The organism is Arsenophonus endosymbiont of Apis mellifera, from assembly GCF_903968575.1.
Classification (GTDB): domain Bacteria; phylum Pseudomonadota; class Gammaproteobacteria; order Enterobacterales; family Enterobacteriaceae; genus Arsenophonus; species Arsenophonus apicola.
This window is the reverse complement of sequence record NZ_CAJCFU010000052.1, coordinates 1-180,954: the sequence shown is the minus strand read 5'-3', so window position 1 is coordinate 180,954 and position 180,954 is coordinate 1. Positions and strand designations below refer to the sequence as shown.

Annotated in this window: 148 protein-coding genes, 1 tRNA gene, 2 rRNA genes, 1 other RNA gene, 6 pseudogenes and 1 other annotated feature; of the genes and pseudogenes, 63 read left to right on the top strand and 95 right to left on the bottom strand. The window is 37.3% G+C overall.

Annotated elements, in window-relative coordinates; translation table 11 throughout:
- Nucleotides 1-466: 466 nt before the first annotated feature.
- Both H1X92_RS08375 and H1X92_RS08370 read right to left on the bottom strand, forming a co-directional pair.
- Entirely contained in the window at nt 467-1,225 is a 759-nt protein-coding gene (locus tag H1X92_RS08375) for a hypothetical protein (RefSeq protein ID WP_202881805.1), read from the bottom strand.
- A gap of 18 nt (nt 1,226-1,243) precedes the next feature.
- Nucleotides 1,244-3,334 carry a TonB-dependent receptor gene (locus tag H1X92_RS08370; protein ID WP_180559711.1) on the bottom strand — a complete coding sequence of 697 codons (2,091 nt, stop codon included), beginning with the start codon at nt 3,332-3,334 and terminating at the stop codon, nt 1,244-1,246.
- Nucleotides 3,335-3,714: 380 nt separating this feature from the next.
- Here H1X92_RS08370 and nikA point away from each other — a divergent pair, with 380 nt between their 5' ends.
- The 10 genes from nikA to H1X92_RS08320 all read left to right on the top strand — a co-directional run bounded on the left by nikA (nt 3,715) and on the right by H1X92_RS08320 (nt 14,912).
- A complete protein-coding gene (nikA, locus tag H1X92_RS08365; RefSeq protein WP_180559722.1) occupies nt 3,715-5,289 on the top strand; it encodes a nickel ABC transporter substrate-binding protein in 1,575 nt (524 codons plus the stop codon).
- Complete coding sequence (gene nikB / locus H1X92_RS08360; RefSeq protein ID WP_180559710.1) at nt 5,289-6,233, top strand: nickel ABC transporter permease subunit NikB; 945 nt, start codon at nt 5,289-5,291, stop codon at nt 6,231-6,233. Before nikA ends, nikB begins: the two co-directional genes overlap by 1 nt.
- Complete coding sequence (gene nikC, locus H1X92_RS08355) at nt 6,230-7,063, top strand: nickel ABC transporter permease subunit NikC (RefSeq protein WP_180559709.1); 834 nt, start codon at nt 6,230-6,232, stop codon at nt 7,061-7,063. Before nikB ends, nikC begins: the two co-directional genes overlap by 4 nt.
- A complete protein-coding gene (locus tag H1X92_RS08350) occupies nt 7,063-7,827 on the top strand; it encodes a nickel import ATP-binding protein NikD (RefSeq protein ID WP_180559708.1) in 765 nt (254 codons plus the stop codon). The genes nikC and H1X92_RS08350 overlap by 1 nt, the downstream gene beginning before the upstream one ends.
- Nucleotides 7,824-8,615: a nickel import ATP-binding protein NikE gene (gene nikE / locus H1X92_RS08345; RefSeq protein WP_180559707.1), complete on the top strand. Its 792-nt coding sequence runs from the start codon at nt 7,824-7,826 to the stop codon at nt 8,613-8,615. Before H1X92_RS08350 ends, nikE begins: the two co-directional genes overlap by 4 nt.
- A 200-nt stretch (nt 8,616-8,815) precedes the next feature.
- Nucleotides 8,816-9,490 carry a DUF421 domain-containing protein gene (locus H1X92_RS08340; RefSeq protein WP_180559706.1) on the top strand — a complete coding sequence of 225 codons (675 nt, stop codon included), beginning with the start codon at nt 8,816-8,818 and terminating at the stop codon, nt 9,488-9,490.
- Nucleotides 9,491-10,155: 665 nt separating this feature from the next.
- A complete protein-coding gene (locus tag H1X92_RS08335; RefSeq protein ID WP_180559705.1) occupies nt 10,156-10,866 on the top strand; it encodes a hypothetical protein in 711 nt (236 codons plus the stop codon).
- A 1,006-nt stretch (nt 10,867-11,872) separates the two neighbouring features.
- Nucleotides 11,873-11,995: a hypothetical protein gene (locus H1X92_RS16085; protein WP_255498988.1), complete on the top strand. Its 123-nt coding sequence runs from the start codon at nt 11,873-11,875 to the stop codon at nt 11,993-11,995.
- A 654-nt stretch (nt 11,996-12,649) separates the two neighbouring features.
- Entirely contained in the window at nt 12,650-13,882 is a 1,233-nt protein-coding gene (locus tag H1X92_RS08325) for an MFS transporter (protein WP_180559704.1), read from the top strand.
- 436 nt (nt 13,883-14,318) lie between these two features.
- Entirely contained in the window at nt 14,319-14,912 is a 594-nt protein-coding gene (locus H1X92_RS08320) for an OspG family effector kinase (protein ID WP_180559703.1), read from the top strand.
- Nucleotides 14,913-17,559: 2,647 nt separating this feature from the next.
- On the opposite strand, the gene H1X92_RS08315 is transcribed toward H1X92_RS08320, so the two are convergent.
- The gene (locus tag H1X92_RS08315; RefSeq protein WP_180559702.1) at nt 17,560-17,976 is read right to left on the bottom strand and encodes a hypothetical protein; all 417 of its coding nucleotides are present in this window, start codon (nt 17,974-17,976) and stop codon (nt 17,560-17,562) included.
- 1,140 nt (nt 17,977-19,116) lie between these two features.
- Here H1X92_RS08315 and H1X92_RS08310 point away from each other — a divergent pair.
- Nucleotides 19,117-19,347 (top strand): hypothetical protein, encoded by a 231-nt coding sequence (locus tag H1X92_RS08310; protein ID WP_180559701.1) that lies wholly within the window; start codon nt 19,117-19,119, stop codon nt 19,345-19,347.
- An 876-nt stretch (nt 19,348-20,223) separates the two neighbouring features.
- A complete protein-coding gene (locus H1X92_RS08305; RefSeq protein ID WP_180559700.1) occupies nt 20,224-20,421 on the top strand; it encodes a hypothetical protein in 198 nt (65 codons plus the stop codon).
- A gap of 109 nt (nt 20,422-20,530) precedes the next feature.
- Here the strand turns inward: H1X92_RS08305 and H1X92_RS08300 are convergent, their stop codons facing one another.
- The gene (locus tag H1X92_RS08300) at nt 20,531-20,929 is read right to left on the bottom strand and encodes a lysis system i-spanin subunit Rz (RefSeq protein ID WP_180559699.1); all 399 of its coding nucleotides are present in this window, start codon (nt 20,927-20,929) and stop codon (nt 20,531-20,533) included.
- A gap of 470 nt (nt 20,930-21,399) precedes the next feature.
- On the opposite strand from H1X92_RS08300, the pseudogene H1X92_RS08295 reads away from it, so the two are divergent.
- Nucleotides 21,400-21,895: pseudogene (locus H1X92_RS08295) on the top strand (site-specific integrase); the annotation flags it as partial.
- Nucleotides 21,896-21,920: 25 nt separating this feature from the next.
- Here the strand turns inward: H1X92_RS08295 and H1X92_RS08290 are convergent.
- Nucleotides 21,921-21,997 (bottom strand) — tRNA-Arg (locus H1X92_RS08290).
- A gap of 187 nt (nt 21,998-22,184) precedes the next feature.
- Here H1X92_RS08290 and folD point away from each other — a divergent pair.
- Together folD and ybcJ are read left to right on the top strand one after the other, a co-directional pair.
- Complete coding sequence (gene folD / locus H1X92_RS08285; protein WP_180559698.1) at nt 22,185-23,054, top strand: bifunctional methylenetetrahydrofolate dehydrogenase/methenyltetrahydrofolate cyclohydrolase FolD; 870 nt, start codon at nt 22,185-22,187, stop codon at nt 23,052-23,054.
- An 11-nt stretch (nt 23,055-23,065) separates the two neighbouring features.
- Nucleotides 23,066-23,278: a ribosome-associated protein YbcJ gene (gene ybcJ, locus H1X92_RS08280; RefSeq protein WP_180559697.1), complete on the top strand. Its 213-nt coding sequence runs from the start codon at nt 23,066-23,068 to the stop codon at nt 23,276-23,278.
- A 134-nt stretch (nt 23,279-23,412) separates the two neighbouring features.
- Here ybcJ and H1X92_RS08275 read toward each other — a convergent pair whose 3' ends face one another.
- Entirely contained in the window at nt 23,413-23,601 is a 189-nt protein-coding gene (locus H1X92_RS08275; protein WP_180559696.1) for an ogr/Delta-like zinc finger family protein, read from the bottom strand.
- Nucleotides 23,602-23,976: 375 nt separating this feature from the next.
- Between H1X92_RS08275 and H1X92_RS08270 the strand changes: the two are divergent.
- A pseudogene (locus H1X92_RS08270) lies at nt 23,977-25,223 on the top strand (glycoside hydrolase family 68 protein).
- A gap of 329 nt (nt 25,224-25,552) precedes the next feature.
- On the opposite strand, the gene cysS reads toward H1X92_RS08270, so the two are convergent.
- On the bottom strand, nt 25,553-26,944 hold the full coding sequence (gene cysS / locus H1X92_RS08265) for a cysteine--tRNA ligase (protein ID WP_180559695.1): 1,392 nt from the start codon (nt 26,942-26,944) through the stop codon (nt 25,553-25,555).
- A 271-nt stretch (nt 26,945-27,215) separates the two neighbouring features.
- Here cysS and ppiB point away from each other — a divergent pair, with 271 nt between their 5' ends.
- The 9 genes and pseudogenes from ppiB (at nt 27,216) to H1X92_RS08220 (ending at nt 34,794) form a co-directional block, all read left to right on the top strand.
- Entirely contained in the window at nt 27,216-27,710 is a 495-nt protein-coding gene (gene ppiB, locus H1X92_RS08260) for a peptidylprolyl isomerase B (RefSeq protein ID WP_180559694.1), read from the top strand.
- A 7-nt stretch (nt 27,711-27,717) separates the two neighbouring features.
- Nucleotides 27,718-28,443, top strand: coding sequence for a UDP-2,3-diacylglucosamine diphosphatase (gene lpxH / locus H1X92_RS08255; protein ID WP_180559693.1), 726 nt, complete (start codon nt 27,718-27,720; stop codon nt 28,441-28,443).
- Nucleotides 28,444-28,569: 126 nt separating this feature from the next.
- On the top strand, nt 28,570-29,100 hold the full coding sequence (gene purE / locus H1X92_RS08250) for a 5-(carboxyamino)imidazole ribonucleotide mutase (protein ID WP_180559692.1): 531 nt from the start codon (nt 28,570-28,572) through the stop codon (nt 29,098-29,100).
- Nucleotides 29,097-30,191, top strand: coding sequence for a 5-(carboxyamino)imidazole ribonucleotide synthase (gene purK, locus H1X92_RS08245; RefSeq protein WP_180559691.1), 1,095 nt, complete (start codon nt 29,097-29,099; stop codon nt 30,189-30,191). Before purE ends, purK begins: the two co-directional genes overlap by 4 nt.
- 79 nt (nt 30,192-30,270) lie before the next feature.
- A complete protein-coding gene (locus tag H1X92_RS08240; RefSeq protein ID WP_180559690.1) occupies nt 30,271-31,530 on the top strand; it encodes an MFS transporter in 1,260 nt (419 codons plus the stop codon).
- Nucleotides 31,531-31,628: 98 nt separating this feature from the next.
- Nucleotides 31,629-32,395 (top strand): annotated as a pseudogene (locus H1X92_RS08235) (SDR family oxidoreductase).
- A gap of 80 nt (nt 32,396-32,475) precedes the next feature.
- Nucleotides 32,476-33,333: a co-chaperone YbbN gene (locus tag H1X92_RS08230; RefSeq protein ID WP_180559689.1), complete on the top strand. Its 858-nt coding sequence runs from the start codon at nt 32,476-32,478 to the stop codon at nt 33,331-33,333.
- Between the two features lie 20 nt (nt 33,334-33,353).
- Nucleotides 33,354-34,295, top strand: a complete 942-nt coding sequence (locus H1X92_RS08225) for an SPFH domain-containing protein (RefSeq protein ID WP_180559688.1) — start codon at nt 33,354-33,356, stop codon at nt 34,293-34,295.
- Between the two features lie 16 nt (nt 34,296-34,311).
- Nucleotides 34,312-34,794: an NfeD family protein gene (locus tag H1X92_RS08220; RefSeq protein ID WP_180559687.1), complete on the top strand. Its 483-nt coding sequence runs from the start codon at nt 34,312-34,314 to the stop codon at nt 34,792-34,794.
- On the opposite strand, the gene cueR is transcribed toward H1X92_RS08220, so the two are convergent.
- Nucleotides 34,760-35,158 carry a Cu(I)-responsive transcriptional regulator gene (cueR, locus tag H1X92_RS08215; RefSeq protein WP_180559721.1) on the bottom strand — a complete coding sequence of 133 codons (399 nt, stop codon included), beginning with the start codon at nt 35,156-35,158 and terminating at the stop codon, nt 34,760-34,762. The two genes, H1X92_RS08220 and cueR, sit on opposite strands and share 35 nt — an antisense overlap.
- Before the next feature lie 130 nt (nt 35,159-35,288).
- On the opposite strand from cueR, the gene copA reads away from it, so the two are divergent.
- From copA to ybaK, 3 genes are all read left to right on the top strand, one after another.
- The gene (gene copA, locus H1X92_RS08210) at nt 35,289-38,009 is read left to right on the top strand and encodes a copper-exporting P-type ATPase CopA (RefSeq protein ID WP_180559686.1); all 2,721 of its coding nucleotides are present in this window, start codon (nt 35,289-35,291) and stop codon (nt 38,007-38,009) included.
- Nucleotides 38,010-38,154: 145 nt separating this feature from the next.
- Nucleotides 38,155-38,970, top strand: a complete 816-nt coding sequence (locus H1X92_RS08205) for a TraB/GumN family protein (protein WP_180559685.1) — start codon at nt 38,155-38,157, stop codon at nt 38,968-38,970.
- Nucleotides 38,971-39,065: 95 nt separating this feature from the next.
- Nucleotides 39,066-39,539, top strand: coding sequence for a Cys-tRNA(Pro)/Cys-tRNA(Cys) deacylase YbaK (gene ybaK / locus H1X92_RS08200; RefSeq protein ID WP_180559684.1), 474 nt, complete (start codon nt 39,066-39,068; stop codon nt 39,537-39,539).
- Nucleotides 39,540-39,557: 18 nt separating this feature from the next.
- Here ybaK and ushA read toward each other — a convergent pair.
- Nucleotides 39,558-41,220 (bottom strand): annotated as a pseudogene (ushA, locus tag H1X92_RS08195) (bifunctional UDP-sugar hydrolase/5'-nucleotidase UshA).
- An 873-nt stretch (nt 41,221-42,093) separates the two neighbouring features.
- Here ushA and ybaL point away from each other — a divergent pair.
- Nucleotides 42,094-43,842, top strand: a complete 1,749-nt coding sequence (ybaL, locus tag H1X92_RS08190; protein WP_180559683.1) for a YbaL family putative K(+) efflux transporter — start codon at nt 42,094-42,096, stop codon at nt 43,840-43,842.
- A 53-nt stretch (nt 43,843-43,895) separates the two neighbouring features.
- On the opposite strand, the gene H1X92_RS08185 is transcribed toward ybaL, so the two are convergent.
- From H1X92_RS08185 to apt, 9 genes are all read right to left on the bottom strand, one after another.
- Nucleotides 43,896-45,203, bottom strand: a complete 1,308-nt coding sequence (locus H1X92_RS08185; protein WP_180559720.1) for an inosine/guanosine kinase — start codon at nt 45,201-45,203, stop codon at nt 43,896-43,898.
- Between the two features lie 98 nt (nt 45,204-45,301).
- Nucleotides 45,302-46,435: an LPS O-antigen length regulator Wzz(fepE) gene (gene wzz(fepE) / locus H1X92_RS08180; RefSeq protein WP_180559682.1), complete on the bottom strand. Its 1,134-nt coding sequence runs from the start codon at nt 46,433-46,435 to the stop codon at nt 45,302-45,304.
- Between the two features lie 634 nt (nt 46,436-47,069).
- Nucleotides 47,070-48,032 (bottom strand): ferrochelatase, encoded by a 963-nt coding sequence (gene hemH / locus H1X92_RS08175; RefSeq protein WP_180559681.1) that lies wholly within the window; start codon nt 48,030-48,032, stop codon nt 47,070-47,072.
- A gap of 135 nt (nt 48,033-48,167) precedes the next feature.
- Nucleotides 48,168-48,812 (bottom strand): adenylate kinase, encoded by a 645-nt coding sequence (adk, locus tag H1X92_RS08170; protein ID WP_180559680.1) that lies wholly within the window; start codon nt 48,810-48,812, stop codon nt 48,168-48,170.
- 186 nt (nt 48,813-48,998) lie between these two features.
- Nucleotides 48,999-50,873 (bottom strand): molecular chaperone HtpG, encoded by a 1,875-nt coding sequence (gene htpG, locus H1X92_RS08165; RefSeq protein WP_180559679.1) that lies wholly within the window; start codon nt 50,871-50,873, stop codon nt 48,999-49,001.
- Nucleotides 50,874-51,063: 190 nt separating this feature from the next.
- The gene (gene recR / locus H1X92_RS08160) at nt 51,064-51,669 is read right to left on the bottom strand and encodes a recombination mediator RecR (RefSeq protein WP_180559678.1); all 606 of its coding nucleotides are present in this window, start codon (nt 51,667-51,669) and stop codon (nt 51,064-51,066) included.
- On the bottom strand, nt 51,669-51,998 hold the full coding sequence (locus tag H1X92_RS08155) for a YbaB/EbfC family nucleoid-associated protein (protein ID WP_180559719.1): 330 nt from the start codon (nt 51,996-51,998) through the stop codon (nt 51,669-51,671). Before H1X92_RS08155 ends, recR begins: the two co-directional genes overlap by 1 nt.
- A 76-nt stretch (nt 51,999-52,074) precedes the next feature.
- A complete protein-coding gene (dnaX, locus tag H1X92_RS08150) occupies nt 52,075-54,042 on the bottom strand; it encodes a DNA polymerase III subunit gamma/tau (protein ID WP_180559677.1) in 1,968 nt (655 codons plus the stop codon).
- Between the two features lie 89 nt (nt 54,043-54,131).
- Complete coding sequence (gene apt, locus H1X92_RS08145; RefSeq protein ID WP_370520680.1) at nt 54,132-54,695, bottom strand: adenine phosphoribosyltransferase; 564 nt, start codon at nt 54,693-54,695, stop codon at nt 54,132-54,134.
- A 132-nt stretch (nt 54,696-54,827) separates the two neighbouring features.
- Between apt and priC the strand changes: the two genes are divergently transcribed.
- Nucleotides 54,828-55,376 (top strand): primosomal replication protein PriC, encoded by a 549-nt coding sequence (gene priC, locus H1X92_RS08140; protein ID WP_180559675.1) that lies wholly within the window; start codon nt 54,828-54,830, stop codon nt 55,374-55,376.
- Between the two features lie 21 nt (nt 55,377-55,397).
- On the top strand, nt 55,398-55,571 hold the full coding sequence (locus H1X92_RS08135) for a DUF2496 domain-containing protein (protein ID WP_180559674.1): 174 nt from the start codon (nt 55,398-55,400) through the stop codon (nt 55,569-55,571).
- 33 nt (nt 55,572-55,604) lie between these two features.
- Here the strand turns inward: H1X92_RS08135 and mscK are convergent, their stop codons facing one another.
- The 3 genes from mscK to acrR form a co-directional block, all read right to left on the bottom strand.
- Complete coding sequence (gene mscK / locus H1X92_RS08130; RefSeq protein WP_180559673.1) at nt 55,605-59,021, bottom strand: mechanosensitive channel MscK; 3,417 nt, start codon at nt 59,019-59,021, stop codon at nt 55,605-55,607.
- 89 nt (nt 59,022-59,110) lie between these two features.
- Nucleotides 59,111-59,473 carry a DsrE/DsrF/TusD sulfur relay family protein gene (locus H1X92_RS08125; RefSeq protein WP_180559672.1) on the bottom strand — a complete coding sequence of 121 codons (363 nt, stop codon included), beginning with the start codon at nt 59,471-59,473 and terminating at the stop codon, nt 59,111-59,113.
- A gap of 31 nt (nt 59,474-59,504) precedes the next feature.
- Nucleotides 59,505-60,140: a multidrug efflux transporter transcriptional repressor AcrR gene (gene acrR / locus H1X92_RS08120; protein WP_180559671.1), complete on the bottom strand. Its 636-nt coding sequence runs from the start codon at nt 60,138-60,140 to the stop codon at nt 59,505-59,507.
- Between the two features lie 136 nt (nt 60,141-60,276).
- Here acrR and H1X92_RS08115 point away from each other — a divergent pair, with 136 nt between their 5' ends.
- The 4 genes from H1X92_RS08115 to H1X92_RS08100 all read left to right on the top strand — a co-directional run bounded on the left by H1X92_RS08115 (nt 60,277) and on the right by H1X92_RS08100 (nt 65,753).
- Entirely contained in the window at nt 60,277-61,440 is a 1,164-nt protein-coding gene (locus tag H1X92_RS08115) for an efflux RND transporter periplasmic adaptor subunit (protein WP_180559670.1), read from the top strand.
- A gap of 42 nt (nt 61,441-61,482) precedes the next feature.
- On the top strand, nt 61,483-64,602 hold the full coding sequence (locus tag H1X92_RS08110) for an efflux RND transporter permease subunit (RefSeq protein WP_180559669.1): 3,120 nt from the start codon (nt 61,483-61,485) through the stop codon (nt 64,600-64,602).
- Nucleotides 64,603-65,124: 522 nt separating this feature from the next.
- Nucleotides 65,125-65,493, top strand: coding sequence for an Hha toxicity modulator TomB (gene tomB, locus H1X92_RS08105; RefSeq protein WP_180559668.1), 369 nt, complete (start codon nt 65,125-65,127; stop codon nt 65,491-65,493).
- Nucleotides 65,494-65,549: 56 nt separating this feature from the next.
- Nucleotides 65,550-65,753 (top strand): HHA domain-containing protein, encoded by a 204-nt coding sequence (locus H1X92_RS08100; protein ID WP_026821483.1) that lies wholly within the window; start codon nt 65,550-65,552, stop codon nt 65,751-65,753.
- Between the two features lie 545 nt (nt 65,754-66,298).
- Here the strand turns inward: H1X92_RS08100 and ffs are convergent.
- The 3 genes from ffs to H1X92_RS08085 all read right to left on the bottom strand — a co-directional run bounded on the left by ffs (nt 66,299) and on the right by H1X92_RS08085 (nt 70,079).
- Nucleotides 66,299-66,395: signal recognition particle sRNA small type (gene ffs / locus H1X92_RS08095), an RNA gene on the bottom strand.
- A 161-nt stretch (nt 66,396-66,556) separates the two neighbouring features.
- Nucleotides 66,557-68,338 (bottom strand): SmdB family multidrug efflux ABC transporter permease/ATP-binding protein, encoded by a 1,782-nt coding sequence (locus H1X92_RS08090; protein ID WP_180559667.1) that lies wholly within the window; start codon nt 68,336-68,338, stop codon nt 66,557-66,559.
- Complete coding sequence (locus tag H1X92_RS08085) at nt 68,331-70,079, bottom strand: SmdA family multidrug ABC transporter permease/ATP-binding protein (protein ID WP_180559666.1); 1,749 nt, start codon at nt 70,077-70,079, stop codon at nt 68,331-68,333. Before H1X92_RS08085 ends, H1X92_RS08090 begins: the two co-directional genes overlap by 8 nt.
- Nucleotides 70,080-70,568: 489 nt before the next feature.
- Between H1X92_RS08085 and queC the strand changes: the two genes are divergently transcribed.
- The gene (queC, locus tag H1X92_RS08080) at nt 70,569-71,270 is read left to right on the top strand and encodes a 7-cyano-7-deazaguanine synthase QueC (RefSeq protein WP_180559665.1); all 702 of its coding nucleotides are present in this window, start codon (nt 70,569-70,571) and stop codon (nt 71,268-71,270) included.
- A gap of 198 nt (nt 71,271-71,468) precedes the next feature.
- Here the strand turns inward: queC and H1X92_RS08075 are convergent, their stop codons facing one another.
- From H1X92_RS08075 to bolA, 8 genes are all read right to left on the bottom strand, one after another.
- A complete protein-coding gene (locus tag H1X92_RS08075; protein WP_225505869.1) occupies nt 71,469-71,837 on the bottom strand; it encodes a ComEA family DNA-binding protein in 369 nt (122 codons plus the stop codon).
- 263 nt (nt 71,838-72,100) lie between these two features.
- Entirely contained in the window at nt 72,101-73,972 is a 1,872-nt protein-coding gene (gene ppiD / locus H1X92_RS08070; protein ID WP_180559664.1) for a peptidylprolyl isomerase, read from the bottom strand.
- A gap of 160 nt (nt 73,973-74,132) precedes the next feature.
- Nucleotides 74,133-74,420, bottom strand: a complete 288-nt coding sequence (locus tag H1X92_RS08065) for an HU family DNA-binding protein (protein ID WP_180559663.1) — start codon at nt 74,418-74,420, stop codon at nt 74,133-74,135.
- Between the two features lie 231 nt (nt 74,421-74,651).
- Nucleotides 74,652-77,012 carry an endopeptidase La gene (gene lon, locus H1X92_RS08060; protein WP_180559662.1) on the bottom strand — a complete coding sequence of 787 codons (2,361 nt, stop codon included), beginning with the start codon at nt 77,010-77,012 and terminating at the stop codon, nt 74,652-74,654.
- A 190-nt stretch (nt 77,013-77,202) separates the two neighbouring features.
- A complete protein-coding gene (clpX, locus tag H1X92_RS08055; RefSeq protein ID WP_180559661.1) occupies nt 77,203-78,489 on the bottom strand; it encodes an ATP-dependent protease ATP-binding subunit ClpX in 1,287 nt (428 codons plus the stop codon).
- 112 nt (nt 78,490-78,601) lie between these two features.
- Nucleotides 78,602-79,225, bottom strand: coding sequence for an ATP-dependent Clp endopeptidase proteolytic subunit ClpP (clpP, locus tag H1X92_RS08050; protein WP_180559660.1), 624 nt, complete (start codon nt 79,223-79,225; stop codon nt 78,602-78,604).
- Between the two features lie 269 nt (nt 79,226-79,494).
- The gene (tig, locus tag H1X92_RS08045; protein WP_180559659.1) at nt 79,495-80,799 is read right to left on the bottom strand and encodes a trigger factor; all 1,305 of its coding nucleotides are present in this window, start codon (nt 80,797-80,799) and stop codon (nt 79,495-79,497) included.
- Between the two features lie 346 nt (nt 80,800-81,145).
- Nucleotides 81,146-81,448 carry a transcriptional regulator BolA gene (bolA, locus tag H1X92_RS08040; protein WP_225507534.1) on the bottom strand — a complete coding sequence of 101 codons (303 nt, stop codon included), beginning with the start codon at nt 81,446-81,448 and terminating at the stop codon, nt 81,146-81,148.
- Between the two features lie 267 nt (nt 81,449-81,715).
- Between bolA and H1X92_RS08035 the strand changes: the two genes are divergently transcribed.
- From H1X92_RS08035 to H1X92_RS07995, 9 genes and pseudogenes are all read left to right on the top strand, one after another.
- Nucleotides 81,716-82,303, top strand: a complete 588-nt coding sequence (locus H1X92_RS08035; protein WP_180559658.1) for a YajG family lipoprotein — start codon at nt 81,716-81,718, stop codon at nt 82,301-82,303.
- A 72-nt stretch (nt 82,304-82,375) separates the two neighbouring features.
- A pseudogene (ampG, locus tag H1X92_RS08030) lies at nt 82,376-83,913 on the top strand (muropeptide MFS transporter AmpG).
- 223 nt (nt 83,914-84,136) lie between these two features.
- Nucleotides 84,137-84,922, top strand: coding sequence for a nucleoside-specific channel-forming Tsx family protein (locus tag H1X92_RS08025; protein ID WP_180559657.1), 786 nt, complete (start codon nt 84,137-84,139; stop codon nt 84,920-84,922).
- A 377-nt stretch (nt 84,923-85,299) separates the two neighbouring features.
- Nucleotides 85,300-86,247, top strand: coding sequence for a cytochrome o ubiquinol oxidase subunit II (gene cyoA, locus H1X92_RS08020; protein ID WP_180559656.1), 948 nt, complete (start codon nt 85,300-85,302; stop codon nt 86,245-86,247).
- 5 nt (nt 86,248-86,252) lie between these two features.
- On the top strand, nt 86,253-88,244 hold the full coding sequence (gene cyoB / locus H1X92_RS08015; RefSeq protein ID WP_180559655.1) for a cytochrome o ubiquinol oxidase subunit I: 1,992 nt from the start codon (nt 86,253-86,255) through the stop codon (nt 88,242-88,244).
- Entirely contained in the window at nt 88,234-88,851 is a 618-nt protein-coding gene (locus H1X92_RS08010) for a cytochrome o ubiquinol oxidase subunit III (protein WP_180559654.1), read from the top strand. Before cyoB ends, H1X92_RS08010 begins: the two co-directional genes overlap by 11 nt.
- A complete protein-coding gene (locus H1X92_RS08005; protein WP_180559653.1) occupies nt 88,848-89,180 on the top strand; it encodes a cytochrome o ubiquinol oxidase subunit IV in 333 nt (110 codons plus the stop codon). Before H1X92_RS08010 ends, H1X92_RS08005 begins: the two co-directional genes overlap by 4 nt.
- Nucleotides 89,181-89,192: 12 nt before the next feature.
- The gene (gene cyoE / locus H1X92_RS08000) at nt 89,193-90,080 is read left to right on the top strand and encodes a heme o synthase (protein WP_180559716.1); all 888 of its coding nucleotides are present in this window, start codon (nt 89,193-89,195) and stop codon (nt 90,078-90,080) included.
- Nucleotides 90,081-90,257: 177 nt separating this feature from the next.
- Nucleotides 90,258-91,619 (top strand): MFS transporter, encoded by a 1,362-nt coding sequence (locus H1X92_RS07995; RefSeq protein ID WP_180559652.1) that lies wholly within the window; start codon nt 90,258-90,260, stop codon nt 91,617-91,619.
- Between the two features lie 43 nt (nt 91,620-91,662).
- Here the strand turns inward: H1X92_RS07995 and H1X92_RS07990 are convergent, their stop codons facing one another.
- Nucleotides 91,663-92,154, bottom strand: coding sequence for a YajQ family cyclic di-GMP-binding protein (locus H1X92_RS07990; protein WP_180559651.1), 492 nt, complete (start codon nt 92,152-92,154; stop codon nt 91,663-91,665).
- 219 nt (nt 92,155-92,373) lie between these two features.
- Between H1X92_RS07990 and yajL the strand changes: the two genes are divergently transcribed.
- Nucleotides 92,374-92,964: a protein deglycase YajL gene (yajL, locus tag H1X92_RS07985; protein WP_180559715.1), complete on the top strand. Its 591-nt coding sequence runs from the start codon at nt 92,374-92,376 to the stop codon at nt 92,962-92,964.
- Between the two features lie 82 nt (nt 92,965-93,046).
- Here yajL and thiI read toward each other — a convergent pair whose 3' ends face one another.
- Entirely contained in the window at nt 93,047-94,495 is a 1,449-nt protein-coding gene (thiI, locus tag H1X92_RS07980) for a tRNA uracil 4-sulfurtransferase ThiI (RefSeq protein WP_180559650.1), read from the bottom strand.
- A gap of 211 nt (nt 94,496-94,706) precedes the next feature.
- Here thiI and xseB point away from each other — a divergent pair, with 211 nt between their 5' ends.
- The 3 genes from xseB to dxs all read left to right on the top strand — a co-directional run bounded on the left by xseB (nt 94,707) and on the right by dxs (nt 97,866).
- Entirely contained in the window at nt 94,707-94,961 is a 255-nt protein-coding gene (gene xseB, locus H1X92_RS07975; protein WP_180559649.1) for an exodeoxyribonuclease VII small subunit, read from the top strand.
- Between the two features lie 3 nt (nt 94,962-94,964).
- Nucleotides 94,965-95,885 carry a (2E,6E)-farnesyl diphosphate synthase gene (ispA, locus tag H1X92_RS07970; RefSeq protein ID WP_180559648.1) on the top strand — a complete coding sequence of 307 codons (921 nt, stop codon included), beginning with the start codon at nt 94,965-94,967 and terminating at the stop codon, nt 95,883-95,885.
- 115 nt (nt 95,886-96,000) lie between these two features.
- Nucleotides 96,001-97,866: a 1-deoxy-D-xylulose-5-phosphate synthase gene (gene dxs / locus H1X92_RS07965; protein WP_180559647.1), complete on the top strand. Its 1,866-nt coding sequence runs from the start codon at nt 96,001-96,003 to the stop codon at nt 97,864-97,866.
- A gap of 64 nt (nt 97,867-97,930) precedes the next feature.
- On the opposite strand, the gene pgpA is transcribed toward dxs, so the two are convergent.
- From pgpA to queA, 11 genes are all read right to left on the bottom strand, one after another.
- A complete protein-coding gene (gene pgpA / locus H1X92_RS07960) occupies nt 97,931-98,431 on the bottom strand; it encodes a phosphatidylglycerophosphatase A (RefSeq protein WP_180559646.1) in 501 nt (166 codons plus the stop codon).
- Nucleotides 98,424-99,413 carry a thiamine-phosphate kinase gene (gene thiL, locus H1X92_RS07955; protein ID WP_180559645.1) on the bottom strand — a complete coding sequence of 330 codons (990 nt, stop codon included), beginning with the start codon at nt 99,411-99,413 and terminating at the stop codon, nt 98,424-98,426. The genes pgpA and thiL overlap by 8 nt, the downstream gene beginning before the upstream one ends.
- 98 nt (nt 99,414-99,511) lie before the next feature.
- The gene (nusB, locus tag H1X92_RS07950) at nt 99,512-99,925 is read right to left on the bottom strand and encodes a transcription antitermination factor NusB (protein WP_180559644.1); all 414 of its coding nucleotides are present in this window, start codon (nt 99,923-99,925) and stop codon (nt 99,512-99,514) included.
- Between the two features lie 22 nt (nt 99,926-99,947).
- On the bottom strand, nt 99,948-100,418 hold the full coding sequence (gene ribH / locus H1X92_RS07945) for a 6,7-dimethyl-8-ribityllumazine synthase (protein WP_180559643.1): 471 nt from the start codon (nt 100,416-100,418) through the stop codon (nt 99,948-99,950).
- Between the two features lie 185 nt (nt 100,419-100,603).
- The gene (gene ribD / locus H1X92_RS07940) at nt 100,604-101,713 is read right to left on the bottom strand and encodes a bifunctional diaminohydroxyphosphoribosylaminopyrimidine deaminase/5-amino-6-(5-phosphoribosylamino)uracil reductase RibD (protein WP_180559642.1); all 1,110 of its coding nucleotides are present in this window, start codon (nt 101,711-101,713) and stop codon (nt 100,604-100,606) included.
- A gap of 9 nt (nt 101,714-101,722) precedes the next feature.
- Nucleotides 101,723-102,172 carry a transcriptional regulator NrdR gene (gene nrdR / locus H1X92_RS07935; protein ID WP_026821453.1) on the bottom strand — a complete coding sequence of 150 codons (450 nt, stop codon included), beginning with the start codon at nt 102,170-102,172 and terminating at the stop codon, nt 101,723-101,725.
- 105 nt (nt 102,173-102,277) lie between these two features.
- Nucleotides 102,278-103,246 (bottom strand): protein translocase subunit SecF, encoded by a 969-nt coding sequence (gene secF, locus H1X92_RS07930; protein ID WP_180559641.1) that lies wholly within the window; start codon nt 103,244-103,246, stop codon nt 102,278-102,280.
- 11 nt (nt 103,247-103,257) lie between these two features.
- On the bottom strand, nt 103,258-105,105 hold the full coding sequence (gene secD, locus H1X92_RS07925; protein ID WP_180559640.1) for a protein translocase subunit SecD: 1,848 nt from the start codon (nt 105,103-105,105) through the stop codon (nt 103,258-103,260).
- Nucleotides 105,106-105,132: 27 nt separating this feature from the next.
- A complete protein-coding gene (gene yajC, locus H1X92_RS07920; protein ID WP_180559639.1) occupies nt 105,133-105,465 on the bottom strand; it encodes a preprotein translocase subunit YajC in 333 nt (110 codons plus the stop codon).
- A 107-nt stretch (nt 105,466-105,572) separates the two neighbouring features.
- A complete protein-coding gene (tgt, locus tag H1X92_RS07915) occupies nt 105,573-106,691 on the bottom strand; it encodes a tRNA guanosine(34) transglycosylase Tgt (RefSeq protein WP_180559638.1) in 1,119 nt (372 codons plus the stop codon).
- 92 nt (nt 106,692-106,783) lie between these two features.
- On the bottom strand, nt 106,784-107,851 hold the full coding sequence (queA, locus tag H1X92_RS07910) for a tRNA preQ1(34) S-adenosylmethionine ribosyltransferase-isomerase QueA (RefSeq protein ID WP_180559637.1): 1,068 nt from the start codon (nt 107,849-107,851) through the stop codon (nt 106,784-106,786).
- A 106-nt stretch (nt 107,852-107,957) separates the two neighbouring features.
- Here queA and H1X92_RS07905 point away from each other — a divergent pair, with 106 nt between their 5' ends.
- Complete coding sequence (locus H1X92_RS07905) at nt 107,958-108,572, top strand: ACP phosphodiesterase (protein WP_180559636.1); 615 nt, start codon at nt 107,958-107,960, stop codon at nt 108,570-108,572.
- A 60-nt stretch (nt 108,573-108,632) separates the two neighbouring features.
- Here H1X92_RS07905 and brnQ read toward each other — a convergent pair whose 3' ends face one another.
- The 3 genes from brnQ to phoB form a co-directional block, all read right to left on the bottom strand.
- Nucleotides 108,633-109,943, bottom strand: a complete 1,311-nt coding sequence (gene brnQ, locus H1X92_RS07900) for a branched-chain amino acid transport system II carrier protein (protein ID WP_180559635.1) — start codon at nt 109,941-109,943, stop codon at nt 108,633-108,635.
- Nucleotides 109,944-110,318: 375 nt separating this feature from the next.
- Nucleotides 110,319-111,626, bottom strand: coding sequence for a phosphate regulon sensor histidine kinase PhoR (phoR, locus tag H1X92_RS07895; protein ID WP_180559634.1), 1,308 nt, complete (start codon nt 111,624-111,626; stop codon nt 110,319-110,321).
- 25 nt (nt 111,627-111,651) lie between these two features.
- Nucleotides 111,652-112,341, bottom strand: coding sequence for a phosphate regulon transcriptional regulator PhoB (phoB, locus tag H1X92_RS07890; protein WP_180559633.1), 690 nt, complete (start codon nt 112,339-112,341; stop codon nt 111,652-111,654).
- 276 nt (nt 112,342-112,617) lie between these two features.
- Between phoB and H1X92_RS07885 the strand changes: the two genes are divergently transcribed.
- Complete coding sequence (locus tag H1X92_RS07885) at nt 112,618-113,226, top strand: nitroreductase family protein (protein ID WP_180559632.1); 609 nt, start codon at nt 112,618-112,620, stop codon at nt 113,224-113,226.
- Nucleotides 113,227-113,491: 265 nt separating this feature from the next.
- Here H1X92_RS07885 and H1X92_RS07880 read toward each other — a convergent pair whose 3' ends face one another.
- Entirely contained in the window at nt 113,492-114,664 is a 1,173-nt protein-coding gene (locus H1X92_RS07880; RefSeq protein WP_180559631.1) for a porin, read from the bottom strand.
- A 612-nt stretch (nt 114,665-115,276) separates the two neighbouring features.
- On the opposite strand from H1X92_RS07880, the gene rdgC reads away from it, so the two are divergent.
- Complete coding sequence (rdgC, locus tag H1X92_RS07875; protein ID WP_180559630.1) at nt 115,277-116,185, top strand: recombination-associated protein RdgC; 909 nt, start codon at nt 115,277-115,279, stop codon at nt 116,183-116,185.
- A 1,162-nt stretch (nt 116,186-117,347) separates the two neighbouring features.
- On the opposite strand, the gene exbD is transcribed toward rdgC, so the two are convergent.
- Both exbD and exbB read right to left on the bottom strand, forming a co-directional pair.
- The gene (exbD, locus tag H1X92_RS07870) at nt 117,348-117,776 is read right to left on the bottom strand and encodes a TonB system transport protein ExbD (RefSeq protein ID WP_180559629.1); all 429 of its coding nucleotides are present in this window, start codon (nt 117,774-117,776) and stop codon (nt 117,348-117,350) included.
- A gap of 6 nt (nt 117,777-117,782) precedes the next feature.
- On the bottom strand, nt 117,783-118,721 hold the full coding sequence (gene exbB / locus H1X92_RS07865; protein ID WP_180559628.1) for a tonB-system energizer ExbB: 939 nt from the start codon (nt 118,719-118,721) through the stop codon (nt 117,783-117,785).
- Between the two features lie 403 nt (nt 118,722-119,124).
- Between exbB and H1X92_RS07860 the strand changes: the two genes are divergently transcribed.
- The gene (locus H1X92_RS07860) at nt 119,125-119,781 is read left to right on the top strand and encodes a DedA family protein (protein WP_180559627.1); all 657 of its coding nucleotides are present in this window, start codon (nt 119,125-119,127) and stop codon (nt 119,779-119,781) included.
- Between the two features lie 74 nt (nt 119,782-119,855).
- Here the strand turns inward: H1X92_RS07860 and carB are convergent, their stop codons facing one another.
- The 8 genes from carB to ribF form a co-directional block, all read right to left on the bottom strand.
- Nucleotides 119,856-123,080, bottom strand: a complete 3,225-nt coding sequence (carB, locus tag H1X92_RS07855) for a carbamoyl-phosphate synthase large subunit (protein ID WP_180559626.1) — start codon at nt 123,078-123,080, stop codon at nt 119,856-119,858.
- 13 nt (nt 123,081-123,093) lie between these two features.
- Entirely contained in the window at nt 123,094-124,260 is a 1,167-nt protein-coding gene (gene carA / locus H1X92_RS07850) for a glutamine-hydrolyzing carbamoyl-phosphate synthase small subunit (protein ID WP_180559625.1), read from the bottom strand.
- Between the two features lie 423 nt (nt 124,261-124,683).
- Nucleotides 124,684-125,505 carry a 4-hydroxy-tetrahydrodipicolinate reductase gene (gene dapB / locus H1X92_RS07845; protein ID WP_180559624.1) on the bottom strand — a complete coding sequence of 274 codons (822 nt, stop codon included), beginning with the start codon at nt 125,503-125,505 and terminating at the stop codon, nt 124,684-124,686.
- Between the two features lie 164 nt (nt 125,506-125,669).
- Complete coding sequence (ispH, locus tag H1X92_RS07840) at nt 125,670-126,620, bottom strand: 4-hydroxy-3-methylbut-2-enyl diphosphate reductase (RefSeq protein ID WP_180559623.1); 951 nt, start codon at nt 126,618-126,620, stop codon at nt 125,670-125,672.
- Complete coding sequence (gene fkpB / locus H1X92_RS07835) at nt 126,601-127,071, bottom strand: FKBP-type peptidyl-prolyl cis-trans isomerase (RefSeq protein ID WP_180559622.1); 471 nt, start codon at nt 127,069-127,071, stop codon at nt 126,601-126,603. Before fkpB ends, ispH begins: the two co-directional genes overlap by 20 nt.
- Nucleotides 127,072-127,132: 61 nt before the next feature.
- Nucleotides 127,133-127,633 (bottom strand): signal peptidase II, encoded by a 501-nt coding sequence (gene lspA / locus H1X92_RS07830; RefSeq protein WP_180559621.1) that lies wholly within the window; start codon nt 127,631-127,633, stop codon nt 127,133-127,135.
- On the bottom strand, nt 127,633-130,449 hold the full coding sequence (gene ileS, locus H1X92_RS07825; protein WP_180559620.1) for an isoleucine--tRNA ligase: 2,817 nt from the start codon (nt 130,447-130,449) through the stop codon (nt 127,633-127,635). Before ileS ends, lspA begins: the two co-directional genes overlap by 1 nt.
- 38 nt (nt 130,450-130,487) lie before the next feature.
- Nucleotides 130,488-131,417 carry a bifunctional riboflavin kinase/FAD synthetase gene (gene ribF, locus H1X92_RS07820; RefSeq protein WP_180559619.1) on the bottom strand — a complete coding sequence of 310 codons (930 nt, stop codon included), beginning with the start codon at nt 131,415-131,417 and terminating at the stop codon, nt 130,488-130,490.
- Between the two features lie 337 nt (nt 131,418-131,754).
- Here ribF and rpsT point away from each other — a divergent pair, with 337 nt between their 5' ends.
- Complete coding sequence (rpsT, locus tag H1X92_RS07815) at nt 131,755-132,015, top strand: 30S ribosomal protein S20 (protein WP_026821429.1); 261 nt, start codon at nt 131,755-131,757, stop codon at nt 132,013-132,015.
- 69 nt (nt 132,016-132,084) lie between these two features.
- On the opposite strand, the gene nhaR is transcribed toward rpsT, so the two are convergent.
- The 6 genes from nhaR to dnaK form a co-directional block, all read right to left on the bottom strand.
- Complete coding sequence (nhaR, locus tag H1X92_RS07810; protein WP_180559618.1) at nt 132,085-132,996, bottom strand: transcriptional activator NhaR; 912 nt, start codon at nt 132,994-132,996, stop codon at nt 132,085-132,087.
- A gap of 183 nt (nt 132,997-133,179) precedes the next feature.
- A complete protein-coding gene (nhaA, locus tag H1X92_RS07805) occupies nt 133,180-134,364 on the bottom strand; it encodes a Na+/H+ antiporter NhaA (protein ID WP_180559617.1) in 1,185 nt (394 codons plus the stop codon).
- Nucleotides 134,365-134,532: 168 nt separating this feature from the next.
- Nucleotides 134,533-134,946: a hypothetical protein gene (locus H1X92_RS07800; RefSeq protein WP_180559616.1), complete on the bottom strand. Its 414-nt coding sequence runs from the start codon at nt 134,944-134,946 to the stop codon at nt 134,533-134,535.
- A 45-nt stretch (nt 134,947-134,991) separates the two neighbouring features.
- Nucleotides 134,992-135,399 (bottom strand): hypothetical protein, encoded by a 408-nt coding sequence (locus H1X92_RS07795; protein ID WP_180559615.1) that lies wholly within the window; start codon nt 135,397-135,399, stop codon nt 134,992-134,994.
- A 365-nt stretch (nt 135,400-135,764) separates the two neighbouring features.
- Nucleotides 135,765-136,901: a molecular chaperone DnaJ gene (gene dnaJ, locus H1X92_RS07790; protein WP_180559614.1), complete on the bottom strand. Its 1,137-nt coding sequence runs from the start codon at nt 136,899-136,901 to the stop codon at nt 135,765-135,767.
- A gap of 115 nt (nt 136,902-137,016) precedes the next feature.
- Nucleotides 137,017-138,942 carry a molecular chaperone DnaK gene (gene dnaK / locus H1X92_RS07785; protein ID WP_180559613.1) on the bottom strand — a complete coding sequence of 642 codons (1,926 nt, stop codon included), beginning with the start codon at nt 138,940-138,942 and terminating at the stop codon, nt 137,017-137,019.
- A gap of 351 nt (nt 138,943-139,293) precedes the next feature.
- Between dnaK and satP the strand changes: the two genes are divergently transcribed.
- Nucleotides 139,294-139,860: an acetate uptake transporter gene (gene satP / locus H1X92_RS07780; RefSeq protein ID WP_180559612.1), complete on the top strand. Its 567-nt coding sequence runs from the start codon at nt 139,294-139,296 to the stop codon at nt 139,858-139,860.
- Between the two features lie 201 nt (nt 139,861-140,061).
- Here satP and H1X92_RS07775 read toward each other — a convergent pair whose 3' ends face one another.
- Both H1X92_RS07775 and H1X92_RS07770 read right to left on the bottom strand, forming a co-directional pair.
- Nucleotides 140,062-140,325 (bottom strand): hypothetical protein, encoded by a 264-nt coding sequence (locus H1X92_RS07775; RefSeq protein ID WP_180559611.1) that lies wholly within the window; start codon nt 140,323-140,325, stop codon nt 140,062-140,064.
- 3 nt (nt 140,326-140,328) lie between these two features.
- Complete coding sequence (locus tag H1X92_RS07770) at nt 140,329-141,330, bottom strand: hypothetical protein (protein ID WP_180559610.1); 1,002 nt, start codon at nt 141,328-141,330, stop codon at nt 140,329-140,331.
- A 1,019-nt stretch (nt 141,331-142,349) separates the two neighbouring features.
- Here H1X92_RS07770 and H1X92_RS07765 point away from each other — a divergent pair.
- Nucleotides 142,350-142,514, top strand: coding sequence for a hypothetical protein (locus tag H1X92_RS07765; RefSeq protein WP_180559609.1), 165 nt, complete (start codon nt 142,350-142,352; stop codon nt 142,512-142,514).
- Between the two features lie 142 nt (nt 142,515-142,656).
- Here the strand turns inward: H1X92_RS07765 and mog are convergent, their stop codons facing one another.
- Nucleotides 142,657-143,232: a molybdopterin adenylyltransferase gene (gene mog, locus H1X92_RS07760; protein WP_180559608.1), complete on the bottom strand. Its 576-nt coding sequence runs from the start codon at nt 143,230-143,232 to the stop codon at nt 142,657-142,659.
- Nucleotides 143,233-143,411: 179 nt separating this feature from the next.
- Complete coding sequence (gene tal / locus H1X92_RS07755) at nt 143,412-144,365, bottom strand: transaldolase (RefSeq protein WP_180559607.1); 954 nt, start codon at nt 144,363-144,365, stop codon at nt 143,412-143,414.
- A gap of 254 nt (nt 144,366-144,619) precedes the next feature.
- Here tal and yaaA point away from each other — a divergent pair, with 254 nt between their 5' ends.
- A complete protein-coding gene (gene yaaA / locus H1X92_RS07750) occupies nt 144,620-145,396 on the top strand; it encodes a peroxide stress protein YaaA (RefSeq protein ID WP_180559606.1) in 777 nt (258 codons plus the stop codon).
- Between the two features lie 34 nt (nt 145,397-145,430).
- Here the strand turns inward: yaaA and thrC are convergent, their stop codons facing one another.
- From thrC to thrL, 4 genes are all read right to left on the bottom strand, one after another.
- The gene (gene thrC / locus H1X92_RS07745; RefSeq protein ID WP_180559605.1) at nt 145,431-146,723 is read right to left on the bottom strand and encodes a threonine synthase; all 1,293 of its coding nucleotides are present in this window, start codon (nt 146,721-146,723) and stop codon (nt 145,431-145,433) included.
- Nucleotides 146,724-146,725: 2 nt separating this feature from the next.
- Nucleotides 146,726-147,655: a homoserine kinase gene (thrB, locus tag H1X92_RS07740; protein ID WP_180559604.1), complete on the bottom strand. Its 930-nt coding sequence runs from the start codon at nt 147,653-147,655 to the stop codon at nt 146,726-146,728.
- A 1-nt stretch (nt 147,656) separates the two neighbouring features.
- Nucleotides 147,657-150,122: a bifunctional aspartate kinase/homoserine dehydrogenase I gene (gene thrA, locus H1X92_RS07735; RefSeq protein ID WP_180559603.1), complete on the bottom strand. Its 2,466-nt coding sequence runs from the start codon at nt 150,120-150,122 to the stop codon at nt 147,657-147,659.
- Between the two features lie 25 nt (nt 150,123-150,147).
- Nucleotides 150,148-150,275: a sequence feature (Thr leader region), on the bottom strand.
- Nucleotides 150,214-150,282, bottom strand: a complete 69-nt coding sequence (thrL, locus tag H1X92_RS16235; protein WP_180559714.1) for a thr operon leader peptide — start codon at nt 150,280-150,282, stop codon at nt 150,214-150,216. It overlaps the preceding feature by 62 nt.
- 646 nt (nt 150,283-150,928) lie before the next feature.
- Here thrL and arcA point away from each other — a divergent pair.
- Nucleotides 150,929-151,645 carry a two-component system response regulator ArcA gene (arcA, locus tag H1X92_RS07725; protein WP_180559602.1) on the top strand — a complete coding sequence of 239 codons (717 nt, stop codon included), beginning with the start codon at nt 150,929-150,931 and terminating at the stop codon, nt 151,643-151,645.
- A gap of 48 nt (nt 151,646-151,693) precedes the next feature.
- Here the strand turns inward: arcA and creA are convergent, their stop codons facing one another.
- The gene (gene creA, locus H1X92_RS07720) at nt 151,694-152,167 is read right to left on the bottom strand and encodes a protein CreA (protein WP_180559601.1); all 474 of its coding nucleotides are present in this window, start codon (nt 152,165-152,167) and stop codon (nt 151,694-151,696) included.
- Nucleotides 152,168-152,331: 164 nt separating this feature from the next.
- On the opposite strand from creA, the gene robA reads away from it, so the two are divergent.
- Nucleotides 152,332-153,249, top strand: a complete 918-nt coding sequence (gene robA / locus H1X92_RS07715; protein ID WP_180559600.1) for an MDR efflux pump AcrAB transcriptional activator RobA — start codon at nt 152,332-152,334, stop codon at nt 153,247-153,249.
- Between the two features lie 83 nt (nt 153,250-153,332).
- Here robA and gpmB read toward each other — a convergent pair whose 3' ends face one another.
- Entirely contained in the window at nt 153,333-153,980 is a 648-nt protein-coding gene (gene gpmB, locus H1X92_RS07710; protein WP_180559599.1) for a 2,3-diphosphoglycerate-dependent phosphoglycerate mutase GpmB, read from the bottom strand.
- Nucleotides 153,981-154,030: 50 nt separating this feature from the next.
- Between gpmB and yjjX the strand changes: the two are divergent.
- Nucleotides 154,031-154,570: pseudogene (yjjX, locus tag H1X92_RS07705) on the top strand (inosine/xanthosine triphosphatase).
- A gap of 71 nt (nt 154,571-154,641) precedes the next feature.
- Here the strand turns inward: yjjX and trpR are convergent.
- Nucleotides 154,642-154,962, bottom strand: coding sequence for a trp operon repressor (gene trpR, locus H1X92_RS07700; protein ID WP_370520679.1), 321 nt, complete (start codon nt 154,960-154,962; stop codon nt 154,642-154,644).
- Nucleotides 154,963-154,982: 20 nt separating this feature from the next.
- Nucleotides 154,983-156,953 (bottom strand): murein transglycosylase, encoded by a 1,971-nt coding sequence (gene sltY / locus H1X92_RS07695; protein ID WP_180559598.1) that lies wholly within the window; start codon nt 156,951-156,953, stop codon nt 154,983-154,985.
- Between the two features lie 442 nt (nt 156,954-157,395).
- Between sltY and ettA the strand changes: the two genes are divergently transcribed.
- A complete protein-coding gene (ettA, locus tag H1X92_RS07690) occupies nt 157,396-159,063 on the top strand; it encodes an energy-dependent translational throttle protein EttA (protein ID WP_180559597.1) in 1,668 nt (555 codons plus the stop codon).
- Nucleotides 159,064-159,106: 43 nt separating this feature from the next.
- Here ettA and nadR read toward each other — a convergent pair whose 3' ends face one another.
- Genes nadR through serB form a run of 3 tightly spaced genes read right to left on the bottom strand, consistent with a single transcriptional unit; the run spans nt 159,107 to nt 162,759 of the window.
- Entirely contained in the window at nt 159,107-160,354 is a 1,248-nt protein-coding gene (nadR, locus tag H1X92_RS07685; protein ID WP_180559596.1) for a multifunctional transcriptional regulator/nicotinamide-nucleotide adenylyltransferase/ribosylnicotinamide kinase NadR, read from the bottom strand.
- Nucleotides 160,355-160,365: 11 nt separating this feature from the next.
- Nucleotides 160,366-161,748, bottom strand: coding sequence for a DNA repair protein RadA (radA, locus tag H1X92_RS07680; protein ID WP_180559712.1), 1,383 nt, complete (start codon nt 161,746-161,748; stop codon nt 160,366-160,368).
- Nucleotides 161,749-161,781: 33 nt separating this feature from the next.
- Nucleotides 161,782-162,759 (bottom strand): phosphoserine phosphatase, encoded by a 978-nt coding sequence (gene serB, locus H1X92_RS07675; protein ID WP_180559595.1) that lies wholly within the window; start codon nt 162,757-162,759, stop codon nt 161,782-161,784.
- 120 nt (nt 162,760-162,879) lie between these two features.
- On the opposite strand from serB, the gene H1X92_RS07670 reads away from it, so the two are divergent.
- A complete protein-coding gene (locus H1X92_RS07670) occupies nt 162,880-163,509 on the top strand; it encodes an AhpA/YtjB family protein (protein ID WP_180559594.1) in 630 nt (209 codons plus the stop codon).
- A 66-nt stretch (nt 163,510-163,575) separates the two neighbouring features.
- On the opposite strand, the gene deoD is transcribed toward H1X92_RS07670, so the two are convergent.
- From deoD to H1X92_RS07615, 11 genes are all read right to left on the bottom strand, one after another.
- Nucleotides 163,576-164,289: a purine-nucleoside phosphorylase gene (deoD, locus tag H1X92_RS07665; protein WP_180559593.1), complete on the bottom strand. Its 714-nt coding sequence runs from the start codon at nt 164,287-164,289 to the stop codon at nt 163,576-163,578.
- Nucleotides 164,290-164,354: 65 nt separating this feature from the next.
- A complete protein-coding gene (deoB, locus tag H1X92_RS07660; protein ID WP_180559592.1) occupies nt 164,355-165,578 on the bottom strand; it encodes a phosphopentomutase in 1,224 nt (407 codons plus the stop codon).
- 236 nt (nt 165,579-165,814) lie between these two features.
- Nucleotides 165,815-166,594, bottom strand: coding sequence for a deoxyribose-phosphate aldolase (gene deoC / locus H1X92_RS07655; RefSeq protein ID WP_180559591.1), 780 nt, complete (start codon nt 166,592-166,594; stop codon nt 165,815-165,817).
- Between the two features lie 71 nt (nt 166,595-166,665).
- On the bottom strand, nt 166,666-167,952 hold the full coding sequence (locus tag H1X92_RS07650) for a NupC/NupG family nucleoside CNT transporter (protein ID WP_180559590.1): 1,287 nt from the start codon (nt 167,950-167,952) through the stop codon (nt 166,666-166,668).
- 261 nt (nt 167,953-168,213) lie between these two features.
- Complete coding sequence (locus tag H1X92_RS07645) at nt 168,214-168,996, bottom strand: TatD family hydrolase (protein ID WP_180559589.1); 783 nt, start codon at nt 168,994-168,996, stop codon at nt 168,214-168,216.
- Complete coding sequence (locus H1X92_RS07640) at nt 168,986-170,053, bottom strand: patatin-like phospholipase family protein (RefSeq protein WP_180559588.1); 1,068 nt, start codon at nt 170,051-170,053, stop codon at nt 168,986-168,988. Before H1X92_RS07640 ends, H1X92_RS07645 begins: the two co-directional genes overlap by 11 nt.
- Before the next feature lie 196 nt (nt 170,054-170,249).
- Nucleotides 170,250-171,839: a peptide chain release factor 3 gene (gene prfC, locus H1X92_RS07635; RefSeq protein WP_180559587.1), complete on the bottom strand. Its 1,590-nt coding sequence runs from the start codon at nt 171,837-171,839 to the stop codon at nt 170,250-170,252.
- Nucleotides 171,840-172,229: 390 nt separating this feature from the next.
- A complete protein-coding gene (locus H1X92_RS07630) occupies nt 172,230-172,661 on the bottom strand; it encodes a hypothetical protein (RefSeq protein WP_180559586.1) in 432 nt (143 codons plus the stop codon).
- Between the two features lie 432 nt (nt 172,662-173,093).
- Nucleotides 173,094-174,332 carry a flagellin lysine-N-methylase gene (fliB, locus tag H1X92_RS07625; RefSeq protein ID WP_180559585.1) on the bottom strand — a complete coding sequence of 413 codons (1,239 nt, stop codon included), beginning with the start codon at nt 174,330-174,332 and terminating at the stop codon, nt 173,094-173,096.
- A 118-nt stretch (nt 174,333-174,450) separates the two neighbouring features.
- Nucleotides 174,451-174,903, bottom strand: a complete 453-nt coding sequence (gene rimI, locus H1X92_RS07620; protein WP_180559584.1) for a ribosomal protein S18-alanine N-acetyltransferase — start codon at nt 174,901-174,903, stop codon at nt 174,451-174,453.
- A complete protein-coding gene (locus tag H1X92_RS07615; protein WP_180559583.1) occupies nt 174,872-175,282 on the bottom strand; it encodes a DNA polymerase III subunit psi in 411 nt (136 codons plus the stop codon). The genes rimI and H1X92_RS07615 overlap by 32 nt, the downstream gene beginning before the upstream one ends.
- 393 nt (nt 175,283-175,675) lie before the next feature.
- On the opposite strand from H1X92_RS07615, the gene rsmC reads away from it, so the two are divergent.
- Nucleotides 175,676-176,692, top strand: coding sequence for a 16S rRNA (guanine(1207)-N(2))-methyltransferase RsmC (gene rsmC / locus H1X92_RS07610; protein ID WP_180559582.1), 1,017 nt, complete (start codon nt 175,676-175,678; stop codon nt 176,690-176,692).
- 234 nt (nt 176,693-176,926) lie between these two features.
- Here the strand turns inward: rsmC and H1X92_RS07605 are convergent, their stop codons facing one another.
- The 4 genes from H1X92_RS07605 to H1X92_RS07590 all read right to left on the bottom strand — a co-directional run.
- Nucleotides 176,927-178,579: a Na/Pi cotransporter family protein gene (locus tag H1X92_RS07605; protein ID WP_180559581.1), complete on the bottom strand. Its 1,653-nt coding sequence runs from the start codon at nt 178,577-178,579 to the stop codon at nt 176,927-176,929.
- A 408-nt stretch (nt 178,580-178,987) separates the two neighbouring features.
- The gene (locus H1X92_RS07600; RefSeq protein ID WP_180559580.1) at nt 178,988-179,980 is read right to left on the bottom strand and encodes a glycosyltransferase; all 993 of its coding nucleotides are present in this window, start codon (nt 179,978-179,980) and stop codon (nt 178,988-178,990) included.
- Nucleotides 179,981-180,297: 317 nt separating this feature from the next.
- Nucleotides 180,298-180,413 (bottom strand): 5S ribosomal RNA (gene rrf, locus H1X92_RS07595).
- Between the two features lie 180 nt (nt 180,414-180,593).
- Nucleotides 180,594-180,954 (bottom strand): 23S ribosomal RNA (locus tag H1X92_RS07590); the annotation flags it as partial.

Below are 180,954 nucleotides of genomic sequence, written 5' to 3'. Positions count from 1 at the left end.
TTCGGGCTTTTCAAGCCCGACCAAATTCCCCTCCCACCTTATGTCGGTGGGAGTACCCTTTGGAGGTTAAGATGGATCTTAGAAAAACCGCAAGATGTACTAATTAAATGCTATGAAGGTAGAGGACATAAAGATTTTTCACCTGAAACATGTGGCTAATTTATAGTTATAAACATTAAGCCAAAATAAGATAAAGTTCTCAAGGTACCGTGACCCATTACGGTACCTTATGCAGCCTGATTAAGAATATGAAATTATTAGCAAATAAAATTAATGTTTATAGCAACTATTAGTAAATGACAATATTTTAACCCTGGTTAATTTTATCTATCTTATTTTATTCAATATGAGATGATAAATAGGATATAAATATTTTATAATAAAAATTAAATATTAGATTAATGACTATTTTCTTAATATAAACAGCTTCCAATTTTCATTTATTAGCATATTATGCTAATAAATTTTATTTTGCTAATTGAGCGGAAATAACATAATCCGCACCATGTTTTAAACTTCCTTGTTGGGCAATACATAGAAGCGCTTGTTGTTCTAATTGACTTATATGCTCAAGCATAGATATCGCTAATTGTCGATCAACAAATCTATTGATCCGCTGGCGGCACATTTCTATTTGGCCTGTCAACCAATTGTGACCATAATTAATTGGATAATGTTTTAGATCTACTATCTCAAATCCCATTTGTTGTAAATGATAGATCACCCAATCGGCCGGATATTCTCCATACGGGCGTTCGCCAGCAAGTAATAAACACGCATCACGCAAACGGCCAATATTTACCACAAGTTGCCCCGCTTGGCTATTTGCATTGTAAGGTACATAAGGCTCTAAACCAGTAAAATAGAGCCGATTAAGGGTTAATGCTTTTAAACGATATAATAGAGGTATTTGCCAGTAAGGCACAAAGCCGTCTACCTCGCCTAATAAATAATCAGCAATTACAGTATCAAATTGTTCATTAACCATGAAATCACTATCAGCCCAATTGCCCAATAATAGACGATCTTGAGGTCTTTGCTGAGCTGAAATAATTTGCTGAATATCGGCTTTCATATTAATTGCACAAGTTACTGCCGTCCAACTTTCACTCTTAAGCTGGCTGATCCAGCTCAGTGAATTAATGCCTGTACCCGCATCTAATATCTTGCCCCAAGGGTTATTACCATGGATCATTTCAATATGACTAAATAGTGTTGATACCAAATCAATTCCCCTAGAAATTTAGAAAGATAAACTTGCTCCGATGACAAAATTACGACCAGGTAAATACATTTCATTTTTAATATACGAGGTATGATCCCGGGCTGCACCATTAAATAGATTCTCAATGCGCCCATACAGCATATAATCTAAGTCATTAAAATGATTTTGCCAGGTCAGGCCAATATCAACTCGATTATAACCGGCTGTTGATGTTTCATATTGCGCTGTTTTATATTGACTACCAATATGAGTAAGTCGCAATCGTCCGGTTAAGGACTCAAACCATTGATGTTCAATGGTAGCTGAAACACGATAAGCCGGGATACGTGGCAAATAACCGCCACTACGAAGCTTAGCTTTAACAATATCACCCTGAACAGAGAACTTGGTATTATCAGTGAGTTGATATGATGCTTCAGCTTCGACTCCATTAAAAACAGCATCTTGCTGCACATAGTGTAGATGGCGATAACCCGCGCCGGGGGAATAACCTGCATCTTGGCCATAAATATAGCCATCAATATGGTTATAATAAGTATTTAAGCCAAATTGGAAATCACCGGCAAATTTGGTAAAACCAATGTCAAGATTGGTTGCTGATTCAGCTTTAAGATGCTCATTACCTGTTTCAATCGTTCTTGTTGCGGCATGGATCCCATTAGCATAAAGTTCTTCAGCAATAGGTAAACGTTTAGAATGGGATAACGAAGCTGTCAATGCATATTCAGGTGCTAATGTCCATGTTACACCTGCTGATCCAGAAGTACTACTATGTTGGCTAGAACGACTACCTTTTGTTACGTCAATTTTTTGCCACTTATGACGAACACCTAATTCATAACGCAAAGGGCCGGCTTCAAATTCCTCAATTAAAAAAAGCGCCTGATTACGTGTCAAAGTAGCAGGAACATACGCTTCTAAACCTTCAGCTGAGAAATTGCGCTGAGTAAACTGTCCACCCATTACCCCACGCCAACCCAAAATAGGTGCATGGGTTAATTCTAACCTTCCTTCTGTTGCTTTATTATTAAAGGTAGTTTCAACTGTCTGACCTTCAATCTCATCATGACTGTAATCGGTGTGTGCCGCGCGTAGTCGGATACGCTCAAAACCGCTAAAAGGATCCGCATATTCGCCACGGATTTCCCAACGTTGCTGTTTCATATCCACAAAAGGAACACCATGGCTATGATGGTGTTGATGATTGTGCGCATGAGTATGACCATGGTGCGTATGGCCATGATGATGCATATGATCATCTTTCTCACAATGCCAATTTCCTGAAGAGCTATGTTCATGGCAATGTGCATGGCTGTGACCCGGTAAACCATATTCATTATGTTGAATACCGTACGCCAAGCCAAAATAGCCTTTTTCTCCAATCAAACTGGCACCAATATTAAAATTATTAGTTCGATTATAGGAACCCTGTAAGCGATAAGAATCTAGCTCACCGGCTCGCTTTGGCATACGATAATCTTGCGCATGACGTTTTAACCCTTCCAATCGCAGCGCAAAATTTTCTTTACCTAATGTTAATCCGACTGCCCCCGTATTTTCATTAGCGACACTATTCGTCCGTAGATCAATTTGTCCTGCATAACCTTTTTCTGGTACTGAAGTCGGGATCCGATCATCTAGCACATTAATAACACCACCAATTGCACCACCGCCATAAAGTAATGTTGCTGGCCCTTTTAAAACTTCAATTCGATTAGCTAAGAAAGGTTCGCTGGTGATCGCGTGATCAGGTCCAGCAATCGAAGCATCCAGTACATCAATACCATCATTCAGTACTTTAACACGTGCGCCCGACATACCACGAATAATCGGTTTTATTGCACCTGCACCAAAATGACTACCACTAATACCTGGTATTTCCTCTAATGTTTCGGCAATAGAAGCTTTACGTTGCTGCGTTAACTCTTCACCAGACAAAACCTTGGTTGGTGTTGTCATCAATAAAGAAGAACGATTTAATGGATCAGTTTTTACAACGATAACATCCTTGTTCTTTTTTTCCGTTGTGAGTTTTGGATCTGCCATAACGCCAGATGAAATAGCCATCCCAATTGCTGTTGCCAAACTGGACAATAAAATTTTCTTCATTTTGTTTACATTTCCTATAAACGAAATCTATTTAACCCCATTGATTATGTTATGTTATAATGTAACATTAATTTTAGTGAAAAAATAGCCCATTTTTTAACAAATAAAATGAGTATTAACAATCCCTGTAATTGAAAACTTTCTTAAAGAGATTGCAATTAAGCAAATTAGAATATTAATTTGTTAATGGATATTTATAGAATTTTATATAAGCAATTTGGAGAGCAACCACATATCATATTAAAAGTACTAACATCACGACCAATGACCCGTTTTAACCGCGCCGATTAGTCGTCCCCATTGATCCAGCTCAAGCCAGAAGTATGACGAATTATTAAAATCTGCCTACCTTCATTAGCCATTTACCCATTAAGGAAAAAATTTTGTCTATCGTACGCCGCACGTTAATTGTCTTACTTAGTTGCACCTCGCTCTATATATATGCGGCTTCCAATAAAGAATTAAATATTGCCTGGCCAGTGAATGTTAGGCCACTTAATCCCCATCTCTACACCCCAAACCAAATTTTTGCCCAAAGTATGATTTATGAGCCCTTGGTTAAATATCAAGCGAATGGTCAAGTAAAACCTTGGCTAGCAAAAAGTTGGCAACATTCTGAAGATGGAAGAGTGTGGATTTTTACCTTACGCGATGATGTTACTTTTTCTAACGGTGAACCGTTTAATGCCCAAGCCGCTGAAAAAAATTTTCGTGCTATACTCAATAATCGCCGGCGTCATGCTTGGCTAGAATTGACTAATCAGATAACCAATGTTAAAGCGTTAAGTAACAGCCAGTTACAAATTACACTTAAAAGCGCTTATTACCCTTTCCTACAGGAACTCTCTTTACCCCGTCCTTTCCGTTTTATCGCACCTTCACAGTTTAAAAAAAATGAAACTATGGATGGTATTATTGCCCCAATTGGTACTGGGCCGTGGAAGTTACAAACCTCAAAACTTAATCAATATGATGTCTTGCTACGTAATGATCATTACTGGGGCAAAAAACCTATACTAGAAAAAATAACTATCAAAGTGATCCCCGATCCAATCAGCCGTGCTGTTGCATTTGAAGCTGGCGATATCGATCTACTATATGGTAATGACGGACTCTTACCGCCCGAGACTTTCGCTTACTTAAGCCGTAATCCACACTACCATACCCAACTTTCTGCCCCAATTGAAACGGTAATGTTAGCCTTAAATTCTGCGCGAACACCAACTAAAGAGTTAGCAGTACGCGAAGCACTTAATCATGCGGTTGATAAAAAAAAGCTGATTGCCAATACGTTTTATGCTACCCAAAAAGTGGCTAATACCCTATTTGCACCAACGGTACCTTATGCCAATATCAAACTGGTTGCACGAGAGTATGATCCGCAGAAAGCTAAAGCATTATTGGATAACGCTGGCTGGATATTACCAACAGGTAAAACAATCCGTGAAAAGGCGGGCGAACCATTAAGAATAGAACTAGCTTTTATTGCCACCGACGCTGTCAATAAATCAATGGCTGAAGTTATTCAAGCTAACCTACAGCAAATTGGTGTAGACACAAAACTAATAGGCGAAGAAGAAAGCAGTTTTTATGCCCGACAACGAGATGGCCGATTTAGCATGATTTTTAATCGCACCTGGGGAGCGCCTTACGATCCACACGCTTTTATGAGCTCAATGCGGGTACCTTCACATGCTGATTATCAAGCACAATTAGGCTTACCGGACAAAAAGATCATTGATAATGAAATAACCCAGATTTTGACAACAACCGATGAGCAACAACGCAAAATGTTATACGCTGATGTACTAACTCGATTACATCGTTCAGCGGTTTATCTGCCAATTAGTTACATATCACTCATGACCATCTCTCGTCCACAATTGGGTTATATCCCGTTTGCACCAATATCGACAGAAATTGCATTTGAACAAATCAAGCCGGAGAAATCATAATGTTGCGCTATATTTTGCGGCGTATTCTACTATTAATACCGTTGCTATTAGCCGCCTCAGTTATTGTTTTCTTGCTGCTGCGTTATGGCTCTGGCGATCCGGCCATGGACTATTTACGGCTGTCAAATCTGCCACCTACAGCAGAGATGTTGGCATCAACACGAATAATGCTTGGTCTTGATCAACTGCTCACTGTGCAATATGGAACATGGTTGTGGAAAGCACTGCATTTAGACTTTGGCACTTCCTATGCAACTCAACGTCCGGTGCTAAATGACCTTTTACAATTTTTGCCAGCAACTTTGCAACTAGCTGGAGCGGCATTACTCATAATTTTATTTACCTCGATACCTTTAGGGATCTGGGCAGCGCGTCATCGTAATCGCTTACCCGATTTTGTCGTACGTATTATCGCATTTTTAGGTGTTTCCATGCCAAATTTCTGGCTCGCCTTTCTATTAATCATGTTATTTTCAGTTTGGCTAAAGTGGTTACCTGCTTTAGGTTATGGTAGCTGGCAACATTTGATCCTACCAGCCATATCTATTGCTTTGATGTCACTAGCAATTAATGCCAGACTGCTGCGAGCCAGTATGTTAGAGGTTGCTGGACAACGACATGTTAGCTGGGCAAGGCTACGAGGACTTAACGACAAGCAAACTGAAAGACGGCATATTTTACGTAATGCGTTACTACCAATAGTAACCGCCCTTGGCATGCACATTGGTGAACTAATCGGTGGTACCATGATTATTGAAAGCATATTTGCCTGGCCCGGTATAGGTCGCTATGCTGTATCGGCAATTTTTAATCGAGACTATCCGGTGATCCAATGTTTCACCTTAATGATGGTGGTGGTTTATGTGCTATGCAATCTGTTAGTTGATCTCCTTAATGCCGTTCTTGACCCACGGATCCGACATCATGAAAGGGGGAATGCATGAATTTTTACCTTTCAACTCGTTGGTCGGTACGCCTAGCGATCATCATCATTGTGTTACTGATTATAACAGCTCTTACCAGCCATTGGTGGCTACCTTACGATCCACAAGCAATCGAGCTAACACAACGACTACTAACGCCAAATCTGCAACACTGGCTTGGCACTGACCATTTAGGCCGCGATATTTTCTCGCGTTTATTAGCAGCAACTCGCGTCTCACTTGGCTCAGTCATACTATGTCTTATCTTGATCCTGGCACTGGGATTAACTATTGGTGGAAGCGCTGGATTATTGGGGGGCAAAATAGATCAAATTCTGATGCGTCTCACTGAACTGTTTATGACGTTTCCTACTTCAATTCTATCATTTTTTATGGTCGGCGTTTTAGGAACAGGGCTAACAAATGTTATCATTGCTATCGCTTTATCACACTGGGCTTGGTATGCACGTATGGTGAGCAGTATTGTAATTTCTCTGCGTCAACGCGAATTTATTCTCATAGCAAGAATGTATGGCGCCAGTAGCGGACGTTTATTCATCGATCATCTGGCTGGTGCAATCCTTCCATCGTTATTAGTTTTGGCAACCTTAGATCTTAGCCATATGATGCTACATGTGGCAGGTATGTCTTTTCTTGGACTAGGAGTTACTGCTCCAACGGCTGAATGGGGAGTCATGATTTATGATGCTCGCCAATATATCTGGACTCAACCTCTACAAATGTTGTGGCCAGGTTTAGCTCTATTCCTAACAGTGATGGCTTTTAATCTACTTGGGGATGCCCTACGCGATCACCTCGACCCTTATCTGGTAGCGGAGCGTAACGATTAATGTCACAGAAAATTGAGTTGCAAAATATAACACTTAAAGCCCAACGACCACTGGTACAAGGTATATCGCTAACGATCAATAAAGGCAAAGTGCTAGCATTAGTCGGTAGTAGTGGCTGTGGCAAATCATTAACTTGTGCAGCCATGCTCGGTATATTACCTGCGGGTGTAAATCAAACAGCCGGAAACTTACTGTTGGATGGACAAATTACCTCTTCTCAACAGTTACGTGGCTCACATATCGCAACTATCATGCAAAATCCACGTAGTGCTTTCAATCCGCTTAATACAATGTTTAGCCATATTCAAGAAACCTGCCAAGCTCTTGGCAAACCTGTCAATATTGCAATGATTAAAGCAACATTACAGTCAGTTGGATTAGAAAATGCTGGCCATATACTTTCACTTTATCCTTTTGAAATGAGCGGTGGAATGTTACAACGAATGATGATAGCAATAGCGATACTCAGTGGTGCGCCATTTATCATAGCTGATGAACCAACGACCGACCTTGATACAGTTGGCCAAACACATATTTTTGATCTACTTGAAAATATTATCCAAATTCGTGCTATTGGCATGTTATTGGTCACCCATGATATGGGGGTAGTTGCTCGTTTGGCTGATGACGTCGCCGTTATGCATGATGGTAAAATTGTCGAATACAGTAATGTTAACGCCATCTTTAATAGACCTAAGCATCAAATTACACGTAATTTACTGACGGCACATCTGGCATTATATGATCTGGGGTTATCTGTATGACATTACTTGATATTGATAAAGTCACTTTTGGCTATCCCCATCAACCCCAGCTTTTTAATCAAATAACGCTAACACTAAGGGCTGGAAAAAACGTTGCTTTATTGGGGCGCAGTGGTTGTGGAAAAAGCACGTTAGCCCGTTTATTGATAGGTCTTGTCTCTCCTAGTTCTGGTGAGATCCGCTGGTGCGGAACGTCTCTAACCAAACTGAAAGGAAAAGCAATGAAGCAGTTTCGTAAAGATGTTCAAATCGTATTTCAAGATCCAATAACTGCCGTTAATCCACGTAAAACCATTGACGAAATTATTCGGGAGCCCATTAGGCACCTTTTATCGCTAACTAAAAAGGAAGAACAGGCGCGCATAGCTAAAATGCTAGATGCAGTTGAATTGGATAGTTTTCTACTCAATCAACGCCCACCTCAACTAAGTGGTGGTCAGTTACAGCGTGTATGCCTGGCACGTGCCATGGTTGTCGAACCTAAATTATTGATCCTTGATGAGGCCGTTTCTAATCTCGATCTGATACTACAAGCTGAAATTATTCAGTTACTTAAAAATCTTCAGCAACAATTTTACACTGCCTGTTTATTCATTACCCATGACTTACGATTAGTTGAACGCCTCTGTCATCAACTTATGGTAATGGAAAATGGTCAAATTGTTGAAACTTCAATGGTAAAAACGCCTTTAACCTTACATTCGAAGACCGGCAAGGCACTACAGAATGCTGTTTTGCCAGCGTTTCCTGTACGTCATATCAATTCCACAGCAGAGCTACCTTTTTAATTTAATCACAACCTGTCCAGGTAAACTTTCAGCAAATCCATAATGATTTGCTGAAAAATCTTTTTTTAATTTCCCTTCTTTATTGATTTTCCTTACTGACAAATAACAAGCTAATTTATTTAATAATGGACTTTGACAAAAATTAGCATATTATTAAATAATAATACTTAACACTTTATTAACCGTTAAGGATAAAAAATATGGCTTATTATGGCTGGGTTCTTATCAAATTTATCATTGGATTTGTCATTGTTATTACGCATTTAAACCTTTCAGGTAAAACACAATTATCACAAATGACGCCGATTGATTTTATAGGTAATTTTGTTTTAGGAGGCATAATTGGTGGGGTAATTTACACAGATTCAATTCCTCTGTATCAATACATTATGGTGTTGCTGATTGGGGTTTCATTGGTTTCCTTATTGAATTTTATTAGCAAACATATCCACTGTATTCGTTCTGTCACCATTGGTGATCCAATTCCAATTATTAAACATGGCAAATTTTTAATGGAAAACATTCTGCAAAACAAAAATAAAATTGATATTTTAAAAATCTCCTCACAACTAAGAGCACAAGGAATACATTCTTTTCAAGAAGTTGTTTATGCGCAAATAGAGCCAGACGGACAGATGACCGCTGTTTGTGAAGGCGCAAAAATGCCATCGGTGATCTTAATGAAAGAGGGTGAAATAAGAAAAGCCGGTCTTAACGAAATTGAAAAAGATAAAGATTGGCTATTAAAAAAAATAAAAAAATTCAAAATCCAAGAAAAAAATGTATTTATTGCTGAATTCTGGCAAGGTAATTTACAATTTATATTAAAAAATGGTGATATTAAAAAACTACCTGCTGACTTACTTAAAAAATAGCTAAAATAATTTATTGGCACGACAATAAGCAACCAGATTCTATTTTTAATCTTCTAAAAAAAATTTTCTAAAAAATCAATCGTGCAAGCATCAAAAATACTTTTTAATTAACCGACTGATTAAAATTTTTTAGCTTACAATTAAGCTAACTTAAAAATAGTTATAAAGGATACGGCTATTTTAATATTTTCATTAATTAAAATTTATATCATGATTATAAAACTTAAATTCATCAAAATCTTGTTAATAGAAAATAGCAAATCAGATTAAATGATGAATTTTATTTCATAAAATGTATGTTTAAAGAACAAAAATAACAATAAATTAAATTAATTAACCTCAAAACATTAAACACTAAACAAAAAAATAATGTTCTACTCTACTAATTACAACTGATGAATTTATTCAAAAAAAATGAAATATTCTATTTTTCAAACAAGTAAATAAAGAATAAATATAATATAAAATATATAATATAATTTTTTAAATTATTTTTATTATACATATATCATTCTCTCTGTTAAATATATCTAGTAAATATATAGCCTATCATTATTTATATTAAATATTTGCATATATAAAAAATTAAATAGCAATAGATATATTTATCTTAATAAGATTATTTATTAAATAAATATTTATTATAAAAAAGGATAAGTTTGATTATGTTTAATTTAGATATTTCTATTATGAGTGTAACACCAGACAAATATGCACCCATTGGCGATCCTACCGTCGGCTACCCTCAATTATGTATACGCACAAATCGCACAGCAGAGCGAACAAATTTAGATGAAGTGATAAAAATTTTAGACGCAGCGGCAGACCAATACCCTATTCATGAAAAAGAAAAACGCGCTAAAGTGGTAATGGAAGCATTAGTGACAATATTTAGTAGTGGAAATTTAGGCCACGCTTGGATAATTATTTTTAACAGTGATCAAAAAGGAGATTACACCAGCTACGCATATCATGGTGATCATGGATTTGTTAAGAACGCAGACTCAGAAGAAATTAATGATAGCCCTGAACGTAAATTTTATATTCAACGTTGCATCCGGTTAACAAATCCAGAGCATTGCCCTGATAAACTAGAACAAACCATCATTCCCAGTTTAAATAGAAAAAGTTATCTAATGGCCAAGCTGATGGGGATGACAGTAAAAAATCCTGCTAATGGCGCTTATACTCCAATTAACAACTGTACCTGGTTTGCCGGAGAGCTATGGAATAGTATTACTGACGAACAGCTAATCTATGAACAAGCGTTTAATGGTGCAGCACATGCTGAAAAATGGGGAATTGATTATCTTGCACTAATTACAAAAATTGCTGACCCTGGCATGTTAGCCGAAAGTCTTAGTAAAATAAAATAGACAGACTAAAAAACAAGTAGAGAAAATATCATTAATCATATATAGCTTATTCTTAATGCCATCTTTCGGGTGGCATTTATCGCTATCAAATGAATAAGTTATTGTGAGAAATGAGCTATAGTAAAAAATTTATTTAACAACTAAGTCTCAAAAACATCCAGCTTGTTAATATCGTTTAAATAGCGTCACTTTTCCCTTAAATTTATTTTAATAATATTTATCAATAGATTAGCACTATTTTACTAACGCTGTTTTGCTAACTCATTAAATTCATTGACATAGCTCACTTTAAATCAACAACCAGCAATTAATCTTTTTCATTACCATTAAAATATTATGCTCATAAGCCGATAACGACACCGCTGTCTATTTAGGCGTCACTTTTCTTAAGAGCAAAAAAAGCCAGCATTCAAGCTGGCCAACACCAGGGAAAACAACAACTTCGACAATAAGTTAGCTAATTATAATACAGAAAAAAAATATTAAATATAACCAACATAAGGTTTAATGTTCAATTAATAACCATTACTTTAACTACTTTGATGTTAATCAAAATGTAATATGTGGTTAGCCAAAAGTGAACAATAAATAATTTAATTTAAAATGACAAACCGACATTAGGATCACAGGGCTCTACTCTAGTTGCGATAAGAAATTTAACTGAATATTGCGACAAATTGCCAGATATATGCCACTCGCGCTGGAATGTTATATTAGGTAAAGTAAAACACTTTACCTCGGGTACATCTTGAGAAATTTTTTGGCTAAAATATGTTCTAAACTATAGCTAAGGGAAAAATAATTACATTTAAAAAATTTTTTGCTATAAAAAACAGCCTAACATATAACTAAAAGAATAATAGTTATACTTAAAGTAATAATGCGCAAATAAGGTTCTCACATAACAATAAATAGCTATTTAACAATCGATTTGTTAACAATAGAATCAAAATAAAGATTTACAAGTAAAACTTGAATAACGTACGATGATAAATCGAGGTAGGCTATGTCACAAGAACAAGAAAAAAATAAGAGAGCTCCTAAAACTATTAAGCGTTCTGCTGAATATAAAAAGGCTAAGTCTAATGCCTTTAAAATAGCAGCAAAGGAAAGGGAAAAAGTGAGATAGGAATTGATGGCAGTAAAAATAACTCGAAGCTTTCATGAAAAAAAATTTCTCAGATCTCGTTGTTAATTTAGGCTCTATAGCAGAATCATTTATCCCTGAATTCGAAGAATATAAACAAAAGTATATTGAGTTTACTGATATTCCTAGCCCCACGTATCATGTCTAACTGGAACATCCTTCACATAATGAAATTATTGGCAGAGATAAACCAATGGAAAGGCCTCACCCTGCCAGGCACGAAGAGTCACATCATACTCATCTATGGCAAAAACTGTATCAGGGAAGATGGCGGCAGTTAGCTAGTGCCATCGAATAGCACAAGTGATTTGCTCATGGTTTATTGCTACTTTATTGACAAAATTGGTGCCCATCACTTTTATATAATTGATTTAGGGTATGACAAAGCACATACCCTAATAGAAAATAACTGCCAAGCTCTAAAATGGGTCACTACTACTAAACAATTTCGGCTGCAAAATATCTGATATAGTGTTAAGAATACCAAAATCTCTTGCTTACCTTGATCTATTGGACGATAAAAGGGCCTAGATTTTGCTATACTAATTGAAATAAAATTACTCCAATCCGTTATTGACTATCGTATCAGTGCTCAAATCGGGCAATACGGTTATCTATTTTAATAAGAATAAATTCATGCGCACATCCAGTTTGTCAAAGTCTGAACGTATACTCTTTCCGTTAAGTTTAACCTTATTTGAATTTAGCGTGTATATTGCTAATGATATGATCCAACCCGCCATGTTAGAAGTGGTAGCAAATTTCAATGCTGGGGTAAAATGGATCCCCACTTCCATGACCGCTTATCTGGCTGGAGGCGTCTTCTTACAATGGTTGTTTGGCCCGTTATCAGATAAACGTGGTCGACGTCCCATTATGCTTATTGGCGTCTTGTTCTTTACTATTAGTTGCTTAACCATTTTGCTGGTTTCAAACATCGAGCAGTTTATTGCTATGCGATTCTTACAAGGTATCGGGCTATGCTTTATCGGTTCGGTTGGCTATGCAACTATTCAAGAAGCATTTAACGAAACAGTGTGCGTTAAAATTATTGCACTAATGGCCAATGTGGCTTTGATCGCGCCCTTATTGGGGCCATTGGCCGGTGCTACATTAATTAATATCCTTCCCTGGCAAGGCATATTTATTATTTTTGCGGTTTTAGCGTTGATCTCCTTTGTCGGTTTGTTCTTCTTTATGCCGGAAACAGTAAAGCAAAAAGGGGAAACATTATCTTTTCCCCATCTATGGTGTGATTATAAACAAGTGTTAAAAAACCGACGTTTTATCAGCGGCGCACTTGCGATAGGATTTGCCGCCGTACCGCTCCTTGCCTGGATAGCGCTCTCCCCTGTTATTCTTATAAGTGGAGAACAACTGTCAATGCTCACCTATGCGTTGTTACAAATACCGGTTTTTGGTGGATTAATTATTGGTAACCTAACACTAAGCCATTTAACTGGGAAAAAAACTTTAGTTCAACTGATTAAATTTGGTGGTAAACCGATAATCATTGGTTTAATTGTGGCGGCTAGTTCAGCATTTTTCTCATCGGGCACTTACCTATGGATAACAGTAGGTTTATCTATATATGCCTTCGGGCTTGGTATGACTAACGCCTGTCTAATCCGACTCACTTTATTTTCCAGTGATGTTAGCAAAGGCACTGTCTCTGCCGCTATGGGCATCATTAACATGGTAATATTTATTTTAGGCATAGAGCTTGCCAAAATAGTTTATCTATGGAGAGATGAAAGTGCTTTTAATCTGCTAAATTTATTTTGCGGCTTATGCTGGTTGCTGCTAGTCATGTTTTTTACTTACAAACTCCCCCAACAAGAAGAAGCATCCACAATTAAACAACTCTGACGATTTTCTCTTATTCGGATAGCCACAACTGCATGCTGCTGTGGCTAATGATATTTTTATAACCAACGATTTCGCTAACTTATTTTTCAATCAACTAGATAACCAACATAATTTTTTTAGCACTAAAAAATATAACAGCAAAATTTAAAACTAATAAAAATACTATAAATTTAGACATTGATTGAATGAATTCAATAATAAACCCTAACGAATACAGAGTAACCTCTCAAAAATTAGGCATCATATCCCTACAATTAATCGCCGCTATTAAATTTAATTAGGCAGGGGCAAAAATCACCAATAATTTACATATGAATCATAATCATATATCAATTTAAGCAATATTAATTAATAAATTAAACAATTTTTTTCATAAAAAACATCTGTTATGATTAGTTTCTATTAAAGACCAGATAACAATATTATCGGTGAATATATGTTCAATAAAGTATTAAATATTTTCCATCATAATAAATTCAGTATGTCTGTTGCATTATTGGAAAAAAATGATATAGAAAATAAAAATATTAAACTAGGCAAGTTAATTGGAAGTGGTACAGAGGGAAAAGTATATCAAGATGCCAATAATAAACATTTTTATATAAAAAAACCCTATATTAATGATAGCTATATAAAATCCAAAATGAGAGAACAGGTAGACTGTTTTAATAAATATTATGGAGAAAGAGCAGCGGCTTTCATAGAAAATGATGGTATATTTTATATTAGAATGTATAAAGTACCTGGAGTACCAATTAGTAACATTGATGATAAAATATTTCCACCTAGTGCGCAGGAGCGCTTTCAGCATATGATTTGCGATTTAGGGGATGCAGGCATTATGCATGTTGATTTAAACTTTAAAAATATTCTTTATGATAAAGAAACAAATACATTTTATCCAATAGATTTTTCTAATGGACACGAAACATACCACAATGGAAGCAAAAACATCAAAAACTCAATAAATAGTGTTTCAGAAATGATGTATGATTGGGCACTTAAGTATATTATCAAACATACATACTAACCTGCCAAAAATCGAAAAAAACCACTATCAATCTCGCTGAAGATAAGCAATAATAAAATTGATTTCTCAGCGTTTTTACTATATCAATTCAACCAACTTTTATACTAAAGTGTTAGATTAACAACAGCAATAAAACTTAATAATACCTCAATCATTAGTATCCCTCAAAAATTAGGTGTCACAGCCTGCGGTCTCCACCAATAGGTTGGGTTAAACTCTTGCTTTTATTTTACAGTCATTGCTAATCATTTTCTTTTCAATCACTACATTAATGCGGGTAACTTCTCCCACCGTATGTGATAACCGCGTTGATGATGACTTTTAGCTTATGAATGGGTTTTCCTGCCCGCTTTAGTTTGCCTCACAATCACCACTGCATTCGGCAGTTGTCTTAGTGCAAGCGTGTTTACCTCAGTTAGTGCGGATATGAGGTGATAAAAGACTTATCATTTATTTTATATTTAGCATTAAGAAAAATTTTGTTTAATATTCAGCCGATAAGTTTTAACCTTAACTGAGTGAAAACTTATATAAAAAATACAATACTTACATCTCGACACAATTTTATTGCCTTTACACTAATGCTATTGAGTTACTACATAAATCGGCTATTGTTAGTAATTGTTATTTATATTTGGAAAATAAAATATGAAATCATTATGTAAAATTGTTACTATTATGGTTTTTCTATCATTTAGTTATTTATCATCAGCAGAAAATAACAATATAACGACTGATACAAATAAAAAACCAACCAATAAATGTTTTATACGTTTTGACGCCCCTAGTAAATGTGCTCCTATAAACTCCATCATCTATGGTTTACCTGATAATGAGTGATTTTCATTTTCAACCGTAGCAAACTGGCAAAAAGTATTTTGTAATTAATTTTAAATATTTTTTATTTAATAATGAAAGGATAAATGATGAAATTGATATTCAAGGCATTAACTATCATCTCACTTTTAGTACTTAGCTTTCTTTCTTTAGCAGATAATAATGATGAGACTATACCGAGATATGAGTTATGAAGGTTTGATTGAAGCACATTTACCTGAAGCACATTTTCCTGAAACCAATTTAATTAAAGCTTATTTACCTGAAGCATATTGACCATGAGCCAATTTGCATAGCTACGAAATGATGTTACACCAGTAACGATAATCCTACACACTTTGTATCGACCAATAGAAATTACGAAACAAGTTTTCGTCTTTCGTTCTTAGCACAACAGCTAAATAAACATACCTCTTCACATTAGGAAGAGGTAAATAATAAACCGCAGCTATTTTACCAAATATAAATCTATTTAGTTTCTTACTACGTTTAGGTAATTATTTTTTATAAACCTCTCTCACCCTTTTTCTCAATTACAAAAAATCAGACTGCTAAATATTTTTAAGAGAACTTTGGCTTAATATCTAGTCGATAATTTTTAACTTTAACGGTCTGATGAATTATATAAAAAATCAAAAATATTTTATTTATAATATTTTATCGCATTTACATTAATGCTATTGAATTGTTAATTATTAAGATTAATATTGATAATGATTTTCATTAACAGTTAAGGGATAAATTATGAATAAACTATTTAAAATATTTACTACGGCATTTATTCTAGGGTTAAGTTCTTATTCGTTCGCTCAGGATGGAAATTCATCTGATGATAAAACTGATTTCGGAAAAGTAGACTTTCCAAGCGGAATCAAATCAGAACCCCTAATAACCGACTATTCTGTAGACGAAAATGATCAACTTATATCTGTAGCGCCAAGAAGGTAAAATTATTGCTGTTTTTTATAAAGCATATATTAAGGTTACTTCTTCATAATAGAAGAGGTAACCTTAAAATTACTTCTTAACCAATACCACTCTATTTACCAATCTCTTTAAAACAAATAGATAATTATTTTTTTGCTGATATACCTCCCCCCTAACAACCGTACCTTTAAAATTCAGAACTGAGTTCTGAGACGAAAATAATTTCGTTCAACAACAGGCGCCAATCGATTGAGTCTTGTCTCATCCGCAGCGACGTTATATCGCTGACCTTTTCATGCGCACCGAAGACAAGCAACCGGATGAAACATTTTTTGGTTGGCGACAAAACATATAGCATGAATAGGTGAAAAGTGAAAAACTCAGCCAGTCACTTGACTTGCGGCGTTAATAAACAATTTATTTATTTTTTAATATGATCCATGAATTAACTGGCATGCCAGACAGGATTGGAAGCTGTGCTCTACAGCTGAGAAATGAGCTGATTTATCTTATAATTGATAGAAATATGGCATCTTTTCTCACTCACATGTTAATAGGTGCTTGCATAAATCAATATATAGTACATCATACTGGCGACTATTTGTTTCTAGTTTTTCCCACCATAATATACTAACCCTGGTAAAAAGTTATTAGTCAGCTTCGATAAAATTAGTTATTTAATCTTTATTAAATCTTTTTGCTATGTCTTATCTTAGTTTTTAATGCTTAAATTGACTACGCCAAAACCACTCTATGCATTCTTTAACTAAAGCGTATTTTTTATTATTAAAATCGACTAAGAAAAAACGCTGTCGCTATAATCAATTTCATATAGCGACAGGCTCAGTTCATATTACTTTTAGCTAGTAACTGTTAGGGGAATTTATAGGTTAGTTATTTTTACATCTAAAACACGATATGAAAAAAAATTTTCATCATTTGAATATTGAAATTTTATTATAGTTTCCCAGTTATTATCTTTTAACTCAAAAACTTTGATTTTTTCGCCATAATTATCATGGTAACAGTATTCAATGAAACGGTTTTTATGTTCTTCAGATGCTAGATCTTTTAATGTCAAAAAATGTTTTTTTGCTTCTTTAGAATTTAATTCTGTTAGAGCGTTATTTAATTTTGCTATACAAGAATATGCTTTTTCTTTGCCAGTAGAAAAAAAGAAATCTTTTATTTTTTCCCATAAGGTTAATTGAATAGGTGAATTACTTTTCTGTATTTTTTTAATATCTTCAATATTGATCTTTTGTCTTATAAAAAAACTATTTCCAATAGATAAACTCATGATTAAATACCTACTAATTCTCTGATGTTAAACTTGTATTCTTTATAATTTAAAACAAATTAATTTTAATTAAATAAACTGTTTTATTTATACAGTATTACCCTATCTATATTCTATGTGGTGTTCAACCAAAATTGGTTTTTATTGGCTTACCTGTTGCATCAATCATGCCAGTGCCATCTTGTTTTCAATAAACCAATCAGAAAAATCTACTGCTTTTAGCCGACTGAAAACCGGTTCATCATTTTTTAGCCCAGGTTTACCTGGATTGCCTGCCAGCTTTTTTTGACTATCAGTTTTGGGCGACGACTCGATTTTCCCGGCGTGCCTGCCATAGTGATAGCTTTTCCATCCTTAATTTCGATTTACTTCAAAATAGCTACTGCGTTCGGTGGTTGTCTGTCTTAGCCTAGCCGCTTTTTATAGCATGGGGCGTGGGTGTAGCATGAGATCTATCCTCAGTTTTACTTTATCTGCTAATTGTATTAATAAATTAGCGATATTTTTTGCTACCTATTTATATAAAATTCTATTAATTAAGCTTTGGGGGAAATTTTTTATTTACACAAACGTTACTTAAATGTTAAAAATAAAAGATGTTATAAGTAGTACTTTTCACTTACACATGAAAAATAAACTATGAATAAATTACTCAAAATATTTATTATATTTTTTCTAAATGTTGGCTTTGTCAGTATTTGCCATGCTATGGCTTCATCTACCCCTATATATGTTTGTCAGAATATCGTTATCCAAAAGGAAGATGGTAAACGCCACTGCTATACATTTGACACTAAAGGCCAACTCTATGACATTATTTTGCAAGATGATAATTGATTTATTTTTTACCAGATACCATACCGCCCACTTCTTAGCGACCTCAAGGCAGTTAGCCATCAATTTACCTTGTTATATTGTGTTGATCTGATTTCCGGTAATACCTGATGATTTGACTCAAAGCTTTACTGCTATCGATGAAGAAATGTCCTCACCAACACCTATTGGATGGCTCTTGTGCCCTGCATGACGGCACTAATATATTGATTTAAAAATAAAAATTATAATTTATTATTATGTTATTGAAATGTTAAATTTATTGTCTATTATTAATCATTCTTATATATCTTTGGAGAATAAATTATGAAATCATTACTTAAAACAGCTATTGTTATATCGTTTTTTGGGTTTAGCTCATTTTCTATTGCTGATACCAATAGACCCTGGCAATGTGATGTACATACTTTACAAGTAAGAAATGCTGAAGAAATGAAAGCTGATGCACAATGGTACAAAGAAAACTGTCTGCCACCATCAAACAAATCTACATCCCAAACTTCAAATGAAATAAATACATTCAATACGTATGGATAAATTTACTTTTTCAAATTCGTTTATCGATCTATAAATTTCTTTTTACCCTTTTTCGAAACGCAAAAACTGCGGCTCTAAGGTTTCAAGCTGACGTCTGAGACGGCGATTATTTCACTCAGCGTCAGCCGCCAATTAGGTGGTCTTACATCACCCACATTAATATCTATTAATATCGATTAAGTCCAATTAGTTTGAATACTTATATAAAAAATTAAAAAAAATCTATTTTTTGATATTTTGTTGCATTTACAAAAATTTCATTTCATTTTTAATAATAATTTTTAATATTGTTACTGCTTTTATTGTTTACATTTTTTATATTTGAAGGATAAATAATGAAACCATTATTCAAAACTCTTGCTATCACCTTTCTATTTGGATGCAGCTTTCAATCCATTGCCAATGGAACAGTTTAACCTAAATATATATTTATACCAAGCGAAGGCAATGTATTTTTAAACTGCAAATGGAATGGAGGTCAATATATATCCTGTCCCAGTCTTGAGACTCCCTTAAAAGTGAATGATTAAACTTGAATAATTAATATTTATAGTTAACTCTATACTTATTATTAACTATTAAAATACAACTCATATAAACAAGCTCTTAAGGCCAAATACTGCGCCTCTAAAGTTTAAAGCTGACGTCTGAGACGGAGATAATTTCGCTCAGCGTCAGGCGCCTATCGAGTAGTCTTACATCATCCACATTGATATTTATTGATACCGATTAAGTCTAATTAGTGTAAAAACTTATATAAAAAATTAAAAAAATTCCATTTGAGATATTTTGTTGTATTTACATAAATGTTATTGAATTGTCATCAATAAGTATAAATACTAGAAATGATTATTATTTACTTCCGGAGAAACAATTATGAAATCATTATGCAAAGTATTGACTATTACGTCGCTTTTAGGATTTAGCTCAATTTCTATCGCGCAATTTGAATGCACTTTAGTAAATGATTTGGTTGGGAGGACTGCTGAAGAGTATAATGCTGAAAAACAATGGCTAAAAGAAAACTGTGAATTGCAAAAAATTTGTCGTAACATATCCCACGCAGGAAGATAATTTGAGGTATGTGGTTCAGACCTTGTAAAAAAAACCTCTACCGATAAAAGACAATAGTATGCATTTTTCAGATTAATTTTTTGCTTATAAATCTCGCCCAGCCTTTCCCTTAACCAAAATACTGGGTTTCTAAAGTTTTGAGCTGACGTCTAAGACGGAAATAATTTCGCCAAGCGTCAGGCCGCCAATTGGGTGAGTCTTGCATCATCCAGGCTGGGGCGGTGGCGATAATATTGTCGGACTTTGCACATAACACTTTGACCGACAACTGCTTAGTACCATTGTCTAAATCGTCAGCAAGCTTGGTAATTTCAGCTTTCGCATGATTAAGTTCCTGTCTCCGTTTAGTATCCAATTGATGTAGTAATTTGATTTCTTTTAAATAGCTGTTTTTAAATTCGGTCTGCTTGTCTAATTCATCCACCAGCTGGTTATATTGATATTTACGTTGGACATAATGGTTATATAAAATAGCCACTAACACTGAGACTAATAAACAATTAGCCATAGTCAGGTATTTAATTTTATATGCTGCCTGCACACAATTGATTTAATATCTCGACGAGTCATTAAACCCTGCCACTTTTAACCATCAGCATATACTCAACGTTTCATTTGACACAGACACTATTTAAACAACCGGGATTAAGTTTTTTCAGTCGTGTTGAACGAGAAAAATTACCTACATCAAAGTTATCAACAAATCAATAGATCGCCGCCTAAATTAGCTCTGTTGTTTCTATTTTGATAAGCTGATTAACTTGCTTTTTAACTCTATTAAGATCTTTTCAAGCAATGCTTCACACTTTTCTTTTAAGTAGCAAACTATATATTACCATTCTGGCACATAGCAATTTAACCTAAAATCTCATCCATTATGTTAAATTTTGCAAAATGCAAATTATTTTTCTGCCAATTTTCTTCTATTTTTATACCTCTGCCATAACACATCTGGCTTGAGCAATCGCATATTCTGTTCTCAAATGGTCACAAATTGACATGCAAAGAAAAGTTGCCTGGATAGAGCCTGAAGAGAGTAAAGCGGGAAAAGCGATAGGCGTCGCACTAAACGATACTGCTTGCTGTATTTTAAAGCGACAATTAGGTAATCATCAAAAAAGGGTATTTGTTCATACAGAAGCAGTTAAACGAGCTGATGGCGCGAAAAAAAACTATCAGAAAGATGTGTATTGATTCTAATACTGCCTGGAGAGCCGCACTAAACCGAGCCGGTATTGAAAATTTCCGCTTTCACGATCTGAGACACACTTGGGCTAGCTGGTTAATTCAGTCAGGTGTCCCGCTTTCCGTATTACAAGAGATGGGAAGTTGGGAATCTATTGAAATGCTACGCAGGTACGCTCACCTAGCACCTAACCATCTCACTGAACATGCAAAACAAATCGACAATGCTTTCAATAAATTCAAAAATCGTGTCCCAAATTTGTCCCACTTAAAAAAGCTGAAAAGTTAGATCTGATGTAACCCCTTGAAATAACTGGCACGCCCTACAGGATTCGAACCTGTGACCTACGGCTTAGAAGGCCGTTGCTCTATCCAGCTGAGCTAAGGGCGCATATAAAGATGCTGATCCAATAATAAAATAATGTCGTTGGATTATACGGTTGCTGAGCACTGAGTCAACGTCTTTTCAGTGACAAATGATCTATCTGCTCATTTTCTGGCTACTAATAAAACTGACAGCATCGCTTTCTTCTGACAAAATAGCAATATCGCAATGTTTTTATGGATTAACTAAATAAATGTCAGCAAAAATTATTGATGGAAAAATGATTTCCGAAACAATCAGACAGGAAGTTGCCGAAAAAGTTAAATTGAGACTTTCACTAGGCAAGCGAGCTCCCGGGCTTGCAGTCATTTTAGTCGGTAATGATCCGGCTTCACAGATCTACGTCAACAGTAAACGTCGTACCTGTGAAGCAGTTGGTTTTGTCTCGCGCTCATATGATTTAGCGGAAAAAACCACCGAGTCTGAACTATTACAATTAATTGATCAACTTAATAACGATAAGGCAATTGATGGGATCCTGGTTCAATTACCGCTACCTAAGACTATTGACTATATCAAGATATTAGAGCATATCCATCCAGATAAAGATGTTGACGGTTTTCATCCTTATAACATAGGCCGCCTTTGTCAGCGTGCCCCAAGATTACGGCCTTGTACACCTCGCGGTATTATTACCTTACTTGAGCGCTATCAGATTACTTTACTTGGTTTAAATGCGGTTATTGTTGGTGCTTCAAATATTGTAGGCCGTCCTATGAGTCTGGAATTGCTTCTGGCCGGTTGTACAACTACCGTTGCCCACCGTTTTACCACTAATTTACGTCATCATGTAGAGCAGGCTGATTTGCTAGTCGTGGCTATTGGTAAAGCAAATTTTATTCCAGGTGAATGGATAAAACCTGGCGCCATTGTTATGGATGTGGGTATTAATCGGCTTGAAAATGGCAAAGTCACTGGCGATGTTTGTTATCAAGAAGCACAACAACGTGCTAGTTGGATCACCCCTGTGCCTGGTGGTGTTGGGCCAATGACAGTGGCTACACTAATGCAAAATACCTTACAAGCTTGTGAGGAATATCATGATATTCAGAATACTAACTAATAGGCAATAAAATGGAAATTTTTCATCTTGAGGGCCACCCCTATATTAAATTATGTGATTTATTAAAATTGCAAGGTTGGGTCGAAAGTGGAGCCGCAGCCAAAGCGCTTATCGCCCAAGGTGAGGTAAAAGTTGATGGTGAAGTTGAAACCCGCAAACGCTGTAAAATTAGCAAAAATAATATTGTCACTTTAGCTAATAACTGCGTCATAGTTAAAGAGTAATCATCAATTATAAAAAACATCTAACAATGCCCCTAGTAACGGGGCTAAATTTTTGCTCAATTTTCACTCGTTTTTAAATGATAACTTGCTGCTTTATTAAGCTAATAAATGAATATTTTATAATTTTATTCTTATTAGGTAACAATAGTAATATTCTCTTCTGTCTCTGGAGCAGAAATTATTCTGGCTAAACTTTCTAATGTTTTAAAGGTACAAGAACATCTTATGTTTTGACATTGATAATAAGATTTCTTCGTTTTGTTAGTTAAGTAACGGCTCGTTCTAGTATGAGCGTTATTTTTACGAACTGGGCAACGCATCATATACACCTCCTAAAACTTAAGATTGAATAATTTATATAGAGGTAAAATGATCTGTTTTCTTTATAACTCCCTACCTTTTACTTCAGTATTAACATTATTCAAACCAATATCCATTGAAAAATGGAACATCAGTTCGTTATACCAAGGTTAGTTAACAAGAACCATCTATTTTTTGTTATTTTTTGTTGATTATTTGATATTTCAAAATATTTACCACTACCTACATCACTACTCACTTTTCTTCCTTTAAGCAATAAACGGGCGTTTTTATCCCTTCTTGTTGTGTGGTTGACGACAGATTTTTTTAACGTTAAATATTTATTTCTTTATTGTTAAATTAAAGACTCCTATAAAGAAAGGAGATTAACTTAAATTATGGACATATTAAGAGACAGGGTTATTACTAGTTGTTGGACTCGAGCTGAGGCACTTAAGGTTCATTTCGATGATCCCACTACAACGCAACCCAAGGTTAGTATTGACTTTCCCGTTATGAGTGAAAAGTTGTTTATCTGGGATACCATGCCATTACGAGATCTTGACGGCAATGTTGTTTCAGTTAATGGTTGGTCGATTATTTTTCTCTTACGGCAGTCAAACAACCCGACCGATTTAAAGACAAAAATGGTAATTACGATATTGTAAAAGACTGGAATGATCGACATGGTCGAGCTCGCATGTGCTTTTGGTATGCCAAAGATAGCAAGAGTTGGCAATACGGTGGACGAGTAATGAACGATGGTGTTTCACCAACAGAGCGTGAATGGGCTGGTACTCCTATTTTACTAGACGAAAACGGGGATATTGATCTTTATTATACTTGTGTCACCCCTGGCGCCACTATTGCGAAAGTAAGTGGTAAAGTGCAAACTGACAAAAATAGTGTAAAACTAAGTGGCTTTGACAAGGTTATTTCGCTTTTCTCTGCCGATGGTGTTTATTACCAGACAGAAGAACAAAATGAGTATTGGAATTTCCGCGACCCCTGTCCTTTTATCGATCCCAATGATGGCAATCTATATATGGTCTTTGAAGGTAATGTTGCTGGCGACAGAGGCTCTCACATTATTTCTAGCGATGATATGGGCGATGTGCCACCAGGTTTTCAGGATGTGGGTGGTGCTAAGTATCAGGTTGGTTGCATAGGGTTTGCGGCTGCAAAAGACAGCGCGGGAAATAATTGGGAAATACTTCCTCCGTTAATTACTGCTGTGGGTGTGAATGATCAAACTGAGCGCCCACATTTTGTGTTTAAAGATGGAAAATATTATCTTTTTACAATTAGTCATCAATACACCTATGCCGATGGTTTGAAAGGCCCGGATGGTGTTTATGGTTTTGTTAGCGATTCATTATTTGGCCCCTACATACCCCTTAACGGCTCTGGTTTAGTGTTAGGTAACCCATCTTCCCAACCATTTCAAACTTACTCACATTATGTTATGCCTAATGGTCTTGTCACTTCATTTATTGATAATGTTCCTGGTCGTGGTGACAAATTTCGTGTAGGTGGTACCGAAGCGCCGACTGTTCAAATTAAAATTGTCGGAAATAGAACTTTTGTCGTCAAACAGTTTGATTATGGCTTTATTCCACCCCTAAAAAATGTGGTGGTAAGGTAGATCAAATGTACCTATATTAAGCAATATTTAGCTCTGTTTTTTATTATAAAATATCAAGAAAGTAATAAATATTGCTACATTGCTTTAAAGTAATTAAATCTCATTAATATACTTAACCACCTATTTCGATGGTGGTTTTAATTTCACGATAAAACAGATAAAAACTTATTGCTCTAATTATTAACAATGTAAAAAGCAGATATTAGAACCATTATTTTTATCATGTTAAGCATCAAAAAATAGCAACATTATTATCCATCAATTGTTAATTACAGTTTAAATTAATAATAGTATGATTATCTATTGAATAATAAATACAAATGCGCTAGTTACTTACGACGCCATACAGTTCCTTGCGCGCTATCTTCTAATATAATGCCCATTCTCGTCAGTTCATCGCGCGCTGAATCAGCTTGTGCCCAGAGTTTGTTTTTGCGAGCATCATTACGTTGCTTAATTAATGCCTCAATTTTTTCTATTTCAGCACTGTGAGAAACTTGTGCGCGACTTTGTAAGAATTGTTCAGGATTTTGCGTTAACAACCCTAATATATTTGCTAATTGACGTAATTGTACGGCTAATCCATTCGCCATTACCATATCATCGACTTTCAATCGGTTAATTTCTCTTGCCAAATCAAATAGCACAGAATAGGCCTCTGGCGTATTAAAATCATCGTTCATGGCTGCCATAAAACGCTGCTTAAATATTTCATTATCAGCAGATTTTGTATTATTAGAATCGGTATCGCGTAAAGCGGTATAAAGACGCTCAAGTGATGTGCGAGCTTGCTTTAAATTTTCTTCGGTATAATTTAATTGACTACGATAGTGTCCTGATAATAAGAAATAACGCACCGTTTCGGCATCATAATGCGCCAATACATCACGGATGGTAAAGAAATTATTCAATGATTTTGACATTTTCTCCCGATCAACCATAACCATTCCAGTATGCATCCAATAGTTTACATATGGCCCATCATGAGCACAGGTTGATTGCGCTATTTCATTTTCATGATGAGGAAACATCAAATCTGCCCCTCCGCCATGAATATCAAAATGTTCACCCAGTTGTTTACCATTCATGGCAGAGCATTCAATATGCCAACCTGGTCGCCCATCACCCCAGGGAGAAGACCAACTTGGCTCATTGGGTTTGGACATTTTCCATAATACAAAATCCAATGGGTTACGCTTGGCATCAGCGACTTCAACACGCGCTCCTGCTTGTAATTGCTCAAGATCTTGGCGGGATAACAGGCCGTAATCTGGATCGCTATTAATAGCGAACATGACATCACCGTTATCAGCAATATAAGCATGGCCGCGTTTAAGTAGTCGCTCGGTCAAAGCAATAATTTCTTTAATATGGTGCGTTGCACTTGGTTCAAAATCGGGCCGCAAAATATTTAAGGCATCAAAATCTTTATACATTTCAACCAACATGCGTGATGTTAAAGCGTCACATGTCTCATTATTTTCTGCGGCCCGTTTGATAATCTTATCATCCACATCAGTGATATTACGTACATAGGTCAAATCATAACCTAGATAACGTAAATAACGGCTAATCACATCAAAAGCAACAAAGGTTCTGCCATGGCCGATATGACATAAATCATAAATAGTAACACCACACACATACATACCAATTTTGCCTGGCGTAATCGGTCTAAACTCTTCTTTTTGACGACTTAGTGTATTATAAATTTTCAACATTGGGACTTTTTCCATCATCAGCGCTACATGCAGTAAATGGTTTACTTTGATTACAAGGCGATACAAGATGCCATTGCTACCAATAAACACGGCTATTGGCGCCCTATATTCTGAGTTAAGCAACTATGGGGCGCAAGGAAATTATTCAATATTCCACAAATACTGACGTAATCAGCCTAATATGGTATAAAATAGTTGATCTACTTTAAATTGTGATTACTTTACTTTTTGATTTTTACATTATATATAACAATTTATCAGGATAGTGATTATGGTAACTTTTCACACTATTTTTGGCGATATTGTCATTAAAACTTTTGATGAAAAATCGCCAATAACGGTAAAAAATTTTTTAGACTATTGTCGTGATGGATTTTACGATAATACGATTTTTCATCGCGTTATTAATGGATTTATGATCCAAGGTGGCGGTTTTGAACCTGGAATGCAGCAAAAAACGACTAAGGATCCTATTAAAAATGAAGCGAATAACGAATTAAAAAATAAACGTGGCACGCTCGCGATGGCCAGAACCAATGATCCGCATTCAGCAACAGCACAATTCTTTATTAATGTTGTCGACAACGACTTTCTAAATTTCCGTTCAGAACAACATGATGGTTGGGGTTACTGTGTCTTTGGCGAGGTAGTTGACGGAATGGATATTGTTAATAAAATTAAAGAAGTAAAAACAGGTCGTAGTGGCTTACATCAAGATGTACCCATTGAAGATGTTATTATTGAACGCGTAACAGTTAACGAATAATTAAACTATGGCAATCTTATTTATTGCTGACTTGCATTTAAGTGAAAAAGAACCGGCTATTACTGCCGGTTTTCTGCATTTCTTACGCGAACAAGCGAGTCAAGCTAAAGCTTTATATATTTTAGGTGATTTTTTTGATTATTGGATTGGTGATGATGATCCCAGTCTACTACACGAAGCAATAGCGCACGAACTCAAGGAATTGCAAAGTAAAGGCGTCCCTTGCTACTTTATTCATGGTAATCGTGATTTTTTACTGGGGAAAAAGTTCGCCAAAGAAAGTGGCATGACCTTACTACCAGCAGAGAAAGTGTTAACGCTACATGGCCATAATATCCTCATTTTACACGGTGATACACTTTGTACTGATGATATTTCCTATCAGCGTTATAGAAAACGAGTACATAATCGCTGGTTGCAACGGCTATTTCTAGCGCTTCCCTTATCTACCCGCCACCGTATCGCTGAAAGAATGCGTAAGAATAGCCAATCTGCCACTCGACTTAAGCCAGAATATATTACAGATGTCAATGAACAAGCGGTAATTGAAAAATTTCGTAAATATCAAGTCGATTGGATGATCCACGGTCATACGCATCGACCTGCGATCCATGAAATTAATGTTAATGGTAAAATATTACACCGAGCAGTGTTGGGTGCCTGGGATCAAAATGGCTCGGTAATCAAAATAACGCCTAAAACCATCGAGTTGCTTCATTTCCCTTTTTATTAACATTTCCCATCTCAGCTTAATCCTGCGATGAAAAAACTAGGCAAACGTTTTCCTTATTTATTAGCCATGATATGATCTCACTTAATTTGCCATCAATAAATGACTTAAAGCAGGAGCAACAAATTAATGAGCGCTCAATTTGATGCACAAAAATCGTCACATTCTAATCCCAAAATTGCCATCGTAATGGGTTCCAAAAGCGACTGGAGCACGATGAAATATGCTGCCGATATACTCTGTGAACTCACACTACCTCATCACGTAGAAATTGTTTCTGCTCATCGCACACCTGATAAACTCTTCACATTCGCTGCAGAAGCAAAAGAAAAAGGATTTCAGGTTATCATTGCTGGTGCTGGCGGGGCCGCACATTTACCCGGTATGTTAGCAGCCAAAACGTTGGTTCCTGTTTTTGGCGTCCCGGTGGTAACAGCGACGCTAAATGGTATTGATAGCCTTTATTCCATTGTGCAAATGCCAAAGGGAATTCCGGTGGCTACTTTTGCAATAGGTAAAGCGGGGGCAGCGAATGCGGCATTATTGGCAGCTCAATTCCTAGCTGGCACAGATAGCGAGCTTTATGAGCGTTTATCAATCTGGCGTTTAAAACAAACTAATGATGTCTTAAGCCATCCCGATCCACGGGAGGGGGAATGAAACCGATTTGCGTCCTTGGTAATGGCCAGTTAGGCCGCATGTTGCGTCAAGCGGGAGAGCCGTTAGGTATTAGCGTCTTTCCTATCGGTATCGATGATAAATTAGAGACTATTCCTTATCAAGACAGCATCATAACAGCCGAAATTGAACGCTGGCCAGAAACGCCGCTTACATGTGAATTAGCTCGCCAGCCTAGCTTTATTAATCGCGATATCTTCCCGCAACTGGCCGATCGATTGCCACAAAAAAAACTATTAGATTCTTTATCGTTAACGACAGCTCCCTGGCAGCTTCTTAGCAATCAAACACAATGGCCACAATTATTTGCTAAGCTAGGCGATTTTGTTATTGTTAAATGTCGTACTGGTGGTTATGACGGCCGTGGGCAATGGCGTATCACACCTGACAATCTATCACTACTGCCCGCTGAAATTTATGGCCAGGCGATTGTTGAAAAAGCTATTCCCTTTTCAGGCGAAGTTTCACTTGTTGCTGCACGTAATATACATGGCCAATGTGTCTTTTACCCGCTAACATACAATCTGCATCAAGAGGGCATGCTACGAGCCAGTATTGCTTTGCCTCAGCCCGATAAAAAATTGCAAACTGAAGCAGAATTGATGCTGTCGACCATTATGACAAGATTAAATTATGTGGGTGTGATGGCAATGGAATGTTTTATTTTAAATGATAAACTACTCATTAACGAATTAGCGCCACGAGTTCATAATAGTGGTCATTGGACGCAAAATGGCGCGTCTATTAGTCAATTTGAACTCCACCTGCGAGCCATTTCAAATCTGCCAATACCTACTCCTAACATAGAAACTACGTCAGTTATGATTAATTTGATAGGTACAGTATTAAATCCTGCATGGTTGTCATTACCTTTAGTTCATCTACATTGGTATGAAAAAGATGTTCGTCCTGGGCGTAAAGTAGGTCATCTAAATTTGTGTAGTAATAACTGGCAAGCGATAAATAACTCACTAAATACAATACAACCCTTACTTCCTAATGAATATAAGGATAGTATTGCATGGCTAAACACAAAATTAATGCATTTTCCACGACATAATAAGTGTAAATAAAACAACTAGCATATTGAATAAACCAGTATATTGTTAAGCTTACTGTTTTCATGCGATAGTTGTCTGCTTTGGAGTCATAATGCCTGCACAACAACAAATGTTTGGTCCTGTTTATCCATGGTATATGTTACTTTTATTGGGATTAATTTATTTCTTATCAACAGCAACCACTTTTACTTCACTTGGCGTCGTGCTACCTAGCATTATCAATGAATTCAATTGGAACTGGGCAGAAGCAGGACTGGGATTCACGATTTTAGGATTAACCTGTGGTTTATCAAGCTATCTGCCAACCTTAATGATCCGTGGGCTCGGGCTTAGAATGACACTATTATTTGGCCTTGCTATTTTTACCCTTGGCTTTTATTACCTCTATTCTATAACCAGTTTATTTGATTATTTTTCCGGTACTGCTCTGTTAGGTATTGGCTTTACATTTTTAGCAACGGTACCCGGTACTTATGTTATTTCTCGATTGTTTGAAAAGCAATCGCTCGCTTTTGGCTTCTACTTTACCATTGGTGGTTTAGGCGGTGTGGTCGGCCCTTGGATCTATTTTCTGGCAACACGTGTCTGGGGTTCATGGCGCATCCACTGGGTTATTTCAGCGCTTTGTTTGGCCATTATTGTCTTTATCACACTATTAACTTTACGCGAAGGCCAGCGTGAAATTTCACATGCCAAAGCGATCGCTAACAAGTTGACACAACACTCATCAGAAACAATCTACAAAACCAAAGAAATATGGTCTACCAGTGGAGCCCTACGCACCTGGCAATTTTATATCATAGCCGCTAGCTATACCGCCTTCCTTTGGTGTGGTATTACCGTTAATAGCTTTGCCGTTGCCCACATCATAGAACAAGGTTTTAGCGAAACAATTGCCGCAGGCTCTTTAAGTGTAATGGCTTTTATCAATGCTTTCTCGCGCCTGGCTGGCGGCGCAGTTGGTGAGCAGCTAGAACCAAAAAAATTATTAATAATCAGCCTAATAATTATTATCTGTGGGCTTATTGCCCTCAGTATGGCGACAACTTGGCTATGGCTAATTTTATTTACTCTGGGTATTGGGATCGGTTATGGCATGACCTTTCTAGCCTCAAGTGTTTTACTCGCTAATTATTTTGGCCGAGGCCCATACCTAGAACTTTTTTCTGTTATGAATTTACTCTCTACTTGCGCCTGTTTTGCCCCCTTTTTCGGCGGAATAATAAAGGATTATACAGCCAGTTTTACCCCTACATTTTTAATTATTGCGCTTCCTGTTTTCATCATTTTATTGTTAACACTATTAATGAAACCGCCAGTACAACGAGTCGCTCAAAATTACAAATTGTAATTAAAAACATTCTTATTTTACTTATTTAGCGCTTTATCTGTTGGCATTAAGAATCAATACTAATAGCTAGCATAATAATTTTATTGGGATCGAGAACCATGAAAAGAGTGATTTTTATTACTGGAACTTCAAGTGGTATTGGATTATGCGCGGCCAAAATTTTGCTAAGCAAAGGCATCGAATATTAGCGGGTTGTCGGAAAGAAGCGGATTTAATCGCTATGAAAACACTAGGCTTTGAACCAATCAAAATCGATATGGATAATGTAGAAAGTGTAAAACATGCCGCTCAACAAGTTATCGAATTAACTAATGGCCGATTATATGCCTTATTTAACAATGCCGGTTATGGGGTCTATGGCTCACTTAATACCATTAGTCGACAACAACTTGAACAGCAGTTTTCTACTAATTTTTTTAGTATCCATCAGCTTACCACTTTATTGTTACCAGCGATGCTTGCTCATGGTGAAGGACGTATTATTCAGACTAGTTCGGTATTAGGGATTGTCTCTTCTCCTGGTCGTGGTGCCTATGCAGCAAGTAAACATGCTTTAGAGGCTTGGTCAGATGCACTTCGGCTTGAATTAAAAGGGTCAGGAGTACAAGTTTGTATTATCGAACCTGGGCCAATTGAGACGCGTTTTACTGATAACGTCGAGCAAACCAACAAAGATAGTCCAGTAAAAAACCCGACTATTGCTGCAAAGCTAGCATTAAGGCCAGAACACGTTGTCAAACGACTACTCCATGCATTAGAGAGCCCTAAACCAAAAATTCGCTATCCAGTGACACTATTAACTTACGCTATTGCCTTTATGAAACGTCTTTTACCTGATCGATTGATGGATAAATTTTTAACGTAACAAATCCCTTTTCCCCCTTGAAATAACCAATTTTGATCTTATTTTATAGGGTTCACAGAACACAATTTAAGAGAACCATCATGCTTGCAACTGCTTATGCCATCGACGTAAATGAATCTAATCTACAACAAGTCATCGAACAATCAATGATGCAACCGGTTGTTTTCTATTTTTGGTCACCACAAAGTCCGCATTGCCAAGCACTTGGTGCCACACTGGATAAATTAGCGGCTGAGTACGCAGGCCAATTCACCCTGGCCAAGGTCAACTGTGATACAGAGCAAATGGTTGCCGCTCAATTCGGATTAAGAGCAATTCCAACCGTTTATTTATTACAACAAGGCCAACCGATTGATGGTTTTCAAGGACCTCAATCTGAAGAATTTATCCGCGATATGTTAACGCATGTCCTGCCGACGCCAGAAGAATTAAAAACTGCTCAAGCAATTGAGTTAATGGCCGCTGGAAAAACCGCGGAAGCTTTGCCATTGTTAAAAGAAGCCCATCAACTAGCACCTAATAATAGTGATATTAGCCTAACCTATGCAGAAGCATTGATTAGCCTCAACCAATTAGATGAAAGCCAGAAAATTTTGAACACCGTTGCTATTCAAGATCAAGATAGCCGTTATCAAGGTTTATTAGCGCAAATTGAACTACAAAAAAAAGCAGCAGATACACCGGAAATTCAGCAATTACAAGAGACATTCGCTCAACAACCTGAAAACACGGAATTAGCTATACAGTTAACACTTAAACTACATGAAGTTAATAGAAATGAAGAAGCATTAGAAATTTTGCTAACATTTCTTAAGAAAGATTTATCGGCAGGAAATGTTTCGGTGAAAAAAACGATGATGGATATTTTATCTGCCTTAGGGCCTAGTGATCCTTTAACAAATCGCTACCGTCATCAGATTTACTCACTACTTTATTAACATCAAGCAGGAAAAACGCGATGGACTTATTTTCTTTTGGTGCCATACCTATCATTATTTTTGTCGCTATTGTCATTGTCTTAACTTGTGTCAAAACCGTACCACAAGGTTTTCAATGGACGGTTGAACGTTTTGGCCGCTATACCCGTACTCTACTACCGGGATTACATTTCATTGTCCCATTTATGGATAAAATTGGACGAAAAATCAATATGATGGAACGTGTTTTCGACATTCCATCGCAAGAAGTCATTTCTAAAGATAATGCCAATGTCACGATTGATGCCGTCTGTTTTATTCAAGTCGTTGATCCTGTTCGTGCCGCATACGAAGTAAATAACCTTGAATTATCAGTGATTAATCTCACCATGACCAATATTCGTACGGTATTAGGTGCCATGGAACTCGATGAAATTTTGTCTCAACGGGATGTCATCAATAGTCGTTTATTACATATTGTTGATGAAGCAACTAATACCTGGGGACTAAAAATTACTCGGATAGAAATCCGTGATGTTCGGCCGCCGAAAGAATTAATTAATGCCATGAATGCCCAAATGAAAGCCGAAAGAACCAAGCGCGCCGATATTCTTGAAGCCGAAGGGGTACGCCAGGCAGCGATACTCAAGGCAGAAGGTGAAAAACAGTCACAAATTTTAAAAGCTGAAGGTGAACGTCAATCAGCATTTCTACATGCTGAAGCACGAGAGCGCGCCGCAGAAGCCGAAGCCAAAGCAACCCAAATGGTCTCTAACGCCATTGCCAATGGTGACATGCAGGCAATAAACTATTTTATCGCACAAAAATATACCGAAGCATTAACCAATATTGGTAAAGCGGAAAATAGCAAAGTGATTATGATGCCACTTGAAGCAAGTAATTTAATGGGCGCTATTGGCGGCATTAGTGAACTATTTCAAGAAAACAAAAAACGCTATAGCCAAAAAAGTAATCAAACATAAATAGAGGTGTTAAACGATGCCTGAGCAAATAATTGCGCAACCGGCCTGGTTTTGGCTCTGCTTAGGTGGATTACTGCTGGTTGCTGAACTACTCGGTGCCGGCGGTTATCTACTCTGGTCTGGCGTTGCCGCTGTTATCACGGCGTTTATAACCTGGCTTATACCTGAGATGAGTTGGGATTGGCAAGGTCTATTATTTGCCATTATGATCATTCTTTCTGTATTGGGTTGGCGCAAATGGCTTAGCATACGTAACAAATCATTGCCCGATGAACCTAACCAAAAGCAACATCAATTAATTGGCACAAAAGCACGTTTAATCTCAGATACTAATAATGGCTATAGCAGAATACGGCTGGCTGATGGTAGTTGGCGTGTTTATTGTTCTGAGCAATTATCAGCTAATAGTGAAGTCGAAGTGATCGCTGTCGATGGTATTACACTAAAAGTCAAACCAGTTTGGTCTAATCAACATGATGACCAACTAGATGATCAATAATCGGGCATTTTGCATTGTTGTCCCCTGGACACGATGCAACCAATGTAAGTAAGCTATCTCGCATGACATTAAGAGCGGTAATGTTTTTTTCAATTTCACTAATTTTATTTAACGTCGCCGCTTTTATATCCGCACTATGGCGACGTGGGTTACGGAAAAGTTCAAGTAATTGCCGACACTCTTTTAACGTAAATCCAACCTCCCTAGCCTGCTTTAATAAGGTTAATTCATCCAAATGAGGTGGTTGATAATGACGATAGCCATTTTCACTTCTCATAGGTGGAGTAATTAATGACTTTTCTTCATAAAAGCGAATTGTTTTGGCACTTAATCCCGTTTTCTCTGCGACTTGAGTAATATTCATCATTTCACCTTGACCTTACCCTTACTAGAAGGTTTAACCTTTATAATATTCCAGGTTATTTCAGCCATAATGTTAGGAAGTAATTAGCATTATACCAATTAATTTATTGTATGCATTAGGAGAGTCAATTATGCCTAATATTACCATTCTAGCGCTACAAGGACTGACTTGCTCCCATTGTATTAACAAGCTAACAACAGCGCTGAAAGCACGGCCAGACATACAACAAGTTGCCGTTACACTTAATTATGCCAAAATCACCGGTTCTGCCTCCGTACAAGACATTATCAAAACCATTGAACAAGCCGGTTACCAAGGCAAAGTAGCGACACAGCCTGACATCAAACTACAACTTACAGGGCTTAATTGCCGCAATTGTGTCAATAAAACACAAAAAATACTGGAAAATATCAGCGGTGTTAGCGCCGCAATAGTGACTACTCAAACAGCCCAAATTTTTGGTACCGCCGATCCAGCAACGCTAATGGCTGCAATTAAGGCGATTGGCTACCAAGCGACATTGGAAACCAAAATCGCCCCTTCAATTCACCAACAATCAGCCATATCTTCGCCTGAGATAGCCCAAACCGCTAGTAAGCAAACTGCAGCGAATCAGCTTGAGAAACCGAATATTGATAGTGATACGATACAATTACTCATTAATGGTATGAGTTGCGCCAGTTGCGTTAACAAAGTACAAAAAGCGTTACTTAGTACGCCAGGTGTACAAAATGCTCAGGTTAATTTAGCCGAACGCAGTGCCTTGATCACTGGACAAGCTCAACATCAGGCATTAATTCAAGCGGTACAAAAAGCCGGTTACGATGCCGAAGTCATTGATAATGAAATGGAACATCGAGAAAAACAACAACAGTTCACTAAGGACTCTATACGCAAATTTCGTTGGCAAGCAGCTTTAGCGCTACTAGTTGGTATTGCCTTGATGATTTGGGGCATGATTGGCAACAATATGATGTTAAATGAAAAAAATCAGTATAGCTGGCTGCTTATTGGTCTGCTAACTCTGATTATTATGATTTTAACTGGTGGTCATTTTTATTACAACGCCTGGAGAAGTCTAATCAATGGCAGTGCCACAATGGATACTCTCGTTGCCCTGGGAACAAGCACCGCCTGGCTATATTCAATTAGCGTTAATTTGTGGCCAGATAAATTTCCTATCCCAGCCCGTCATCTTTACTATGAAGCTAGTCTAATGATTATTGGCTTAATTAATCTTGGACATGCATTAGAACAAGGGGCACGTCAACGTTCATCAAACGCCTTAAGGCGATTACTTGATCTCACACCACCCACTGCTCTGGTTATTAGTGAAAAGGGTGAAAATAGAGTGCCACTGTCTCAAGTTGAACAAGGTATGCTATTACGTCTGACTAGCGGTGATCGTATTCCTGTTGACGGTGAGTTGACTTATGGTGAAATTTGGCTAGATGAATCAATGTTAACTGGCGAAGCTGTTGCACAATATAAGACCGTAGGTGAAAAAGTACATGCAGGAACGGTGGTACAAGATGGTACCGCATTATTATGCGTCTCGGCAGTCGGTCAACATACGACCTTAGCGCGTATCATTAAATTAGTGCGCCAAGCTCAAAGCAGCAAGCCAGCAATAGGACAATTGGCCGATAAAATTGCCGCTATTTTCGTCCCTGGCGTGATCATAATAGCCTTAACTGCCGGGGCTATCTGGTATTTCTTTGGTCCATCACCACAAATCAGTTATGCATTAATTGTTACCACCAGTGTACTCATAATCGCTTGCCCTTGTGCGCTGGGTCTGGCAACACCAATGTCAATTATTGCTGGCGTCGCACGTGCCGCGGAATACGGTGCTTTGATACGCGATGCTGAAGCTTTACAACAAGCTAGCAACCTAGATACCCTGGTTTTCGATAAAACCGGAACCTTGACGATGGGCAAACCTGAAGTTATAGAAATTCATACTTTTAATCAATTTGAGCAATCCCAAGTACTAACCATTGCAGGCGCACTGGAAAAAGGTGCTAATCATCCATTAGCCAATGCGATTTTAGCGCAGAGCGTCGGGTTATCGCTACCAGAGGTAAATCAGTTCCGGACTTTAGCCGGCGCCGGAGTAAAAGGAGAAATCGACAATAAAACGATTTTGTTAGGTACTCAAGCCCTGATGTCACAATATTCGATTAACAGCCAACAAGTCGAGCAATTAATTGCTAAACAGGCTAACAAAGGGATCACGCCCGTCTTACTGGCGGTTGATAATCAATTAGCGGCCCTATTTTCTATTCGCGATCCACTAAGAGAAACTGCCATTAATGCGCTACAGCGATTACATAAGCAAAAATATCAATTGATTATGTTGACCGGTGATAATCCAATTACTGCCAGTGCGATTGCCAAAGAATTGGGAATCGACCAGGTGATTGCCGGTGTCTTACCTGATGAAAAAGCTGCTGTCATCGCTCAACTGCAAAAAATTGGTCATAAAGTTGCCATGATTGGGGATGGCATAAATGACGCCCCTGCTTTAGCCCAGGCTAATGTTGGTATTGCCATGGGAAGTGGTAGCGATATTGCAATTGAAACAGCCGCTATTACTTTAATCAATCATAACTTACATAGTGTTGCTGATACTGTGCAAATTGCCCAAGGAACGCTGCGTAATATGAAACAAAATCTGGTTGGTGCCTTTATTTATAACGCGCTAGGCATACCAATCGCAGCAGGTCTGTTTTATCCATTTACTGGAACCTTACTTAATCCGGTTATTGCCAGTGTTGCTATGGCCTTGTCATCAATTACTGTCGTTAGTAATGCAAATCGTTTATTACGTTTTAAACCTAAGCAATAAATTATCATTGGCGGATAACAAAATGGTGACTAAAAATCAGTTACCTTTTTTTACCAAACCATAGAAAGTCTTGTACTCGATGATTAAAAACAGCTAACCTATTAAACTGGCAATGAGGAATTTTTGCGTTAAGGGGAAGTGAAGAATGGTAGCGCCTATATTATCTAGGCTAAAAAAATATTTGATTGCCAATAAGACTAAACATTATCCATATCCTGCTTATGATATTAGCTTGGCTGGAAATATTCACCTGCATCTCATTGGCAGTATTCATATGGCCAGCAAAAATATGTTTCCGCTACCTCAAATTCTTATAAACAAACTCAATCAGTGCGACGCTTTAATTGTTGAAGCTGATATTACCGACACAGTGCCTCCCTTGACTAACAATCCCGTCATCCCTTATCCACCGGTCAAACAGCGACTTTCACCCACACTTTACCTGAAATTTAAATATTATTGCCAAGAAATTAAACTATACGTTGAGCAATTAGATAGGCTTGCTGCCTGGCAAATTGCTTTGATCTTACAAGCCAATCAAGCACAAAATTTAGGATTACTTCCTCAATACGGGATAGATTATCAACTACTGCTAGCTGCCAGGCAACAGCAAAAACCGATCATTGAACTAGAAGGCGCCACCTCTCAAATCGAGCTACTCATGAATTTACCTAACAATGGGCAGTCTTTATTGGAAGATACTTTGACTTATTGGCACTCCAACGCCCGTTCTTTACAAATAATGTTAAGTTGGTGGATGAACTTTAAACCTGAGGTTGATTTAAAATTACCAAGAACTTTTCGTGATGATGTTTATCAGTTATTGATGCAAGAACGTAATTTATTATGGTGTCAAAAGTTAAAAAAATTGTCAGCGGGTCATTATGTCGTGGCCGTTGGCGCCTTACATTTATACGGCGACAATAATCTTGCTAGCTTATTTAAACAGCAAATCGACTAATTCAATCCCATTTTTATTTAAACAATATTGCCAAGCAAAATAATAAAGTGTCTATTGAACTGTTCACTATAACATTATATAAAATAAGGTTTTGTATGACTCCCGCTATTAATTTATTAGAAAAAAACAAAATCAAATATGTGCTACATAGCTATAAGCATGATGCACATATATATCACTTTGGCCAAGAGGCAGTAGAAAAATTGGGGCTTGATGCCAGACAAGTATTTAAAACGTTGCTGGTGGTGTTAAATGGAGATAGCAAACATCTGGTGGTTGCTATCACACCAGTATCAGGACAACTTAATTTGAAACAGGTTGCCAGCACATTTAACGCAAAAAAAGCAGAAATGGCCGATCCGCAAATCGCCCAAAAAACAACGGGCTATTTATTAGGCGGAATAAGCCCATTAGGGCAAAAAAAATGTCTACCAACAATTATTGATGAACAAGCCAAGCAATTTGCAACTATCTATATTTCAGGCGGAAAAAGAGGGCTAGATATAGAACTTGATCCTAACGACTTGGCTAATTTATTAAATGCAATATTTGCCAATATAAAAAAGTGATAAATAATTCCGCTTTATTTAATGACTAATAATTTCTCTGCTAGGCGCATAATCAATAACTTTTAATGGTGCATGTTTTTCAATAAAATTCTTTAATACCTCAGCATCCACTAATCCTGTATTAACATAATTTGGATGATGATTAATTTTCGGGTAACCATCACCACCAAAAGCAATAAAATCTAATGTTGCCATACGATAATGCTTTTTATCATCTAATGGTTGACCGGCTATTTTAATATCTGTAATTGTACCATCTTTATGACGAATTAAACTGATATTATAGAATTGGGCATAAGCCCCCGAACCTGACGTCATACTAGCGACGGCTGCTAAATAGTTTTTCACTTCCTGAGCATTAAAATCAACATAGGCTATGTGATTAGCAAACGGTAAAACCTTAAGTACTTGTCGATAACTGATCTGACCTCGATCAATAGAATTACGGATCATGCCACTGCTCATAATGGCAAAATCGGCATTTACACGTTCCACTTGCGACGCTAAGATGAGACGCGCTAAATTAGTTTGGCCAAAACGAACCTTGTTGCGATCACCTTGTAATCTTCCATCAACAAAACCCAAATGGATATCTAATTGTTGACGACCTTTTGCTTGAAAAGGCGAGAGTAATTTCACCATATCAACATCAGGCGGAATTTCTTGCGTATAAAAAGTTAACTCTGTCGAACCATCTTGGTTAAGTCGTTTTTTCTTTAAATTGATAGGTATAAGTCGATAGCGTTTTAACATAAATTCGCCATTTTTAAATTCAAAATCAGCCCGCCCGACATATTTACCCCACTCATGAGCCTGCACAATCCAAGTCCCATTTTGGCGATCTGGTCTACATAATGTCCCAGGCACATAATCTACTTGTTTATAATTTTTCCGGTTAACGGACATACAAACTGGATCTTGTGAATGACCGCCCACTATCATATCCAGATAGCCTGTTGGTAAACTTCGCGCCATTTTAACATCGCCAGGCGCATTAGAACCATGTTCGCCATTGTTATAATGCCCCATATGGGTAGCAGCAATAATGATATCAGGCTTTTCATTAGCACGTAGAGATTGGATCACCATTTTCGCCTCATTGACAGGCGAACGAAATTCTATATCGGAAATTACCCTTGGGTTAGCTAACTTAACAGTATCGTCGGTAGTTAAACCAATAACGGCAATCTTGATGCCCTGTTGATTAAAAATTTGATAGGGTTTGAATAATCTCTGTCCGGTACTGGTTTGATAAATATTAGCTGACAAAAAAGGAAAAGTTGCCCATTGCTGTTGCTTGCGTAAAATCGTTAACGGCTTATCAAATTCATGATTACCAAGTACCATTGCATCATAACCAATCATATTCATGCCTTTAATATCTGGTTCAGCATCTTGCAAGTCGGATTCAGGCACACCAGTATTAATATCACCACCAGAAAGCAGTAAAACAATTCCCCCTCTTTTTGCCGCATCATGACGAATTTTTGCAACTAATGTTTTTTGCGCCGCTAAACCATATTCTCCGTTTTTGTTATGCCAAAAATGACCATGATGATCATTAGTGTGTAATATCGTGATGGAATAGATTTTTTTTTTGCCATGCAATTGCGGTTGAACTTAATAACAACCATAAAAATAGAATTAACCCACTCAGGGAAGTCTTAAGTGACAATCGCATATCAATCTCCAGTATTCAAATCTATACCCAATGTATTTCATCGAGCAATTTTTTTTATATCCCTAACTATTTTATTATTCTTTCAATATTTTATTTGATTATTACCACATAAATTGTCCTAGTTATTACGCAAGATTAAAAATATTGCTATTCATACTCTCAATTGGATAACAATATAGAGACTGAATCGCGATTATAAAAGAAATAGTGGCTATTGATTATTTTAATTCCATTAATCTACTGAAAAACATAATAAAATCACATAAAGCTTATTTTATAATTAATTTTATTTTTGCCAAAAATGATGATAAGAGCGACCATCGGAGCGATAAGTAATCAATTTATTTTGATTTTTACAATTTTTTTTATCTTATTAGCATAAATAACTACTATACTTGTTATTTAATACACCATTTTGCTATTTATATCCAAAATACAAAAGTATCAAGCTTGTAATGCATAATGTAGCAATGCTTGATAAATACGCTTTGGCATTAACCTTTGGAGACAATTGCAATCAATCCAACATTAACAATGTATATTACAAATAAAGCGTATTGAATTAATTAGTTCAATCTGAATTTTTCATCATTATCATTTTGTTTTATCCTATCATTACCAAATATGAATAAAAAAAAGAATAATAGTTTATATTATAATATATTATAAAATAATAAATTATAGTTATAATGGTTAATATGATTATTTGCTGGGTATTTTTATTAAAAAAACAACCTGTTCTTTTCTTTTTTATCGTTAACCGCTTTTTTATTATTTTAACGTGATTTTTTTAGCGCTTTTTTAGTTTATAGCAGATAAAATAAGCTTGAATTTTACATGACGTATTTTGTCATTCAAAAAAGAGGAGATTTAATGGATCATTCAGCATCATCCCTCATCACAACAATTGTTGGTGGTTTAGCTCTTGCCTATCTGTTTGGTATGATTGCACAACGGCTAAGAATATCACCGTTAGTCGGCTATTTGCTGGCCGGTGTTCTTATTGGTCCATTTACACCAGGCTTTGTTGCAAATACAAATTTAGCCAGCGAACTTGCTGAAATTGGTGTTATATTATTGATGTTTGGTGTTGGTTTACATTTTTCCTTAAAAGATCTTTTAGCCGTAAAATCGATTGCTATTCCTGGTGCTATCGCTCAAATAATTACCGCGACCTTATTAGGTCTTGGTTTAGCCATACTATTTGGCTGGGGATTATTTGCTGGAATTGTTTTTGGTCTTTGTCTCTCGACAGCTAGTACAGTAGTACTGTTGAGGACATTAGAAGAACGTCAACTTATCGATAGTAAACGAGGACGCATTGCCATCGGCTGGTTGATTGTCGAAGATTTAGTCATGGTATTGACACTAGTATTGCTCCCCGCAATTGCCGGTATTGTCGATAGCAATAATGCCAGTTTTAATGAGCTAGCTATTAAATTAACCTTTACCGTTGGTAAAGTCGCTATTTTTATTATCATTACTCTTTTCATGGGCCGCCAACTTATTCCATGGATGCTAGCCCGTACTGCGGCAACCGGTTCTCGAGAATTATTTACACTAGCAGTTTTAGTATTAGCGCTCGGTATTGCCTATGCTGCAGTAACGCTATTTAATGCTTCTTTTGCCCTAGGTGCATTTTTCGCTGGCATGATCTTAAATGAATCTGAATTAAGCCATCGAGCCGCCCAAGATACACTCCCCTTGCGAGATGCCTTTGCGGTTCTGTTCTTTGTATCAGTTGGTATGCTTCTCGATCCTATCATATTGATAGAACAGTCACTCGCTATATTGGCGGTTTTAGCGATCATTACTATTGGTAAATCACTCGCCGCATTACTGTTAGTGAGACTATTTGGTCATAGCCGTCGTACCGCCTTAACTATCGCGATAAGTCTGGCACAAATTGGTGAATTCTCTTTCATCCTAGCCGGAATGGGGATTGCACTCAATGTATTTGATAGTCAAGCACCAAACCTGGTTTTGGCTGGTGCAATCGCCTCTATTATGATTAATCCATTGCTCTTTAGCTTACTTGACCGTTATCTGAAGAAAACAGAAACAACAGAAGAAGAATTATTAGCAGAAACACAAGAAGAAGTTGCCCAAATTCCTGTCGATATTTGCGGTCATGCCATTATTGTTGGTTATGGTCGTGTTGGCACCATTCTGGCGGAAAAATTACGTCAAAAAGATATCCCGCTAGTCGTTATTGAAAATACCCGTGCCCGATTTGAAGAATTAGCCAAAAATGGCTTCCGCTCATTAATTGGCAATGCTGTAAACAAAGCATTAATGAAACTGGCTCGCATAGATTGTGCGCAAACACTGTTACTAACCATTCCAAATGGTTATGAAGCAGGACAAATTGTCGAGAAAGCTAGATTATTAAACCCTGACATTACAATTATCGTGCGTGCCCATTATGATGATGAAGTTAGATATATTCGTGAACGTGGTGCAAATCATATCGTTGTTGGTGAACATGAAATTGCCAAAACCATGGCGCATTTCCTAGCTAAAAAGAAAACAAGCGACTGTGTCATTGACAATCATGAAGATAATTTATTATCAGGCACTAAAGATTTAGATAAATACTTAAAACCTGATGCTTCTAACTAGCCGATAAAAATAAATCAGGGGGAAATATAAGCTTTCTCCCGATTTTAATTAAATTACCGTTCCCAATAAGATTCCTCTAAACTATCCTCTTTTTCAGGCAAACTGCGCGTTAAACGCGGTGAATGCTGAATAAGCACCTGATAACTCACTCTATTAGCATATTTACACACCTGTGCTAAGGAAGAATATGTCAGAAAGGGCAGAAAATGTTTTTTTGAATTGGGAATATTTAAGCGATGAAAACGATTGGCGGTAATATCGTGTAATAATGCTGACAGAGCACCATCCCCGGCTCCATTGGTATTCATAATTTTGTCTGGCCCACCCATATAAGGCTCAATATGTGAGTAGATCTTAAAAGGAAGTTGACAATCTTTTTTTCTCATTGCCCGGCTAAATTCATAACGATTGAATTGCTTAATAGCACCAGATAACAGAGGATGTTGAGTTTTTCTTTTATAAGTCGATTCGGTAAAGCCTGCCATGTACAGTCCGTCAACACCGGCGGTACAAAGAGCCAGATCAACCCAATCAAGCACCTTGTCGGCAGCTAATAAGGGATCGTTAAACCCTGTCAACTCAAACGCTTCTTCTTCATTCATTGCCACAACAGAAACATATTTAGCGATAAAATCCTGCCAAAAGGCAGGATCATCGGCAATAACAAATTTAGTACCCATGGTTAGCACCACTGGCACATCATGTTTTTTGGCATATTCTATTGCTTGAATGGTTGCTGCTGGCATCGGTTCACCTGACCGACAACGGACAAGATAAGCAGTAATAACCAGAGCTGATGCTCCTGCAATAATTTGCTCAGGGATGCTCTCAGGACGCAATTGGTTCATTAACCCAGGACTAATTGCAAATGTCCGCTCACCATTTTCCGTAATTAAGGTAAAACAGCGACCAATCGGACCATTAACACCTTGTAAATAATTTAAATCCATCCGGCTGGAAGTATGGCATAGATAACGATAGGCATAACTGCCAATTTGAATGTTATTGCACATCGTACCCAGCAACACAGATCTATTATCAGCTAATAAAGAGTAATTATGTAAAGTATTCCCTATCGTACCACCAGCAAACTCATGGCTAATAAGATTTTTCTCTGTTAACTCACGATAAAGTTTTTCAGCCATCGCATCTTCAATAACTAAAGAGTGCCCCTGGCTGAGTTGATAACGCTGAATGAAATCATCATCAACTTTCGCTTCAATATCAACCAGAGTTTGGTCAATACCAACAATATAAGCATGATCGCCTGCGCTATTGATTAACTCTTGACTGGATAATAAGGGATCTCGAAGACTAACAGGAAAATAGTGCTTGGACTTACGTTGACCAGGGAATTTCATAATAGGTATGATTAGTATTAACGAAAGAAGCAAGTCTAACATAATTAACATCATTGAGCAGCAGGAAAATCGCCTGCTGCTTATTTAAAATTATCACCTCAGACTTTTTGCTTGCGGTTATTTACCATATGGCGTAACAAAACATAAATACAACCGAAAATTAAACCAGCTATTCCAGCTAATACTAGCATATACGTTCGGTTGGGTGCCTGTTTAGCAATGGGTAGAGTTGGCTTTTGCATATATTTTACCGGTTGGAACCAAATATCTTTCGTATCTAATGCCTGTAATTGTTGGATATATTGTTGACTACTTAACAAGTCAGGATTCGATAATGACAGATCATTAGCCTTTTCAATAATAGCCAATTTTTTAGCTAATGCTTCTGAACCTAATGCAATAGGATAATCTGGATCATCTTGAATAAAGTTATGCGTAGTTGAAACCGGTTTTTTCAAACCAACCGATTGTGCTATAGCTAATGAATTTTTCAGCCGCTGAATCGCAACCCGATTCGCATTTTCCAAAGTTGCCAGCTCGATAGCATATTTACCTTTAGCATAAACAAGTTGTTGCGCTATTTTTTCATTTAACTCCGCTTTAATTTCTTGCCGTACATTCGATCCAATATAACGCAGATAATCAGACAATAAATTCTGTGCATCTTGAGCCGTTGCGGCAGTAAATCCTATGCTTGCTTCTATCAACTGCTCTTGCATATTAGTAATATTATTAACTGCACTATTACTAAAAGTGATTTTGCCAACCGTAATATCATTTTTCATATCACGTAAAAGCTGCTGTTCCCTTTCTAACGAATGTGACTCTGTGGATTTAACTAACCGTTGAAAATAGTCGCTACTTTTTAGAAAATTTTCCTGTAACAACTGAGAACGATAAGCGTCAAGAAATTTTGTATAAATTTGCTGAGCATCAATATTTGTTTCAACATCCAGTACTTTTAACTGACTAAGGAATTCATTCAGCTTAAACATTTCTTGAGCAGTAGGTTGAACAACTATGGCTTCACTTTTCCATTTTTGCGGAGAAAATAGCGTCCAGCAAAAAATGGCAGCGGTAAAAACCACAACAAACATAATAAGCAACAATTTAGATTTATAGAGAATAGAAAATAGTTCAAATAAATCGATTTCATCATCTTGTTTTATCTTAGCCGAATAAAAAGATGGATCGATCTCAGAGGTTGCATCCAATAATTGTCTATTTGTCATAATTTAAAGTTTCTAACCGTCATATTGTTAACAATTAATCACAAATATTCATCTATCTCTATCTTATACAGACTTGAATAGTTAAATAATCAAATAATTCTCATTAATCAAGAAAAGTTTAGCCATAATATTCTACATTTCCAACCTTAATAAAACACACAAATCACATTTATCAACAATATTCTCATTTTTACAACTATGATATTTAAAGCCAGTAAAATGCCACAAACTATTTAACAAAAACCAATAACATATTAATCTTTCTAAAAAATAAGAATAAATAATAAAAAATATTTAAACAATACAAATATCACATAAATCATTTACCACCTTAGACAGCAATAATAATCTATATTACCAGTTTAAATATATAATTTTACAATTATTAGATAAAATTAACGATCTCAAACAAGTTATTACAGTGAAATTTCAAATTTATGATAGTGTTATAATCACTAAAGTAACTTTTAATTTTATCTAGATTCCCTTCAAATAATTACTAATCTTAATTCCACTACTCACATAAAATAGTTAGAAATTATTTTAGTTTTATATTAATTAAACATAATATGCTTATTTAGAGTGTTTTAATAAAAATAGTTTTTATTTAAAAACTTAAAATTGATAAATGAGTCTATAACCTATCTGTGATTAATTCGGCCATTAACTGAATATGATTATTTGAAGCATTAAGTGCAGGTATGTATTGATACTTTTCGCCACCAGCAGCATAAAATAATTTTTTATTTTGCACCGCGATCTCCTCTAGAGTTTCCAGACAATCGACTGAAAAACCCGGACATAACAGTTGAACATGCTTAACACCACTCTTTGCTAAGCTTGCTAAGGTAACGTATGTGTAAGGTGTAAGCCAGGGTTCACGCCCAAAACGTGACTGATAAGTCATGATAATTTTATCAGCCGGAAAATCAATTAATTCACTAAATAAACGGGTTGTCAACTCGCATTGTTGCGGATAAATATCACCTGTTTCTGCATAACGTTGAGGGATACCATGATAAGAAAGTAATAACCGATCAGGTTTCCCATACTGTGCAAAACTTAATTCAACCGACTTTTTTAATGCCTCAATATAATAAGGATGATCGGCATAACTACGAATAAAGTGAAGCCCGGGTATGGTTCGATATTTTTTTAATGCTCGACTAATCGCATCAAACACTGACGCAGTGGTTGAACAAGAATATTGCGGATAAAGCGGCAATACAATAATATTTTCAACCTGCTGAATTAATAGTTTGTCAATCGCATCTGCAACAGAAGGTGAACCATAACTCATACCTAATTCCACAGGAATAGTGGGTAGTTGTTTTGCCAGTGCAGCCTGCTGTTGCAAACTATAACTTAGCAATGGAGAACCCGCTTCTGTCCAAATTGATTGATATAATCTAGCAACTTTTGGCGAGCGTAATGGTAAAATCACTAAATGTAATAACGGTTTCCAAATTATCCTCGAAATATCAATAACTCTTACATCACTAAGAAACTCTGCCAAAAAACGTTTCACCGCCGCTGGCGTCGGTGCATCAGGCGTCCCTAAGTTAACTAATAAAACACCATACTTCTTAATGCGCATGCCAATTGGCTCCATTTTATTTACTGCTAACTATTTATAACCTTATCATAACTTATCAAATATATTTACTCCTATTAATTAGCAATAAATAAAAAATAGGCACCCAAATCGGATGCCTATTTAATCAACTAACAATTAACCTAAAATTTTAGCCAACTCTTCACTGACTTCAGTCACTTTACGGGTACCATCCAATTTAAAGTACTTGGTATGAGCGGCGGCAGCTTCTTGCCGATAATAAGCAATCAAAGGCTCAGTTAACTGATGATACTCCACTAACCGTTTACGGACAGTTTCTTCTTGATCATCTTTGCGAATACTTAATTCTTCACCGGTAACATCATCTTTGTTGGCTATTTTGGGTGGATTAAATTTAATATGATAAACACGCCCCGAAGCCGTATGAACGCGACGACCAACAATGCGTTCAACAATAATTTTATCCGGTACATCAAATTCCAATACATAATCCACCACAATACCCGCATTTTTCATTGCGTCTGCTTGTGGAATAGTGCGGGGAAACCCATCCAGTAAGAAGCCGTTTCGGCAATCATCCTGTGCAATACGCTGTTTAACTAAAGCAATAACTAATTCATCAGTAACAAGCTTACCACTATCCATTAATTCTTTCGCTTTTAAACCCAACTCTGTACCTGCCTTTACAGCAGCACGTAGCATATCACCGGTAGAAATTTGTGGAATACCATACTTTTCCATGATGAATTGTGCCTGAGTCCCCTTACCTGCGCCTGGCGCGCCGAGCAGAATAATACGCATTGCGTAAACCCCTTGCTATTTCATTTTTATATTTTGAAAGAAAAGTTACCTTATCATTAGGCATATATATAACTTAAGAAAACAGATAACCAATGAATAATCAAATTATTTTCGTTAAAAAAACAAACCACGTCTTGAAATAACTAAAACGTGGTTTTATAAACAACCTGGTTAATTAAATAAATTTTAGCCCAAAAGTAACTTATTAATACGACGAATAAATTGATTAGGATCTTCCAGGCTACCCTGTTCAACAAACAATGCCTGATCTAATAATACTTCTATCCACTCAGAAAATAAGCCATCATCTGTTAGTTCTGTCGCTTTTTTAACTAATGGATGCTCAGGATTAAGTTCAAAATTATATTTTATTTCCGGTGCTGATTGACCCACCGCGGCAAAAAGTTTTGCCATCTGCGTACTCATATCATTCGCATCCGTCGTCACGATTGCCGGCGTATCGGTTAAACGATGTGTTAACTTCACCTCCTTCACCCGCTCGCCTAATAATTTTTTTACTCGCTCAACGAAAGGCTCCAGTTTTTTATCTGTCTCTTCTTGCTCTTTCTTATCTTCATCAGCCAGTTTTTCAAGTGACTCATCTGTCTTACTAACAGATTGAAAAGATTTGCCTGCAAATTCTGGCAAATAGTTCATCATCCACTCATCAATCCGATCAGATAATAATAAAACCTCAATTCCTTTTTTACGGAATAGTTCTAAATGTGGGCTATTTTTCGCAGCAGCATAACTATCTGCGGTAATGTAATAAATTTTTTCCTGCCCCTCAATCATTCGACTAACATAATCTTCTAAAGAAACATTCTGTAAATTACTCTCATTATGCGTTGATGCAAAGCGTAATAATTTAGTGATCCCTTCTTTATTGGTGGTATCTTCCGCAGGACCCTCTTTCAGCACTAGTCCAAATTCCTGCCAGAATTGTTGATACTGTTCAGGTTCATTTTTGGCTAATTTTTCTAACATCTGTAATGCGCGTTTAGTTAATGCACTACGCAAACTACGAGTGATATCACTATCTTGTAAAATTTCACGTGAAACATTTAATGGTAAGTCATTGGAATCAACTAACCCACGGACGAAACGTAGGTAATTGGGCATAAACTGTTCAGCTTCATCCATGATAAAAACACGATGAACATAAAGCTTTAAACCATGTTTATTATCACGATTCCATAAATCAAAAGGCGCTTTAGTTGGTATATAAAGTAGGCTAGTATACTCTTGCTTACCCTCTACCCGATTATGGCTCCATATTAGAGGATCCGCATAATCATGGGAAACATGCTTATAAAACTCTTTATATTCTTCAGCCGTAATATCGTTTTTGTTACGTGTCCATAGTGCCTGGGCTTTATTAATTTTTTCCCAAATAACCGTATCATCTTCTTCGTTCTTGGCTTCAATTTCCACTGGCAAGGCAATATGATCTGAATATTTGCTAATCACCGAACGTAAACGCCAGTTATCTAAGAATTCCGTTTGGTCTTCACGTAAATGTAAGGTAATTTCAGTACCCCGCTCTGCTTTTTCAATATCAGCAACGGTATATTCACCCTCACCCTGAGATTGCCAGAAAACCCCTTTATCGGCGGCCATACCCGCTGCTCGCGAACGCACGGTCACTTTATCTGCAACAATAAAAGCTGAATAGAAACCAACACCAAACTGACCGATTAATGGGCTATCTTTCGCTTGTTCGTTACCTAAAGACTGTAAAAAAGCCTTCGTACCAGATTTAGCAATAGTACCTAAATTATCAATAACCTCTTCGCGCGTCATGCCAATACCGTTATCACTAATGGTTAAGTTTTTTTTGTCTTTATCAACAGCAATTCTAACTCTTAAGTCACCATCATTTTCATAAAGATCTGATTGTGAAAGTGCCTTAAAGCGTAATTTATCCGCTGCATCAGATGCGTTTGAAATCAGCTCGCGTAAAAAGATTTCTTTATTGGAATAAAGAGAATGGATCATCAATTGCAATAACTGTTTTACTTCTGATTGAAATCCACGAGTTTCTTGTCCTTTCATACTCATTAAATAGCCTCAATTTTAGAATAATTTTATTGGGTTGAATGGTTATGAAACTCAGATGGGGATATAAATTGAAAATTTCAAGTTCACCGCCGTCAAAACAGTATTGACAGCCGATACAGTTAACTTTTTCATAAAAAATAAGCAGAGTTTTTAACCTCTGCATAGGTTTATTGATATTAGATTTATACTATCAATAATTAATTTTCTGACGGCCAATGATTGAATGTGACAAAGTTGTTCCGTCAACCATTTCAAGCTCACCACCAACCGGAATACCATGAGCAATACGGCTGGCCATCACCTCATATTGAGCACATATACCAGCAATATAGTTGGCCGTTGCTTCCCCTTCAATTGTTGGGTTGGTCGCCAAGATCACTTCTGATACCGTCTCAGTCGCTAGTTTATCGGCTAAGCTATCAAGGCCAATATCCTTAGGTCCAATACCATCTAATGGCGACAGATGGCCCATCAAAACAAAATAACGCCCAGCAAACTGCCCTGTTTGTTCAATGGCATAAATATCGGCCGGACTTTCAACCACACATATTTGGCCCGTTTGTTGACGCCTCGGATTAGTACAAATAGAACAGTAATCTTTTTCAGTAAATGTTCGACAACCCTGACAATGGCCGATCTCAGACATTGCACGTGTCAACGCCTGAGCCAATTGCATGCCACCACTACGATCACGTTGCAGAAGATGAAAAGCCATACGTTGCGCCGATTTTGGCCCTACACCAGGTAAACAGCGTAGCGCTTCCATTAAAGATTCAAGCAGGGGACTCGTTTGCATCAAGATGGCATCTTAAAGCCTGGAGGTAATTGCATGCCATTGGAGATATTGGCCATTTTTTCTTTTTGTGCTTCTTCTATACGGCGCGCAGCATCATTAAATGCGGCCGCAATAAGATCTTCTAACATATCTTTATCATCTGCCATCAAACTAGGATCAATTTCAACCCGGCGGCAATTATGTGCACCATTAATAGTTACTTTAACAAGTCCTGCACCAGATTCGCCGGTAACTTCCATGTTAGCAATCTCTTCTTGTACTTTCTGCATCTTTTCTTGCATTTGCTGAGCCTGCTTCATCAGGTTACCCAGCCCACCTTTACCAAACATAATATTTCTCTCTTTCTGATCTGTTACCAGGATATACGTTAACTTTGCTTCATTATACTTAACGATATGTATTTGACTATACAGGCCGTATACTTTCTTCATCTAACTGTGCATCAAACAGCGTACGCAAAGTCTGAATGGTTTTATCCACAATGATGGATTGACGAGCCTGTGCTAGCTTCTCTTCATAAATTAGCTGCCGCCATTCCAAAGGTGTCTTGACGGCCGGATTATCATCTTCGATGATAACCAGTTTTATCGGCTGGCCATATAACTCACATAAGGCTTTTGTTAATGCTTTATGCGCAGGCTCAGTATTCAAATGCCGTTGCGTTGATCGTAAGTGTAAACAGATTTCCGTTTCATTTAACGATTCCTTATACGCATTCAACGCAAGTTGTTCTATCAATTTTGGTATTTTTAACTGAGAAATTTCAGCCGACCAGTGGTCACGCTCTCGAGCTTCAAGTGCGATTTTATTGGCAAGTTCAGGTGTTCTTTCATATTCTAATGCTTGTTTAATATTGCCAGGCGTTGTTACTCGCTCTATCTTTTGTTCAGAAATATTTTGCGGCCGCCACTGATAAGATTTATCTTTTTGATTTTTCTCATCCTTCTTAATCTGTTTCGGCTGATTTGCAACAGATCGCTGATGCTGCGCAGAAACAGTTGCTAACCGTTCTAGCGCTGACATTGCCGACGGCGTTTTCGTCTTCGACAATGCGGTGTCAGACTTTTTTAGCGGTGTTTTCTCTTGCTCTTGTTTTAGTGACGCTTTTGCTTTTAGCAATTGCAAGGTAGGCGTATTAATTAACTTTTCAGCTGATGAACTTATCGCTTGATCAATGACTTTTTTTTTATCTTTTATATTAGAAGAAATATCAATATCATTACCTGCGGTAACCGATTCCATTCTATTTGGCGAAGATACCAATGAAATTTCAGTATCATTAACACACTTAGGATGAAATGCTAAGGCACGTAATAAAGTCATCTCAACCCCCATGCGCTTTTCTGGCGCATAGGGAAGCTCTTTGCGTCCGACAAATAGGATTTGATAATAGAGCTGTAAATCCGTTGGCGTAATCGAACGCGCAAGTAAACGTAAACGCTCTTCTAGCGGCGATGCAGTATCTTGCATCTCCACAGGTAAAAGCTGGATCATCGCAATGCGATGAACTAATGATAACATTTCAATCAATACGTTTTCCCAGTCACTGCCCCGCAACGCAATATCTTCGACTAGAGCCATCATTTTTTGACCATCGGCATGTACAATCGCTTCAATGATCGCTAGTGGCTGTTCATCATCCAATATTCCTAGCATTTGACTAACTGAATCGGCCGATACCTGCCCCTGACCCATGGCAATAGCTTGATCGGTCAAACTTAATGCATCACGTAAACTACCTTCGGCCGCTCTGGCAATTAATTGGCGGGCACGTTTATCACTCGATATTTGCTCAGCCACTAAAATGCGTTCAAGTTGACGGCTGATTTGGTCGATATCAAGTGTTCTTAAATGAAATTGAAGGCAGCGAGATAAAACCGTTATCGGTAATTTCTGTGGATCGGTCGTTGCTAAGAGAAATTTTACATGTTCTGGCGGTTCTTCCAACGTCTTAAGCAAAGCATTGAAGCTATGACGAGAAAGCATATGAACTTCGTCGATTAAGTAGACTTTAAATCGACCACGTGTTGGTGCATACTGGACATTATCTAGCAGTTCGCGCGTATCCTCAACTTTAGTGCGCGAAGCGGCATCTATTTCAATCAGATCAACAAATCGGCCCTGCGCTATCTCAAGACAGTTGACACACTGACCACAAGGATTCTGGCTTATCCCTACCTCACAGTTAAGCCCTTTCGCAAACAGTCGTGCAATAGTTGTTTTTCCAACCCCTCGTGTCCCAGAGAATAGGTAGGCATGATGGAGCCGCTGCTGTTGCAAACCATTTGCCAGCGCAGTCAAAACGTGTTGTTGCCCAACAACATCGGTAAATGTTTGTGGGCGCCATTTACGGGCAAGTACCTGGTAGCTCATGATTCCTATTAGACGTTAAGTATATAGTTTGTTACACCAACATAGCGCTATTTGCCTAGTTAGCACATTTCGCCAGAAAATTTTACTGATTAATGTCCTGAGAATTCAACCAAATTAAAACAATTGACACCTTGTTTTTTTAAACGTTCGATACCACCTAAATCGGGCAAACAGATAATAAATGCCGCTTCATTAACTCTGCCTCCAAGCTGCCGGATCAAGCGTACAGTTGCCTCAATCGTACCACCTGTAGCGAGTAAATCATCAACCACTAATACATTGTCTTTCGCTGAAATACTATCTTTATGGATCTCGAGTGTATCGCTACCATATTCTAGCTCATAATTTTGCCGTAAAGTGGCTCGCGGTAATTTTCCCTCTTTACGTACTGGCACAAATCCTATACCTAAACCCAAAGCAACCGGTGCCCCAAACAAAAAGCCTCTCGCTTCAGTACCAACAATTTTAGTGATACCTTTATTTTTATAATGTTCCACAAGTAGATCAATAGTGGCCTGATAAGCAGCAGGATTATCCAATAAGGTTGTAATATCACGAAACAATACACCTGGTATCGGATAATCAGGAATTGTTTCAATACTGTCTTTTATAAATTGTATTTTTCTTTCATTAACCATCATAATTATCATCATAGATAAAATAATCAAACACTACAATCTATGAAAAGTACTATAAAAATGCAATAACTTACTTACCAATATCCGCATTTTTACAGTAATAAGTCAAATCGCAATCACATATTTTATATTATTATGGCTTACTATATGAAAACACAAAAGTTACTAAACACGCTTGAAGAGCAAATTGAAGCATTAGCAGAGCAAATAAAGCCTATTGCACACTCTTCTTTTATAAAATCACGTTTTGATCAAAAATTATTTTATCGAAAAAGCCATCAATTAAGTGAATGTTTATTTGAAATTAAGCAACATTTTAGTCAATTAAAAATTGCAGTTATTACCTCACGCCCAGAACAGGTTACTTTTTTGACAGAAAAAATTATTGCCCAAATTGGTGCAATGACGCGAGAATCTGCAACTCAAATTTTAAGAGAGCAAGAAAATCAGCATAGTCAAAAAGAAAAAACCGTCGATCGCTATGAACGATTAGTTCAACATCAAGACTATGAACGTCGCCTAATCGCCATGATAAATGATCGAGAACAACAATTAGCTAAGCAACAATCATATGTTGCTTGCCAGAAACTGCAACAAGAAATAGCTGCATTAACAGGAAGATTAGTGAGATGCCGTCAGGCTCTTTCACGCATAGAAAGGGCGATTGAGCGCGATGAGAATCAAAATATCGAATAAAAAATAATATAGGTATATTTAATGAATTTAGAGAATGCGCCATTAGAAATCCAAGTTGCCATTGATTTAATTTATATTCTAGAAATTAATCAAATAGAACCAGCTACAGCACTCAAAGCGCTTGATATTGTGAAAAAAGATTATGAGAATAAAAACGCTATCTCATTACTTGCCAATGCAACTAAAAAGCGTTGATATAAATAATTCAATTATTATTCGGCAGTATTATTAATCCCGATCGTTTCTATCAGGGTGCTTCGATCCCTTTTCTGCACCAATAGTACGATCAACTTCTTGCACAAAATCACCTTTGTTATTATGAAGGTGAACTTCTAACTGATTAAAAGCAATATCGATATTTTGTTCCCGACATAAGCGATCAATCATTCGATTAACTTCATCCAATGTTGTGCTTCTATCCGCTATCTGTCGAACATAAAAACGTAATTCATGATTAAGAGTACTTTCACCAAAATCAGTAAAAAATACTAACGGAGCCGGATCCGACATGATCTTATTATTACTTTGCGCCGCCTGTAACAAAATCGTTTTGACTTTATCAAGATCAGAACCATAAGCAACACCTAGCTTGATAATTATACGGGTAATCGTATCTGATAACGACCAATTTATTAAACGTTCAGTCACAAATGCTTTATTGGGAATAATGACTTCTTTACGATCAAAATCCGTTATGGTGGTTGCTCGAATACGAATTTTACTTACTGTGCCTGAGAAATTACCAATCGTAACGGTATCACCAATTCTGACCGGTCGTTCAAACAAAATAATAATACCGGAAACAAAGTTAGCAAAAATTTCTTGTAGACCAAAACCTAAACCAAAGGTTAATGCTGCCGCTAGCCACTGTAACTTATTCCAGGTAACACCTAACATTGCCAATACGATAATTGTACCAATACCGATAATAATATAGGTCAGCATCGTTGTGATGGCATAGCTTGATCCCTGCCTAAGCTTCAACCGAGACAGCACTAAAACCTCTAATAGACCGGGCAGATTTCGCGTCATTACTAAAGCGACAATAAAAATAATAATCGCTAGAATTAAATCAGCCAAGGTAACCGCTTGTAAAGCGTGACCAGCCTCATTTTGTACATTAGTATGCCAAAGCTGAACGCCGTCTAAGAATGAGAAAATAGTAATGAAATCTGACCAAATCCAATAAAAAGCGACGATAAAGATCAGAAACAGTACCATACTAGTTAAACGGAGAGATTGTTGACTAATCAATTCTATTGACATTGGCGGTTCGGTGATAGGTTCGTTTTCTTGCTCTTCGCGCGTCATATTATGACGACGCTCTAATGCTCTCTTATAAGCAAGCTTGCGCGCTGCAATAGATAATCCACGAATACAACTATGATAAATAATATACCAAAGGAGTAATAAGTAGAGGCTATCAATCCAGCGACTGGAAAGTCGAAGAGTCGTGTAATAATAACCGACCATCATTAAACCAATTAATACCAGTGGAGAAAAAGCCAGTATGGTAATAATAATAGTGCGGGTTAAATGGCCACCCTTTTGTTGCCAGATCCGACGGCAAAATGGCAAAGTAAATAAAAAAACTAAAAACAGGGATATTAAGACAATCAATTGTCCGATGACATCATCCGCCAAACGCAAAGGATACATGACGCCATAACTGGACCAATAAATCAAAACAATCAACGGCAACATCAGATTCATCAAATGTTGGCGTAACCAGGTCGTGTCTTTTTTAGCAATTAAAAAATGATTTTCTGCAATGCCATCAGGTTTAAGTATATAAATGCACCATCTAAATAACATCCAAAATAGAGCCAATTGCAGGGCAAAACTCCAAACAAAATCACCATGGGGATTACCGGTTTTTAAAAACCAGTAACCGACTGCAAGTGCAATAAAAGCGCCAGGAAACGCCATCATTAGGGTTAAAATCAACGCTACCGGTGTATGCAATTGGTTATCTTTTTTGAATACTTTAACTTCTGAATTAATTTCTTTTAAACGTTGTTTAAACTTGCGATTCATCCAAAAAAAGAACAGACAGGCCAACAAAAGGGGAATAGTGACAACAGAAGAGTTAATTAATCCTTTATATATGCTAATTAATGATAATTTAAAATTAAAAGAGGTAATTTCTGCTTTCGCTGCTTCAGGAAAAGAAGTTAACCATGCCAGATCAATCGGTTTATTACTATTTACCCAAAAAATTTGCTGGGCTAATGTCTGTTCTAAAGACTCAATGACACCCAGTAATTGTTGTTGATCTAACTGTAAATTAATTGCCTGAGAAATCTGATTACCCAATTGAACATTTAATTGATCTAAAAGATCACGTCGTATATCAATTAGTAGCTCTAATGCCCGCCAGACTTCCTTCGATAGTGGCATTGTCTTACTCTTATCTACCATTGAATCACTTATTGTATCAGCCAACTTATTAATATAATTAGAAGATTGATATAACTGATCACGCTCTTGGTTAATATCAAACTGCTCCAACCGTAAATCGGCAATTAATGTTGGCAGATTTTTTGTCAGTATATTTGGTGGCAAATTAATTTGTTTTTGAAAAAGGATACGTGAAAGTAATAAACTTCCACGTAAGACTGTTATTTGTTCTTTTAAATTACTCTCTACTTGAATGGCTCTTTCTAACCAAGATTTAACCCTTATGCTCTTTTGTACTAATTGGTTACTATCTTGGGTTATTGTAATCAAACGCTCACTTAGTGCCTTATTAATCGCTTTTTCATGTTTAATTATCGGATATTCTTCCACTTCCTGACTATTTATCGTTGAGCGTTGAGCTTCTTTAGACGTTTCTTCAGAATAATTTAAGCGTTTATTATTAATAGCAGCCTGAACATACTGTATATCACTTTGAATTAACGCAATATAAGTTGCGGTATAATCACGTTGCTTCTGTAGCACATCTTGTAACTGAGTGTTCGCTTCTAATGCGTGTTGTTGAAATTTATTTTGCTGTTGCAGATAAAATTGTTCGACTTGTAATAATATTTGTAGAGAAGGCCGAATATCTTCATTGGAAGAGAAGTCATTATTTAGTCGGTAACGAATATCTTGTAGCCGGCGAGCGTTTTCTAACATAATATTCATCGCTCGCTCTGGCTGAGTTTGTAAGGCAACTAAGTTGCTATTAATATTGGCCAGATTTTCCTGCTGGTTTTGCAATATTTCTAATTTATTTTTTAATTGGCTCTCGAGTTGTGATAATGTTAAATGCTGATATTCAGTTTTAGTCTGCTCACTTTGTTGTTGCTCTTGTTTAATTTTAGCTAACTTCTCAAGTGCATTTCGCGCCTCTTTCGGCGCTTGTATAACTCTTTTCTGCATTAGCGCAGCTTGTTTTTCTAATTCAGTTAATTCATCATAAAATTGAATTGCTTTTTTATAGTCAGCTAAAGCTAGCGTTTCAGCTGCCGTTAAATTGCTACGATGACTTAAGGCATTTAATTCGTTTTGGATAGTTTGCCGTGAAGTTATATTGGTTAAGGTAGCACTCTCAACTAACGTTGCTGTAAAAAGAAAGAATAAACCACAAGACAAGGACAATAAAGAAACTAACCGTTGGTAATATGCTCTGTTTTGCAACCTTCGACTAAATGAAAACATAGTAGTATCCACTGAGTAAGATTAAAAATAAGAAAACAGTTAAAAATCTCTCCTTAAAATTTATTTCCTTGTCTCAAATAGTATTATATCTAAAAAGTTAAAACTTTATTGGATGCTAATGTCCACTGTGCTAAATCAACCAAAGTGCCGATGGAGATGCCTTTAATTAACGGCAATTCAGTGATACCACGGGCATCCGTACATGTCTTACATAATTTTATTTCTACTTGCTGCGCAAGTAAGATTTCCAACATCTGTTTTAAATTATAACCTTCAATTGGCTTTTGATTAATAAGACCGGCAACAACCGCATCAGACATTAAAAAAATCTTTATTTCCGTTGTAGCAGCCTGTTCCTTAACTGCAATCGCTAGACGTAGTGCATTAAAAAGATTTTCATCTCCATAGGCGGCACCGTTAGCAATAATCAAAAATAGGTTTTTTTCTTGCATCCAATCCTCCTTAATTATGTAATAAAACGTTTCAACTGTTTCTTAATGATGGACTATATTTCATCATATCAATCATCGTATCCACGTAACGAACCGCATTTTCTTTGATATTAAAACTATCTGGTACACATAACCAATTTTCAAACAGGCCGGTAATTTCTGCTCGTATCATAATTGCTGCGCACTCAACATTGATATTGACCGGTAACTGTTGTTTTTCCACACAGGCGCTTAACAGAGTGACTAATCTCTGATAGTTAATCATATAAATTTCACGCCGTAATTCAGCAAACTGTGCCATTTCACCTATCAATTCACATTTATGAAAAAAAATCTCAGTTAGCGCCTTGTTTTTAGTATCGTCAAAAAAGGTAAATAAAATATAATGTAATAATTTTCTCAATACAAAAAGTGGATCATTAGGGTATTTTAACTGATACTTTTCCTGAGTTTCAGCTATTTGTTTATCCGTAAATTTACAAGCTTCAGAGAAAAGATCGACTTTATTTTTAAAATGCCAATAAATAGCACCACGAGTTACACCTGCAACCTCTGCTATATTAGACAAAGAGGTAGATGAAACACCATACTTAGAAAATGTTCTAATTGCTGCATCAATTATTTCTTGGCGAGTTATTTTCGCTTGTTGCTTAGTTTTTCGTGCCATTTTAACTTACTTTCTTCTTATTGAAGTAAATTTACATACATTCATGTATGTTTTTGCAATAACATAAGAGACTTATAACATAATAATTCACCAGGTTTCAGATTTGAAATTGATATTTGAATATTGAGGTTTATTTATGCAAAAAAACAGAGGGGTTTTACCTCTGGTAATATTACTACTCTCAAGCTGTTTGATCTTGACAGCATGTGGCGATAATTCCCAGCAAGGTAATATTGCACCTCCAACACCGGAAGTTGGTGTCGTAACTTTACAAGTTAAGCCATTGACAGTAACAACTGAACTGCCTGGCCGTACTACTGCTTTTCGTATTGCCGAGGTAAGACCTCAAGTAGGAGGTATTATATTAAAAAGAAATTATAAAGAAGGGAGTGATGTTGAAGCCGGAACTTCTTTATATCAAATAGATCCTGCTACCTATAAAGCAAATTATGACAGCGCAAAAGCCAATTTAGCAAAAGCCAAAGCCAATGCCGAAATTACTCGTTTAACGGTAAGTCGTTATAAACCTCTATTAGGAACAAATTATATCAGTAAACAAGAGTATGATACCGCAAACGCTAACTATGCTCAGGCGTTAGCTTCCCTTAAAGCCGCTGAAGCGGCAGTTGAAACTGCGCGTATCAATCTTGAATATACTAAAGTAACAGCGCCTATTTCCGGCCGCTCCGGTAAATCCAACGTCACAGAAGGCGCGCTGGTTTCGACTGGACAAACTAGTGCGCTAACAACCATTCAACAATTAGATCCTATTTATGTTGATGTTACCCAATCCAGCGACGATTATCTGCGTTTAAAAAATGAAATCGCTAGCGGCAATTTATTTAAAGAATCGCAGCAAGCACCTGTTAGCTTAAAAATGAATAATGGTGACGTTTACCCACAAAAAGGTGTTCTTCAATTTTCCGATGTAACCGTTGATGAAAGTACTGGGTCTATCACGATGCGGGCTATTTTCCCCAATCCAGAAAAAAAACTACTGCCTGGTATGTTTGTTCGTGCCGTTTTAGAAGAAGGCGTGCAAAAAAATGCCATCCTCGTGCCACAACAAGGTGTAAGTCGGACCCCTCGTGGTGAGGCTCAAGTGATGGTTGTTAATACCAACAATGAAGTTGAAGTCCGTACGGTAATTACTGCGCAAGCAATTGGTAATCAATGGTTAATAACTAAAGGACTTGAAGCCGGAGAGCGTGTCATTGTTATTGGGTTACAGAAAATCAAGCCAGGCATGAAAGTGACAGCTAAAGAAACATCGCCCAATCCAAATACAACAGAAAAATAGATTTTCTCCGCAAAAATCTTAAATTAAGGGAGTCGATAATTAATGCCTCAGTTTTTTATAGAACGGCCAATATTTGCGTGGGTAATAGCCATTATTACCATGCTCGCTGGTCTATTGGCAATTATCAAATTACCGGTGGCACAATATCCAACCATTGCGCCACCGTCTATCTCAATTGTAGCAACCTATCCTGGAGCAGACGCCACAACAGTCCAAAATACTGTTACTCAGGTTATCGAACAGAACATGAATGGAATTGATAATCTGGTTTATATGTCTTCAACAAGTGATGCAATGGGTAACATGTCGCTGACACTTACCTTTGAAGCAGGGACAGATCCTGATATTGCACAAGTACAGGTACAAAATAAATTACAATTGGCCATGCCATTACTACCGCAAGAGGTGCAGCAACAAGGTATACAAGTTAATAAATCTACTGGTTCTTTCTTAATGGTGGTCGCTTTTATTTCCAAAGATGGCTCAATGAATCAAGAAGATATTGCTGATTATGTTAACTCTCACATTAAAGATCCTATTAGCCGAGTAAAAGGCGTTGGTGAAACGCAATTATTTGGTACCCAGTACGCTATGCGGATCTGGTTAGATCCAGATAAACTAGTTAAATACAATATGGCTACTCAAGATGTTATCAATGCCATAAAAATTCAAAACAACCAAGTTGCTGCCGGCCAGCTAGGTGGAACACCACCGATCCCAGGCCAACGACTGAATGTTTCTATTATTGCTCAAACGCGGCTAAATAATGCTGAACAGTTTGCCAATATCCTGTTACGAGTTAATCCAGATGGCTCTCAGGTTCGCTTAAAAGACGTTGCTGTAGTTGAATTAGGTGCGGAAAATTATAGTATCAAAGCCAAATATAATGGTACTGCGTCAGCCGGTATCGGTATCAAATTGGCAACCGGGGCTAATGCCTTAGATACTGCTAAAGCCGTACGTGCTACGCTTGCTGAAATGGAGCTTTTTTTCCCTAATGGATTAGAGATTGTTTACCCTTATGACACTACACCGTTTGTAAAAATCTCAATTAACGAAGTAGTGAAAACACTGATCGAAGCTATCATGCTCGTCGTTGTTGTAATGTACTTATTCTTGCAAAACCTCCGCGCAACTTTGATCCCGACGATCGCAGTTCCTGTTGTCTTGCTTGGAACTTTTGCTATTTTGTCTGCAATGGGGTACTCAATTAACACGCTTACCATGTTCGCAATGGTGCTCGCTATCGGACTCTTAGTCGATGATGCGATTGTGGTAGTAGAAAACGTCGAGCGTGTTATGCAAGAAGAGGGAATATCGCCAAAAGAAGCCACCAAAAAGTCGATGGGACAAATCCAAGGCGCACTTGTCGGTATAGCCTTAGTCTTATCCGCGGTATTTATACCTATGGCTTTTTTTGGTGGCTCAACGGGCGCAATCTATCGTCAATTTTCGGTTACCATTGTCGCATCAATGGTGCTATCTGTTCTAGTCGCGCTGATCTTAACTCCAGCTCTTTGTGCCACAATATTAAAACCTATACCTAAAGGTAGCCACGGAAAACAGACAGGCTTTTTCGGCTGGTTTAACCGTACATTTGAAAAAAGCGCACATCACTATACCAATAGTATTGGCCATATGCTTAGAGGCACAGGTCGTTACCTAGTGATTTATGTTATATTGGTTGCTGGTATGGCATTTCTGTTCCTAAAATTGCCTTCTTCGTTTCTTCCCGAGGAAGATCAAGGAGTACTCTTGACGATGGTTCAGCTACCACCAGGCTCTACCCAAGAACAAACTGTAGCTGTGCTTAATGATATTGACCAATATTATCGAACAAAAGAAAAAGAAAATGTTAAATCTGTCTTTACCGTAAGTGGCTTTGGCTTCGCAGGGCAAGGACAAAACATGGGGCTTGCTTTTGTCGTACTACAAGATTGGAAAACACGCCATAGCGATCAAAATCACGTTTCTCAAATTATCAATCGCGCCAATCTTGCCTTTTCAAAAATACAAGAGGCTATCATTTTCTCTTTCAATATTCCGGCCATACCAGAGTTAGGTACAGCCAGTGGTTTTGATTATGAACTTGTTGATCAAGGTAATTTAGGTCATGAGAAATTAATGGCTGCTCGTAATCAACTACTTGGACTTATTGCTCAACATCCTGATATATTGCAAAATGTTCGTCCTAACGGACAAGATGATACCTCTCAGTATCGTTTTTATCTCGATCAACAAAAGGCTGAGGCATTAGGTGTATCTATCAATGATATTAATGCAACCTTAAGTACTATGTTTGGTGGAGTCTATGTAAATGACTTTATTGATCGTGAACGCGTTAAAAAAGTTTACGTGCAAGCCAATGCCCCATTTCGGATGTTGCCCGCTGATATTGAAAAACTTTATGTCCGCAATAATCAAGGAAAAATGGTACCTTTCTCCGCATTAATTGATCATAGCAAAGATCCATGGCTATATGGTTCGCCACGTTTGGAACGCTATAATGGTTTACCTGCAATGGAAATCCAAGGTTCTGCGGCTCCAGGGAAAAGTACTGGTGATGCCATGTTATTAATGGAGCAACTTACTGAAAAATTACCTGAGGGTATTGGTTATGAATGGACCGGTATGTCTTACCAAGAACGTCTTTCTGGCAATCAAGCACCTGCTTTATATGTAATTTCTCTTATTGTGGTTTTTCTTTGTTTAGCCGCTTTATATGAAAGTTGGTCAATTCCTTTTTCTGTTATGTTAGTTCTACCATTAGGGGTTATTGGAGCATTACTCTTCACTTCATTTCGTGGATTAGAAAATGATGTTTACTTTAAGGTAGGCTTATTAACGACCATTGGCCTATCAGCCAAAAACGCCATATTAATTGTTGAGTTTGCTAAAGACTTAATGGAAAAAGAAGGAAAAGGATTGATTGAAGCAACGCTAGATGCTGTCAGAATGCGGTTACGACCTATTTTAATGACATCACTAGCATTCATGCTTGGCGTTTTACCTCTCGTTATTAGTAACGGTGCAGGTTCAGGTGCGCAAAACTCTGTTGGTACAGGCGTGCTTGGAGGAATGATTGCAGCAACTACATTAGCTATCTATTTCGTTCCAGTATTTTTTGTCGTCATACGTAGACGTTTCACAAATAAATATTAGCTTAGCTAGGTTATTAGTAATATTTCCATTAAAAGGCCAGAATATCTGGCCTTTTATGTAAAAATATTTTTTAATAAATGAAAAATAATTCTAAATATATGACTAAAACTTATTTTTTAATAAAAAAATAAATAATAATAAAATAACACAGTAATACTGTAACTTTTTGTATATCTTTGATATTTTGTACTAGATTAGTTCTTTGATTAACATCATATAACAAAAAACTTTATACAGAGATAGTGACTTATGCGATAATAGTGCTATATTAATATCCAGTAGGTTGTTTGCATTACTTTTGCTATACTCACACAAGTATAAATTTTATAAATTATCTACATTCTTCTGATTGTTTACCGACAACCATTTATAATTTTGGCAACAATCATAATTAATTAGTGTTTTTGATTTTACAAAAAATAAAACAATATATTAATTCAATGGTAAATTCTTCATCTTTAGCGGTATTATGCAATAAAAATGAGTAATAACCCGTAATCTGTGGTTTGAATGGAGGTGATTATGGATGAGTACTCACCAAGGAGTTATGACATCTTAGTGCTAAAGTATTTATGTGATGCTCTACATCGTGAAGCGATGTTAACTTTGCATAGGACAAAAACTCATTGGAAAAATGATCTTTGTTCCGACCAAAACGTTAAATTTAATGTATTAATTGATCATATCACAGATTTTATTGGTCAATTTAAATTAAAATATCCGAATAACGTAAACCTTTTTATTTTTATTGACGAATATTTGGATGAAACTTATAACCTATTTGGTAAACCTGTAATGAGCCTAACAGATATTTCTGATTGGCAAAAAATGAATGAGCATTTGGCTGAAATATTAACAAATGATATAAAGTATTCATTAAGTAACACTTGACGCAACAGCCAATAACATTCATATTTTATACATCTATAATTTAAAGAAAGGAAATTATGACTAAAATTGACTATCTGATGCGCTTAAGAAAATGTACGACTATCGAAACATTGGAGCGCGTAATCGAAAAAAACAAATATGAATTATCTGAAGACGAACTTGAGTTATTTTATTCTGCTGCCGACCATAGGTTAGCTGAGCTCACAATGAATAAACTTTATGACAAAATTCCTTCGTCCGTTTGGAAATATGTTCGCTAATAAGTCTTTCCTTTATCAGATAGGATATGGTTATAATTTTAGCCGATAGCCCTTATCGGCTTTTATTAGTAACTATATAACTTAAAATATTCATTCATAACACGGATAATTATATCGTGGTGTTGCTTACATTATTAGATTAAACAATGAACCATATTTATATTTTCGCTTAATCAAAAAAATAAGCCTATAATTATCCTCTCTCAACTGTTACTCTTTTTTATTAATCACGACCATACTTAGTCAATAACTATTCAGCAAAATAATCAATATATTGCTATTTATTTTTTAATTAATAATTTAATTACTTCGTTATATGAAATTCGTAATTTTACATAATCTTATTTTTCTATAAAAACTAAACCAAAAACTTGCATTTAGATTAAAATGAAAATTCATCAAATTAAGCGAAATTTTTTCTGTATATAAAAAACTAACCATATTGAATTAATTTAGTAACTTTCAACATAAAAACAATTTTTGTCAACTAGATTAATTTTATTTGCAAAAAATATAAATATCTTAGAAGTGCTAAACTGGCGGAGTCCTGTCAGCAACATCCCGGCACATACATCCCCTGCTATGGCTGCTTCTTTCCAGACCTGACCAAGTTAACAAGTTAGCATTGCGGGAGCACCAACAGGACCCCATTGAATGGCTCTATATGAACAATAGAGGCACGCATTATGCGCTATTCATATTCAAATAGCAAGAAAGCAGAAATCAAGTGTTGTTTTCTTATTCAAATAAATAATATTAAACATTTAACTAGTTTAAAATATATAAAATAATAGCAAAAAAGATCAATAGACCACATCGAGATATTCTAAGCTAGCAGGATGTAATAAATTACCAATCTGCTGCAATTGGTACATCTGGGCATACAGCCCTGGGTGTCGCAACAATTGATTATGTTTGCCTTGCTGAACGATTTTACCACGATGTAAGACAAAAATTTTATCCGCGTCGATAACAGTAGAAAGTCGATGGGCAATAACGATTAATGTTGTCTGTCGACGAATTAACTGTAAAGTTTTTTGAATCGCTTTCTCAGTTCCTGAATCAACATTGGCCGTTGCCTCATCCAATATTAAAATTTTCGGCGTTTGTACTAAAGCCCGCGCTAACGCCAGTAGCTGCTTCTGCCCAGTAGATAGCATATTACCTTGCTCACCTAACAGTGTATTTAAGCCATTAGGTAATTTATATACCCAATCAGCGAGCTGTACAATTGTTAAAATTTGCCAAACTTTCTGTTCTGAAATTTCTCGGCCCAAAGCGATATTATCAAAAACAGTCGTTGCTAAAATAACCGGCTCTTGTTGTACAATAGTAATACAATTACGCAACACCTGATGGGAAAGAGATGATAGTGGACGTCCATCAAGTAATATTTGTCCTTCTTGCCACGGATAATATCCCATTAATAAGTTAGTGATCGTGCTTTTTCCACTACCTGTATGCCCAACTAATGCGACAAATTCGTTATCCTCTATCTGCATATCAATTTCGTTCAATACATATTTATCATCACGATAAGCAAAAGAGAGCTTTTGTATATCTACTCGACCTGACAATAAAGGTAATTGATCATGACCATAATATTGTCGTGGGCTATCTATTAATTCAAAAATTCTTTCGCCTGCAACTACCGCTTGTTGTAATACCGATTGCTGTGAAGTTAATTTAATTAATGGCTCATTTAAACGTCCAAGGTAATTAATAAAAGCATACAATACTCCAACACCAATAACATCTATTCCTTTAAATCCAAATAATAGAATTAATCCACAAAGGGTTAAGGCCGAAAATAAATTTAATAATGGGCGTAAAAGAATGCTATCTAACTTTAATGCCTGCATCCGAGCAGTATAGTGCTGACGATTCACCACTAACATTTTCTCCCCAAAGCGGGCTCGTTGCCTAAATTGCTGAATCACAGTCATACCGTTAATGATCTCATTAAAACCATCGTTAATATCAGCTAGGTAAGTACGTACTCGACGAACAATTGGCGTACTTAAACGTTGGTAAATTACCATGATCAAAAATACTATAGGGAAAATTAAGCTAGCAACAATTGCCATGCGCCACTCTAAAAAAAACATCGCTACTAACATGGCAATAATTAGCGCTATACTACGAAATATAGTCGGAATAACCGTTACAAACAGATCCTTAACCACTTCAGTATCATTTGTCACTCGAGAGATAAGCTGTCCTACTGGTTGATTATCAAAAATACTCAATGGCTGCCTAATAGCAGCACTCATTACATCTGTACGTAATGTTTGAACAACGCCTATAGCTGCTTGATTAAATAAAATTGTTTGATAATAGTGTAAGATGGCAGCAATAATTTGTGATGCAAAAAAAACTATTATTAATATAACCGCACTTTCCAACGGTATATGACCTTTTGTTAACAAATTATCAATAAAGTAGCTTACTAGAAGGGGCCCACAAATTTCTACCGCAGCGGCTAGCCAAGATATCAAAACCGCAATAGTTATCGGTTTACGAAATGGATCTCCATAAATTAATAAGCGCTTTAAGGATGGCCATAAAAGACGAGGCTTATTCATGTTCATTTTCCATGGTGGCTTGAATTTGCTGATAACAATACATATCTCGATACCAACCAGGTTTTGCAATTAATTGCTGATGGGTACCTTGACATGCGATAGTTCCTTGTTGCAATACAAGTATCTGATCTGAATCCACTAAAGCAGATAATCGGTGGGCACTAATGATGATAGTATGACACCCTCGCCACTGACGTAAATTTTTTAAAATTCTATTTTCAGTCTGTCCATCTACAGCAGACAAAGCATCGTCTAATATCAAAATTTCAGTATTTAATAATAGTGCTCTTGCTATAGAAATACGCTGCTTTTGTCCACCAGATAACATAATGCCACGCTCACCAACTTGTGTGCTATACCCATCAGGTAAACGCAAAATATCTTCATGTACATCAGCTAGCCTTGCCGCTTCCTCTATTTCTGTTTGGCTGGCAGTTGGTCTACCTAAAGCAATATTACCTGCGATAGTATCAGAAAATAAAAATGGTATTTGGTTCACAACTGCCAGTCTGGCATGCCATTCTCGCTGCTGAATATGAGTCAGAGAAAGAGATTGAAACAAAATTTCACCATCAAGAACATCAAAATGACGTTGCAATAATGATAATAGTGTTGATTTCCCCGCCCCGGTTGGACCGCAAATTCCAACTAATTGCCCTGGCTGTATATTAAATACAATATTATGCAAGGATGATATTCCAACACCTGGGTAATTAAATTGCTGAATATTTACGCTCAATTGACCAGATGTTGGCTGCAAATACTGTTTCCCATCAATAATCGATAGGGGTTCTTCAAATAAAACACAGATTCTGCTATAGGCAGCGCTTCCACGCTCAACGATATTAAACATCCATGCAAGCGCTAACATTGGCCATATCATAAGCCCTAAATACATAACAAAACTGGTCAAGTCACCTAGTGTCATTTTATTATGCCAAACCATCCAGCTTCCACCCGCTACTGCCAAAAAATTTGCAGCGCCTATCGCAATATAGATAGTAGGGTCAAATTTCGCATCAACTTGAGCAACATGCATATTTTTACGCCCAGCCTCTAATGCCGCAATCTCAAACTGATGAGATTGGTGATCTTCTAGACCAAACGCTTTAATCATACGGATACTGGTTAAACTTTCCTGAGCATGATTATTGAGAGAAGAAAATGCACCTTGGGCAGATTTAAAGCGTGTATGCAGTTGTTCACCATATCGCTTAATAATGACTGCCATGATTGGCATTGGTAGCAATGAGATCAGGGTCAGTTGCCAACTGATTTCAATACTCATGACAATCAACACTGCACATCCCATCACCAAAGAATCGACTAATGTCAGGACACCTTCTCCTGCTGCAAAGACAACTCGATCAACATCATTGGTTGTACGTGCAATAAGATCGCCTACTCTATGTCGTAAATAAAACTCGGGAGTCTGACGACTAAATTGTTGATAAAATTTCTGTCTTAACTGTACAGCTAGTTTATAAGAAGCGCCAAATAACCATAATCGCCAAATATAGCGCAATCCATAAATAATAAATGCAATAAGTATCATTACACTTATCCAGCCCAAAAGTTGTTTGCTACTTAGGGTTTGCTTACTAATACCATCAATAATAAAGCCAACCAGCCGTGGTGGAATAAGTTGTAATCCTGCAATAATAATTAATAACATGATTGCACCAAAATACCGGCACCACTCAGTTAAAAAATACCAACGTAATTGAGAAAATAATCTCACATTTTTTTATCCTGATATTGAAAATTACATCAAAAAATATAATAAGTTACAGCTCAATGAATTAATCAGATACAGTCAAAATTGTTGTATATTTTATTTTCTCAATCAAAAATAAAAAAGATCAATTCAATTAGCAATATTGTTGATTATATGTTTACAAAAATACCAAAAACTATCCAATCTCATAATATCTTGCGAAAATGTTTTTAACAAATCAGATTTGTCAGCTTTATAATCAAGGAAATATTACGATATATTCAACAAATCATGGCATTTCTTATCTAATGATTTCATAGAATCAATTTAGTGTTATTAATAAATTGTTAGAATAAAATCATCCATATTTAAAAATTTAAACAAAATAATATAACACAATGAAGAAATCTTCCCAATTAAGGCTATCTAAACTAGATTAAACTGGGTAACATAACGTATCATCTGGAATAGCAAAAATTTTTTACTTGTACTTTATCGATGGATAGTATTAGCATGACGAAACGAGCAGTTATTGTATTTAGTGGCGGACAAGATTCCACCACTTGTCTTATACAAGCAATAAAACAATATAACGAAGTTCATTGTATCACTTTCAATTACGCTCAACGTCATAGTGCTGAAATTGTTGCTGCTCAAAAGATATGCCAGCATTTTAATATCACAGCACATAAAATACTGGATGTCGGATCATTAAATGAACTTGCCATTAGTAGTCTAACTCGCGACAACATTCCAATACCTTCCTATGAAAAAAGTATTGAAAGTGAATTACCCAACACTTTCGTTCCAGGACGTAATATTCTATTTCTCACGCTTGCTGCTATTTATGCTTACCAAGTTCAAGCTGAGGTGGTTATAACCGGTGTTTGTGAAACAGACTTTTCTGGTTATCCTGATTGTAGGGATGAATTTGTTAAAGCGCTCAATCAAGCTATTTGCCTAGGGATAGCTAAAGCAATTCGCTTTGAAACCCCACTTATGTGGCTAAATAAAGCCGAAACTTGGGCACTAGCCGATTATTACCACGCATTAGAATTTATACAAAATAAAACCCTTACTTGTTACAATGGTATTATAGGTGATGGCTGCCAACAATGTGCTGCCTGCCATCTGCGTGCTGAAGGATTAAAATATTACCTTAATCATCGACAAGCAATTATGTCTTCATTAAAACAAAAAATACGCCTTAAGTAATTTCAAACCGACACTATTTAACGATATTTAAACAATCAGCCAATTTAACTTACAATAAATACCACTATAATAATCAATACAAGATATAATAAATTGTATTTAGTATTTTTAGCTTAACTGTATTTTATAGCTATAGCTTATTCTGGTGTAAGCAATAAGGAACTGAGACTAATACTCCCTCTCAGTTCCTATTACGTTTTAATAGGTTAATTTCTCACGATTCTTTTCAATAAAACCCAAACCAATACCTGGCACATCCTGAAGATGTTCAATTGACTTAAAGCCGCCAAATTTCTTGCGATGCAGCACAATTAACTGCGCTTTTTTCAATCCGACTCCATTTAATTTCTCTGCCAGCTCCTCCTCAGATGCAGTATTAATATTGACTTTCTCATCTATCAACTGTCGCTTGTCTATTTTATTTATAACTAATTTCGTTGCATTTTGCGGTTGAGCATTAGCGACTTTTAGCTGATCTGATTGAGCAAATGCGGTATGAGTAAATCCTATCGCAAAAATCAAGATCCTAGTTGTATACTTTAGTTTATTTTTTATCATTAGCAGCATCTTTAACCTCCTTGCTAATTAGTAAAAATTAATATTTATTTACCAAAATAGGCATTATATTTCCCTGATGTAGACGCTTTATAGCCGTTTGCTAAGCAATCCTGCGATAATTCCTCTATCAAAAAACAGACTTTCTAAGCAATGGATAAGATACAAGAATAAAAAAACATTACGACCCCAGAATGATAAAATAGTAAAAGGCTGCGTAAACGCAGCCTCTAATTTATGTAACCGTATTCAATTATGTGAAAGCCGATCGCAAATTACTCGATCCGTCCTAAATCGACTTTAGCCCTATCACGTAAATTCAGCATCAGTGATTCCATCATCACATTGCCAAGTATCATTTTATAACGTTGCGAAAAAACTTTTAATTCTTCTTCCGTCGGTTGACCCTGAGTAACTTTGAGCAATTGGATAATAACTAAATTATCTTTAGCATCTTTGGTACTGAGATAAGTTGGTGTATTTTCTTTAGGAATTGGCATTTGAAAAATTGGTTCAGCCAATGCGTCATTTTGCCCAAAACGCTCAATAATCTTAGTATCACCAAAGTTAATACCTAGTTTCGCTAAAGCCGCTTCACCTGCCCCTTGTTTTAATGCAGTAAGCAATTTATTGCCCTCTGCTTCCATCTCTTTTGTGGCCTTATTATGCTTAAGTAATTCAGCTACGTTATTTTTCACTTCATCAAATGGCTGTGTTACCTGGGGTTTATATTTTTCAACTCGAATAACAAACGCACGATCACCATCGACATTAATAACATCTGAGTTAATACCTGTTGGCCCATTTTTATCTACTAAGTTACCGTTAAAAATAGTATCAGCTACCTTATCAAATCTTATTTCCTCAGGAAGATTATTACGACTAAACCAACCTGTTGTTACCGCTTTAATACCAGTAGCCTTTTCAGCGGCAGTTAAAGATTCGTTATCATCCATTGCCGCACGGCTTACAGTTTGTTGTAGTGAATAAAATGCATTAATCGCTTTTTCATTTTTTAGTGTATTGGCAATCTCCGTTTTCACGACCTGAAAAGGTTTTACTACTTCAGGTTTAATATCATCAAGGCGAAATATAATGTAATTGGTAGCCGATTTTATTACCCCAGAAACCTGCCCTTTCTTAGTTAGATTAGCAGCAATAATTTCACTTGGCGTTGAAGTCGCCTCCATCCAACCAAGGGCGCCATGATTTGCTGCACTAAATTTATCTGTCGATTTTTCAGCAACCAATTGCTTAAAATCAGCACCCGCAGCTAAGGCTTTAACAACGGAATCCGCTTCTTTTTCTGTTGCCAATTGGATCATGCTGTAATGTTTTTGCGCTGGCTGAGTAAAATTAGCTATATTTTGCTCATAATAGTTTTTCAGCTCTTCATCTTTGACCGCCACATTTTCACGCTGAGAAGCTGCATCTAACTTAATATAACTAACCTGTACCTGTTCGGGTGAAATAAAACTGTTCTGATGCGCATTATAGTAATCTTGTAACTCTTTATCTGTAACCGTTTGTTTAGATTGATAGTTAGCAAGCGATAAAGTTGCTGTTTTTACTTCACGTTGCTGTAAAAGTAACTGAGCATAGGACTTAACTTCTTCAGGCAAGACAAATTCATCCGTTATGTACATTTTACTAAGTTGACGGTTAATCAGGTTTTGCCGTATTTCCTGGGCAAGATCATCGGCATTAACATTATGTTGGGATAGAATAGCCCGATATTTTTCACTATCAAAATGCCCGTCGGTCTGAAATATCGGCATATTGTAGATATCCTGCTTAATTTGATTATCACTTGCCGTTAAACCCAATTGGTTTGAATATTGATTAAGCAATGTCACGCTAATTAAACGTTCCAAAGCTTGACGACGCAACATCTGGATCCCTTGTTCACTACTAGCAATTTCAGCAAATTGATCACCCAGTCGTTCTTGTAATGCTTGCTTTTCTTGCTGAAAAGCTTGCTGTAGTTGAACTTGACTAATTGTTGTACCATTCACTTTCGCCGCGTGATTACTTGAACCGCCAATCAGGTAACTACCAACGCCAGTAAGCACAAAGGATAAGATAATAATCACAAATACTATTTTTAGCACAAGACTATTCGCCGCCGTGCGTAGGTTGTCCATCATAAAGAGGCTACTCTCCGTTTTTAATCAAAGTAAATAGACGCATAATACGCTATTTTAGTATAAAAGAAAAAAGCGCATCATAAATATGATGCGCCCGATTCTAACTTACTAAAACAATTGACTCTGTTTTAGTTTATCCGTTAACAGTATGCCGCAATCCTTATTTTTTCTTGTGGCCGTTAACAGTATCTTTTAATCCTTGGCCGGCTTTAAATGACGGAACCTTAGAAGCAGCTATCTTAATTGCCTTACCTGTACTAGGATTACGGCCATTACGTGCTGCACGTTGTTTTACTTCAAAAGTGCCAAAACCTATTAACTGAACTTTATCTCCTTTCTTAAGAGCATGAGATACAGTTTTCAGAAATGTATTCAACACGGTCTCCGTGTCTTTTCTAGTAACCTTTGACTCTTTTGCAACTTTATCTACTAGTTCTTTCTTTTTCACGCTTATCATCCCCATTTTATTAATTATGGATTAAACAAACATATTGCTAACGGTTCACAAAAAGATGACACCGTCGTATCACTACTACAAAAGTATGGCAAGAAAACATATTACAGCCAAATAATTATAGATTTGTTTACTGAAATTATTTAGTCGATAAAAAAAACTGATAAACCATTTAAGATTTATCAGCTTTAATTTTATATAAAATTTTTAATTTAAATCAGTGCATTAAGAACATTTTTTGTTCACTATCTCCATCCCAAAAGGGGGATTTTGTAATGCAATAGAAAAAACCTCTTCAATGGTTTTTACCGGGTAAATTTTTAAATTTGCGATAACATTTTGAGGTATTTCTTCCAAATCACGACGATTTTCATCGGGAATTAACACAATTTTGATTCCACCACGGTGAGCCGCTAACAATTTTTCTTTTAAACCACCAATAGGTAACACTAACCCACGTAATGTTATCTCACCTGTCATCGCGACATCTGCTCTTACAGGATTACCGGTCAAACAAGAAACTAACGCTGTGCACATCGCAATTCCTGCACTGGGGCCATCTTTTGGCGTTGCACCCTCTGGTACATGCACATGAATATCCCGCTTTTCGTAGAAATCAGCATTAATACCTAACTTTTCGGCTCTCGCTCGCACTGCAGTTAACGCAGTTTGAATCGATTCTTGCATAACCTCACCTAACGAGCCGGTGTAAGTGAGTTTACCTTTGCCCGGTACACATGCCGTTTCAATAGTTAATAAATCGCCACCAACTTCTGTCCAAGCCAAACCAGTCACTTGACCAATACGATTTTCAGTATCTGCACGACCGTAATCCACTTTACGCACACCAAGATAGTCTTTTAGATTATCATCATTAATGACAAGGTGTTTTAATGATTTATCCATCAGTAGTGCTTTTACGGCTTTACGACATAATTTGGAAATTTCCCGTTCTAAACCACGGACACCAGCCTCGCGGGTATAATAACGAATAATACCAATAATTGCGCTATCGTCGATCGTAAGCTCACCTTTTTTCAGGGCATTTCGTTGGATTTGTTTTGGCAACAAATGTTTTTTTGCAATATTGAGTTTTTCATCTTCGGTATAACCAGAAAGACGAATCACTTCCATCCGGTCTAATAAGGGTGCTGGAATGTTCATTGAGTTTGAAGTTGCAACGAACATAACATCAGAAAGGTCATAATCCACTTCTAGATAGTGATCATTAAACGCAACATTTTGTTCTGGATCGAGTACTTCAAGTAAAGCTGATGCCGGATCACCACGCATATCCGAGGACATTTTGTCAATTTCATCTAACAAAAATAAGGGGTTCTTAACACCCACTTTTGCCATCTTTTGAATGAGTTTTCCCGGCATGGAGCCAATATAAGTTCTTCTATGTCCACGAATTTCGGCCTCATCACGGACACCTCCGAGTGCCATACGAATATATTTACGCCCTGTTGCTTTAGCAATTGATTGACCCAATGATGTCTTACCAACACCAGGCGGCCCCACTAAACATAAAATGGGTCCTTTAATTTTACTCACGCGACTCTGTACAGCTAAATATTCAAGAATACGTTCCTTAACGCGTTCTAAACCATAATGATCGCTATCCAATGTCTCCTGAGCTTTCACTAAATCTTTTTTAACTTTACTACGAGCATTCCACGGGACTTGCACCATCCAATCAATATAGCTCCGTAAAACTGTCGCTTCAGCAGACATCGGTGACATCATTTTCAATTTTTGTAATTCTGCTTCCGCTTTTTGCCGAGCTTCCTTCGGCATTTTGACTTCTTCAATTTTGCGTTTGAACATTTCATATTCATCAGGCGCATCTTCCATCTCACCTAATTCTTTCTGAATTGCTTTCATCTGCTCATTCAAATAGTATTCGCGCTGACTTTTCTCCATCTGCTTTTTAACGCGATTACGAATACGTTTTTCAACTTGCAGTAAATCAATTTCAGATTCCATCATTGCCATCAAATATTCAAGGCGCTCAACCACATCCGCCATTTCTAATACACGCTGTTTATCCGCTAATTTTAACGGCATATGGGAAGCAATTGTATCAGCCAATTTGTCCGATTGTTCAATAGAATGCAATGATGTTAATACTTCAGGTGGGATCTTTTTATTTAATTTAATATAGCCTTCAAACTGATTAATGGTTGTCCGATTTAGGACTTCTTGCTCTTTTTCATCAACAGTTGGAGAACTAAAATACTCAGCCTGTGCAATGAAATATTCTCCATTATCTGTTAGCGTTGTGATTTTTGCCCGCCGCAAACCTTCAACTAATACTTTAACAGTACCATCTGGTAGTTTTAGCATCTGCAAAACAGAAGCAACTGTCCCTACAGAAAAAAGATCATTTACACTTGGCTCGTCAGTAGACGCTTCTTTTTGAGCCACCAACATGACCTGCTTATTATGATCCATTGCGGCTTCAAGACAGTGAATCGATTTCTCACGGCCAACAAATAATGGGATCACCATATGTGGATAAACCACGACATCACGCAGAGGCAGTACGGGAATTTCAATGCGTTCGGAACGCTCAAGATTCATAAGGTTCTCTCTTCGTTTAGCTTATGCCAATTTTAGGGTTTCCTTAAAAGTTTTGAGAAACCTCAGTTCAAATATAAAGATATATGGGGACAAGATTTTGACATTCAATAGCCTGATTTGCTATTAAACACAAAATGAGGGAAATCCCTCATTTTGCATTATACAATTCAATCAAAAAAAGCATTGCGATTTATTTTTCACCGGATGCTTGAATATCAGGCTGACTATAAATCACCAAGGGTTCTGATTGACCGGCAACCACCATTTCATCAATCACTACCTTCTCAACATGCTCCATTGACGGCAAATCATACATAGTTTCTAGTAAAGCGCCTTCCACAATAGAGCGTAAACCACGTGCTCCTGTTTTTCTCGACATGGCTTTTTTTGCAATTGCTTTCAATGCTTCTTCACGAAATTCCAGATTAACACCTTCAAGTTCAAAAAGGGCTTGATATTGTTTAGTCAACGCATTTTTAGGCTCTTTCAGAATCTGAATTAATGCCTCTTCACTTAATTCACCTAAAGTAGCTACGACAGGTAAACGACCAATAAACTCAGGAATCAAACCAAACTTAATTAAATCTTCTGGTTCCACTTGAGAAAGCAACTCACCTTCAGTCGCCCGCTCAGATTCGCTTTTCACCTCAGCGGAGAAACCAATGCCTGAACGTGTATTTAACCGTTGTCCAATCACTTTATCAAGACCTGCAAAAGCTCCACCACAAATAAATAAAATTTTAGAAGTATCAACTTGCAAAAATTCTTGTTGTGGATGTTTACGGCCTCCTTGAGGCGGCACCGCAGCAATTGTACCTTCGATAAGCTTAAGTAAAGCTTGCTGAACCCCTTCCCCTGAAACATCTCGCGTAATTGACGGATTGTCCGACTTACGAGATATTTTGTCTATTTCGTCAATATAGACGATACCACGCTGTGCTTTCTCTACATCATAGTCACATTTTTGTAGAAGTTTCTGAATAATATTTTCAACATCTTCACCAACATAACCCGCTTCCGTTAATGTTGTCGCATCAGCCATGGTAAATGGGACATCTAGATAGCGAGCCAAAGTTTCAGCTAATAGCGTTTTACCACTACCTGTCGGCCCAATAAGCAAAATATTACTTTTACCTAGCTCTACCCCTTCACCATTCATTCCTTCGTTAGAAACATTACGTAGGCGTTTATAATGGTTATAAACGGCTACCGCCAATACTTTCTTAGCATTTTCTTGGCCAATAACATAATCATCCAGATGATGACGAATTTCATGGGGTGTCGGTAATGCGCTGCGCTCGCGATGTGGCGCAATCTCTTTAACTTCTTCTCGAATAATATCGTTACAGAGCTCAACACACTCATCACAGATATAAACTGACGGACCAGCAATTAATTTACGAACTTCATGCTGGCTTTTTCCGCAGAAGGAGCAGTACAGCAACTTTCCTGAACTCTCTTTGCGTTTATCTGTCATTCAGATAACCTCACTTTTTTAACCATTACCCTAATTTTAAAAAGGTAACAGAAAATTGTTACTAATTAATCATGTATATAACTATATCAGGCATGCCATACATTTATGTAAATTAATTACGATTAGTATAAATTTTATCTACCAAACCATAACTAACTGCTTCCTCTGCAGTTAAAAAACGATCCCGTTCGGTATCGTTCTCAACCTCTTTTATTTTTTTACCCGTATGCTTAGCCATTAATTCATTCATACGCGATTTAATTTTTAAAATCTCTTTGGCGTGAATTTCGATATCAGACGCTTGTCCTTGAAACCCGCCTAAAGGTTGGTGGATCATGACACGAGAATTGGGCAAACAATAACGTTTTCCTTTAGCACCAGCTGTAAGCAGAAAAGCGCCCATTGAACAGGCTTGTCCCATACAAATTGTACTAACGTCAGGTTTAATGAATTGCATTGTGTCATAAATTGACATACCTGCTGTGATAACTCCACCCGGTGAATTAATATAAAGATGGATGTCTTTATCCGGGTTTTCAGCTTCTAAAAACAGCATTTGAGCAACCACTAAATTTGCCATGTGATCTTCAACCTGGCCAGTTAAAAAAATAATTCTTTCTTTAAGTAGGCGCGAATAAATATCATAAGAACGTTCACCGCGTGAAGTCTGTTCGATTACCATTGGCACCAATGCCATACGCGGCGCAAGTTGATCTTGATTATTATGATATGACATTTCCATCTCCTAATTAAACGCTTTATGGTGCCCAATCTATCTAATTCTACTTGAGATAAATAAGAATGACTATAATTACAAACTTAACCATTATTCACAAAGGGATATTCTCCCTTATGAAGAAAGTCATACAACAATATAGAAAATTATCTGGGGTTATTCTTTTCTTTTTTCAAGAAAAAAGAAAAGTTTTTTAACGATAAAAAACCCGCAGCATAAAAACTACGGGTTTTCACAAAACCAGATAATAACGTTTCACTACTCAGAAACTACCTCATCTGAGCCTGATTCATCAACTCTTGGAATTGAGTTTCTTTATCTGTTACTTGCGCTTTTTCTAATAATATTTCAATGGCCTGTTCTTCTAGCGCCAGATTACGCACACTATCCATTAACTCTTTATTTTTGCTGTAGTATTCGATCACTTCAGCCGGATCTTCATAAGCTGAAGCCATCTCTTCAATCAGTGATTTTACGCGAGCATCATCTGCAGTGAGCGAGTTTTTATTAATAACTTCACCTAATAGTAAACCAACAATGACGCGATGTTTAGCTTGCTCTTCAAATATTTCACGTGGTAATTCTAACGCTTGTTTTTCATTACCACCAAAACGTTGTGCAGCTTGTCGACGTAGTACATTTATTTCACTGTCAACAACAGCAGCAGGCACCTCAATTTCGTTTTCCTTGACTAAACCATCAAGTACTTGGCTTTTAATTCGATTACGAACAGCCGTTTTCAGTTCACGCTCCATATTTTTGCGCACTTCTGCACGTAAACTCGCCATTGAACCATCAGGAACACCAAATTGTTTGATAAATTCTTCGGTCAGTTCTGGTAATATCCGTTGTTCCACTTTCTTCAAAGTGATAGCAAAATTAGCTGCTTTACCTTTTAAATTCTCGGCGTGATAATCGGCTGGGAAATTGACATCGATGGTAAATTCCTCACCTGCTTGGCGCCCCATAATACCATCTTCAAAACCAGGTATCATACGACCTTCACCCATTACCAACACAAAATCGCTTGCATTACCGCCTTCGAACGCTTCACCATCAATTGTGCCTTTAAAATCGATAGTCACTCGCGCATCAGCGCCAACTTTCTCTTTTGTCTCTTGCCAAGTTGCTTGTTGCTTGCGTAATGTTTCCAACATGGTGTCAACATCTTCATCTTTTACCGCAACAATAGGCTTTTCAACCTTGATATTTTCTAAACCTTTTAGCTCAATTTCTGGATAGACTTCAAATTCAACAGTATAGGTAAAATCTTCACCCGTTTTAAACTGTTCAGGTTGATATTTTGGTGCCCCAGCTGGATTAATTTTTTGTTCTATGATTGCACTGACAAAATTACGTTGCATTAAATCGCCCAGCACATCCTGTAATACAGAAGTACCATAACGTTGCTTAACGATATTCATTGGCACTTTGCCTTTACGAAAACCATCAATGCGCACTTTTTTTGCTACATTAATAAGTTCACTATTCACCGCTTTTTCAATATCAGCATTAGGAACGGTAATTGTTACACGACGCCCCAGGCCTTGAGTTGTTTCAACAGAAACTTGCATCTTGTTACCTCAAAAGAATCTTAGTACTCGGTCAACTCCAGAGTGAATGTTATCAAGCACTTGCTCTGACAACACACGGCTCCCGAAACCCGGGTTTACCCTCTATTTTTGAGGACCCCTGATAAGTAGAAGTGTTCCGAAACCTTATAGAAAATTAGACGCGACATTATACAGATGCATAAGGGGTGAGTCGAGAAAAGGTGAATAATAAATAGTAAACGCACTAAAATTGCTATATCTAATACGGTATAAGCCAAAAACGATAGCAGTATTTTATATTAGCAATTATTGTCAGCTAATAGCGGGGGTAAACCAGCATAATTATCTATTGTTTACCTAGTTTGATCTACTCTCCACCACGGCAAGCTGGTGAAGGAAAGGCTGTCTGTTGGCGTTGTTGCCACTCAATTGGGGTATATGTATGTAATGCCAATGCATGAATACAATTGGATAATTCATCTGCTAATAATTGATAAACAGCCTGGTGACGAGCAACCATCCTTTGTGCTGCAAATTTTTCTGTCACTAAAATAACTTTAAAGTGACTTTCCGAACCTTGCGGAACATTATGTTGATCACTTTCATCTAATACCAACAAATATAGTGGAGAAAAAGCGCATTTAAGTTTTTTTTCAATTTGCTTACACATGGTTTGCATAGGTTTAGTTACCATATTAATAGACTCTTTCAATTTAATTTACTAAGTAAGCTTTTTTTATTATTACTGACTGCGATTCAGCCAATATCGGTTAGCAATAGGATCATATTTTACTAAATTACGATTAAAGCATCATCCAGGCAAACTTTTTAGGGGGTTATTTCATCAAATGCCGATAACTTTCTGGCATACTAGCAGTAAAATTCCAAAATATGGTAACGATTAAATCAAGTAATTCCAAAATAGGTATGAGAAAATATGTTAAAAAACACCTTTTGTCTAATCATTGCTCTGTTAATTTCATTGGCTTTAATGGGATGTGTTGCCCCAAGTAATACCCTATCTATCGCTCCAAATATTACACTGCCAGCTCAAGATCCGACGATAAGAGCAGTTTCAATTAATATTACTAGCCTTGATAAACGAAGCTCAACGGCACTTGCCGAAGTTAATCGTAATGCGTCACTAGCCGTATTAAAGCCCTCTCGCGATTTACGCTATCTATTACAGGAAGCATTAGAAAAGCAGATGATTGCCAGAGGCTATACGATTAGCGCACCGGCTAATATTAACTTGCAAATTGTTCTAAATAAGCTGTATGCCGATGTACAAGAAGGTAGTTTACGTCACAATATCACTGTCGATGTGGCGATCAGTGTCGTCGCTATGGCATCTAACGGCTCAACCAGTACGCGTACCTATACACGTAGCTATAACGAACAAGGGCCGCTTGATGCCAGTAACGAAAAAATTGCTAGTGCTATCAATAAAGCGTTAAGCGACATTATTGCTGATATGGCCAATGATCCTGAAACAAGCCAGTTTATTAAACGCAACGCACAATGAATGGTAAAGCGTATTAATAAGTGTATTGCCAGCAATAGCTCTGTCTAACAATAACAGAGTAACAGGACGACTATGAAAAAAAACTACCTGACCGTTTTTACCCAACATCGTTCCCGAGTGCTGCTTTTGTTAGGTTTTGTGTCAGGATTGCCCCTGGCACTTACCGCAAGAACTTTACAAGCCTGGCTAACCGTCGAAAATATTGATATTAAAACGATCGGTTTTTTTTCATTAGTTGGCCAAGCTTATGTATTAAAGTTTCTTTGGTCACCCTTAATGGATCGCTATACCCTACCGTGGTTAGGTCGTCGTCGTGGTTGGTTATTAACCACGCAGATTTTGCTGATTATCAGTATTGCGGCGATGGGATTTATGAACCCAAAGGAACATCTTTGGTACTTGGCAGCAGTTGCAGTGCTTGTCGCTTTCTGCTCTGCATCCCAAGATATTGTTTTTGATGCTTATAAAACCGATTTATTGTCGGCAGAAGAGCGCGGTGCTGGCGCAGCAATATCTGTTATGGGATATCGTATTAGTATGTTGGTTTCTGGCGGACTAGCCTTATGGTTGGTGGATCATTTTGTTACTTGGCAGCAACTCTATCTACTTATGGCCAGCTTAATGCTAATTGGTGTCTACGCAACACTATCCGCCAAAGAACCGCTAATAAAATCCTCACCACCCAAAACACTCTACGAAGCTATCTATGAACCCTTCGTAGAATTTTTTAGTCGTAATAATGCCTGGATCAGCTTGTTGTTGATCATTTTCTATAAAATGGGTGATGCATTTGTTATGGCGCTAAGTACCAATTTTCTATTAAATAAACTTGGTTTTTCTCTGGGTGAGGTTGGCACTATTAATAAAACTTTTGGACTATTTGCAACTATTATTGGCGCTTTATATGGCGGTTATGTTATGCAAAAAATGTCCTTATTTAAAGCCTTACTTATTTTCGCTATTTTACAGGCTATTTCTAATTTTGGTTATTGGTTTTTGGCAGTAACACCGGCCAATATTTATACTACCAGTAGTGTTATCTTTATTGAAAATATCTTCTCTGGCATGGGAACGGCCGCTTTTGTCGCACTACTTATGACGCTTTGCAATCATTCTCTTTCTGCAACTCAATTTGCCTTACTGTCGGCTTTATCTGCCATAGGACGTGTTTATGTGGGCCCCATAGCAAGCGCATTAGTAAGTAAATATGATTGGCCTGCTTTTTATCTTATCTCTATCGTTATTTCATTGCCGAGTATTTTTTATTATTGATATGCAAACCCTCTTTATCTTATATCCAACAAACTGGCCAATTTATGCGTCGAACTTATTTTAAACAATCATATAAATTAGCTATTATGTGTCTTGCCATATCAGCAGGTATATTTATATTTTGGCTAATAATAACAGTTGCTTGTTATTTTTCCGCCTGCCAAATTTATCTATTTACCCAACATATTGAGCTATGGCTAAAAATGTTAATCTATAAAGAGCAACTAATTAGTTTAAGTATAATAATGGGTACGGTTGGTTTTATTTTAGGCGGAATTCTGGATTATCTGGCAATACGTAAAACAGAAATACCTAAACAATACAATAATAACATTTAGAATATATTAATAAATACAGATAGTTAAAATCATAATATTTATATAAATTATTTATTGTTGACTGCTAAAAAATAATTATTGATACCGAGTGATCTCTATCACTCTATCAATAAGATCCTATTTCTATTTACCAAAACAAGCTCTATCATCTCGCGACTTTCACTTTCCCATTGCATTGTATTAAAATGCGTTTAAATTTATTTAAAATTAAGTTAACAAATTTATGAGTAAAAAGTTTTTACCTATTACAATATTGACCTCGCTAACTCCGTTTACCATGGCTAGTACCACAACAGAAAACCCTGTGGGTTATCAAAATGGTTTTGCTAATGTTAGTCTAAATTATTTTGACTGGTCACAACGAGCAGCAAATAAATCTGCTCACTCTACCCGCAAAAAAGATTTTGCCTATTTTGAACTGGAAGGAGGCGCTAACTTTAATTGGGGTGAACTTTATGGTTTCTTTGACGTTGAGAATCCATTTCATCCGCGTAAAACTGAGCCCAGCAGAAATCAACGCTATGCCGTTAAAACCACAGGTCGTTTTTACTTAGGTAACAGTGGCTTTAACCTCTATGGACATCTTTATGGTATTTGGTCCTTACCCGGCTATAAATATGGAGGTAATTTCCACGAAATTAACACACTTTATGGTTTTGGCTACAATTTCTCACGCGGCAATTTTTGGCTAAAACCCTTTTTAGCCTTACATTATGTTGATCAAAGCTTCTATTCTGGTAACAATGGTTATGTCATTGGTTGGGTCGCTGGCTATAGTTTCCAATTGTGGTCACAAAATTTTTCTATCACTAATTGGCATGAAATGGAATTTAATCGCGCAAAACGCTATGGCAATGGCGGAAAAGAAGGGGTTAATGGCGCTATTGCCTTATGGTGGACGCCATTTGAAACTTTATCTGCGGGTATTCAATATCGTTATGCCGATAACAAGCTTGGGGATGATTTTTATCACGATGGGATCATTTATACCATCAAATACAATTTTTAATTGCGTAAGCTAACGTAAAGACAGTATATTTGATAATAAATGCTATTTTTTACTAATGCTAAATAACATGCATCAAAAAAATTAACCGCTATTTAGCATGATAATTAATTTTCAACTTATAATATCACACGGCCACTTCCTTTTATCTACTTCTTTTTATTAATAATAAAATCATTTAATGTAAATAACTGTTAACAGCAAAATAATCATGAAAACCGTTCTATAATAAATTCAATTTTACATGTGATCACTTTAACAGAAAGTAATAACAATTATATTTGTGCGCCTTACAATTGTTTACACTAATATAACCTTACCGTAAAATGCCCACACTGAACAAAACGACAATAACCATCTTTGTCATTTGGGGTCGCTAAATGAGACTTATAAAATATAAAGGCAGTATTGGAGTCATCTCACTGCTTGCTATTGTTTACCTGCTAACTGGTTGCGATATGGTATTAATGGATCCCAAGGGCGCCATTGGTATCGAGCAAAAAAAACTAATACTGACTGCGCTTGGTTTAATGTTAATTGTTGTCATTCCAGTCATTTTTATGGCGATTATCTTCGCCAGAAAATATCGAGCAAGCAACAAACAGGCAACCTACCGGCCAGACTGGGCTCACTCAAATAAAATCGAGTTAGTTTGTTGGACAGTTCCTATCATCATTATCATCATTCTTGCCGTAATTACCTGGAAAACCACCCATCAACTGGATCCCTATAAACCATTAGAAAGCGATAAAAAACCTATTACCATTCAGGTCATTTCAACCGATTGGAAATGGGTATTTATCTACCCAGAAGAAAATATTGCTACCGTTAATGAAATTGCAATTCCTGTCGGCGTGCCAATTAACTTCAAAGTGACAGCCGAGTCAGTAATGAATTCCTTTTTTATTCCCGCCCTTGGTGGCCAAATTTATGCGATGGCCGGTATGCAAACTAAGCTTCACTTAATTGCTAATGAACCTGGTACCTATAAAGGCTTTTCAGCAACTTATAGCGGTCATGGCTTTTCAGACATGAAATTTAATGTCATTGCAACGCCTGATACGGCAAGTTTTGATAAATGGGTACAAAAAGTAAAAGCATCTCCCAAAAAACTAGATAGCATGGCAACATTTAACCTATTGGCTAAACCTAGCCACAATGTTCCTGTTACCTATTTTTCAAGCGTAAAACCAAATCTCTATGAAGAACTGATATTAAAATTCGGCCATGAACATCATATCAATCATGCTAACAAAACCGTACATGAAATGTCTGGCAATCAATCAATGCATATGAACCATTCTGCTCATGTCGATGCTAAGGAATAAATAGTATGTTGGGTAAATTAACGCTCGATGCAATCCCGATTCACGAGCCAATTATTGTCGTCACTGTGATCTGTATTTTATTAGCGGGTATCGCTATTTTAGGAGTTATCACCTATTTCGGTAAATGGAAGTGGCTGTGGAGTGAATGGCTAACCAGTGTCGATCATAAAAAAATTGGCATTATGTATATTATCGTTGCCATGGTCATGCTACTTCGCGGTTTTGCCGATGCAATTATGATGCGAGGCCAACAAGCATTAGCATCAGCTGGAGAAGCCGGTTTTTTGCCACCGCATCATTATGATCAAATTTTCACCGCTCACGGTGTGATCATGATTTTTTTCATGGCAACACCTTTCGTGGTTGGCTTAATGAATTTGGTCGTACCATTGCAAATTGGTGCTCGCGATGTCGCCTTTCCTTTTTTAAATTCTCTCAGTCTTTGGTTATTTGTTGTTGGCGTTATCTTGATTAATCTGTCATTAGGTATTGGTGAATTTGCACAGACCGGCTGGCTAGCTTATCCCCCATTATCAGGTAAGGAATACAATCCTGGTGTCGGGGTAGATTACTGGATTTGGAGTTTACAAATATCAGGCATTGGCACGACGCTAACCGGAATAAACTTTTTTGCAACTATTCTTCGAATGCGAGCACCTGGCATGTCAATGATGAAAATGCCTGTTTTTACCTGGACCGCGCTTTGTACTAATGTTCTGATTATTGCCGCATTCCCTATCCTAACCGTTACCATCGCACTCCTCACACTTGACCGATATTTAGGCACCCATTTCTTCACTAATGATATGGGCGGCAATATGATGATGTATATCAATTTGGTCTGGGCTTGGGGACATCCTGAAGTTTATATACTTGTGTTACCTGTTTTTGGCGTATTTTCGGAAGTTACCGCCACTTTCACCAAAAAACGTTTATTCGGTTATACGTCTCTGGTTTGGGCAACCATTGTTATTACCGTAATGTCGTTTGTTGTCTGGTTACACCACTTCTTTACCATGGGCAGCGGCGCCAACGTTAATGCCTTCTTTGGTATAGCTACCATGATTATTGCTATTCCAACTGGAGTCAAAATATTCAATTGGTTATTTACCATGTACCATGGCCGTATCGAATTCAAAACACCGATGCTCTGGACGATTGGCTTTATTATTACCTTCTCTATTGGTGGGATGACGGGTGTACTACTGGCGGTTCCCGGCGCAAATTTTGTGCTGCATAATAGTTTATTCCTGATTGCCCATTTCCATAATGTGATTATCGGCGGGGTTGTTTTTGGCTGCTTTGCCGGTATGACCTACTGGTTCCCGAAAGCTTTTGGTTTCACATTGAATGAAAAATGGGGCGTTCGTGCTTTCTGGTTTTGGATCAGTGGTTTCTTTATTGCCTTTATGCCACTTTATATACTGGGTTTCATGGGCATGACTCGTCGTTTAAGTCAAAACATTGATCCACAATATCATCCGATGCTGATGATCGCTTCACTCGGTGCGGCTCTAATTGCTATCGGGATTTTCTGCCAACTCATACAAATAATTGTCAGTATTCGCGATCGCCACAAAAATCGCGATATCACCGGCGACCCATGGGGTGGTCGTACACTAGAATGGTCAACATCATCTCCGGCCCCTTTTTATAACTTTGCTAAAGAGCCACAAATTGATACACGTGATGCTTGGTGGGATATGAAAGAAAAAGGGATTGCATATAAACAGCCAACTAAATATGAACCCATTCATATGCCTCAAAATACTGCTGCCGGAATCATTATTTCAGCCTTTTGTTTGATTTTCGGTTTTGCTATGGTCTGGCATATTTGGTGGCTAGCGATTATTGGCTTTGCAGGTGTTATCGCCACCTGGATTGGTAAAAGTTTTGATGACAATGTTGATTATTATGTTCCTGTTGAAGAAATTAAACGTATTGAAAATCAGCATTACGATGAACTGAAAAAAGCAGGTATCCACCATGTCAACTAATTCAATAACTAATCAACATATTGCCCATGAAAATCATGGGCATCATGACATAGGCGCAACAAAAGTATTTGGTTTTTGGATCTATTTAATGAGTGATTTGATCCTGTTTGCTTGCCTGTTTGCTACCTATGTTGTTCTAGTTAATGGTACTGCCGGCGGCCCGACAGGAAAGGATATTTTTAACCTCAATTTTGTATTGGTCGAAACCTTCCTGTTATTGTTTAGTAGCATCACTTATGGATTTGCGATGCTGGCGATGTATAAGCAGAAAATAAATCTAGTTAAGTTATGGCTACTGATTACTTTTTTACTCGGATTAGGTTTTGTTATCATGGAAATTTACGAATTCCATGAGCTGATTGCTGAGGGTTATGGGCCTGATCGCAGCGCTTTCCTTTCCGCTTTCTTCACCCTAGTTAGTACTCACGGTATTCATGTAAGCTTTGGATTAGCCTGGATTATTATCATGATTATCCATATCTCACGTCATGGCCTCACTGCCGTCAATCAGACTCGTTTAAGTTGTTTAAGTCTTTTTTGGCACTTCTTAGATGTTGTTTGGATCTGTGTATTCACCGTTGTTTATCTGTTGGGGGCCCTTGCATGAGTTACACCAATACACCGCACTCTGGTGCTAGCCACGGCAGTATGAAGACCTATCTAATTGGCTTTATACTCTCGATAATTTTAACGGTTGTCCCGTTTTGGATGGTAATGAATAGTCCTGCATCTCATGACACTATCCTGTGGATCGTTATTGGTGCGGCAATTGCCCAGATCCTGGTACATCTTGTCTGTTTCTTACATATGAATACCTTTTCAGATGACCGTTGGAATCTTGTTGCCTTCCTGTTCACGATGCTAATCATTGGCATTGTTGTTATTGGCTCTCTGTGGATAATGTATAACCTGAACATCAATATGATGCTCGACTAAAGAGTTGTGGATCTGATGAAGCAATATCTACAAGTGACCAAACCAGGTATTATTTTCGGTAATCTAATTTCTGTTATTGGCGGTTTTCTGCTCGCGGCTAAAGGGATAATTGATTACCCGCTATTTATGACTACATTACTCGGCGTATCTCTAGTCGTCGCTTCTGGTTGTGTTTTTAACAACTATATCGACCGAGATATCGACCGAATGATGGAGAGAACCAAAAATCGACCTTTAGTTAAAGGACTTATTGATCCGAAATTTTGCCTAATTTATGCCAGCATACTGGGTATTGCTGGCATAGCTTTGCTCTATATTGCCACCAATGCCTTAGCGGCTCTGCTTGCCGTTATCGGCTTTGTTATTTATGTCGGTATTTATAGCCTCTATATGAAACGTAAATCGGTTTATGGCACCCTAGTAGGCAGTTTATCCGGCGCTGCACCGCCAGTTATTGGTTACTGCGCTGTTTCTGATCAATTTGATATGGGAGCATTGATTCTGCTATTGATTTTTAGTTTATGGCAAATGCCACACTCTTATGCGATTGCTATTTTTCGTTTCAAAGATTATCAAACTGCCAATATTCCGGTGCTACCAGTGATTAAAGGAATTTCCGTCGCCAAAACCCATATCTTTTTATATATCCTGGCTTTTATGGTAGCCACGATTATGCTCGCCATTAGCGGCTATGCCGGCTACAAATATCTTATTGTTGCTGCTGCGGTGAGTTTATGGTGGCTTGGTATGGCAGTTTCTGGTTTTAAAAATCAGAATGATGATCATCTTTGGGCACGAAAATTGTTTATTTTCTCTATCGTGGCAATTACTTCTCTCAGCGTCATGATGTCTATTGATCCAACTGTTACCGCTAAACAGTCTTTTGTCTATCTCAAATAATAAGTTACCTTAAATAGTGGCAGCTAATTGCCACTACTTGAATGATTAAAATAGCTAAAATGCGAACCAATTCCCTACTTTTTTATTCATAGCTTGCTAATGCCTCCGCAACAAATATATTAACTAATCGATTAAACCATTTTACAATGTCTACTGTTAAAGTTTCAGAGATCAACCATGAATAACAGTATAATGACACCAAGAGAATTAAAGGCAATCTGGGGGTTAGGAGCAGTATTCACATTACGTATGCTAGGCATGTTTATGGTATTACCCATACTAACAAGCTACGGACTTGAACTAAAAGATGCTAACGAATTATTACTTGGTCTGGCTATTGGCATTTATGGTATAAGTCAGGCAATCTGCCAAATCCCTTTTGGTCTAATGTCCGACCGATTTGGTCGTAAGCAATTAATTATCGCCGGCTTGCTTATTTTTATTGCTGGTAGTGTGATCGCAGCCATTACAGATTCCATCTGGGGTATTATTATTGGCCGTGCTTTACAAGGCGCAGGCGCCATTTCTGCTGCCATTATGGCATTACTTTCCGATCTGACTAGCGAGCAAAATAGAACCAAAGCGATGGCTTTTATGGGAATAAGCTTTGGTATCACTTTTGCTATTGCGATTGTTCTTGGCCCGATTATTACTCATGCTATCGGTCTCCATGGTCTGTTTTGGGGAATAAGCTTACTTGCTTTGGGTGGAATATTGATAACTCGTTTCGTTATACCTGACTGTCAATACCATATGGTTAATCGTGAAACACATTTTATAAAAAATAGTGTCCAAAGAGTCATTAATAATCGCCAACTCCTTAAACTTAATTTTGGTATATTTTGTTTACATACCCTGCTGATGGCAAATTTTGTTGCTTTACCGTTAGTGCTTATCGATTCAGGCCTACCAACTAACCAACATTGGAAAATATATTTAATCACTTTACTTATTGCTTTTATCACGGTTCTACCTTTTGTTATCTATGCTGAAAAGCAACAGCGAATGAAACAAGTTTTCCTATTATGTATTAGCATCTTATTTATATCTGAATTAACGTTTTGTTTTTCTAATCAACAGGTTTGGTTAATCGTGCTTGGTCTGCAACTGTTTTTTATTGCATTTAATGTTATGGAGGCATTATTACCTTCACTTATTAGTAAAGAAGCGCCTGCCGGATATAAAGGAACCGCGATGGGGCTCTATTCAACCAGTCAGTTTCTCGGCGTTGCGTTAGGCGGGATTTTAGGCGGATGGCTTTTTCAATTAAATGGCGCTTCCTTAGTTTTTATGGCCGGCTTAATACTTTGTGCATGCTGGTTTTTTATTAGCTTAAATATGCATCAACCTGCTTATATCAGTAGTATTCGCTTAATTTTACCCCAAAAAATCAAAGATTTTAATTTACTACACACTCAATTAATCAATGAACCGGGTGTGCATGAAGTAATGCTCGATCTTAAAGCGCTTAGCGCCTACATTAAAATAGATAAAAAAATGATTAGTCGGATGCAGTTGGAAACTATCATTAATAACTAATAGCATACTACCTGCTGTAAGATATACAGCAGGAATGATAAATTTAGTCACGAAAATTAGTAAATTGAAAGGGTTGACCAAGTTCTGCCTCTCGCACTAATGTGATCACAGATTGTAAATCATTTCGTGACTTACCGGTTACTCGCACTTGTTCCCCCTGAATTTGCGCTTGAACTTTCAATTTACTCTCTTTAATTAGTTTAGTGATCTTTTTTGCCATGACCGAATCAATACCTTGTAATAATGAAGCCTCAAGGCTATAGGTTTTCCCACTATGAACAATATCGTCAGATATATTTGAAACAGCACCATCTATTCCACGTTTAGCTAATTTCTCGCGTAAAATATCTACTAATTGATTTACTTGAAAGTCGGACACACTCGTCACTTTAATGGATTCATTCTTTTCATTTAATTCAAAACTGGCTTCAACATTGCGAAAATCCCAACGACTAGCTAATTCACGTTGCGCATTTTCAACAGCATTACAGACTTCATGCATGTCAATTTCAGAAACTATATCAAATGATGGCATATTTCATGACCTCCTAATTACTCATAAAATAGCATAATACTACTTTTTATTATCAGCAAAAGCTCTATACTTGAAGTTAAATAACTTATCAAAAAGCATAGTTGATTCAGTCAGATGGAAAACAATCGCGATCTTTGGTGATGACACTGTTGGCAAGTTATGGCTGACAACATGATAAGTACGATTATTTATCCATTAATTAGACAGAGAGAAACTGAAATGTCACCAACCGTTCTCGTTTGCCTGACGCACGGTAGCGAAGAAATCGAAGCTGTAACAGCAATTGATCTATTAACTAGAGCCGAGATCTCAGTAACAACCGCTAGTAGCGCAGATAATGGCGAATTGGTATTAACTTGCTCAAGGGGAGTAAAAATTGTTGCCGACACTCAGTTAGTCAAGATTATTGAACAAGATTTTGATGCCATCGTATTACCTGGTGGATTAAAAGGAGCAGAAGCGTTTCGTGATAATCCGCTGATCATTGAAAAAATTCGCCAGTCCCATCATCAGGGTAAAATCATTGCCGCTATTTGTGCCGTACCTGCCATCGTATTAGAACACCATAATTTATTTCCCATTGGCAATATGACAGGTTATCCTGCTTTACAAAGTAAAATTGCCAGCCATAAACGCGTTGATTCTCGTGTCTACTATGATGAACGGGTAAAACTACTTACTAGTCAAGGGCCTGCCACAGCTATTGATTTTTCACTTAAACTTATCGAACTACTGGTTGGCAAAAAACAGGCAGCGGAAGTTGCTGCACAACTTGTCCTGCCACCTGGTATTTACAATTATGCTAATTAACGGCGATATAGTGACAAGTTGGCCATGTTAACTTGCAACTAGCCAGCCTATGCCTAGGACGCAAAAAGTTAAGCCGTTAGCATTAAGGTCGATACACTTTTACATTTTTAAAACCCTGTTCATGTAAATAAAGTGCTTGTAAGCGACTCATAACTCCACGCTCGCAATAGAGTAAATAAGGTTTTTGCGGTGGTAACTCACCAAATTGGCTATTGAGCTTATAAAATGGCAGTAGCTTGATGTTAACACCTGCCAGCTTGAGTGGGCGAGCTTCCTGTTCATCCGGGGAACGAATATCCAAAATAATATCATCAACAGAAAATGTACTAACTACTTCTACTGCTGGCGTTTCCTCTTGACTGTCATTCATTATCTGACGAATATCAATATTTTGTGCTGTACTAATAACATGATCAAGCAGCGTAAAATCAAAATTTGCTTCCTGCGCTTCAATTTTCGCTTTTACTGCTTTCACCGTTGGCTTTTTCGAGATCACACCACAATATTCGGGCATAGTATGCGCAAATTCTGCCGTCCCTATCTCACGAGCTAGGTTAATAATATGTTCTTTATCATGTGAAATTAATGGCCGTAAAATCAAGGTATCTGTAACATTATCAATTAAACGTAGATTGGTTAATGTCTGACTAGAAACTTGTCCTAACGCTTCACCGGTTACTAACGCTTGAACCCCATAACGTTCTGCTATTATCGATGCGGTACGCATCATCATCCTTTTTAGGACTACTCCCATCTGGCCGTCATCAATCTTTGTAAGAATTTCGCTTACAATTGGCGCAAAATCTATCGCCACAAAACGCACTTTATGTGAACGACCAAAACGATGCCAAAGATGGTAAGCAACCTGTTTGACACCAATCTCGTGGCTGGCGCCACCTAGATTAAAAAAGCAGTAATGAACTCGGCAGCCACGTCGCATTAGCATGTAGCTAGACACCCCAGAATCAAAGCCACCAGATATCAGCGATAAAACATCTTCTTGTGTACCGATAGGAAAACCACCAATTCCTTGAATTCGGGATTTAACCAGCATGACTTTATCGTTTTCAATTTCAAGATTCACGGTGATATCAGGCTGATTGAGTTTCACCTTAGCCGACGAAATATGTTGATTTAATCCGCCACCAACGTAACGTTCTACTTCAATTGAACTAAAATCGTGCTTACCGCGACGCTTAACGCGCACACAAAAGGTATTATTGGTTAGCGATTCAGCATAAGTGGCATAAGCCAACTCAAAAATATGGTGGAGATCACGGAATTGATATTCTTCAACTAACAGAATATGATGGATGCCAGGAATTCTTGTTAAGGCATCACAAATTTCATCATAATATGTGTTTTTTTTAGCGCGAACTACGATGTTATCCCAATGGCGAGTAACGGTAATTTCCGCATCTAATACCTTTAATATATTAAGAATATTGCTAGCCAAGATCTTAATAAAGCGCAACCGCACAGACTGGCTTTTGATGGTAATTTCAGGAAATAGTTTAATAATAAACTTCATAATTTTGTATAAAAGTCGGTTTTTATTTTTGCGAATAAACGCATATTATGCATATTTATTAGCAGGGCGTTTAATTTTAAGGCGGGAAGTATATCACTATATTGTGCTTTAGCGCTAAAAATCACAAAAAGAATAAATTGCATGCATAAATATAGTAAAATAAATCGCCTTATGCGCATATTCATCTGATATCAAGGCAAGTAAAACGATTATGGCTAAAAAGAAAATATCTGATAGACAAGATCCGCTATCTTTTGAAACTTCACTTACCGCGTTAGAGCAGATTGTCTCGCGCTTAGAGTCAGGCGAACTTCCGCTAGAAAAAGCATTAAGTGAATTTGAACAGGGGATCCAATTAGCCAGGCAAGGCCAGAAAGCGTTGCAACAGGCAGAACAGCGGGTTCAAATTTTGTTACAAGACGATGACAATGCACCATTAGATAACTTTACGCCGGAAGATAAATAAATCATGCCTGAAATAGTGACACTTTCTTTTGCCGATCAACGTCAGTGGGTACATGATCGCGTCAATAAAACACTACTAAACCAATTCCAGCGCTTTCGGTTTAATCAGAGTCAACTTGTTACGGCAATGGAATATGGCACATTGCTGGGTGGAAAACGACTAAGACCTTTTTTAGTTTACGCGATAGGTGATATGTTAAATGTTGCTGTGGAAAACCTGGATGTACTTGCTGCAGCTGTTGAATGTATTCATGCTTTTTCATTGATCCACGATGATTTACCAGCAATGGATAATGATAATCTACGCCGTGGCCAGCCTACCTGCCATATTTCTTTCGGTGAAGCCCATGCAATTTTAGCGGGTGATGCCCTGCAAACACTTGCCTTTGACATCTTGTCTCGTTCTGCTATGCCTGATGTTAGTGATACTAATCGCCTTGCCATGATAGCTGAGCTGGCTACTGCTACTGGTGCAGCAGGCATGTGTGGTGGCCAAGCGCTTGATATGGAATCAGAAGGTCAACAGATTGATCTCGCAACACTGGAATCAATCCATCATCATAAAACAGGTGTTTTAATTCGTGCCGCCATCAGAATTAGTGCACTTGCAGCTGGCAACCAAGGCTACAACTTACTACCATTATTAGATAATTATGCCAATGCGATTGGACTGTTATTTCAAGTCCATGATGATATTCTTGATGTTACTGGTGATACCGTCATTTTAGGTAAAAATCAGGGTTCTGATGAAAAACATAAAAAAAGTACCTATCCATCATTAATCGGTCTTGAACAAGCACAAAAAAAAGCGAACAATCTATATGAACAAGCACTGGATACACTCTATATATTAGAACAACAGTATGGACTTAATACGGAAACACTAAAAAACTTAACACATTTTATTATCAAACGAAAAAACTAATTTCCTTGATACAAAAACAGAACATTTTACCGGTAATAAAATTCCAAATAATCTTTTGGCGGCCTACTACAGCGTCATTAGTATAAACAAAAAAACAATTATTTAATGGGCAGACATGAGTATTGATATCGCTTCCTATCCAACTTTAGCATTAATAGACACACCGGAAGAATTAAGACTTTTACCAAAAGAAAGTCTTATCAAATTATGTGAAGAGTTGCGACAATTTTTATTAAATAGTGTTAGTCGTTCCAGTGGGCATTTCGCTTCTGGACTAGGAGCCATTGAACTCACTGTCGCTTTACACTATGTATATAAAACCCCCTTTGATAATCTTATCTGGGATGTCGGCCACCAGGCATATCCACATAAGATATTAACTGGTCGCCGCGACCGTATTGGTACAATACGACAAAAAAATGGCTTACACCCTTTCCCCTGGCGAGCAGAAAGTGAATATGACATTCTTAGCGTTGGTCATTCCTCTACTTCCATCAGTGCGGGACTCGGCCTGGCGGTAGCGGCAGAATATGAAAATAAAGATCGCAAAACGGTTTGTGTTATTGGTGATGGTGCCATTACAGCAGGTATGGCTTTTGAAGCAATGAATCATGCAGGTGATATTCACAAAGATATACTAGTGATCCTCAATGACAATGAAATGTCAATTTCAGAAAACGTTGGTGCATTAAATAATCATTTGGCACAACTGTTATCTGGCAATTTATATACTTGCTTACGTGAGGGTGGAAAAAAGGTATTTTCTAATATCCCATCCATTAAGGAATTATTAAAGAAAACCGAAGAGCATCTTAAAGGAATGATGATCCCAAGTACTATGTTTGAAGAATTGGGGTTTAACTACATTGGTCCAATTGATGGCCATGATGTACTTACATTAGTACAAACATTAAAAAATATGCGTGAGTTAAAAGGCCCGCAGTTTTTACATATCATGACTAAAAAAGGCAAGGGTTATGAACCGGCCGAAAAAGATCCTATCAGCTGGCATGCCGTGCCTAAATTTGATCCAGCAACGTTTAGCCTACCCAAAAACAGTAATAAGCAATTAACTTTTTCACAGGTTTTTGGCGATTGGTTATGCCAAGAAGCAACCGATGATCCTAAACTGATGGCAATTACGCCAGCCATGCGAGAAGGATCGGGCATGGTTGAGTTTTCTAAAACCTATCCTAAACAATATTTTGATGTAGCAATTGCAGAACAACACGCTGTGACTTTTGCTGCTGGCCTTGCCATTGGAGGCTACAAGCCTGTCGTTGCCATTTATTCAACTTTTTTACAACGTGCGTATGATCAAGTGATCCATGATGTGGCCATTCAAAAGTTGCCTATTCTGTTTGCTATCGATCGAGCTGGAGTTGTGGGAGCCGATGGACAAACCCATCAAGGTGCTTTCGATTTATCATTCTTACGTTGCCTACCTGATATGATCATTATGTCACCTAGTGATGAAAACGAATGCCGTCAAATGTTACATACGGGTTATCACTACCAGGATGGCCCTGTGGCAGTTCGTTATCCAAGAGGAACGGGTTCTGGTGCCACTCTACAACCACTAGCAAAAATTCCAATTGGTAAAGGGCTAATTTGCCGCCAAGGAAAAAAAATTGCCATCCTCAACTTTGGAACATTGCTTGCTGAAGCTATAAAAGCAGCAGAATTACTGAATGCCACGGTGGTTGATATGCGGTTTGTAAAACCGTTAGACGAAACATTGCTACTGGAGATAGCTCAAACTCATAAGCTATTGGTCACATTAGAAGAAAATGCAATTATGGGGGGAGCAGGTAGCGGCGTTAATGAATTTTTATTAAAAGCGCATCACATTATGCCTATTATCAATCTCGGCTTACCAGATCACTATATTCCACAAGGAAGTCAAGCAGAAATTCTGGCTGAGCTTGGGCTTAATTCAGCTGGAATTGTTAAATCAATTAACAACTATTACGCCAAATAAATTAATGGATAGGTTGAAAAAATTAAAAGCAGCGGTTTAGCGATCGCTTTTGATTTTCAGTAACTCACTGATATAAAAATGTAGGAAACCAGTGAACAAGAGCAGCTATGATCACAATAGCAAAAATGGCCGCAATGATATCATCTAACATGATACCTAATCCTCCGCCTACTTGCCGATCAAACCAACCAATAGGCCAAGGTTTTAACATGTCAAAAAAGCGGAAAAGCACAAATGCGATCAATACCCACTGCCAATTAACCAACGGTATCGCCATAAGGGTCATCCACATGCCAATAAATTCATCCCAAACAATACTACCGTGGTCGTGAACTTGCATATCATCAGATGTTCGTTGACAAATAACAATGCCAACAGCAAAACCAAATAAAATAATTAACCAACATAACCAAACCGGTAACAGCCAATACATAAGTAGCCAGAACGGAATAGCCGCTAAGGATCCCATGGTTCCAGGGATGATAGGTGATAAACCACTACCGAATCCGGTTGCCAATAGATGCCAAGGATTTGACAGTTTTAAGCGTGATTTGGCATCAGTCATAACAAGCTTCCTCAATAAAATGATCAAACCCGGCTAAATCAGGTGAAACTTCCTTATTGCCATGAAAATAGCGAATACCTTCTGATTCTGGTGTGATCTGACCAATACAATGAAAGTTTGCCCCAGTATGGGCGAGTGCTGACTCTAATGCACCACGGTTTATCTCTGGCACGGTAAAGCACAGTTCATAATCTTCTCCACCACTTAACGCCCAGCTTAATGCCTGCTCTGAGGTAACTTGTCTGCGCAATGCGTCGGATAATGGTAAAAAATCCAATTTAATTTTAGCGCCACGGCCACTAATTTTTAGAATATGACCGAGATCAGAAATCAAGCCATCAGAAATATCTATCGCTGAAGAAGCAAGATGGCGTAAAGCCTGGCCTTGCAAAATACGTGGCTGTGGCCTTAAATGACGCTGGAGCAAAAAATGACGATCTTTTACATCATCAACAACCAACTGAGATTGTAAAATCGCCAGACCTGCTGCACTATCTCCCAATGTTCCGGTGACATAAATCCAATCACCATTACAGGCACCTGACCGTGTTAGTGATTTACCTATAGGAATCAAACCATGGGCAGTATAGGTTAGACTCATTGGCCCACGGGTTGTATCGCCACCAATAAGCTGCATTTCATAATAATTAAGCTGTTCAAATAGGCTAGAACTAAATCTTGCCAACCAATCTTCATTGATTTGTGGCAATGTTAACGCCAGAGAAACCCAGGCAGGATCGGCACCCATAGCGGCTAAATCACTCAAATTAACCGCTAAAGATTTGTAGGCTAAATCTTCTGGTGAAATACTATCAAGGAAATGGATACCAGCAACTAGTGTATCAGTAGTAATTGCTAATTGCTGTTTTTCCGGTATTGTTATCAATGCACAATCATCACCAATGCCGATATTAACGTCATGCCGATTTTGCTGTTGACGATTAAAATAACGTGCGATGATATCAAATTCGCCACAAACCATAATAATATTCCAATATACTATGTTCCGATTGCTATAAGGCTATCACACTACCTTATAATCAAAATGAACATCAAATTATTCGAAAAGCCTGAACACCATTACTTCTTACGTACAATAGCAACAACTTTATCGAGGGCACCATTGATAAATTTGTGACTCTCCTCGGCACCAAAAACTTTTGCTAATTCTATCGCTTCATTAATAGCAACTTTATAAGGTACATCATTACGGTAACAGAGTTCAAACATCGCTAAACGTAAAACCGCTTTCTCTACCTGACCCAGTTCCCCCAATTGACGAGAAAGATAAGGAGCCATCTTTTTATCCAGTTCCGACACATGCGTTGAAACACCATTAAGTAGCTCACGGAAGTAAGTTACATCAACATCTGACATATCCTGTTCAGATAAAAATTCCTCTGTAACATCAGCAATACTATTACCCGATAATTGCCACGAATAAATCGCCTGAACAGCACACTCACGCGCGCGATGACGAGCAGCAGGTTTCACAAAATTCCCCTTAAAAAAATATTTAGCCTTTAATGGCCTGAATTACATTAACCATTTCCAGCGCAGCTAACGCAGCATCAGCACCTTTATTCCCTGCTTTTGTACCTGCACGCTCAATGGCCTGCTCAATATCCTCGGTGGTTAATACGCCAAAGGCAACCGGAATATTACTAGTCATCGCAACATTAGAAAGTCCAGCACTACATTCACCGGCAACATAGTCAAAATGTGGGGTTGCACCACGTATAACGCTAGCAAGAGCAACCACTGCATCATATTTTTTTGTTTCTACTAATGTTTTAATCGTCAATGGTAGTTCATAAGCACCAGGCACCCAAACTACCGTAATATTTTCTGTTTTAACTTGACCTACACGCGCCAGGGTATCCATAGCGCCTTCGAGCAAGCTATTGTTTATAAAATGATTAAAACGTGCAATAGCTATTGCTATACGCGCTTTTGGTGCTGTTACCGTAGCTTTTATTTCCTTCATAGCCTTCCTTAAATACTAATTATTCTGTACAGAAACAACAATTTTACCATATTCTTTTATATACTGCGCTGCTGAATTTAGCTAACTTTAGAACAGTTATTAGAAACGCTAGATTGAATCAATTAATATTATTTCAACAATAGAACTAGGCTCTGTTAAGCTAACCAGCTAATAAGAATATGACATCACAATGGACGCAGTGTTAAACGTAAATCAGTGCCAATAAGTTCAATATTAATAAATTCGAATCCAGGTGCATCTTTCAATTTTTGTAATTCTGGAATATTAATTAATCCTCTGGCGCTTGTCCCTAAAATTTTAGGGGCTATATAAACAATCAATTCATCAACTAAGCCTAGTGTCAACAAAGCGCCAGCAAGGGTTGGCCCGCTTTCAACCCAAATTGAATTAATATTACGTTTAGCCAACTGCATCATCAGCAAAACTAAATCAATACCATTTTGGTAGGTTGGGATGGTTATTTGTTCAACATTACCACACCAATTTTGCGCGATAGGATTCGGGCGAATAAGCCAACATTCACCCGCTGATTTTGTTACAAAATGTTCTGGTTTTACTTGATTATTGCGATCCAAAACAATTCTAATTGGTTGGCGCAACTGACTTTTAGGATATATATTTTGCAGTTCAGGCGCAAAATCTGTCCAACGAACATTTAAAGCAGGATTATCTGCTAAGACAGTGGCACTGGTGGTTAAAATTGCACTCGCCTGAGCTCTGAAATTTTGCACATCCTGACGAGCTGCTGGCGAAGTGATCCATTTGCTTTCACCTGATGCAAGCGCTGTCCGACCATCAAGGGATGCGGCTAACTTAAGTTGAACATAGGGGAAACCGGTTCGCATCCTTTTTAAAAAGCCTCGATTTAACTGCTCAGCTTCATCCATTAGTAAACCATGAATTACTTCGATACCAGCCTGCTGGAGTTTAAGTAAACCACGTCCTGCAACTTGAGGATTTGGATCTTGCATCGCCACAACAACACGCCGAATACCTGCACTAATTAACGCATCTGCACAAGGCGGCGTTTTACCATAATGGCTACAGGGTTCTAATGTGACATATGCGGTTGCTCCATTAGCTTTATCACCCGCCATTTGTAAAGCATAAATTTCCGCATGCTCATCGCCTGCTTTACAATGAAAACCTTCTCCCACAACTTCACCATCGCGCACAATGACGCAACCTACATTCGGGTTGGGTGAAGTAGTAAATCGTCCTTGGCTGGCCAATGACAACGCACGGCTCATAAACTGCTGATCAAACGGGGGCATTTTTTACTCTTAATCCTGTAACTTAGCTATTTCTTCGCCAAATTCACGAATATCTTCAAAACTACGATAAACCGAAGCAAAGCGTATATAAGCAACTTTATCCAATTTTTTTAACTCATCCATGACAATTTTTCCGATCATTTTCGCCGGAATTTCTCGCTCTCCAGTTGCGCGAAGTTGCGATTTTATATTGTTAATAGCTGTTTCAACATCATCAGAACTTACCGGGCGTTTTTCTAGTGCTTTTTGCATACCTCGTCTAAGTTTGTGTTCATCAAATGACTCACGCACATCATCACTTTTTACTACCCGTGGCATAACTAATTCAGCCACTTCAAAAGTCGTAAAACGCTCATGACATTCAAGACATTGTCGACGACGACGAACCTGCGAACCATCGCCAACCAGACGTGAATCAATCACTTTGGTATCTACAGCGGTGCAAAATGGGCAATGCATAAAATTTCCTGATTTTAGGGTCCGGTTTTTCAGTTTAACCCAGCTATCAATGAAAAACACCCTGCTAGCGCAATCTAACAGGGTGCAAGTTAACAAAATTTACCTTTAAGGCACCAGAGAATTTTGATCTGCTCCCTCTTTTTCGACTTTAGGAGGGATCAAATGCTCTCGTTTCATTCCCATCTTTAATGCCAGAGCAGAAGCAACATAAATTGAAGAAACGGTGCCAATCGTCACCCCAATTAACATAACTAGAGAAAATCCTTTCAGTATTGAACCACCAAAAAGATAGAGCATCAGTACCACTAATAAAGAAGTTCCTGATGTAATAAGTGTTCGACTCAATGTTTGTGTTAAGGAAACATTGACTATTTCGTATGAAGTACCGCGGCGGATCTTGCGGAAATTTTCACGAATACGATCAGAAACAACAATGCTGTCATTTAAGGAATAACCGATAACCGACATTAATGAAGCAACGATAGTCATATCAACTTCAATTTGAAAAAGCGACACAATGCCTAATGTAATAACTACATCATGAGCTAATGATATTACCGCACCAGCAGCCAGACGCCATTCAAAACGAAAACCAACGTAAATCAAAATACAGATCAAAGCTGCTAAAAGTGCCATTGCTCCGGTTTGAGCTAATTCACTACCGACACTCGGCCCAACAAACTCGATGCGCTTAACCGTTGCTTGATCATCGACATTTTTGTTAATCACTGAAATAATAGACTTACCGATTTCTTGACCTGCCACGCCTTCAGTGGGAGGCAACCGGATCATAATATCTCGGCTGCTACCAAAATTTTGGATCAGAGGTTCCTGATAACCATTATTCGCTAAACTGGCTCTAATTTTATCAAGATCTGCAGGTTGACTGAGGTTAATTTCAATTACAGTCCCACCGGTAAAATCTAATCCCCAGTTAAAACCTTTCAATGATATGACCGTAACGGAAAGAATAAACAAAGCAATTGAGATAGCAAACGCTAAATAATCCCAACGCATAAAATCGATAACTTTGCGGCCATGATTTAACTGTTCTACTGTGTAATCTTGCGCCATAACCACGCTCCTTAAATAGACAGCTTTTTAATACGTTTACCACCATACAATAAGTTCACGATAGCACGTGTTCCTACAATGGCAGTAAACATGGAGGTGGCAATACCAATTGCCGTAGTAATAGCAAAGCCCTTAATAGAGCCGGTGCCTACCGCATACAAAATGGTTGCCGTGATCACAGTTGTCAAATTCGCGTCTAATATACTGGAAAATGCCCCTTTATAACCTTCATGTATCGCTTGCTGTACCGAACGACCATTTTTTAGCTCTTCTTTAATACGTTCATTAATCAATACATTCGCATCCACTGCAACAGCAAGCGTTAAAACAATACCAGCAATTCCCGGCATGGTCAGAGTAGCTCCCGGCAATAAGGACATAATTCCCATAATGAGGATCAAGTTTGCTAACAACGCCGAACTGGCAATCAGGCCAAACTTGCGATAATAAATGACCATAAACAGCACAGAAGCGAGTAAACCAGCTAATGAGGCTTTCATACCTTGCTCAATATTTTGCAATCCTAATGTTGGCCCAATTGTGCGTTCTTCAACAATTTGAATGGGTGCAATCAATGCGCCAGCGCGTAATAATAAAGATAATTGACGAGCTTCTGTTGGATTGCTAATACCGGTAATACGAAATTTGCTACCAAAACGAGCGGAGATTCTGGCGACATTAATGACTTTTTCATCTTTTACCAAAATAGCACGACCATTGGCATCCTTTCGCCCGCTATCTTTATATTCGACAAATAAAGTTGCCATCAATTTATCCTGATTATCACGCGTAAAATCAGACATAATAGAGCCACCGACACTATCTAGACCAATACTGACCTGTGGACTACCCATTTCATCCATATCAGATGTCGAATCAGTAATGTGATCCCCTGTCAAAATCACGCGTTTATAAAGAACCACCGGCTCGCCATCACGCGTATATTTTATCTCGGAATCACCAGGAATATGGCCACGTTGAATAGCCGAACTGTCTATGCCGACATTAACTAAGCGAAACTCCAGTGTTGCAGTTGCACCGAGGATCTCTTTTGCTCGCGCCGTATCTTGAATACCCGGTAATTCAACGACAATACGATCAGCTCCCTGACGTTGCACCAATGGTTCAGCAACGCCTAATTGGTTAACGCGGTTACGGATAATATTAATATTTTGTGATACTGCATAATTACGCGCTTCACGGATCCGCTCATCTGTCATTACTGCCGTTAATATATTGTTGTTACCCATAGTAAAAACTAAATCACGATAACGTGGTGTCAGATAAGATTCTGCTTGTGAGCGATCACTATCATCACGGAAACGAATTTCAACGCCGTAATTATCTATTTTACGTATCGTTGAATATGGGATCCCTTTTTCTCGTAAATCACTACGCAGGCCATCCATATTCTGTTCTTGTAATTTACCCAACGCCGTTTCCATATCCACCTCCATTAAGAAGTGAACACCACCACGCAAATCTAACCCTAATTTCATGGGTTCACCGCCCAATGCCCTTAACCAATGAGTGGTGGCAGGTGCCAGATTTAACGCCACAATATACTGCTCTCCTAAACCAGCAACTAGGGTTTCGCGTGCATGTAACTGGACATCTGGATTATCAAAACGAGCAAGAATTACACCGTTTTCCAGTGCAATTGATTTACTTTCGATTTTCTCTTTCTTTAAAATATTGCGAACCTGATCAACAGTCTGTTCATTGGCAGCGGTTCCCCGCACGCCAGTGATCTGAACAGCCGGATCTTCTCCATAAAGATTGGGAAGCGCATACAGCAGACCGATGAGTAACGCAGCGATCAACATCAAATACTTCCACAAAGGATAACGATTTAGCACGGCAATTCCCTTCGGGAAAATCAGAAATTAGATAGACTTCATTGTACCTTTTGGTAGTACAGCAGCAACGAAATCACGTTTAATGGTTACTTCATTGCTGTCATTTAATGCGACAACAATATAACCTGTTTCAGATACTTTGGTGACACGGCCAATTAATCCACCAGTTGTTAGTACCTCATCACCTTTAGAAATAGAATCCATTAATTTTTTGTGCTCTTTAGCTCGCTTCTGCTGTGGGCGTAAAATCATAAAATAAAAAATTAATCCGAAAACAACCAGCATGATGATCAAAGAATATGGGTTTCCTTGCGCCTGACCACCCGCTGAAGCGACTGCTTCAGAAATAAACAAACTCATCAAAATTTCCTCATTGTGATTAAAACTATATGTCTAACTCAAAAAATTAATCTAAGCCAATAAATCCTACACTGATTTGATTCAATTAGCACGACTGAAATTATACTCTAGTTTGATGAAATCGATTTATTGATTCGTCGATAAAACGCTACCGCAAAAGCCTCAAATTCACCTTTCTCAATCGCTTGTCGAATTTCAGCCATTAGCCGTTGATAATAACGCAAATTGTGTAAGGTATTAAGCCTGGCCCCAAGAATTTCATTACAGCGGTCAAGATGATGTAAATAAGCACGGCTATAGTTAGAGCAAGTATAGCAGTCACAATGGGCATCTAGTGGCGAAGTATCCGATTTATATTTAGCATTACGGATTTTAATTACCCCTTCAGTGACAAATAGATGACCATTTCGTGCATTACGGGTTGGCATCACACAATCAAACATATCAATGCCGCGACGAACCCCTTCAATTAGATCCTCCGGTTTACCGACGCCCATTAAATAGCGTGGTTTATTATGCGGAATTTGTGGGCAAACATGCTCTAAAATGCGATGCATATCTGCTTTCGGTTCTCCCACAGCTAAACCGCCAACAGCATAGCCATCAAAACCAATCTCAACCAGGCCTTTTACTGATATGTCTCGTAAATCCGGGTAAACACTGCCCTGAATAATGCCAAAAAGCGCATTTTTATTGCCTAACTCATCAAACCGTTGACGACTACGTTGTGCCCAACGAAGCGACATCTCCATCGACTTTTTAGCATAATCCCAATCTGCTGGATAAGGCGTACATTCATCAAAAATCATGACAATATCCGAACCCAGATCATACTGAATTTCCATCGATTTTTCCGGACTAAGGAAAATTTTTTCACCATTAATTGGATGACGAAAATGGACACCCTCTTCTTTAATTTTACGCATCGCACCAAGGCTAAAAACTTGAAATCCACCTGAGTCAGTCAAAATTGGTCCTTGCCATTGCATAAAATCATGCAAATCACCATGTAATTTCATTATCTCTTGCCCGGGACGCAACCATAAATGAAAAGTATTGCCTAACAGAATTTGTGCTCCGGTCTGTTTAACTTCTTCCGGCGTCATACCCTTAACTGTGCCATAAGTACCAACCGGCATAAAAGCAGGCGTTTCTACTGTACCACGCTCAAAAATCAAACGACCTCGACGAGCCTGCCCATCTTGGGTTTGTAATTCATATTTCACTTTGCCTCTCCAACATCAGAAAAACAGTCCAATGTGTTATTTACCAATTTAGTAACTAAATTGATGATGTTAATTATCAAGTTAAGAACGCGTTAGCCAATTTTTTCATTCATTGCATTTGGATTATGCGTGATAAACATGGCATCCCCATAACTAAAAAAACGATACTTTTCTGCGATTGCTTTTTGGTAGGCATTCATCGTATTTTGATAACCAGCAAAAGCAGATACCAACATAATTAAAGTTGATTCAGGTAAATGGAAATTAGTAATCAATGCATCGACAATTTGAAAATGAAAGCCTGGGTAAATAAAAATTCGGGTATCAGCAAAAAAGGGAGCAATAATACCTTCTTTACAGGCGCTCGCCGCACTTTCTAAAGCTCGAATTGAAGTTGTGCCAACCGCAATAACCCGTTTACCTCTCGCTTTACACGCCAATATTGCATCAACAACCTCTTGCGATACTTCAACATACTCTGCATGCATGGTATGTTCAGCAACATTTTCCACCCGAACAGGTTGAAATGTACCTGCACCAACATGCAGCGTCACAAATGCCATTTCGACCCCTTTTTGCCGCAGCGCCGCTAGTAATGATTCATCAAAATGTAATCCTGCCGTGGGCGCAGCAACTGCACCAGGTCGTTGGCCATAAACTGTTTGATAAAGTGTTCTATCAACTTCTTCATCAGGACGAGCAATGTAGGAAGGTAATGGTATATGGCCAATATCATTTAAGATAGCTAACACATCAAGCTGATCCTGAAAAGCAATTTCAAATAATGTATCGTGTCTTGCTAACATAATAGCTTTGACGCTTTCATCATCACCTAATAATAATTCAGCGCCTACCTTGGGCGCTTTCGAAGCACGAACATGTGCCAAAACTCGGTGGGGATCTAACATGCGCTCAATTAATACTTCAATTTTGCCACCAGACATTTTACGGCCATAAAGGCGTGCAGGTATAACCTGCGTATTATTGAAAACTAGCAGATCACCTGATTCTAATTTATCAATAATATCAGTAAAAATACCATGAGCCAGTTCACCAGTTGAACCGTCTAAAGAAAGTAGCCGGCAGTGACTACGTTTAGCTAAGGGATAATGGGCTATTAACTCATCAGGTAATTTAAAAGCAAAATCAGAAATACGCATTTCTTTATACTATTTGATCAAAACAAGCGCACTAGTCTAGTGCGGTGATAAAGACAGTGCAACAAATAAGCATCACGAAAACTAAAAATTCACTTATAATGACACTATGAATTTTCTTGCACACTTGCATTTAGCTCAACGAGCTCAAAGTTCCTTATTAGGAAATTTAATGGCGGATTTCGTTCGCGGTGATCCTGATGGTTTGTATTCACCGGATATTGTGGCCGGGATCAGAATGCATCGCCAAGTAGATAAATTTACCGATCAACACCCCATTGTGATTAATGCAAAGCAACTTTTTCGGCCGCCATACCGTCGAGTCGCCGCAATTACTCTCGATTTAGTTTGGGATCATTTTCTCGCTTTATATTGGGATCAAATCGAATCAAAGCAAACTCTACCCCAATTTGTTGATTATGCTCGCCAGCAAATTGAACCGAACTTATATTATACCCCAGAGAAATTTCAAGAATTAAATGAGTATTTATGGTCACAAAACTGGCTGATCCGTTATGCAGAACCTGAATATATTAGTAATGTATTAAACAGCATGGCGCGCAGACGGCCTAAACTGGTTAATTTAATCGGTTCCTTTGATGACTTTATTCTGCATTACTCTCGCTTTTCTACTTTCTTTTGGCAATTTTATCCAGAAATGATCATCTTTGTTGAAACTCGAACAAAAAAAAGAGCGCTATTAATGAAAACAAATAAACCCTAGCTGATTAAAGACTAGGGTTTATTGCTATTAAATTACATGCTTTAGGCATCTAACTTTATATTAGTGCTGTTTAGTGTTAATACGATCATATAATGCAAACAAAACTAAGACAATTAATGATGGTACCAGCCAGGCTAGATCATGATTATAAAGTGGTAATTTTTTTGCCATTGCAGGAATGAATGCTTGCAAAAGCTCAGAGGATTTCATGGCACCTAATAAACCAAATAGTAAACTTACCAACATTGTTGGCGCAACCACCCTGGATGCACACTTCCACCATTTCAAAGTAAAGCTCATTATAATCAATACAATACATGGTGGGTAAATCGCAATTAATACTGGAATAGAGAATTCAATCAGTTTACTTAATCCTAAATTAGAAATCACCATAGAAAAGATACCAAGTATCCAGACTAATTTACGATAAGAAAATGGTACATAAAGCGCGAAAAATTCAGCACAAGCACAAGTAAGTCCAACCGCCGTTACCATACAAGCAACAAAAATCAGTACTCCTAAGAAAAAGCTACCATAATTACCGAAAGTATGTTGCACATAGGCATGCAAAATATCAGCACCATTACTGGCGTTAGGCAATAACGTGCCGCTATTCTCACCCAGTTTAAACAATGAAACATAAACCAATGTTAATAACACGCCGGCAATTAATCCAGCCCACATCGTATAACGGGTTAGAAGAGCGGAATTTTCGACGCCACGTGAGCGGGCAGCATTCACAATAACAATGCCAAAAACCATCGCACCCAAGGTATCCATAGTCAGATAGCCATTAATAAAACCATTAGAAAAAGCCATTTCTGTGTAGGATGGCGTTGACATAATAGGTTCACCTGCTGGCCAAAGTAACGCAGCAATACCTAAAATAGCTAATGCAATCATTTTTATTGGCGCTAGGATATGCCCTACACTATCGAGCAATCGGCCTGGATAGAGTGAAATCGCTATCACAATGGCAAAATAAATAAGACTATAGATAAACAATGAAATCGAAGAAACGCCGCCTACTAGTGGGGCAATTCCGACTTCATAAGAAACGGTTGCAGTACGAGGTGTCGCAAATAATGGCCCGACCGATAAATAGGCGACGATTGCTAACAGTAACCCCGCACATTTGCCAATCGGCGCACTAAGCTGTTCGATACCGCCACCTACTTTTGCTAAGGCGATAACAGCAATAACAGGCAAACCAACACCTGTTAGCAGGAATCCAGCTGCCGCTATCCATACATGCTCACCAGCTTGCAAACCAACCATGGGAGGAAAAATAATATTTCCTGCTCCTACAAATAACGCAAAGGTCATAAACCCTAACGCTAGAATATCTCTCGATGTTAAACGATATGCCATAATTGTTGTTAATTTGTTGTTATTTATCATCCAGCTTAAGTAGAACTAAAACCTAAACCACTTTTTATTTATTGACTGTGATCTCCGCTAATTTTAATCAGTAAAAAATATATTTAATTAATCTGATAAATTTGATAAAAACAGAAAAATACGCCAATAACAGACTACAAGTAAAACTTTTATAATGATAAAAGGCAATAGTAAATCGAAAAAGCAGAATAAAAATCTGAAATAAATTTTTTATTTAGTGATTGGTTTTAGTGTTTACTCAATATACGTTATATGATTTGCACAAAATTTAACCAACACTAACATTTACTCATGCAAATGTATTATTTTGCTAAACTTATTTAACTAAAATACAGCCAATGAAATTTAATTTTGTCCATTTTTTGTTATCACAACTAAACTAGACGGTAAAATAAAACTAAATACCGACCCCTTACCTAATTGACTTTCAATATTTAATTGGGAATGATGATGAATTAATGCATGTTTAACAATAGCCAATCCTAATCCACTGCCGCCGCCCATTCGGCGAGAACGCGATTTATCTGCTCGATAAAAACGTTCCGTTAAACGTGGCAAATGCGTGGAAGCAATTCCCGGACCATTATCGCGAATAGAAAAAAGTGCTCCCTGTTTAACATGTTGCCAACAAATGTGAATAGATGTTCCAACCGGTGTATGGTTAATCGCATTATAAATAAGATTTGAAATAGCACTTTTTAATTGCTCTTCATTACCATAAACTTGCAATTCTTTATCTACATCAAAAATAATTTTATGCTTTGCCAAGCTTAAATTTATTACATCCTGTTTTATTATATTTAGCATTGCCGGAATATTGATCTGTTCATTCAAATTAATATGCGCTGCTATTTCAATGCGGGAAAGCTGGAGTATTTGTTTAATTAAACTATCCATGCGTGCCACTTGTTCACGCATTGAGCATAAGGCTTTTTTATTAGCCGGATAGCTATCGTTTTGCTCATCCATGATTTCCAGGTAACCTTGCAAAACGGTCAACGGTGTGCGTAACTCATGATTAGCATTAGCAAAAAATTCGCCGCGTAATTTTTCCAATTTCTCCTTTTCCGTTATGTCTCTTGCAACCATTAGTAATTGGTCATCAACATAAGACATAATTTGAAATTCAACTATTGCACCGTTATTTAACGCTATCGTAAATGGCACGGAATAGTCGGCCAAAATAAAATAGCGGTTGAAATCAGGATAACGAAGTAAATTGAAAATAGATTGCCCACTATCTTCTGGCCAACGAAAACCTAATAAATATTCAGCTAAACGATTACACCAAACAATATTACCTTCTGCGGTCATGATGATTACGGCATCAGGTAAAGATTCTGCACCACTACGAAATCGCCTAATAATCTGTACCAATTCATGCCGGCGTTTACGATTACGTTGTTGTAACTGATAAATACCATAAAAAATCGGCTCCCAAACACCTTTCCCGGTGGGTGGCAGTAAACGACGTTCAAGCCAAAGCCAATCGGATAATTTCAGTAAATGATAACTATGCCAGCATAAAGCCGCTAATAGTGAAATCACGAGCAACCAAGATAAATGACCAATAAAAAGTGATAATCCACATGCCGGTAAGCAGAATAAAACCAGAACAACCACTAAGTTTTTCCACGACAAACGTTCAAGCACGTCGACTTTTCCTTATAACCAGCAATCAATAACGGACAGAGAAACGATAGCCTGTACCTCGAACAGTTTGGATCATTTTTTCATGACCAGCCACAGCCAGTGCTTTACGTAAACGACGAATATGCACATCTACTGTACGATCCTCAATATAAACATTCACACCCCATACATAATTTAATAATTGCTCACGATTATAAACTCGTTCTGGATGGGTCATAAAAAAATACAATAATTTATATTCTGTCGGTCCCAGTTCTATCGACATTGTATCGCTCATTACCCTATGAGAAGCAGGATCTAATTTCAATCCGTTCATTTCGATAACATTGTCGCTAGCCAAAGCTGAAACACGACGTAAAATTGCGTTTACCCTAGCAATCAGCTCTTTAGGTGAAAAAGGTTTAGTAAGATAATCATCTGCACCTATTTCTAAACCACGTACCCGATCTGCTTCTTCTCCCCTAGCGGTTAACATCATAATGGGAATATTTCGCGTCAGTTGATCACGTTTTATATGGGCAATAAGCTGGATGCCCGAACCACCTGGGATCATCCAATCCAGCAAAATAAGTGCAGGATAAGGCTCTATAAGCTGCGCGATTGCTGAATCATAATCATCTGCCTCAACTGTTTGAAATCCATTCTGTTCTAATATAAAGCAAATCATCTCACGGATCGCAGTTTCATCTTCGACGACCAGAATACATCTTACCATGATTGATCCTATCATTATTTCATTATCAAATTAATTGGCACTATTATTTCATATTTATAACCATTTAATGAATTATTGTCGCCAATTTTATTAAGTTGCAAATTTTTAAACTTAAGATGAGATCTGGTATGTAATTCACAAAATTAATTAATAACTGAATTTTTGAACTATATAGTTAAATTTTTTATCTATGATTTTTTGTCAGTCCGATTATAGTTATCAATAACCTAGCTGCGCACAATCAATTTATGACCTTATTAATATAAGGAGAATATAATGCCAAACAAATTTATAGAAATGATGAAAGAAAGAAGAACCATTTACAATATAGATAACTCATTACCTATTTCTCAAGCAAGACTTATTAAATTGGTTAAAGAAGCCGTTAAAGAAGCACCTTCTTCATTTAATTCCCAAACATCGCGGGTGGTTATTTTATTAGGCGATGAACATAAAAAACTGTGGCACAATATTACCAAAGAAACGCTAAAAGAAATTGTTGCTAAAGAGATATTTACTACCACAGAGAAAAAAATCGATAGTTTTGCTGCCGGCGCAGGTACGGTATTATTTTTTGAAGAACAAAATATTATCAAAGAATTACAGCAAAAATTCCCACTTTATGCCGATAACTTCCCTGTTTGGTCAGAACAGAGTAGCGGAATGGCACAATATGCGGTTTGGGCGAGTCTAGCACAAGAAAAAGTGGGCGCATCACTGCAACACTACAATCCACTCATTGATGAAAAAGTGCATGCCAGTTGGAAGATCCCAAACTCGTGGAAATTACGTGCTCAGTTAGTCTTTGGTGCAATTAAACAACCGGCTAATGAAAAAACCTATATTGACGATAACATTCGCTTCAAAGTATTTGGTGAAAATTAACACAACTTGCAGCAGAATTTATTTTGTCCAATCGTTACTAACTATTAGCAAGTCGGCATTAGTATAGCAAAACACTATGCGTTTTTAGTGACTTTCTTATACCATTAAGATAACAATTGATAAGATATGGTTTGCCAAATATAGTGATTTTGCCATTGAATCTAATATAAAAAATAACAGCCATTCTGGCTGTTATTATAATTTTTACCTTTATATAATAGACTAAATCGCTATCATTCATTAGGGTGAATTTTCATGAAATTGGTTAGAAAAAGAAACGCAAACCTGTCTCAACCAAAAACCAATTATCTTTCTCATAAGCTTGATTTTTACTATGAAGGTGGTTATACGCCATTTCCATATATAAAAGTAATTGCTTATTTTTCATTACTGCAAAGTCTTTATCTACACCTAACGTATAAGTCTGCTTTGGATAGTCAAAGGTTTTTTTATCGCCTGATCTTAGTCCGTAACCGGCATATAAGCCTGTATCTGATTCTAGCCAGTGCCATTTTGCGCCAATACTGTAGAGATGAGCTGACCAATCCCCTGTCACCGATGTTGGCGTCAGTGTTTTCCTGGCGACTACTACATTCGTTGATTGTAACCGACCATAATCAATTCCAATTGAAGCGGTCTTATCAGGAAAAATATATTTGACCCCCAATGCGAACATTTTGTCTTGCGGTTTTTTTCCTGTTTGGTTTTTTTCACCCACCGCTTCAGCCCAACCAGTAGCCAGTTCGAAACCTAAAGCGTTCTGATAAAAAAGACCCAATGAGTAAGCATGAAGAATATCACTGTAATCACGCTCACCACTGCCTTCCGAGGGTCTAGAATAACTGCCTGCAAACTTTACGCCTTTAAATGAAGGTGTTTCTAAATAGATAGTATGGGGCAAACGTAGGGTAAAAATATCCCGTCCAGTACCACGATAAATGGTATTGCCATTTTCTTGCTTTACATAGCCAGAAGATATACCGGTATTTCGACTCAGTACATCAGCAAAATAGAGCACACCAGTATTGTTATAACCTAAATTAGATTTAGCAACTGAATCAATAGGAACATAAGTACGGCCAAATTGTACTTTCCCATATTCTGCATGAGAAATACCAACATAGCCAACCCGATTATAGAGTTCAAATTGGCTGTTAGGATTATTACTATTCGACTTTTGCGTATCTAAACCTAATTCAATATTGCCAAATACTTTAACCTCATGAGGCAGCTTATGCTCGGCAAATAAACCAATACGACTACCATCATCGCCAATCATGGCTCTATTTTTTTCCGTATCCCAGCTATTTAATAATCTAATTTGCCCATAAATATCAAAACGCGTATATTGATCATCATAAATACTTGTTGCCTGTGAAATCTCTGCTAAAGATAAAGTAGCAATAAATGTTATGATGGGTTTTAATTTTCTTGCCATAAAAATACCCATTAATTTATGCTGAACAAAATAATTGAAAAATGCCAATTTCAAATAATAAAATAATTTTCTTTGCTTTTAGTATTTAAAAAATCATAATAAAATAATAAAATGAAAATATTTTATAAAATGAATTAAAAATAATTTATTAAAATAACCCTACCCTCATAAATAAAAAACAAGCTTATAAAATCAGTAAGTTTACAATAAATCACCTTTAAGCATACAGCAAAAATATTATTTTTATGGCAAAAATAATCTCATTTTTATATTCTATTTCTGGCAATAGATCCCTCTAAAAATTTATTAAATAATTTAATCAAAAAAATAAGACATTATTTACCCTCTTTTTTAATCGATTATAAAAACCAGTATCAAGCAATAAAAATTTCATTAAAAATAATTAATGACAGAATATTAGCCTATATTTTAAAAATGTAATTTACCATTTAATTAAATAATTATTAAAGATAAAAATAACCTATGCGGATGGATAAAATCGATTAAAACTGACTTAATCAATAAAAATAGCGATTGAAAACTAGGGTCGAAGAGTGTGATCCGTTATCATATCCCCAATTTTTAAATAAGGAATAACGAGGAAGCCTTGAGATGTGGTTTAAAAATTTAATGATCTACCGCTTAAATCGGGAATTCAAATTATCCGTAGATAAGCTTGAAAAACAACTTGCCACCCTGGCTTATAGCCCATGCACAAGCCAAGATATCATGAAAATGGGCTGGACTTCACCGATGGGATCTCACAGTGAAGCACTAATACACACGGTTAATAACCAAATTTTACTTTGCGTCCAAAAAGAAGAAAAGCTTCTGCCAGCACAGGTTATTAAACAAGAGTTAGAAGCTAAAATTAAGAAAATAGAAACAGCCCAAGCACGAAAACTGAAAAAAAGCGAAAAAGATCCATTAAAAGATGAAGTCCTGCATGCACTTTTACCCAGGGCCTTTAGTAAAATCAGTCATACTTATATCTGGTTAGATATAACCAATAACCTGATTATTGTTGATGCAGCGAGTACTAAACGTGCTGAAGATAATCTGGCATTTTTACGTAAAACATTAGGCTCGCTTCCGGTTGTGCCTTTAAGTTATCAAAATCCGATCGAACTAACTTTAACGGAGTGGGTGCGCTCTGGCAAACCTGCTAATGGATTCAGTTTAATGGATGAAGCTGAATTAAAAGCACCCGTTGAAGAAGATGGAGTGATACGTTGTAAAAAACAAGATTTATTCTGTGATGAAATTATCGCCCACATTGAAGCTAAAAAACGAGTAACAAAGTTAGCATTAGAATGGGAAGAGCGTATTCAATTTATTCTTTCCGACGACGGAACAATTAAAAGACTAAAATTTAGTGATCTGATAAAAGAACAAAATGATGATATTGATAAAACAGATTTTGCCCAACGTTTTGATGCTGACTATATTTTGATGACAAACGAAATTAGTGCACTGATAAAATGCCTAATTGATGTATTCGGTGCAGAAATGAACATTTAATTAGCTTGACTTGGTAATGCAATAAACCACTAGGAATGGCGATTTTTAATCGCCAGTTTAGTTTTATCGACTAGATAGATTCACCCTCGCCTCCCAGACTGGATGATATATAAACGCATATCACTATACATTTATTTGTATAAATGAATAAAATATAATTATAAGTGGTAACTTATATATATTTTATGACAAATTTTTTCAACCGATAGATTATGACTAATCATAGTTAGATTAATTTTCTATCACTAAAAATTATAATACTAACTGTTTCAGTTATATTCGACTGAAAATTCCATTAAAATCAATAATAATCATAAATTAAAAAGTAAATAAAAAATTTATTATTTACCAAGATGGATAATTGAATATATCAACTTCTATATGGAACATATTAAATAGATTAAAAAAAACGTTATCTTGGCTAGATAACGTTAATATTACTGTAGTTAAATATTATTGATATACTTTGCTGTATGTAGTTATTGAAAAGTCAGCCCATTAAAATTTCTAAACTTGCTTTAAATCATAGCCAGCTTAAAAAATGACTATGGTTTATGGTTATTAGATATAAATTCCATTGCAGGCATAACTATATTAATTGTACAAATGATTTATAAACACAACTATTCTACTCTAATAGTAATTATCTACAATATTAATAATATATTATCTAATATTTAGCATAATTATTCTATAATTAAACTCTATTTTTATGCAAGTATTTTTTATTAAATTATTTTTTATCTGACAAGGCAATTAAATTACTTTATTTTTTGTAGGTAATTATAGCGTACATTAAGCTAAACTTTCTTAAATACATTCATTCTCTTTATCTATGCTATAAATAGAAGTCAACTACTTATATGAATAAAAAACTTACCAACGCTTACTTCTAACTTATTAGTTTAAGAAAAATGAAATTAATAACTATAAATTATATAAAAAATAAATATAAGTTTTTTATTAAAATATTTTTATTCTAAGTAATAGTTTATTATTTTGTAATATAAATAAATTTGAAATTATTAATTATCTAATTTATTAACCATGCAATTAATATGTTTATAGAATATAAAAAATATATTATACTATTGATTTATTACTAACGTATATAAATCAACACTGGGTATTTAATTACCCAGTGGACAATATTAGCAATACGCTATTTTGTGCTCTGTGACATCTCCATGCCAACTAATCCCACTTTAAGGTAACCAGATTTACGTAATAAGTTCATTACATCCATTATTCTTTCATAATTTACTGTTTTATCTGCTTGAAAAAAAATAGTGGTTTCTTTATTTATACCAGTTATCTGATCCAAAGCTGATGCCAATTGCTCCTGAGAAACATTTTGCTCTCCAACATACATTTGACCATTCTCTTTCACTGTTAAAAATAACGGTTTTTCCGGTCTAGGTTGGGGTTTAGCCGTAGAAGCGGGTAAATCAACTTTAATGTCGACTGTTGCTAAAGGTGCCGCAACCATGAAAATAATCAGTAAAACCAACATTACATCAATAAATGGTGTAACATTAATTTCATGCATTTCACCATTATCATTTAAATCATCGTTCAAACGGATCGCCATAAGTACTTACCTTTCTCTTTTACTATCAGCTAAATCCAAATCTCTACCTAACAATACCGTAGCCTGAGCAGCTACATCACCCAGTTGTCCACGATAGGTATTAATCATGCGCGCAAATAAATTATAAATAACCACTGCTGGTATCGCAGCTACCAGTCCTATTGCCGTAGCTAACAAAGCTTCTGCTATGCCAGGGGCAACAACCGCTAAATTAGTCGTCTGAGAATGAGCTATACCAATAAAGCTATTCATAATTCCCCAAACCGTTCCAAATAAACCAATAAAGGGGGAAATTGCCCCTATGGTTGCTAAATAACCATTACCTCGCCCCATATAACGACTAATTGAAGCAACAGCTCTTTCAAGGCGAAAACTGGCACGATCTTTGGTTCCATTTAAATCACGACTGCCGGCAGATAATGTTTTTTCCGCCACAACTTCATCATATAATTTTCGAGTAATACTACTTTTTTTAAATGTTGCAGCAATTCCTATCGCTTCATCGAGTGATTTTACTTTAGATAGTTTTTGCTGTTCTTTTCGAAGCTGTCGGTATGCTCCAATCAGTTCGATGCTTTTTGAAAAAAATAGAGCCCAGGTAATAATTGAAGCAAAAATTAATCCTAACATGACGGCTTTTACAATCACGTCAGCATGCTGATACATACTCCAAATCGAAAGATCTTGATCAAATCCTCCTTTTGCAGTTAATAAGTTAGGTTCCTGTTGTAGTGTTGCTACATTTTTTTCAGTGGCAAGATCTTTCTCGCTTAGTTGCTCTCCATTGGCCGAAGTCGTTGGAATTTGATTTGCAATGGATATATCTTGCTGATTAGGTATATTAACAGGCTGAAACTGCTCAGACAGACCTACCGGATTTGTCTCGGCGAAAGTTACATTTATCAAACTTATTGCCAATAAAATAGAAGCTATCAATTTACGCATCAGTTGGCTATCACTCTTCTGTTATTTAACGCGATCCTTTTAGCTGATCATAGCTTATGCCAGCTAATCTATTCGTAGTAAATTTTTATTTTCCACACTTACATTATGAAAAACTTACTGATCATACCAGACATTAAATCATTTGATAGTAATTATCATTACTATTTGATGAAATTTTTATTTATTTACCTGTTATCAATAAGTTTGCAGCAATTTGATTTGTTCTAATAACAGATAGCCGCAACATACATTTGCCATCTTTAATATTTTTACTCTGAGATAGGCACTTTCTATCCAACTGCTTTTATAATAAACGCGTGAATAAATCCAACATAATCCAGTTTTTTAAGGTAAACTGACAACTATATCGGTTCTTCATTGGTGGTTATTAACAGGGTAAGCTATGCAAGTTCTCAATGAAATCGTGATGGCAATTTGGCATCATGATTTTGCTAAATTAATTAATCCCGATACTTTATGGATTATTTATGCGGTGCTTTTTACCATTATTGTATTAGAAAACGGTATTCTTCCTGCAGCATTTCTGCCCGGAGATACACTACTTGTTCTTTCCGGTGCTTTGATTGCCAAAGGTGTTCTTTCCTTTATTCCGACAATTATTATTTTAACTATTGCTGCTAGCCTAGGTTGTTGGTTAGGTTTTTTACAGGGGCGATGGCTTAGTGATACGAATGTAATAAAACAATGGTTAAAACAGATCCCACAAGAGTATCACGATCGTGCAAATCGATTATTTAACGACCAAGGCTTATATGCGCTTCTGTTCGGTCGTTTTTTAGCTTTTGTTCGCACACTATTGCCGGTTTTAGCCGGACTTTCAACCTTAAGCCACCGTCGCTTTCAATTATTCAATTGGCTTAGTGGTCTATTATGGATTGGGATCATTGTTTCTCTAGGCTACGCAATTAATCAAATTCCTTTTATTAAACGCCATGAAAATATTGTCATGAATATTTTAATATTCTTACCTATTCTGTTACTCATTAGCGGATTGATTGGCTCACTTGTTGTATATTGGAAACATAAAAAAGCCAAATAAATATCACGGCTTTTATTGGCACAGAATAAAAAATGACCCATTTAACAGGGCCATTTTTTAAATAGTAATAAAAGTTAACGCCCGATCATTTTATGCATCTCTTGGACAGAGATAACCCGCTCCGTAGGATCAGCATTGAGGGAAATCGCTGTCGCAAAACCGCCATTAATAGTAGTGTCATAATTTACTTTATATTGTAATGCACTTCGACGAATAAGCTTCGAATCTTCTATTGCACGGCGACCGGCAGTCGTATTGACAATATAACTATATTCACCATTTTTTATTCTATCCTGAATATGAGGGCGTCCCTCATGTACTTTATTAACTAAACGCGGGTTAATTCCTGCTTCACCCAACACAATTGCAGTACCATGAGTTGCATCTAAGTCAAAACCATGCTCAATTAATTTAGCTGCTAAATCAACAATTTTGGCTTTATCATTTTCTCTGACTGAAAGTAATGCCCGTCCAGATTTTTTCATTGTAGAAGAGCAACCAAACATGGCTTTAGCAAATGCTTCGGCAAAAGTACGACCTATACCCATAACTTCACCGGTCGAACGCATTTCTGGTCCCAAAATAGGATCAACCCCAGGGAATTTATTAAATGGTAATACAACTTCTTTTACCGAATAATAAGGTGGAATAATTTCTTTCGTTATACCCTGTTTTGCTAAGGATTGCCCAACCATGACGCGAGCGGCCACTTTTGCCAGTGGTATTCCTGTTGCTTTTGATACAAAAGGCACTGTACGCGCAGCACGCGGATTCACTTCGATTAAATAAACTTCATTATTTTTAACCGCAAATTGAACATTCACTAATCCTCGAACGCGTAATTCAAAAGCCAGTTTTTTTACCTGCTTACGCATGACATTCTGTATATTCTGACTCAAGGTATAAGGTGGCAAGGAACAGGCAGAATCACCAGAATGAACACCAGCCTGTTCAATATGCTCCATAATACCACCAATTAAAACGGCTTCCCCATCACAGATAGCATCGACATCAACCTCAATGGCATCATCGAGGAAATGATCGAGCAATACTGGTGCATCATTAGAAACACTGACTGCTGTCTGAAAGTACCGACGTAAGTCAGTTTCATCGTAGACAATCTCCATTGCGCGTCCGCCTAAAACATAAGAGGGACGTACAACTAATGGGTAACCAATACTGTGAGCTTTTTCTATAGCCTGTTCAATAGTGGTAACTGTGGCGTTTTCTGGCTGTTTCAACCCTAAACGGGTCACGGCTTGTTGAAACCGCTCACGATCTTCAGCGCGATCAATCGCATCTGGGCTAGTGCCAATAATAGGAACGCCCGCTTCTTCCAGAGCAAGTGCCAATTTTAATGGTGTCTGGCCACCATACTGCACAATTACACCTGCAGGTTGTTCGATCCTAACTATTTCTAATACGTCTTCTAACGTCACTGGTTCAAAATAGAGACGATCAGAAGTATCGTAATCGGTAGAAACTGTTTCAGGATTACAGTTTACCATTATTGTTTGATAACCGTCCTCACGTAACGCCAACGCAGCATGAACACAGCAATAATCAAATTCAATTCCTTGACCAATGCGGTTTGGTCCACCACCTAGTACCATAATCTTAGATTGGGTACTGTCAGGATTGGCTTCACATTCATCTTCATAAGTGGAATAGAGATAAGCGGTATCGGTAGCAAATTCTGCCGCACAAGTATCAACTCGCTTAAAAACAGGATGCAATTTATATTTATGACGTAATTTACGGATTTCAGCTTCAGAAACACCGACTAATTTAGCTAAACGAATATCGGCAAAACCTTTTCGTTTCAAGCGCCGCAAAAACTCTGCTGACAATCCATTAACGCCAAACTCAGTAACCTTCTCTTCTAAACGAACAAGTTCTTCAATCTGTACCAAGAACCAACGATCGATATTAGTTAAATTAAACACACCATCCACAGACATACCTGCGCGGAATGCATCGGCTATATACCAAATACGTTCAGCTCCAGCGTCTTTCAATTCACGGCGAATTTTGGTTAACGAGTCGAATTCATCTAAATCTACTTTAGGATCAAAACCCGTTGCGGCGACTTCTAATCCACGCAATGCTTTTTGCATAGATTCTTGAAAAGTTCGCCCAATCGCCATGACCTCACCAACAGATTTCATCTGAGTTGTCAGACGATCATTACTACCCGGGAATTTTTCAAAGTTAAAACGCGGGATCTTAGTCACGACATAATCAATAGAAGGTTCAAAAGAAGCGGGTGTGCGCCCGCCGGTAATATCATTCATTAATTCATCAAGGGTATAACCTACCGCAAGTTTCGCTGCAACCTTAGCAATAGGAAAACCAGTTGCTTTAGATGCCAGGGCCGATGAACGTGATACCCGGGGATTCATTTCAATAACAATTAAACGACCAGTTTTAGGATTTACGGCAAATTGAACATTTGAACCACCTGTTTCTACACCAATTTCTCGCAACACTGCCATCGATGCATTGCGCATAATTTGGTATTCTTTATCGGTTAATGTTTGTGCAGGAGCAACAGTAATAGAATCTCCCGTATGGATCCCCATCGCATCGACATTTTCAATAGAACAGATAATGATACAATTATCATTTTTATCACGAACCACTTCCATTTCATACTCTTTCCAACCAATTAACGATTCATCTATCAATAATTCATTGGTTGGTGAAAGATCTAAACCGGTCAGACAAATGTCTTCAAACTCTTCACGGTTATAAGCAATACCGCCACCCGAACCGCCCATAGTAAATGAAGGGCGAATAATACAGGGGAAGCCTACTTGCTCTACCACTTCTAATGCTTCTTCCAGGGAATGGGCAATTCCTGAACGAGCAGTTTCAAGGCCGATTTTCTTCATTGCTTTATCAAACCGCTGACGATCTTCCGCCTTATCAATTGCATCAGCCGTTGCGCCAATCATAGTAACAGCAAATTCGTTTAATACGCCTTTACGCTCTAATTCTAAAGCAAAGTTTAAAGCAGTTTGTCCACCCATTGTAGGTAAAATCGCATCAGGCCGCTCTTTTTCAATAATTTTGCGTACCACTTCCCACTGAATCGGCTCAATATAAGTAGCATCCGCCAGTTCGGGATCTGTCATAATAGTTGCCGGATTGGAATTGACTAAAATAACGCGATAACCCTCTTCACGTAGTGCTTTGCAAGCTTGTGCACCTGAGTAATCAAATTCACAAGCTTGGCCTATAACAATTGGACCGGCACCTAAAATCAGGATACTTTTTATATCTGTACGCTTTGCCATTTTTTGCTCCTGATCAATCAACTTGAGTAGCTAAATTTATTTGACGATACTTTATAATCAATTCAATAAAATAATTGAATAGAGGTTCTGCATCTTTAGGGCCAGGACTTGCCTCAGGATGTCCTTGAAATCCAAATGCAGGTTTATCGGTACGATGTATGCCCTGTAGGCTGCTATCAAATAGTGATTTGTGGGTAACTCGCAATTTGTCAGATAATGTTGTTTCATCAACCGCAAAACCATGATTTTGTGCGGTGATCATAACGCAATTATTAACTAAATCTTTTACTGGATGGTTACCACCATGATGGCCAAATTTCATTTTAACGGTATCGGTTCCACTAGCTAGTGCCAGTAATTGATGACCTAAACAAATACCAAAAATAGGGATTTCTGTCGTTAAAAACTGTTTGATGGCTTTGATCGCATAATCACAAGCGGCTGGATCACCCGGGCCATTAGAAAGAAATATTCCATCAGGTGCCATTTTTAATACTTCATCAGCAGGGGTTGTTGCTGGAACAACCGTCAAATAACAACCGCGATCAACGAGTAAGCGTAAAATATTTTGTTTGACACCAAAATCATAAGCAACAACATGATAAGGGAGTTGCTCCCGTGCCTTAATAGTCGATAATCCATCGGCTGCCAGCTGCCAACTCTGCTGTTGCCAGGTATAAACCTCTTTAGTTGTGACTTCTTTAGCTAAATCCAGTCCTTTTATTCCACCAAATAATTTAATTTTTTCTAATGCCAAATGGGCATCTAAATTATTGCCAGTAATAATACAACCATTCTGTGCGCCTTTTTCCCTTAATAACCGCGTAAGCTTACGAGTATCAATATCAGCAATTGCTACTGTTTTATGGCGCTTTAAATAATCAGATAAGCTTTCTTTTCCGCGAAAGTTACTATAAATTAATGATAAATCACGTATAACAAGCCCTTGAGCATGAATGATAGCAGACTCTTCGTCATCAGGATTGATGCCCGTGTTTCCAATATGAGGATAAGTAAGTGTAACAATTTGGCGGGAGTAGGAAGGATCAGTGAGAATTTCTTGATATCCAGTCATTGATGTATTAAAAACAACTTCTCCAACAACAATTCCTTCAGCCCCAATGGAATGACCATGAAACTGGGTTCCGTCTTCCAGAACCAATATAGCTGGCTTAATCAAAATACCCTCCAAAAGAATAAAAAACCATGTATTGAGCATATTTATTCATGCGTAAGCCAATAAATTCGTGCCAAAATGGACTTTAAGCAAATTTTTGACAAATTGCGCGCATTCTAATGATGAGAAGAGTGATTGTCTAGTAAAAAATTATTTTTTTAGCTAATTTATAATGAAAAATCAATGTAACTAGTAAAATGATAGATTATCTTAGCAAGATAATCGATTACATAACAAGATAATTGCAAAAATAGGTTTTAACTAAATTTCATTATAATGAATGCGCCAAAAACATCTTAAATCAATAAGATTTTCATTTTAAATATTAAAAAAAACAGTTATCAAACAAAACACTTAATAAATCTATAAATAAAACAAAAACTAAAAATTAATTATGCTTTATCAAATAAATAGATTAATAAAAAACTAAACATTTTCTAAATTTAATACATCTTTCATGCTATATAAGCCACTATTTTTTCCTTTTAACCACAAACAAGCTTTAACAGCGCCATTTGCAAACGTCATGCGACTTGATGCTTTATGAGTTATCTCAATTCTTTCACCAATATCAGCAAAAATCGCTGTATGCTCCCCAACAATATCGCCAGCTCTAATCGTGGCAAAACCAATGCTGTTCTTTTCTCTTTCACCCGTAATACCTTGACGACCATATACTGCACAATTTTTTAAATCACGACCCATTGTCTTAGCAATAACATCGCCCATTGCTAAGGCGGTTCCTGAGGGTGCATCGACTTTATGCCTGTGATGAGCTTCAATAATTTCAATGTCACTATATTGACCCATCACTTTTGCTGCTTTTTCTAATAACTTTAACACCAAATTAACGCCGACACTAAAATTTGCCGCCAATACAATAGGGATTGTTTTCGCCGCTTCTTCAATCAACTTTTGTTCAGTTTCATTAAAACCTGTAGTACCAATGATCATCGCTTTGGCATATTTTTTACAAACAGATAGGTAATATTGCGTACCTTCGGGACGAGTAAAATCGATCAAAATATCAAATTTATCTAAAACATTAATCAGATCATCGCTAATTATAACATTTAAACGGCCAATGCCGACTAATTCACCAGCATCAGTACCTACTATGCTTGAGCCTTTTCTTTCTAACACTGCCCCTAAAGTAACGCCATCCTGTTGTGAAACTGCTTTGATTAGTTCACGTCCCATGCGGCCACCAGCACCAACGATGGCAACTCGCATATCTGAATTAGTCATGTTTTTCTCTCTTGATTAAAAAACAGATTAAATATCCTAAGTTTGACAAGGCTAACACTGATCTAGTAAGCGTCAGTGACAAAAAAAGCCATCAGAGTTGGCTTAATTAGTAAATAAATTGCGGTACTAAAAATTAGTTGAATAAAATACCAAAATAACAATTATTATATTTGCTTGATCTCAACCCGTAGCTCTTTTGGCACTTCAAAAACAATATTTTCTTCATGACCCGCAAGTTCGACCATTTCACTAGCTCCTAAAATTTTTAAGCGTTCAATAACCTGGCGAACAAGAATATCCGGAGCAGAAGCACCAGCAGTAAGACCAATAATCTGCATATTTTCCAGCCAATGTTCTTGAATATCATCAGCAGAGTCAATTAGGTAACCAGGTTTGCCTGCTCTTTGCGCCAATTCAGCAAGACGATTGGAATTAGAAGAATTTTTAGAGCCGACAACTAATACAATATCAGCCTTATCGGCCAACTCTCGCGCCGCTTCTTGACGATTAGTGGTGGCATAGCAGATATCATCTTTACGTGGTCCGATAATATTTGGAAAACGCGTGTTTAGTGCATCTATAACATGAGCTGTGTCATCTACCGATAAAGTAGTCTGCGTCATAAAACAGAGATTATTTTCATCTTTTACTTGTAACTTCCAAACATCTTCCGGCGATTCAACAAGATACATACCACCCGCCGGGTTATTATATTGTCCCATTGTACCTTCTACTTCAGGGTGGCCAACATGCCCAATTAAAATCGCTTCTTTACCTTTACGACTAGCACGTGCCACTTCCATGTGTACTTTAGTCACCAATGGGCAAGTTGCATCAAATAACATGGTCAGATTACGTTGCTTAGCTTCCCGCCGGATTGCTTGAGAAACACCATGAGCAGAAAAGATCAAAATAGCACCATCAGGTACTTCAGCAATTTGTTCAATAAAAATCGCACCGCGTTGACGTAAATTATCAACCACATAACGGTTATGGACGACTTCGTGACGAACATAAATCGGAGCACCATAAAGAGCCAGTGCACGATCAACAATGCTAATTGCCCGATCAACACCGGCACAGAAACCTCGAGGGTTAGCCAGCAATATTTGCATTTGAGCCCTCCCATTTCGGGTCAATTTCCAACACTTCAATGTCAAAAATGATGTCCTGAGCCGCTAACGGGTGATTAAAATCAACGGTGATAGACTCTTCTGTCACTGCGGTTACCATCCCGGGCATTTCACTACCGTTTATCACAGTAAATAATATGATGGCACCAACTTGAGGCATACCGAGCTGAATAAAATCTTTTGGCGTAAAGTATTGGATCATATCTGGGTTTGGTTTACCAAAAACATCCTCTCCGCCTAAGGTAAATGTTTTTTTCTCACCAACACTTAAACCCATTAATTGTTTTTCCAGTGCTAGCGAAAGGCTTTTATCGCCAAGGCGAAAAAGTGCCGGTTTATCCTGATTATAGGTTGAATCAGCAATTGAGCCATCCTCAAGTTTCAGCGTGAAATGCAGCAACACGGCACTATCTGCTTGTACTAACGTTAACATGACAATAAAAACCTACTGTTAGAAATAAATCAACCTGTGATCAGCGTAAACGAACGATGAACTAAGCTGCACTCACTTTCTTGTCTGTATTGATGAAGCTGTCGAGAATAATGAGTGCCGCACCAATGCAAATCGCCATATCAGCAATGTTAAATGTCGGCCAATGCCAGTCACCAACATAGAAATCAATAAAATCAACTACAAAGCCATGGACTAAGCGATCACACAAATTCCCTAATGCTCCACCAATAACCAATGCATAAGCAATATTACTCAATTTTTTGTTCACGCTTTGACGATACATCATTACGATAAGCACCACACAAATGACAATCGCCACAAATGCAAAAAACCAACGCTGCCAGCCCCCTTTATCAGCTAAAAAACTAAATGCTGCACCAGGGTTTTGAGCATAAGCCAAATTGAAATAAGGCATTAATGGTATCGACTCATATAATTGAAAATGATTCAAAATGAGTTGCTTACTACCAAGATCAACAATTAATATCACAACCGTTAACCATAACCAGCGTAAGCCAGTAGAGCAAATAGGATTTTTCATTAGGCAAACTTACGTATTTCACCGTTACCGGCTACATTAGTAACACAGCGGCCGCATAATTCTGCATACTCCGCCTCCCGACCAATATCCGTTGCATAATGCCAACAACGAGGACATTTATCGCCTTCCGCCTGCTGGAAAGCAATTTTTAATCCACTCAGTTCACTATTCTGTGCGTGAACTGGAGCTTGGGTAATATCAATTACTTTAGCTTGTGAGGTTAATAATACAAAACGTAACTCATCACCTAAACGATTAAGTATTTCAGCCAGTTCGGTATCCGCATATAAAGTCACTGCGGCCTCCAACGAGCTACGAATAAGCTTATCTGCACGTGCTTGTTCAAGAACTTTATTAACCTCACTACGGATAATTAATAGTTCATCCCAAAATTCATCATTGAGTGTTTCATTATCATCCAGGCCAAACAAGCCATCATAATACTCCTCAGTAAAGACATATTTGCCATGTTCACCAGGCAATTGCTGCCAAATTTCATCGGCAGTGAAAGAAAGGATCGGCGCAATCCAACGTACCAATGCCTCTACGATATGGAATAAGGCTGTCTGGCAACTACGCCGCGCCAAACTATCACTTTTTGCTGTATATTGACGATCTTTTATTATATCTAAATAAAAAGAACCCATTTCAACAGAACAAAACTGCATTAACCGCTGAACAACTGCATGAAAATCATAATTAGCATAATGCATCATGATTTCCGTTTGAGCAGCTTTAGCCCGCCCTACTGCCCAGCGATCTAATACAACCATTTGTTCTGGTTTAATTTGGTGTAAAGCCGGATCAAAACCGTTCAAATTGGCTAATAAGAAACGTGCTGTATTACGAATACGCCGATAGCTATCGGCAGAACGTTTTAAAATCTCACTTGAAACAGCGATTTCACTGGTATAATCGGTTGAAGCAACCCATAGCCGTAGAATATCAGCGCCTAAATCATTCATGACATCTTGTGGACTAATCGTATTCCCCAAGGATTTTGACATTTTACGACCTTGTCCATCAACCGTAAAACCATGGGTTAATACTTCTCGATAAGGCGCTTTTCCTTTCATCGCCGTTGACAGCATTAGAGACGACATAAACCAACCACGATGCTGATCAGAACCTTCCAAATATAAATCCGCAGAATGTCCTTTAAATTCAGGGCGAACATCGACAACGGCATAATGGGTAGAACCAGAATCAAACCAGACATCAAGCGTATCGGGAACTTTAACATAATCAGTTGCATCACTGCCTAATAGGGCAACGGGATCCAGATCCCACCACGCCTGAATACCTGATTTTTCAACAAGTTTAGCAACTTCTTCAATCAGTTCTAACGTACGTGGATGTAATTTCTCTGTCTGCTTATGCACAAATAATGCCATCGGCATACCCCAAGTGCGCTGACGAGAAATGCACCAATCTGGGCGATTTGCCACCATAGATTCAATCCGGCTTTGACCCCACTCAGGGATCCATTTAACACCTTTGATCTCTTTGAGTGATTGTTCACGTAAGCCATTTTTTTCCATACTCACAAACCACTGAGGAGTTGCACGAAAAATAACGGGTGTCTTATGCCGCCAACAACAAGGATAACTATGCTGTAATATTTCTTTATGTAGCAGTGTGCCTTTGGCCGCTAAAAGTTCGATAATTAACTCATTTGCTTTAAATACAAAAACGCCATCTAAACCAGGATAAGTATCAGGTAAATAACAACCATTTGGGCCGACAGGATTTGCTATTTCAAGTTTATATTTTTGTCCAACAATATAATCCTCAGGGCCATGACCTGGTGCAGTATGTACAAGCCCGGTACCCGCATCTAAAGTAACGTGATCACCCAAAATAACAGGTACATCGAAATTCATAAACGGGTGATGAAAGCGCAGTAATTCCAATTCAGCACCATTACATTCTGCTATAATTTGCCACTCTGTGGCTGCAATACGCTGCATTACCGTTTCAACTAGCGATTTTGCCAAAATTAAACATTCATCATTATTAACTTTGACTAATTGATATTCCAAATCAGAGTTAACCGCAATCGCACGGTTAGCCGGCAATGTCCAAGGTGTTGTTGTCCAGATCACGGCTGAAACCGGCAAAGTTGCCGATTCTACACCAAATTTACTATAAACGGCTTTAGCATCCACCGCGCTAAAGCGTACATCAATGGAAGGCGATGATTTATCATAATATTCAACTTCCGCTTCTGCTAAGGAAGAACCACAAGCAGTACACCAATGAACCGGTTTAGCACCTTTTACTAAATGGCCATTTTCAATCACTTTACCTAACGCACGAATAATATTGGCTTCGGTATTAAAATCCATGGTTAAATAAGGCTGCGCCCAATCACCAAACACGCCCATTCTAATAAAATCAGCTCTTTGACCTTCAATTTGTTCCTTAGCGTATTTGCGGCATTGTTCACGAAATTCAGCAGCAGAAACCTTATCACCAGGTTTACCGATAATCTGTTCAACCTTATGTTCAATTGGCAAACCGTGGCAATCCCAACCAGGAATAAAGGGCGAATCAAACCCAGCCAGTCCTTTAGATTTAATGATAATATCTTTGAGAATTTTATTAACTGAGTGACCAATATGAAGACTACCGTTAGCATAAGGAGGACCATCATGCAGTATAAACATCTGTTTACCTGTTTTGGCCTGGCGAATAGCTTGGTACAAACCGTCTTTATGCCAACGGGCTAACATTTGTGGTTCTCGTTTAGCGAGATCACCACGCATAGGGAACCCTGTTTCCGGTAAATTCAGGGTATTTTTATAGTCACTCATTTAGATTCTCAGTTCCAATTTTCTGCTAAATATCTTAATTATGACGACTGGAAGAATTGTCTCGCAGCCATTATATCCTCACCGATTTGCTGTCTTAATTCATCAATAGAAGCAAATCGCTGCTCGTTACGCAATTTTTTACGCAATACAACATCAATATGACGTCCATATATATCCATACACACATCTATCAAATGCACTTCTATTTGCTGTTCTACCCCATTCACTGTTGGGCGGGTACCAATATTTGCTACTGCCTGCAATGGGTGGTCGGCTAAACCATATACTTCTACCACATAAACGCCTTTAACAGGCATAACTAAACATTTAAATGGTATATTTGCTGTTGGAAAACCGATCTTACTACCAAGCTGGCTACCATAAATCACTCGACCGCTTAATCGGTAGGGGTGTCCCATAAGATTCTCAGCAAGGGTAAGATTATCACTTAATAGTGCTTGCCTGACAGCCGTACTGCTAACACGCTGTCCGGCATCACAAAAACTTTCGGTATTGGCGACTTCAAAACCATATTGTTCACCAGCTGCACGGAGATATTGAAAATCACCCTGTCTATCTTTGCCAAAGCGAAAATCATCACCGATCGCCAAAAATTTAACCCCTAATTTCTCCACCAGTAATTGTGAAACAAAAGCTTGAGGTGATAATGAAGCAAATGTGGGATTAAATTTAACACACAGTAAATAATCAACGCCATATTCGGTAAAGTATTTTATCTTATCACGTAAACGCGTTAAACGTGCTGGCGCATTTGCGCCCAAAAAAAATTCCAATGGTTGCGGTTCAAAAATCATGACCATCGTTAGTAGTCCGAGACGCTGACCCTGTTGTTTTAAATGTTTCAATAATGCCTGATGTCCTCGATGAACAGCATCAAAATTGCCAATAGTCAATACACAACCATGATGATATGCGCGAATATTATGTATCCCACGTACTAACTTCATAATCGGCTCAATATAATAAAAATTGCTGGATTATACCGCTTACTACCTTGAAGGTTAAGTCACCATTTGATTAATATTTATAACAAATATAATAAGTTGTTGTTTGTCAGCAAGAAAAATAGTTAATTTACCCACTTTCCTGCAATTTCATCCCGTTTTTCACATTTAAAACTGTATTCTCACTCAGTAAACTGATAAAATCATCGGTCATCACAACAGATTGCATTGCAGTACACGATGCTTATTTACACAAATTCATTGACAAATGAGGGCTAAAAAGGCATATTCCTCGGCCTTTAGAGTGTCCTTGATAGAATAAATATTTGGGAGTTGGACCTTGGCTAATATCAAATCAGCTAAGAAACGTGCCATACAATCAGAGAAACGCCGTCAGCATAATGCTAGTCGTCGTTCTATGGTGCGTACTTTTATCAAAAAAGTTTATGCCGCTATCGCTACCGGTGATAAAGAAGCAGCACAAAAAGCATTTAACGACATGCAACCTATTGTTGATCGCTATGCTAGCAAAGGCTTGATCCACAAAAACAAAGCTGCACGTCATAAAGCAAACTTAGTTGCACAAATCAAATCAATGTAATTTATTTTGATTTTGCTAAAAAACCGGCTTTAGCCGGTTTTTTTATTACATTACTATTGAAAATGATTATTATGGTTTATAAAAGGTTTGATCAAATAAACCAGAAAAATCTTTATTACATACACGTTGCACTGCTGGATGCTGGATCATACGTTCAGCAAAAATAACATAATATTCTTCTTTCACTTTATCCATATGACCAATTTCAACCACTTCATTATCTGAAAAAATTTCATTAGCGTATAATGATGGTGCGACAAATATTGCGTTATGATACATGCCAAATGCTTTCATCAACGCAGCATCATCAAATTCACCCAAAATTTCTACCTGCAATTTATTATTCTGGATCCAAGAAAGTAGATGACGACCTAACATAGAACGTCGACCAGGGATCAATAATCGCCGCTCTTCTAAACAAAGCGGAAAAGGTTTTTCCGGTATTGGTTTGCGACAGAAAAAACTAACGCCACATTCACCAAGCTTCACGGAAAATAATCCTTCTTGTTGTGATGAATCAACCGGGCAATCAGATAAGATCATGTCTAACTTATGTTGACTCAATTGTTCCAATAAAAGCTCATGGGTCGATTCAAAACAACGTAAATGGATCCGCTCATGCTCAACGATAGCTGTTTCAAGGACGCGGCTTACCAGCCGTTTAGATAAAGCGTCAGCGACACCGACATCAAATAACAAATTCGATTCACGACTATAATTAACAATATCTAACATTTCCTGGCTTAGCACAAACATTTTATCAGCATAACGAAAAACCAGTTGTCCGAGTTCTGAAGGGACCAGTCCTCGGCCTTGCCTTTTAAATAATTTACCATTCAAACGTTCTTCTAACGCTTTTATCTGACCTGTTATTGTCTGAGGCGTTAAATAAAGTTCTTCAGCGGCGCCAACAACGGATCCCTCTTTACAAACATGCCAGAAGTAATAGAGATGATTAAAATTGAGATGCGACATTCTCATATCGATACCTTTTGTACCATCGATAACTGTTTATATACGTTATTTTCTAAACATCAGAAGATAAGCGATCCATTTTATTTTACCTAAACAAGATACTCGCGCTATAAATAAAAATATTGTAGCGCGAGCACAAAAACACTATTTATTTCACGTGACTATAACTTAAAATTAACTTTATCTTACCTAATTAGTCGTTTGCTCGCTAATTGGCTTTTTCGGTAATGCGGAATTCAATAATAATAATCCTAAAATTGCCGCTAGTGTCGAACCAATTAGGATCCCCAGTCGTGCATAAGTACTAAAATTATCTAAACCTTCGAATGCTAAACTAGCAATAAAAATTGACATAGTAAAACCAATACCACATAGCACTGAAACTGCAAATATCTGTTTAAGATTAATTTTGGCAGGCAATTTTGCGACGCCTGATTTTAATGCGAGCCAACTGAATAAAAAAATACCTGCTGGTTTGCCAATTAATAAACCTAACGCAACACCAAGGGGCAGGGAACTGGCAAGGTTGGCTAATGTCACACCACTAAGTTGCAAACCGGCATTAGCAAAAGCAAATAATGGTAAAATTAAATAAGCTACCCAAGGATGTAAAAGATGTTCTAATTGTTCAGAAGGGGAATTATTTTGTTTCCCTTTAAGGGGTATCAAAAACCCCACAATGACACCAGCTAATGTAGCATGAATACCCGATTTTAAAATACAAACCCATAAGATGATGCCAACAACCAAATAAGCAGAGGTATTTTCAACTTTACGCCAATTCATCCATAATAATACCAGCAGAGAAAGCGTAGCTAAACCTAATGACATAATAGAAACAGACTTGGTATAGAATAAAGCAATAATGATAATCACCCCAAGATCATCAATAATCGCCAAGGCAGGTAAAAATACTTTTAACTCTGTTGGTACACGCTTACCCAATAGTGCCATGATACCAAGTGCAAAAGCAATATCGGTCGCTGCCGGGATCGCCCAACCCTGCCGGGCAATTTCATCATTCACATTAAAAAATAGATATACCAGAGCAGGTAACAGCATACCACCTATCGCAGCAACAGCTGGGAATATCGCTTTATCACGACCAGCTAACGAGCCCTCTATTAGTTCTCGCTTAACTTCCAGGTCAACAACCAAAAAGAAAATGGCCATTAAACCATCGTTTATCCATAATAAAAAAGGTTTATCAATATTTAATGCACTGATTTTAACCGCAACGGGAATATTAAGAAATTGCTGATAAATACTTTGCAATGGGGTATTAGCCATAATCAAAGCTAAGACGGCAGCAATAATTAACAGCACCCCACTTGCTGCTTCTAACTTTAAAAATTGTCGTATAATTGCTGTCATTACAATAACCTCAGTGTTAATTAGCAAAATTAATTTTACGCTAATACTTACAATTCGGAAAATCATTTTTTTTAGCAGAAATAACACCGTTATACCGAATAATTACTAACAATATAGACGTTATTTGACTAGTTAGCAGTTTGAAACTGACTTAACTTTGAAAAACGATTAGTTAACCTTACTGTTAAAAAAAGTAGGTAATAAAAGCCTGATGAGTTTAGTTTTGATAAAATCCCGCGATGTTGCCAAAAGTTGCGTCGTTTTTTGGCGCAGTTTTTGCCAAAAACTGGGGTTACTTTCTCGTAGTAAATCTGATTTATCTGGTATTTCTACTTGTTGCTGGGATTGTTTTGCCACTTTATTTAATATAACCCCTCCACCTTGTTCTATTTCCTTTCTTTTCTCTACTTCCTCTGGACATAGTTTTAATGTTTCTTCTGCTATTTCCGTTCTGCTTTCAACTAATGTTAACTCTGCCGCTTTTGTTTTATTTTTCATAGCATATTCATTAACATGACTTATAATTATAAACTTATTAAAACATTCCCTAATTTCTTTGTTTATTTTATCTTCATCTGTCATATGATCAATCTTATTGGTACATTCTTTCGCATAACTAAAATCCTGTTAATCTATATTCTTACTTAAAACCCCTAATCCAATTGCATCTATAATATTTCCACCTATTTGTAATCGTATATTATCTAACTTATCTGAATTTTTTATCTCTTTAATACAATCGAAAAGAGAGCAACCAAACTTTTGTAAGTTAACTTTATTTATTTTCTCTACACCATGCCAAGTATATTTACGAGTTAAAATTGTCTCTAATCCTTCAGTGGAAAATGAACAATACTTTCCAGCTGCTATCTTGAATGTCTCGCTAATTTTAATATTTCCTTTACTATTATTTGCGATAAATTTTAGACAGTTAAGCAATTCCTTTTTAAAATATTGCTGGCAATTTTGTTCAGTGATAACTGGTTTGTTAAAAGAAAATGAGTTTTTTATTCTTAGCGCTAACGATTCTGCCATAACTATTTCCTATCTAATAAATTAATTAAAAATAAAACTAAATTGTATAGAAAATTCTGTTAAGCTCACGTTTAACGTATCGAAATTAATCTTAATTTATTTTTATAAAAAAATTAAAGCAGAAAATTTATATAAAACAGGCAAAATTTATCTTCATAATTAAACTTTTTAAATTTAATTTGTATAGATAAAAGCAATAAAATAATTCAAATTAATAAATAAAACACAATAAATTAGCCACTGTTATAAGATATCTCATTAATCAATTATTATTCTATTAAAAAAATCAAATAATCCTATTTTCAATTAATAAAAAAAGCATCGATCACTTACTATCGATGCTCTGTTAATTTAGCTAACTACCGTTATTTGGTCAGATCATCAAAAAACTTTTTCACACTATCTAAGAAACTCTTTGAACGAGGGCTATTCTTACCACCACTTTCACCATTCAAAGATTCACCAAATTCTTTCAGTAAAGCTTTTTGTTTATCATTAAGTTTAACCGGAGTTTCCACCAGAATGCGGCACATCAAATCACCTGTCATACCACCACGAACAGGCTTAACACCTTTTCCTTTCATGCGGAAAATTTTTCCTGTTTGTGTCTCAGCTGGAATTTTGAGACTCACCCGGCCATCAAGTGTTGGTACATCAATTTCACCGCCCAATGCCGCAATCGTAAAATTAATGGGTACTTCGCAATATAAGTTATTACCATCGCGCTCAAAAATAGCATGCCTTGCGACATTGACCTGAACATAGAGATCACCGGCTGGAGCGCCATTTTCACCGGCCTCACCTTCACCATTTAAGCGGATACGATCGCCAGTATTAACCCCTGGTGGAATTTTTACCGATAAAGTTTTGTATTTCTCTACTCGTCCATGGCCATGACATTTAATGCAAGGTTCTTTGATGATTTGACCACGACCATGACAAGTTGGGCAAGTTTGCTGAACTGCAAAAAATCCTTGCCGGATCTGAACTTGGCCTGCACCATGACAAGTTGAGCAAGTTTCTGGTTTGGTGCCTGGTTTAGCGCCACTTCCGTTACAAACATCACATTTTTCCAAAGTCGGAATACGGATCTCTTTGCTGACACCCCGAACTGCTTCTTCTAAGGTTAATGTTATTTCGTACTGAAGATCGGCCCCACGAGCCGATCGCTGACGCCGGCCACCACCAAAAATATCACCAAATACATCACCAAAAATATCACTAAAATCGGCGCCAGAAGCAAAGCCGCCGCTAAATCCGCCACCCATGCCACCTTGTTCAAAAGCAGCATGTCCATATTGATCATAAGCAGCACGTTTTTGCGCATCAGTTAAAATTTCATAAGCTTCTTTAATTTCTTTAAACTTACTTTCTGCTTCTTTATCACCCTGATTACGATCTGGATGATACTTCATCGCCAGACGTTTATATGCTTTTTTGATCTCTTTTTCATCAGCCGTTTTAGTAACGCCTAAAACTTGATAATAATCTCTTTTTGCCATATTTATTTTACCCTTAACACACGGAAACGGGCGTAGAGTTCCCCCAACGCCCGTACTCGGTTTTCAGTAACAGAGGAAATAATCCTAACACTATTACTGTGCCCGCTAAGGGCCCCTATTTTTTATCTTTATCCTTGTCATTGACTTCTTCAAATTCAGCATCAACAACATTATCATCCTGCTTAGGCTGGGCGCCTGCGCCTGTATCAGTTGCTCCTGCTTGAGCTTGCTGTTGAGCTAACTCGAGTAGTTTGGCTGAAGCTTGAACTAAAGCTTGAATTTTCTCTTCAATGACGGCTTTATCCTCACCTTTCACTGCGGTTTCCAGCTCAGAAATAGCTTTCTCTATGTTAGTTTTATCATCAGCAGGTAGCTTGTCAGCCGCTTCTTCAATTTGTTTACGCGTACCGTGAACTAATTGATCAGCCTGATTACGTACCTGAACTAACTGTTCAAACTTAAGATCTGCTTCCGCATTTGCTTCTGCATCGCTTACCATTCTTTGGATTTCATCTTCTTTCAAACCAGAAGATGCTTTAATGGTAATCTTCTGCTCGCGGCCAGTATTCTTATCTTTGGCTGACACATGTAAAATACCATCAGCGTCAATATCGAAGGTAACCTCAATTTGTGGCATACCACGTGGTGCCGCTTGAATACCATCCAAATTAAACTGGCCTAATGATTTGTTATCACTTGAGCGTTTACGTTCACCCTGCAACACATGAATGGTTACTGCCGACTGGTTATCTTCTGCTGTTGAAAACACCTGACTATGTTTAGTCGGAATAGTGGTATTCTTGGCAATTAACGTTGTCATTACACCACCCATCGTTTCAATACCTAAAGATAGTGGAGTTACATCAAGTAACAAGACATCTTTAACATCACCAGCTAACACACCACCTTGTACCGCCGCACCAATAGCAACCGCTTCATCAGGGTTAACGTCTTTACGAGGTTCTTTTCCGAAGAAGTCAGCAACCGCTTTTTGTACCATTGGCATGCGCGTCTGACCACCAACCAGAATGACATCGTTTATATCATTAACATTTAAGCCCGCATCTTGCAGTGCAACTTTCAGCGGCTCCATTGAGCGTTTAACCAAATCTTCAACCAGTGATTCAAGTTTCGCTCGCGTCACCTTAATATTCATATGCTTAGGACCGCTGGCATCTGCAGTAATGTAAGGCAGATTGACATCGGTCTGCTGGGCAGAAGAGAGTTCAATTTTAGCTTTCTCTGCAGCTTCTTTTAAGCGTTGCATTGCTAACGGATCATTGCGTAGGTCAAAACCTTGCTCTTTCTTAAATTCATCGACCAAATAATTGATCAGACGATTATCAAAGTCTTCACCACCTAAGTGAGTATCACCATTAGTTGCCAGCACTTCATAGGTTTTTTCACCATCGACTTCATCAATTTCAATAATTGAAATATCAAAGGTACCACCACCTAAGTCATATACCGCAATGGTACGGTTACCTACTTCACGATCTAAACCATAAGCAAGCGCCGCTGCCGTTGGTTCGTTAATAATACGTTTTACATCTAAACCAGCAATACGACCGGCATCTTTAGTTGCCTGACGCTGAGCATCATTAAAATAAGCTGGTACAGTAATAACAGCTTCAGTAACGGGCTCACCCAGATAATCTTCCGCCGTTTTTTTCATTTTTTTCAGCACCTCAGCGGAAACCTGAGGAGGAGCCATTTTTTGCCCCTTAACATCCAACCAAGCATCACCATTATCTGCGGCAATGATTTTATAAGGCATAATAGAAACGTCACGTTGAACTTCTTCATCTTCAAAGCGACGTCCAATCAGACGCTTAATAGCAAAAAGTGTATTTTGAGGATTTGTCACTGCCTGCCGTTTTGCCGGCTGACCGACAAGAATTTCACCATCTTGCGTGTAAGCAATAATAGAAGGTGTGGTACGGTCACCCTCACTGTTTTCCAATACTCGCGCACTTGCGCCATCCATAATAGCTACACAAGAGTTAGTTGTACCCAGGTCAATCCCGATAATTTTACCCATCTAAACAGCCTCCAAAGGGAATTCTTAACCAATCTAGTTACCAACCTATATGAGGTTCATTAAATTTTTTTTCAAGGGATTTTTTCCCTGACCTCAAAAAAAATCTACCTAACGAGACACCTTGTGACAGGTTGATAGATTGACCATTGGTAACTACGCTTTTCATTAAAATGGGGACATAAAAATATTCATCAAGGGGAAAGTAAAAAATTATTTTTAAATAAAAAGTCATTTTATTCTTTGTTTTGATGCAAACACTACCTATTATACTTGCTTTTCGTAAGACCCAATAGCATATATTAATTTGTATCCTATTGAATATTATATATTTTATGACATTTAGAGGAATGTATGAGTGCTAATAATATTGCCAATCCGGGCCCATTAGGTTTGATGGGTTTTGGTATGACAACCATTTTATTAAATATTCACAATGCAGGATTTTTTCCATTAACTTCAGTGATACTGAGTATGGGGATCTTCTATGGTGGTATTGCTCAGATTATTGCCGGTATTTTTGAATATAAAAAAGGAAATACCTTTGCCGCAACTGCATTTTTATCATATGGTCTGTTTTGGCTAAGTTTAGTTGGCTTACTGATGCTACCTAATATAGCATCCGTACAAGCAACATCAGCAGATTTTCTCGCGGTATACCTGGCACTTTGGGTTATCTTTACCTTGTTTATGTTTGTTGGTACATTAAAAGCTAATCGCGCACTACAATTTGTTTTTGCTAGTCTAACCGTACTTTTTGCGCTGTTAGCGATCGGTAATCTGTATGAAAACAAAACCATACTTACTATTGCCGGTTTTGAAGGTATTATCTGTGGCGCCAGCGCTTTTTACCTTGCTATGGCAGAAGTCATTAATGAACAATTTGGCCGTACCATATTGCCTATTGGTCATAATTCTTAAATAGCATCCAGAGATATTAATAAAGCAGTTTATGCTGCGCTGCTTTGTTAACTGCTGGTTAAAGGTGATTTTATTTAGATAACTATCATAATATGCAATGTACTAGCATATCTTATTAAATTAAGAAGATTCCTGAGTATTTTTAATATTCAGGAATAATGAATTGTAAAATTAATATACTAAGATAGTTAAACTAAATTTTTATTTACTATTTACTTCAAAGCAAACTTTAGTAAACTCTTGGAGTTTTGGCGACCAAGTAGTGCCATAGGTACATCCAGCTCTTAGATCATGTATTATGGCATTTGTGGTAACAAAAGTGTTTCCCTTATAGCCCTGCATTAAAACAGGTTTAGAACGAAATAAATCTTTTAATGCATCAATACTTTTTTCTGGGCTATATATAGCACGTAATTTAGCCGTATTAAGCCTCCATAATGTATTTGCAGATAAATTATCAAACAACCGTCAATTACCTTGAGCATATTTTTGCACCATCCATTTTTCTTCACCAATCGGATGATTGGTATGAACAATAAAGCCTTTCTGTGTACCATCAATTACTTTATTACCTTTATCTGTTATTTCTATGGTAATAATTTGGTTATTTAAATCGACAAAGCTTGGTGAATATGCGCCGTTGGTTTTCAAATCAGAGAAAATAGCAGGGATTTTATAGACATTATCATTTTTGGCAACCATTGCCATAATAACCGCACTAATAGGTACACCATTTTTACCACTACCTTGACGTAAGCCTTCAATAATATTTGTTGTAGTAGCTAGTTTTTTCCCCATTGCAATTGAGGTAAAGAAGGGCGTTGGTGCATGCACAATTAAGTCTGGGCTTTGCCAAATAGCGCCCCAACCAGAATATGCTACATTCATATCCTGGGTTTGACCTAAAATACCATTTGACCATCCTATCGCGGTACATGCGGAACTATTATTCTTCATCTCAGCCATTTTCTTTACAGCATTACCTGTCTCTTTTTGAATTTCCTTAGCAAATAATCCCTCTTCAGCCCAGGCAACCAAATAAATTTCGTCTAAAGTATGATTTGTTGCTGCTGCCAGTCCTTGCCAAAAACTAATTAATTCAGGAAATTGTTTTTTTATAACATCAATATTTTTAAGAATAGTAAGTTGATCATTTTCTAATATTTGTTTTTTTACTAAACCAAGTTGCAGTTTGATGTAATCGCCCATCACATCACTTTTAAAAACTTGCTTGTAACCGTTAACTATTTGTTTTCCACCTTCTTTAGATAGACCTTCAAATGAGAGAACGGGTGTTTTCTTTTGAATAATATCTGTTGTGTTAGAATGATAATAATTACCTGTCAAATGGAATTCTGCTCCATTAAAAGCTTTAACAATATTATCATTTGCTAAAGCAAATTCAGCATTAAGTAAAATCGATATGATAGTTGCTGAATATATTACTTTTTTCATATTATTTTTTTTCATAAACATTTCCTCTTAAGCATTTATTAACAAAAAATGCTATCTTCAGAACGTGTTATAACAAAAACTTAAATTTTTACAAATGCTTAAAATTATCTCAGATTATCATTCTATCCCCCATTATTTGTATTAATTTAATTACGGGTGAATTATTCATATATACCTAAATAGATGGCAAAAATAGATATGCCATATTATAACTAGTCATTTTTAGCTTTAATGAAAACAAATTATGATTTACATTTTTTTATTAAATATAATAATTGGTTAAATAAAATAACATTATTGTCTAATTATTTATTAATGACATTTAACATTAAAATTTATTAAATAAATTAATACTCAATCAAAAATACCACAAAAAAACATTAATATACTTTAATTTTATTTAAGGAAAATATTCGTGCTAAATATATGCTGATATATAATAATTTTAAACATTACTAAATTAAGATAAATAACTTCTGATATTTATCTTTGTTTAATTTTTGAAGTTAACATAGAAAAGAAATTAGAATTAATCAAATATAGCTAACTAAATCACTTAAGTTAAATTAAAAAGAGTTAATATTTAACAAGTTAATTGTTTAATTGTTTAATTGTTTAATTATCTGATGATTTAATGATTTAATGATTTAATGATTTAATGATTTAATGATTTAACGAAATGGTTTAACATTAACTATATTAAAAAATAACTTACAAAAAGTAAAAACAATGTAATTAATTATAATTAAAATCTTTAATGCAATATTATTTTTGTTGTTTTCAATAAGAAATTAAACATAACTCACTCATTTTTGAAATCATTTATAAATAAAACCTTTCGATTACTTTTCATTATTTAACTATATCTGACTATAGATTTACTCAGTTTATAATAAAAGAAAATTTATAACTCTGGTTTCAATTATTATTAATTAAATTTCAACAACACCGCACAATGATAAACAAATTCACTATAAATATATTATTGACAAAAATGTAACCCTATAAAAGCAGTTGCAACGGCACTCGCCAGTGTGGCACAAAAAGTGCGCGCCATGGCTTATATTAGTGCTTATGACTGCCAAACTGTCAGTGAAGCGATTAAATATCGGAAAAATTTTAGCCCGCGTGAATTGATGTTAATCTGGCCGGATCTTTTGCGTTTCGATAGTGTAAATAAAGCCGAAAATACCGCCTAAGCAATAGCAACCATAACTGTCACAGCAATGAAGAAATTTTGTATTTAAAAATTGACACTATTTGATGGCAACGCAATTAACTGTTGTTTTAATCATGACTAATATTATTCTCTAATGTCAAAAACCCTCCGGTTGATCCATGCTAGCGCATGACTGATTTAGGTCTAAATGCTTTGATAACGTTGGGATCGGTTTCAACATAGGGGCCTTCTAATAACTGGATACAGTAAGGTACGCTAGCAAAAATTCCAGCAACAATTTCGCTTCCCTGTTGATCTTTTAAACCGGCTAATGTTTCTGTAATAGATTTTGGTTGGCCAGGTAAATTCAAAATCAATGTTTGCTTACGGATCACGCCAACTTGACGCGAAAGGATCGCCGTTGGGACAAAATGCAAACTAATTTGCCGCATTTGTTCACCAAAACCCGGCATGTGCCGATCAGCAATCGCCAGTGTCGCATCCGGTGTTACATCACGCAGCGCTGGCCCTGTGCCACCGGTTGTTAAAATTAAATGACAAGCTAGATCATCAACTAGCTCACAAAGTGTGAGTTCAATAATTTTTTGCTCATCAGGGATCAAACGTGACTCAATGGTAAAAGGGGTTTTAAGGGCGTTTGAAAGCCATTTTTCAAGGGTAGGGATCCCCTGATCTTGATAAATTCCCTTCGCTGCCCGATCTGAAACAGAAACCAAACCTATCCGTAATTTATCCATGAGATTCTCAAATTCAATATTGAAAACAAGATGTTTAATACTAAATCTATTCAACTTTTGCTGTAGCAACACAAAGATAAATAATATTATTCCCTTAAGCACCCTTAGACCAACAAATAAAAGCCAAAAGCCTAGTAAGATAATCCACTAGGCTTTTACTTATAACAGAGAAATATTAATTACAGTTGCTGTGCAACCATTTTTTCCAACTTTTCCTGATCGATAGCAAATTTACGAATACCCTCAGCCAATTTGTCGGTCGCCATAGCATCAGCATGATGTTGCCAATAGAATTCGGCTTCCGTCATTGGTTGAGGTGGTGACTGAGTTTGACCATTGGATGTCAATTGGCGAACAACTTCACCTTGTGACTCAGAAAGCTCTTTGAGTAATGCCGGTGCAATCGTTAAACGATCACAGCCTGCCAGTTGCAAAATTTCACCACTATTACGGAAACTGGCCCCCATCACCACCGTTTTATAACCATGTTGTTTATAGTAATTGTAAATTTGTGTAACAGAAATAACGCCAGGATCTTCTTGTGGGGCATACTCTTTTGTATCAGTATTGGCTTTATACCAATCAAGAATACGACCAACAAAAGGTGAAATCAGATAAACGCCGGCTTCAGCACAAGCGCGTGCCTGAGCAAAAGAGAATAATAGCGTTAAATTACAGTTGATACCCTCTTTTTCTAACTGTTCTGCTGCCCGGATCCCTTGCCAGGTTGAAGCCAACTTTATCAAAATACGATCATTTTTAATGCCTGCACTATTATAAAGTTCAATAATGCGGCGCGCTTTTTTAATGCATGCATCGCTATCATAGGAAAGACGTGCATCAACTTCGGTTGAAATTCTTCCTGGAATTAATTGTAAGATTTCTAACCCAACATTAACTGCCAATTTATCGCATGCATCAATGATTTGTTGCTCGCGAGAATTACTTTGCTCACGTGCCCATTTGATAGCTTCATTAATAAGTGGCTGATATTCTTGGATCTGAGCCGCATTAAGGATCAAAGAGGGGTTAGTTGTTGCATCTTCAGGTTTATAAAGCTTTATTGCGCTAATATCCCCTGTATCTGCCACAACCGTCGTTATTTTACGTAAAGAGGTTAATTTATCGCTCATTTTTTAATCCCGTCGTTATTGAGATGAAGCCAAGACTCATAATCCTATCTGGTTTTGATAATATCATGCATTGATATTACAACAAATAAGTGCACCAACCATTGTTGTTGATAACAAATTTAGCCCGCCATTTTTCACAGCCTACTGTCGTTTGAATAGCAATAATTGACGTTAAATGCTACAAATAACCGCAATGATAGCAATTTATCATTTTGATGAAGTCACTTATTTTTGAATTTTACTGGATATTAATTATGCTTATCACGATTTCACCAGCCAAAACACTTGATTATGATAGTCCGCTGGCTACAACAGAATATAGCCAACCAACCCTGTTATCACAGGCAGAGCAATTGATTAAGATCTGCCGTCAACTTACACCGGCGGAAATTGCCAGTTTAATGCATATTAGTGACAAATTAGCCGGTTTAAATGCCGCACGTTTTGGACAGTGGCAGGCTAATTCTACCTTAGAAAATGCCCGAGCGGCGATCTTGGCTTTTAAAGGTGACGTTTATACCGGCCTGCAAGCGGAAAGTTTTACGCCAAAAGATTTTACTTTTGCCCAAAAACATCTTCGGATTCTATCCGGTTTATATGGTGTATTACGTCCACTTGATCTGATGCAACCTTACCGATTAGAAATGGGAACTAAACTAAATAATAAACAAGGAAAAGATCTTTATGCTTTTTGGGGTGATATTATTACTGAAAATCTTAATCAAGCCCTAAATAATCAAGGTGATAATATTCTAATTAACTTAGCATCAGATGAATATTTTAAAGCCATTAATAGCAAAAAACTGGATGCTTATATTGTTAAACCTATTTTTCTAGATGAAAAACAGGGCAAATATAAAGTTATTAGTTTTTATGCTAAAAAAGCCCGTGGGCTAATGAGTCGCTTTATTATTCAAAATCAAGTAAAAAATATTGAGCAACTGACTGAATTTAATTTAGCCGGTTACCAATTTGATGACTCTGCTTCTAAAGATAATGTACTAGTGTTTAAACGATCTCAACAGAGTTAACAATGGAAGCTAGCGCTTCCATTTTAGCTCATTGTTATCTAACCGCATGCTGGAGCAAAAAATTACGTAATAAAGCAAAATCAGCGGGTAGTTGATGGGAAAGTAGTGGTAATTTAGCCCGTTTTGCTAAAGCGGTTGGTAATGGTAATGATTTAGCAAGAATACGCTCTACACTCTGTTTAAATTTTGCTGGGTGAGCGATACTTAAAAACAGTCCGTATTCATCATCTTGCAGTTGATCACATAAAATACGATAAGCAACTGCGCCATGCGGCTCAGAAATATAACCTTTACTCGCCAGTTGTTGAACGGTTTTTACGGTCGCTTTATCATCAACAACGCCATAACTAAGCTGATCAAGCTCCCATTTTTGGCGCTGGAAAAGCGCCTCTATCCTGGGCCAATTATTTGGTCGACTAACATCCATGGCATTTGACAGGGTCGCTATTGTCTGATGTGGCAACCATTGCCCCTGAGAAAGATAACGTGGAACGGTATCATTAACATTAGTGGCGGCAATAAAACGTTTTACTGGCAGCCCCATTGCTTTGGCTAATAAGCCGGCGGTTAAATTACCAAAATTACCACTGGGTACCGAAATAACCAAATGCTGGCGTTTTTCAACCGGTAGCTGGGCAACCGCCTCAAAATAATAACAAATTTGTGCCAATAAACGGCTAATATTAATCGAATTAGCAGAGGTTAGGCATACTAGCCGTTTTAATTCTTCATCATCAAATGCTTGTTTTACTAATGTTTGGCAATCATCAAAGTCACCATTGATAGCAATAGTGTGGATATTTTTCCCTAGTGTACAAAATAGCTTCTCCTGTAAAGTAGTGGTCTTGTTTTCCGGATAGAGAATAATTACCTGAACATTATTGAGACCATAAAAAGCATGGGCAACGGCTGCGCCAGTATCACCTGAAGTCGCAGTTAAAATAGTCATAGGTTCATTACTGGCAATTTGTGCCAATATTTGTGCCATAAACCGCCCACCAAAATCTTTGAATGCTAAGGTTGGGCCATGATACAACTCCAAGCTGGCGATATTTTCTTCTATTGGCCTAACCATTACCGGAAAATTAAATGCCTTTTTGACTCTTTCTGTCACTTGTTCAAACGGCATTTCATCACCAATATAGGCGGATAAAATATGGCTACTACGAGTGATAAAATCGTACTGTAACCATTTAGTTAGCTGCTCAGCACTTAGTTTTGGTAAATTAAGCGGGAAAAAAAGGCCCTGCTGCTGACCAAGCCCCTGTTTAACTGCCTGTACAAAACTAACCTGCTCATTTTGATTTTTTAAATTATATAATCTCATTTTTAGCCTATCACTCTTGCACCAACTTGATCTAAACGACAGATATGCACAAAACCTGCCCTATTTTGTAGGTAATATTGTGTCAACCATTGCATTACTTTTTCTGCTGTCTTTCTTTCATAACAAATTGCAAATAATGTCGGCCCTGAGCCAGAGATGCCACAAGCGACTGCGCCGAGATTTTTTACCTTTTCGCGGGCGGATATAAAACCGGGCAATATTTGAGCGCGATAAGGCTCAGCAATCACATCTTGCAACATATCGATCGCTAAATCAGTTTGCTGAGTATGACAAGCATGAATAAAACCAGCTAATAATCGGCCATGGTTAATTGTATCCTGCCGTTGATAATGCGTTGGCAAAATAGCCCTAGCTTCTGCTGTCGCAACCTTGATACCAGGATAAGCCATCACCCAAATCCAGTCAGCAAAAGTTGGGATTGCCTGGCTGATCATATTATTCTGTTCGACGATAAGCTGCATACCGCCCAAGTAGCAAGGCGCAACATTATCATAATGAATACTACCAGCAACAAGGCCTTCCAATTGCCCCATCATTAATAACAAACTATTTTTATCAAAAGGACGACCGGCATACTCATTTAATGCCATCAGGGCGGCTACCACTGAGCAGGCACTAGAGCCTAATCCAGAACCAATTGGCATATTCTTTTCCAATGTCATTTCAACATTAAGAGATTGGCCCAATTCTTGACAAAACAGTTGCCAGGCCTGGTAAACGATATTTTGCTGTTGCTGCTGGGGCAATTTGCCAACAAAAGCACCACTATTTTTCAAATTAAATTTATCCGCCTTCATGACTGAGACACAGTCACCTAATTGCTGATTATCAATCGGAGAGATAGCCGCACCTAATACATCAAACCCAACACTGACATTACCTATCGATGCGGGTGCATAAACTTTAACCATTTTATGCTCCTATTTTCCTTGTTAGGGCCCGTAATATATCGGCAAATACTCCTGCTGCCGTAACTTCATTACCCGCACCGTAACCCCTTAATACTAATGGAATGGGCTGATAATAGCGGGTATAAAATGCTAAAGCATTTTCACCATCCTGAACTTTATAAAGTGGATTATGTTCATCGACGGCTACCATTTTTACCTGACAACAACCGTCTTTAATTAACCCGACATAACGAAGAACTTTTCCCTGAGCCGCTGCTTGGGCAACCCTTATTTTAAAATCTTGATCTAATTGGGTTAACCGTTGAAGAAAATGGTTAACATCACCACTAACATCAAAAGAGATAGGCAAGATAGGTTCAATTTCAATATCACTAAGCTCAAGACAGTAACCGGCTTCACGCGCCAGGATCAGCAACTTACGCGCAACATCCATACCAGAAAGATCATCACGCGGATCCGGTTCAGTAAAACCTTTTTCTTTAGCTAACCGCGTCGCCTGCGATAAAGACATTCCTTCATCAAGTAAACCAAAAATATAGGAAAGTGAGCCAGATAGAATACCGCTAAACGCTAGCAGTTCATCCCCGGCATTGAGTAAATTCTGCAAATTTTCAATGACAGGTAACCCTGCACCAACATTCGCTTCATACAGAAATTTACGCTTTGATTGCTCAGCAACTAATCGGATCTGGCGATAGTAATCCATACTAGCGGTATTAGCTTTTTTATTTGGCGTAACAACACTAAATCCTGCCTTGAGCAAAAAAGCATAGTGCTTAGCTATTTGCTGAGCTGCGGTACAATCAACGATAACTGGATTGAAAAAACAATGTTTATCTTGTAGTTGGCATAAATCATTTAAACTAAAAGATCGTTTAGATTGTGATAATGCTAGTTGCCAATTATCCAGTGTTAATCCTTTAATATCCGTTACCATCAGCCGCGAATTAGCAATTGCACAAACTCGCAGATCAATATGTTTCTTTTTTAACCAATTTTGTTGCCGGTAAATTTGTTCAAGTAAAGCACTGCCAACGCCACCAACACCAACAATAAAAACATTGATAATTTGATCGGTATTAAACAACATTTGGTGACATAACTGCACCGCGATAGTAGTCATACTATTATCAATCACGGCAGAAATTGAGCGCTCAGAAGAACCTTGTGCAATAGCGACAATATTAATATTGCCACGTGCCAAAGCAGAAAAAAAACGAGCCGATACTCCTTTGCAAGTTCGCATACCATCACCCACGACTGAGATAATCGCTAGCTGCTCGATGATATCCAATGTTCCAAGCAAACCTTCTATTAATTCCAAATAAAACTCTGCATTCAATGCCTGATATGCCTGTGATAACTGATCCTGATGCACACAAAAACTAATACTGTACTCAGAAGAGGATTGCGTGATTAACACAATGGAAATTCTCTTATGGGACATTGCAGAAAAGATACGAGCGGCCATACCTACCATGCCCTTCATACCAGGCCCTGAGACATTAATCATCGCCATATTTTTTAGGCTAGTGATCCCTTTAATTGGCATACATGCACTATTTTCTATATTACCAATTAAAGTGCCGTTACGATTAGGCGCGGAGGCATTTTTAATTAAACAAGGGATCTGAAATTGGGCAATCGGAGCAACTGTTCGCGGATGAAGAACTTTAGCTCCAAAATAGGAAAGCTCCATAGCTTCTTGATAAGATATTTCTGTTAGCAACTGAGTCTCTGGCACGATACGAGGATCACAAGTATAAACACCGTCAACATCAGTCCAAATTTCACAATAATCCGCCTGTAAGCAGGCAGCTAAAACCGCGGCTGAGTAATCTGAGCCATTACGCCCTAATATTACCGGTTCATTTTGCCAATTACCGGCAGTAAAACCTGCCATCAAAATAAGATTATCTTTAGGTATATTCAATGCGCTAATACGTTGGCTGGATTCACGAATATCGACTGTCGCGTCGAGATAAGATCCTTGTGCGAATAAATTTTTTACTGGATCAATAATTGTTATTCGGTAACCACGCGCACGCAGTAGAGATGCCATAATCGTAATCGAAATTTTTTCGCCACGACATATTAATCCGGCCTGAAGACTTGCTGGACATTGTCCCAATCCCAATAGCGCAATACCCTGTAATATTTGCTGAATTTGAATAAACTCATTGTCAATCATTTGCCTGATATTTTCATAGGCAAAATCAGCTTGCTTTTCCTGTAAACCGGAGATCAAAGTAGAAAAGATTTCATTAGCGCCTTTGATATGTGGAGTAATATCAGCGCCCGACGTCGCTGCATCGATCATAGCAACAAGATAGTCTGTGATCTTAGCTGGTGCTGACAAAACTAGCGCCACCGGTCCTGCTGTAAATTTATCCGCAACAATATTTGCAACGTTAAGCATTTTATTATCATTGGCAACCGACGTTCCACCAAATTTGAGCACACGCACTGGTTTTTTCCTTCTGAAATTGGGTTAAAAAAAAACCCGCATCATTTGCTTGGATGCGGGCTTTCTGTTTGATTTCGATTTTAGTTATGCGTCAGCCCGCCCCATAACCAATGGTTACGGTAGTGGTAATAATGCTGGTATTGAAGCTGGCTTTACGCATCACAGTCCTAACTTTTTTATTAAAAAATGTTTAGCTATATACTGGTTAAAGCAATTTTAATGCAAAGTCAAATAATTTGTTCTTTAATTACTAAAACTAATTAAACATATTTATTTCTTTGCTAAGTAACTTTACGTACAAAATACATTTCACTTTAAGTAGATAAAAAAACATCCATAACCGAATAAATAAGAATTTTTATCTAGTTACAGACACGAATGCTTGTATGCTAACAGATAAATAATAATATAAGGCTTAGCGTTTATATCTTTCATATAAATTACATTAGCGCCTATTTTAATATAAATACAATATTTTATGACACAAAAAATCATATAATTTAAGAAATAATCTTTATAATAGCTTTATTTCGATTTTGACGTGTATCAACAAAAGTCATTTTTTTAGGTGGTAAATAGCCTTTTAGCTGTTATATTGCTGTTAACATAAAAAGAGAAAAGAATTGTTTAGTAAATTTCTTTTAGGTTCGGCATAATTGTTTTTTTGTTACAAAAAATTTATATGAACTTTAATGATATTCGCTAAGCTTTCATTAGTATTATAAAACGAAATTAGAGAAAGCATGCTCTTGAAACATTAGTGTGTAAATCTGGTAATTTATATTGTAGAGAGTTAGGTAGCACATATGCAAACCCCACATATTTTGATTGTTGAAGACGAGATTGTCACACGCAATACCTTAAAAAGCATTTTCGAAGCAGAAGGCTATATTGTACATGAAGCTACTGATGGTGCCGAAATGCACAATATTTTATCTGATAATGATATTAATCTGGTCATTATGGATATTAATTTGCCAGGCAAAAATGGTCTGCTTCTTGCACGCGAATTACGTGAACAAGCTCATGTCGCGCTGATGTTTCTTACTGGGCGTGATAATGAAGTTGATAAGATATTAGGATTAGAAATTGGCGCTGATGACTATATAACTAAGCCTTTCAATCCTCGTGAATTAACAATTCGTGCCAGAAATTTACTTTCACGCACAATGAATCTTTGCCAAATTAGTGGTGAACGTCGCCAGGTTGAGAGTTATAAATTTAATAGCTGGGAACTGGATATTAATAGTCGCTCTTTAATCAGCCCGATTGGTGATCAATATAAATTACCACGTAGTGAATTCAGAGCTATGTTACATTTTTGTGAAAATCCAGGTAAAATTCAAACACGTGCAGAACTATTGAAAAAAATGACCGGACGTGAATTAAAGCCTCACGATAGAACTGTTGATGTGACTATCCGCCGTATTCGTAAGCACTTTGAGTCGATAGCCGATACACCTGAAATAATTGCCACCATCCATGGTGAAGGTTATCGTTTCTGTGGTGATATTGAAGAATAAATATAGAATATTAAACCCCTTTTATTTAAATCGGGGTTTTAATATATATTAATGCCATGGCATAATTGGCACGGCACTAATCGCATTTTTAGGCGAGCCATCAATTATTTTGTCTGAATAAGTTAAATAAATAAGTGCATTCCGTTGCTTATCGTAAAAACGTACTACTTGTAGTTTTTTGAAAATCAATGAAGTCCGTTTTTGGAAAACAACCTGCCCCTTTTTATTATTTAACTTAATTTTGTCATCTATAATTATTGGCCCAACTTGTTGACAAGAAATGGCCGAATCAGCAGTATCTTCTGCCAGACCAAGACCTCCTTTAATACCGCCTGTTTTTGCTCGACTCAGATAACAAGTTATATTGTTAATATCAGGATCGTCAAATGCTTCAATAACAATTTTATTATCAGGACCAAAGAATTTAAATACAGTATCAACAGCACCGATTTCTTCTGCAAATATTGTATTTGGTAGACAAAATATTATTAAAATAGATAGTATTTTTGATAAATTCCGCATGATATTAATTTTCCTTAATACTCATTTAATAATAAAATTATTTTTACATTATTAATGTCTATAAAAATAATAAAATAGCTATATAAAGCAACTTAGTATTAAATGGATGTTTATTATAAAGTCTTTATACTATTTATAGATGATTATTTAAACCAGGTACTTCTATGGATCAAAACAATATTATCCGCGATTTACTATATTGGATCGACACGCATTTAGATCAACCGCTATTTCTCGATAACGTGGCCGCTAAAGCCGGTTATTCAAAATGGCATTTACAGCGGATGTTTAAAAACATTACTCAGCAAGCGATTGGCTCTTATATACGTGCTCGCCGACTTTCTCGTGCGGCTGTTGCTCTTAGGCTAACTAGTCGGCCAATTCTTGATATTGCACTGCAATACCGTTTTGATTCACAGCAAACCTTTACTCGTGCATTTAAAAAACAATTTGGCATTACACCGGCTCTCTATCGTCGTAGTGAAGATTGGTGTGCAACAGGTATGCAACCTCCAATCACTTTAGAAAAACAGAAATTACCTAACGTCTCCTTTGTCACACTACCACCCAAACATTTAATGGGAATAGAACAAACTTGTTCATATATATTAGAAGAGTGGTCTACTGCCTGTGCCGAAATGCGCAAACATTTTTGGCAATATTATCAAGATAAAGCAAAAAATATACCTAATGAAGTTTATGGATTACATAGTGTCGTACATAGCTCAGAAAAGGATGATGAACAAACCGTTTTATATATCACTGCAGTTGAACCGCAATATGATGATAATAAAAATAATTTATACCATTCAATTATCATCGAAGGCGGTGATTATGCCCGCTTTACTTTTGAAGGCAAACCAACCAAAAGCGATCTACAACAGTTTTTGTATATGATTTATGGTGTTTATATGCCTAATCTCAATCTGACCCGTCGCGCGGGACACGATATAGAACATTATCATCTCAAAGATCCTAATAACCCTGAATGTAGCTACGATAATCCAGAAAATCATATGATCGCATTTGATTATTTTGTGCCGATTAAAAAAACACCTCTCCCTCCACCAAACACTAATTGATTATAATAGTTGCTAGTGGATCAAATCCAAGGGAATTTTTCCCTTGGCTAGATCATTCTTAAATAGTTTAATTATTATCAGCGTTAAATTTGCTGTTCATCTAATGCTGGCTCAACTAAATGAGATATATCCCCAGCGGTTTCTACTACCCAGCCATTCGCTAACCAGGGCGTTTCCTGAAAATCTACTTTTGAAATAGAGCAGTTACGTAAACGTAAACGCCTTTCAGCGTAAGTCGGCACACCCAGTATACGATTAAGAAGTGCCCCTAACCCTATCCCATGACTAACCAATAATGGTTGACTCCCCGCTGGTAAAGAACGACACTTCTCTAGTGCAGTAAACATACGTTTGGTTATCTCATCCATCGATTCTCCATCGGGAATACGTGCCCCGGGGGTTCCATTAACCAAACTTCGACGCCAACGTTCTTCTTCATCACTCAAGGAGCTAAGTGCCCTTCCCTCAAGTATTCCCATGTTCAATTCCCTTAACCGCGGCTCAAGAATAATGTTACAATGGCAAGCTTGCGCGATAATTTCTGCCGTTTTCTGGGTACGCCCTAAGTCGCTGGATATAATATGTGTGATGCCAATTGATTTAACTTTTTCAGCAACCAATTTAGCTTGTCTAATACCAACTTCAGTGAGTGGGCTGTCAGATTGTCCTTGAATACGCCGAGCCACGTTCCATTCAGTTTCTCCGTGGCGAACAAGATAGACCTGTAACATAATAATTTTCCGTTATACTGCACAAATAATATTTTAGAGGATACTAATTAATGTATAAAGTAATCGCAGCAACCGCAAATCCAGCCAAGATAAACGCTATTCACTTAGCATTCGAAGCGGTTTTTGGGACTAGCAATTATCAAATCGAGAGCATAAAGGTGAATAGTCACGTAGCCAAGCAACCAATTGGTAATACAGAAACCCGCACAGGTGCACGCCAACGTGTTATGGCTTAGCGCCATGTTCGACCTGAAGCCGATTTTTGGGTCGGTATAGAAGCCGGCATTGAAGATGAAATGACTTTTGCCTGGATTAGCATTGAACATAAACAAATTCGAGGTGAATCGCGTTCTGCCAGTATTATGTTACCCGAGCAAGTTCTGTTTAGCATCCAGCAAGGCAGTGAGTTAGGCGATGTGATGGCTCATATCACTGGCATAGCTGATATTAAACATAACGAAGGGGCAATTGGTTTTTTTACCAAGGGTTTACTCAGCCGAACCAGCGTCTACCAGCAAGCGCTTATTTTAGCATTAGCGCCTATCCAACATGAAATTTATAAAGAACTTAATGTGATGCATGACAACTAAGTCATGTCATCTTAACCAAATCCTAGCAAGACTGGTTAAAGATGTACATTTACACAATTAATAAAACATTTTTATAACTGGCTTAACTGCTGTTCCAACCAAGCTTTCACCTCTTTAGTTGCACTCTTCAAGCCATTAGAACCTCGCGTGATGGTTGCAATTCCGACACCCAACTCACTTTTAAGCTCCCGCTGACTCATTTCACCTTCCATTAAAGCCTGAATAATTCGCACCCTAGTCCCGAGCGCCAAACGTTCATCTGGGGTTAAAAATAGTTGTAAAATAGGTTGCTGTAAATCTTGTTGAAAAGCACTGCGTAATAATTCAACAAAGCGTTGCCAATCACTATTTTCTTCAGGTTCAAGGGCTGGATCAATAAGATAGTTTTCCATAATATATACCGCCATACTATTTAACTAGTACAACAGCATAGCATAAACGGCTTGATGATGGCTATAAGAGCACTAAAGTTCATCAACCATTCCCTTTCCGTCAATAGTTTAACTGATTTACCGAGAAAATGTTGATAATAAAGATTGTAGACAAGCACATTTTTAACATAACGTCGCGTTTCAGAAAATGGAATAGTTTCAATAAAAGCGATAACATTTAATTTTCCGTCACTTACTGCCAACCAACGTGTTACGCGAGCAGGGCCTGCATTATAAGCTGCACAAGCTAAAACTCGATTAAGACCAAATTGCTGAAAAACGGTCTCTAGATATGCGGTACCAAGCTCAATATTTTTTGCCGGATCAATCAATTTACTACTATCGGTATAAGCTACAATGCCATTAGATTTTGCCACTTGTTGTGCTGTCTGTGGCATTAATTGCATCAAACCTATCGCACCCGCCGCAGAACGCACTTGTGAATTCCAACCACTTTCTTGTCTGGCTATCGCCATGGCAAAACTTTTATCAATTTTTTTATCTTTTGTGTAGCGTTCAAATTCACGTTCCCAGGCTATAGGAAAACGTTCGGTTATATGATCCCATAGTTTGGCAATAATTGTCGCCTGTACACTCAAATCGGCCCACCGGTGTTCAAATGCATAGCGTGCTAGTTGCTGTTGGCGAACTTTTTTCTGCCTGATAAGCAGATTGATCCATTCAGTTCGGGCTAAATTTTCCTTTTGCCAATACAATAATTCGCCAATTCTCCGCACTTCAGGCAATGAATCGATATCATCTTCAGGTTTAGCGGTAAGCGCAATATTAATAGGATACGAAATGTTCAATTTTTGTGCCGCAACCATGGGATAAAATCCGCGCCGCTTTACCAAATTGAATAATATTTTTTTACCTTGTTTATGTTTGCCTTGAGCGATTAAGGTGATCGCTTGCCAATATTGCCACTCTTCCTTATTTTTGCTCTCTTTCGGTAATCGTTTTAACCATTGCGCAAGTGAATGCATATCATTGCTTGCTAACGCTAAGCGCACTCTTCGTTCACGTAAAGAAATGGAAGATGAATGTTGAATAACACTATCACGCCACTTTGCTTGTGCTTGCGTCACATCACCGAATAATTGCCAGGCAATATCTTCCTTCAATTGCTGTTGTTGGAAATGACTCATTTTCTGTGTTTGCGTAATTATGGGGAGCGCTAGCTTGGCTTTTTCTACCGATTGGCGCGCAAAACGGCTAAATATTACTAATATTAGTTGTCGATTAAACTCTGATGGCTTGACCTTGCTAGCAAATTCCACCACTGAAGCAGGATCTTGCTGTAATTTGGCCAAGTGTTGACCGATAATTTGCTCTTTAGTGGGTAATCGATTGACTAAGCTAGTAACCAAAGCAGCATCATTACTTTTAATGGCTAAAAAAATACGTTGCAAAATCAATTCTGTAGTTAATTGACCCGCCTGTTGCCAAAGAGTAAATAGTTGATCGCATGCTTTAGGTAGTGAATAACCGTGCAACCAAATCTGTTTCGCCCCCTGCCACGCCGCTTGCTTATTACCGGTTTGCCATTTAGCATAGTAATAATTACAGCGTGCAATAATCGCTTTCGGTGCTGTCGGGCTAAAAGCTAGCAAACCATGCCATTCGCTACGCTTGGCAAGCTGATTGACAAAAAGGGTAGATAACTTTTGATTGAGAGGAAAATAAGGATATCGTTTAATAAAATCCTTAACTTGCGCTATCGATATTGTATTAAGATCTTGCGTTAATCGTCGATATTCCAAATAGGGATAAAGCGGGTATTCTGTTAATGTTGGCATCAAATTTGCGACTCGCTGATTATCATTAGCATCCCAAGCTTGTTTAATTGCCTGATAACGCTCACGTTGAGCAGTTAATGAGTCTCCCAGAGCAAGGAAAGGTAACCAGAGTATGATCAGCAATATTATCTTTTGCCACCATTTTTTCGACATCGCTGTTCACTCCTGTTTAAGATAACAATATCTATATAAAAATATTATTATCAAAAACAAATATAATCACTGAGATTATTAAAAAATAGATTATAAAATACCATTCATAGGATGGTAAAATGATTGTCAGTACGCTTGACAATCAATATCCTAGCTAAAAACTAAACTACTAATGATAGTAAATAGGATCGTGTATAATAACCGCGCAGCAACCTACCTGCTTAATTAAATGGCTTAATACAATATGGATAAGGTAATTATTTATTTTAACAAAACTTTATGCTAAAGATCCGCAATAAATCTTAATTAAGATCTTATTAATATTATTAATCTTAATCGCAATTTAGGCAGAATTTAACCAAGAGTCTGAATATTTTCTTTAAATGAGATAAGCAACACGTTGATATCTAAAATTATTCAATTAGCTAAAAGGTAGAATAAATTGGCACAGTTCGTCTATTCCATGCATCGAGTGGGAAAAATTGTCCCACCGAAAAGACATATCTTAAAAAATATCTCTCTAAGTTTCTTCCCGGGTGCCAAAATTGGTGTTCTAGGCCTTAACGGAGCGGGTAAATCAACCTTACTTCGCATTATGGCTGGCATCGATACTGAAATTGAAGGTGAAGCACGCCCTAATCCAGGGATCAAAATTGGCTATCTCTCCCAGGAACCAAAACTTAACCCTAATCATACCGTACGTGAAGCAGTCGAAGAGGCGGTTAGTGAAATAAAAAATGCTCTAACTCGCCTTGATGAAGTTTATGCTGCCTACGCAGAACCTGATGCTGACTTTGACAAATTGGCAAAAGAACAGGGACAGTTAGAAGCCATTTTGCAATCACATGATGGTCATAATTTGGATAATCAGTTGGAGCGTGCCGCCGATGCATTGCGCTTACCCGCCTGGGAGACAAAAATAGAACAACTTTCCGGTGGAGAGCGGCGTCGAGTAGCTATTTGTCGGCTACTACTGGAAAAACCCGATATGCTATTACTTGATGAGCCAACTAACCATTTGGATGCAGAATCCGTTGCCTGGTTAGAACGGTTTTTACATGATTACGAAGGCACCGTTGTTGCAATCACTCACGATCGTTACTTCCTGGATAACGTTGCCGGTTGGATCCTGGAGCTTGATCGAGGAGAGGGCATTCCATGGGAAGGTAATTATTCCTCTTGGTTAGAACAAAAAGAGACTCGCCTAACACAAGAGGCTTCCAGCGAAGCAGCTCGCCGCAAATCGATCGAAAAAGAACTTGAGTGGATCCGACAAAATCCTAAAGGTCGTCAAGCGAAAGGAAAAGCCCGTTTAGCCCGTTTTGAAGAGTTAAACAGTGTTGAGTATCAAAAACGTAATGAAACCAGTGAGCTCTTCATTCCACCAGGTCCGCGCCTTGGTGACAAAGTTTTAACGGTTGAAAATCTCAGTAAATCTTATGGTGATCGAGTTTTAATTGATAACCTCAGTTTCTCGATCCCTAAAGGAGCTATCGTAGGTATTATCGGTCCAAATGGCGCGGGAAAATCAACCCTTTTTCGGATGATTTCAGGTCAAGAACAGCCTGACTCTGGCAGCATAATCTTAGGTGAAACCGTTAAAGTTGCCTCGGTTGAACAATTTCGCGACTCGATGGACAATAACAAAACTGTGTGGGAAGAGGTATCCGGCGGACAAGATATTATGCGCATCGGTAATTTTGAAATCCCAAGTAGAGCCTACGTCGGGCGTTTTAATTTCAAAGGTGTTGATCAGGGTAAGCGCGTTGGCGAACTTTCTGGTGGTGAACGTGGCCGATTACACTTGGCAAAACTACTCCAGGTTGGTGGAAATATGTTACTGCTGGATGAGCCAACCAATGATCTGGATGTCGAAACATTACGCGCGTTAGAAAATGCATTACTGGAATTCCCTGGCAGTGCATTAGTTATTTCCCACGATCGCTGGTTTCTTGACCGGATTGCTACTCATATTATTGATTATCAGGATGAAGGAAAAGTCACTTTCTTTGAAGGTAATTTTAGTGAATATGAAGATTACAAAAAACGGACATTGGGCGCTGATACGCTAGAACCGCATCGTATCAAATATAAAAAGATGAGCAAATAAATAATTCAAATAGCATAAGGCTTGCTAAAGCGAGCCTTATCATTTAAAGACTTGGGGATCTTTCATCCATCATAAGTAATTGCTGAACCAGCTCAATACAGCGTAAGAAACGCTCATCATAATTAGGCGAATCAACCACCACAAACTGCACTTGATTTTCAATCAGTAGTTCAATCAATAAATTTTGAAATGTTTTGCGTTCCTCATCACTACCCAAACTACGTAATCCATCCGCTACCCATGGAGTATTATTTTCTAATAAAATAACCAGATCAAAACGGTATTTATCAATCAATGCTTGCACAAAAGGATGTGGTTTGCCCTCATATCGTTTACAAAAAGCTTGAGTGGTAATGAAATCAGTATCGATAAACGCAACTTTATTGGCATATTTAACGGCAAAATCAATATACTTTGCATGACCCAATGCGATCTTGTCATAGTCAGAATATTGTAATGCCATCTCATCGCCACCTAAATGAGAGAAAACATAATCACGACCATATTCCCAGGCACTGGTGGTGTTAAAAATATTTGCCAACTTATTAACCAAAGTCGATTTACCGCTCGACTCTCCACCTAATATGGCTACCTTACGGACAAAAAAAGGTTTTACTTCCGTTGGAATATATTCCCAATAACGAAATGGCGCTTGCCTAATTTGATGACCACTAATATTCATAAATGTGCGTTCAGGATCAATCAGCACCACTTCTGCGCCAAGATATTTTTTATAATGCGCAATATCATCCACTTCGCCTGAATAAATAAATTGTGGTTGAATATTTTTTGCCATTAAAAATTTTTTCATTCCTTCACTCCACACTTGCCAGCCATGTGGGTATGGCTCAAAGCCTTGTTCATCAAAGCAATGAATATAAATATTTTTTTGATATTTGAAGGTTTGTAATAACCATCGTAGCCGATCGCTGACGGTCGGTTGCTGTGACATAGAACTGTCGATAAAAAGCGCTCGATCACGTGGTTCATCATGGCAAAGAATGACATATAACTCATCAACTTGACTACATGCGCGTTGAATCAAATAAATATGTCCGGTATGTAAGGGATAAAATTTACCAAATACTACGCCAACCCGTTTAGGCTTTAATGGATATTCAATATTTAAAAAACGATGTAATGCGGCAATTTTTCGCGCGCTAGGATTGTTAATTTTATCATTAATTAATTGGCTTAAATAACCTTTAGTCATGCCGCAAGCGCTAGCAATCTGTTGTAGAGTACAACCAGTTTGCTTTATTGCCTGTTTCAAATAATCAAACTGTTTCATCGCCTCTCCGGTTAATCAAAGTCTTCCATAACCGTTAATGCCTCTGACAGTTTTTTTACCCCAAATAACTGCATATTGGGTAATGGTTTTTTGGGCACATTTGCATAAGGGACAATCGCGCGTTTAAAACCATGTTTTGCCGCCTCAATAATTCGCTCTTGGCCACTCGGTACTGGACGAATTTCACCGGCTAACCCCACTTCACCAAAAACCACAACATCACGCGGCAGTGGACGATTACGGAAACTTGATACTAATGAAAAGAGTAACGCAAGATCGGCACTGGTTTCCGTCACTTTAACTCCACCTACAACATTCACAAAAACATCTTGATCCGACATTTGCAATCCACCATGTCGATGCAAAATAGCCAGCAAAATTGCTAATCTATTTTGTTCCAAGCCAACAGCAACTCGCCGCGGATTAGCTAACATTGAATAATCCACTAATGCCTGAATTTCCACCAGCAATGGGCGTGTTCCTTCCCACACCACCATCACCGAGCTACCTGAGGTGATCTCTTCTGCCCGACTGAGAAAAATAGCGGATGGGTTATTTACTTCTTTTAACCCTTTTTCCGTCATAGCAAACACACCCAGTTCATTAACCGCACCAAATCGGTTTTTGTGACTTCTTAGAGTACGAAATCGTGAGTCTGCTTCACCATCAAGCATGATTGAACAGTCAATACAGTGTTCAAGCACTTTGGGACCGGCCAAAGAACCATCTTTCGTGACATGACCTACCATGATAATGGCGATCCCTCGTGTTTTAGCAAATCGGGTAAGATAAGCCGCCGTTTCTCGCACTTGTGCCACACTACCCGGTGATGACTGTATATCAGCCATATGCATGACTTGAATAGAATCAATCACCATTAATTTTGGTTGCTCCTGCTCGGCTATCAAACAGATTTGCTCAATACTGGTTTCAGATAGCATATTGAGATTGTCGGACGGTAACCCTAATCGATGAGCTCGCATCGCTACTTGTTGTAAAGACTCCTCACCAGTGACGTATAAAGTTTTCATTTGTGAGGAAAGCCGACACATAGTTTGCAGCAACAATGTACTTTTACCTGCGCCTGGATTACCGCCAATTAAAATTGCGCTACCGGGTACCACTCCACCACCAAGCACACGATCAAATTCTTTAAAATCAGTAGAAAAACGTGGCAATGCTTCTAAACTAATGGCAGACAATTTTTGAACTTGATTACCTGCGGCGCCACCGGCATAACCATTAAAGCGTTCTGCTCGTGAGGAAGAACTGGCTGCTAACCTTACCTCGGTGATCGTATTCCAGGTATGACAAGCGATGCATTGGCCTTGCCAACGAGGATAATCTGCACCACATTCATTACAGACAAATGCTTTTTTTACTGCTTTTGCCACCGCCATTGCCTCTCTTATTTATTGTTCTAATAATTAACGTTCTTCATGCTTTAAACCACCACTTAAAACACAAAGTACTCCCATTAAATCACCATGTTGAATCGCTACTTTTGCCCTGGCCTGTACTTTGGATTTTGCATGATAAGCAATACCTAACCCTGCCTTACGGATCATTTTTACATCGTTGGCGCCATCACCGATAGCAACGGTTTGCTCGATTGGAATAGAGTATTGTCTAGCTAATTTTATCAAGGTTTGAGCTTTCACTTTAGCATCGACAATATTGCCATGCACTTTACCTGTCAATTTGTTATCCTTAATTTCCAGTTTGTTAGCCACCGCTGCGGTTAATTTTAATTTTTCCTTTAAATAATTAGTAAAAAAATTAAATCCACCTGAAACTATAACAACATGCCAATCAAACGCCTGCAATTTACGGACAAGACTCGTTAAGCCTGGTGTCAAGGGCATATGCGTTAATACATTTTGCAAAATTTGGATGTCGGTTCCAGCAAGTAACTTAACCCGAGCTTTTAAACTTTCACTAAAATCAATTTCCCCTTGCATAGCGCGTTCAGTAATTTCAGCAACCTGCTTACCAACTCCCGCCAAACGAGCAATTTCATCAATACATTCGATTTGAATTGCTGTTGAATCCATATCCATTACCAACAATCCTGGCGCACGTAAACGAGGAATATTACCCAGCGGTACAACATCTAGACTACACTCTTCAGCTATTTTCTTTATTTTTGCACTTAAGCTACCCGCAATACGCACGACTTGATAATCATCAATACGCCAAGAAGAAACAATGACAATGGCACTACCAGAGCGTTGTTGAAAGTGACTAATACGTTGTTTATTAAGCCCTCGCCCATAAAGCAACCAACCACTATCACCAGCCCGATAATCTAATGGCATAATTTCTTCGCCACTCAATGAAAGTGGTAATCCAGGCCACTTTTGGATCTCATTAGGCAAATAACAATAGGTTAAACTGGTCGACATTAATTCATACTCCTGTAATCCAATTGCGACAATTGGCCAACAAAAAAATAACTTTTTAAACTACCCTAACATCTTAAGCTCTGGCAATATGATAATGAACTAAGTTTAAAAGAGCCGATTATGATTAAAACAAAATTAAAGTTTCGATTACATAAAACAGTTATCATTTTAATTTGCCTCTTCTTACTTGTTATTCTAATCCAAGGAGTTACCTATTTTAGTCGTTCACATCAGCAAATCAGAATCGAGCAGTTTAAAGAACTAGCAATTACACTTGCTGAACAAGTCGCTTTTAGCTTATCCAATTATATACAAAGTGATGGTAAGAGTTTTAATAATGAACAGATCCTTGCCATTCTTAATCAATTAACAATTAATGAACATATTCTTGATGCCAGCGTTTATCTTAATGATGGTACCCAAATTCAACATGCGGGTGAAAAGGTTGCTTTACGAGAGCGGTTATCCCTTAATCAACCACCATGCCACAGCTATGTTAACTATCAATTGGTTGTTCCAATCATTGATACAGAAAAACCAAAAGGTTTTTTACGTTTAACCATCGATACTCATCAATTCAGTATAGGATCTAAACAAATAGATAATATGGCTAATTTATTAAAGATCATGCTATTGCTAGCACTCACAATCGGTTTTATTTTGGCTAATATCTTAGCAAGATCGATTCCAATACATTGGCCAAAATTACCATTTTTATCAATAAGCAATAGTCGCAATCAGCAAAAATAAAAATTGCTAAAAAGAAAGCAGATTAAAATCTGCTTTCTTACTTGATTTAAATTTAATGCTCTATTTTTAATCTAGTAATAATACTGATTCTAACGCAATTTCAACCATCTCATTAAATGTCGTTTGCCGTTCTGCTGAAGTTGTCTTCTCACCAAGACGAATATGATCAGATACTGTACAAATAGTTAGAGCTTTCACACCATACTCTGCGGCTATACTATACATACCAGCAGCTTCCATTTCTACGCCCAAAATGCCATATTTTTCCATCGTATCAAATACTTGCATTTGAGGTGAATAAAACAGATCAGTAGAAAAAATATTACCTACCCGAACATTGATGTTTTTTGCTTTAGCGGCGGTAATCGCATTATGCACCAAGTCATAATCAGCAATAGCAGCAAAATCATTATCATCAAATTTTAACCGATTTACTTTTGAATCAGTGCATGCGCCTAGGCCAATAATAATATCGCGTAATTTAACTTGAGGGCTAATCGCCCCACAGGAACCAACTCGTATTATGGTTTTAACACCAAAGTCAGTGATTAACTCTTTCATGTAAATCGAACAAGATGGGATACCCATTCCATGTCCCATCACAGAAATACTACGGCCTTGGTAATTACCAGTAAAACCTAACATACCACGAACATCATTTACCTGACGGCTATCAGTCAAAAATTTTTCTGCAATATGTTTGGCACGTAACGGATCACCTGGCATCAAAACAATATCAGCAAAATCGCCCATCTCAGCATTAATATGTGGGGTAGCCATAGATAGATTTCCTTTAATTTCTTATCAATAATATTGGGAATATCAACGAATATTTCCCATCATACTTAAAATAGCGTTTTGCCATATGCCATTGGAGATAAACCAAAATATTGTGCAATGGTTTGACCAATATCAGCAAAGGTCTGCCGATGACCTAATGCTCCAGGTTTTATTTTCGGACCATAAATTAAAATAGGTATATTTTCTCGCGTATGATCAGTTCCTCGCCAAGTCGGGTCACAACCATGATCAGCAGTAATAATCAAAATATCATCGTTTTCAATTAACTCCAGCATTTCAGGTAAACGGCGATCAAATAACTCAAGTCCAGCCGCATAACCTGCAACATCACGACGATGTCCATATGAGGAATCAAAATCAACAAAATTAGTAAATACAATAGTATTGTCGGCCGCTTTTTTGATCTCCTCAATGCTCGCTGCAAATAGTGCTTCAATACCTGTTGCTTTTACTTGCTTAGTAATGCCTACATTGGCATAAATATCGGCAATTTTGCCAATTGAAACTACCTCGCCAGCTTTTTCTTCCACCAGTTTTTTCAAGACAGTTGGTGCGGGGGGTTCAACGGAATAATCTCGCCGATTACCTGTACGCTCAAAACAGCCCGCTTTATTGCCGATAAAAGGTCGAGCAATAACCCGCCCGATATTATAAGCGCCATCATCCAGCGTCTTTCTCGCAATCTCACAAAGCTGATAAAGATTTTTAACCCCAAAAGTCTCTTCATGGCAGGCTATCTGAAACACTGAATCGGCTGAAGTATAGAAAATAGGTTTGCCTGTTTTCATATGCTCTTCACCTAATTGATCCAAGATCACTGTACCAGAAGAGTGGCAATTTCCCAGATAACCAGGCAAATTGGCTTCTTCAACAAGCTTATCCAATAATTGTTGCGGAAAACTATTTTTTTCCTGGGCAAAATATCCCCATTCAAATAAAACTGGTACCCCGGCAATCTCCCAATGACCTGATGGAGTATCTTTGCCGGAAGATAACTCACTCGCATAACCATAGGCAGCGATAATCTCAGCATCTTCATCCAGGCCGATTGGAAATGTTCCTGATGATCCCTCAGCAGCTTTTCCTAACCCTAAAAGTGTTAAATTAGGCAAATAGAGTTTCCCTTTACGACCTTTATCCGCCTTCCCTTGTGCACAAGCGGCCGCAATATGCCCTAACGTGTTCGCGCCAGCATCGCCAAATCTATTAGCGTCAGGTGTAGCACCGATACCAAAAGAATCAAGAACCATAATAAATACACGTTTCATAACTACCCTTGGTTAGTTCAAATTCAATTAATCCATTATTAAACAAAAAATAACGCATTCCATAATTCGAGTTCAGAATAACTTTTCACTAGCGTCAATAAATAAAAATACTAATCAATGCTAGTATTTAAAAACTGCTTTATTAGCGATTATTTTCACAAATTATTAAAAAAGATATTTTCATTTTTTTGCCAGCCAATAATTACTGAAACACTGCTTAAAGAGAGCAATAAAAACTAATAGTCGCCAGCAAAATTATCTATTTGACATCCTAATGTATTTAATAAACTAGCCAATAAACTTGATGCACCAAAACGAAAGTGACGAATATCCACCCATTCTTTTCCCATGATGCGATCGGCTAATGCCAGATATTGAGCTGCATCCTCTACCGCGCGAACGCCACCTGCCACCTTACAACCCACCTGGTTAGCAACGCCCATATCTCGAATAACCTTAAGCATAATTTCAACATTCTCAAGGGTGGCATTTATCGCTACCTTACCCGTTGAAGTCTTAACAAAATCAGCACCGGCAGTAATGGCAATTTCTGTCGCTTGACGAATAAGAGCTGCCTGCTTTAATTCACCGGCTTCAATAATAACTTTCAGTAATACTCTACTGGTTAGGCACATTTCCTTACACGCTTTAACCAGCTCAAAACCAATTTGCTTATTACCGGCTATTAACGCTTGATAAGGAAAAACAACGTCAACTTCGTCTGCGCCATAAGCAATAGCGGCTTGAGTTTCAGCTAATGCAATCGCGATATCATGCCCGCCAAATGGAAAATTAGTTACTGTTGCAATTCGAATACTCGGAGTGTTTTGTTCAGTTAAAATCTTACGTGCCAATGGAATAAAGCGAGGATAAATACATATCGCAGCTGTATTTCCTCGGGCGGTTTTTGCTTGATTGCATAATATCTTTACTTGTTCATCAGTATCGTTATCATTTAGCAGAGTTAAATCCATCAAGTTTAATGCACGTTGTGCTGCAAGTTTTAATTCCATCATATAATTCTCTAAAGCTAATCACATTGTTGCTTCAGTGTTTAAACAACCGTTTATATACCAGGCTTATTAGGTTACATTGTCGCTAACGATAAAAAGAAGCCAGCAATGGTGGCACTCATTAGATTGGATAACGAACCGGCTAAAACCGCTTTCAAACCTAACCGAGCAACATCTTTACGTCGATTTGGGGCAATTCCACCTAACCCACCCAGTAATATGGCTACGGAAGCCAAATTAGCAAACCCACATAATGCAAAAGAGATTATTGCTTTAGTATGCTGAGAAAGTACTTGCTTGCCTGCGGCAATCACCTCGCTATCAGGTTTTAAGTATTCGCCAAAGTTCATATAAGCAACAAATTCATTGACCACTAATTTTTGCCCGATAAATGAACCGGCAATTGTCGCTTCATGCCAGGGTATACCAATCAAGTAGGCGATTGGCGCAAAAATCCAGCCTAAGATCAATTCTAATGATAAGCCTGGTATATGGATCCAGCCACCAATCACCGCCAAAATGCCATTAAGCAAAGCTATCAATGCAACAAATGCCAGCAACATCGCACCGACATTTAAAGCAAGTTGCATACCGGAAGAGGCACCGGCGGCGGCGGCATCAATAATGTTAACTGGCCGCTCTTCGCCAGTGGCCACTGTGACCATATTGACGGCATCATGAGTTTTCTCTGTTTCCGGTACCATTAATTTGGCAAATAACAATCCGCCAGGTGCTGCCATAAAAGATGCTGCGATCAGATATTCCATTGGCACCCCCATTTGCGCATAGCCGGCCAATACCGAGCCAGCAACAGAAGCTAATCCACCACACATAACAGCAAACAGCTCAGAGTTTGTCATTGTGGCAATGTAGGGTCTGACAACCAAAGGCGCCTCAGTATGACCGACAAAAATATTAGCGGTAGCCGATAACGACTCAGTGCGTGAGGTGCCTAATATCCATTGCAAAAGTCCACCTAACATTTTGATAAAAAACTGCATAATACCAAGATAATAAAGCACAGCGATTAATGAGGAGAAGAAAACAATGACCGGTAAAACCCGTAAGGCAAAAATAAAACCACTACCGCCAAACAGTTCAAACATTTTATTGGAGACCAAACCACCAAAGATAAAATCCATACCAACTTGTCCATAACCAATCACACTAGAAACTGCATCAGACACGGTTTCTAAAGTACGGCGACCGGCAGGGACATAGAGAACAAATGCTCCCATTGCCATTTGAATAATAAAAGCACCAAATACGGTACGGAATTTAATTGCTCGGCGGTTACTGGAAAAAATGATAGCGATAAAAATCAATACTACCATCCCTAGCAGGCTCATAATGAGTTGCATGAATAATATCCCTGTATATTTTATTTCAAATGAAAAATTTCTATTGTTTAAAAAATAAACTGTCAGTGTAATGCGCAGACATTATATCGATTTTGCATTAATAACTTGCAGTCCGTATCGCAAATAATCATAACGAAAAATCACGAAAAAATAAATTTTGCGACACATATCACTTACGAAAAGCGATTTTGCCAGCAAAAATTATCGAAATAAACATCATTTTATAATTAAATGCCTTATTAATATGAGTATTAACCAATATTATTCTGCCTTTTTTTTGATATTAAATAGTTGCAAACTATTGTTATAAAGCTGTGCTGCAATTTCCTCTGCTGGCTCTTGTCGCAGGTTACATAGTGTCTCAAATACCAAATGTATTCTTTCGGGACGATTAACCTGGCCCTGAAATCCGGCTAATGGCATATCAGGCGCATCAGTTTCAAGTACTAATGACGTTAGTGGCAATTGCGCAACTACTGCTCTAGTTTTCTTAGCCCGCTCATAAGTGATAACACCACCAATACCGATAAAATAGCCTAAACGGACAAAAGCATTCGCTTGCGATAAACTGCCCGCAAATCCATGAATAACTCCCTTTTTCGGCACATCAAATCGTCTTAATAAAGCAGCTAAGTGATCATGGCTTTTACGCGAATGTAGAATAACCGGTAACTCATATTGTTTAGCCAACTTTAATTGCTGGATCAGCAATGTTTGTTGTTGATCAATCGCAGCATTAGTAACAAAATAATCTAAACCTATTTCACCAATAGCAACACATTTATTGCTGTTTTGCTGCAATAATGCCACTAATTTAGTAAAATGATCCGGTAAATAATTTGCAATATACAAAGGATGAAAACCTAATGCGGCATATAAATGCGGATGTTGTTGTGCCAGTGAATATACTCGCTCTAAATTCTCAATACCCACTGACGGGATAATGATATCGGTCACGCCAACTTTTGCGGCATGCAAAAAGCTATCTTCAATATCATGGATAAAAGGAGGAAAATCAAAATGACAATGGGTGTCAACGAACATCAATGACTAATCCTTCATCACCGGATTTAGGTTCTTCATCTTGCTGATTCGAAGTCATATTAGCAGACAAAGATGCCGAATTAACCATTTGATTATTTTCAATAGAATAGGGATAAGATGCGGCATCATTAGAAGCAAAATAGTCTCTTAAACTGGTTAAAAAATATCGGCCACATTGACGTCCAATATGATAATCACTATTTAAGTTTGCAGCACGGCTACCTAATGCACAACTCATTAAAGGTTTCGGTGGATAAATTTCAAAAATTTGGATATCTGGTGGTGGCGCAGCAATAAATTTCTGTGTTTGTTGGTAGCTTTTAATATGTACTTTGATCATCTTAGCCATGCGCCGTATATTGCGGTGTTCCAGCCAGCGTGTCATCCTTTTTAACCATTCGGATGTATAATAAATTCCCGAAGGAACTGTTCTAATCACCACAATTGTTTTTGCGCCACGGCGATAAGCTTCTTCAACAGGAATTGAAGCAGTTATACCGCCATCATGGTAAAGTTGACCATTAAATACCGCCCCCTGACGATAAAATCCAGGGATAGCACTTGACGCCCGAATAATATCTAACCAGCTATCTTGCGTAGGTTGAAAATAAACCGGACTAAAATCTTCATAGCGACATGCACTAATTAAAAATTGACGTCCACTATCTAAACAGGACAATCCTGTAGAGAAATCAAGGGGTAATTCACGGGAAGTAATCTCAATTAGCCAATCTAAATCAATCATATGGCCACCACGAATAAAACGTAATGGACTAAAAAACTGAGATTTAGTGGTATAATCAGTAATTACTTTCCGGGCATAACCGCGTTGTTGACAAAGATAGGCCGATAAATTTTGCGCTCCTGCCGATGTCCCTACCATGATGTCAAATGGATTGAAGCCAACACGGAGAAATTCATCCAAAACACCTGCGGTAAAAATACCGCGTTGCCCACCCCCCTCACAGACTAATGCTATTTTGCCCAGATCTGGTGCATTATCGTCGAAGGCTATAGGCTTAATATTCCCCAATGTAATTGGTATATGTCTTCCCATATTGCTTTCCCCTAAAACTGATAGTAGACCCTTAAAATAAAGTCTGCTATTCAATATCTACTATTGTGTTTAATACTGAAATTTTTGTTGCCTCAAAAGTTTGGGAGAAATCAATAAATACAACAACTAAAGAATAGACATACCCCCCACTAATAACAAGTGAGGGTAATGTAATAAAAAATCAATATGCGATTAATTAATGCTCACGCGTTTTACAGAACCGAATTTCAGGATATCGCTCACTGGTTAAGTTAAGATTTACCATCGTTGGAGCAATATAACTGAGGTTGTCACCACCATCTAAAGCTAGATTCTGTTCATTTTTCCGTTTGAATTGCTCTAATTTTTTCACATCATCACATTCGATCCAGCGTGCGGTTGACACATTTACCGGCTCATAAATAGCTTCAACGTTGTATTCACTCTTCAAACGAGCCACCACCACATCAAACTGAAGCACACCTACGGCACCAACAATAAGATCATTATTGGCTAAAGGGCGAAATACCTGGACAGCCCCCTCTTCGGATAACTGAACTAATCCTTTAAGTAACTGTTTCTGTTTTAACGGATCACGTAAACGGATGCGCTTGAAGAGTTCAGGCGCAAAATTGGGAATACCGGTAAATTTTAACGCTTCTCCCTGGGTAAAAGTATCACCGATCTGAATAGTGCCATGATTATGCAAGCCGATAATATCACCCGGAAATGCTTCTTCAACATGAGAACGATCACCTGCCATAAAAGTGAGTGCGTCTGAAATAACGACCTCTTTTTTATTTCGTACTTGATGAAGTTTCATACCTTTTTGATAGCTACCAGACACGATGCGTAAAAAAGCCACCCGATCACGATGTTTTGGATCCATGTTAGCTTGTATTTTAAATACAAAACCAGAAAATTTCTCTTCTTGGGCATTAACAATACGACTATCAGCCTGGCGCGGCATCGGTGTTGGAGCCCAATTGACCAAACCATCTAACATATGATCAACACCAAAATTACCCAAAGCGGTACCAAAAAAGACCGGTGTTAATTTGCCTTGCAAAAAAGCGTCTAAATCGAATTCATGAGAAGCCCCTTTGACTAACTCAAGCTCTTCGCGTAGCTGAGCAGCAAAGTCATCACCAATGACTTTATCCAATTCGTTATTATTTAATCCTTTAATAATAACGACTTCTTGAATAGCATGTCCTTGTCCGCTTTGATATAAAATGGTTTCATCACGATAAAGATGATAGACCCCTTTAAATAACTTACCACAACCAATTGGCCAAGTAATCGGGCTACAAGCAATACTTAATTCACTTTCAACCTCATCCATTAATTCCATTGGGTCGCGAATATCACGATCTAATTTATTCATAAAGGTTAAAATAGGGGTATCACGCAGCCGAGTTACTTCCATCAATTTACGCGTGCGATCTTCAACACCTTTAGCCGCATCAATCACCATTAAACAACAATCGACCGCCGTTAAAGTACGATAAGTGTCTTCCGAAAAATCCTCATGTCCTGGCGTATCAAGCAAATTAATCAAACAATCTTGATAAGGAAATTGCATTACCGAAGTGGTAATTGAAATTCCCCGCTGCTTTTCCATTTCCATCCAGTCAGACTTTGCATGTTGATTCGAACCACGACCTTTCACTGTGCCTGCTTTTTGAATAGCTTGGCCAAACAATAGCACTTTTTCTGTGATCGTGGTTTTCCCTGCATCAGGGTGAGAAATAATAGCAAAGGTTCTCCGCTGTGCTATTTTCTGACAAAAACTATTCTCTTTCATTATAACTACCCAGCATACACAACGTGATGTATAAAAATTGGCGAAAATTCTACACCGACAAAGCCACTTTGAAAACAATTACCATCTAATTAAAAAACATTTTTTAGTTAGTCGGCGAAATTAAATATAAAAAAGATCTACAATTGTTTTTAGCTAGAGATAAATTATCTAATTAACATACTTATTATCTTATAAAATTTTATCAATATAAGTATATATCTATACATGCTCAAATAAATAAAGCTATCAATAAAATACCTATTACAAAATAGGTTAAATATTAACATATTATTCTTATAATAGACGTTTCATATTTAAAGTAAATTTATAAAATAAGCGACTAATACTTTTATTACAATTGACAATGTTTTATTTTCACTGCATAAAATATTATAAACTTTTTTTCGCTGACATCTGGGAATGATTGACATAAATGGTGGATATATCATATTGCTTTGAAAAGGCGCCAGCAATTTGATCTTGCGGTTTTAATGTACCTAATGATATAAAAAAAATAAATGTGAAAATATTTTTTGCGGTACTAACAACCCCCGGTTCGGTTAATTTATCTGGTATTAATACTTTTATAATAAGATCCGCTATTTCAGAATCATGATTAACACCATTCATTGAGGTTACGGAAACAATACTGGCTGAATAGTTGGCAGCAAAATAGCGTGCAAATAAAGCATCTTGACTATAAACAATCAAGTTGACTTTCTCGCGGCGACTTAGCTTTCTTTTACGTACATTGTTGTAAAACCATAATTGCTCTTCATTTACTTCATTTGAATTAACGTCAGACAATAAAGATGAAAACACATTATGCCCTGTTTTTTCAATCGATTTTCTATAGCAAAAACATGGATAACCCGCTATGCTATCAAAACCAAATAATCCGTGAACTAAAATAATAGGGATATTTCGTCTCCATGATCTCCCCTTAGTAAGTTAATTTAATGATAAAAATATATCCGGCTACTTTAATCAGAGTAATTAATTATAAAATTGAGATCTTCATAATTGAATAATTGAAGTTGAAAAAGGTAAGCAAAAAAATATTATATAACAAGTAACTTAAATTCATTGATATAACAATTTCAATTAATTAAATTTTTGATAAATAAGTTAATATTATTCATCTTTAGTAGAGTGATTAATATAAAGATAATTATTACATAATAAAAATCTGAAATAATATAAAAATGCCATCAATAAAGATGGCATTGGGGAAATGTTACCAATAAAAAGTCGCTAATTTAATAATAATAAACAAGATAAATCATCACCAAAATTAAGTTTATCAATTAATTCATCAAGCTGCTGGCGTAAATTAATAGAGTGCTGAGTAACGGTCGAATAATGACAAAACATTAATTGAATACTTTCCATCGATACCTCAATATCATAAATTGATTGAACCGACAGTAATGTTTTAATATAAAAATAATCAGTAAAACAATAATAAAGTGAGCGTAAACTCTGCTTCAAATCATATAAGCCAAATTTTTCGTCATATATTCGATAAAGAAAATAGTTTTTCAACACCTGCGGTTCAGCTAAACAACTACTTGACAAGATCTTTTGCCATTCATCATCCAATTTTTTCCAATTAGCTAGCATGTCCTCATTGAGTGATTCTGACTCTAAACCAAAAAAGTGCATGGTATTGGTAAAAGCGGGTAATAAATAATGTTTAGAACGATCTGTAACAGTAAAAAAACGTAGCATTATAAGTAATAAAGAAAACTTTAATTGATGCCTGGCTGAAGAGGTAATTTGTTTTCTTTGTTGATATATTTCTCCATTTGTTAATTTTTCCACTAACGACATAAATATACTTTCTACTTGGCTACAATTGGCCTCTACTTGATAATCTATTGATTGTAAAAACACCATAAATTGAGCAAGGGCATAGAGATTATCCTCAATAAAAGGACTATCTGCCATAATCAAATGACTACAAAATAGTTGTATCAATTGATGTTCTTGCGTAACTACTCTAGTCTGATCAATCACGCGTTTTTCAGTAATTTTAACATTTTCAATCACTGTATTTTCTTCATATTGCATCGAATCTGGCTGAAATAACACTAAACGAACCACTTCTGGACAAGAAAAACTTAAAGAATGTTGCGTATAGCCATCCAGTTGAGTTTTTGAGCGTGGATAAGTCTGACAAGTATGACTTAATGCGCTGGGGCCTAATGTTTTATATATCCCACACAATTTATCATGCCCGAAAAAAGGACAATTACCTTCTTCATTCATGGCGATATAAGAATAATTGTTAGTACCTGTGCCATTAGGATATTTTATTAGATGTTTATCCGTGATCTCTTTAATTTCAATTTGATGGGCGGTTTTATATTTTTTATGTGTTTTTTTATCAACATTAATCGTCCAGCCACGGCAACAATGAGATAAACACTGATCACCAATGCATTTAAATTTTTTATAAAAAAGTGGGATAATTTCTCTATGTTGTTTCATTACAAATAGACTCTATTAAGCTAATATTGCCATGCAAGTTCCCACTTAATAGCGCCTATCAATGGTACTATTATCGAATATAAACCATTTTTTTTATCTTAATTGGAGTATTTCTAATTTATAAAGCAGGCAAAATAGTTAACGCCATAACCACTGCATCTTCCCGTTTTTTTGCTGCTGGATAATAATTTTTTCTTATTGTGACAATATGAAAACCCAGTTTTTCATATAAGTGAATTGCCGCATGATTTGATTGTCTGACTTCCAACCACAAAGTTTGAATATTTTTGCTTACCAATTGATCGATTAAATAACGTAATAAATACTCACCACAACCTTGACCTTGATAATCAGGATGAATAGCAATATTAAATAGTGTAGCTTCATCAAGCAGATATTGTGTGATGGCAAAACCAATTAATCGATTTTCTAGACTGATTTTTAAATTAATATATTGTTTGCCTTGATTACTGTAAAAAACTTTTTCACTCCAGGGAAAAGTATGACTCATTTTTTCAATAGCAAAAGCAGAGACTAAATCAGTTTGTTCTAAATTCGAAATTATTTTCATACTGGCATATTTGCGCCCACAAAGCGCGTTTTGACTGCGGATTAAAGTAAATCTCTTGCAATGGCAAAGTATGGATAACCCATTTTTTTGAACTAACAGCTAATTGCCTGCCTAGGATCCAACAGGGCCAAAGAACTTCTTTTGGTAGCAGCGATACCTCTTTGGTTAATAGACAACATACCTGACAACTGTCTATCATCATCGCTCGTAAAATATCTTTGACAAAATGGTTGTCTAAATCAATGCGCTCATCAGCGATGATAAGTAATTGGGTAGAATCAGGAATAGACACCGCATGTTCACCACGCAGTACCGTCGGATTGCGTAATGTCCATTGCATAATTCCCATATGCTTTAGTAATTGATCTCTAATCGTCATCAAACTACTCCACCACAAATATAACGCGCACCTTAGCAAACAGAGCTAGATAAATCAAAATAATAACATTGCAAGACATAGCAATATAAGCACAATTACTGTCGCTTGCTAGTAACATTTTATTTGCTGAATTTAGACCTTAAATCAAACAAGAACAATGTACAACTTATTAAGTTATCAAGGGACAACATGAACACCAAATATTAGACAACAAGTAACTATTGGATTGAAGTCTCATAATAGTGATATAATCCTACTAATAAGTTCATATCTCACGAATTTATCAAAATTACCGATTTTATGAGCGATATTTTTGCGCCACGCGGCGAATTTTTTCCTTTTATAGCTAGTTGATAAAAAGAAACTTAATTTCTACTACAGGAGCCAAAATTTATGTCTTCACTGACGCCCGCTAGTGAAGTGATTTTACGCCATAATGAATATTTTATCGGCCGTCGTGTTTTAATCGCTGGTAACTTGCAAGATAATATTAGCTCACAAATTAATGCTGAAATTTTACATATTTTAACTAATCAATACCACTACTGGTTATCATTTAACAAAGCACTAGGCGAAAATGCCCATTATGACTTAACACTTGAAAAAGCAGTAGCAACACAATTTAATACTCTGATCTATTTTTGGCCCAAAAACAAACAAGAAGCCAATTTCCAACTACAAAATATATGTTCAGTTCTACCAATAGGTAGTGATATTTTTATTGTTGGTGAAAATCGTAGTGGGGTAAATAGCGTCGATAAAATTCTAAAAGAAATAGGTTGTGTACGTAAAGTTGATGCAGCACGGCGCTGTAGCCTCTACTATTGCCAGCTAGAAAAGCAACCCTCATTTCATTTGCCTGATTGGTGGAATATCTATAAGGTAGCTGATATTACTATCAAAACTCTGCCTGGTGTATTTAGCCAGCAAGCGCTGGATACAGGTAGTCAATTACTTCTTTCTACATTCCAGACGCCAATAAAAGGTAAGTTGTTGGATATGGCATCCGGTTGTGGTGTACTAGGCACGGTTATTGGCAAAAAAAATCCTAACATAAAATTAACGCTTTGCGATACCCATGCAGCAGCGATCACATCATCTATTGAAACCTTAAAAATAAATGGCTTAACTGGCCATGTTATAGCCAGTGATATCTACTCTATGATTGAAGATAGTTACGACTGGATAATTTGCAATCCGCCGTTCCATGATGGATTAAAAACAGATTATTCAGCCGCTGAAACCATCATCAAACAAGCACCAAGTTATCTAAAATCAGGTGGAAAATTTAGAATGGTTGCCAACGCCTTCTTACCCTACCCTAATTGGTTAGATAAAGCTTTTGGTCGCCATGAAATACTTGCCCAAACAGGTAAATTTAAAATTTATCAAGCCAGCAAATTTCGTTAAATCTAATACGATAAATTTCTAGCAAAATAATTAACTATCTGAACAATATTGTTACCTCTTTCGTTTTAAATGAATTTGAGATGAGAATGAAAATAGGTAGCAATATTTAACTGCAATTTTATATAGCATAAGTAAATAATTAGTTTAAATAACAAGATGCGATAAAGATAACGGTTTAAATCATTCTGCGCTTATTGGCATTCATTGGCTTCAAATTAATATTTAAATAATTAATTATATATTTTTATCGTTTTCCAGATTAATTTGTTCGGCTCGACTTTCGCTTACACCGTCTAGTACATGATAGGCAATCGCACAAAAAAGCGAATTCAATCGTTTCATATCACCAAGTAAACTAACATGTAGGTTACTGGTATCTAAACTTTGCATATTTCGTTTATGTAAGCGCTCAACATGTGCATAAGCATAACGTTGATTTAATAACCGGAATCGATGTTTAGCTCTTCGTAATCGACGCGCATTATCTATGTCTCCAGAGACAAATACCGACATTGCTAAACTTAAATTATTCTGTAACCGTTCCATAAGCGTATTTAGCTCTTTAGTTCCTTCAGGCGAGAAAAAGTTTTGTTTGCCAAATATTTTTTTGACCACGTCAGTTGCCATACGATTGATGATGGTGGCTGATTGCTGTAAATTCAGAGCAGTATCAATAATCTCTGCCCAGCGACGAGAATCGGCTTCTCCTAATTCATTTTGCTGAATTTGAGCCAAATAAAGTTTAATACTACTATGGAGCATATCGATCTCTTCTTCCAGATGCGTAATATAACGCCGCTGAATTTTATTGCCATTTAAAACTTCAGCCAAACGTTGAACCATTTGCTCAACGATATCCCCCATGCGTAATGTTTCTCTTACCGCATTAGCAATGGCTAATGAAGGTGTTTCCAACGCCGCCTTGTCTAAATAGCGGGGTGCAAAAATCTCAACCTCTACAGGCGAAATAGGGATAAGACGTTGACATAAACGTGACATGAATTCAACAAAGGGCAGCATAACTAAGCAACGCAGTAAATTATAAAACACATGAAAATAGATCACGACTTCAGACGGATTAAAATTATAATGTTCTAGCCAAGCGGCTATTTGTGTAATCCAGGGTAAAACCACTATTGCACCGATGAGTTTGAACAACAAACTGCCTAAAGCCACCTGTCGTGCTGATCCGCTTTGCCGACTACTGCTTATCATAGCTAAGAAACCACTACCGATATTTGAGCCAATAACAATCGCTAGGCTAATATAAAGCGGAACGAGTCCTGCCACGCTTAATGTGGCTGTTAATAAAACCGCCGCCAAACTAGAATAAGTGAGCATAGCAAATATAGCACCAACGAATAGTGCTAAGATAATATCACCTCTTAAAGAAGTAAAAATTGCTTGGATAGCGGATGCATGGGTAATCGGCGTTGCTGAACTAACAATAAGCTGTAAAGCTAATAAAATGAGTCCTAATCCTATGGCAGCTCGCCCTAATTGACCAACCCGATTTTTTTTCTGACTAAGAAAAGTAATAACACCAAACAAAATTAACAAGGGTGATAACCATGCCAAATCAAAAGTTAACACCCGGGCCATTATGGCGGTACCAACATCTGCACCCAACATAATAACCATAGCTGGCGTGATAGAAATTAAACCTTGCGTTACAAATGAAATAACCAATAGTGCCGTCGCATTACTACTTTGCACTAAAGCAGTAACCGCCATACCCGCTAAAAATGCGCGCGATTTTTTTCCGATACTTTGGCCTAATATTCGGCGTAAATCGGTACCGAAAAGCCGCATAATACCGGTTCGGACAATATATGTGCCCCATACCAACAAAGCCACAGATGATAATAATTCAAGTAATGTTAACATTAATTATCCATGCTATTTGTCTATAACTCATTATATTAATATTGACTCTTCTATATTAGCATTTACAGCCATTTTATCGCTTAATTTAAATTATTTACTAGAAAATGTTATTTTTTATTTTAATAAAAATAATATCAATTTTCTTTTAATGCTGATACAAAAAATTGCCACTGCTTGTTTAAACAAACAGTGGCAAACATTATCCATTACTTGGGAAATTTATTTAATATCCATAGAATATTTAATTATAAAGTAAAAAAACATTTGATCCATTAAACCCATCACATTTGTCAATCTAAGAATTCTAAACTCTGGTATAAGTTTAATAACAATATCACCAGCTTATTCTCAATATAATAATAAGGGGAATGCTATTTTCTCATTACCACAATCTCTATTTGCATATCATTACGATTTGTATTTAAGTAACGATTTTAGCTTTAAATAACGCCGACTCAGGCGCCATTTTAATTTTAAGGTTGTCGCATTTTGCCAAGTAATTTGCCAATATCCTTCGTCAAAAAAGCGCTTAACCATCTCGTATTTAATTTTTGGCGATTCAATTGCTTGAATAGACAACACAACCCCAAAACCTTCCTTACCAATCTGCCACCAATAAGCGGGTGTTTGATTTACCGCATTAGGATATTTTTTGTAAATATCCATTAGCATATCAATAATTTTTAAATAAGTATTAACCTTACGCACGCGTAAAGCATCGCCACATAATGAATGAGATACTGATTTACTATGAATAAAATAATCATAATAAGATTCATTGATAAACTGAACGCGTTTTGCATTAAGTAATATTTCTGTTGTCCAAGGGATATCTTGATGATGAAGTTGCGGTTCAAACTGATACTGATGTTCACGAATAAAACTTAACTTATAAATATTCAGCCAAGTAACGTGTAAAAATTTACCTGAGCTTAAACCTTTTTGTAACCATTCAATTCCTGAAATTATGCCTGTCGATGGAACTTTCTTTAAAGGAAAAATTAATTTAGAGGGTGAGCCATCCATATAAACATAAGTACCATTACACATCGCCACATCTAAATTACCCAACTTTGTCAATGTTAATAAACGGTTATACATACCTTCATGAATGACATCATCAATATCCGGAAAGGCTATATATTTACCTGTCGCCATATTCATTCCTATATTTCGTGCGACAGATACCCCGCGATTTTCCTGATGTAAAATCTTAGTATTTGGGAATCGTTCTCTACATTCCTCTAATAGTAAAGCACTATTATCCGTTGAACCATCATTGACTAAAATAAGCTCCCAATTTTCTAATTTTTGTTGTTCCAGACAATTAAAAAATTTTGGTAAAAATGGTTCGCCATTAAATATAGCAACAACAATACTTAGCATAGGTTCAGCTAACATATGTTTACCTTAATCATTATCCTTTTATTGAGGTTATTTAATCTTATATCAAATATTCAATAGATAAATGTTTAGGCACTCAATTTTGTTAAAAAAATAGAATAATAATATTTCTAATATCAAATAAATATACCATAAGATAATTTATATAATTAATTATGTATTAATGTAAGTATTAAAATTAATATAAATATCACTTGTATTATCGATAAAGAAATTGCATCAGTATTAAAACTGTTATGCAAATTTTATATTGAATATAGCTATTTTTCAGATAAAAAAAGCCACCCTTAGGTGGCTTTTTAAACATAATTAACGTCTGGCAGCTCCCTACTCTCACATGGGGAGACCCCACACTACCATCGGCGCTACGGCATTTCACTTCTGAGTTCGGCATGGGATCAGGTGGCACCACCGCGCTATTACCGCCAGACAAATTCTTTTTTCGCTATCCTGTTTCGTTACGCTACTGCCTCGGGCGCTCATCTCGGCTGCCTCTCGCTATGCGCAGGCCATCTCGCCCGTTGACTTCTAGCGCCGTAACCGCTTACAGGCACCAATCTCTGAACAAGCTAAAATCTCTTCTCTCTTCTCAAAACACCTTCGGTGTTGTCAGGTTAAGCCTCTCGGGTCATTAGTACTGGTTAGCTCAACGTATCGCTACGCTTACACACCCAGCCTATCTACGTCCTCGTCTCGAACACCCCTTATAGGACATTACTGTCAGGGAAGACTCATCTTGAGGCAAGTTTCCCGCTTAGATGCTTTCAGCGGTTATCTCTTCCGCACTTAGCTACCAGGCGATGCCATTGGCATGACAACCTGTACACCAGTGGTGCGTCCACTCCGGTCCTCTCGTACTAGGAGCAGCCCCCCTCAATCTTCCTTCGCCCACGACAGATAGGGACCGAACTGTCTCACGACGTTCTAAACCCAGCTCGCGTACCACTTTAAATGGCGAACAGCCATACCCT

Coding starts and splice junctions, on each gene's coding strand:
- deoC (WP_180559591.1), bottom strand. CDS start 166,594: ATGATGGAATTAAAACTTGCAGCACAACGTGCATTAAACTTGATGGAT.
- thrC (WP_180559605.1), bottom strand. CDS start 146,723: ATGAGATTATATAATTTAAAAAATCAAAATGAGCAGGTTAGTTTTGTA.
- exbB (WP_180559628.1), bottom strand. CDS start 118,721: ATGCGTAAATTGATAGCTTCTATTTTATTGGCAATAAGTTTGATAAAT.
- ileS (WP_180559620.1), bottom strand. CDS start 130,449: ATGAGTGACTATAAAAATACCCTGAATTTACCGGAAACAGGGTTCCCT.
- H1X92_RS08230 (WP_180559689.1), top strand. CDS start 32,476: ATGCTTGCAACTGCTTATGCCATCGACGTAAATGAATCTAATCTACAA.
- bolA (WP_225507534.1), bottom strand. CDS start 81,448: ATGTGTAAGCAAATTGAAAAAAAACTTAAATGCGCTTTTTCTCCACTA.
- pgpA (WP_180559646.1), bottom strand. CDS start 98,431: ATGACTGATGCCAAATCACGCTTAAAACTGTCAAATCCTTGGCATCTA.
- phoB (WP_180559633.1), bottom strand. CDS start 112,341: ATGGTAAGATGTATTCTGGTCGTCGAAGATGAAACTGCGATCCGTGAG.
- carB (WP_180559626.1), bottom strand. CDS start 123,080: ATGGCAAAGCGTACAGATATAAAAAGTATCCTGATTTTAGGTGCCGGT.
- H1X92_RS08075 (WP_225505869.1), bottom strand. CDS start 71,837: ATGCTGCTAATGATAAAAAATAAACTAAAGTATACAACTAGGATCTTG.
- cyoA (WP_180559656.1), top strand. CDS start 85,300: ATGAGACTTATAAAATATAAAGGCAGTATTGGAGTCATCTCACTGCTT.
- fkpB (WP_180559622.1), bottom strand. CDS start 127,071: ATGTTAACGTTAGTACAAGCAGATAGTGCCGTGTTGCTGCATTTCACG.
- H1X92_RS08135 (WP_180559674.1), top strand. CDS start 55,398: ATGAATTTAGAGAATGCGCCATTAGAAATCCAAGTTGCCATTGATTTA.
- H1X92_RS07770 (WP_180559610.1), bottom strand. CDS start 141,330: ATGAAAAAAAATAATATGAAAAAAGTAATATATTCAGCAACTATCATA.
- H1X92_RS08315 (WP_180559702.1), bottom strand. CDS start 17,976: ATGAGTTTATCTATTGGAAATAGTTTTTTTATAAGACAAAAGATCAAT.
- H1X92_RS08240 (WP_180559690.1), top strand. CDS start 30,271: ATGCCTGCACAACAACAAATGTTTGGTCCTGTTTATCCATGGTATATG.
- secF (WP_180559641.1), bottom strand. CDS start 103,246: ATGGCGCAAGATTACACAGTAGAACAGTTAAATCATGGCCGCAAAGTT.
- H1X92_RS08010 (WP_180559654.1), top strand. CDS start 88,234: ATGTCAACTAATTCAATAACTAATCAACATATTGCCCATGAAAATCAT.
- ribD (WP_180559642.1), bottom strand. CDS start 101,713: ATGCCCCCGTTTGATCAGCAGTTTATGAGCCGTGCGTTGTCATTGGCC.
- H1X92_RS07600 (WP_180559580.1), bottom strand. CDS start 179,980: ATGTTAGCTGAACCTATGCTAAGTATTGTTGTTGCTATATTTAATGGC.
- H1X92_RS08340 (WP_180559706.1), top strand. CDS start 8,816: ATGGCTTATTATGGCTGGGTTCTTATCAAATTTATCATTGGATTTGTC.
- H1X92_RS08125 (WP_180559672.1), bottom strand. CDS start 59,473: ATGCAAGAAAAAAACCTATTTTTGATTATTGCTAACGGTGCCGCCTAT.
- H1X92_RS08025 (WP_180559657.1), top strand. CDS start 84,137: ATGAGTAAAAAGTTTTTACCTATTACAATATTGACCTCGCTAACTCCG.
- yaaA (WP_180559606.1), top strand. CDS start 144,620: ATGCTTATCACGATTTCACCAGCCAAAACACTTGATTATGATAGTCCG.
- nikE (WP_180559707.1), top strand. CDS start 7,824: ATGACATTACTTGATATTGATAAAGTCACTTTTGGCTATCCCCATCAA.
- rdgC (WP_180559630.1), top strand. CDS start 115,277: ATGTGGTTTAAAAATTTAATGATCTACCGCTTAAATCGGGAATTCAAA.
- purK (WP_180559691.1), top strand. CDS start 29,097: ATGAAACCGATTTGCGTCCTTGGTAATGGCCAGTTAGGCCGCATGTTG.
- H1X92_RS07615 (WP_180559583.1), bottom strand. CDS start 175,282: ATGACGATTAGAGATCAATTACTAAAGCATATGGGAATTATGCAATGG.
- H1X92_RS07645 (WP_180559589.1), bottom strand. CDS start 168,996: ATGTTCGTTGACACCCATTGTCATTTTGATTTTCCTCCTTTTATCCAT.
- H1X92_RS08110 (WP_180559669.1), top strand. CDS start 61,483: ATGCCTCAGTTTTTTATAGAACGGCCAATATTTGCGTGGGTAATAGCC.
- H1X92_RS08090 (WP_180559667.1), bottom strand. CDS start 68,338: ATGAATAAGCCTCGTCTTTTATGGCCATCCTTAAAGCGCTTATTAATT.
- copA (WP_180559686.1), top strand. CDS start 35,289: ATGCCTAATATTACCATTCTAGCGCTACAAGGACTGACTTGCTCCCAT.
- lon (WP_180559662.1), bottom strand. CDS start 77,012: ATGAATCTTGAGCGTTCCGAACGCATTGAAATTCCCGTACTGCCTCTG.
- ybcJ (WP_180559697.1), top strand. CDS start 23,066: ATGGAAATTTTTCATCTTGAGGGCCACCCCTATATTAAATTATGTGAT.
- recR (WP_180559678.1), bottom strand. CDS start 51,669: ATGCAAACGAGTCCCCTGCTTGAATCTTTAATGGAAGCGCTACGCTGT.
- H1X92_RS08275 (WP_180559696.1), bottom strand. CDS start 23,601: ATGATGCGTTGCCCAGTTCGTAAAAATAACGCTCATACTAGAACGAGC.
- thiI (WP_180559650.1), bottom strand. CDS start 94,495: ATGAAGTTTATTATTAAACTATTTCCTGAAATTACCATCAAAAGCCAG.
- ppiB (WP_180559694.1), top strand. CDS start 27,216: ATGGTAACTTTTCACACTATTTTTGGCGATATTGTCATTAAAACTTTT.
- cyoB (WP_180559655.1), top strand. CDS start 86,253: ATGTTGGGTAAATTAACGCTCGATGCAATCCCGATTCACGAGCCAATT.
- deoB (WP_180559592.1), bottom strand. CDS start 165,578: ATGAAACGTGTATTTATTATGGTTCTTGATTCTTTTGGTATCGGTGCT.
- exbD (WP_180559629.1), bottom strand. CDS start 117,776: ATGGCGATCCGTTTGAACGATGATTTAAATGATAATGGTGAAATGCAT.
- nadR (WP_180559596.1), bottom strand. CDS start 160,354: ATGAAACAGTTTGATTATTTGAAACAGGCAATAAAGCAAACTGGTTGT.
- queC (WP_180559665.1), top strand. CDS start 70,569: ATGACGAAACGAGCAGTTATTGTATTTAGTGGCGGACAAGATTCCACC.
- folD (WP_180559698.1), top strand. CDS start 22,185: ATGTCAGCAAAAATTATTGATGGAAAAATGATTTCCGAAACAATCAGA.
- H1X92_RS07670 (WP_180559594.1), top strand. CDS start 162,880: ATGATTAAAACAAAATTAAAGTTTCGATTACATAAAACAGTTATCATT.
- H1X92_RS08350 (WP_180559708.1), top strand. CDS start 7,063: ATGTCACAGAAAATTGAGTTGCAAAATATAACACTTAAAGCCCAACGA.
- H1X92_RS07800 (WP_180559616.1), bottom strand. CDS start 134,946: ATGACAGATGAAGATAAAATAAACAAAGAAATTAGGGAATGTTTTAAT.
- yajL (WP_180559715.1), top strand. CDS start 92,374: ATGTCACCAACCGTTCTCGTTTGCCTGACGCACGGTAGCGAAGAAATC.
- ispH (WP_180559623.1), bottom strand. CDS start 126,620: ATGCAAATATTGCTGGCTAACCCTCGAGGTTTCTGTGCCGGTGTTGAT.
- ybaK (WP_180559684.1), top strand. CDS start 39,066: ATGACTCCCGCTATTAATTTATTAGAAAAAAACAAAATCAAATATGTG.
- serB (WP_180559595.1), bottom strand. CDS start 162,759: ATGTCGACCAGTTTAACCTATTGTTATTTGCCTAATGAGATCCAAAAG.
- H1X92_RS07605 (WP_180559581.1), bottom strand. CDS start 178,579: ATGTTAACATTACTTGAATTATTATCATCTGTGGCTTTGTTGGTATGG.
- tal (WP_180559607.1), bottom strand. CDS start 144,365: ATGAGCGATAAATTAACCTCTTTACGTAAAATAACGACGGTTGTGGCA.
- priC (WP_180559675.1), top strand. CDS start 54,828: ATGAAAACACAAAAGTTACTAAACACGCTTGAAGAGCAAATTGAAGCA.
- H1X92_RS07995 (WP_180559652.1), top strand. CDS start 90,258: ATGAATAACAGTATAATGACACCAAGAGAATTAAAGGCAATCTGGGGG.
- ribH (WP_180559643.1), bottom strand. CDS start 100,418: ATGAAGGAAATAAAAGCTACGGTAACAGCACCAAAAGCGCGTATAGCA.
- robA (WP_180559600.1), top strand. CDS start 152,332: ATGGATCAAAACAATATTATCCGCGATTTACTATATTGGATCGACACG.
- H1X92_RS08035 (WP_180559658.1), top strand. CDS start 81,716: ATGTTAAAAAACACCTTTTGTCTAATCATTGCTCTGTTAATTTCATTG.
- H1X92_RS08370 (WP_180559711.1), bottom strand. CDS start 3,334: ATGAAGAAAATTTTATTGTCCAGTTTGGCAACAGCAATTGGGATGGCT.
- cysS (WP_180559695.1), bottom strand. CDS start 26,944: ATGTTGAAAATTTATAATACACTAAGTCGTCAAAAAGAAGAGTTTAGA.
- H1X92_RS07650 (WP_180559590.1), bottom strand. CDS start 167,952: ATGCAACTCATTATGAGCCTGCTAGGGATGGTAGTATTGATTTTTATC.
- dnaJ (WP_180559614.1), bottom strand. CDS start 136,901: ATGGCAAAAAGAGATTATTATCAAGTTTTAGGCGTTACTAAAACGGCT.
- H1X92_RS07885 (WP_180559632.1), top strand. CDS start 112,618: ATGCCAAACAAATTTATAGAAATGATGAAAGAAAGAAGAACCATTTAC.
- H1X92_RS08220 (WP_180559687.1), top strand. CDS start 34,312: ATGCCTGAGCAAATAATTGCGCAACCGGCCTGGTTTTGGCTCTGCTTA.
- fliB (WP_180559585.1), bottom strand. CDS start 174,332: ATGAAACAACATAGAGAAATTATCCCACTTTTTTATAAAAAATTTAAA.
- gpmB (WP_180559599.1), bottom strand. CDS start 153,980: ATGTTACAGGTCTATCTTGTTCGCCACGGAGAAACTGAATGGAACGTG.
- thiL (WP_180559645.1), bottom strand. CDS start 99,413: ATGGTTTGTGGCGAATTTGATATCATCGCACGTTATTTTAATCGTCAA.
- xseB (WP_180559649.1), top strand. CDS start 94,707: ATGGCTAAAAAGAAAATATCTGATAGACAAGATCCGCTATCTTTTGAA.
- lpxH (WP_180559693.1), top strand. CDS start 27,718: ATGGCAATCTTATTTATTGCTGACTTGCATTTAAGTGAAAAAGAACCG.
- satP (WP_180559612.1), top strand. CDS start 139,294: ATGAGTGCTAATAATATTGCCAATCCGGGCCCATTAGGTTTGATGGGT.
- acrR (WP_180559671.1), bottom strand. CDS start 60,140: ATGGCACGAAAAACTAAGCAACAAGCGAAAATAACTCGCCAAGAAATA.
- H1X92_RS08325 (WP_180559704.1), top strand. CDS start 12,650: ATGCGCACATCCAGTTTGTCAAAGTCTGAACGTATACTCTTTCCGTTA.
- H1X92_RS16085 (WP_255498988.1), top strand. CDS start 11,873: ATGTCACAAGAACAAGAAAAAAATAAGAGAGCTCCTAAAACTATTAAG.
- trpR (WP_370520679.1), bottom strand. CDS start 154,962: ATGGAAAACTATCTTATTGATCCAGCCCTTGAACCTGAAGAAAATAGT.
- H1X92_RS08205 (WP_180559685.1), top strand. CDS start 38,155: ATGGTAGCGCCTATATTATCTAGGCTAAAAAAATATTTGATTGCCAAT.
- H1X92_RS08305 (WP_180559700.1), top strand. CDS start 20,224: ATGAAATCATTATGCAAAGTATTGACTATTACGTCGCTTTTAGGATTT.
- H1X92_RS08225 (WP_180559688.1), top strand. CDS start 33,354: ATGGACTTATTTTCTTTTGGTGCCATACCTATCATTATTTTTGTCGCT.
- H1X92_RS07795 (WP_180559615.1), bottom strand. CDS start 135,399: ATGGCAGAATCGTTAGCGCTAAGAATAAAAAACTCATTTTCTTTTAAC.
- H1X92_RS08310 (WP_180559701.1), top strand. CDS start 19,117: ATGAAATCATTACTTAAAACAGCTATTGTTATATCGTTTTTTGGGTTT.
- clpX (WP_180559661.1), bottom strand. CDS start 78,489: ATGACAGATAAACGCAAAGAGAGTTCAGGAAAGTTGCTGTACTGCTCC.
- H1X92_RS08100 (WP_026821483.1), top strand. CDS start 65,550: ATGACTAAAATTGACTATCTGATGCGCTTAAGAAAATGTACGACTATC.
- deoD (WP_180559593.1), bottom strand. CDS start 164,289: ATGGCTACCCCACATATTAATGCTGAGATGGGCGATTTTGCTGATATT.
- yajC (WP_180559639.1), bottom strand. CDS start 105,465: ATGAGTTTGTTTATTTCTGAAGCAGTCGCTTCAGCGGGTGGTCAGGCG.
- H1X92_RS07990 (WP_180559651.1), bottom strand. CDS start 92,154: ATGCCATCATTTGATATAGTTTCTGAAATTGACATGCATGAAGTCTGT.
- mscK (WP_180559673.1), bottom strand. CDS start 59,021: ATGTTTTCATTTAGTCGAAGGTTGCAAAACAGAGCATATTACCAACGG.
- prfC (WP_180559587.1), bottom strand. CDS start 171,839: ATGAAAGAGAATAGTTTTTGTCAGAAAATAGCACAGCGGAGAACCTTT.
- mog (WP_180559608.1), bottom strand. CDS start 143,232: ATGGATAAATTACGGATAGGTTTGGTTTCTGTTTCAGATCGGGCAGCG.
- tig (WP_180559659.1), bottom strand. CDS start 80,799: ATGCAAGTTTCTGTTGAAACAACTCAAGGCCTGGGGCGTCGTGTAACA.
- H1X92_RS08335 (WP_180559705.1), top strand. CDS start 10,156: ATGTTTAATTTAGATATTTCTATTATGAGTGTAACACCAGACAAATAT.
- nrdR (WP_026821453.1), bottom strand. CDS start 102,172: ATGCATTGCCCATTTTGCACCGCTGTAGATACCAAAGTGATTGATTCA.
- ispA (WP_180559648.1), top strand. CDS start 94,965: ATGCCTGAAATAGTGACACTTTCTTTTGCCGATCAACGTCAGTGGGTA.
- dnaX (WP_180559677.1), bottom strand. CDS start 54,042: ATGAGCTACCAGGTACTTGCCCGTAAATGGCGCCCACAAACATTTACC.
- H1X92_RS08005 (WP_180559653.1), top strand. CDS start 88,848: ATGAGTTACACCAATACACCGCACTCTGGTGCTAGCCACGGCAGTATG.
- htpG (WP_180559679.1), bottom strand. CDS start 50,873: ATGAGTATGAAAGGACAAGAAACTCGTGGATTTCAATCAGAAGTAAAA.
- nhaA (WP_180559617.1), bottom strand. CDS start 134,364: ATGACAGCAATTATACGACAATTTTTAAAGTTAGAAGCAGCAAGTGGG.
- H1X92_RS08300 (WP_180559699.1), bottom strand. CDS start 20,929: ATGGCTAATTGTTTATTAGTCTCAGTGTTAGTGGCTATTTTATATAAC.
- nhaR (WP_180559618.1), bottom strand. CDS start 132,996: ATGAGAATGTCGCATCTCAATTTTAATCATCTCTATTACTTCTGGCAT.
- hemH (WP_180559681.1), bottom strand. CDS start 48,032: ATGCGCATTAAGAAGTATGGTGTTTTATTAGTTAACTTAGGGACGCCT.
- H1X92_RS08185 (WP_180559720.1), bottom strand. CDS start 45,203: ATGAAATTCCCTGGTCAACGTAAGTCCAAGCACTATTTTCCTGTTAGT.
- rsmC (WP_180559582.1), top strand. CDS start 175,676: ATGTCTTCACTGACGCCCGCTAGTGAAGTGATTTTACGCCATAATGAA.
- ybaL (WP_180559683.1), top strand. CDS start 42,094: ATGGATCATTCAGCATCATCCCTCATCACAACAATTGTTGGTGGTTTA.
- H1X92_RS07905 (WP_180559636.1), top strand. CDS start 107,958: ATGAATTTTCTTGCACACTTGCATTTAGCTCAACGAGCTCAAAGTTCC.
- apt (WP_370520680.1), bottom strand. CDS start 54,695: ATGATGATAATTATGATGGTTAATGAAAGAAAAATACAATTTATAAAA.
- ribF (WP_180559619.1), bottom strand. CDS start 131,417: ATGAAGTTAGTACGTGGGATACATAATATTCGCGCATATCATCATGGT.
- clpP (WP_180559660.1), bottom strand. CDS start 79,225: ATGTCATATCATAATAATCAAGATCAACTTGCGCCGCGTATGGCATTG.
- lspA (WP_180559621.1), bottom strand. CDS start 127,633: ATGAAAAATCCTATTTGCTCTACTGGCTTACGCTGGTTATGGTTAACG.
- adk (WP_180559680.1), bottom strand. CDS start 48,812: ATGCGTATTATTCTGCTCGGCGCGCCAGGCGCAGGTAAGGGGACTCAG.
- thrB (WP_180559604.1), bottom strand. CDS start 147,655: ATGGTTAAAGTTTATGCACCCGCATCGATAGGTAATGTCAGTGTTGGG.
- tomB (WP_180559668.1), top strand. CDS start 65,125: ATGGATGAGTACTCACCAAGGAGTTATGACATCTTAGTGCTAAAGTAT.
- arcA (WP_180559602.1), top strand. CDS start 150,929: ATGCAAACCCCACATATTTTGATTGTTGAAGACGAGATTGTCACACGC.
- H1X92_RS08115 (WP_180559670.1), top strand. CDS start 60,277: ATGCAAAAAAACAGAGGGGTTTTACCTCTGGTAATATTACTACTCTCA.
- creA (WP_180559601.1), bottom strand. CDS start 152,167: ATGCGGAATTTATCAAAAATACTATCTATTTTAATAATATTTTGTCTA.
- nikB (WP_180559710.1), top strand. CDS start 5,289: ATGTTGCGCTATATTTTGCGGCGTATTCTACTATTAATACCGTTGCTA.
- sltY (WP_180559598.1), bottom strand. CDS start 156,953: ATGTCGAAAAAATGGTGGCAAAAGATAATATTGCTGATCATACTCTGG.
- dxs (WP_180559647.1), top strand. CDS start 96,001: ATGAGTATTGATATCGCTTCCTATCCAACTTTAGCATTAATAGACACA.
- H1X92_RS07860 (WP_180559627.1), top strand. CDS start 119,125: ATGCAAGTTCTCAATGAAATCGTGATGGCAATTTGGCATCATGATTTT.
- cueR (WP_180559721.1), bottom strand. CDS start 35,158: ATGAATATTACTCAAGTCGCAGAGAAAACGGGATTAAGTGCCAAAACA.
- purE (WP_180559692.1), top strand. CDS start 28,570: ATGAGCGCTCAATTTGATGCACAAAAATCGTCACATTCTAATCCCAAA.
- nikC (WP_180559709.1), top strand. CDS start 6,230: ATGAATTTTTACCTTTCAACTCGTTGGTCGGTACGCCTAGCGATCATC.
- dnaK (WP_180559613.1), bottom strand. CDS start 138,942: ATGGGTAAAATTATCGGGATTGACCTGGGTACAACTAACTCTTGTGTA.
- queA (WP_180559637.1), bottom strand. CDS start 107,851: ATGCGTATTTCTGATTTTGCTTTTAAATTACCTGATGAGTTAATAGCC.
- H1X92_RS07880 (WP_180559631.1), bottom strand. CDS start 114,664: ATGGCAAGAAAATTAAAACCCATCATAACATTTATTGCTACTTTATCT.
- ppiD (WP_180559664.1), bottom strand. CDS start 73,972: ATGATGGACAACCTACGCACGGCGGCGAATAGTCTTGTGCTAAAAATA.
- H1X92_RS08155 (WP_180559719.1), bottom strand. CDS start 51,998: ATGTTTGGTAAAGGTGGGCTGGGTAACCTGATGAAGCAGGCTCAGCAA.
- dapB (WP_180559624.1), bottom strand. CDS start 125,505: ATGACTAATTCAGATATGCGAGTTGCCATCGTTGGTGCTGGTGGCCGC.
- brnQ (WP_180559635.1), bottom strand. CDS start 109,943: ATGGCATATCGTTTAACATCGAGAGATATTCTAGCGTTAGGGTTTATG.
- H1X92_RS08320 (WP_180559703.1), top strand. CDS start 14,319: ATGTTCAATAAAGTATTAAATATTTTCCATCATAATAAATTCAGTATG.
- H1X92_RS07640 (WP_180559588.1), bottom strand. CDS start 170,053: ATGGGAAGACATATACCAATTACATTGGGGAATATTAAGCCTATAGCC.
- rimI (WP_180559584.1), bottom strand. CDS start 174,903: ATGAAAATAATTTCGAATTTAGAACAAACTGATTTAGTCTCTGCTTTT.